This window comes from Chitinophaga pinensis, from assembly GCF_007896845.1.
Taxonomy (GTDB): Bacteria; Bacteroidota; Bacteroidia; order Chitinophagales; family Chitinophagaceae; genus Chitinophaga; species Chitinophaga pinensis_C.
Genome location: NZ_VOHS01000004.1, coordinates 57672 through 288357, shown reverse-complemented (window position 1 = coordinate 288357; position 230686 = coordinate 57672). Strand labels below are relative to the sequence as shown.

The 230686-nt window shown below is 45.1% G+C and carries 199 protein-coding genes, 4 tRNA genes and 2 riboswitches (2 of these 205 only partly in view); of the genes, 84 read left to right on the top strand and 119 right to left on the bottom strand.

The genetic code is table 11. The features are described from left to right. The 3 genes from FEF09_RS06205 to FEF09_RS06195 all read right to left on the bottom strand — a co-directional run. Positions 1 to 287: the beginning of an outer membrane beta-barrel protein gene (locus FEF09_RS06205; RefSeq protein ID WP_146304307.1), read on the bottom strand. It extends 1660 nt beyond the left edge of the window; the window shows 287 of its 1947 coding nt (coding positions 1-287); the start codon lies at positions 285 to 287; the stop codon falls past the left edge of the window. Beyond that, the gene (locus FEF09_RS06200; RefSeq protein WP_146304306.1) at positions 275 to 850 is read right to left on the bottom strand and encodes an RNA polymerase sigma factor; all 576 of its coding nucleotides are present in this window, start codon (positions 848 to 850) and stop codon (positions 275 to 277) included. Before FEF09_RS06200 ends, FEF09_RS06205 begins: the two co-directional genes overlap by 13 nt. 432 nt (positions 851 to 1282) lie before the next feature. Then, entirely contained in the window at positions 1283 to 2521 is a 1239-nt protein-coding gene (locus FEF09_RS06195) for a FecR domain-containing protein (protein ID WP_146304305.1), read from the bottom strand. Positions 2522 to 3112: 591 nt separating this feature from the next. On the opposite strand from FEF09_RS06195, the gene FEF09_RS06190 reads away from it, so the two are divergent. Further along, the gene (locus tag FEF09_RS06190) at positions 3113 to 3925 is read left to right on the top strand and encodes an SDR family oxidoreductase (protein ID WP_146304304.1); all 813 of its coding nucleotides are present in this window, start codon (positions 3113 to 3115) and stop codon (positions 3923 to 3925) included. Positions 3926 to 4053: 128 nt separating this feature from the next. Here the strand turns inward: FEF09_RS06190 and FEF09_RS06185 are convergent, their stop codons facing one another. Further along, on the bottom strand, positions 4054 to 4665 hold the full coding sequence (locus FEF09_RS06185; protein WP_186774209.1) for a chemotaxis protein CheB: 612 nt from the start codon (positions 4663 to 4665) through the stop codon (positions 4054 to 4056). Between the two features lie 172 nt (positions 4666 to 4837). Here FEF09_RS06185 and ligD point away from each other — a divergent pair, with 172 nt between their 5' ends. Together ligD and FEF09_RS32730 are read left to right on the top strand one after the other, a co-directional pair. Next, the gene (ligD, locus tag FEF09_RS06180; protein ID WP_146304302.1) at positions 4838 to 6778 is read left to right on the top strand and encodes a DNA ligase D; all 1941 of its coding nucleotides are present in this window, start codon (positions 4838 to 4840) and stop codon (positions 6776 to 6778) included. Positions 6779 to 6810: 32 nt separating this feature from the next. Then, positions 6811 to 7275 carry a DUF6496 domain-containing protein gene (locus FEF09_RS32730; RefSeq protein ID WP_261387353.1) on the top strand — a complete coding sequence of 155 codons (465 nt, stop codon included), beginning with the start codon at positions 6811 to 6813 and terminating at the stop codon, positions 7273 to 7275. Positions 7276 to 7277: 2 nt separating this feature from the next. Here the strand turns inward: FEF09_RS32730 and FEF09_RS06170 are convergent, their stop codons facing one another. Beyond that, positions 7278 to 8036, bottom strand: coding sequence for a LytR/AlgR family response regulator transcription factor (locus FEF09_RS06170; RefSeq protein ID WP_146304301.1), 759 nt, complete (start codon positions 8034 to 8036; stop codon positions 7278 to 7280). Continuing rightward, positions 8011 to 9078: a sensor histidine kinase gene (locus tag FEF09_RS06165; protein ID WP_146304300.1), complete on the bottom strand. Its 1068-nt coding sequence runs from the start codon at positions 9076 to 9078 to the stop codon at positions 8011 to 8013. The genes FEF09_RS06170 and FEF09_RS06165 overlap by 26 nt, the downstream gene beginning before the upstream one ends. Positions 9079 to 9223: 145 nt before the next feature. Between FEF09_RS06165 and FEF09_RS06160 the strand changes: the two genes are divergently transcribed. From FEF09_RS06160 to FEF09_RS06085, 15 genes are all read left to right on the top strand, one after another. Continuing rightward, positions 9224 to 11542, top strand: a complete 2319-nt coding sequence (locus FEF09_RS06160) for a TonB-dependent receptor (RefSeq protein WP_146304299.1) — start codon at positions 9224 to 9226, stop codon at positions 11540 to 11542. Between the two features lie 5 nt (positions 11543 to 11547). After that, positions 11548 to 12360, top strand: coding sequence for a DUF4249 domain-containing protein (locus tag FEF09_RS06155; RefSeq protein WP_146304298.1), 813 nt, complete (start codon positions 11548 to 11550; stop codon positions 12358 to 12360). 104 nt (positions 12361 to 12464) lie between these two features. Beyond that, positions 12465 to 13304 (top strand): AraC family transcriptional regulator, encoded by an 840-nt coding sequence (locus FEF09_RS06150; RefSeq protein ID WP_146304297.1) that lies wholly within the window; start codon positions 12465 to 12467, stop codon positions 13302 to 13304. 70 nt (positions 13305 to 13374) lie between these two features. Then, positions 13375 to 14199 carry an inositol monophosphatase family protein gene (locus FEF09_RS06145; protein WP_146304296.1) on the top strand — a complete coding sequence of 275 codons (825 nt, stop codon included), beginning with the start codon at positions 13375 to 13377 and terminating at the stop codon, positions 14197 to 14199. Positions 14200 to 14672: 473 nt separating this feature from the next. Then, on the top strand, positions 14673 to 15065 hold the full coding sequence (gene tssD, locus FEF09_RS06140; protein ID WP_146304295.1) for a type VI secretion system tube protein TssD: 393 nt from the start codon (positions 14673 to 14675) through the stop codon (positions 15063 to 15065). 67 nt (positions 15066 to 15132) lie between these two features. Next, entirely contained in the window at positions 15133 to 15630 is a 498-nt protein-coding gene (locus FEF09_RS06135; protein ID WP_222596925.1) for a type VI secretion system amidase effector protein Tae4, read from the top strand. Positions 15631 to 15636: 6 nt separating this feature from the next. Further along, on the top strand, positions 15637 to 16446 hold the full coding sequence (locus tag FEF09_RS06130) for a hypothetical protein (protein WP_146304294.1): 810 nt from the start codon (positions 15637 to 15639) through the stop codon (positions 16444 to 16446). A gap of 69 nt (positions 16447 to 16515) precedes the next feature. Continuing rightward, positions 16516 to 18369, top strand: coding sequence for a type VI secretion system Vgr family protein (locus FEF09_RS06125; protein ID WP_146304293.1), 1854 nt, complete (start codon positions 16516 to 16518; stop codon positions 18367 to 18369). A 9-nt stretch (positions 18370 to 18378) separates the two neighbouring features. After that, entirely contained in the window at positions 18379 to 19749 is a 1371-nt protein-coding gene (locus FEF09_RS06120) for a hypothetical protein (protein ID WP_146304292.1), read from the top strand. 124 nt (positions 19750 to 19873) lie between these two features. Beyond that, the gene (locus FEF09_RS06115) at positions 19874 to 20788 is read left to right on the top strand and encodes a DUF6531 domain-containing protein (RefSeq protein WP_146304291.1); all 915 of its coding nucleotides are present in this window, start codon (positions 19874 to 19876) and stop codon (positions 20786 to 20788) included. Continuing rightward, complete coding sequence (locus FEF09_RS06110) at positions 20727 to 21398, top strand: RHS repeat domain-containing protein (protein ID WP_186774208.1); 672 nt, start codon at positions 20727 to 20729, stop codon at positions 21396 to 21398. Before FEF09_RS06115 ends, FEF09_RS06110 begins: the two co-directional genes overlap by 62 nt. Positions 21399 to 21635: 237 nt before the next feature. Beyond that, the gene (locus tag FEF09_RS06100) at positions 21636 to 22493 is read left to right on the top strand and encodes an RHS repeat protein (protein ID WP_146304289.1); all 858 of its coding nucleotides are present in this window, start codon (positions 21636 to 21638) and stop codon (positions 22491 to 22493) included. 15 nt (positions 22494 to 22508) lie between these two features. Further along, the gene (locus tag FEF09_RS06095) at positions 22509 to 23855 is read left to right on the top strand and encodes an RHS repeat domain-containing protein (RefSeq protein WP_146304288.1); all 1347 of its coding nucleotides are present in this window, start codon (positions 22509 to 22511) and stop codon (positions 23853 to 23855) included. Between the two features lie 13 nt (positions 23856 to 23868). Continuing rightward, positions 23869 to 24372 (top strand): hypothetical protein, encoded by a 504-nt coding sequence (locus FEF09_RS06090; protein ID WP_146304287.1) that lies wholly within the window; start codon positions 23869 to 23871, stop codon positions 24370 to 24372. A gap of 149 nt (positions 24373 to 24521) precedes the next feature. After that, positions 24522 to 24998, top strand: coding sequence for a hypothetical protein (locus FEF09_RS06085; RefSeq protein ID WP_146304286.1), 477 nt, complete (start codon positions 24522 to 24524; stop codon positions 24996 to 24998). Positions 24999 to 25127: 129 nt separating this feature from the next. Here the strand turns inward: FEF09_RS06085 and FEF09_RS06080 are convergent, their stop codons facing one another. Continuing rightward, positions 25128 to 25988 carry a DUF1266 domain-containing protein gene (locus FEF09_RS06080; protein ID WP_186774207.1) on the bottom strand — a complete coding sequence of 287 codons (861 nt, stop codon included), beginning with the start codon at positions 25986 to 25988 and terminating at the stop codon, positions 25128 to 25130. A 348-nt stretch (positions 25989 to 26336) separates the two neighbouring features. On the opposite strand from FEF09_RS06080, the gene FEF09_RS06075 reads away from it, so the two are divergent. The 3 genes from FEF09_RS06075 (at position 26337) to FEF09_RS06065 (ending at position 27348) form a co-directional block, all read left to right on the top strand. Then, positions 26337 to 26753 carry a hypothetical protein gene (locus FEF09_RS06075; protein WP_146304284.1) on the top strand — a complete coding sequence of 139 codons (417 nt, stop codon included), beginning with the start codon at positions 26337 to 26339 and terminating at the stop codon, positions 26751 to 26753. Continuing rightward, positions 26708 to 26974: a hypothetical protein gene (locus FEF09_RS06070; RefSeq protein ID WP_146304283.1), complete on the top strand. Its 267-nt coding sequence runs from the start codon at positions 26708 to 26710 to the stop codon at positions 26972 to 26974. Before FEF09_RS06075 ends, FEF09_RS06070 begins: the two co-directional genes overlap by 46 nt. A gap of 80 nt (positions 26975 to 27054) precedes the next feature. Beyond that, positions 27055 to 27348, top strand: coding sequence for a hypothetical protein (locus FEF09_RS06065; RefSeq protein ID WP_146304282.1), 294 nt, complete (start codon positions 27055 to 27057; stop codon positions 27346 to 27348). On the opposite strand, the gene FEF09_RS06060 is transcribed toward FEF09_RS06065, so the two are convergent. Beyond that, a complete protein-coding gene (locus FEF09_RS06060) occupies positions 27320 to 28570 on the bottom strand; it encodes a PmoA family protein (RefSeq protein ID WP_146304281.1) in 1251 nt (416 codons plus the stop codon). The genes FEF09_RS06065 and FEF09_RS06060 overlap by 29 nt on opposite strands. Positions 28571 to 28599: 29 nt before the next feature. After that, a complete protein-coding gene (locus FEF09_RS06055) occupies positions 28600 to 29610 on the bottom strand; it encodes a dipeptide epimerase (RefSeq protein ID WP_146304280.1) in 1011 nt (336 codons plus the stop codon). 107 nt (positions 29611 to 29717) lie between these two features. On the opposite strand from FEF09_RS06055, the gene FEF09_RS06050 reads away from it, so the two are divergent. The 5 genes from FEF09_RS06050 to FEF09_RS32720 all read left to right on the top strand — a co-directional run bounded on the left by FEF09_RS06050 (position 29718) and on the right by FEF09_RS32720 (position 38788). Next, entirely contained in the window at positions 29718 to 30323 is a 606-nt protein-coding gene (locus FEF09_RS06050; protein WP_146304279.1) for an RNA polymerase sigma factor, read from the top strand. A 57-nt stretch (positions 30324 to 30380) separates the two neighbouring features. Then, complete coding sequence (locus FEF09_RS06045) at positions 30381 to 31574, top strand: FecR family protein (RefSeq protein WP_146304278.1); 1194 nt, start codon at positions 30381 to 30383, stop codon at positions 31572 to 31574. Positions 31575 to 31898: 324 nt separating this feature from the next. Further along, positions 31899 to 35204, top strand: coding sequence for a SusC/RagA family TonB-linked outer membrane protein (locus FEF09_RS06040; RefSeq protein WP_186774206.1), 3306 nt, complete (start codon positions 31899 to 31901; stop codon positions 35202 to 35204). A 10-nt stretch (positions 35205 to 35214) separates the two neighbouring features. Continuing rightward, complete coding sequence (locus FEF09_RS06035; RefSeq protein ID WP_146304276.1) at positions 35215 to 36615, top strand: RagB/SusD family nutrient uptake outer membrane protein; 1401 nt, start codon at positions 35215 to 35217, stop codon at positions 36613 to 36615. A 25-nt stretch (positions 36616 to 36640) separates the two neighbouring features. Further along, entirely contained in the window at positions 36641 to 38788 is a 2148-nt protein-coding gene (locus FEF09_RS32720; RefSeq protein ID WP_146304275.1) for a redoxin domain-containing protein, read from the top strand. A gap of 160 nt (positions 38789 to 38948) precedes the next feature. Here the strand turns inward: FEF09_RS32720 and dnaK are convergent, their stop codons facing one another. Then, positions 38949 to 40853: a molecular chaperone DnaK gene (gene dnaK, locus FEF09_RS06025; RefSeq protein ID WP_146304274.1), complete on the bottom strand. Its 1905-nt coding sequence runs from the start codon at positions 40851 to 40853 to the stop codon at positions 38949 to 38951. Between the two features lie 249 nt (positions 40854 to 41102). Here dnaK and FEF09_RS06020 point away from each other — a divergent pair, with 249 nt between their 5' ends. The 3 genes from FEF09_RS06020 to FEF09_RS06010 all read left to right on the top strand — a co-directional run bounded on the left by FEF09_RS06020 (position 41103) and on the right by FEF09_RS06010 (position 45158). Further along, positions 41103 to 42452 carry an acyloxyacyl hydrolase gene (locus FEF09_RS06020; protein ID WP_146304273.1) on the top strand — a complete coding sequence of 450 codons (1350 nt, stop codon included), beginning with the start codon at positions 41103 to 41105 and terminating at the stop codon, positions 42450 to 42452. Positions 42453 to 42504: 52 nt separating this feature from the next. Then, positions 42505 to 43104, top strand: a complete 600-nt coding sequence (locus tag FEF09_RS06015; RefSeq protein ID WP_186774205.1) for a porin family protein — start codon at positions 42505 to 42507, stop codon at positions 43102 to 43104. A gap of 125 nt (positions 43105 to 43229) precedes the next feature. Next, positions 43230 to 45158, top strand: coding sequence for an arginine--tRNA ligase (locus FEF09_RS06010; RefSeq protein ID WP_146304271.1), 1929 nt, complete (start codon positions 43230 to 43232; stop codon positions 45156 to 45158). Positions 45159 to 45227: 69 nt separating this feature from the next. Here FEF09_RS06010 and FEF09_RS06005 read toward each other — a convergent pair whose 3' ends face one another. From FEF09_RS06005 to FEF09_RS05985, 5 genes are all read right to left on the bottom strand, one after another. After that, the gene (locus FEF09_RS06005; protein WP_186774204.1) at positions 45228 to 45860 is read right to left on the bottom strand and encodes a tetratricopeptide repeat protein; all 633 of its coding nucleotides are present in this window, start codon (positions 45858 to 45860) and stop codon (positions 45228 to 45230) included. Positions 45861 to 45955: 95 nt separating this feature from the next. Continuing rightward, the gene (gene cdd, locus FEF09_RS06000) at positions 45956 to 46441 is read right to left on the bottom strand and encodes a cytidine deaminase (protein ID WP_146304269.1); all 486 of its coding nucleotides are present in this window, start codon (positions 46439 to 46441) and stop codon (positions 45956 to 45958) included. Positions 46442 to 46595: 154 nt separating this feature from the next. Further along, positions 46596 to 47777, bottom strand: coding sequence for a signal peptidase I (lepB, locus tag FEF09_RS05995; RefSeq protein WP_146304268.1), 1182 nt, complete (start codon positions 47775 to 47777; stop codon positions 46596 to 46598). A 213-nt stretch (positions 47778 to 47990) separates the two neighbouring features. Next, positions 47991 to 48647, bottom strand: coding sequence for an alpha/beta fold hydrolase (locus FEF09_RS05990; RefSeq protein ID WP_146304267.1), 657 nt, complete (start codon positions 48645 to 48647; stop codon positions 47991 to 47993). Positions 48648 to 48711: 64 nt separating this feature from the next. Then, the gene (locus tag FEF09_RS05985; protein ID WP_146304266.1) at positions 48712 to 49896 is read right to left on the bottom strand and encodes a sigma-54-dependent transcriptional regulator; all 1185 of its coding nucleotides are present in this window, start codon (positions 49894 to 49896) and stop codon (positions 48712 to 48714) included. A gap of 168 nt (positions 49897 to 50064) precedes the next feature. On the opposite strand from FEF09_RS05985, the gene FEF09_RS05980 reads away from it, so the two are divergent. Together FEF09_RS05980 and cysM are read left to right on the top strand one after the other, a co-directional pair. Continuing rightward, a complete protein-coding gene (locus FEF09_RS05980) occupies positions 50065 to 50880 on the top strand; it encodes a serine O-acetyltransferase (protein WP_146304265.1) in 816 nt (271 codons plus the stop codon). Beyond that, complete coding sequence (gene cysM / locus FEF09_RS05975) at positions 50881 to 51765, top strand: cysteine synthase CysM (protein ID WP_146304264.1); 885 nt, start codon at positions 50881 to 50883, stop codon at positions 51763 to 51765. Positions 51766 to 51962: 197 nt separating this feature from the next. Here the strand turns inward: cysM and FEF09_RS05970 are convergent, their stop codons facing one another. Further along, a complete protein-coding gene (locus tag FEF09_RS05970) occupies positions 51963 to 52946 on the bottom strand; it encodes a pyruvate dehydrogenase complex E1 component subunit beta (RefSeq protein ID WP_012794009.1) in 984 nt (327 codons plus the stop codon). Between the two features lie 186 nt (positions 52947 to 53132). Here FEF09_RS05970 and FEF09_RS05965 point away from each other — a divergent pair, with 186 nt between their 5' ends. Further along, positions 53133 to 53771, top strand: coding sequence for a hypothetical protein (locus tag FEF09_RS05965; RefSeq protein ID WP_146304263.1), 639 nt, complete (start codon positions 53133 to 53135; stop codon positions 53769 to 53771). Positions 53772 to 53939: 168 nt separating this feature from the next. Here FEF09_RS05965 and FEF09_RS05960 read toward each other — a convergent pair whose 3' ends face one another. From FEF09_RS05960 to FEF09_RS05925, 8 genes are all read right to left on the bottom strand, one after another. After that, entirely contained in the window at positions 53940 to 55118 is a 1179-nt protein-coding gene (locus FEF09_RS05960) for an acetyl-CoA C-acyltransferase (protein ID WP_146304262.1), read from the bottom strand. 73 nt (positions 55119 to 55191) lie between these two features. Continuing rightward, positions 55192 to 55839 (bottom strand): hypothetical protein, encoded by a 648-nt coding sequence (locus FEF09_RS05955; RefSeq protein ID WP_146304261.1) that lies wholly within the window; start codon positions 55837 to 55839, stop codon positions 55192 to 55194. Between the two features lie 28 nt (positions 55840 to 55867). Further along, a complete protein-coding gene (locus FEF09_RS05950) occupies positions 55868 to 56662 on the bottom strand; it encodes a DUF3575 domain-containing protein (protein WP_146304260.1) in 795 nt (264 codons plus the stop codon). Further along, on the bottom strand, positions 56662 to 57873 hold the full coding sequence (locus FEF09_RS05945) for a hypothetical protein (RefSeq protein WP_146304259.1): 1212 nt from the start codon (positions 57871 to 57873) through the stop codon (positions 56662 to 56664). The genes FEF09_RS05950 and FEF09_RS05945 overlap by 1 nt, the downstream gene beginning before the upstream one ends. A gap of 161 nt (positions 57874 to 58034) precedes the next feature. Continuing rightward, positions 58035 to 59618 carry a RagB/SusD family nutrient uptake outer membrane protein gene (locus tag FEF09_RS05940; protein WP_146304258.1) on the bottom strand — a complete coding sequence of 528 codons (1584 nt, stop codon included), beginning with the start codon at positions 59616 to 59618 and terminating at the stop codon, positions 58035 to 58037. A gap of 11 nt (positions 59619 to 59629) precedes the next feature. Continuing rightward, a complete protein-coding gene (locus FEF09_RS05935) occupies positions 59630 to 63022 on the bottom strand; it encodes a SusC/RagA family TonB-linked outer membrane protein (protein WP_146304257.1) in 3393 nt (1130 codons plus the stop codon). Between the two features lie 92 nt (positions 63023 to 63114). Beyond that, a complete protein-coding gene (locus tag FEF09_RS05930; RefSeq protein WP_146304256.1) occupies positions 63115 to 64098 on the bottom strand; it encodes a FecR family protein in 984 nt (327 codons plus the stop codon). Between the two features lie 99 nt (positions 64099 to 64197). After that, on the bottom strand, positions 64198 to 64794 hold the full coding sequence (locus FEF09_RS05925; RefSeq protein ID WP_186774203.1) for an RNA polymerase sigma factor: 597 nt from the start codon (positions 64792 to 64794) through the stop codon (positions 64198 to 64200). A 457-nt stretch (positions 64795 to 65251) separates the two neighbouring features. Between FEF09_RS05925 and dnaG the strand changes: the two genes are divergently transcribed. Then, entirely contained in the window at positions 65252 to 67240 is a 1989-nt protein-coding gene (gene dnaG / locus FEF09_RS05920) for a DNA primase (RefSeq protein WP_146304254.1), read from the top strand. 95 nt (positions 67241 to 67335) lie between these two features. On the opposite strand, the gene FEF09_RS05915 is transcribed toward dnaG, so the two are convergent. The 4 genes from FEF09_RS05915 to FEF09_RS05900 form a co-directional block, all read right to left on the bottom strand. Then, positions 67336 to 67830: a dihydrofolate reductase gene (locus tag FEF09_RS05915; RefSeq protein WP_146304253.1), complete on the bottom strand. Its 495-nt coding sequence runs from the start codon at positions 67828 to 67830 to the stop codon at positions 67336 to 67338. 43 nt (positions 67831 to 67873) lie between these two features. Then, positions 67874 to 68668: a thymidylate synthase gene (locus FEF09_RS05910; protein ID WP_146304252.1), complete on the bottom strand. Its 795-nt coding sequence runs from the start codon at positions 68666 to 68668 to the stop codon at positions 67874 to 67876. A gap of 30 nt (positions 68669 to 68698) precedes the next feature. Continuing rightward, a complete protein-coding gene (locus tag FEF09_RS05905; protein ID WP_146304251.1) occupies positions 68699 to 69124 on the bottom strand; it encodes a hypothetical protein in 426 nt (141 codons plus the stop codon). A 149-nt stretch (positions 69125 to 69273) separates the two neighbouring features. Continuing rightward, positions 69274 to 70452, bottom strand: coding sequence for a proline dehydrogenase family protein (locus FEF09_RS05900; protein ID WP_146304250.1), 1179 nt, complete (start codon positions 70450 to 70452; stop codon positions 69274 to 69276). Between the two features lie 208 nt (positions 70453 to 70660). Here FEF09_RS05900 and FEF09_RS05895 point away from each other — a divergent pair, with 208 nt between their 5' ends. Further along, positions 70661 to 71446 carry a FecR family protein gene (locus tag FEF09_RS05895; RefSeq protein WP_186774202.1) on the top strand — a complete coding sequence of 262 codons (786 nt, stop codon included), beginning with the start codon at positions 70661 to 70663 and terminating at the stop codon, positions 71444 to 71446. Positions 71447 to 71831: 385 nt separating this feature from the next. On the opposite strand, the gene FEF09_RS05890 is transcribed toward FEF09_RS05895, so the two are convergent. The 15 genes from FEF09_RS05890 to FEF09_RS05820 all read right to left on the bottom strand — a co-directional run bounded on the left by FEF09_RS05890 (position 71832) and on the right by FEF09_RS05820 (position 89658). After that, positions 71832 to 72284, bottom strand: a complete 453-nt coding sequence (locus tag FEF09_RS05890; protein WP_146304248.1) for a DUF6934 family protein — start codon at positions 72282 to 72284, stop codon at positions 71832 to 71834. A 155-nt stretch (positions 72285 to 72439) separates the two neighbouring features. Continuing rightward, entirely contained in the window at positions 72440 to 73648 is a 1209-nt protein-coding gene (locus FEF09_RS05885) for an NAD(P)/FAD-dependent oxidoreductase (RefSeq protein WP_146304247.1), read from the bottom strand. Between the two features lie 124 nt (positions 73649 to 73772). Beyond that, positions 73773 to 74804: a sugar phosphate isomerase/epimerase family protein gene (locus tag FEF09_RS05880; RefSeq protein WP_146304246.1), complete on the bottom strand. Its 1032-nt coding sequence runs from the start codon at positions 74802 to 74804 to the stop codon at positions 73773 to 73775. Positions 74805 to 75016: 212 nt separating this feature from the next. Next, entirely contained in the window at positions 75017 to 76069 is a 1053-nt protein-coding gene (locus tag FEF09_RS05875) for a bile acid:sodium symporter family protein (RefSeq protein WP_146304245.1), read from the bottom strand. Between the two features lie 38 nt (positions 76070 to 76107). Then, entirely contained in the window at positions 76108 to 77022 is a 915-nt protein-coding gene (locus FEF09_RS05870) for an RraA family protein (protein WP_146304244.1), read from the bottom strand. A 55-nt stretch (positions 77023 to 77077) separates the two neighbouring features. After that, positions 77078 to 78316, bottom strand: coding sequence for an amidohydrolase/deacetylase family metallohydrolase (locus FEF09_RS05865; protein ID WP_146304243.1), 1239 nt, complete (start codon positions 78314 to 78316; stop codon positions 77078 to 77080). Between the two features lie 156 nt (positions 78317 to 78472). Next, a complete protein-coding gene (locus FEF09_RS05860; protein WP_146304242.1) occupies positions 78473 to 79726 on the bottom strand; it encodes an aminotransferase class V-fold PLP-dependent enzyme in 1254 nt (417 codons plus the stop codon). 34 nt (positions 79727 to 79760) lie between these two features. Continuing rightward, positions 79761 to 80222: a RidA family protein gene (locus tag FEF09_RS05855; RefSeq protein WP_089816117.1), complete on the bottom strand. Its 462-nt coding sequence runs from the start codon at positions 80220 to 80222 to the stop codon at positions 79761 to 79763. A gap of 10 nt (positions 80223 to 80232) precedes the next feature. Continuing rightward, complete coding sequence (locus FEF09_RS05850; RefSeq protein ID WP_261387352.1) at positions 80233 to 81762, bottom strand: SusD/RagB family nutrient-binding outer membrane lipoprotein; 1530 nt, start codon at positions 81760 to 81762, stop codon at positions 80233 to 80235. Between the two features lie 25 nt (positions 81763 to 81787). Next, complete coding sequence (locus FEF09_RS05845; RefSeq protein WP_146304240.1) at positions 81788 to 85231, bottom strand: SusC/RagA family TonB-linked outer membrane protein; 3444 nt, start codon at positions 85229 to 85231, stop codon at positions 81788 to 81790. Between the two features lie 56 nt (positions 85232 to 85287). Then, complete coding sequence (locus FEF09_RS05840) at positions 85288 to 86343, bottom strand: FecR family protein (protein ID WP_261387360.1); 1056 nt, start codon at positions 86341 to 86343, stop codon at positions 85288 to 85290. Positions 86344 to 86388: 45 nt separating this feature from the next. After that, entirely contained in the window at positions 86389 to 87009 is a 621-nt protein-coding gene (locus FEF09_RS05835) for an RNA polymerase sigma factor (protein ID WP_146304238.1), read from the bottom strand. A gap of 74 nt (positions 87010 to 87083) precedes the next feature. Further along, the gene (locus FEF09_RS05830; RefSeq protein ID WP_146304237.1) at positions 87084 to 88160 is read right to left on the bottom strand and encodes an acyltransferase family protein; all 1077 of its coding nucleotides are present in this window, start codon (positions 88158 to 88160) and stop codon (positions 87084 to 87086) included. Between the two features lie 52 nt (positions 88161 to 88212). Next, complete coding sequence (gene nfi / locus FEF09_RS05825; RefSeq protein ID WP_146304236.1) at positions 88213 to 88905, bottom strand: deoxyribonuclease V; 693 nt, start codon at positions 88903 to 88905, stop codon at positions 88213 to 88215. A 297-nt stretch (positions 88906 to 89202) separates the two neighbouring features. Beyond that, the gene (locus tag FEF09_RS05820) at positions 89203 to 89658 is read right to left on the bottom strand and encodes an SMI1/KNR4 family protein (protein ID WP_146304235.1); all 456 of its coding nucleotides are present in this window, start codon (positions 89656 to 89658) and stop codon (positions 89203 to 89205) included. Between the two features lie 631 nt (positions 89659 to 90289). On the opposite strand from FEF09_RS05820, the gene FEF09_RS05815 reads away from it, so the two are divergent. Continuing rightward, on the top strand, positions 90290 to 90712 hold the full coding sequence (locus FEF09_RS05815) for a hypothetical protein (RefSeq protein WP_146304234.1): 423 nt from the start codon (positions 90290 to 90292) through the stop codon (positions 90710 to 90712). A gap of 185 nt (positions 90713 to 90897) precedes the next feature. On the opposite strand, the gene FEF09_RS05810 is transcribed toward FEF09_RS05815, so the two are convergent. Next, a complete protein-coding gene (locus tag FEF09_RS05810; RefSeq protein ID WP_146304233.1) occupies positions 90898 to 92301 on the bottom strand; it encodes an alpha-L-fucosidase in 1404 nt (467 codons plus the stop codon). Positions 92302 to 92565: 264 nt separating this feature from the next. Between FEF09_RS05810 and FEF09_RS05805 the strand changes: the two genes are divergently transcribed. Beyond that, on the top strand, positions 92566 to 93423 hold the full coding sequence (locus tag FEF09_RS05805; RefSeq protein ID WP_146304232.1) for a flagellar motor protein MotB: 858 nt from the start codon (positions 92566 to 92568) through the stop codon (positions 93421 to 93423). Between the two features lie 59 nt (positions 93424 to 93482). Here the strand turns inward: FEF09_RS05805 and FEF09_RS05800 are convergent, their stop codons facing one another. Then, positions 93483 to 94211: a carbon-nitrogen hydrolase family protein gene (locus tag FEF09_RS05800; protein WP_146304231.1), complete on the bottom strand. Its 729-nt coding sequence runs from the start codon at positions 94209 to 94211 to the stop codon at positions 93483 to 93485. Between the two features lie 153 nt (positions 94212 to 94364). Here FEF09_RS05800 and FEF09_RS05795 point away from each other — a divergent pair, with 153 nt between their 5' ends. After that, positions 94365 to 96080, top strand: coding sequence for a sensor histidine kinase (locus tag FEF09_RS05795; RefSeq protein WP_146304230.1), 1716 nt, complete (start codon positions 94365 to 94367; stop codon positions 96078 to 96080). A gap of 59 nt (positions 96081 to 96139) precedes the next feature. On the opposite strand, the gene FEF09_RS05790 is transcribed toward FEF09_RS05795, so the two are convergent. The 3 genes from FEF09_RS05790 to pepT form a co-directional block, all read right to left on the bottom strand. Beyond that, the gene (locus FEF09_RS05790) at positions 96140 to 96550 is read right to left on the bottom strand and encodes a biopolymer transporter ExbD (RefSeq protein WP_146304229.1); all 411 of its coding nucleotides are present in this window, start codon (positions 96548 to 96550) and stop codon (positions 96140 to 96142) included. Positions 96551 to 96577: 27 nt separating this feature from the next. Continuing rightward, on the bottom strand, positions 96578 to 97291 hold the full coding sequence (locus FEF09_RS05785; protein WP_146304228.1) for a MotA/TolQ/ExbB proton channel family protein: 714 nt from the start codon (positions 97289 to 97291) through the stop codon (positions 96578 to 96580). A 119-nt stretch (positions 97292 to 97410) separates the two neighbouring features. After that, positions 97411 to 98655: a peptidase T gene (pepT, locus tag FEF09_RS05780; RefSeq protein ID WP_146304227.1), complete on the bottom strand. Its 1245-nt coding sequence runs from the start codon at positions 98653 to 98655 to the stop codon at positions 97411 to 97413. A 239-nt stretch (positions 98656 to 98894) separates the two neighbouring features. Beyond that, positions 98895 to 99105: riboswitch (cobalamin riboswitch) on the top strand. Between the two features lie 158 nt (positions 99106 to 99263). Here pepT and metE point away from each other — a divergent pair. The 3 genes from metE to FEF09_RS05765 all read left to right on the top strand — a co-directional run bounded on the left by metE (position 99264) and on the right by FEF09_RS05765 (position 102376). Next, positions 99264 to 101570 carry a 5-methyltetrahydropteroyltriglutamate--homocysteine S-methyltransferase gene (gene metE / locus FEF09_RS05775; RefSeq protein WP_146304226.1) on the top strand — a complete coding sequence of 769 codons (2307 nt, stop codon included), beginning with the start codon at positions 99264 to 99266 and terminating at the stop codon, positions 101568 to 101570. 150 nt (positions 101571 to 101720) lie between these two features. Then, positions 101721 to 101963 carry a cysteine-rich CWC family protein gene (locus FEF09_RS05770; RefSeq protein WP_146304225.1) on the top strand — a complete coding sequence of 81 codons (243 nt, stop codon included), beginning with the start codon at positions 101721 to 101723 and terminating at the stop codon, positions 101961 to 101963. 17 nt (positions 101964 to 101980) lie between these two features. Then, a complete protein-coding gene (locus FEF09_RS05765) occupies positions 101981 to 102376 on the top strand; it encodes an acyl-CoA thioesterase (RefSeq protein ID WP_146304224.1) in 396 nt (131 codons plus the stop codon). 96 nt (positions 102377 to 102472) lie between these two features. Here the strand turns inward: FEF09_RS05765 and FEF09_RS05760 are convergent, their stop codons facing one another. After that, on the bottom strand, positions 102473 to 102901 hold the full coding sequence (locus FEF09_RS05760) for a peptidylprolyl isomerase (RefSeq protein ID WP_146304223.1): 429 nt from the start codon (positions 102899 to 102901) through the stop codon (positions 102473 to 102475). A gap of 133 nt (positions 102902 to 103034) precedes the next feature. Here FEF09_RS05760 and FEF09_RS05755 point away from each other — a divergent pair, with 133 nt between their 5' ends. Together FEF09_RS05755 and fmt are read left to right on the top strand one after the other, a co-directional pair. Continuing rightward, the gene (locus tag FEF09_RS05755) at positions 103035 to 104201 is read left to right on the top strand and encodes an exo-beta-N-acetylmuramidase NamZ domain-containing protein (protein WP_146304222.1); all 1167 of its coding nucleotides are present in this window, start codon (positions 103035 to 103037) and stop codon (positions 104199 to 104201) included. Beyond that, the gene (fmt, locus tag FEF09_RS05750) at positions 104191 to 105138 is read left to right on the top strand and encodes a methionyl-tRNA formyltransferase (RefSeq protein WP_146304221.1); all 948 of its coding nucleotides are present in this window, start codon (positions 104191 to 104193) and stop codon (positions 105136 to 105138) included. The genes FEF09_RS05755 and fmt overlap by 11 nt, the downstream gene beginning before the upstream one ends. Positions 105139 to 105295: 157 nt before the next feature. Here fmt and FEF09_RS05745 read toward each other — a convergent pair whose 3' ends face one another. Genes FEF09_RS05745 through FEF09_RS05725 form a run of 5 tightly spaced genes read right to left on the bottom strand, consistent with a single transcriptional unit; the run spans position 105296 to position 110731 of the window. Next, positions 105296 to 106336 (bottom strand): LysM peptidoglycan-binding domain-containing protein, encoded by a 1041-nt coding sequence (locus FEF09_RS05745; protein ID WP_146304220.1) that lies wholly within the window; start codon positions 106334 to 106336, stop codon positions 105296 to 105298. 47 nt (positions 106337 to 106383) lie between these two features. Next, positions 106384 to 107778: a methyltransferase RsmF C-terminal domain-like protein gene (locus FEF09_RS05740; protein ID WP_146304219.1), complete on the bottom strand. Its 1395-nt coding sequence runs from the start codon at positions 107776 to 107778 to the stop codon at positions 106384 to 106386. A gap of 57 nt (positions 107779 to 107835) precedes the next feature. Next, positions 107836 to 109230, bottom strand: coding sequence for an NAD(P)(+) transhydrogenase (Re/Si-specific) subunit beta (locus tag FEF09_RS05735; protein WP_146304218.1), 1395 nt, complete (start codon positions 109228 to 109230; stop codon positions 107836 to 107838). 20 nt (positions 109231 to 109250) lie between these two features. Further along, positions 109251 to 109565 carry an NAD(P) transhydrogenase subunit alpha gene (locus FEF09_RS05730; RefSeq protein WP_012794057.1) on the bottom strand — a complete coding sequence of 105 codons (315 nt, stop codon included), beginning with the start codon at positions 109563 to 109565 and terminating at the stop codon, positions 109251 to 109253. A 35-nt stretch (positions 109566 to 109600) separates the two neighbouring features. Beyond that, positions 109601 to 110731, bottom strand: coding sequence for a Re/Si-specific NAD(P)(+) transhydrogenase subunit alpha (locus tag FEF09_RS05725; protein WP_146304217.1), 1131 nt, complete (start codon positions 110729 to 110731; stop codon positions 109601 to 109603). A 180-nt stretch (positions 110732 to 110911) separates the two neighbouring features. Here FEF09_RS05725 and FEF09_RS05720 point away from each other — a divergent pair, with 180 nt between their 5' ends. Further along, positions 110912 to 112369: a hypothetical protein gene (locus FEF09_RS05720; RefSeq protein ID WP_146304216.1), complete on the top strand. Its 1458-nt coding sequence runs from the start codon at positions 110912 to 110914 to the stop codon at positions 112367 to 112369. A 43-nt stretch (positions 112370 to 112412) separates the two neighbouring features. On the opposite strand, the gene FEF09_RS05715 is transcribed toward FEF09_RS05720, so the two are convergent. The 6 genes from FEF09_RS05715 to hemH form a co-directional block, all read right to left on the bottom strand. Next, positions 112413 to 113471, bottom strand: a complete 1059-nt coding sequence (locus FEF09_RS05715; RefSeq protein ID WP_146304215.1) for a tripartite tricarboxylate transporter TctB family protein — start codon at positions 113469 to 113471, stop codon at positions 112413 to 112415. Between the two features lie 201 nt (positions 113472 to 113672). Then, entirely contained in the window at positions 113673 to 114452 is a 780-nt protein-coding gene (locus FEF09_RS05710) for an Fpg/Nei family DNA glycosylase (protein WP_146304214.1), read from the bottom strand. A gap of 9 nt (positions 114453 to 114461) precedes the next feature. Beyond that, the gene (locus FEF09_RS05705; RefSeq protein WP_146304213.1) at positions 114462 to 115175 is read right to left on the bottom strand and encodes a hypothetical protein; all 714 of its coding nucleotides are present in this window, start codon (positions 115173 to 115175) and stop codon (positions 114462 to 114464) included. A gap of 3 nt (positions 115176 to 115178) precedes the next feature. After that, complete coding sequence (locus tag FEF09_RS05700; protein ID WP_261387351.1) at positions 115179 to 115922, bottom strand: DUF72 domain-containing protein; 744 nt, start codon at positions 115920 to 115922, stop codon at positions 115179 to 115181. A 36-nt stretch (positions 115923 to 115958) separates the two neighbouring features. After that, positions 115959 to 117287: a protoporphyrinogen oxidase gene (gene hemG, locus FEF09_RS05695; protein ID WP_146304212.1), complete on the bottom strand. Its 1329-nt coding sequence runs from the start codon at positions 117285 to 117287 to the stop codon at positions 115959 to 115961. A 25-nt stretch (positions 117288 to 117312) separates the two neighbouring features. Further along, complete coding sequence (gene hemH / locus FEF09_RS05690; protein WP_146304211.1) at positions 117313 to 118341, bottom strand: ferrochelatase; 1029 nt, start codon at positions 118339 to 118341, stop codon at positions 117313 to 117315. Positions 118342 to 118546: 205 nt separating this feature from the next. Between hemH and hemA the strand changes: the two genes are divergently transcribed. Genes hemA through hemL form a run of 7 tightly spaced genes read left to right on the top strand, consistent with a single transcriptional unit; the run spans position 118547 to position 125773 of the window. Further along, complete coding sequence (hemA, locus tag FEF09_RS05685; RefSeq protein ID WP_261387350.1) at positions 118547 to 119839, top strand: glutamyl-tRNA reductase; 1293 nt, start codon at positions 118547 to 118549, stop codon at positions 119837 to 119839. 3 nt (positions 119840 to 119842) lie between these two features. Further along, positions 119843 to 120766 (top strand): hydroxymethylbilane synthase, encoded by a 924-nt coding sequence (gene hemC, locus FEF09_RS05680; protein ID WP_146304209.1) that lies wholly within the window; start codon positions 119843 to 119845, stop codon positions 120764 to 120766. Continuing rightward, positions 120753 to 121499 carry a uroporphyrinogen-III synthase gene (locus FEF09_RS05675; RefSeq protein ID WP_146304208.1) on the top strand — a complete coding sequence of 249 codons (747 nt, stop codon included), beginning with the start codon at positions 120753 to 120755 and terminating at the stop codon, positions 121497 to 121499. The genes hemC and FEF09_RS05675 overlap by 14 nt, the downstream gene beginning before the upstream one ends. Positions 121500 to 121504: 5 nt before the next feature. Further along, positions 121505 to 122530, top strand: a complete 1026-nt coding sequence (gene hemE, locus FEF09_RS05670) for a uroporphyrinogen decarboxylase (protein WP_012794069.1) — start codon at positions 121505 to 121507, stop codon at positions 122528 to 122530. Between the two features lie 12 nt (positions 122531 to 122542). Continuing rightward, complete coding sequence (gene hemF / locus FEF09_RS05665; protein ID WP_146304207.1) at positions 122543 to 123454, top strand: oxygen-dependent coproporphyrinogen oxidase; 912 nt, start codon at positions 122543 to 122545, stop codon at positions 123452 to 123454. Positions 123455 to 123475: 21 nt separating this feature from the next. Next, on the top strand, positions 123476 to 124441 hold the full coding sequence (gene hemB / locus FEF09_RS05660) for a porphobilinogen synthase (protein ID WP_012794071.1): 966 nt from the start codon (positions 123476 to 123478) through the stop codon (positions 124439 to 124441). 42 nt (positions 124442 to 124483) lie between these two features. Continuing rightward, positions 124484 to 125773 (top strand): glutamate-1-semialdehyde 2,1-aminomutase, encoded by a 1290-nt coding sequence (gene hemL, locus FEF09_RS05655; RefSeq protein ID WP_146304206.1) that lies wholly within the window; start codon positions 124484 to 124486, stop codon positions 125771 to 125773. Between the two features lie 70 nt (positions 125774 to 125843). On the opposite strand, the gene FEF09_RS05650 is transcribed toward hemL, so the two are convergent. The 3 genes from FEF09_RS05650 to FEF09_RS05640 all read right to left on the bottom strand — a co-directional run bounded on the left by FEF09_RS05650 (position 125844) and on the right by FEF09_RS05640 (position 128416). Beyond that, entirely contained in the window at positions 125844 to 126638 is a 795-nt protein-coding gene (locus tag FEF09_RS05650) for a phospholipase (protein WP_222596924.1), read from the bottom strand. A 231-nt stretch (positions 126639 to 126869) separates the two neighbouring features. Continuing rightward, positions 126870 to 127661: an O-methyltransferase gene (locus FEF09_RS05645; protein ID WP_146304205.1), complete on the bottom strand. Its 792-nt coding sequence runs from the start codon at positions 127659 to 127661 to the stop codon at positions 126870 to 126872. 14 nt (positions 127662 to 127675) lie between these two features. Further along, a complete protein-coding gene (locus tag FEF09_RS05640) occupies positions 127676 to 128416 on the bottom strand; it encodes a glycosyltransferase family 2 protein (protein WP_146304204.1) in 741 nt (246 codons plus the stop codon). 271 nt (positions 128417 to 128687) lie between these two features. On the opposite strand from FEF09_RS05640, the gene FEF09_RS05635 reads away from it, so the two are divergent. Then, on the top strand, positions 128688 to 129929 hold the full coding sequence (locus FEF09_RS05635; RefSeq protein ID WP_146304203.1) for a hypothetical protein: 1242 nt from the start codon (positions 128688 to 128690) through the stop codon (positions 129927 to 129929). 173 nt (positions 129930 to 130102) lie between these two features. Then, entirely contained in the window at positions 130103 to 131050 is a 948-nt protein-coding gene (locus FEF09_RS05630; protein ID WP_146304202.1) for a hydrogen peroxide-inducible genes activator, read from the top strand. A gap of 73 nt (positions 131051 to 131123) precedes the next feature. Here the strand turns inward: FEF09_RS05630 and FEF09_RS05625 are convergent, their stop codons facing one another. The 3 genes from FEF09_RS05625 to prmA all read right to left on the bottom strand — a co-directional run bounded on the left by FEF09_RS05625 (position 131124) and on the right by prmA (position 133737). Beyond that, positions 131124 to 131927: a M48 family metallopeptidase gene (locus tag FEF09_RS05625; RefSeq protein WP_146304201.1), complete on the bottom strand. Its 804-nt coding sequence runs from the start codon at positions 131925 to 131927 to the stop codon at positions 131124 to 131126. Positions 131928 to 132129: 202 nt separating this feature from the next. Next, a complete protein-coding gene (gene plsY, locus FEF09_RS05620) occupies positions 132130 to 132783 on the bottom strand; it encodes a glycerol-3-phosphate 1-O-acyltransferase PlsY (RefSeq protein ID WP_089816200.1) in 654 nt (217 codons plus the stop codon). Positions 132784 to 132915: 132 nt separating this feature from the next. Then, complete coding sequence (gene prmA, locus FEF09_RS05615; RefSeq protein ID WP_186774201.1) at positions 132916 to 133737, bottom strand: 50S ribosomal protein L11 methyltransferase; 822 nt, start codon at positions 133735 to 133737, stop codon at positions 132916 to 132918. 161 nt (positions 133738 to 133898) lie between these two features. Between prmA and FEF09_RS05610 the strand changes: the two genes are divergently transcribed. After that, positions 133899 to 134486, top strand: coding sequence for a hypothetical protein (locus FEF09_RS05610; protein WP_146304199.1), 588 nt, complete (start codon positions 133899 to 133901; stop codon positions 134484 to 134486). Between the two features lie 93 nt (positions 134487 to 134579). Here FEF09_RS05610 and FEF09_RS05605 read toward each other — a convergent pair whose 3' ends face one another. From FEF09_RS05605 to FEF09_RS05580, 6 genes are all read right to left on the bottom strand, one after another. Continuing rightward, a complete protein-coding gene (locus tag FEF09_RS05605) occupies positions 134580 to 135392 on the bottom strand; it encodes an NIPSNAP family protein (RefSeq protein WP_146304198.1) in 813 nt (270 codons plus the stop codon). Positions 135393 to 135566: 174 nt separating this feature from the next. After that, positions 135567 to 137951, bottom strand: coding sequence for a polyribonucleotide nucleotidyltransferase (locus tag FEF09_RS05600; protein WP_146304197.1), 2385 nt, complete (start codon positions 137949 to 137951; stop codon positions 135567 to 135569). A gap of 85 nt (positions 137952 to 138036) precedes the next feature. Next, the gene (gene rpsO, locus FEF09_RS05595; protein WP_012794085.1) at positions 138037 to 138309 is read right to left on the bottom strand and encodes a 30S ribosomal protein S15; all 273 of its coding nucleotides are present in this window, start codon (positions 138307 to 138309) and stop codon (positions 138037 to 138039) included. 233 nt (positions 138310 to 138542) lie between these two features. Beyond that, on the bottom strand, positions 138543 to 139235 hold the full coding sequence (locus FEF09_RS05590) for a cell division ATP-binding protein FtsE (RefSeq protein ID WP_012794086.1): 693 nt from the start codon (positions 139233 to 139235) through the stop codon (positions 138543 to 138545). Positions 139236 to 139438: 203 nt separating this feature from the next. Beyond that, positions 139439 to 140350: an IS3 family transposase gene (locus FEF09_RS05585; RefSeq protein WP_146304196.1), complete on the bottom strand. Its 912-nt coding sequence runs from the start codon at positions 140348 to 140350 to the stop codon at positions 139439 to 139441. 23 nt (positions 140351 to 140373) lie between these two features. Next, positions 140374 to 140781 (bottom strand): hypothetical protein, encoded by a 408-nt coding sequence (locus FEF09_RS05580; RefSeq protein WP_146304195.1) that lies wholly within the window; start codon positions 140779 to 140781, stop codon positions 140374 to 140376. Positions 140782 to 141020: 239 nt separating this feature from the next. On the opposite strand from FEF09_RS05580, the gene FEF09_RS05575 reads away from it, so the two are divergent. Further along, positions 141021 to 141401: a BlaI/MecI/CopY family transcriptional regulator gene (locus FEF09_RS05575; RefSeq protein WP_012794087.1), complete on the top strand. Its 381-nt coding sequence runs from the start codon at positions 141021 to 141023 to the stop codon at positions 141399 to 141401. After that, positions 141398 to 142639, top strand: a complete 1242-nt coding sequence (locus FEF09_RS05570; RefSeq protein WP_146304194.1) for a M56 family metallopeptidase — start codon at positions 141398 to 141400, stop codon at positions 142637 to 142639. The genes FEF09_RS05575 and FEF09_RS05570 overlap by 4 nt, the downstream gene beginning before the upstream one ends. Positions 142640 to 142714: 75 nt before the next feature. On the opposite strand, the gene FEF09_RS05565 is transcribed toward FEF09_RS05570, so the two are convergent. Then, on the bottom strand, positions 142715 to 143893 hold the full coding sequence (locus FEF09_RS05565) for an AIR synthase related protein (RefSeq protein ID WP_146304193.1): 1179 nt from the start codon (positions 143891 to 143893) through the stop codon (positions 142715 to 142717). A gap of 109 nt (positions 143894 to 144002) precedes the next feature. Here FEF09_RS05565 and FEF09_RS05560 point away from each other — a divergent pair, with 109 nt between their 5' ends. Further along, positions 144003 to 144938, top strand: coding sequence for a bifunctional riboflavin kinase/FAD synthetase (locus tag FEF09_RS05560; RefSeq protein ID WP_146304192.1), 936 nt, complete (start codon positions 144003 to 144005; stop codon positions 144936 to 144938). Here the strand turns inward: FEF09_RS05560 and holA are convergent, their stop codons facing one another. Both holA and FEF09_RS05550 read right to left on the bottom strand, forming a co-directional pair. Further along, entirely contained in the window at positions 144939 to 145934 is a 996-nt protein-coding gene (gene holA / locus FEF09_RS05555; protein WP_146304191.1) for a DNA polymerase III subunit delta, read from the bottom strand. Between the two features lie 6 nt (positions 145935 to 145940). Continuing rightward, positions 145941 to 146540, bottom strand: coding sequence for a ribonuclease H-like domain-containing protein (locus tag FEF09_RS05550; protein WP_261387349.1), 600 nt, complete (start codon positions 146538 to 146540; stop codon positions 145941 to 145943). A gap of 232 nt (positions 146541 to 146772) precedes the next feature. Between FEF09_RS05550 and FEF09_RS05545 the strand changes: the two genes are divergently transcribed. Together FEF09_RS05545 and FEF09_RS05540 are read left to right on the top strand one after the other, a co-directional pair. After that, a complete protein-coding gene (locus tag FEF09_RS05545; protein ID WP_146304189.1) occupies positions 146773 to 147735 on the top strand; it encodes a hypothetical protein in 963 nt (320 codons plus the stop codon). 301 nt (positions 147736 to 148036) lie between these two features. Continuing rightward, a complete protein-coding gene (locus FEF09_RS05540; protein WP_012794094.1) occupies positions 148037 to 148435 on the top strand; it encodes a response regulator in 399 nt (132 codons plus the stop codon). Positions 148436 to 148616: 181 nt separating this feature from the next. Here FEF09_RS05540 and FEF09_RS05535 read toward each other — a convergent pair whose 3' ends face one another. Next, positions 148617 to 150263 (bottom strand): ABC-F family ATP-binding cassette domain-containing protein, encoded by a 1647-nt coding sequence (locus FEF09_RS05535; protein WP_146304188.1) that lies wholly within the window; start codon positions 150261 to 150263, stop codon positions 148617 to 148619. A gap of 85 nt (positions 150264 to 150348) precedes the next feature. On the opposite strand from FEF09_RS05535, the gene FEF09_RS05530 reads away from it, so the two are divergent. From FEF09_RS05530 to murI, 3 genes are all read left to right on the top strand, one after another. Further along, a complete protein-coding gene (locus FEF09_RS05530) occupies positions 150349 to 151071 on the top strand; it encodes an EcsC family protein (protein WP_146304187.1) in 723 nt (240 codons plus the stop codon). A 159-nt stretch (positions 151072 to 151230) separates the two neighbouring features. After that, entirely contained in the window at positions 151231 to 151812 is a 582-nt protein-coding gene (locus FEF09_RS05525) for a carbonic anhydrase (RefSeq protein ID WP_315898147.1), read from the top strand. Then, positions 151809 to 152627, top strand: a complete 819-nt coding sequence (gene murI, locus FEF09_RS05520) for a glutamate racemase (RefSeq protein WP_089816233.1) — start codon at positions 151809 to 151811, stop codon at positions 152625 to 152627. The genes FEF09_RS05525 and murI overlap by 4 nt, the downstream gene beginning before the upstream one ends. Before the next feature lie 87 nt (positions 152628 to 152714). Here murI and FEF09_RS05515 read toward each other — a convergent pair whose 3' ends face one another. From FEF09_RS05515 to FEF09_RS05480, 8 genes are all read right to left on the bottom strand, one after another. Next, the gene (locus tag FEF09_RS05515; protein WP_261387348.1) at positions 152715 to 154847 is read right to left on the bottom strand and encodes a S9 family peptidase; all 2133 of its coding nucleotides are present in this window, start codon (positions 154845 to 154847) and stop codon (positions 152715 to 152717) included. Positions 154848 to 154886: 39 nt separating this feature from the next. Next, positions 154887 to 156269: a Gfo/Idh/MocA family protein gene (locus tag FEF09_RS05510; protein ID WP_146304185.1), complete on the bottom strand. Its 1383-nt coding sequence runs from the start codon at positions 156267 to 156269 to the stop codon at positions 154887 to 154889. A 111-nt stretch (positions 156270 to 156380) separates the two neighbouring features. Further along, the gene (locus FEF09_RS05505; protein ID WP_146304184.1) at positions 156381 to 157145 is read right to left on the bottom strand and encodes a succinate dehydrogenase/fumarate reductase iron-sulfur subunit; all 765 of its coding nucleotides are present in this window, start codon (positions 157143 to 157145) and stop codon (positions 156381 to 156383) included. 28 nt (positions 157146 to 157173) lie between these two features. After that, positions 157174 to 159147 (bottom strand): fumarate reductase/succinate dehydrogenase flavoprotein subunit, encoded by a 1974-nt coding sequence (locus tag FEF09_RS05500; RefSeq protein ID WP_146304183.1) that lies wholly within the window; start codon positions 159145 to 159147, stop codon positions 157174 to 157176. A gap of 19 nt (positions 159148 to 159166) precedes the next feature. Further along, positions 159167 to 159856, bottom strand: a complete 690-nt coding sequence (locus FEF09_RS05495; protein ID WP_146304182.1) for a succinate dehydrogenase cytochrome b subunit — start codon at positions 159854 to 159856, stop codon at positions 159167 to 159169. Positions 159857 to 160110: 254 nt separating this feature from the next. Next, on the bottom strand, positions 160111 to 160674 hold the full coding sequence (locus tag FEF09_RS05490; RefSeq protein ID WP_146304181.1) for a hypothetical protein: 564 nt from the start codon (positions 160672 to 160674) through the stop codon (positions 160111 to 160113). Between the two features lie 88 nt (positions 160675 to 160762). After that, positions 160763 to 161575: an N-acetylmuramic acid 6-phosphate etherase gene (gene murQ / locus FEF09_RS05485; RefSeq protein WP_146304180.1), complete on the bottom strand. Its 813-nt coding sequence runs from the start codon at positions 161573 to 161575 to the stop codon at positions 160763 to 160765. A gap of 15 nt (positions 161576 to 161590) precedes the next feature. Then, positions 161591 to 162433 (bottom strand): N-acetylglucosamine kinase, encoded by an 843-nt coding sequence (locus tag FEF09_RS05480; protein ID WP_146304179.1) that lies wholly within the window; start codon positions 162431 to 162433, stop codon positions 161591 to 161593. Positions 162434 to 162538: 105 nt separating this feature from the next. On the opposite strand from FEF09_RS05480, the gene FEF09_RS05475 reads away from it, so the two are divergent. Continuing rightward, positions 162539 to 164140 carry a S41 family peptidase gene (locus FEF09_RS05475; protein WP_261387347.1) on the top strand — a complete coding sequence of 534 codons (1602 nt, stop codon included), beginning with the start codon at positions 162539 to 162541 and terminating at the stop codon, positions 164138 to 164140. Positions 164141 to 164565: 425 nt separating this feature from the next. On the opposite strand, the gene FEF09_RS05470 is transcribed toward FEF09_RS05475, so the two are convergent. The 5 genes from FEF09_RS05470 to FEF09_RS05450 all read right to left on the bottom strand — a co-directional run bounded on the left by FEF09_RS05470 (position 164566) and on the right by FEF09_RS05450 (position 168263). Next, positions 164566 to 164784 (bottom strand): hypothetical protein, encoded by a 219-nt coding sequence (locus FEF09_RS05470; RefSeq protein WP_146304177.1) that lies wholly within the window; start codon positions 164782 to 164784, stop codon positions 164566 to 164568. A gap of 77 nt (positions 164785 to 164861) precedes the next feature. Continuing rightward, entirely contained in the window at positions 164862 to 166187 is a 1326-nt protein-coding gene (gene der / locus FEF09_RS05465; RefSeq protein WP_146304176.1) for a ribosome biogenesis GTPase Der, read from the bottom strand. A 12-nt stretch (positions 166188 to 166199) separates the two neighbouring features. Further along, positions 166200 to 167069, bottom strand: coding sequence for a GTPase Era (era, locus tag FEF09_RS05460; protein WP_146304175.1), 870 nt, complete (start codon positions 167067 to 167069; stop codon positions 166200 to 166202). Between the two features lie 65 nt (positions 167070 to 167134). Beyond that, positions 167135 to 167206: transfer RNA gene (locus tag FEF09_RS05455), tRNA-Met, on the bottom strand. 664 nt (positions 167207 to 167870) lie between these two features. Next, positions 167871 to 168263: a single-stranded DNA-binding protein gene (locus FEF09_RS05450; protein WP_146304174.1), complete on the bottom strand. Its 393-nt coding sequence runs from the start codon at positions 168261 to 168263 to the stop codon at positions 167871 to 167873. 192 nt (positions 168264 to 168455) lie between these two features. Continuing rightward, a riboswitch (TPP riboswitch) is annotated at positions 168456 to 168548 on the top strand. 62 nt (positions 168549 to 168610) lie between these two features. On the opposite strand from FEF09_RS05450, the gene FEF09_RS05445 reads away from it, so the two are divergent. Continuing rightward, complete coding sequence (locus tag FEF09_RS05445; RefSeq protein ID WP_146304173.1) at positions 168611 to 170986, top strand: TonB-dependent receptor; 2376 nt, start codon at positions 168611 to 168613, stop codon at positions 170984 to 170986. Positions 170987 to 171292: 306 nt separating this feature from the next. Further along, on the top strand, positions 171293 to 172852 hold the full coding sequence (locus tag FEF09_RS05440; protein WP_146304172.1) for a DUF6770 family protein: 1560 nt from the start codon (positions 171293 to 171295) through the stop codon (positions 172850 to 172852). A gap of 69 nt (positions 172853 to 172921) precedes the next feature. Here FEF09_RS05440 and argH read toward each other — a convergent pair whose 3' ends face one another. The 9 genes from argH to FEF09_RS05395 all read right to left on the bottom strand — a co-directional run bounded on the left by argH (position 172922) and on the right by FEF09_RS05395 (position 183936). Next, on the bottom strand, positions 172922 to 174253 hold the full coding sequence (gene argH, locus FEF09_RS05435) for an argininosuccinate lyase (protein WP_146304171.1): 1332 nt from the start codon (positions 174251 to 174253) through the stop codon (positions 172922 to 172924). Positions 174254 to 174255: 2 nt separating this feature from the next. Continuing rightward, a complete protein-coding gene (locus FEF09_RS05430) occupies positions 174256 to 175320 on the bottom strand; it encodes a M20 family metallo-hydrolase (RefSeq protein ID WP_146304170.1) in 1065 nt (354 codons plus the stop codon). Between the two features lie 4 nt (positions 175321 to 175324). Further along, positions 175325 to 176113, bottom strand: a complete 789-nt coding sequence (gene argB / locus FEF09_RS05425) for an acetylglutamate kinase (RefSeq protein WP_146304169.1) — start codon at positions 176111 to 176113, stop codon at positions 175325 to 175327. Positions 176114 to 176119: 6 nt separating this feature from the next. Further along, the gene (locus FEF09_RS05420) at positions 176120 to 177076 is read right to left on the bottom strand and encodes an N-acetylornithine carbamoyltransferase (RefSeq protein WP_089816270.1); all 957 of its coding nucleotides are present in this window, start codon (positions 177074 to 177076) and stop codon (positions 176120 to 176122) included. A 30-nt stretch (positions 177077 to 177106) separates the two neighbouring features. Continuing rightward, complete coding sequence (locus tag FEF09_RS05415) at positions 177107 to 178237, bottom strand: aspartate aminotransferase family protein (protein ID WP_146304168.1); 1131 nt, start codon at positions 178235 to 178237, stop codon at positions 177107 to 177109. Between the two features lie 67 nt (positions 178238 to 178304). Then, positions 178305 to 179288 (bottom strand): N-acetyl-gamma-glutamyl-phosphate reductase, encoded by a 984-nt coding sequence (gene argC, locus FEF09_RS05410; RefSeq protein WP_146304167.1) that lies wholly within the window; start codon positions 179286 to 179288, stop codon positions 178305 to 178307. Between the two features lie 23 nt (positions 179289 to 179311). After that, positions 179312 to 180511: an argininosuccinate synthase gene (argG, locus tag FEF09_RS05405; protein ID WP_146304166.1), complete on the bottom strand. Its 1200-nt coding sequence runs from the start codon at positions 180509 to 180511 to the stop codon at positions 179312 to 179314. 69 nt (positions 180512 to 180580) lie between these two features. Further along, positions 180581 to 181396: a GNAT family N-acetyltransferase gene (locus FEF09_RS05400; protein ID WP_261387346.1), complete on the bottom strand. Its 816-nt coding sequence runs from the start codon at positions 181394 to 181396 to the stop codon at positions 180581 to 180583. Positions 181397 to 181854: 458 nt separating this feature from the next. After that, positions 181855 to 183936, bottom strand: a complete 2082-nt coding sequence (locus tag FEF09_RS05395; protein ID WP_261387345.1) for a discoidin domain-containing protein — start codon at positions 183934 to 183936, stop codon at positions 181855 to 181857. 294 nt (positions 183937 to 184230) lie between these two features. On the opposite strand from FEF09_RS05395, the gene FEF09_RS05390 reads away from it, so the two are divergent. After that, positions 184231 to 185625: a Gfo/Idh/MocA family protein gene (locus tag FEF09_RS05390; RefSeq protein WP_146304165.1), complete on the top strand. Its 1395-nt coding sequence runs from the start codon at positions 184231 to 184233 to the stop codon at positions 185623 to 185625. A 72-nt stretch (positions 185626 to 185697) separates the two neighbouring features. Here FEF09_RS05390 and FEF09_RS05385 read toward each other — a convergent pair whose 3' ends face one another. After that, positions 185698 to 187002: a sugar MFS transporter gene (locus FEF09_RS05385; protein WP_146304164.1), complete on the bottom strand. Its 1305-nt coding sequence runs from the start codon at positions 187000 to 187002 to the stop codon at positions 185698 to 185700. Between the two features lie 331 nt (positions 187003 to 187333). On the opposite strand from FEF09_RS05385, the gene FEF09_RS05380 reads away from it, so the two are divergent. Genes FEF09_RS05380 through FEF09_RS05365 form a run of 4 tightly spaced genes read left to right on the top strand, consistent with a single transcriptional unit; the run spans position 187334 to position 191802 of the window. Then, positions 187334 to 189004: a sugar MFS transporter gene (locus FEF09_RS05380; protein WP_146304163.1), complete on the top strand. Its 1671-nt coding sequence runs from the start codon at positions 187334 to 187336 to the stop codon at positions 189002 to 189004. Then, a complete protein-coding gene (locus FEF09_RS05375) occupies positions 188976 to 189941 on the top strand; it encodes an ROK family protein (RefSeq protein WP_146304162.1) in 966 nt (321 codons plus the stop codon). The genes FEF09_RS05380 and FEF09_RS05375 overlap by 29 nt, the downstream gene beginning before the upstream one ends. A gap of 38 nt (positions 189942 to 189979) precedes the next feature. Next, a complete protein-coding gene (locus FEF09_RS05370; protein ID WP_146304161.1) occupies positions 189980 to 191032 on the top strand; it encodes a N(4)-(beta-N-acetylglucosaminyl)-L-asparaginase in 1053 nt (350 codons plus the stop codon). 8 nt (positions 191033 to 191040) lie between these two features. Beyond that, on the top strand, positions 191041 to 191802 hold the full coding sequence (locus FEF09_RS05365) for a copper homeostasis protein CutC (protein ID WP_146304160.1): 762 nt from the start codon (positions 191041 to 191043) through the stop codon (positions 191800 to 191802). A 90-nt stretch (positions 191803 to 191892) separates the two neighbouring features. Here the strand turns inward: FEF09_RS05365 and FEF09_RS05360 are convergent, their stop codons facing one another. The 5 genes from FEF09_RS05360 to FEF09_RS05340 form a co-directional block, all read right to left on the bottom strand. Further along, positions 191893 to 193359, bottom strand: a complete 1467-nt coding sequence (locus FEF09_RS05360; protein WP_146304159.1) for a RagB/SusD family nutrient uptake outer membrane protein — start codon at positions 193357 to 193359, stop codon at positions 191893 to 191895. Positions 193360 to 193373: 14 nt separating this feature from the next. Further along, a complete protein-coding gene (locus FEF09_RS05355; RefSeq protein WP_261387344.1) occupies positions 193374 to 196787 on the bottom strand; it encodes a TonB-dependent receptor in 3414 nt (1137 codons plus the stop codon). Between the two features lie 249 nt (positions 196788 to 197036). After that, a complete protein-coding gene (locus FEF09_RS05350; RefSeq protein ID WP_146304157.1) occupies positions 197037 to 198134 on the bottom strand; it encodes a FecR domain-containing protein in 1098 nt (365 codons plus the stop codon). Between the two features lie 91 nt (positions 198135 to 198225). Beyond that, a complete protein-coding gene (locus FEF09_RS05345) occupies positions 198226 to 198789 on the bottom strand; it encodes an RNA polymerase sigma-70 factor (protein ID WP_261387343.1) in 564 nt (187 codons plus the stop codon). A gap of 375 nt (positions 198790 to 199164) precedes the next feature. Continuing rightward, a complete protein-coding gene (locus tag FEF09_RS05340) occupies positions 199165 to 199578 on the bottom strand; it encodes a hypothetical protein (RefSeq protein WP_146304156.1) in 414 nt (137 codons plus the stop codon). Between the two features lie 331 nt (positions 199579 to 199909). On the opposite strand from FEF09_RS05340, the gene nagB reads away from it, so the two are divergent. From nagB to FEF09_RS05320, 4 genes are all read left to right on the top strand, one after another. Continuing rightward, positions 199910 to 201835, top strand: coding sequence for a glucosamine-6-phosphate deaminase (gene nagB, locus FEF09_RS05335; protein WP_012794137.1), 1926 nt, complete (start codon positions 199910 to 199912; stop codon positions 201833 to 201835). An 87-nt stretch (positions 201836 to 201922) separates the two neighbouring features. Continuing rightward, positions 201923 to 202357 (top strand): HD domain-containing protein, encoded by a 435-nt coding sequence (locus FEF09_RS05330; protein ID WP_146304155.1) that lies wholly within the window; start codon positions 201923 to 201925, stop codon positions 202355 to 202357. A gap of 125 nt (positions 202358 to 202482) precedes the next feature. Continuing rightward, the gene (locus FEF09_RS05325; RefSeq protein WP_146304154.1) at positions 202483 to 203373 is read left to right on the top strand and encodes a class I SAM-dependent methyltransferase; all 891 of its coding nucleotides are present in this window, start codon (positions 202483 to 202485) and stop codon (positions 203371 to 203373) included. Positions 203374 to 203668: 295 nt separating this feature from the next. Next, the gene (locus FEF09_RS05320; protein WP_146304153.1) at positions 203669 to 204628 is read left to right on the top strand and encodes a YpdA family putative bacillithiol disulfide reductase; all 960 of its coding nucleotides are present in this window, start codon (positions 203669 to 203671) and stop codon (positions 204626 to 204628) included. 72 nt (positions 204629 to 204700) lie between these two features. Here FEF09_RS05320 and murB read toward each other — a convergent pair whose 3' ends face one another. The 5 genes from murB to FEF09_RS05300 form a co-directional block, all read right to left on the bottom strand. Then, positions 204701 to 205462: a UDP-N-acetylmuramate dehydrogenase gene (murB, locus tag FEF09_RS05315; RefSeq protein WP_261387342.1), complete on the bottom strand. Its 762-nt coding sequence runs from the start codon at positions 205460 to 205462 to the stop codon at positions 204701 to 204703. Continuing rightward, positions 205443 to 205715: a hypothetical protein gene (locus tag FEF09_RS32715; protein WP_261387341.1), complete on the bottom strand. Its 273-nt coding sequence runs from the start codon at positions 205713 to 205715 to the stop codon at positions 205443 to 205445. The genes murB and FEF09_RS32715 overlap by 20 nt, the downstream gene beginning before the upstream one ends. Positions 205716 to 205785: 70 nt before the next feature. Continuing rightward, the gene (gene priA / locus FEF09_RS05310; RefSeq protein ID WP_146304152.1) at positions 205786 to 208233 is read right to left on the bottom strand and encodes a primosomal protein N'; all 2448 of its coding nucleotides are present in this window, start codon (positions 208231 to 208233) and stop codon (positions 205786 to 205788) included. Between the two features lie 8 nt (positions 208234 to 208241). Further along, the gene (locus FEF09_RS05305) at positions 208242 to 208946 is read right to left on the bottom strand and encodes a lysophospholipid acyltransferase family protein (RefSeq protein WP_261387340.1); all 705 of its coding nucleotides are present in this window, start codon (positions 208944 to 208946) and stop codon (positions 208242 to 208244) included. Positions 208947 to 209047: 101 nt separating this feature from the next. Then, positions 209048 to 209503 (bottom strand): DUF4258 domain-containing protein, encoded by a 456-nt coding sequence (locus FEF09_RS05300; RefSeq protein ID WP_186774200.1) that lies wholly within the window; start codon positions 209501 to 209503, stop codon positions 209048 to 209050. Between the two features lie 110 nt (positions 209504 to 209613). Here FEF09_RS05300 and mtaB point away from each other — a divergent pair, with 110 nt between their 5' ends. The 5 genes from mtaB (at position 209614) to FEF09_RS05275 (ending at position 212723) form a co-directional block, all read left to right on the top strand. Beyond that, on the top strand, positions 209614 to 210891 hold the full coding sequence (gene mtaB, locus FEF09_RS05295) for a tRNA (N(6)-L-threonylcarbamoyladenosine(37)-C(2))-methylthiotransferase MtaB (protein ID WP_146304149.1): 1278 nt from the start codon (positions 209614 to 209616) through the stop codon (positions 210889 to 210891). Between the two features lie 226 nt (positions 210892 to 211117). Then, a tRNA-Val gene (locus FEF09_RS05290) sits at positions 211118 to 211192 on the top strand. Positions 211193 to 211222: 30 nt separating this feature from the next. Beyond that, a tRNA-Val gene (locus tag FEF09_RS05285) sits at positions 211223 to 211297 on the top strand. Between the two features lie 97 nt (positions 211298 to 211394). Continuing rightward, a tRNA-Val gene (locus FEF09_RS05280) sits at positions 211395 to 211469 on the top strand. A gap of 258 nt (positions 211470 to 211727) precedes the next feature. Then, entirely contained in the window at positions 211728 to 212723 is a 996-nt protein-coding gene (locus FEF09_RS05275) for a methylenetetrahydrofolate reductase (RefSeq protein WP_146304148.1), read from the top strand. A 150-nt stretch (positions 212724 to 212873) separates the two neighbouring features. Here FEF09_RS05275 and FEF09_RS05270 read toward each other — a convergent pair whose 3' ends face one another. Further along, the gene (locus tag FEF09_RS05270; RefSeq protein WP_146304147.1) at positions 212874 to 215033 is read right to left on the bottom strand and encodes a cation:proton antiporter; all 2160 of its coding nucleotides are present in this window, start codon (positions 215031 to 215033) and stop codon (positions 212874 to 212876) included. 97 nt (positions 215034 to 215130) lie between these two features. On the opposite strand from FEF09_RS05270, the gene FEF09_RS05265 reads away from it, so the two are divergent. Next, on the top strand, positions 215131 to 215505 hold the full coding sequence (locus FEF09_RS05265; RefSeq protein WP_261387339.1) for an ATP-dependent Clp protease adaptor ClpS: 375 nt from the start codon (positions 215131 to 215133) through the stop codon (positions 215503 to 215505). Beyond that, entirely contained in the window at positions 215505 to 216149 is a 645-nt protein-coding gene (gene aat / locus FEF09_RS05260; protein ID WP_146304146.1) for a leucyl/phenylalanyl-tRNA--protein transferase, read from the top strand. Before FEF09_RS05265 ends, aat begins: the two co-directional genes overlap by 1 nt. A gap of 53 nt (positions 216150 to 216202) precedes the next feature. On the opposite strand, the gene FEF09_RS05255 is transcribed toward aat, so the two are convergent. Continuing rightward, positions 216203 to 217126, bottom strand: a complete 924-nt coding sequence (locus FEF09_RS05255; protein ID WP_146304145.1) for a hypothetical protein — start codon at positions 217124 to 217126, stop codon at positions 216203 to 216205. A 135-nt stretch (positions 217127 to 217261) separates the two neighbouring features. Here FEF09_RS05255 and FEF09_RS05250 point away from each other — a divergent pair, with 135 nt between their 5' ends. Next, on the top strand, positions 217262 to 217927 hold the full coding sequence (locus tag FEF09_RS05250) for a metal-dependent transcriptional regulator (RefSeq protein ID WP_146304144.1): 666 nt from the start codon (positions 217262 to 217264) through the stop codon (positions 217925 to 217927). A gap of 120 nt (positions 217928 to 218047) precedes the next feature. Beyond that, positions 218048 to 219925: an Nramp family divalent metal transporter gene (locus FEF09_RS05245; protein ID WP_146304143.1), complete on the top strand. Its 1878-nt coding sequence runs from the start codon at positions 218048 to 218050 to the stop codon at positions 219923 to 219925. 235 nt (positions 219926 to 220160) lie between these two features. On the opposite strand, the gene FEF09_RS05240 is transcribed toward FEF09_RS05245, so the two are convergent. From FEF09_RS05240 to FEF09_RS05220, 5 genes are all read right to left on the bottom strand, one after another. Further along, the gene (locus FEF09_RS05240) at positions 220161 to 220901 is read right to left on the bottom strand and encodes a LytR/AlgR family response regulator transcription factor (RefSeq protein ID WP_146304142.1); all 741 of its coding nucleotides are present in this window, start codon (positions 220899 to 220901) and stop codon (positions 220161 to 220163) included. After that, complete coding sequence (locus tag FEF09_RS05235; protein ID WP_222596923.1) at positions 220879 to 221937, bottom strand: sensor histidine kinase; 1059 nt, start codon at positions 221935 to 221937, stop codon at positions 220879 to 220881. Before FEF09_RS05235 ends, FEF09_RS05240 begins: the two co-directional genes overlap by 23 nt. A gap of 25 nt (positions 221938 to 221962) precedes the next feature. Next, a complete protein-coding gene (locus FEF09_RS05230; RefSeq protein WP_146304141.1) occupies positions 221963 to 222316 on the bottom strand; it encodes a DUF4288 domain-containing protein in 354 nt (117 codons plus the stop codon). Between the two features lie 46 nt (positions 222317 to 222362). Beyond that, entirely contained in the window at positions 222363 to 223169 is an 807-nt protein-coding gene (locus tag FEF09_RS05225; RefSeq protein ID WP_146304140.1) for a LiaF transmembrane domain-containing protein, read from the bottom strand. A gap of 115 nt (positions 223170 to 223284) precedes the next feature. Continuing rightward, a complete protein-coding gene (locus FEF09_RS05220) occupies positions 223285 to 223926 on the bottom strand; it encodes an SGNH/GDSL hydrolase family protein (RefSeq protein ID WP_261387338.1) in 642 nt (213 codons plus the stop codon). 136 nt (positions 223927 to 224062) lie between these two features. On the opposite strand from FEF09_RS05220, the gene icd reads away from it, so the two are divergent. Next, entirely contained in the window at positions 224063 to 225328 is a 1266-nt protein-coding gene (icd, locus tag FEF09_RS05215; RefSeq protein WP_012794158.1) for an NADP-dependent isocitrate dehydrogenase, read from the top strand. Positions 225329 to 225520: 192 nt separating this feature from the next. Beyond that, complete coding sequence (locus FEF09_RS05210; protein WP_146304138.1) at positions 225521 to 226753, top strand: NADP-dependent isocitrate dehydrogenase; 1233 nt, start codon at positions 225521 to 225523, stop codon at positions 226751 to 226753. A gap of 233 nt (positions 226754 to 226986) precedes the next feature. Here the strand turns inward: FEF09_RS05210 and FEF09_RS05205 are convergent, their stop codons facing one another. The 3 genes from FEF09_RS05205 to FEF09_RS05195 form a co-directional block, all read right to left on the bottom strand. Further along, positions 226987 to 228003 (bottom strand): aldo/keto reductase, encoded by a 1017-nt coding sequence (locus FEF09_RS05205; protein ID WP_146304137.1) that lies wholly within the window; start codon positions 228001 to 228003, stop codon positions 226987 to 226989. Between the two features lie 697 nt (positions 228004 to 228700). Continuing rightward, on the bottom strand, positions 228701 to 229594 hold the full coding sequence (locus FEF09_RS05200; protein WP_261387337.1) for an AraC family transcriptional regulator: 894 nt from the start codon (positions 229592 to 229594) through the stop codon (positions 228701 to 228703). 28 nt (positions 229595 to 229622) lie between these two features. Beyond that, positions 229623 to 230686, bottom strand: the 3' portion of a protein-coding gene (locus FEF09_RS05195; protein WP_146304136.1) for a murein L,D-transpeptidase. The gene runs 598 nt beyond the window's last position; 1064 of the gene's 1662 nt are visible here — the last part of the coding sequence; the start codon falls outside the window, past its right edge; the stop codon is at positions 229623 to 229625.

Here is a 230686-nt window from a genome sequence, read left to right as displayed (position 1 = left end):
TGTGCTGCTTTGTCTTCTGCAACCCCCTTGTTACCGCTGTCCTTACGATTGCCATTAAATAATCCGCTTACAGCTACTGTCAAAAACAGGATAGTTATAAGCACCCATAGTCCGGGTTTGAACCACCAGCGATCCTTTAACCTGCGTGTAGCGGTCCCCTGCTGATTGTTATCAGCCTGCTGCAACTTATTCTGCATAGCTTCCCAGTTACCACCGCCTGTGTTCAGGGGATAGTCTGAGGCCGCATTGCGGAATAGTTCGTCCATATCGTCATCTAGGAGCTGCATACGTCAATTTCAGGTATATCTGTGTTTAATTTTTTTTGCAAATAAGCTCTTGCCTTTGCCAGATTGGACTTGGAAGTGCCGATACTGATATTCAGTTTGTCAGCTATTTCCTGGTGGGAGAATCCATCAATTACATACATATTGAACACCACCTGATAGGAAGGTGGTAGTTCCTTTACCAGTATGATCAACTCCTTGTAGTATAGTTTCTGTTCTGCTGACTGTCCCACGTCCGGTACGTCCCATACTTCTTCCGGTATACCGCCGATCTCCGGTATCATATTTTTCCGTCTGAGTTCATCAATTGCCGTATTTACCATGATACGTTTAATCCATCCCATCAGCACTTTTTCCTGATCTTCGGTATCCTCGCAACTGAATTTGTCAAAACGGGTAAACACCTTCACAAAACCATCATTTACAACGTCTGCGGCATTTTCGTACCTGTAAATATACCGGAACACAATTTTAAAAGCATAGCCATAGTATTGCTCATACAATAACTTCTGGCATCTGGGCTGTTTATTAATGCACCCCTGTATTATGGTAGAAAGTTGTTCCAATGTTTTGTCAATAGGCTCACATATGTCCTTACCTTATAAATACGGAAGCTATAGAGAAAGGTTGCCTCGGGTGAAAAATATTTTTCAAATAAGATTCCACAGGTACGTAAATCATTAATAATCAACCATATTAAAACTTATCATTCCACGGAAGCAATTAACTTTTTTGGCTGGCCGCCCTTCTTTTTAAGGTGATATGTGTCTGAAGAACGATCAATGTTAAGGTCAGCCGGCGCCTTTTCTGGCATGTAATGACTTTTCCACAGGCAGTGCCCTCCGAAATGTACATATTTCTCATTTACTAATATAGATAGGTCTGAATGTAGGGATTGTTCTTCCTGGATGCGACAGTCCTAACCACGCAACAATAGTATCCCACGGAAATCTCTTATTTCCGTCTCTGACCTCTTCGCAATAAAAATAAGCTTATTCTTATTCCACCTCCTGCTTCCAGGCACCAATCGCCGCTGTATCGGCCTTACTTATAGAAACTTTCCCCTCATGGGATAGCTCTGCCTGCTGTCCGGCAGGAATGGACAATCTTTTACTTCCTGCCTGTAAACGCACGGCTGCTTCTATAGCAGTAATGACCAGCCGGGCAGGTGTAGGATAGGTTTGAATATTAAATGATGTACCAGTCACATCTGCGGAGAGCTGATGTGCACGGATATGGAAAGGACGATCATGATCTGCATTTACACGGAAACTGGCCTCGCCACTTACTTCAACGTCTCTGTCGGTCACCGTATAGGAAGCGGGATACTTTACCGCACTGCCTGCATTCAACCAAACCTGTGTACCGTCAGGTAGGGTATCCTTTGATTTATGATCGGAAGCCGCAGATAGGGTACGAAAGGAGGCTGACTTTTCCGAGCGCATAAATATCAGATAGATGCCCGGCCCAACTATCAGAAAAACCAATGCGGCCGCGGCATACAGATAATTCAGACGTTCAGAATAGATCTTCCGTATGGCAGGTGTACTGTCTGCCGGTATAGGCCGGTCTATGGCCGTCGCCTTTGATATCATTGGTGTCCAGTGTTCATCAAAAGGCTTGATGACAGGCGGATTACCCTCCAGCAGCCTTGTCTTTTCCACGACCCAGTTATTGTGGCGGGATGATACGCTGCTATGTGCGACATCTTTCAGACATTGCCTGACTGATTGATGTACGGCATTAATCGCACCGGTAACTGTATCTGCAGATAGGTTCATGACAGCTGCTATCTGTGCAGGAGGCATTGCTTTCAGGCGATGCATTTCATAGATCAGTCTCCTCTGTTCCGGCAGGGACATGATTGTATCATGTATCAGCGCCTGATAGGCCTTATAATGCTGTACTTCCGGGGGAAGTTCTTCCTCATATTGCGGTACCGGCAATAATTCGTCTGCGGCTGTATCCTGCAGATAGCTGTAGCACTCATGTAATGAAACAGAACGCACATAAGCGTCCATATCTTTTATATGAGGCAGCTTGTCTCTATGCAGCCAGATAATGATAAAAGTTTCCTGCAATACTGCCTGAATACAATGGCTATCTCCTTTAAGTATAATTGCTATATCAGCCTGCACGATTGGTGCCACCGCCCGGAAGAAACGGGCAAACGATGTTTCATTGCCATCGGCAATGCTTTGCAGCAGTTCTGTATCATGATAGTCTATCTCCTGCATAACGCGGATGATCTTAAAAGGAATATACGAATATATACCATCCGATCAAAACCACGCACATAATCTGTGCCTGTTTGTCACATACACCGAATATACAAAGACATAGACCCGCAAGCGATTACGACCCGGGCATTTATATCCATATAAGCAAGATGCCCATTTAGTACAACACTGATAAACTATAATAACTAAAGAGCTAAAAAGACACAGCCCCGGAAGCAATTACAACCCGGCCATTTATATCCATATAAGCGAGATGCCCATTTACAACACTGATAAACTATAATAACTAAAAGGCCACAAAGACACAGCCCCAAGAGCAATTGCAAGACCCACACTTATAGTCCACATGTTGCAACTGCCAACTCTTTTTCATAACAACTCATCTGCTGAATCTCCCACCAGCCTATCTACTAACCTACCATAGCATCTACTAATCTACCATACCATCTCCTAAATCACCTGCCAGATCATCTGTTCATCTACTCATCTGCCTGATCGCCTGCTACATCACATAAATAACCACCAATCCATAAATCCCCCTTCTAACAAGTCCTATAAACCGTAGCTTTGCACACTATTATCACTCACATGCATTTTGAAAACAAAGTAGTCTGGATCATAGGCGCCTCCTCCGGGATCGGCGCTGCACTGGCAAAACAATTCGCCAGACAAAAAGCATTATTGATCATCACAGCACGGAATACGGACAAATTGCAATCATTAGCTAGTGAACTAACGCAGCTGACAACCTGCGTAGTGCTTCCGGCGGACATAGCCCGCCGGGACACGCTACACATTATAGTGGAAGAGGCTCTCCAGAAATTCGGGCATATCGACATCCTCATTCACTCCGCCGGCATCGGACAACGTTCGATGGCAACCGATACCAGTCTCTCCGTCTACAACCAACTGATGGACGTCAATTTTTTTGCCCCACTGACGATCACACAATACCTGCTGCCTTACTTCAAACAGAGCGGCAAAGGACATGTAGTCGCTGTCAGCAGTATGTCCGGATTAATGGGCTTCCCCGGCCGCAGTGGTTATGTGGCCTCCAAACACGCATTAAAAGGATACTTTGAAACTTTGCAGGTAGAACATGACATACCTGACTTTTATATAACAATTGTAAGCCCCGGCAGAATCAATACGCCACTCCCTTTATCCGCACTGACAGCGGATGGTCAGCCTTACAATAAAATGGATCATGCACAACTCAATGGTATACCTGTGGATGTATGTGCAGAAAAGATCTGTGACGCTATCGTCCGCAAAAAGAAACACATCTTCATCGCCAGAAAGGAGCGCTACCTCTACTGGTTAAGAATATTATTCCCCGCTGCCTACTATCACATCGCCAGAAAAGCAGGTGTAAAAGAACGCCATGCAGATACTGTATGATTGCTTTCTCAATTGCTCTGCACAAAAATATTATTTTCTTCACTTCTCCATACAGCTGACACGGAATGAATGATATTGAACAATGTGAAAAAAGAGAGAACAGTAATGAATAAGTTGATAGCTGCTTGCTATCCAGCCGCCTCAAACCCTTCATCATCCTTCATCTCCCCGGTTTTATAATATTTCGTAAGCGCCTGCGCCAACTCCGCCGGTGGCAATATTACATCTGGTTCATCTCCCGTAATCACCGATACCGGCATCCCCTTAAATACCGCTGATGCCGGATCCTGTACAAATACAATCCCTCCCGCACCCTCTATCGCCCTCGCACCCTCCAGACCATCCGTCCCCATACCCGTCAGAATAATGCCAATCGCCTTATTACCCGCATACGCCGCCAATGACGTAAAAAATATATCTACCGCATAATTCACCACATGTGTCGTCGTACGTGGTATCAAACGTAAAATACCATCCCTGATCAACAAAAACTTCCCCTCAGGCAACAGATAAATATGATCAGGCCTGATCTCCATATCCTGCAACACCCTTATAATCGGCAACTTCGTATGTGATTGCAATAGCTTGTCAAGTATACTCACATAATTCCTCGATAAGTGCTGTACTACCACAAAAGCTATCCCCGTCTGCTCAGGTACATTCGCAAAAAATGTCTTCAATACATCCAGACAGCCCGCAGAACATCCCAGTCCCGCTATAAAAAAATCCGGTTTCACCATGTCTCTTAAAGCTTTTAAAAATTCCTCTTCAAATTTCAGGCTAAAAGATTTTACATGAGACTGCTCCACTGACTGGTAAGGTCTTTGCTCCAATATCAATATGGCCCGAAAGTCTTCGGATATAAAGTCTTCAGCAGGTAAGCAGGCTAAATTTCCAGCTACCCTGTCTCCCATGCTCGCCACATTGGTAGATCATCCTGTGGATGCACCCGGCTGGTTGTACGAGGTAAAATGGGATGGCTACCGCGCTATTGCCCTGCTGAACAAAGGCAAGGTTCAGCTGATCTCCCGCAATAACAAATCATTCGACGATAAATTCTATCCTGTCTATCACGCACTGGAAGCATGGAAGATCAATGCAGTTATCGATGGCGAAATTGTCGTACTGACGCCAAACGGTATCTCCAGCTTTGCGGATCTGCAGAACTGGCGTAGTGAAGCAGACGGAGAATTGATCTACTATGTGTTCGATCTTTTGTGGCTGAATGGGTACGATCTTACACAACTTCCCCTCATCCAACGACGGGAGTTACTGGAACGCCTATTTCCCGCTCCCGATATCATCCGGTTGAGCACTGCCTTCAGAGACACCTCTTCTACATCATTTCTTTCTGCAGCAAGATCTCTCGGACTGGAAGGTATTATCGCCAAAAAAGAAGATAGTAGCTACCTCAAAGGGGCCCGCAGCAGGGATTGGCTGAAGATCAAGATCAATAAGCGGCATGAAGTGGTCATTGGTGGTTATACGCGCAATGAAAACTCATCCAAACCATTCAGCTCTTTACTGGTAGGTGTATTTGAAAAAGGAAAATTGCAATACACAGGAAAAATAGGCACCGGCTTTACCAGTGCACAACAAAAGGATATGATGCAGGCATTCAAACCACTGATCAGAAAAACATCTCCTTTCAGTACGGTGCCCGATATCAACAAACCTTCCCGTTTCCGCCCCAATCCGCCCAAAGCAACTGCTATCTGGCTCAGTCCGAAACTGGTATGTGAAGTGAGTTATGCTGAGATTACCTCAGATGGTGTCATGCGTCATCCTTCTTTTGAAGGCATGCGCATAGACAAAGCCGCAAAGGATGTCGGAAAAGAAGAAGCTATACCGGTTGCCAAAGTCGTAAAAGAAGCCGCTGGCTCTATTTCTCAACAAATGCTGACGCCTGTTACCGGTGGCAATCGCAAAACACTGCTGAATCCATCTGAGGCTACACAGGTAAAAACAGTCAGTAAACATGCACTGAAATTCACCAATCTGAATAAAGTCTTCTGGCCGGAAGAAAAGTATACTAAAAGGGATATGCTGAATTATTACTATCAGGTAGCACCTTACATACTACCCTACCTGAAAGACCGGCCGCAATCACTCAACAGATTTCCTAATGGCATAAAGGGTAAAAGTTTCTACCAGAAAGACGTAACAGGCAAAGCGCCTGACTGGATCAAAACCTTTCCTTATCATACCAGTGAAGGTGAAGACAAAAATTTCATGGTCCCCACTGATGAAGCAAGTCTGTTGTACATGGCCAATCTGGGTGCTATTGAAATGAATCCATGGAACAGTAAGATCAGTAAACCTGATTATCCTGATTGGTGTATTATTGATCTGGATCCAACAGAAAAGAATACCTTTGAGCAGGTAATCAGAACTGCACAGGTTACAAAAGAAGTACTAGACAGCATCAAAGTTCCAGGCTATTGCAAAACGTCCGGATCTACCGGCATACATATCTACATTCCTTTAAACGCAAAATATACATACGAAGATTGTCAGTTGTTCGGCAAATGGATTGCCGCTCAGGTACACCACCAACTTCCTTCTTTTACAAGTATTGAACGCATGACGCAGAACAGAAAGGGCAAAATATATGTTGATTATCTACAGAACAGACCGAAGGCTACGCTTGCGGCACCTTATTCCCTGCGTCCCAAACCAGGAGCAACGGTTTCCATGCCGCTACACTGGGAGGAAGTAAAAAAAGGACTTAAAATGAAAGACTTTAATATTACCAACGCTCTTGCCCGTATCAACGAGATGGGGGACATCTTTAAACCGGTACTTGGTAAAGGCATTGATATGAAAAAGATACTACGGTCGATACAGCCGTAATCATTTATTTATTAACCTTTAAATTCCACACCATGGCAAAGTATTCAAAAAAGAGCCAGGACAAAGTAGAAGAGAACATGAAAGAAATGAAACAAGGTAAACTGAAAAGTGGCAGAAGTGGTAAGAAAGTTACCAACCCCAAACAAGCTATCGCCATAGGTTTATCTGAAGCCCGTAAAGCCGGTGCGAAAGTACCAAAGAAAGCGGCTGCTAAAAAAGCTGCGCCTAAAAAGAAAGCAGCCGCAAAGAAAGCAACACCTAAGAAAGCAGCTGCGAAGAAAGCTACTCCTAAGAAAGCTGCCGCTAAGAAAGCAGCGCCTAAAAAAGCGGCTGCAAAGAAAGCGGCTCCTAAGAAGGCTGCTGCTAAAAAAGCAACGCCCAAAAAAGCGGCCGCTAAGAAAGCAACGCCAAAGAAAGCGGCTGCGAAGAAAGCGGCTCCTAAGAAAAAGGCAGCTGCTAAAAAAGCCGCTCCGAAGAAACGGGCTGCTAAGAGGTAATATCAACGCTCTCCCAGCCAGGATAAAAACTGAGGAGTCTTTTCCTTGCTGACCGTAATCACTTCTTTGAAAGACACATGCAGATTAACACATAACTTGCGGGACAGGTAATGTGATGCATCTTTTATAGCTTTACGGTTCACAAGAAACTGCCTGTTTACACGGAAGAAAATATCTCCGCACAGCTGCTCAGCCTCCTCCAGTGACTTCTTCAGGTAATAATGCTGACGGTCGAAAGTCATCAGACATAAAGTCTCCCTTTCGATATAAAACAGTGCTATACTATCCAGTCTTACAGGGACGATCTTATCCTTGTAATGAACCAGTATGGCTGCTGGCTTAGGCGCATGCTCGTATACAACGTCCAGCGCATTTGCGGCGCCGGTATCTTTTACAGTAAAACTGCGACGCAGCGTATTGTATTTTCTGAGTGCATCCGCAATAGTGGCATCCGTAAACGGCTTCAGAATGTATTCAATACCATTTGCCTTAAACGCCTGCAACGCATATTCATCATACGCTGTACAAAAGATGACCGGCGCCGTTACCGCTACATTCCTGTATATATCAAAACTCTCTCCGTCTCCCAGCTGTATATCGCTGAAGATCAGATCCGGCATTTCATGTGTTCTGAAATAGGCAACTGCCTCCTTGACCGACTTCAGCACCGCCGCCACCTGCACCGTATCATCCAGTTTCTGGATACTCTCCTGCAGGTCCTCTGCTGTCAGCGCCTCATCCTCTATGATGACTACCTGCATGTTGTAAAATTTTAATTTTCACGGTGAATGTCTTCCCGTCATCCTCAATCAGTATATCCTCTCCTGCCAGCATCCGGTAACGTTCTGTGAGATTCATCAGTCCACTGCCTGTAGATACTTCGGTCTGGTGTTTGACCTGCAGATTATTCACTACTTTCAGATACTCTCCTTCCTGTATGACCTCAAGACATAGCGGATCTTCCACCGTCAGTACATTATGCTTGATTGCATTCTCCAGCAAGGGTTGTAATGAAAAAGCCGGTAACCATTTATTGGACAATGACTGCTGATCTACCCTTATTTCAAAACGCAAGGCCTCCCCCACTCTCATCTTCTGCATTTCCATATAATCTGAACTTAGTTTCAGCTCATCCTTCAGCGAAATAATATCCCGTTGCCCTTTTGAAATACTTGCTCTCAGAAAATCCGACAGATGGATCAGATACTCCTCCGCCTTCTCCGGTTGTCGACGGATCAGAGACTTCAGGGTATTTAATGCATTGAACAAAAAATGTGGATGGATCTGCTGACGCAATAACTGGTTAATAGCCTCCGTGTTGGCAAATTTCAGGCGTGCATTCTCCAGCTCCGTATGATTCTTCGCGTGTAACAGCGTTATGTAGTTATGGAGGATAAATACCAGCACATTCACCACCAGACCATGTAACAGGAACAACATCGGCCAGATCATCTTATTCCGGACCTGCTCATACCAGTCCGGTATCAGGTAAGTATGCAGGCTCGAATACAGTATTCCTCTGAATAACAAATAATTAAATAATGACGCACCGGTAAAACTCAGCACTATTCTGATTATCTTGTAGTTGCGGGAACCATATTGTAAACGGGAAGCCAACCATAGCATAAGCCCTAAATTGTACATCCCCATAAAGAATATTACGATGTACATCAATGCAGACTTGAGAAGGACTGTATTGAGGGAGTATTCTTTGGCAGACGAGGTTAGCCCCACCAGAATGGCAATACATAAAGGTGCGATCAGGCTCACGCGTACAAGACTTCTGACAGGTATATTTTTCATGTGCTTCAGACTGCAAATTACACACTACAAACCGGACGGCTCAACTTTTCCCTGTCCGATTCAGCGTTAATTTTGTCTGTTTCAGCCCGACTACTTTTTGCATATCAGATAATTATTATTTGTTTCGCACTAAATTTTAAACCGGATGAAATCAAAATTGTTGCTGATTGCTGTCTCGCTGATGGCCCTGCAAGCCACGGCACAGCAGAAACATACAATTAGCGGAACCATTAAATCCAAAGCCAAAGGCGAAACCCTGATCGGCGCTACCGTAAGAGTCAGCGGTGGCGGGGGAACCACTACCAACGAATATGGATTTTACTCCATCACCCTCACCGATGGCAGACACAAACTTGAATTTACCTCTATGGGCCTTCAGACAAACAGTCTGGAGTTTACCCTGCGTAAAGACACCACCATTAACATATCTCTGGAAGACGAATCCGTTTCCCTCGGCGCTGTAACCGTTACCGGTACCAGCACAAAAAGAAGCCTCGCCGCCCCTCAGATGGGTCTGGAGAAGCTGACAGCCAAGGAGATGAAAAATGTACCCGTTCTCCTCGGTGAAAGAGATGCGATTAAAGTTATCCAGTTACTGCCCGGTATTAAGTCCGCCGGTGATGGTAACGCAGGTATGTACGTTCGTGGTGGCGCTGCCGACCAGAACCTGATCCTGCTGGATGAAGCGCCTGTATATAACGCTTCTCACCTGCTGGGTTTCTTTTCCACCTTCAACTCAGACGCGATCAAAGATATCGCTGTGTATAAAGGCGGTATGCCTGCCCAATATGGCGGCCGACTGTCCTCCGTACTGGATATCAAGATGAATGACGGTAATAATCAGGACTTTGGTGTGAGCGGCGGTATCGGCCTCATCTCCGCTAAACTGAACGTCGAAGGCCCTATCCAGAAGGATAAATCTTCCTTCCTCGTGACAGGCCGCAGAACTTATGCCGACGTCTTCCTGAAACTGTCCAATGACTCCAGTATCAATAACAATAAACTCTACTTCTACGATATCAATGCCAAATTGAACTACGAACTGGGCGATAAAGATAAATTGTACCTCTCCGGTTACTTCGGAAAGGATAAGCTGGGCGTAGGTGACCTCTTCGGTCTGTCATGGGGAAATACCACCGGTACCCTTCGCTGGAACCACATTTTCAATAACAAATTATTCTCCAACACCTCCCTGATCTACAGTAACTATGACTATACTGTATCTATCAACAGTGGTTCGGTAAATGCAGATATCTATTCCAAGATCAGGGATTATAACCTGAAAGAGGAATTACAATGGTACCCTTCTTCCAGTCATAATGTCCGTTTCGGTATCAACAGTATCTACCACACCATCACACCGGGTCAGGTAACTACTTCCGAAACCTCTCAGATCAATGCAAGATCACTGGAAGACCGCTACTCATGGGAGAATGCCATATATGCTACTGACAGCTGGAAAATGTCTGAAGCGCTCAGCATGACCTATGGCCTGCGTCTCTCCAGCTTCAGCGTACTGGGTAAAGGTGATTTCTTCAACATTGACCCGGATGGTAAAATACTGGACACCCTGCACTACAAAAAAGGGGATTTCGTAAAAACTTATGTCAACCTTGAACCAAGACTGGCAATCAGCTATAAACTGAATGCTACCTCTTCCGTAAAAGGATCTTATGTGCGTAATACACAAAACCTGCACCTGATCTCCAATAGTACGACCAGCAGTCCGACAGATAAATGGGTGGCCAGCACCAATATTATCAAACCGGAAATATCTGATCAGTTCTCCATTGGTTACTACAAAGACCTCTTCGGTGGCGACTATGAACTGACAGTTGAAACCTACTATAAATCATTGCAGAACCAGATCGATTACCGTGATGGTGCTAATGTAAACTCTGTCAGCAATGCGATCGAATCTGAACTGCTGTTTGGTAAAGGACGCGCTTATGGTATTGAGTGGTTGTTCAAAAAGAGAGTAGGTAAGTTCAATGGCTGGGTGAGCTATACATTGTCCAAAACTGAAAGAAAGATCGACGGCATCAATAACAGCGAATGGTACAATGCCCGTCAGGACAGAACGCATGACATCGCGATCGTAGCGATATACCAGCTGAGTCCTAAATGGACACTCTCTGCGAACTGGATCTATTATACCGGTGATGCAGTAACCTATCCTTCCGGTAAATACAATGTCGATGGACAAACCGTTTACTACTACACCGGCCGTAACGCTTACCGTATGCCAAACTATCACCGTCTGGACCTCGGTGCTACCTTACAGCTGAAGAAACGCAAACGCTGGTCATCCGAACTCGCTTTCAGTCTCTATAATGCTTATGGCAGAGAGAATGCATATACCATCACATTTGAAGACAGTAAGGATGATCCGACCAAAACAGTCGCTAAACAGACTGCATTATTCAAATACATTCCTTCTATCTCTTATAACTTTAAGTTCTAATAACCATGCGTAACAGTTTAATATATACTTTACTAGGCTCGGCGCTGTTGTTGGGCACCGCCTGTGAAAAAGAGATTGATCTCAATCTGAACGGTAATGACAACAAGTTAGTGATCGAAGGCGTGCTGACTGATAATAAAGGCGGATGTAATGTGAAGATCAGCCGTACCAAGACCTTCGATGCCAACAATGATTTTAACGGTGTATCCGGCGCCAAAGTACAGATCTGGAACGGTACAGATACCACCCTGCTGACAGAGACGTCTGAGCCGGGTGTTTACATCGCATCTGAGTTGTCAGGTGTAAGCGGTACTACGTACGGAATGCTGGTTACCATTGATGGAGAACAATACACAGCTACTTCACGCATGCCTTCAAAAGTTCCTTTTGATGCATTATCAATTGTTGAAGAAGACCTGTTTGGCGACATGACTAAAATAGCCAATGTCAACTTCAGAGATCCGGCAGCTGAGACCAACTACTATCGTTTCCGCCAGTATATCAATGGCAAAATGATCAAGAGCTATTGGGTAAGAAATGATGATCTGACCAATGGTAATGAGATCAATGCACGTCTTTACATCCTCGGACAGGATGATGATGACGAAACACTGAAGATTCACGCTAAAGATGAAGTGACCGTAGACATGATGAACATCGATGCAGATGTATACAAATACTTCTTCAGTCTGAGCAACAGTGCAACCGGTGAAAGCAATTCTGCCACACCTGCGAATCCTGTAAGCAATATCAAAGGCAATGCGATTGGATATTTCAGTGCGCATACGCAGGAATCGAAGACTATTATTGTGCCGTAACAACGCAACATAGCAACTGTAGAAAGCCGGATCGTAATGGTCCGGCTTTTCTTTTTCCCGATCCGACCCTGATTCCCCGATGAATATGCCTACTTTTACCAGGCATGAAAAAACAGCTTCCTTTCTATTCGCTGGAGCCATCCAATATCGGCGGTCTGGTCATCGAAGATATCCCGGAAGATATTGCCTATGCCACTATGCCGCATCAGGATGATCATTATCTGGTCATGATCCTGACGGAGGGTGTCGGAACAATGGAAATGGAGGGAGAAGTTTTTCACTGCACAGCCCCTGCTTTGATGGTGATCAAGCCTATGCAGGTGCACTTTGCGCATGAGGTACACAGCGCAAAAGGATGGATCATTTCCACTGCGCCTTTTCTGATACCCGATACGCTGGCAGTTGCTTTTCAGAGTCTGCAAACAAAACAGCAATATGCACCACTTCATGATGCCGGAGACCTGATACAGATGGCGCTCAGTTTACAGGCTACCTTCAACGCCGGCGGCTGTCCTGTACGTTATAAACCGGCAATTATGAAAGGACTCAGTGAAGCACTCTTTCACCGGATATTACCTGAATTTGAGTGCATCCTTGAAAATGGCGCACAAAGCATTCGTCAGGCTGCGGCTATCACCCGTCAGTTTATGCAACTGTTGCAACAGGAAGGAGCCGCGCAGACACCCGCTTTTTTTGCCCAACAAATGCACATTACGCCCGCTCACCTGAATGACTGTGTCAGGGAGACAACCGGTTACCCACTGACCTACTGGCGGCAGTATGCTATGCTGAATGCCGCGAAACGCCTGTTATACTACACGGACAAACCTGTCAAGACCATCGCATGGGAACTGGGTTATGAGGATCATACCTACTTTTCCCGCCTGTTCCGCAAACTGACCGGTGATACGCCGGGCAATTTCAGGAGCAAATTCCACGAATAGTCCAACATCTTCCTTCCCGACTCCAATTCCTACCCTTTTTTCCTGCCTTTCTTTGCTGTAAAAAAGAAAGATGAATACTTTACTTATAAAAAGTAGTGAGGTCATTAAAAAGGCCGGAAATTGCATAAAAAAGGAGGTCCCATCTGTAAGAGCATGGAATAAGCAGGAGATGCTGTTCCAGTTTAAACGGGTGAACACGATTTGCACTAATATCATCCGGGAAGGCTTACTGGCGATTGCACCGGATATCCTCTGGTCAGATGCCGAATTTGCCCCCCGTCAGCAAAGAGAATCGTCTCCGGGCGACCGGTATTGGGTTTGCGATCCGCTGGATGGAGCTATTCATTTCCTGCAGGGATTCTCTCCATGGTGCATATCGCTGGCACTGATTGAAAACGGACTGACCGTATGCTCAGTCATTTATGATGCGGTAAAAGATGAACTATTTACTGCGCTCCGGGGGCAGGGAGCCTGGATGAATGGTGAAAGACTTTCTGTGAATATACGCAACAGACTCAGCGATGCTATATTGGTAACCGCCCATCCCAATCAGCCGGATAAGGCAACAAAAGAAGTACGTCAGCTGATGGACACACTAGGAAACTTGCTGCCGCAGGCAGGAGCTGTCCGGATGACAGGTCCCTCTTCCTTACAACTGGCTTATGTGGCCGCAGGCCGCATCGACGCATTCTGGGAATCGGGGGATGATGCCTGTGACTGGCTGGCTGGCGCCCTGATGGTGGAAGAGGCCGGTGGTGTGGTCAGAACTCTGGATGGTTTACCTTATTCCCTGCAAACGGACACAGGCATACTGGCAGCTAATGAAACAATGGCAGATCTGGTGGGGGAAGAGATCGCCCGGACACTCTTTGCTGATAGCCGGGTAATGGCCTGATCTGCTGCTGATATTTATTATCCTTTTATTATCCTTCGTTCATCCTTCGTTTATGAACGAAGGATGAACGAAGGATGAGTATTATCAAAGCTTTATCAAACCGGATCTGTATTCAAGATAGATAAGTTCCCTTGTTCCCCCGCAGCATTTATCTGTAAATTGCCCCGCAGCAAATCTCCCTTTGTGCGAACTTCCACAAGCTCAGCAAACAGAACAGTAACATCTTTTTTAATCTGTTTTTTTTGATAAAATAATTCACAATATGTCCCGGAATATTTATTTTCGCATTGACCATGTATCTTTAATTGAATAGTTATAAGCGTTAATCCGGCATCTGAATTTTAGTAACTATGGAAAAACCTGCCGCTTGCTGAAGCAGTTAATCCGGTCCCCAATTTCCATATACATTTTCATTTGCTGCCCATAAAAATTTCATTACTAATACCATATTAATCAAGCAAAACCTCAAGGATATGTCATTTAAAGCAGTTATGCGTATAGACGGAGAAGAACTCAATGTATTGGATTGCCATTTTTCTTTCGCCCAACATACAGATCACAACGGAAAACCCGCTGCCCGTCCGACGGGAGGTGCTGTTACTGTATTGGTAGAATCAGATGGTAATACAAACCTCTTTGACTGGATGGTATCTAACACGCAGACCAAAAGTGGCAGCATTGTTTTTTATCGCCGTGACGCCATGTCTAAAATGAAGGAATTAAAATTCACTGATGCCTACTGCGTAGAATATGAAGAGCATTTCAAAGCAGCAGGCGATGTTCCCATGCAGATCAAAATGGTACTGTCAGCCAGAGAAGTACAGCTGGGCAGTTCCGTGTATAAAAACCCGTGGCCGCAATCCTGATAAGGACTCTGCCGGCTGTTTTGTTACCCCGATATATCATGTGATCACTGATTAAAACATTGTACTCATGGCCCTGAAAAAATTCCCTGCTTTCAGTACATTATGGAGCAGTTATCCACACGATTCCCAGGCACCGGCGGGAAGTGCCCATGCTATGCCCTGCGATGAAAAAGATAAAAACGGATTTTATCACTATGAAAATCAGTGTGCCATCCGTATGTCTCATTGCCTCATTAAAGCCGGCATCACATTATCCAACTACACGGATCCCAAATGTAAACATGGCTACGCCAGAGGAGCAGAAAGTCTGGCCACCTGGTTATGGCGCAATTTTGGTAAACCATTGCAGGTAATATGCAGCAATGCGGCCCAGAAAAATGCCTTTCTCACAAACCAGTACTGGTCAAAAAATGGCATCATTTTTTTTAAAGACTTCTACGGTACCAACAATACAGGCGACCACATCGATCTCCTGTATCATGTCAACACACAAATTATGACAGCCACCGGCGATTATACCAATGACAGCCGGGTAAAAGAGATCTGGTTCTGGGAAGTAAACTGACACTGTATGAAAATATGCTATCTGATATGTCTTTCACTATTCTACACAGCCACCAGCATCTGTGCACAAAGCCAGACCGGTAAAGTGGCAGTGAAAGATGCCGTGTGGATGCCTAAGCAATACCTCGAAGCACGTAAAGCACATCCTCCGCAGGATACATTCTGGAAAACAGTTGATTTTACAAAGTACCTCAGTCCGGTGAGTGCACTACGCACAAGAACCCTCCATCAACAACAGGAAGTAAGCGTCTATACCTATGGTGCAGAAAATTTCCCCATTGCTGTAAAAGGGACCAATCACGCCGGGCAACGAAAAGAATGGTTGCTGGATAAGCCCATTTTTACCGGCGGACAATCAGCAATATATGACAGTGTACATTTTAGTCTGATCAGTCATCATAACGATCCACTGGATCTGTGGATAGGCCTCGCCTATCCGGATGGCAAAAGAGACTCTATACAGATGGGCCCCGTGCCAAAAGAAGAAAAAGATGCGCCTTTATGGATGCATTCCAATAACTATCTCTCTTACTATTTCAAAGGCAAACAGTTTGACGTGTATGATGATAAAGGCGCCTTACTGTACAATGATGTAGTCACTGACACAAACGGTATCATTAACGGACTACCCGGTTACAAATCATGGAACATTACCTCATCTAATATGTTTCAGGTCACCGCCGATAAACAGGGAGCCGCCAGCATCTCCAGTTTTAATGTCAGTTTCAAAGGAGAAAACATCGCCCTTCAACCACAACAGGTGGAAGGCGAACTAAACAGACCATTGTTACTAAAGGAAAAACATAATAAAAATTAAAGCGCAGGCAACAGATGAAACGCTTTTTCACTCAGCTGCTGCCAACGCTGCATTCCAAATTTTTATATTATGGCACTGAATACAAGTACCTCATTCTCCATAGCCGGACAACAGTTCCAGACCTTCAATACGATTGAACTGAGACAGTATCTGGATGACCATCATGAGTTTGAAATATATGTGAGCTATGACTGGTTTGAAAAACTGGGAGGCGGCATCTCCGGTGCTGCGAATAAATTTCTGGGAGAAGAAATCGAGATCACCGTGGCTCCTGCAGAGCAATTACCGGGTGTGAAAGACCTTATCTTTAAAGGGATCGTTACCAACATCACCACAGGAAAAATGGGCGATGGCACACATGGTCATTGCATCATCCGTGGGCATAGTCCGAGTATTCTGCTGGATGATGATCCGCACATCACTTTCTACGAAAACAAATCAGTGTCTGACATCGTATCTGCAACTGTTAAAAGTTATCCGCCGAATGTGCTGAAAACAGCCATCAATCCGGATACAAAAGAGACGCAGAAATATGTGGTGCAGTATAAAGAAACTTCTTACGAATTTATTCGCCGTCTGTCTGAACGCCATGGAGAATGGTTCTTCTATGATGGTCAGCAAGTGGTATTTGGTAAATATTCTCCGCAGAAAGCAACATTGACCCATCAGGTAGATCTGCTGGAATTCAATATTGCATTATCTGTAAAACCCAACAACGCCAAACTGAATGGTTATGATTACCGGCAGGATAAAGTGGTAGAAGATACCACACAATCAAAAGAAACGGGTAAGCTGAATGCTTATTCCCAACATGCCAGTGATATCAGCAGTAAGTTATACAGCCGTGAAGGTTTGTATAAAATGAATTACCCTTTCAACAGCAGCGCAAAAGCACAGCTGGATAAACTGACGACCTTACAGAAAAAAGGGAAACTTGCCAAAATGGTGACTATCAAAGGTAGCAGCACCAATCCTTCTTTCCGTATCGGCGATACTGTCAGCATCAAAGAAGCTGCTATGGGTACAGAACAACATCATGGTGAATTCATGATCACTAATATACGTCACTACTGTGGCGCCAATGGCAGCTATCACAATATGTTTGAGGGTATTCCTGCAGATGTGGCCACACCACATATCAACCTCAGTAATATTCCTTATACAGAACCACAATCTGCTGTTGTAACCGAAAATAATGATCCTAAAGGGTTGGGCCGTATCCGTGTTCGTTTCCGCTGGATGCAACAGGGACAGACACCATGGATAAGAGTGGTATCTGCTTCAGGTGGTGGTGATAAAGGTATGTTCATCATGCCGGAAGTAGGTGAAGAAGTGATTACTGAATTTGAAGGCGGTAATCCGGAACAACCATTCGTTATCGGTGCTACCTACAACGGCGGTGCGAAGAGCAGCTATGGCAATTCAGGCAATGATATGAAAGCCCTGAAAACCAGAAGTGGGAATACAATCCTCCTGAATGATGCAGCCGGCAGTATTACGGTGACAGATAAAAATGGCAGCAGTATGGCCATGGATGGTGCAGGTAATATCACCGTCAGTTCTCAGACACTGATCACTGTGAAAACAGAAGATCATATCGTTGTGGAAGCACCAAATAAAATTGAATTCAAATCTAAAGAAATACACATCGTCGGTACAGAGAAAGTATTTATTGGTGAAGAAAATGCCAGCATACTGGTGGATAACGCAGCAAACAATATAGAAAGCGGCGCCAAAACCATTACGTCTGCAGCAGAATCTGCCAATACCGTTTCCAGCGGATCCAACCTCTATATTGACACCAAAAACTTCTATGCAGCAGGTGAAAATGTGGTAAATATTGACAGTAGCAAAGGCAACGTCAAAGTAAACGGAAAAGTGACCACGGATATCGTTGGCGGCATGCTGAACCTGAACTGTTAATCCAACACTATGAATGAACACAATCCTATAGCGCAACTGGTCAATAAGATACAGCAGCAATGGCGGGAGAAAACAACGGGAAAACCATCCCTGCGATTTGTACGGTTCATTATCAAACCGGAGGAAGCGCGTGTCTACGAAGGTTTCTGTAAACTGGAATCTTCTGAACATGGGAGTCTGCCGGAAGTGTTTGTTACACACCTCACCTCTTTCGAAGATGAAGACACTTTCAGCGCAGCCCTGATCAAAGACTGGCTGGATACTTATGATAAAAGTACCGGACTGCTGGAGCAGGTACAACAGCGGACTTCCTTTCAATGGGATCCCAGTCCATACAGACAGGCATTAGAAAAGCAGCGGGGCTTTCAGATGGATGATACCTTGTTATCATTGCTGGAAAGTTTTAAACAGGCATTACCGCAGGAAAGAAAAGAATTGGTACTGGCACTGATCCCCCGGCAGGTCAGCAGTACAAAGGATATGAAGAACTGGATCAGTAATCTGCTTAAAAAAGGAATACCGGCAGGTGTAAAATTACTGGTCATCGATCATGTAGATGCAGATCACTTTGCCCTGCAGGACAGATATTTTCCGGATATGCTGTTGCACCTTCATATTCCGATGGATCTGCATGGCGCCATAAAAAAACTGGCTGGCGCCGGTAATCCGAATGATCCGGAAATCATGCTGCGCAAGTGCGTATTCGAAATGGGGGCAGCACTCAAAGATAAAGATGTAAAACGTCTGCATCGCTGGGGCCAACAGGCATTGGACACTACGCAACGCAGTGGTAACAAAGGATTATTTGCCACCGCACATATCATGTATGCAGGCATGCTTTTTCACTTTAAGAAAGATCCGAAAATACCTGAACTGCTGGAACGCGGACAGCGCATATCCAAACAGGGTTTTCAACAGGGAGATGGCGCCTGTCTGCCATTAATGGTACAATTCTACGGATATCACGGCGCTTATGCGCAGATACGCCGCCGCTTCACAGAAGCTATCAACTGGTTTATACAACAGGCCGAACTGGCTGAACTACATAAATTCTCCCAACAGGCATTGAATGCCTGGTATCAGGCTGCAGAACTCTGCAGAAGAAAAGACAGCAGCCGCTATTATGATGTACTGGAAAAAGGCTATCTGGCTGGATGGCAGCTGCCGGATGAAGAAATCACGGCTTCTATTTACATCTATCTGTTGCGTGACTACTATGATTATGCACATGCAAACCGGAAACAAAACATCATACAGGATATAGACGAAAGAATGGGCCGGCTCTTTGGCGAAGACTGGAAAGCCGATGTAGACAATATCCGCAAGAAAAGAGCACCATTGATCCTGCCACTCGAAATGGAAGAACCCGAGGCTTTATAGTCTCTTAAAAATAATTACATATGCTGGTCAGCAATAAACATTTCATACCCGTCATAGGGCTTGATATCCACATTGTTATCCTGCTGGGATTTCCCATTCCCTGCCCCACCCTTACATAGGATTCGTGCTCGATCCCATGGACTATATTCCATTCATGGGCGCTACCACAAAAGTAAATCATGTACCACGCGGTGTCAGTGATACAAGCGGGATCATTATCATTCTCTTTCACTTTCCAATGGGAGGCCCATGGCTGCTGGCGCCAATGATCGGACATGACTCTGTGAATTTCTTTGGCAGCAAGACAGTGACGGCAGAAGGCAGATTATTAAGTCCTACAGGACATATGCTGATGACCTGTAACGATATCGGTATTCCGCTCTCCTTACAGCCGGGAAAGAAACTGAAACCAATCCCCAGCATGTATTTACCTACCTCTTTTTCTATTCCGCTTTCCTTCGGAAAACCGGTGATGGTAGGTGGCCCTTATGTGCCTGACTGGGCAGGTGTATTGCTGAATCTTGTGATGTCATTTGGGTTTGGCGCACTGATGAAAGGATTGGGCAAAATCGGTAAGAAAGGACTGACAAAATTCAATCATGCCTTAAAAGGAAAAATAGGTAGCAACAAACTGAGTAAGGCATTGTGTAAAAAAGGATTTGAACCGGTTGACCTCGTACAGGGTATTGTGATCTATGATGGTACCGATTTTCAGTTGCCGGGGCCTATTCCGCTTCAATGGGACAGATCATGGAATAGTGACAGCCAGTTTGAAGGCATGCTGGGACATGGTACACACCTTAGTTACGACATGCGTATACAAGAGTTCCTGCAGGAAAATGTTGTAGTAGTATTACTCGGGGATGGTCGTAGTGCCGTATTTGAAAGTCTGCCGGTACCGGGAGCACATGATTACAATCGTCATGAAAAACTAACACTCACACGGACTGATATAGATGAATACCTCCTGTATCATCATGAGGACAAACTGTATTATACCTTCCGTAAAACATATACAGGGCCCATCAGTATCACTTAGTCAGTATACATATAAGGCACAATTCATTATCAGTTTCCATTATAATTTCCGGGGCACGCTCGTACGTGTCATTGACAGTGCAGGCAGACATCTGCATATCAGCAGTGATCATGCCGGCCGTATTACAAATGTCAGCGTACATCACCGCGGACAGGAAAAAGTACTGATCAGTTATGCATATAATGAAGCAGGAGATCTGAGTACGATTACCGATGCACTCGGCCAAAGCACTACTATCACTTATGATCATCATAAGATGGTAAAAAAGACGGACAGGAACGGACAATCATTCTATTGGGAATATGATCAAAAAGGGCGTTGTGTCTATACCCGCGGAGACGGTGATATACTGAGTGGCCGGCTGGAATACCACCCGGAAGAAGGATATAATCTTATTACAAATTCTCTGAACCAGACTACCACCTATTATTATACGCCTGACTTTGTTGTATATCAGATAAAAGATCCGATGGGGTATTCGAGGTTCACTGAACATACTCCTGATTTTGAAGTATACCGTGAGATCAATGAAGAAGGGGATGCTACCGTTATGCATATGATGAAGCGGGCAATCTTACCAGCATCGTTCATCCTGATGGCAGTCAGATAAGCTATACTTATGATGAAGAAGGAAATCTGCTGGTAGCAACAGATGCTGCAGGTAACAGCAGGTCATATGTATACTATGAAGATGGGCTCTTACATTCACGTACAGATGCAAATGGTGGTCTGCAGCTTTTCACATACAATGAACAACATCTTTTAAGCAGCATCACAGAACATGAAAATGGCGTGACCCTGTTCACATATGATGAGGATCATAACCTGTCATCGCTAACTTTCCCTAATGGCGGTACTGCACACTGGACATGATGCATGGGGAAAAACGCTGAGTGCCACCAATGCCATGCAGCAACAACAGGATTTCCGGTATGATATACTTAGCAGAGTGACTGACATTTATACACCTGATGGTAACCACATTCAGGTGGAATACAATGCTTATATGGACGTCATACGTGCAAAAGACAAACAACACGATGTCAGGTTCCAGTATACACCACTTGGTAAAATGAAACTACGTGAAGAAAATGGCGTCAAAGTGCATTTCTTATATGATACAGAAGAACAGCTAAATACCATTGTTAATGAGCATGGAGAAAGTTTTCATTTCATCAGAAACATGCGCGGGCAGATCATACAGGAAAAGAATTTCGATGGCCGTATCTGGCACTATCATACTGATGCGGCAGGCAGACTTTTAACAATAGACCGGCCCGGTGGCAAACAGACTACTTTTGAATACGACTATAATGGCCTGATCACCCGCAGTGAATATAGCGACGGCAGCTGGGAGACTTTTAGCTATGATCCCAATGGCTTACTGATTGAAGCGGTTAATGAATTTAACACACTTCAATTCAAACGAGATAATATGGGGCGTGTGGTCGAAGAAATTCAAAACGGACATACTGTTGCCACTACCTATAACAGGAAAGGAGAAAAACGGAGTGTCAGCAGTTCTTTAGGCGCCCTCATTACCTACAATTATGACAAGGCAGGTGGCACCAGCCGTATTCAGGCATCCGGAGGGACTTCTGCCACTCAATGGATAACAGCAATACAGCGAAATCATATCGGACTTGAAACAGAACGCCTGTTTCCCGGCGGTGTGAAAAGCAGCTGGTCATATGATAAAGCCTGATGCCATCAACACATATTGTCCCAGCAGGATGAAGTAACGCGTCATATTATCTATCGCTGGGATCCTCATGAAAGATTGCGGCAGATGGTGAATACGCTGGATAAAACTCAGGTAACATTTGGTCACGATGAATCAGGATCACTTGCCTGGGCACATTATGACCATCAACAGTACGATTACAGGCTGACTGACAAAGTAGGTAATGTGTACAGCAATGAGCTCCGGAAGGATAGGAAATATGGCGCCGGCGGACAACTACAGGCATCTGCCAACGGACAGTTCACATACGATGAAGAAGGGTATCTGATAAGCAGGACCACCCGCGATTTCAAAGTATGGCAATATGAATGGTATGGCAATGGTATGCTTAAAAAAGTAATCCGCCCGGATAAGGAAACGGTTACATTTGAATATGACGGTATTGGCCGCAGAACAGCCAAAACCAGCAAACGGCAAACCACCAGATGGCTTTGGAATGGAGATACGCCTTTGCAGGAATGGACATATGAAAGTGCGCAACGGCCAGTGGTCAGTATAGATGAAATGGGAAATGTAATCGTTGCGCAGGAACCGGTGCCGGCAGAAACCCTGATCACGTGGGTATTTGAAGCGGAACATGCAACCCCCATAGCAAGATTATCTCAGCAGGGAGACTATTCCATTATCAGTAACTATCTGAGTACTCCCTGTCAGGCATATGATACCAACGGTCAGCTGGTATGGGATGCTACGCTGGATATTTATGGGAAGATCCGGAAGATCAAAGGAGCTAACCATTTCATACCTCTCCGCTTTGCAGGGCAATATGAAGATGCAGAAACAGGCCTGTATTATAACAGATTCAGGTATTACCTGCCTGAAGAAGGCGTATATATCAGTCAGGACCCCTTAAAACTTGCAGGAGGCAACCGTACGCTCTATAGTTATGTGCAGGATACAAACAGTCAGGTGGATCCTCTGGGATTAAATGTAGTTGATGCTGTGCTGACGCTGAAGGGACAGGCACCCCAACAGCTTCCAAGAGTAAAGGCCACCAATGGCGCCATCAACGTACCGGGGCGTACTGAAGATGCAGAACAGAAACTACTACGTGATCTGAAAGACCAGTATAAAGGAAGGCTGAAAGAGCTGAATGGGGCGACACTTGATATTGAGTCAAAACCAACGTTCATATTCCGGAACGGGAAGGCCATCCCTATTGACAGGGGTATGAAGCCATGTGACTGGTGTAACCCGGAGATGCATAACTTTGCGGTAAGGCGCAAAATGAAAATCAACTATACATATAATAAAAAAACGGTCAGCTATCCGCTGGCAGGATTCGAAAAACAGATTCTGACAGCGCCGCATGTTTGTCCTTAATAACATCTTGTTTATGTATCCGGAAACAAAAAAGCTTATACAATCCATTCAATGGAACCAATTCGAAGGCGGCTATGGTGATTCTCCTGAAACCGTTGCATCTTCCTTACTCACACTATGTGATGCGGAGGATGAAGACAGTGTCTATTCGATCTTATACAGTGATCTGATCAGCCACCTGAAATATGGTTTTGATGTTTTTCCGATAACGGCTCCTGTGGTAGACGTATTCACTCAATTGAATGAGGAACACTTTGCACATCAGGCGATATTACTGGATTATCTCGGTTACATTTACGCCACTGATATCAGAGAAGCTGTTCCTGTATTGTCTTACCCGGTCAGATATAGTTATGCAAAAAAGATAAAGCCGCCAGTCCCGGCTTTGAAGCTTTCAGAAAATTTTTCAAAACATATTACTACGGAACAGACAATCCGGAGTTACATAAGAGTGATGTATACTACACCGCTTCTCTTTTTCCTGAAAAGAAAGAGATCGCAAGAATATTTGAGCTGATCACTGATAATAACGAGGATACTACGTTCGTAAAAAATGCGGTTATCAGCGCAGCGCTGATTAACTATCTGCAAAAAGAAAAAACGGCATTACCTGACAATATTGCTGCCATACTTTCTGGTGATGATGAGCTTCAACCTTATGTGTCTGTGTATAAAGGATTCAGTGGCGAAGCAATAGAAAAAGCTGCACTGGAAACGCTTTTTTCCACCTATCAGGACGAAACACTGCTGTGGGCGCAGGCCTTTACATCAGTGATAGCAACAGATGCTTTGCTGATTGGTAGTCTTTCAGATAAGCAACGCGTGCGTAATGTGTTGGACAAGGATATCTTCCCCTTATTGCAGGAAAAGAAAAAGGAATTTGAAGAAGAAGAGCAGGAACTGGATTTTCCACTTTATCCATTTATGGCAGAGGATATTACCAGTATTATATTCAGGAATTTCCTCAACAGGGGTAAGGCACTTGAGCCTGCTGACTTAGATGACCTGCAAAGGTACTGTCTCGAACGGCTCTATGCAATGAAGATACATACACATGCGATGTTACATGCGGGGCTGTTACCGGAAGGTATTACTCCTTCGACACAACCTGTTTTGTTGCCTATCTATAATTACACGATTTAACTATATGACATGAGTTGCATCAGCTGACGCAGTACTTATGTTCAGTCAGCTTATTTATGGCAAGCGATACACATAAAACGCCCGTTGCAGAAAAGCTGCAATGGGCGTTTGCTATAAATTAAGGTGCAATTATTTCACTGGCATATAGCTATAGATGCTGTACTTACCTTCCAGCATACCAGCCACTTCTTCTTTAAATCTGGCATTATCAGCTTCTCCACCGCCCCAGAACTCACGTCCCAACAGGAAGTCATTAAAATAGGATTTCCAGTCGCTATAGCGGGCCTGTGCTACCTGTGGTGCTTTCATCAGCCATGCCATGGCTTCTCCCCTGTTAAAATAACCTGCCTGATAGGCTACACATATATTATTAATATACCGCGCCAGATCCCATGCTTTGATACCCGCACTGCTGAATGCTGTATAATGATCTTTAATAAACTGTATACCGGGCAGATCTTCCTTCGTCAGCTTATATTTAGTGAGATCGAGCGTATTGAGGTTGGCAGCAGCACCACCGTTTTCATCCAGTACTTTACGGTATTGGGCATATTGTGCCTGATGCCCTTCATCCAGTAACCAGGTCAGCGACTTTTCCAATCCGGCTACGTTGTGGATATCCCAATACTCCGCCAGTGTAGCTTTTGCATCTTTTTCACCCGCAGCATCTCCCGGTTTGAAAGGGAAGATGAAATAACGGCTGTAAGCGGCCTGCATTTCTTTTGAGAAATCAGCGGTACCGGGTTCACTCTTTACGGCTGGTTTGATCAGACCATCAAAGGTGTGGGTAGGACCACCATAACCATGTACAAAATAAACACCTGCCAGCATAAACGGATACAGTTCCTCATTTTTAATGGTCACTGTTTCCGCAGCGGCTACCGTCTGTTCCTTTTTTTCCTCCTTACCGGCATTACTGCTGTTGCATCCCGCTGTGGTCAGGGCCAACAGGCTGACAGCAGCGATGATTTTTGTATACATTCCTTTCATGTGGTATTTATTTAATAAACAAAGAAGCATCAAATATAGAACTTTTCAAATTTTATAAAATATCGGCTATGATAATCAACCACTTAATAAATACCCTACAAAACCTGTAGGGTATTAAGAAAATATCCCTATATTTGTGTTGTTAATAACAGGCAATCACATAAATAAATCAAGTTTATATGCCTAATGCTATCAAGAGAAAGATTGAATGTACAATGACTGTAGCGCTGAACGTCTGTTGCTGCTGTAACTGATGCCCCGCTGGTACTTTAGACCGGCAACGTTTCTAAAAATCATTACAACCATTCATTAATCACTGTCTACCAACCATCCCTTAAAACTTATTTTATGTCTAACAACATCAACAGATACGCAGATTTCTTCCCCGAATATGAACTTGAGTATGTGAAAAAGTCTTACAAGGACAGAACCCCTATCAGCCCTTTACGTGCTGGTGACAGACTGCCTTCTTTTAACATCAACAGAAAAAACATCATTGCCACTTCTGATATATTAAAGTCAGTGAATGGTGCACAGCCTGTAGAGCAGCTGCTGGATCGTCCGCTGGTATTGGTTTTTCATTCTATTCACTGGAATGGTTATGGTGAAAAACTGCTGGAAGACCTGAAAGATATCTATGCAGATATCCGTGTAATGGGTGGACAGCTGTTGCTGGTCACCGCAGAAGAAAAAAATACTTTGACTATGCTACGGCTTCATTGCAACTGCCTTTCGCCAGCATCTGGGATCAGCAGTTTCAGATAGCACGTAAAGCAGGTAACTACTCCCCTTCTGACCCGATCTGGGATAGATTATCCGGAGTAAATGAAGATGTACCGACACCGGCCGTTTATGTACTGACACCATCACTGAAAATAGCTTATAGCTCAGTGGATCTGTACATGGAGCAGTCGCTGAACAAAAGAGATGTATTATCCGCAGTATATGATGCGAGCCATCAGGATTCACACGGTATTGCGATCTAAAATATTGATCAGATGAAAAAGCGAAGCCCCGTTCTCTTTGCCAGGAACGGGGCTTCGCTTTTTTATTTGTATCTTGAAGGATGCTTACGAACCCTGAACAACCCACTTCCGGGGAAAAAGACCCCGCTTCCTGGTCCACCGTTATATGGATGCTTGTTATCTCCCTGATCGGCTTCGGCTTTGCCATCGTCCGTTTTATTCAGTTCACACAACAGGAACATCCGTTAAGGGGGCTTCGTCTGACTCGTATAGAGCTCTATATTTATCGTGCTACCGGTCAGTGGGGTGTTATCATCATTTTCATTATTATGGGCATTTTCGGCCTGTATAATGCCATTAAAGCGTTCAGATCGATCCGTTCCATGCAACCGTAACTTCCGGAGGTTTCACATAGTCCTGATAATAGTTTTCTATTTCTTCGGTGCTGAGGTCTTTAATAAAAGTCACTACCCGGTAGCGTTGTGTGTAATACCTCCCGTATTGCAGTATCCATTGCTTCATTTTGGTCGGACTGAAATTCATCATGATCTCTCCTCTTTCTGAATTCTCCGGCCATACTCTCAACGGTTGCGGAGAATCAAAATTGCCGGGATCATTCATGATCAGAATACCCGCCTGTCCTTTTTCTGTACGACCTGTTATCTTGATCCAGCGGGCGCGTGTACTGTCCGCATCTTTCCTTGTTTTTCCTTCAGAAGTCAGTACAGCACTGGTAGCAGCGGTCCATGCCGCCATCGTCCGGAGACCGAAGCCACCCCCATAACGGTATTGCAATAGGGTAATCCCGGTCGTATCGGCACAATTCAGTGTACTGGCAAAATCCCATACAAAACGTGAAGTATCCGTTCCGCAATTCAATGCTTTCACCTCCCATTCTTCATTCATAGCTGTCACTTTTTTGCCGCCGGAAAAGGCGATATGATCCTGCAATACAGTAAAGCCACAGGCTACAGGTCCCTGCACTCTGCCGGCCACGCCTTTAAAGCGTACCGTTCCCTCCTTTTTCTGCAGGTTCCAGAAGTCGGTTTCCTTGCCCCTGAAGGTAGTATGTGTCCACGGATTCCAGATCCCTACATGGTGCCAGTGTCCTTCGGGATGGATATTGGTGATGACTTGTCCGTCAGGTGCCCATAAGGGATGAATAAAGCCGCTGCGACGATATACAGTATCCAGTCCTGCGGGAGGTTCAACGATACTGTAATTGTATTGAAGCAATTTCCTGCTTCCCTGAAGCAATAAGAAAGTGCCTGCGGTATCTTTCAACTGCATGACATTACCGGCAGCAACAGACGGCCCCTTTACCAGTTCGTATACACGGGTATTACCGGCAGGCGTGATTCCATCCATGATCCAGTACAGCTTGTCGTTCAGCAACTGAAAAGGCACGGGGGAACGCTTATTGCCACGTACTTCCAATAACTGAAAAGCATCCGGACCGGGCTGGTTAACATTTTTGAGGGCAGTATACACAGCGGTATTGAGACGCCTTGATGTACCTGCTTTTACGCTGATACGCGCAAGGACCTGTGCATCAGCAGACAGTGTCGCAAGTAATAGCAGGAGCGTCAGTGTACGCCACTTACATTCGTTTTTCATAACAGTGATTGTTTGAGGGTAATGGGTTTTTATCTTAATAAGGCGCCGGTACCGGGCCTGTCAGCATAGATAATACGACCGTCTACGATCTTCACGCCGTCAGCGGTGTCTTCTGCCAGCAATAGCGGACCATCCATATCCACATAGTCCAGATAAGGCAACAGGTGCGCCACGGCAGAAGTACCTACTGTACTTTCATTCATACTACCCGTCATCACCTGCATACCCAACTGTTTGGCTTCAGCGATCATGCGACGGGCAGGCGTAATACCACCACATTTGGTGAGTTTAATATTGATACCATGAAACAGTCCTTTACACAAGGCAACATCCGCTTCCGTGATACAGCTTTCATCTGCGATAAGCGGCAAAGCGGATTGTTCATATACCCGTTTCATCCCTGCTATATCAGCAGCCGGCATGGGTTGTTCTATAAACTCAACACCCAAAGACTTAAACGCAGCTGCATTACGCAGGGTTTCCTCCACTCCCCACGCACAATTGGCGTCTACACGGAAGACTGCATTGGTATGCTTTCTTAATTCTTCGATGATTGCAATATCCTCTTTTGTACCCAGTTTGATCTTATAAATCGGCCATGGAAACTCTTTTAATTTATTGACCATATTCTCCACCGTATCTATACCAATGGTATAATCCGTCATAGGGTTGTGGGAAATGTCAAGCCCCCATACTTCATACAGCTTCTTCCCCTGCTTTTTCGCATAGAGGTCATGCGCTGCCAGATCGATGGCACAAAGGGCGAACAGGTTATCTTTAAACAAGGGGAACAGTGTCTTCCACAATTCCTCCGGTGTATCGAGTGTGTAGCCTTCTATCAGGTCTCTGTGTGCATTGATATCTTCCATCAGACGCGGCACCGTCATATTGTAGTACGAGTTGTCGGCTGTTTCTCCCAGTCCGCTAAGACCATCCTGTTCCAGTTTAACGACCAGTAATGGCTGTACATCTTTGGATTTACGCGAAATGGTGAATGTATGTTTAAACTTAAGTTCAAATGGGTATAGTGTCAATTGCATACCACAAAATAAAAATAAAGCGTCATAAAAAAAGGGGCTAAAACTTCCCGGACGTTTATTATCATTGTATCAGCTTACGTTTTTCAGGTGTTATATAAAATCGTCATTTGCCGATCAACCAACCATACGACGAGAAAGAGCTGCTTCTACGTCTGGAAGCTGACGATAAATCAGCATTCGACACGATCTATTATCGTTATGAGCAAAAGCTAAAACTATTTCTGTCCCCTTTTACAGGAGGGGATAGTCACCTTGTTGACATTATTCTGCAGGATGTATTTGTAAAACTGTGGTTGAAAAGGAAAGAGCTCGGTGGAGTCGCCGTACTGGAATTTTACCTGCAGCGTATGGCTAAAAACAGACTGTTAGATCACCTGAAGCTGCGTGATATCAGGGAAAAGCATAACAGGACCTATGCCGATCTCCAAACCGATGCAGGAGATCATATCGGAGAACAATTACAGCTAAAGGAATATTTGTCCATCGCGCGGGAGGGTATCGCACAACTCCCTTTACGTCGTCGTATTATCTTCTCCATGAATGTATTGGAAGGCTGGTCTATCGATGAGATAGCCAGTCAGCTACAGGTATCAAAAGATGTGGTTAAAAAACAACTGCAACTGGCCAAAACATTTGTCAGGGATTATATATCAAAAAATGGGGATCTCCCCGGTGCTATTTGTCTTGCTATTCTGGTGCTACCCACTTTTTAATTTTTTTTTCGTCCCCCCATCCCTTTTACTTTTCGACATTCGTCTTATATAGTGTATATGATTAACAAATCGGAGATATTAGCCAGATTTGCCCGTAACGAGGTGAGCGCTGAAGAGCGTGCAGCCTTTCATGCATGGTTGCAGACGCTTACGCCTGCGGAGATGGCGGCGTTGATGGATGAATATGGAGAAATGCTTGTCCATATAGAAACATCTTCTGCTCCTGCGGATGAAGCGTTGTTAGCGGCCATCCACCGGGAAATATCAACTCAGGAAGTCGCTGAGCCAACACCGCTTATACGCCGGATAGCCCTGCGCAAATGGGCACAGGCAGCAGCCGTAGCCCTGTTGCTGGGTGTTGGGATTTATTTATGGGAAGCACGCCAGACGCATCCGGCAGCGCCACCGGTGGTAGTACAAAATACTGATATCGGCCCCGGAAAGGAAGGCGCATTACTTACTCTGGCTGACGGGTCAGTCATTACACTTGAAAGCGCACATACCGGACAGATCGCTCAACAGGGAGGTGCTACCGCCAGCCTGTCGGGAAATAGTCTGGTATATGATAAAAACGGCCGGGAAGACGTATATAATACTATGAGTACACCTAATGGCAGACAGTTTCGGCTGGTATTACCTGACGGCACAAAAGTATGGCTGAACGCTGCCAGTTCTATACGTTATCCCACACTGTTTTCAGGGAAGGAACGCCGTGTATCTGTAACAGGGGAAGCTTACTTTGAAGTCGCAGCCAATGCAGATATGCCTTTCAGGATAAACGTGCGTGATAAAGCTGAAATAGAAGTGCTCGGTACAAATTTCAATGTGAATGCTTACAATAATGAAGAAACAATCAGTACGACCTTGCTGGCAGGCTCCGTACGTGTATTATCAACTAATAATAAAGGAGTAATTATCAAACCTGGCCAACAGGCACAGATCGCCAATCTATCTGGCATACAGGGTAATCAGCACAATACAGGCATTGAAGTGATTAGTACAGATGTGGATAAAGCAGTCGCGTGGAAAAACGGCTTATTTAATTTCGACAACGTGCCATTACAGGAAGCCATGCGTCAGTTAGAACGTTGGTACGACATCCGCATCGTATATGAAAAAGAGGTACCAGATATCAGGCTGGCCGGAAAAATGACAAAACAGGTGACGCTTGGTGGACTATTGATCGTGCTGGAAGAGCTGGGCGTACATTGCAAACTGGAAGCTAATACGCTGACCGTATCAGCAAAATGATATGCACCACTGTTCGTAAACGGGCCATCTATGCAGAGAACAGCCATATAACGGACAATACCAAAACCGGAATCAAAGCGGGTAATATATTGACCGCTTTTATATAAACAGGAATCAACCTTTAATAGGAAAACCGTCACGGGGGCAACCGCGACGGTCAAGTATTCAGTTGGTTCAAAAAACGGTTCCCTAACCACTTTTTTAACAACCAAATCGTTGCAATTTATGCAAAAAAAATGTGTGTTCCGCATACCGCGGAGCTATTGCCCGTCTGCGCGTCCGGGGGGATGGCGGGGTATTAACATCAACCAAATCAGGAGGGTCATGAGATTAACCGGCATGCTGCTTTTTGTAGCTTTTATCACTGCCTATGGGAACGGAGTAGCACAGCGTGTTACTATTTCCGGCAAAGCCTTCACATTAAAACAGGTATTTACCGTCATCGAAAAACAAACCGGGTATGTTGTGCTTACCAACAAAGAATTGTCTTCACAGGAAAAGACTTTTTCATTGTCTGTTACCGATATGCCATTAAAAACATTTCTTGATAAACTCTCTGGTGACCAGTCACTGAAATACATTATACAGGATAAGACGATCGTGTTATCCCGCAATGCCTCTCCTTCGCCAAACACAGCCACAATAATAATGCTGGCACCAGAAAAACCTTCTCTTTCCGGTCAGTTACTGGATGAGAAAAGCAGAGAACCTGTCATCGGTGTGACGATTCGTATGAAGCATTCCGGTCAGGGTACTACCTCAGATGCATCGGGACGTTTCTTCCTGCGCGACCTTACAGAAGATGCAGTGCTGATCGTATCTTCTGTAGGTTATGCGCCTTCGGAAATACCTTATAAAAAAGTAGCCGCATTACCTGCAGGAGACACTTATACAGCAAATGGCATCAGGATCTTCAAACTAAATACAGGCGGCATCGTCATCTATCTTTCCAGAAGCACCAGTAATCTCGATGAAAGTGTAGTAGTTGCATATGGTACCACTACGCAACGTTTCAATACAGGTAGTGTTGTCAGTGTGAAGGCGGAAGAAATAGAAAAGCAGCCTGTCAGCAATGTGCTGGCTGCATTGGAAGGCCATGTAGCCGGATTATTTATTTCACAATCCAATGGCGCTCCCGGTAGTCAGATGAAAATATCTATCCGTGAGCAACAATCTATCACCAGCGGTAAGCTTCCCTTATTTATCATCGATGGTGTTCCTTTTGTAGAAACCCCTATCAACCTTGTTGGTGGTTCTACTTCTCAGGCAAGCGGCGCTACAGGATATGTTGACCCGATGAACTCTATCAATCCGGCTGACATCGAAAGCATCTCTGTACTGAAAGATGGCGATGCCACTGCAATCTATGGTTCAAGGGGAGCGAACGGTGTAGTGCTGATCACTACCAAAAAAGGGAAAGCTGGCGATACCCGATTTGATGTGAATGCGTATACCGGTGCAGGCAGGGTCACTAATATGGTCCCCATGATGAATCTCCAACAGTATCTCGCAATGCGTCATGCTGCTTTTGCCAATGACAACGTACAACCAGATCGTTCCAATGCACCTGATCTCACGCTTTGGGATACCACCAGAGGAACAGATTTCCTGAAGAAATATATCGGTAATACTGCACATCAGACGGAGATCACAGGTGCGCTTTCGGGTGGCAGCCCTTATCTGCGGTATCGCTTTTCAAATACATGGAGACATGAGTCTACCGTATTTCCGGGCGACTGGGGATACAACCGTTATGCCTCACATCTTAGTGTGGATAACACCTCTCGCAATGGTAAATTCTCCGTTACTGCAACCGCTTTATACACTAAGGAATCCAACAATCAGGCAGCGACTGACCTTACTTCCACAGTCGCTAAATTATCACCTAACTATGCGTTGCATAACAACGACGGTACTTTAAACTGGACTGGTGGCTTTACCAATCCGGAGTCCTATCTGATACAATCCTCTAAATTCAAATCAGATAATCTGCTGGCAAATGCAGTCTTACGTTATACGATCATTCCGGGATTAAATGCAAAGATCAGTGTAGGTTATAACAAGATCTCACAATCTACCGAAAACTATCAGCCCAAAGCTTCACTCAACCCTAACAGTGGCTCCGGACAATCAATGGCATCCTATTCATCCAACTACATAGAAAGCTATATCGTAGAACCGCAGCTGGACTATACGAGAGCACTCGGACGTGGCCGTCTGAATATACTGGCGGGTGGCACCTGGCAGCAATCTGATTATGCACAGCCTTATTATGTCACTGCAACCGGTTTTTCAAATGACAGACTGATGAGCTCATGGGTTGCTGCATCTACGATCCTTTTCAAAAGCAGCAGCTTTACTGAATACAAATATGTTTCCGCATTTGGCCGTCTGAACTATGTACTGGATGACCGTTATCTGTTCAACTTCACCGGTCGTAGGGACGGTTCTTCAAGATTCGGTCCGGGACGTCAGTTTGGTAACTTTGGTTCCGTTGGTGCAGGCTGGATATTCAGCAGTGAACCGTATGTGAAAACTGCCCTTCCATGGTTAAGCTATGGTAAGATCAGAGGGAGCTACGGTACTATTGGTAATGACCAGATCAATGACTATGGTTATTTATCCACGTACGGCAATACCTTTTATGGGTACAATGGCTCGGGTATTTATCCTGTAAGAAGTGCCAATCCAGACTATGGATGGGAATCAAACAGAAAGGTGGATATCGCGTTGGAAACAGGCTTACTGAAAGATCATATCCTGTTTACAGCTTCCTGGTTCTCCAGCCGTACGGGCAATCAGCTGGTAAATATCCCCTTAGCTTCTCAGTCTGGCTTCTCCTCTTATACCGGCAACATGCCTGCACTGCTACAAAGTTCAGGATGGGAATTCGAACTGAAGACGACCAATGTCAGTTTGCAAAAGTTTTCGTGGAACAGCTCCTTTAATATCACGTTTCCGCGTAATAAACTGCTTGCATTTCCCGGACTGTCCACTACTGCTTACGCTTACGTCTTCATGGTCGGAGAGCCCATTGGTACCGATAATGGCTATCATTACACAGGATTGCAGGATGGCATAGCCACTGTGGAAGATCTGAATAAAGATGGCAAGTTCACGCAGGGACTGCATCAGACCATCAATGGAGACTATAATATCATTGCGCGTGCAAGTCCGGATTTTTATGGAGGATTCAGTAATACGTTCCGTTATGGTAAGTTCCAGCTGGATGTTTTTATGCAGTTCGCCAAACAAAAAAAACAGGACTTCCGCGGCGCATCAGGCGGGTTTCCGGGCGGATTGGCCAATCAGGATGCCGACATCATTAAAGATGGATTTAAACCAACTGTAACAGTAGGCGGACCGGCAGCATATGCTTATCAGAATTATTATCTCTATTCAGATGGGGTTTATTCAAATGCAGCCTTCATACGCCTGAAGAATGTGAATCTCAGCTATGAGTTACCCACAGCATGGGCAGCAGCCGCCAGATTGAAATCAGCAGGTGCTTTTATCAGGGCACAAAACCTCTTTACCATCACCAGTTATTTCGGCTTTGATCCTGAGACAGGAGGTACTGTGTTGCCTCCGCTGAAACAGATAGCAGCCGGTATTCATTGCTCACTTTAAACATCCGGGAATGAAAAAACAGCTTTCTATATATACTTCCATTTTACTACTCGCCGGAACAATGATGACCAGCTGTAAAAAGCTGATCGAGATAGATGCACCGGCTGATCAGCTGGTGACCAGCAGCGTCTTTCTGGACACACTCACGGCGGATGCCGCTCTTACAGGTATGTATTCGAGAGCAGCCAATCCTAATCCGGGTACGGATATCGGGACAGCGACCAGTATGTTCAACAGTATGTCCGCTGATGAAACGTACTGCTATATTTATAACTTCTATGATGATTTTACCAACAATGCCCTGACGCCACAGATCTATTATGTGGATGCTTTATGGGGTACCTTGTATAATAACATCTTCACTGCTAATTCAGTCATTACAGGACTAAGCAACTCTTCCCTGCCAGAGACTTATAAAACACGTTGTACGGCAGAAGCTAAGTTTATGCGTGCATTGAGTTATTTCTACCTCGTCAATGAATTTGGAGCAGCACCATTGGTCATGTCTACAGATGTACACAATACCACCAGACAGCCACGCGATAGTGCAAACGTTGTATACGATCAGATAGAGAAGGATCTCACCGAAGCGCAACAGGCATTGCCTGCAACACTTGACCTGTATGGCGGTAAAAGGATCCGTGCAACTACATGGGCAGCGAATGCACTGCTGGCAAGAGTATATCTCTACAGGGGCAAATGGCAGCAAGCTGAAACTATGGCGACTACTGTCATCAATAACCCGGGCTTATTCCGTTTGAAGGAAGATCTTAGTCAGGTTTTTCTGGCAAACAGTGAAGAAGGCATCATGCAATTTGTCAACGGCATCACCAGCTCATGGCTGGCTAACAACTTTGTACCCTTTGCGGCCAGTCCGACGCCAAAATTTGTCATTAAGGATGGCTTGTACACTGCCTTCGAAACCAGCGATAAACGTAAAGACAGCTGGATAGGTATCAAAACCTATGGCGGCGTTGATTACCCTTATCCGGCTAAATATAGATATATGTCAGGTGTTGGCGCAGTAGAATACATGCAGGTATTACGCTTATCAGAGCAGTACCTGATCCGTGCAGAAGCGAGGATGCGGCTGCAGAAATTTAATGAAGCAGCAGCAGATATTAATATCATCCGCGCAAGAGCAGGCCTGTCAAAAACAACAGCAACAGATGCGCCTTCATTAACGACAGCCATTGAGCATGAACGCAGAACAGAATTTTTCTGCGAATGGGGACAGCGCTGGCTGGACCTGAAACGCTGGCCGGGTACAGCGAATACATCTGTTACACGGGCTGACGAAGTACTATCTGCTCTCAAAGGAAATATGTGGCAGGCAACCGATGTTTTTTATCCTATCCCACAGTCACAAATCAATGCCAATTTAAACCTTAGTCAAAACCCAGGATACTGATCATTAAAAAAATCAATTGTTTACCATGCGTTATCATTTATTCAAACATACAATTCCGCTTATCACACTGCTGATAGGATCACTCGCTGCGAAAGCACAGTCAGGAGCAGGTTCATTTACGTTGAAAGGACAGGTAGCTGCCAATAAATATCCTGCAGTACTCTATCTCGACTATGAAGTGGGAGATAAGAACTGGGTACATGACTCTGTGATGCTGAAAGATGGACACTTCAAATTTACAGGCAAGCTGAAAAGACCGGTATCCGCCAGACTGATATTTAAGAACCAACCCGGTTACCGGTATTTCTACCTGCAACCGGGCACGGTAGAAGTGAATACAACCGGTTCTCTGGATAGTGCGACCGTTAGCGGAAGTCCGAATACGACCATACAGGACAATTACTTTAGGCTCCGGGAAAACCAGTCCGCTATCTTCGCAGGGCTCCGTAACAGGTCCTTTTTCAATCGTGGCAATCAGGATACGCTGGATGTTGTAAAAGCAGAGACGGCGGTCGCTCAAAAGCAGTATGTCCGTATACTGGCGGATCTGATCAGGCAAAATGCTGACGCTTATGCTTCATGGGATATAGTCTATAACTGTCGTATTGCGATGGATCCGGACTTTATAACGCCTCTGTTTGACGCTTTGAGTCCGAAGTTTAAAAATGCCCCTGAAGGTAAAGAACTGGCTACCCAGATCGCTAATGTCAGAAGAGTCATGGAAGGTGCACCGGCACCTGATTTTACGCAGTCAGATGTGAAGGGGAACCAGATCAGTCTTTCCTCTTTTCGCGGCAAATATGTGCTGGTAGATTTCTGGGCAAGCTGGTGTGGTGTATGCCGTATGGAAAATCCTAATGTGCTGCGCGCCTATAATGTTTTCAAAGACAGGGGCTTCACCGTGCTGGGCGTATCGCTGGATGATTCTACCCAGCATCAGAAATGGCTGAAGGCTATTGAAGAAGATAATATGCCATGGCAGCAGGTATCAGATCTGAAAGGCAGGAATAATATGGCTGCCTTACAGTACGGTATAAGAGGCATTCCCCAGAATGTACTGATCGGTCCTGATGGTGTTATAGTAGGAAAGAACCTCCGGGATAAGGATCTGATGAACAAGCTGATCACCATCTTCGATAAGGGTTATAATATGCGGCTGGAAGGCGATATAAAGGGCTTTAAAGACAGTATTATGATCTTCTCCTATAACAGGGACAATGTTCAGATACGAGATACTGTACCCGTTAAAAACGGACAATTTAGCTGGCTGGCATTGATGAAGGAACCGCAGGCGGTACAGGCGATCAGTCTCCCGAATCATCATATGCTACGATTCTTTTCGGATATCGGCTACCTGCAACTCTCAGCAAAAGCTGATTCACTGGCGGCATTCACGTTGAAAGGCTCCGCCTTGCAGGATGAAGCCAACTTCTTTAAAGCTTCTGTAAAGACCATTACTGATCAGCAGACGGAAGTAGTAATGAAATATTATGCGGCGAACACCAAAGAGGCACAACGGCCCTATAAAGCGCAAATGAAGACCTTACAAAATGAATATAATGACCGTGTCAAAAAGTACATTCAGACCAACTTTTACAGTCTGTATGCTCTGCAGATGGTAAAAGACATGGCGGAGGATCTTACAGGTCCTGAATATAGTGAAGTGAATCCGCTTTTCATGTTACTGCCTGAAGTAGTACGCCATACGCCTACCGGAAAGTTAGTCGCGGATAAGATGCCTGTTATAAAAAGACAGGCTATTGGCGAAGCAGTTGCTGATTTCTCTCAGTCTGACAGTACCGGCAAAAGTGTGTCTATGGGGGATTTTAAAGGCAAGTATGTGCTGGTGGATTTCTGGGCCAGCTGGTGTGGTCCTTGTCGTGCAGAAAACCCCAATGTTTTGAAGGCATACGATGCTTTCAAAGCCAAAGGATTTACGGTAGTGGGTATTTCTCTGGATACGGACGCATTTAAATGGAAGAAAGCCATCCATGATGATCATATGCCGTGGACGCAATTATCTGACCTGAAGGGTTGGAAAAATGACGTGGCACAGTATTACGGTGTAAGAGGTATTCCGTGGAACATGCTGGTAGGTCCGGATGGTAAGATCATCGCTAAGGGACTAAGGGATGAGGAGCTAATGAGCAAATTATCGGAGGTCATGCAATAATACAAGTTTCTCTTTTTAATAGTCATAAACCAACCAACCGTTAAACAGCTGTCCGCCGAAGGCGCGACGGCTGTTTCTTTTTATGAATGTCATATAATGCAAGAAGCCGTCCACCCAAGGTGAACGGCTTCTCTATCCTAAATATCCCTAAGCTGTTTGCTTATTTTACTTCTTCGAATTCAGCATCGGTTACGCCTTCGTTGCCGGCTGCGCTACCTTGTGGCTGACCTTCTGCACCTGCACCACCGTTAGCCTGTGCTTCCTGTGTTGCTTTGTACAGTTCTTCAGAAGCTGCTGTCCATGCATTGTTCATTTCTGTAACAGCTGCATCTACCTGAGCAACATCGCCGCTCTTCTGTGCTTCTTTCAGTTTGTTAAGAGCAGTTTCGATTGTGCTCTTCTTATCCGCAGGGATCTTGTCACCGTATTCTTTCAGCTGTTTTTCAGTCTGGAAGATCAGGCTATCTGCCTGGTTCAGTTTCTCGATCTTTTCGCGTGCTTCTTTATCTGAAGACTCGTTAGCTTTCGCTTCTGCCTTCATTTTTTCGATCTCTTCTTTGCTCAGACCACTACCTGCTTCGATACGGATGTTCTGTGTTTTACCAGTTCCTTTATCTTTTGCAGTTACGTGCAGGATACCATTCGCATCGATATCGAAGATAACTTCTACCTGAGGTACACCACGTGGTGCTGGTGGAATACCATCCAGAATGAAGCGACCCAGTGTACGGTTCTGGCTGGCTAAAGGACGCTCACCTTGCAGTACGTGGATCTCAACGCTTGGCTGGTTATCAGCAGCAGTAGAGAATGTTTCTGATTTTTTGCTTGGAATTGTTGTGTTAGACTCGATCAGTTTAGTGAACACACCACCCATGGTTTCGATACCCAGAGAAAGCGGGGTAACGTCCAGCAGCAATACGTCTTTTACTTCACCTGTCAATACACCACCCTGAATAGCAGCACCGATTGCTACTACTTCATCCGGGTTTACACTTCTGTTCGGTTTTTTACCGAAGAATTTTTCTACCACTTCCTGAATCTTAGGGATACGGGTAGAACCACCTACCAGGATCACTTCATCAATTTCAGAAGGGTTCATGCCTGCATCTTTCAGCGCTTTACGGCAAGGCTCCAGTGTTCTTTCTACCAGAGTATCTGCCAGTTGCTCGAATTTAGCACGGCTCAGTTTTTTCACCAGATGTTTAGGCACACCGTCAACAGCGGTGATATAAGGCAGGTTGATTTCAGTTTCCTGAGAAGAAGACAGTTCGATCTTTGCTTTCTCTGCTGCTTCTTTCAGACGCTGCCATGCCATTGGATCTTTGTGCAGGTCAACCGCTTCATCTTTCTTGAACTCTTCAGCCAGCCAGTCCATGATCACTTTATCAAAGTCATCACCACCTAAGTGAGTATCACCATTGGTAGATTTTACTTCAAATACACCATCACCCAGTTCGAGGACGGAGATATCGAATGTACCACCACCTAAGTCGAATACAGCGATTTTGCTATCAGCGTGTTTTTTATCCAGACCGTAAGCCAGTGCCGCAGCAGTTGGCTCGTTAATGATACGGCGTACTGCCAGACCAGCGATCTCACCAGCTTCTTTAGTCGCCTGACGCTGTGCATCATTAAAATAAGCAGGTACAGTGATAACCGCTTCAGTCACCTCCTGACCCAGATAGTCTTCAGCAGTTTTCTTCATTTTCTGAAGGATCATTGCTGAAATCTCCTGTGGAGTATATAATCTGCCGTCAATATCGATACGTGTAGTGTTATTTTCGCCACGTGCTACTTTGTAGCTCCAGTGAGGAATTTCATTGGATAATTCGTCAAAATGACGACCCATGAAACGTTTCACTGACATGATAGTGTTTACCGGGTTAGTGATTGCCTGACGTTTTGCAGGATCACCTACCTTTCTTTCACCATTTTTTAAGAAACCCACAACGGAGGGCGTAGTTCTGCGTCCTTCATCATTGGCAATTACTACCGGTTCGTTACCTTCCATAACGGCAACGCATGAGTTGGTAGTACCTAAGTCAATACCTATTATCTTTCCCATAATTATAAATATTCTCGCTTGTAGTTGTAGATAGAATTTTTGTCTCCGTGGTAGCAAATGTCAATGATTATGCCAATGGATCTGTCATGCAATAATGTCAGTTTTCAATGTCAGTTAACCGCCAGATACTGGCAAAAGCGATCATGCGACTGAACAATTTTCATGAAAAAAGGTTTGTAAGGTAACCCAGGGGCATCATTATGCCCGGGCGAGTAATGCAAATACAATTATTTCTAACCCTGAACGATTATGAAAAACTCCACTTTTTTCCGGGCAGCCTGTATGGTAGCCCTCTTTACCCCCTTATGCAGTATAGCCCAGACCTCTATCAATGGTCCGATTTTTACTGATGGTCCCGGTTACCGCCGCTGGTCGGTGGGTATAAACGGGGGATTGCTGGCTCCGGTAGCGCCAACGGGTGGCAGCAACGATTTCACAAAATGGAAAGCCCAGGCTGGTTATGGCGCCTATGTAAAGTACCAGATTTTACATTCGCTGGGCATTCAGGCCAATTATACAGGTGGCAAGCTGGCAGGCAATAATGACCGCAAGTTGGGGAATGATAAAACACCAGACAGAGAAGTTAACTCCTTCGAAACCAGCCTGAAGTGGTCAGCCGGCCTGAGCGCTGTAGTCAATGTGGCCACCATTAACTGGATGTATAAAAAGAATGCCGTACAGATATATGTATCTGCAGGCGGTGGATTGGCAGGCTATTCTCCTAAGATCAGTTCTCAGGTGGAAGGCGGTACCCTGACAGATTATAAAAAGGATGGTACCATTAAAGAATTCTATGTGCCTATCGGCGCAGGTCTGAAATTTAAACTCTCAGAATCCGTGAACCTGGATCTGGGATATACCATGCACTATGTAGATGGGGATAACCTCGATGGTTATAACTATGGTCCCAACCGGGATAAATTCTCTTACGGTTATGCAGGTCTCGAATTTCCGCTGGGTAAAAGATCCAAACCGGCGCTCAACTGGCAAAACCCGGCAAGGGTAATGTATGATGAACTGGCACAGCAGAAAGCCAATCTGCAGTCTGAACTGGAAGCCTCCCGTGCGCTTAATACCAAACTGACCGCAGATGTGGATAAGCTGATGGCAGATGCCGACGGCGATGGCGTATCAGATTATTTTGATAAATGTCCGGGTACGACTGCAGGCACCAAAGTAGATGGCAGTGGCTGTGAATTACCTAAAGATACCACGCCGAAACAGATCATTACCAAAGTGACCATCACAGAAGATGACCGTCGCCTGATCAAAGATGCGATCCAGAATCTGGAATTTGAAACGGCTAAGTCCAGCATCAAAGCCAACTCCTACCCTTCACTGGATAAGGTGGCAGAAATGCTGCGCACGAAAGGATTCAGTCTAAAATTAGGCGGTCATACAGATAATGTAGGTAATGCCACCAAAAATATGGCCCTATCCAAAGACAGGGCGGAATCTGTGAAACAATACCTCGTTGAGCATGGGGCTAATCCGTCTAAGATAGAAGCAGTAGGTTATGGCGCCAATCAGCCGATTGCCAGCAACAAGACAGCTGCGGGCAGACAGAAAAACAGAAGGGTTGAATTCACCATATATTAGAAAATATGGGCATAGATTTTGCTCAGCTTGGCAAATTCTCTATGAGACTAATATGAAAAAACTCATTCTTTCTGTAATGCTGGCAGCTTGTGTGGCATTTACAGCAAATGCCCAGACACTGTCTTTTGGTGTTAAAGGCGGTCTGACCATATCAAAACTGACCCAATTTAACGACGCAAAAGTTCGTCCGTCTATTTTCGCAGGTGGTTTCGCTAACATCGCTTTCAATGAAAGCATGTCACTGCAACCCGAATTACTGTTTTCCGGACAGGGAACAAAGTACGAACCACTGAACCAGACGATCACTTATCGCCTGAATTACATTAACATACCAGTGATGTTCCAGTACCGTATTGTGCCGGAATTCTATCTGGAAGCAGGTCCACAACTGGGCTTCATGGTTTCAGGTAAAACACATGCCGGTAAGGTGACTGTAGACATCAGCGATAACACCAAAGCGGTGGATTTCGGACTGGGTTTCGGTCTTGGATACCAGTTCCCGGTAGGTGTGGGCATCGCTGCCCGTTATATGTTCGGCCTGACCAACGTCTTCGAAAACAGTATAGACGACAACAAGAACTCCGTCGCGCAGATTGGTATGTTCTACACATTCAAACATCAGCATACGGCTTCCAAAAAGCGTAAAAGATAATCTCTCCGAAAGGGCCGGCTTTACAAAGCCGGCCCTTTTTCTTTATTATATTATTGCCTCCTTCCTCTCCCCCGCCAGATTTTTTATACCTTTGACGTTACTTTTTGCATTAACCGTTTATCAGCATGAGTGTTGTACAATCCATAAAATCTGCTGCTGCCGCAGCAATTAAGACGCTTTTTGACCAGACAATTCCTGCGAAGGACATTGCTATCAATACTACGAAACCTGAATTCGAAGGTGAATACACCATACTGGTGTTCCCTTTTACTAAATTCAGCCGCTTAAAACCCGAAGAAACTGCTGATCGACTGGGTAAATACCTGCAGGAACACAATCCTGACCTCGTAGCAGGATACAATGTGATCAAAGGTTTCCTGAACATCCAGGTCAACGAACAATATTGGGCGCAATACCTGCAGCAACACTTCAATAACCGCAATAGTGGTAAGAAACCATCCAATGGTAAGAAAGTGATGGTGGAATACTCTTCTCCCAATACTAACAAACCTTTGCATCTGGGTCACCTGCGTAATAACTTTCTGGGTTATGCCGTATCTGAGATACTGAAAGCCAATGGTTATGAAGTGATCAAAGCCAATCTGGTAAATGACAGAGGTATTCACATCTGTAAATCCATGCTGGCATGGCAGCTGTTTGCTCATGGCGATACCCCCGAATCAACCGGTATCAAAGGTGATCATCTGGTGGGCGACTACTACGTGAAGTTTGAATCTATTCTGAAAGAACAGACAGAACCCATTATTGCCCGTGCGTTAGAACATGATTATAAAGACTTTGAAGGGGCTGATAAAGAACGCATGGAGAAACTGGTAGCTGTTTTCCATAAGCCTGAAATACAAGCTGACCAGGAAAAACTGGATAAGCTGAATGACGAGATCAAGGAACTGTCGCGTAAGCAGACAGAAATTATGCAGCAAGCGAAAATCATGCTGCAACAATGGGAAGCCGGTAACCCTGAAGTAAGGGCGCTCTGGGCCACCATGAACGGCTGGGTATACAAAGGTTTTGATCAGACTTACAAACGTCTTGGCATCGACTTTGACAAAATGTACTATGAAAGCGAAACCTACCTGCTTGGTAAAGACCTCGTAGAAGAAGGACTCGCAAAAGGTATATTGTTCAAAAAAGAGGATAACTCCGTATGGATCGACCTCACCGCCGACGGACTGGATGAAAAACTGTTACTGCGTGGCGATGGTACTTCCGTATATATGACGCAGGACCTTGGTACTGCCCGTCTGAAATATGCAGACTACCAGATGGACCAAAGCCTGTACGTAGTGGCAGATGAACAGAACTACCACTTTAAAGTACTGCAGCTGATCCTTCAGAAATTACAGGAGCCTTGTGCTGACGGTATTTACCACTTGTCTTACGGTATGGTGGAGCTGCCGAGTGGCCGTATGAAAAGTCGTGAAGGTACCGTTGTAGACGCAGATGACCTGATTGACGAGATGATCGCAACAGCGGCTGAACAGACCAAAGAATCCGGTAAACTCAATGACATGAGCGAGGATGCACAGGGATTACTTTACAACATGATAGGTCTCGGTGGTCTTAAATTCTTCCTGTTACGTGTAGATCCGAAAAAGAAGATGGTATTCGATCCAAAAGAATCTATCAGTCTGCAGGGATTCACCAGTGCCTTCGTACAATACGCATATGCACGTATTAAATCGATCCTGCGTGAAATAGCACCGGACATAGATAAGTTGGAAGGTTACTGTCATAAGGGCAGCCTGACACCATTAGAGAAAGACCTGATCGTACTGAACGAACAGTATGAAAATGTACTGGAAGAAGCCGCCAAAGAAATGAGTCCGTCAGTCATTGCCAACTACGCCTATCAGCTGGCACAGACTTTCAACTCTTTCTATGCGGAGAAAAAAGATGGTATACCGGTTCATTCCGTAAGACAGGCTGAAACATCTGAAAAACAGAAATTGCGTTTACAGATCATCAAACTGACTGCAAACACCATTGCTAAGAGCATGAAGTTATTGGGTATCGAAGTGCCGGAAAGAATGTAATGACCAACCTGGTATAAAAAGCGAAAGCGTCCGCCAATGGTGGACGCTTTCGCTTTTTATACCAGGTTATTATTGAACGACTTGTAAGGCTTTGTCACAAAGAGCCTCCCCTTTTGCTACCTCTCCTTTACCGATATACGATTTACCCAACAGAAACATGGCGAATGCATTCGCAGGTTGTATCCGCAGTAAACGATCCCAATAAGTAACAGCAGCCACATATTCACCAGCGAGATAATAATGATGAGCCAATGCTTGCAAGGCTCTTGTATCATCCTGACGTAATTCAAGACAGGTCTGCAGATGTAATATCCCCTTATCCGTCTCTTTGATATGCAGATAAGCCGTACCGATTGTCAGACAATAATCGGCATCCTGCCGCCGCCCCTTTTTTGTAGCTGTTTCAAATGCCTGAACAGCAGCACGGAAATCCTTCGTATTGAAATACAACACACCTATTGCATACCATGCAGATGGTTGATCATCTTCCAGACGCAGATATTCCCTGTACCAGATGATACTTTCCGGATAGACCTCTTCCAGCACGGAAATTTCTGCCAACTGCAGATAAGCTGATGCATAACCACTGTCACGACGCAAAATTTCTTTAAAGCACTTCTTTGCAGCATCGAGTTCTCCGGCATGCCGGTAACTGATACCTTCTTTGTAAAGACTCTTTAATTTATTTCCAGGAAAAGCCATAACAACTTGTGCAAATAGGATAGCCCATAACAAAGGACATAAGATACGGATATTCAGCATAGGGTATCGTACGGACTACAACAAATATAGTAAATTTATTGCATATCCTCTGCTGTGAATGCCAGGGGAAGAAGATGTCTGACTGTGGGAATAACAAATACTTTTCCGGTCTGCCCGCTCATAATGATCCTGATGGCCTGCTGCTGACGACCTTCATACTCCAGCAGCGTCTGACGGCAGATGCCGCAAGGAGAGATCGGAGCGTCATTGCTACCATTAGGATTATGGTAACTGACAGCAATTGTCAGGATAGGTACCCCGGGGTATAGCGATGCAGCTGTGGACAGGGCTACTCTTTCCGCACAGATACCGGCAGGGAAAGAGGCGTTTTCCTGATTGGTACCCCTCACTACGATGCCATTGGCCAGTAAGATCGCAGCACCTACATAAAAATTGGAATATGGCGCATATGCCTGAGCAGTCACTTCACGGGCTTCTTCCAGTAAACGCAGATCAGCTGTGGGTAAGGCTGCACTGTCAGGGAAGGTATGGTATTCGAAAGAGTGTTTGCGGATGTCCATAAGTGAAACGATGAATTAGGAGTTACGAATTAAAAATAGGATGTCGCGAAGATCTCCGTGTTCAGTAATATAAAGAAAAAGGCGTTTCAATGAAACGCCTTTTTCTTTATTATTTTAAGAGCCGATGTTTATCACATCGGATCTGTAATCGTTATTACTTAATTGTTTTGAACAACCTGTTCCAACGGATAGTACCATGTCCATAGCTCATCCATATCAACCATGCTTTACCTACAATGTGATCTTCAGGCACAAAACCCCAGAAACGGGAATCCAGTGAGTTATCACGGTTGTCACCCATCATCCAGTAGTAGTTCATCTTGAAGGTGTAGTTATTAGCTGGTTTATCATTGATATAGAACTGACCATTTTTAGCTTCCAGTTTATTGCCTTCGTATACGCTGATGATACGGTCATAGAAAGCAATATTGGTGCTGTCGATATGCACAGTTACCCCTTTCTTTGGAATATACAGCGGACCAAAGTTGTGTTCTGTCCATTTGTAATGAGCAGTGTCATGCGGGAAGACCTGAATCTCCTGCGTAGCAGCTCTCACATAAGGTTTTACTTCTTTTACGACCGGCCATGTGCTCAGCATGTTAGCCATACCGGGCGTCAGGTCATAACGGAAGAGTGCAGAATCAAACACACCAGCAGGATTCGGATCAATGTCCAGTTCATCCAGACGGGTTGGATTCAAAGGGTCGCCGGTGGTTTTAACCCAGTAGCGACGCTCACTTTCAGGTGGAATAGGCGCCTGTACGCTATTGATATAAACAACACCTTCTTTGATGGACAGCGTGTCACCCGGAACAGCCATACAACGCTTGATGTAGTTCTCACGTTTATCTACAGGACGGGAAGTAACATGGTTCTGTTCCCATACATTATCACGTCCATAATATCTTATCAGCTGATAGTAGCTCTGTTCCTGTTGTTCCAGTGCTACAGTATCACCTTCGGGGAAGTTAAATACAACAACATCGTAACGCTCAACATCTGAGAAGCCCGGCAGACGTCTGTATTTCCATTGTACTGCTTCAGAATAAGCTTTGCTGTACCTGGTAAATGGCAGCGTGTGGTGGGTAAACGGAACAGCCAGCGGCGTCATAGGAATACGTGGACCGTAACTGATCTTGCTGACAAACAGAAAGTCGTTTACCAGTAAGGTCTTTTCCATAGATGGGGTTGGGATTGTGTACGCCTCAAAAATAAAAGTGCGTATCAAAGTAGCAGCGATGATGGCGAAAATCGCAGCATCAAACCACTCTCTTACGGCAGATTTCTTCTTCTTTGGCTGACCCTCTTTATTTCTTCTCCAAAAAGCCAGGTTCATTAAGATTCGTTTAAGATATTTTAAAGATCAAATATAAGATACTGTGTGCTGCAAGCTAAATAATACTAATCAAAAGTTTTGCTAAAATAAGTGGATTAGGTTGATTTAATAAACTTTTTTACATGTAAGGCCCTTGAAATCGACCCCTTTCTGTATAGGTCAGGCTTATGATATTCCAGCCGCCGGTATCAATCGGGCCTGTACAGGAGCGGTTCAGACCAGTTCCCGGCTCAAAATACGGCTGATTTCAGCCGCCCGGTTGTATACCATGAAATGCCCGCCATCCGGGATTGTATAGTCAGCTTTGATAAAACGGAGTGGAAAAGCCTTGTCGCGGCCACCATGAATATGCACAATGGAAGCGGGTATGAAGTCATTAGACCAGTGCACGATCACCCGGATACCCCAGCGCAGATAGCCATAAGAGGTCTTTTTCATATAGTCAGACAGCAAGGCGATCTCCTCTTCTGTTTCGGCATTCAGGAATAGCTTCACGACGCCCTTTCTGCGGGTAAAGATGATGGAATCGGGTAAGCGGAGTAATGCCAGCAGCCCTGTTTTCTTCACCCAGCCCAGATACGGCGGTCTTTCGCTGGTCTGCTTAATACTACTGATCAGGATCACTTTACTCACAGGACGCTGGCGGGCTATCTCCACAGCCAGCATACCGCCAAATGAGACACCCATCAGGGTCACATCGTCATGTTCGATCCTTGTTGCCATACGGGCTGCATATTCCGGGAAACTTTCTTCAGGTGAGGGTGTCAGCCACTCAAGGTAGTGGACAGTATATCCTGCGGGATAATGCAGGTTTTTGAAGATTCTTTCGTCTGCTCCCATGCCACTGAGCAGGTACAGGTGTTTTTCCATGATAGTTTACGAAAAATGGATGGGAAAAAACAAAGGCTGTCCCTTGCAGAACAGCCCTTATATCTTATGCGTTTACTTTCTTCTTGTCTCTTGCCGGCAATACATAATCATATACATCTTCCGGCGTAATGGTTTTTCCGGAGAGGATCACCAGTCGGGCTACCACATTACCCAGTTCGCGGATATTTCCGGACCAGTTATGCTGTTGTAAAGCCTTCATAGCCTCCTTATCGATCGATTTTCTTGCCATCCCGTATTCCTGACAGGCGCTGTCGAGAAAATGCTCTACGAGTGCCGGAATATCCTCCCGACGATCATTCAGGGAAGGTACATGGATCAGGATCACACTGAGACGATGGTAAAGGTCCAGACGGAAGTTCTTGTCCTCCACTTCTTTCAGCAGATCTTTATTGGTCGCTGCTACCACACGTACATCCACGCTGATCTCTTTATCACCACCTACACGGGTGATCTTACCTTCCTGCAGGGCTCTCAGTACTTTTGCCTGTGCACTGAGGCTCATATCGCCAATCTCGTCGAGGAACAGTGTACCACCGTTGGCCTGTTCAAACTTACCAATACGCTGTTTTACTGCAGATGTAAAGGAGCCTTTTTCATGACCAAATAGTTCACTTTCAATCAGCTCACTAGGGATAGCGGCACAGTTCACTTCCACAATAGGACCCGCAGCACGGTTGCTCAGCTCATGCAGCCAGCGGGCCACCAGTTCTTTACCAACCCCGTTTTCGCCGGTTACTAGTACACGGGCATCAGTTGGTGCAACTTTTTCAATCGTTTCTTTTATTTTCAGGATGGGCGCTGAAGTCCCGATCATTTCCTGTGTTTTGTTCACTTTACGGCGCAGCGTCTTAGTTTCTGTCACCAGATTGGTCTTATCCATTGCATTACGCAGGGTGATCAGCAACCTGTTAAGATCCGGCGGTTTGGAGATATAGTCGTAAGCGCCTTTTTTTACTGCTTCTACGGCTGTATCGATATTTCCGTGACCTGATACCATGATAATGGGCACATCCGTATTGATCTCCCTGGCTTTTTCCAGAAATTCCAGCCCGTCCATTTTGGGCATTTTTATATCGCAGAGTACAGCGTCGTACTGCTTATCCTTGAATAATTTGAAGCCTTCAGCACCATCTGCTGCCTCTTCTACTTTATACCCCTCATAACTCAGGATTTCGGATAGCGTTTTACGTATGCTTTTCTCATCATCAATTATCAGAATGCTGGCCATATCATTATTTTAGTGAACAACGAACAAAATTACGGCAAAATACTTGATCGTAGACAAGATAACAAATGCTGTTAAACCCGGTTTATTTGTCTACAGTCCTTATGGACTTTCGACATTAATACGTAATTTCAATGATCGTTTTCCCTCAATCCTGTAATTCACTTGGATATGCAACAACTTTTAGAAGAATTAAGGCGGAGGCATCAGCTGGCTGCAGCTACTGCTTATCCGCCTACCAGTGCGGTGAACGACTTTGCCAACAACTTTATAAACTGGCTTTTTCCAGAATATACCGGAAAGGTGATATCTGATATTGTGTTACTGGAAGAATACGCACACATGCTGCAGACTGAATTGCAGCAATTGCTGTCGCCAATGCAACAGCAACTGCCTGCTGCTGCCGAAGAACTGAGCCACCAGTTCATGGAACAGGCAGCTGTTATATATGACGCGCTGCAGAAAGACGCAGAAGCCATTTATAAAGGCGACCCTGCTGCTACCTGCATGTATGAAGTCATCAGGGCTTATCCCGGTTTTTATGCCATCGCGTTTTATCGTATTGCACACGCACTTCATCAGCTGAAAATACCACTGCTGCCCCGTATGATCACAGAACGGGCCCACAGCTGTACTGGTATCGATATACATCCTGCGGCCGTCATTGCCCCCTATTTCTGCATAGATCACGGCACCGGTATTGTCATTGGAGAAACGACTGTTATCGGCTCCAATGTTAAACTATATCAGGGTGTTACACTGGGAGCGCTGAGCGTGGACAAAGACATGGCCCGCAGCAAACGCCATCCCACTATTGAAGATCATGTCATTATATATGCCGGTGCTACCATTCTGGGTGGAGATACCGTGGTTGGACACCACAGTATCATCGGTGGTAATGTATGGCTTATTAAAAGTACTGCCCCCTTCAGCCGGATCTATTACCGGGCTGATGGCAGTGTTAACGTAGTAGAAAATAGTTATTAAATGCATTCGATATTAGATCTTGTTGGTAACACCCCGATGGTAGCGCTCAAAAGTGTCAGCGCCAACCCCGATGTTACTATTTACGCAAAGCTGGAAGGAAATAATCCGGGAGGAAGTGTAAAAGACAGAGCCGCCTATGGTATGATCAAGGGCGCATTGGACAGAGGAGAGATCAAACCGGGTATCAAACTGATCGAGGCGACCAGCGGTAATACAGGTATTGCCCTGGCAATGATCGCCAGTCTGTTTGGTGTGGAAATAGAACTTGTTATGCCGGAAGACGCTACCCGGGAACGGGTGCTGACCATGGAAGCTTTTGGTGCGAAAGTCGTACTGACACCCAAAGAAGCCTCTATGGAAGGCTCTATTGATTATGCCAACGAACAGGTAGCAAAAGGCGGTTATCATATGCTGAACCAGTTTGCCAATCCGGATAACTACGGCATGCACTACAAAACCACCGGTCCGGAAATATGGCGGGACACCCACCACGGCGTTACTCATTTTGTCAGCGCAATGGGGACCACCGGTACTATTATGGGCGTATCCCAATACCTGAAAGAGCAAAACAATGACGTACAGATCGTTGGTTGTCAACCGACAGAAGGTAGCAAGATCCCTGGTATCCGGAAATGGCCGGAAGCCTATCTGCCTAAAATATTTGACCGTTCAAGGGTAGACCGTATCATGGATATTTCTGAGGAAGAAGCCAAAGCTATGACCCGCCGGCTGGCAAAAGACGAGGGTATTTTCTGTGGTATGAGCAGCGGAGGCGCTGTTTCAGCAGCAGAAAGGATCTCAAGAGAGCTGGACAAAGGAGTGCTGGTGTGTATTATTTGTGACAGAGGAGACAGGTATCTGTCATCCGATCTGTTTGGAAGCTGAACAGAGAGAAGAAATTAAGCATTGAAATGCCTCGGAGATCTCCACGGCTGATCATAAGGTAAAAAAGGCAAGCGGCATTTCAATGAAGTGCCGCTTGCCTTTTATGAGAGATGATTGAGGAATTCTTATTTTTAAATTACTATAAAAGGAAAGGCCGGCCTGATAATCAGGCCGGCCTTTCCTTTTATAGTAATTACTTACTTCTTCATGTACATTACTTCTTTCACCAGTTTCACTGTGCGTTCAACGTCTGGCAGGTAACCCTTCACCAGGTTTGGCGCGTAGTGCATAGGTGCATCCGCAGCAGTAATACGACGGATCGGAGCATCCAGATAGTCGAAACCTTCTTTCTGGATACGGTAAGAGATCTCAGAAGAAACGCTGGCAAATGGCCACTGTTCTTCAACGATCACCAGACGGTTGGTTTTCTTAACTGATTCCAGAATAGTGAACCAGTCCAGCGGACGAATAGTACGCAGGTCGATCACTTCAGCCTCAATACCTTCTTTAGCCAGTTCTTCAGCAGCACTCAGCGCAACTTTCATCATTTTGTTGAAAGAAACGATTGTTACGTCTTTACCAGCACGTTTGATATCTGCTTTACCAATTGGGATGATGTATTCTTCTTCAGGAACATCGCCCATATCGCCGTAACCAACCTCGCTCTCCATGAAAACAACCGGATCGTTGTCACGGATAGCTGCTTTCAGCAGACCTTTACCATCATATGGGTTAGATACTGATATAACTTTTAAACCCGGGATGTTCGCATAGTAGCTTTCGAATGCAGTGGAGTGCTGTGCACCCAGCTGACCTGCAGAACCGTTCGGTCCACGGAAAACGATAGGACAACCTACCTGTCCACCACTCATTGCCAGCATTTTAGAAGCTGTATTCAGGATCTGATCCAGTGCCAGTACAGCAAAGTTCCAGGTCATAAATTCAACAATCGGGCGAAGACCATTCTGTGCTGCACCAACAGCGATAGCAGTGAAACCCAGCTCGGCGATTGGAGTATCTATTACTCTCTTAGGGCCAAACTCATCCAGCATTCCCTGGCTAACTTTGTAGGCTCCATTGTATTCTGCTACTTCCTCTCCCATCAGGAAAACGCGATCATCACGACGCATTTCTTCCTGCATGGCTTCTCGTAAGGCTTGTCTGAAAGCTATCTGACGCATGCTGTTACTCTTAAAGTTTGAAAGTTAATTGCCTCATTTATATTAAGGCAGGGGCAAAATTATTGTTTGTTGGTGAAAAAGCAAAGGAAAAGTTCAGAGGAAGCGCTTTCAGATTTTAAATACTATATATAAAATATTGTATATATTAGCAGGAACACTGCCTGTTATAAGTTAATATCCTATCCTATGTTTACGCTCACAGTCCTTTGTATCTGTTTTCTGGCGGCCATCTCGTTTAAGATAAAAAAGGTAAAAGCACCTTTGATCACCGGTCTGATCTGGTATTTTCATCTGGCCATGTGTGTATTTTCCATCCTGTGCATCCTCCTGCTGATCAGCGGCTATGGATTCAAGGGCACCTATACGGAAAGAGTATTTTTCACCTTATATGCCGGCTCCGGGATCCTCCTGTATGGATTGACACCCAAAGAAGTATCCGGAAAATGGGTCTATCTCTGCTCCTTTTACGGATTTCCCTTCGTGCTCCTCTTCGGACTGCTATTACCTCCATTACGGATCATTACCATGATCACCGGTATGGGATTGCTGTCTGACGGAGACCTGAAACGCTACCAGATCGACGATGATTATGCTATACAGACAAAATCCATAGATATCGTGTCCCGCTATCCCAGTTATAGTCTGATAGAAGACAAATACTGGCTGTTTGAGAAGATCTCCGGAGATGTAATCAAACCGGAAGGACAACCTGCAGCATTCAAATCAGAAAGAGCAGGAACAGATAGCGTGCGACTGTCTATTAGTCTGGTGAATGAATTGGATGGCAGAAGCAAGCTGGATACCACGATCTCCCTGAGAAATTAGGAATTGATTGATCCCGGATTTTAAACAGCTATATTTCCTGAAGCTTTTCGGAATATAATAGCAAAGAGGGCGTTCCAGTGGTTGGAACGCCCTCTTTGCTTATAAGTTGAGTGCTAAAATTAAATGATTATAAACACTTCATTGACCAATATTGAAACCATTGTCAACTCAATGCATAATTGCCTCTATCACTATCGCACTGGCGCCTCCGCCCCCATTACAGATACCAGCCACACCATAACGGGCATTATGCTGGTTGAGAATAGAGCTGAGTGTCACTACGATACGTGCACCGCTACAACCAATAGGATGTCCAAGTGAAACGGCTCCACCCCAGACATTGACTTTCTCCTCAGGAATACCCAGATCGCGTTCATTGGCAATCGGTACGCAGGAAAATGCCTCATTGATTTCCACAAAGTCCATATCTGCTACGGTCAGCTTTGCTTTTTCCAGAGCCTTGGTTACAGCCTTTACAGGTGTAGTGGTAAACCATTCCGGTGCCTGAGAAGCATCTGCAAAACTGATGATCTTCGCCAGTGGCTTCAGTCCCAGTTCTTTCAGCTTCTCCCCGCTTACCAGTAATACCGCAGCAGCACCATCATTCAGGTTAGATGCATTGGCAGCTGTGATTGTACCATCCTTCTGGAAAGTAGGCTTCAGCGTTGGTATCTTATCGAAGTTTACTTTTTTATAATCCTCATCCTCTGCCACAGTAACTACCTGTTTGCCAGGCACTTCAACAGGAACGATCTCATTTTTAAAATACCCTTTTTCAGTCGCTGCTGCTGATCGTTTATAACTCTGAACAGCGTAAGCATCCTGTTCTTCACGGGTGATCTTATACTCCGTCACACAAAGCTCTGCTGCATTACCCATATGAAAATCCTTATAAGGATCCCAAAGGCCATCCCTGATGATACCATCTGTCACCGCACCATGTCCGAGTCTGTAGCCATTACGGGCTTTATCCAGATAATAGGGTACATTACTCATGCTTTCCATCCCGCCTGCTACAACCACATCATTATCGCCGGAGAGGATGCTTTGTGCACCTAACATAATGGCTTTCATACCGGAAGCGCAGACTTTATTAACAGTTGTACAAGGTACATTGGTCGGAATACCTGCGTGAATACTGGCCTGATTGGCAGGCGCCTGCCCCAGATTGGCACTGAGCACATTCCCCATATACACTTCATTGACCGCAGTTGCCGGTACACCCGCTTTTTCAAGTGCCGCTTTCATAACAATAGATCCCAGTTGTGTCGCAGACAGGGCTGACAGTGCGCCGTTAAAAGAGCCGATGGGGGTACGCACTGCTGAAACTATAAATACTTCTTTCATCCGTAGAAATTTAAGTCTCGCCAGGTGGCGGGGCTGTTAAGATTGTTTGGTTTTCACCAAATATAACGGAATTTCAGAAACGGTAGCCCAGCTTAAATCCAAATGCGAACTGTGGATTGAACCCATCTTCATCAATTCTGAAAAACGGGGTTTCCCAGGACTCAGAATAATACGAATCATTGGGTGTTGTACGACGATGCCTTAGTCCGACACCAACATACAGATCCATTATAAAACGTCCCTGCTCACCGAAATAACGCTGTAAGCCCAGATTGGCAGAACCGGCGTAAACCCGCTTCTTAAATTTCTGCAGGTATTCAATAGCACCCGGCATCGGATAACGGATATCTTCATAAGTGGTCTGTTTATAAGTTCCCATCAGACTTAAATAGAAAGCACGATGTTGATTACGCCACCACGAAGGAAATAGTTTTATCTCAGGTCTTACACGGAAACCACGTCTGCTATCATCATTATAGGTTTCAGGTAATGCATACAGAATAGCTGTCGCATCTACTCCGATCGCCACACTTTCAGACAAGCGGTATTCCAGTCCCCATGTGGGACCACCTTCCGGCTCCGTCAGCGAACTAAGCGTGGTATTCAATATCAGCCCTTTTCGGTTGAAGGTCTTTTTCTCAACCGTTTTCTTTTCGTCCTGCGCCACTACAACGCCAGACATAAACAGTATAGAAATTGCTAACAGTACATGTTTTTTCATAAGGCTGAGTTTTTACCGGAATGTCAGATCAGAAGCGGTAACCTAATTTAAGGCCCACAGGAAACGCACCGTCCCATACATTATTCTTGTCAGGCACATAGTCAAAATTGTATTTCCTATCTTCAAGATAACTGTCCGCAGGTACAGGGCGGTCGTATGTGAACTTTCTGTATTTCACCCCCAATCCAACATAGACCTCAAACATAATCCTTTGCGTATTACCCATGTAGGTCTGAAAACCGAACTTGCTATCTGTTCCAAACATCTCTTTGGTTTTACCGAAAGTAGACAGTTGTTCATAATCGTAATCGCCATCATTAGGGTTAACATTCATTTTTACGATACGCTCTTCATAAAAACTAACCTTTCTGTAAAAGAAGTCCTGTGAGAAGAAGATGCGATACTTACCGCGTTTACCCGACAGGTAATACCTGATCTCCGGACGCACATAATATCCTTTGGCTTTCGGTGTAAATTGTCCCCGCATATCATACAGTTTCTTCTCGTCGATGAAGATCCAGCCACCTTCCAGCAGTACGCTCCAATTTCGGCGGAAACGATATTCCACCGCAGCTGATATCCCCCCATCCGGATGATGCAGAGTCAACAGATTACTACTCACTCTCCATCCCGTCAGCATCGAATCAGGCAATGGCCGTGCTTTCTTTTCTGCTCTTGCATCATTGTGCGTTCTATGTGCGTAAGACACCAGATGTGTGGTGATACCGGGTTCTCCGGTTTTATCGGCGGGCTTGTTTTTATTTTGTGCCATTGCAGCTATAGCAATGAACATACAGACAGATACAGTGTATAGGTGTTTCATTAATAGGCGAATTTTGAGATGAGCTTAATAGCAGCCGGAGAAGAGATGTCATAACAGTCTATACCTTTATTGCTACGGCAATACAGTTGTGTCCCCCTGATCGTCACATCTATATAGGGATCTGCATTTTTATCTGCCAGCCGCTTCAGGGTTGGCGATGCGGATACATCCACAACGCTGACACCTTTCGCGGTTGCCGCATACAGATTCGTACCTGATAATGCCAGTGCATACGCTGAATCAAAAGGCAGTGCACTCATAGGCACAATGCTATAGTCATCTTTAATTTCGTTTACTGTCAATGAAGTAGAAGACACAGGGTAACACATTTTCTTTGCAGGATTGGGAACCGCGTAAATAAAACGGTCAACCGGCAGCATAGCATAACAGGAGCTTAGATTGACCAGCATATTCCTGTATCGTATCATCCTCGGATCAGTAATATCGTACAGTGAACCACCGGTACCCCTGACATCCGTAGTCATCAGCATATCATTAAATACGTACAGACTATCCATCATCTCACCAGTCTGATATCTGGATTGCTGTATAGGCGATAGCGGCTGTGCCACAGAATAAGATATGATGTCTGTATTGTCAGCGAAATAGATAAATCCCCTGTTGGCTACTATACCGGCACTCAGGCGGGGCTTCTGCTCTCCATAGCCATCATAATACCTGAATTGCGTCCGGCATTTCGGATCATTCACCTTTGTCAGGTGCCAGCCGATCACCGTTCCCTTTGTAGGATCAGCACATTCGAAGTACACACTACGGAAAGGCGGAAAATCTTTCTGGGTCCATGCTCTTGATACACGGGCTACATGTGCTACCGAAGGCAGTTCTTTCAAAGGAACCACGATCAGGTCATTGTAGTTGTCCGCATACAGGTAATCTCCATCCACCAGCGCTTTCTGAAAGCCCGGGATACGCAGAAATCCGGTTTTAACGGGATTTGCAGGATTCTGGTAGGAGATAATATGCAATCCGGAGTCACTTTCTTCCTGAAGGACGTAAGTGTTGTAGGTATATAACTTTCCTCCGTTTTGGGTTTTTCTTGCGGGCAGATAGCTGATCTGCCGGAGACTGGGATTGTTATCATAAACGGGTACGTATGCATCCACGTAGCCACGTTGCCAACGATCATCCAGACATCCCCCCAACAAGAAACAAGTAATTAACAGTACATAGGTCAGAAATAGGCGGGCCATTATAGGTATTTTACAATTAAGCGGACAAAGATAACCGGAAGTTACATGTGAAGGGTTAAAAAAAAGTTAAGGCCCGCCAATAGAAAAGCCGTTCGTCATAAGACGAACGGCCTCCATTCTCTGAACATAACCGTTCCTTCCGTCAGAAACGGCCACTATTTTTACCAGCCCGGATTATTAGGCAATACTGCCGCATTGAGGGATACCTCACGCTGTGGTACCGGCCACAGATAATCACGTGGTACCTGGAAACTACGCTGTTCCGCCAGTACATGTTTACCGTAATCATCTTTTCTGTTCGCATCGAAATTGTTCAGGATACCATATGCCGGCCCTGCCATTACAGTTGCTGCAATCTTCCAGCGACGGATATCAAACAGACGATTGTCCTCTACCGGAAACTCTACTCTTCTTTCTCTTCTTACCGCTTCCCGCAGGGCTACCTGTCCGCTCACCTTTGCAGTCGTCAACAACGGCATCATCACGTCAGCTCTTTGTCTTACCTGATTGATGGCATCATATACGGACTGATCAATCTGGTTTGCTTCAATTTTCGCCTCCGCATAATTGAGCAATACTTCCGCATAGCGCATTAACACCACGTCACTATAGGAGTTATTATCCCAGTTACCCTGAATATCACGGGGAATATATTTCTTGTAATAATAACCAGTAAAGGAGGCGTTTCCTTTACCTAGTGCATCCAGACTATTCAGTTTGGTTACATCGATCGTTACGCCATTCACCTGTACGCCCGGTACTACCACTGTCATTTTCAGACGTGGATCACGGTTCTCAAACGGATGTGCGGGATCGTAGACGGCAGACTGCGCTATAGGCAGACCGTCTGTACCTTCGTATGCATCTACAAGTGATTGTAACGGTGTGATCTCAGACCAGCCACCTAGTGAAGGTCCGCCTACCCATGTAGCCATCGCATTAGGCTGTGTATTTTTCACGTAACGGGCAGAGAAAATGATCTCCTTGCTATTTTTATTCGTACCATCAAAGAGGCTCAGATAATTAGGATCGATGGTATAAGCACCCAGCGTCATAGCTGCCTGTGCTGCCGTAGCCGCTTCTGCATATTGTCCTTCATACAGGAGTACGCGTGATTTTAATGCCAGCGCTGCGCCACGGGTCGCACGTCCTTCATCTCCTGCTTCATATGTTACAGGTAAATCAGCACTGATCTCGTCCAGTTCTTTCACGATAAATGCCGCCACTTCTGCACGTGGCGTACGTTTCATTACAAACTCGCTGGTAGGTGGAATAGTGGTTCTTAATACCACATCTCCATACAGCCCGATGAGTTGCTGATAAGCATATGCTCTGATGAAGCGGGCCTCTCCTTTCAGTCTGGCCAGCATTGTTTCAGATAATGCTTTATCTCTGTCAATATTTTCCAGTACATCATTACAGGAAGCAATCATCTTATAGAAGTTGCTCCAGAAGTTGTCGAACATACCGGTACTGATAGAAGCACTACCATTTCCCACATAAATTGCGTCACTCGGCCAGTTACTCCAGGCATAGCTATCATCTGTAACACAAGAGATAAACATACGGTTATCCACATCTCCGAGGCGACGGTAACAGTTATTGACTGCATTGATCGCATCGTCTTCTGTCAACCAAAATGTTTCCCGGCTGACAGCATCCTGTGGCTGTTCATCCAGTACTTTTTTACAGGCTGACACCGATGCCAGACCTGCCAGTATAAGTATTATTGATAATTTCTTCATGGCTGCTTAGTTTAGAATTGCACATTTAATCCAAAAGTGAATGTCTTCACCTGCGGGTAGTACCTGCTATCATTCGGAGATTCCGGATCAATATCACTTGCAAGAGAAGAGAAGGTCAGCAGGTTCTGGCCACTTACATAAAGACGGCATCTGTCAAAGCCTGCGCGTTTCATGATATGAGAAGGCAATGTATAACCCAGCTGCACACTTTTCAGACGCACATACGCACCGCTTTTTACCCAGTAAGAAGAGGACTGATAGTTCTGCAGTGTGCTTACGAGTCTTGGGAAATCAGCGCCGGTATTTGCAGGCGTCCAGCTGTTCAGGTGTTCTTCTCTGAAGTTACCATCTGTATTGGTTGGTGCTCTTTCTATCGGCAAGGTGTGGATATCCACTTTACCTACTCCCTGAAAGAAAGCGGTAAAGTCAAAATTCTTATAGTCTGCCCCCAGATTAATACCATAAGTATATCTTGGGATATTGCTACCCAGATATACCATGTCGCCACCTTTATCGACTGCACCTTCTTTTACCTGCTTATCTCCATTCTGGTCCTTATAAATCAGATCACCTGCACCTGTAGTCGGGAATGGCTGTGTGGCATGTCCTGCTACCTGTGCTGCATTCTGGAAGATACCTTCTACCTGATAGCCATAGAAACTACCGATTGAATTGCCGGTTACAAGTCCTGTATAGATGTAGTTATTGTCCCTTGATATCGCATCTGTATTCTTAATATCAATGATTCTGTTACGTACATCAGACAGGTTAGCGCCTACATTGTAGTTAAATTCACCGATCTTACCGCGATAGTTCAGTGCGAATTCCCATCCTTTATTTCTCACTTTACCTGCATTCTGTGCAGAAGGATCCAGCCCTATGGATGGAGCGATCGGCAGGAACAACAGGATGTCGTTCGTGTTCTTCACATAATAGTCAAAGGTGAAATCCAGATTCTTGAATATCGTACCATCAACACCCACATCGGTCATCACAGTAGTTTCCCAGGTCAGACCGGAGTTGGGATAGATCGTAATACCGGCAGCTGGTTTCAGTACACCACCAAAAGGATAGCTGTTGTAGTAATATTGTGATTGGTAAGGGTAGTTAGTGGTCAATTTATCTCTGTCCAGTATCACATCATTACCCAGTTTACCCCATGAACCACGCAGTTTCAGGTTATTGATGAAGGAAACTTCTTTCATGAATTCTTCAGCGGAGATACGCCATCCTGCGGAGAAAGACGGGAATACGCCCCATTTCTGTCCATCGGAGAAGCGGGAAGAACCATCACGGCGAAGGTTCGCTTCAAACAGATATTTATCATCAAATGAGTAATTCAGTCTGCCGAAGAATGATACCAGAGAGTAAGCAACTGCATTACCTTCTGTGATCTGTCCGTTCTGTTCACCTGCATCGATCTGGTTCAATCCACCAGCCAGATTTACCCTGTAGCCGCTGAGGTCATCAGTCGTTTCTGAGAGACGGGAAGCACCACCCAATACAGTAAAGTTGTGTTTACCGATGTTGTGGGTGTATTCCGCTAATCCCTGATAGTTACGGAACCAGTAGCCCTGATAAGATTTCTTCACTGAGTTTTGTCCGAGTGGCAGCGGATCCTGATTCGTACCCGGGTCTTTGAAATAGATCAGTGTTTTCTCACGAACGCTGTTGTAATCGGATCTGTAGTTAACGGATGTAAGGCCGGTCAGTTTTAAACCTTTTACAAGGTTGTAGGTAGCTTTAAAGTTACCTGTAAACAGATTGCTTTTATACTGATACAGGCCACCTTCTTCCTGCAGGCGGATCGGGTTCTGTCCACCTCTGATCACCGGCCATGTGCCATCAGCATATCTGGTCGGATATAGCGGATTAATAATAGCCGCCTGTCCGAACTGATACCATGCAGAACCGGAAGCACCCTGTGGCTCTTGTCTGTCGCCGAGACGTGCAGCGATATCAGCATTGAAGCTCAGTTTCTTTGTAACATTGATATCTGTGTTCAGACGTACCGTAATACGATTGAAATCCATGTTTTTGATCAGACCTGTCTGATCGAAATAGTTTGTAGAGAAACGATATTTCACATCTTCTGTACCACCACTGATGCCGAGGCTATGCTCCTGTTGAAAACCGCTACCGGTAAGGATAGCATCCAGCCAATAATTGTCCGGATTAGTGAAGTTATCACGATTAGGATTATCGTATGCAGCAATCTGTGCAGCTGTGTAGGAAGCAGAACCACCTGAATTGGACGCTGTCAGATTCGCCAGATTCATGAAATCTTTCGCACCTACATATTTTGCCAGACGGGCAGGTGTCTGCCATGCAAAATAATTAGAGTACGTCACTTTCGGTTTACCGGAAGCACCTCTTTTAGTAGTGATCAGTATTACACCGTTGGCCGCTCTCACACCATAGATAGCGGAGGAAGCAGCATCTTTCAATACAGACATAGAAGCAATATCATTTGCATCGATGTCATTCATATTCATCTGCACTCCATCTACCAGTACTAAAGGATCTGTACTATTCATTGTACCGACACCACGGATACGTACTGTACCCTGATCTACACCCGGCTGACCGCTGGTGGTAGTAACTGTTACACCGGAAGCAACCCCCTGAAGCGCGGAAGATACCTGTCCTACAGGTTTCCAGTTCAGGTCTTTTCCGTCAACAGCTGCGATAGCACCAGTGACATTTACTTTCTTCTGTGTACCATAAGCTACTACGACTACTTCATTCATCGCGGTAACATCAGCCATCAGTTTTACTGCGAAGGAAGTACGGTTACCTACTTTTATTTCCTGTTTGGTATAACCGATAAAGGAAAATTCCAGTACGGCATTTTCATCAGGCACCTGCAAAGACCAGGAACCATCTGTACCCGTACTTGTACCATTAGATGTACCTTTTACCAGTACAGTCACACCCGGTATCGGCTGACCTTTATCATCAGTGACGGTACCTTTTACAGGAATTGCCGCAGGCGCTGCGACAGCAAGTGTTTCCGCCAGTTGTGCAGGTGTGTTTTCACCAGCAGGTGGCGGTGCGTCCGCAGGTTCATCATCCTGAGAGAATACGATATAGAAGCTATCACCCATCTTCTTATAGCGAAGCTTATTAGGACTGGTGATGTTTTTCAATTCTTCTTCGAGAGAAGCATGTTTTGTGTTTTCTACATGTGACAACTGCAATTTTGCAAGATTGCTTTTGTACATGAAGTGCACATTATATTTTACTTCAAGCCCATCCAGCACATTTTTCAATGACTTTGTCTGTGATCTTTCAAGAGGGCGTAGGGGTTTTCCCAGCGAGGCCAGGTCCTGCCCTTCTGCTGGCATATGGCAATAGCATGCCATGCCCATAGCAGCCATAAAGGCACTAATGAACTTGTTCATGAGATTTAAATTTGAGTGATTACCTCTGCTGCGGTCACTGCCTGCCGTTGTACACCAGCCAGCAGTTTTTACTGCATTTTTGTTTTTACTAATTAGTTTTCCTTCTCAATAATGACACTGTTGTCAACATGGCTCACCTTCAGGTGAAATAGTTGCGAAAGCCCTTCCAGCAACATATCGATCTGCTGTCCCGGTACAGTCCCTGTAAATTGTTGCTGTAACAAAGCTGAATCTTTGATCTCTACAGTTACGCCGTAGGTGTCTTCTAACAATTGTGCCAGTTCTGCGAAGCTGGCATTTTCAAAATGAAGATTGTTAGTTTTCCAGGATGAATAACTCTGTGCGTTGGTATTCTTCCTGACCTTTGTGCGCACCTGTTCCTTGTATTCAACAAGATCTCCCGGTTGCATAATGATCGCTTCTTCCGGTGTTTTACTGCTGTGCAGCTTTACCTTTCCGCTATTCAGCACTACCTGCATACGACCATGACGATCGACGAGATTAAAGCTGGTACCCAGTACTTCCACATCCATTTTACTGGCAGTGTGCACCATGAATGAACGGGGAACAGAGGATGGTTTGATAGAGAAAAAAGCTTCCCCTTCTACCCATACTTCACGATTGCTGTTCTCATCCCATTTGCCGGAATAGCGTAAAGTACTGTTGCCATTCAGTGTAACAACCGACTGATCGGGCAATACGACAGTACGTACTTCTCCGTAAGCTGTTTGAAAAACAGTAGCGCGATGATCACCGAACATCTTCCATCCGCCGTAGGCGAGCAGGATCGAGCCCGATAACATGGCAGCCACTTTGAGACCTGTAAACCGGCGGTTCCGGCGATGCCGTAACTGTTCCTGACCTGTAGTATCCAGTATGCGCTGGTAGAGGTCTGCCGCCTGTGATGTAGACATAAGCATGTCTGGTTTTTCACTGTCCAGTTCCTGCGTCATTGCAGTTTCCAGATATTCCCGTCCTTCGGGCGTGGTAAACCATTCCAGTACTCTTTCGTATTCTTCAGGAGTACATTGGTTATGCTCGTACTTATGTAGCAGACTTTGGTCGAATAGCTCCATAATGTGGATTACAATGATAAAATCAACAAGTAAGTCGTTACGTTCTGTATAATACTACACCCGGGAAAATGAAAAGTATTATACCAACAGAAAAAAAATTTAAAAAAAGATAACAAGGAGAATTAGCAGGCAGAAGAAGGTACTCATCATGATCTTGAGGACGTGTCGCAGGGTTTTGCTGGCCTGGGCATATTGAAATTTGACGGTATTAATGGACAATCCTAGTTTTTCCGCCACTTCTTCGTTACTCAGTCCTTCATAGGAGCGGAGACGGAAGATCTTTTTCTTCTGGGCGGACAAACTTTCCACTGCGCGGTCCACTACCTTTTTGTAGTCATTCAGGATGACAGTGGACTCTGCGTCACGGTGATCAGCCGCGGCATTGTATAATAGTTCATATTGTTTGGAAAGGCTGCGTTTCTGATCGCGGATGAGGTTCAATACATGAAACTTCAGGCATTTAAAAAGGAAATTACGTACGCCCTGTACAGGATCGAGTTCTGCCCTGTGTACCCAGACTTTTACGAAAGCTTCATGCACAGCATCTTCAGCAGCCGTATCGCTTTTCAGATATTTATAGGCAGTACCGTACAGTAACTGATGATAGGTAGCGTATAATTCCTCAAAAGCGTTATGATCACTATTGCGCAGGCGTGCCGCCAGCCGTTGGTCGTTATTGATAAAATGCGTTAACACAAATCTGTCCCCTCTTGGTAGTGCTGTTTTGGTTTTCGAAAACGTGTTAACCGAAATTAGGATATGCTGCTCTTTAAAAGGCATGTTAAATTACCCTATTAAGGTACTTTTTTACCATATGTTACTTTTCGCTGCAGTATTTCAGCTGATTTACTATCAGTTGAGCCAGTTTTCCTCCTGAAATGAGAAAGGTGGCTATCGGCTCATTAAAAGGGTCGGATCAGGAATATATTTGGGAGATAAGCCGTAGATAACCCGTATATAAGCCGTATATAAGCCATTCTTCATAGATACGGATTATATACGGGTTATCTACGGCTTATCTATGGCCACACAAGGAATCATCAACTATATAAAGATGATTTACAGTGCTTTATTCACCTCTTTGCTATTGGAGTAAGAACAGATTCCTGCCCGGTGAATTTTGCTTAAATTTGCTGTCTGAATTTTTAGCCCATTGATTTCACAGAATACCATACAACAGATACTCAGCCGGATTGACATTGTGGAGATAGTGGGCAATTTCGTGAAACTGAAAAAGCGCGGCGCCAACTACCTCGGACTTTGTCCGTTTCATAATGAGAAGAGTCCCTCCTTCACGGTTACTCCCAGCAAGGAGATATTCAAGTGTTTTGGCTGCGGACAAAGCGGAAATGCCATTAAGTTCATCATGGAGCATGAGAAGTATTCTTATGTGGAAGCGCTGCGCTGGCTGGCGCAGAAATATGATGTTCCGATTGAAGAAACGGAGGTAAGTCCGGAAGTCAGACAGCAACAGCTGATGGCTGACAGCCTCTACATCATCAATAATTTCGCACGCGAATACTTTTCCAATACCCTTTTCAATACTGAAGAAGGCCAGAATGTTGGTCTGAGTTACTTTGAAGAACGTGGTTTTACACAGGAGACCATCCGCAAGTTTCAGCTGGGTTACAGTCTGAACACCTGGGACGCTTTTACCAAAACCGCCCTTGCCAAAGGCTATAATCTCGATTATCTACAGAAAACAGGACTGGTCACCGTCAGAAATGAGCAACCCGGTGATAACTACCGTGGCCGTGTGATCTTTCCGATCCATAACCAGAGCGGAAAGGTATTGGGATTCGGCGCCCGTATTCTCGTTAAAAACGACCGTGCGCCGAAATATGTCAATTCTCCGGAGAACGAGATCTATGTTAAAAACCGGGTACTGTATGGAACCTATTTCGCCCGGCATGCGATTGACAAACTGAATGAATGTCTGCTCGTAGAAGGTTATACAGACGTTGTGTCCCTGCATCAGGCGGGTATTGAGAACGTTGTTGCCTCCAGCGGTACCTCCCTTACGCAGCATCAGCTCAGACTCATTAAGAAATATACCAACAACCTGACCATTCTCTTTGACGGGGATAATGCGGGTGTCAAGGCTGCATTGAGAGGGCTGGATATGGCCATCGAGGAAGGGTTGAACGTAAAGCTCGTTTTAATCCCCGATAAGGAGGATCCGGACAGTTACGTACAGAAGATAGGTGCAGATGCCTTTCGTGAATTTATTGCCAATAACAAGCAGGATTTCGTGCTGTTCAAGCTGCAGATCTCTATGCAGGAGGCAGGCAATGACAGCAGCCGTAAATCACAGCTGGTAAATGAGATCGCAGAGACCATCTCCAAGATCGACAAAACAGAAGACTTCACCAGACAGCAGGATTACATCCGTCAGTGCAGTCAGTTGCTGAAGATCGATGAGCAGGGGCTTATTAATCTGGTCAATAAATTCATCCGCGAACGTTTCCAGAAGAAAGAACAACAATTCAACCGGGAAAACGCCAATAACAATGCTGCGGCTCCTGCTGTGGATGACGATCTTTCTCCGGAGGCCATTGCTGCCATGGAGGCGATGGAGAATGGCGGTGAACCGGCGGTGAACTTTTTCAATCCGGACGAAAAACAGGAACGGGAACTGGTGAAGATACTCCTACGTTTTGGCGATAAACCTTTCAGTGAGGAAGATCAAAGTACAGTGGCAGATTATATTTTCCATCTTCCTTATGATTTCGAATCACTGGCAGACAATGAAATGGTGAAACGTATACTACGGGAATACAAGGTGATGTATGATCAGGATAATCTGCCGGATAAAAAATGGTTCCTCTATCACAGCGATCAGGATGTGGCTACACTGGTGGTGGCTATCATGGAAGACAAGGAAGCCGAGCTCAGTACGGCCTGGAAAGATAAGTTTGAGATCGATACAGTGTATGGCGACAATGCTTACCTGAAAGATACGATCTCTACAACCAATTACCTGATCTTAAGAAAGATCCGTAAAATGATCATGGAGAATCAGCAGGAGATGGAACGATCGACTGTATTTGAGGATCAGATAAAGTGTATTGAGATGCACAAGCATTTGAAGGTATTGGAAAACGAATTGACACAGGGATTAGGAACGGTTATTTTCAGATAACTCTTTTCCTGATAATTTATAAAAGCGAATGGCCTGACTGATGCAGTCAGGCCATTCGCTTTTATAATATCTATTGCCGGAGCAATGAAACGGATCTATTGTTCTCTTTCCCACACCTGAAAGGTCAGGGCATGTGCATGTTTCTCATCTATCTCATGCCTTTCATTCTTTACCAGCTTCCATCCTCTGGGATCGAATTCAGGGAAATAGGTATCACCTTGTACGATAGCGTGTACACGTGTCAGGTACAATCTGTCTACTATAGACAGTGCCATTTTGAAGATCTCACCACCACCGGTAATAAAGATCTCTTCTGTACCGAAGGTTTTGGCCTTTTCGATACCTGCTTCCAGAGAAGGCACGATGTGCAGTCCTTCAGCAGCATATTCTTTCTGGCGGGTGATCATGATATTGGGTCTTCCCGGCAATACCCGTCCCAGTTCTTCGAAAGACTTACGGCCCATTACGATAGGTTTACCCATCGTTGTATCCTTAAAGTATTTCATATCAACCGGTAAATGCCAGGGCAGGTGATTATTGATCCCTATTACATTATTTTCAGAAGCCGCAACGATTATAGAAAGTGTCAAGCAGTAAACTTTTAGAATTAATAAAGTGATATTTCCGGTCCTCTTATATGGCTACAGGCGCCTTGATATGAGGGTGATGCTGATAGTTCAGCAGTTCAAAGTCTTCAAATTTGAAGCCGAATATATCTTTTACTGCCGGATTGATCTTCAGTGTTGGCAGTTCAAATGGCTGACGGCTGAGTTGCAGCTTCGCCTGTTCCATATGATTGCTATATAAGTGTACGTCTCCGAAAGTATGTACAAAATCACCCGGTTCCAGATCACATACCTGTGCCATCATCATCGTAAGGATGGCGTAGGAGGCGATATTGAAAGGTACGCCGAGGAATACGTCTGCGCTACGCTGATACAGCTGACAGCTCAGACGGCCGTCTGCTACATAAAACTGGAACAGACAGTGGCAGGGACTCAGTGCCATATCCGGCAGGTCGCCTACATTCCATGCATTTACGATGATTCTGCGGGAATCAGGGTTATTCTTAATTGTTTTTACTGCATCTGTGATCTGATCGATCACTCTGCCGTCTTTAGTTTCCCAACTACGCCATTGTTTACCATAAACTGGTCCCAGGTCTCCATTTTCATCAGCCCATTCATCCCAGATGCTCACACCGTGATCTTTCAGGTATTTGATATTGGTATCACCGTTCAGAAACCATAATAATTCATATATGATAGATTTCAGGTGCACCTTTTTGGTGGTGATCATGGGGAATCCTTCCTGCAGGTTAAATCTGAGCTGGGCGCCAAAGCAGCTGGTCGTACCTGTGCCGGTACGGTCTGTTTTCACACTGCCTTGATCTATAATGTGTTGGAGTAGTTTAAGGTATTGTTCCATGAGGCAAAGTAACGAAATTTTGCCTTTACCTTATTTTACACGGCTATATTTGACCGAACAAAAATTCAGACAATATCCGCTGGTCAGGACCAGAGTATCTTTTGTCAGCCGGTTAATAAAAAAAACGCCGGTCTGATCTTGCTGTGTAGCTTTAGAGAGGGTTAATACTGTATCACCGGCCGGATTGCTATAAGTCACAATTTCTAACTTATAGGTATCATATATCATCTTTTCTGAGACAAACAGGCCATCAGAAGAAAAAGAAATATTGATCTTTTCTGTGGTGGGTATCCATCCATTTCCTGTCAGGGATGACACCGCCTTCCATTCACCCCGGATATTAGCGATCGTTTTGGGCTGAGAAGCATAGTCTCCCGAAGGTTTGTTCTTATCTTTTTTACAGGCAATAAAGGTAAGGGTCATGGCTACGGCCATAAGCAGTACAGCATTTTTCATAACATTGAGTATTTATCTCGTTTTAAAGGGAATTTGTCTGTCACCCTAATCGACGCTTCCTGTTGAAATAAAAAAGCGTTTCACAACAGTTGTATATACTGTTATGAAACGCTCTTCATATTGAAAAGTTACATCGTCTGATAAAATTCCTAAATACCTCTACGCTTTCTTTCCTTACGGATAAGTCCTAATTCACGACCTACCTGACCGGAGATAGACGTGTTTTCCTGTGCACGACGCAGCAGGTATGGCATTACGTCTTTTACCGGACCATAAGGCAGGTATTTAGACACATGGTAACCGGCATGTGCCAGGTTAAACGTGATGTTATCGCTCATGCCCAGCAGCTGTGAGAAACTGACATGTGGGTGATCGTGTGGCAATTCCTGCTGGTGTAAGAGATTTGCAGCCAGCATGCTGCTTTGTTCATTATGTGTACCGACAAATACAGCCAGCTTATCAAGACGCTCCATACAGAACGTTACAGCGGCATTGTAATCACGGTCAGTTGCTTCTTTATCCGGCTGGATCGGAGAAGGATAACCCATCTCTTCCGCACGTTTACGCTCTTTTTCCATGTAAGCGCCTCTTACCAGTTTAGCACCGAGAAGGTAGCCCTGCTGCTCTGCCTTCTCAAAAGAGCGCTTCAGGAAGGCCAGTCTGTCGTGACGGTACATCTGGAAGGTATTATACACGATGGCGTTCGTTTTATTGAACTGTGCCATGAGTTCGTTGGTCAGGTCATCTACCGGCTGCTGAATCCAGGATTCTTCTGCATCTATCAGCAGACCTACCTTATGTTTAGCGGCTGTAGCTGCGATTGTCTGAATACGTTGACGTACCCTTGCGTACTCGGCCGCCTCTTCAGGCGTCAGGGTTTCGTTGGCATGCAGTTTTTCAAGCAGACTAAAACGGGCGAAGCCGGTCACTTTAATAGCGATAAAAGGAATATTGGGATTGCCTGCGGCATATTCAATCGCGCGGACGAATTCAGGTACCGCATGATCGTAGTTTTCCTCCCCTTCCATGGCTTCTACACCATAGTCCAATGCTACACCGACGTGGAATTTACCGAGTAAGCTGGCTGTAGCGGCCGCCTCCTGCAGATTTTCGCCTCCACAGAACTGGCTGAAGATAGTACTACGGATCAGTCCCTTAATGGGTAATCCTATCTTCAGGGCAAACGGCGTAACCGCTGCTCCTACTTTCACCAGCCAGGGCTTACCTATATTGGTAAACAGGAAGTCAGCTTTTTTCAATGCTTTGTCTGTCTTTGATTCAAAAGCTATGGCGGTATTCTCGAATGATAATGATAGCTGCTTTTCCATGGGGCGCAAAGTTATCGTACAGCAGGGTTTCAGCAAAAATGATCTGGCAACTATAACAATTCGATTACAATCGTTTTGAAAACATCTAATGAAAATCTCCCTTTCTTAAATAAATCAATCAGGAAATTCCCCTTATTTAAACTCAATAATGCTTCCTTCCTATATTTTTTTCTTTAATTTTATATCTTCATCAAAATCAGTATTCCCAGTGCCTTCCAACCAGCAGCATGCTATAACCCGCCGGAGAGCGGGCTTTTTCGTACTTATTATACTTTGTTCAGGGACCTTCCTGTCTGCCTGTAAACAAGGGAAAAAACCAGTTTTAGGGGGATTTCAGGAAGCAGGCGTACAATATACTACTTATGAGGGCGCCATCGGCGAGCGGACAAAAGTCACCTTACCCGGTGGACTATCCGTAATATTGAACAGTCATTCCCGACTGCTGGTACCACCTGATTTCTCCGCCAATCATACACTTCTACTGGACGGCGAGGCTTATTTTGATACTACAGCATTCCCCCTGACCATCAAAACCAATATTCTTGTAATGACGGCAAAGACGCCGGCCGCTTTCAAGATCCGTTGTTTTGAAGCACAGCAGGGCGCGACAGCCTATGTGTTAAAAGGAGAAGTTGAAGTGAAAAAGTCTTACCATTCCAAAACAGATACACTGCCGGAGCTATTAGCCAAAGGGAATATGGTACTGGCAAACAAGGAAATCGATCTGATGGAAAAGGAGACATACCATCCGGCAGATATGGAGACCTGGTTACAGGATAAGCTGGTTTTCCATGATGAGCCGTTTATGAATGCGGTAAGGAAACTGGAGGAATGGTATAGTACGGAGATTTATGTGGATGGTGATCCTTCGCATGCAGGTGGTGTGAATGGAGAGTTTCAGGGAATGTCTTTGAAGCGCGTGCTGGAAAAAATGAAAGAGACAGCGAAGTTTAGTTTTGATGTGAAGAAGAATAAGGTGATGATTGAGTTTTAGGATTGATAGCAACGTTTCCCGATTGATATCAGTGTTTCAGGGATTGATATCAGGAATAGCAAAATGCATGCTTTGATATATAGGTTAACGGGAAGTATTTGTCTTCTGCAGGTAGCCGGATATCAAAGCATGCATTTTTATTATAAAGACGTATGAATAGTCTCTGCAGGTCTCATATCAGGAGTGCCACGCGTAGCCAAAGATTGTAGTGCCGATTCATACTTTTTTACAAAGAAAGGTTCCTTTGAATAATCCTGCATATGCGGATCGATGGTATATTTAAATTTTGGAAGCCCCTTCCTTTCTTTTCTTTTTAATGTATTCAATGTCATATTTCAATTTTTATGTTTATTCTGTAATAACCTAAACTATTATTATAGTGGAATCACTTTCTACTAACGACGAAAGCCTCATAATTTCTATCCAGACGAAACACCTCCCAACTGCCCTGAAAATAACCTTTTACGTTAAAAAATCCTTTTATCTCCTCCCAGTAATTTTTCATCTTCATCTGGTACAGGCGTGTCCGGGAAGACGTACTTCCTTCAGCTTGTATCAGGCAACCCGGATATTTATCAGTAAACGTTATAACAGTACCAGCTACTGTTGCAAGTACTTTTAATACATCTCCGTTATTAGTCACACTTGCATCGTTCGGGCATCGGCTTCCTTCATCCCAATCTCCAAAACAGAGATTAAATCGCTGCATTCCATAAATATCATCTTGCAATTGTTGGTAGCTAACAACTTTCTTTATCTTCCCATTCGGACCCTCACTGTAAAACTCGAAGAACCCGGTGGCAGGATTAACTGAACAATGGTATGTATCTAAATTCATACATGCAAAATAATGCATACGACATCACCCCTGTGATGCCATGCAAACATGCATAAAAGTGAATAGCTACAACATTGGGGAAACAAAAAGTGAACAAACTGACAAATCATACAAATACACCTTTAAACCAGCCACTGCAAAGCATTTAAAAAAGACTACTCTCCTCTTCCAAACGCAAACATCGACTGTACCTTATCCTTTTTACCAAGGATAATATCCGTCAACATCTTTGCTGCAATCTGACTAAATGTGATGCCATTCCCGCCAAAACCCAACGCAAACAAGGTACGCGGCATTGCAGGATAATTACCAATAAAGGGAAGTCCGTCGGCAGTAGTAATAAAAGTACCCGTCCATTTAAACTCGGGTATAAACGGGATATGAGGGAACTTCTTCCCGAAATCACTTTTTAGCGCGGCGGCTTTCTTATGGATCAGTTTATCACGACGGGAAGGATTATAAAATTCTTCATCACGTCCACCGACAAGCAGACGCTTGTCCATCGTAGGACGCATGTATAGATAAGGGTCTTTGGTTTCCCATATCAGACAATCATTATACCAGCAACAATCATCGTCCGCTACTCTTTCACTGACGATGGCATAAGTAGAACGCAGTTCAATTAAAGGTTCTTTGATGTATTGGGAGGCCTCATACCCTGTGGCAACGACCAGATGTTTTGCTTTGATGTTATAGCCTTCTGATGTAGTAACGGTAACGCCGTTGCGGGTATGAGCGATATCCGTAACAGCCGTTTTATCAAAGACCTCCATCCCTTTACCGATATTGTACTGATGTAGTGAATGGGTCAGCATATAAGCATCCGTCTGCGCAGCAACAGCCGAATAGATAGCACCGGGTGCATCAAAACCCATATTCTTTCTGATCGTTTCAGCATCCCAGTAATCAACTTCAAAACCGGCTGCTTTCCGCGCGGCAAATTCCTTTTGAATCAGTGCAAGATCTTTCTTGTAAGAAGCCACAAAGAGACTCTCCTTCCGGTCGAACCATGGTGCTTTTATCTTTTTGCAGATCTTTTCCAATGCGGAGATAGATTCGTAACAAAGATGATAAGCAGTGACGGCATTCTTCTCTCCTATTTTTTCTGACAACTCCGTCAAGGGAATATCAATCTCATATTGCAACAGGGAAGTGCTCGCACAGGTACTTCCCAGCCCGATTGTACGCGCATCAACAACAATGGCAGGTATACCTGCTTCCGTCAGATAAAAGGCCGCTAATGCGCCTGAAATACCTCCCCCTATGATTAACACGTCTGTACTAAGGTCACGGTTCAGGCGGGGGTAATTAAATGGCAGACCGTATCTGACCAATGAATAAGGATATCCTGATTGAAGATCCAAGGGGCACAAAGTTTAGTTAACAAAGAGCAGGCAATTATTGTACCCCTGTGAACGCCGGCTCTAAAATAAAAACGGAGGCATATCGATATGACATACCTCCGTTTTACCAAATTCATCTCAGGCGTCAGCTGATTTCTGCGCCTACTTTCTTCAGCAACTCCAGCGTTTTGCGCACACCTTCCTCTTCAGAGAGTTTGCTGCCTTCATACTCGATTCCGATATGACCTGTATAACCGGCGTCCTTCACTATTTTTAACATCCTGCGATAGTCTGTTTCGATACAGTTACCATCTGCGTCAAAATCATGTGTTTTAGCACTTACTCCTTTTGCAAATGGCATCAGTTCAGTTACCCCTTCGTAACGATCATACTCTTCCAGACACTTTGTAGCTGCCCAGCCCTGTGGTGTATTATCCACAGGTTTGGTACGATTCAGGCAAAAGTTACCAAAATCGGGTAAGGTACCGCAATTCGGCATATTCACCTGTTTCATTACATTGGATAACCATTTACCATTAGAGGAACTGCCACCATGATTTTCTACAATCACACTGATATTGTGTGTATTGGCAAAGCCGGATAATTTAGCCAAAGACTCTGTTACCGCTTTGGATACATCATCTGGTTTGCCCTCTCCCGCTGCGTTTACACGGATAGCATGGCAACCAAGGTATTCTGCTGCTTCTACCCATTTGTAGTGATTTTCCACAGCTTTCATTCTTTTCTTCACGTCCAGATCTCCCATTTCACCTTCTCCATCAATCATAATGAGTACGCTGCGTACACCATTATCACTACAACGTTTCTTGAGATCTGCAAGGTATGCCTTATCAGTTGCCTTGTCTTTAAAGAACTGATTCACATACTCAACTGCCTCGATACCAAAGTCAGTCTTCGCTTTAGCCGGGAAGTCAAGATGGTTCAGTTTTCCTGAAAATAAAGCGTCATGAAAAGACCATTCTGCGAGCGAGATCTTAAAGAACAGCTCCTTTGCCGCAGCAGCACCAGATGTTCCGGCTACGTTGGTACTGTCTTTGCTCTCTTTTGTAGAAGAGCCGTTGTTGCAGGCGGCCAGGACAGAAGGCAAAAGGCCTGCTCCCATTGTGTACAATGCCATCTGCCTGAGAAATTCCCTACGGTGTTTAGGATTGTTCATATACGTGGTTTTATATAACAAAATACAATTTATGGGTCAAAGTGAGTGCCCTAATAAAAAAAACTGTAAAAAATTACCTTAAAAGAATAGTTTTTTCACATTTTGTCATTATCTTGATAGCCACTTAACTTGTAATTCCCGTTTGTCTTTATCTATATTCCACCTCATTTAATGTGCGGCAAGTTATTTTCAGCACATTGATACGTGATAAACTACAGCCGTTCCGTTTCCAGCGGGACGGCTTTTTCGTCAAGTATTGTTGCTGCAGGTGGATGCCTGTGCCACCACGAAGCCAGCAATGAACCGGTTACATTCATCAGCGGACCAAATACAGCCGGCGCCAGTCCGACAGTAGCAATCTTACCCATATTCTTAGCAATAGCAGTTGCCAGTCCACCGTTCTGCATACCCACCTCTATCGCAATAGTACGGCAATCCTGCTCGTTCATCCTTATTAACCGGCATAACCAATATCCCAGTGCATAACCTGAAAGGTTATGGATCAGTGAAGAAACTATTAGCAATACTCCAACATCCAGCAGACTCTCCCGTCCTTTAGCCGTTATAATGACAATAATAAAAGCGATCGCCGACATAGAAATCTTTGGCATTATGTTGTCCAGCCATTTCAGCTTACCACTCAGGAAATGATTGAACACCAGACCTGCGGCCACAGGCAGTATGACGATCTTGCAGATATCCCACATCATCGCCGTTACGCTGATATCAACATAGCTGCCTGCCAGCCAGCGCATCAGAAAAGGTGTCACAAACGGCGCCAGCATAGTAGAAACAGCTGTCAATGTCACTGATAATGCAAGATTGGCTTTCGCCAGATAAGAGATCACATTGGACGCCATCCCACAAGGTACCGTTCCTATAAGCACCACACCTGCTGCTATCTCCGGCGGGAAATTAAACAGATGCGCCAGAAACCAGCCTACAAAAGGCATAATGGTGAAATGGCATACCACTCCTGTGAATACGCCCATCGGCATTTTAATAACACCATAGAAATCACGTAAGCTCATCGCTGTTCCCATACCAAACATGATAATCTGTATCAGCGGCGTGATCAGCTTCGACAAGTCAAAGCCTCCCACAGTCAAAAAGTATTGAGGATAATACATAGCGGTTGTCACTGCTGCGAATATCGTCAGCGTATATACAAAACCGCGCGTCTGTTCACGTCTGGAGCAGATAATAGCCAGTACGATCCAGCACGCAATGATGAAAGGCCCGGCAAAGGGAAGTATTGTACTCATAAGTGGAAACATTAATCAATCATAATTATTTAATCGGACTACCAGGTTCGTTTCTCCAATAGTTTGTCGAGCTCCTGACGGGTCATCGGTTTTTGCCCCTGTTGTTTGTGCTGCCATTCCAGAAATGCCTGTCTGATCGCATCCGGCCAGTTGTTGTCAAGTTCACCGGGTGTATATTTACCTGCTTTCAACATCTCAAAACTGAACTTATCTTTTATCTGAATAAAAGCAGCTATACCAATTACCTTTTCTGCCAGATGTGCCGGCACAAACACCACCCCTTCACTGGATGTTACAACAAGATCGCCGGGTAATACCACCGCACGGCCAATACGGACTGGCACATTCAATCCGGACAACATTACATTTTTCAGAAAAGAAGGATCCCAATCTCTTACCAACGCATTGAAACCTTCAATTTCTTTCAGGCCTTCGAGATCCCTTGCGGCTGCATCGAATACCACACCATTCCCGGATCGCGCATAAATAGCATTACCCAATGTAGAGCCGATCAATGTACCTTCAGCTATTTTGCCAAAACCATCCGCTACATACACATCGCCTTTACTTAATTGCTGTATCGGCCATGAATTACTATTGCCTTTAAACCCTTTCTGCTGTCCTCTTTCCTTCACATGTGCTTCTACATCCGGACGCGCAGGAATGAACATCGCTGTTACCGCACGTCCCACAATAGGCTTATTGTCATAGATCGTCTTCCACCCTCCATCAAACTGACAGTGATACCCCTCCCCTTCCAATATGGTCCATACATCGTCCAGACTGACGGTACGCGCCTGTTCAATGATGGCATCAGGTATTTTGGGTCTGCCATCAGGAAAACGTTCTCCTTTCCAGTCAGCTGTCAGGAATACCAGTTCCTCCTTTGGAATCGTCTGTGCACGCACACAAAGCGGAAGCAGGAGCAAGAGAAGAATGTGGAATAATTTCATTCGGTTAAGCATTAAAAAATTAAGCATTAATAAATTGAGGGTGACCAGCTAACGACTATTTGTGTTGGGCTGCCAGTCCGTTGAGATCATAAACAATCTTGCCGGCACGAACGGTTAATTCACAAAGTAATTTACTATCGCCTTCCATACGGGTGTTCGCATCTGTAAAACCGAATTTACCATTTTCCACACGCAGCAGCGCTATATCAGCAATACTGTTTTCAGATAAACTACCCAGTTCTTCATGGCGGATCGCCTTCGCAGCTTCTGATGTTGTTGCCTTCACCAATTCCGGCACAGACATACCCATATTCAGGAATTTAGACATTACATTCAGTAAGTCCTTCATATCACCATTCATGCTACCGGTATGGATATCTGTACTGATCGTATTCGGAAAGAAACCCGCTTTTAAGGCTGGTACGGCCTGCGAATAACTGAAGCTGGTACCACCATGTCCCACATCGAAGAGGATGCCCTTTTTACGGGCTTCAAATACGAATGGACGGAGTTTACCATTATCGTCTACAATCGACATACGACCTTTTACCTTCGCATAGGCATGGGTAAAAATGTCACCGGGACGCAGGTGTTGCATAAACAGTTCTTCCAGTGACAAGGGTGGATTACTTCCACCGAAATCGATCATAACAGGCGTTCCTGTTACTTTTCCTGCCTCTACTGCACGATCCACCGGCGCCCATTCCGCACCTTCATAATGGGCGACTTTCACACCTACTACCCACTGCCTGAAACGACGTATCGTCAGGGCCGTCATCTTACCATCCATATCAGACAAGTCCTGTTCGTAAGGCCCGCCCTGCATACCTCCGCCAACAATATTGATAAATGCCAGCACCCGGGTTTTGGAATGCATGATCGTCTGATTCAGAAACTGTTCAAAGTTGCGCCAGCCGGAACTCCCTGCATCCACCACTGTCGTAACACCACAACGGAAGGTAAAACCATCCGGTGCGATCGCATCGTAGCTGTTATTCAGATAGCGGTTGGGAGTAGTACCGATAAAGTTATGTGTATGAATATCTATCAGACCGGGAGTGACGTATAATCCTTTTGCATCAATTACCTTCTTTGCAGTAGTGACGTCTATATTTGCAGCCACCTTTGCAATCGTATCATTTAACAATGCGATATCCATGACCGCATCGATACCATTCTTCGGATCGAGTACATGTCCCCCTTTGATCAATAAGGTATATTGCTGAGCATGGACATTGACAAATAAAAGGCTCCCTGATACCAGGAGTACCAGGTATTGGATAATGCGCTTCATGTAATTACTTTTTAATGTTGAGACCTGAGTGGAGAGTGGTTTCCATATATACCCGCCGTGAAAGAATACCGTTTTAAAAACAGGGCAGAGCCGGCAACTTAGAGCTTATTATTACCAGCCCTGCTTAATCCTGTAGGTGACTAAACACACCATTTATCAACCATGCGCTTCTGACAGTGCTTTTTCTGTCAGTACTTTTTTTAGTTGTGTTGCTACTATTTTTTCCTGTCCCGGTACCAGCATCCAGGTCGTTACATTGAAAGTATGCTGGTTCGCGCCATCGGCTACTTCTATAGAAGGATTACCACTGCGCAGTTTTTCCCTGACCTCGGCAGCTGTTGCCGGGATCTTCTTAGGGTCCCAGGAGATGTGTAATGTCGGAATATGATTGGCTACCGGTGGTACCACCACTTTAGTTTCTACACCGGATACAGTCTTCACCGCATCGCTGATCAGTTTAATCTGCGCTTCCCACATTTTCCATTCCTTGTCATGATCAGTACCGAGATAGGTTTCCAGTGCGACGAGCATACCAAGGATCTCTTCCTTATTCACCTTCAATCCCCTTCCGATCGTATTACCACGCGGCGGCGCACTGAGTCTTCCGGCTTCAATGTATTTCTTCCTGCCCAAAAGCAGACCTGCACTTTGTGGGCCGCGGATACCTTTACCACCGGAGAAACATACCAGATCGTAGCCCATAGCGGTGTATTTAAACAGGTTTTCCACAGGAGGTACATCTGCCGCACAATCAATCATCGTTGGAATACCATGCGCCTGTGCAATCTTCAGGTATTCTTCTACCTGTATTTTACCATCAAAGTTGTTCGCATTCAGGAAATACATCAGAGCAGTCTTATCACTGATCGTTTTCTCCAGTTCTTCTTTTGTCTCGATGTAGATCACCTTCAGTCCCACATTCTTCAAGGCATGTGCATAAGCGATATCATGCGCTTTCTGCATGATGACTTCTGTCTTCATACCGGTTCCTTCCAGAAAAGGCAGCTGGGCGACTTTCTTTTCATCCATACCTGTCAATACACCTGCCGCTCCCAGTGTCATTGCTGCTGCTGCGCCGGAAGTAACTGTTGCATACTCACAACTTAATAGTTTAGCAATACGCTGACCTACTTTATCCTGCAATTCATCCAGTAACACATATTCTTTAGATGCGTAGTTAATAGCGCCCATCACTTCGTCCCGCATAAGGGAACCCGTCATGAATGTATATGTACCGGCCGCATTGATAAACGTGCGGATACCCAGTTCTTTGAAATAGTCTTTTGCACCTGCTGCGGCTCCGGTTGATCCTTCAGCTCCTTCAGTTAAGGGCAATAGTTTAGCGCTGCCTGCAAATGCACCGAATACGGGTATTGCAGACATATTTTTCAATAAGTCTCTGCGTTTCATATGTAAAAAGAAAAGAGTAAAGAAAAGCGTTCCTTTAGAGGGTAGCGATGCAATCCATCTCTACGAGAGAATCGCCCGGCACACCACCATAAACAGCTACTGTAGTGCGTACCGGCGGGTTGCTACCGAAACGTCCTTTGTATACTTCGTTCATTGCTTTGTAGTCATTCAGATCGTGCAGGAACACACTTACCTTCAGTACCTTGTTCATAGAAGAACCTGCCTTGATGAGCACTTTCTCCATTTCTTTCAGTACGTGGTCTGTATGCGCCTTGATATCACCTTCAAAGTGAGCACCGATACCTGCTACGAATACCATGTTGCCATGAACTCTGAAGCTGGAGAATAGCGGTACATCCTGATCATATACTATTTCGCCCTGTGGCGTGCTATCAGGTAATGCCGGAGCGGCTGCTTTCGCGATTGCGTTGATACCTGTTATACCAGCCAGTGTGGCTGCCATCTTCTTTAATACGGATCTTCTCTGGTTTTGCATGATTTCGGTATTAGTTATTTTTATCCCACCATACGCGGGTTGTCATAAGATTCGCTCCCTGACGGCTGATTGCCTCAGCCAGACTTGCGCTGTTCACACTCTCTTCAGAAGGTGGATACAGCAGACGACGTGGAATAGTACCGCCCGTAGTATTACCGGCTACATTTACCGGCGTCAGTGCAGGATAACCGGTGCGACGCCAGTTGGCATGTATCTCCTGTTCATCAAGGAATAAGGCTACCCATTTCTCCTGACCAATCATTGCCTTCATGGCTTCCGTGCTACCCGTCAGCGGATGTGCTGCCTGATAAGCCGCAATTCTCTCTGACGCAATCACACCTCCGCTACCAAACAATGCCCAGTTCCGCATAGAAGCCCCGATTGCATTGGAAAAAGCAGTCGCCGCATTTCCTTCCCACCATCCTTCTACAGCCGCTTCTGCCAGCAACAGATTTACTTCAGCCGCACTCATGATAATAAAAGGTGCATTGTATTGTAAGATCGTAGCCGGATTAGGCTCTGAATAACTGGTAAAATCAGCTGGCTTATTCAACAGACCATTTGGCATCCCTTTCTGTAAAGCGGAACTGGTATCTGCTTTACCGGCGTTCCATACGATCGCTATTACATTCAGACGAGGGTCGTTATTTGTTTTCAGTACGTTGATAAAAGTCTGCGCCAGTTTACCACCTTCGGTATTATTGTTACCATTAGCGACAGCATAGTCGTTTGACAACATACTCGCAGCAGCCGGATTACGGTTGATCGCCTGAGATCCATCTACATATTTCATTGTAGCGACATCTGCATCTGTAGTAATCACACCACCATCAATTGCTTTCTTTATCCAGGTCAGTGCAACAGCAGGAGATTTTTTGGAGATACGCATACCCAGACGCAACATCAGGGAATATGCAAACTTCTTCCATTTTGTCACATCGCCGGAGTAGATGAAATCACCCGCACCGAAAGTAGCCGTAGCAGGATTGAGTTTCGCTGCTGCTTCATCCAGTTCTTTCAACATGTCATTATAGATCGATTCCTGCGTATCATATGCCGGGGTGAAATCGTTTTCAGTATATCCTTTTACTGCTGCTGAATAAGGAATATCCCCATACAGATCAGTAATACGGTGCATGATATACACCCGGAAGATACGTGCGATAGAATGTTTGTTCACATCTGCAGGTACTTCAGGATTCAGTGCGTTGATCGTAGTGCCGATTTCATTCACCGCTGTTGTATATCCTGTTGTGAAATAGTCATATGGATAAGTACCCTGCTGGAAATAGTATTTATCACCGATACCTGGTACATCTTTATAAGTAGCAAAATGCTGCATAGATCCACCACAAGCCAATACATCGGTAGCGAAGTAGCTATTGCCAAATGCATCCAGTAAAGCCTTGCTGAACATATATTCAGGCTGTACGGTAGTAGATGCATCCGGATTGATGTTCATTTCTTCAAATCCTTTATCACAGGATTGAAAAGTCAGCATAGAAGCGACTGCTGTATATATGAGAAAGTTAAAGCGCATTTTCATCCGTAGTAGTTTTAAGAGATTAGAATTTCACCATCAGGTTAGCACCAAAGCTTCTTGTACGAGGCATACCAAATGCTTCGAAGCCCTGTGCGTTGCCATTTGTGTAGCTGGATTCCGGATCGAAGTTGTCAGTCTTTTTGTAAAGGATCAGCAGGTTACGTGCTACGAAAGACAGGGACGCACTCTGTACAATCTTGAGTTTAGCAACCGGGATCTGATAACCTAATACCACCTGACGTAATTTCACGAAACTGCCATCATACAGAAAATGATCAGTGTAGTTCTTCGTGTTATCGTAGTAGAGACGCAGGTTTTCAACAGGGATTGTATTATGATATTCGTTTCCTTTTTCATCCACGCCATTCAGTTCAATACCATTCTCTCTACCCACCAGTGTTTTCTTGTGCAGACCGAAACGGGTAGCATATACATCTGTACCGGAGAATACTTTGTTACCGAATTTACCATCTACAAGAATGTCGAGGGACAGACGTTTGTAATTAAAAGTATTACTCAGACCCATCGTCAGTGGTGGTACACCTCTTCCTAATGCTTTCAGTTCACTCTTCTGTTCATAGCCTGAAGTGCTGTTATAAACGGTCTGTCCTTTTTCATTCTGTACCGTTGTATACCCCATGATGATACCATAAGGTTGTCCTACTGTATTGTGTACAAATGCCCAGCTACCTACGCTTGTTGCCATCTGCAAGGTATTCAGACCTGCTGCCAGCTGTTCTACTTTACTCACGTTGTAAGCCATGTTGTAGCTCACATTCCAGGAGAAGTCCTTACGCTTGACCGGGGTACCTGTAAGGAGTAATTCCACACCTTTGTTAGAGAGTTTACCCACGTTCAGCAATGCATTGTTATAACCAGAAGCGGTAGAGATCGCAGTGCTTACGATATCATCTGTTGTTTGTTTTTTGTAGTACGTCAGGTCAATGCCTAATCTGTTATTCAGGAACTGCGCTTCACCACCAACTTCATATGTCGTAGAGGTCAATGGTTTCAGGGTAGAGTTGGTTACCAGATTTACAGCATTGGACTGTGTTACCTGTTGAACCGGACGACCGAGATGACCTCCCTGTAACATTGTATATGTCTGATTCAGGATATATGGTTCAGGCGTTGCACCGCCTACCTGTGCCCATGAAGCACGCAGTTTTGCAAAGCTGATCGCCTTTGGCATCTTCACCGCATCGGAGAGGATGAAACTACCACCTACTGATGGGTAAAGGATACTGTTGCTCTGCGGACTCAGCGTAGAGAACCAGTCCTGACGGGCAGTGAAGTTCAGGAAGAAGATGGATTTATAATCCAGATCCAATGAACCAAACACTGAGTTAGTGGCTACTTTACCTCTTGTTGGCGTAGTAGTAGAGGTGGTCAGGTTGGTTGAGCTGTAGAAGAAGGGAATGATAAACTGTGTACCAGCGATAGCTGTCTGATTGGTATTGAAACGACGCGCATTAGCACCGAGCAGGGCGTTTACACCAATATTACCTGCGATCTTGGTGTTATAACCGGCTGTTACCATAGAGTTGGTTTCAGCAACAGAATTTCTTAGTTCACTGTATTCACCTGCTGCACCAGTTGTGTACACGGTACCGGTTGGAATGATACCGATATAATTGTAATCAAAAAAGTCACGGCTCACTGTTCCTTTTACATAAAGATTTTTCAGCAGATCGTATTTGATACTTGCCTGACCAATAAAGCGGTTTTTGGTATCATTATTTTTGAATCTGTTGACAACAAAATAAGGGTTGGAAGCGTAGGCTGTTTCGTTCCACTGAATCTCGCGGCCGGTTTCATCATAACCCGGATCCATCCAGCGTACATCTACTGTGTTGGCGACCATATAAACGCCCCAGTTGGGGTTACCGGTGGCATCCCCGGAACTGGGACGGTTGGTTGCATTCTCAACATTATATTGCGCTATTGCTTCTATGCTCAGTTTTTTACCCAGAAAAGCGTTCAGATTCAGGTTCGCAATTTTCTTATCGAACTTTGAATTGGGGATGATCGCTTTACTGTTGGTGTTTGAGAGAGAGAAGCGGAAATTTATTGCTTCACTACCACCGTTGAATGCTACTGTATTGGTGAAGGTAGATCCGGTACGGTAGAAGTTTTTGATATTATCTTTCTGTGGTACATAAGGATGCATTTTTCCATCGAAAGCGATGTATTCTGTACCATCCATTTTAGTACCCCATGAACGGCGGCCATAAGTGATGGCTTCTGCCTGTGAAGTTGGTTTCAGCCCTTTATCACCCTGACCATATTCATACTGCCACTCAGGCAATACAGCAGGCGATTCCAGTGTCATGGTCGTATTGTAATCCACACCGATACCTTTGCGTGCACGACCTTTTTTAGTGGTGATCACAATTACACCATTTGCAGCACGGGAGCCATACAATGCAGCTGCAGAACCTCCTTTCAGTACACTGATCGTTTCGATATCATCCGGGTTGATACCACCGATACCATCCCCTCTGTCTACGTTTTGTCCGCCACCACCAGTAGTAGGCGCGCCACCCGGTGTGGTATTATCGATCGGCATACCATTCACTACATACAGTGGCTGGTTATTACTACCAAGAGAGCTGTTGCCACGGATGATCACACGGCTGGAACCACCGGGACCGCTGGCCAGACTGGTTGCATTCACACCGGGAATCTTTCCGCTCAGTGCATTGGCTACGTTCACTTCACGTGCCTGTGTAAACTCACTGCCTTTTACTTCAGACACTGCGTATACCAGAGCTTTCTTTTCCTTTCTGATACCGAGCGCAGTAACGACTACTTCGGATAATGATTCATTTGATTCTGCGAGACTGATAGCCAGTGGTGCATCCGCATCGGTTACATTCACTTCTTTTTTAGCAAAGCCCATAGAGCTGATCACGAGTACGAACGGAGGTGTAGCACCTTTGAGATTCAACTCAAAACTACCATCCGGGCCGGCCATTGCAGCGACATTGGAATTACCTTTCAGTACAATGCTGGCGCCGGGCACTGGTGAACCATCAGGACCTGTCACTTTACCTTTCAGTTTATCAGCCATGAGACTGTTCACATTAAGTATGGTGGAAGCGGAAGGTGTATATATAGAATATTGTGTTTTATTGACACGCATATAAGCAAGCGCAAAGTCAGATAAGAGCAGGCGTAATGCCGCTTCTGTCTCCATGCCTTCTGCTTTTTCCATTAGTTCTGCTGATATTAGTTTCCCATCCAGTAATCCCTCTTTATAAGCGATACGGACATTCTGAAATTTCTTTAGCTTTATTAAAGCTTCTTTAAGAGACACAGTGGCAGATACGTGTTTTACAGGGATCTTATCAGACTGCCTCATGGCATACATCGAGGGCGTCTGTGCACTGGCAGATATGGCAATACCTGGCAGCAGGGCACAAGAGAGCAGCCCCAAAACGAGATTTTGGTTCAAAATGTTCATAGTTTTTTTTTACGTGTCCTGGTATTCCCGCGTTAAACGTGTGTTTTTCACACTGTTTACTTTCCTGAAGCGATGACTAATTCCTTCTCTGAAGGCTGTTCAATTTTGACGTTGAGCGTAGTGGTAATTACAGTCAATAGTTCTTCTACGTTAGCTACGTTAATATCTCCCTCTATCTTTAGCTTTTTGATGGATTGTTCACTGACCTTTACAGTATAACCGTAATTATCCTGTAATGTCTCTATTATTTCTCCTAAAGTGGCATCTGTAAACGTCAGTGGTACCTGTATCCAACGTCTGATCGATTCTGGTTTGTTTATTTTTTTGGTTAGCAATAAATGATTGTCTGCATACTCGATATAATCTCCAGGCAACATGACCACTGCTTTGGGTGCAGTTGGTCCTTCTTTGAACCCTACCTGTATTTTTCCTGTTACCAGTCCTACTTTTGTTTTTCCGTGGCGGCTTCTTACATTAAATGAAGTACCCAGTACTTCGATGGTCAGCCCGTTGCTGTGTACAAGGAAACGCTGACCGGGTCTTACATTGGTGGTATCCCTGTTCAGGTGCTTAACATCGAAGAATGCTTCTCCGTCTATCCATATTTCCCTCGGAGCGACGGTATCCCATTTTTCCAGAAAGGAGATTGAAGATGTAGCGTTCAATGTTACCACTGAATGGTCGGGCAGGGTGATCGTTCTTTTTTCGCCGTATCCTGTTGCGATCATCTCCATGTGCGGCCTGTTCAGCTTACTGTAGATCAGATATCCGCCGGCAGTAGCTACCAGTGCGATAGCGGCTGCTCTTACCCAGACATTCATTCTGCGGAAGATACCCGGACGACGGGATTCTTCTGCTGCAATGGTAGCAGTGATCCTATCCAGCAAATGCGCCTTGTTGTCCTTATTTTCCCAGATTTCCTGTGAACGGTAAGTACGGATCACGCTGACAGCAAAATTGAAGTTATCAGCAACTGAAGGGTACTGTACAGGGAATTCGCTCCAGAACTGTGCTATAAGAACATCCTGCTCTTTGCCTGATACCCATTTAATGAAGGCATCATCATCAAGGAAATTCTCCAGTGTATACGTCGTATATTTTTCATTGTTCATCACGATATCCCCTATTTACTACTATTAGACATGACATGGTTGAAATTATCCCTCTGCTACCGGAATTTTTTTAGAAAAATTTCTAAAGAGGAATATCATTATGCTGAGGAAGGTCAGGAAGCGTTTATCTGACACTTTATGAAGGTTGTCGAGGGCCTTATATAATAATTTATATGTGGAGCTCATATTAATGTCCATAATGACGGATATTTCCTCATAGGACATGCCTTCATAAAAACGGAGAAAGATGATTTCCTGCTGACGGGCAGGCAGTGTATTAACAAGTGCAATGACCTGATTTCTGAGTTCCTGTTCTTCCTGACGAAAAGAGGCGTCAGGTATAAAATTAACGGCAAAAGTTCCCTGTCCGGATGCATTATCCAGTTCCACAAATTTTGACAGGGATTGTATTTTACGAAACAATGTAGAGCGTAACGCTTTATACAGGTAATTCTTCACGGAGGCCGGATTGCCCAGACGTGTACGGGTAGTCCACAGTCTTACAAAGAGATCATGTACTACATCCTGGATCAGATCCGCATCCTGCGTAAATTTGCGGCCGTAATTGTTCAACAATTCATAAAACTCACCGTAGAGCGCAGTAAAAGCGTCCCAATCCCCCTGTTTAAACGCATTCCACCATAACACGTGACTCTCCGATTGCATTGGCAGTTAGTTTATCAAGACGATTCCTAATAATACAAAAAAAATACCGCCCGTTGATAACATTTTCGTTCACATCAGATTTTTACGATAATATTTCTTTTATACATGATCCATACTGGTATGAACATCAGGAGGACCAATGTGATCGCGGCTGCAAGGGATGCATTGAGCGGAGATAAAAAACTGCCGTATGCATGGAACATGCCACCTGACATGCCTTTAAATATCATCGGAATGGCGCCTGATAAAACATAAGCAGTAATAGCATTCCATCCAAAGGCCACAAAAGGTGGTGTGATACTTTTGTACTGCTGCACATCGATCAGCCAGTAAGAAAGTGCAAGGCCCATAGCGGCGAGGCCACCGGTATACAAAACAAAGGAACTTGTCCATAGTGATTTATTGATCGGGAAAAAGCCATCCCAGATCAGTCCTGCGAGTACGGACAAAAAACCTGCAGCAAATAACCACGACACCTTTTCCGCATCTGCCACATCTTTTCTGCGTAGCCAGTCGCCGGTCATAATACCCAACAAACCTGTCGATATAGCAGGTAATGTACTGAGCAGACCTTCCGGATCCCAGGTACGGGCCTGTTTCCAAAGATGTTGTTCACCAAGGACAGTCCTGTCTATCCAGGCAGCGAGATTGGTTTCCGGTTCCAGATTGGCCGGACCGTAGCCAGGCACAGGCACCACTGTCATCAGCAGCCAGTAAATTACCAGAAACGAAAAACAGAGCCATATACGGGTCTTAGCGCCCGTTTTTAAGTACAGTAAGGAGATAACAAGGAAAACGATAGAAATGCGCTGTAATACGCCTAAAATTCTCAGATTGTGGAAATCAAATGAAGGGATCAGACGAAAGGCGAGACCGATGGCAAAAAGTATCGCCGCCCGGCGGATGATATGGATGATCAATGAGGCATGTCCGCTGACATCCGCCTTCCGGCTGCTCAGTGCAAAAGTAACGGACACCCCGACCATAAAAAGAAAGAAAGGGAAAACAAGGTCTGTAGGTGTGCAACCATTCCATTTTGAATGTTCCAGTGGTGGATAGACATACGACCAGCTTCCCGGATTATTTACCAATATCATGGCAGCAACGGTTAATCCGCGAAAGAAGTCGAGCGATAGGAGCCTTTGTTTCATTGACGTGACGATTTAGTTTCTGGTACCTGTTAAGATAGCAGAATAAATTTTATCACAAAAGCGCCTTCCCTTCATTTTCTCTGAATGCAATAAAAGCTTCTCTTCCGTAATGATCTGCCTTGCGGGTCGTTTCAGGCAAACGGTAGCTTACGCACATTTTCAGCACCAATGCGGTAGCTGTCTCCAAAGATATTTTATGTCCGGTGGAAACAAATACCGGGCTGATGCCATTCTGTGTTCTGAGGGCATTGCCAATATGTTCTCCGTTGTCTTCTGCCAGCAAAGGACTTACAGCACCTCTCTCTGCCGCCAGTGCTTCATATTTTCCAAACAGGCGGGTCTTACCACATCCGAGTGTTGGTACATCCAGCAATACACCCATGTGACAGGCAAGTCCGAAACGACGGGGATGCGCCAGCCCTTGTCCGTCGCAGACAATAATGTCAGGCCGGCGTTCCAGTTTCTTCCACGCTTCCAGTAATACCGGCATTTCCCTGAAAGAAAACAGTCCCGGGATATACGGAAAAGTAACCTGCATACAATGCGTGGCCACCTCCACTACTTCCAGTGTGTTAAAATCAAGTAAGACGAAAGCACCGGCAATGAGATCGCTTTCTTTGTCATACTCTACATCAACACCGGCAATGAGTTTTATATCAGCAGAAAGCTGGTCTGTCCGGATCACCCTTGACCGCAGCTCTTCCTGTAATTGGATCGCTTCCTGTTCTGTGAGAATATTGTTCATGATAAATTTCCTTTACTTCCAGCATGTTTCACCCCGGCTGGTTCCAGCCCCCTGATCAATCAACCAGACTACACGAAAATGAAATGTATTATTACTACTGGCGCTCTGATATCAGCATTTGCCCGCTCAAAAGAACATAGCAGGAGTTTTAAGGGAATAATAACTGAATCGGACAAGTGCTGCTCTTCAATGGAAGGCGGCAGAATCTGATACGCCGCCTGCTGTATTATGTCTGGCTATCTGTCCAATGCCGGACTTGTAAATTATCAGATGTGACAAAAGTAGCGTAACAAACCGTTATTTCTTAATAACGCCATCAAACTTTAATACTTTATTCAGCTCTTCTCTGATCAATTGAGAAAAGGAAGGTTTAAAAACATCAGCCTTACCTGCATCCAGTACATACACGACAGGATCATCTTCCTCTGATGCACAATCAAAGAAATAAGAGGAAAGCCCCTGCCACTGACCGAAGAAGAAGTGACTGTCTTTTATTACAAAAGCTGTAGTACCCATATCTCCCAATGATTTGATCGCATCTTTCCTGTTCTGTGCCAGATAGGCTACTTCGCTGGAATAGTTTCTAAGAATACGCCCCTTTTTCTTTCCGAAAACAGAGATGAATTCTACATAGGCCAGAGGAAGCTTCACATTATACTGTAACTCAATTGCTTTAATCTCTTCTGCATTAACTCCCTGAGGATCACCCAGGTGTTTTGGATATTGTTGTAAAAAATCCAGATACGTTGCCATGTGATAATCTGATAATAAAGCATAATATTAATTATTTTTTCCATGAAACGTAGGAATTTTTCCACGCCCTGTTGCGGCTGGTATAAGATCCTATTTCAGCTGGTTGAAATAGCTGTTGTTAATGGAGAGAGGGGGTAGTTGCGCGGCTATAAAGGTGGACTTGAAGTGGAATTGAGGTGGACTTGATACAGACCTGCGCACGGGTTAGATTGCATCTGAATGCCTTCAGACACTGAACAGATGACAATCATCAATGGAGAAAAGGAAGTGAGGGAAAATATGCAGCTGGGTCAAATAATGGAAGAAAGGCCATTCGTACACTCCTTATCCCAAAATAGATGCCAGAATGTAGTGCATTCTACACACAATTATGCAGCAATACCACATGAGCGCGACGCACTCACACCCCTAATTATTAGGACTCAACACATTAAGCAGCGCAGTCAAATTTTATCAACATCTACTGAATTACCCTTTTCTGACTGCTTCTCCGGTCAATGTCACGCACGTATAAGCATATATCAACCTTCCGATACGGATTGCAGATTCTAACCGGGTATGCTTACAGCATACGAAACTGGTATGATTTTACGCGTTATCAATTAAGCGTTCACCATTAAAAACGGACAGGATGAAAAAAACTACCGCGGATGTTGCTGTTATTGCAGGAGTAAGTGTTATTGCCGGATCTCGTGCTACATTGGCGCCGGCATTACTGTTTCCAGAAAATAAAGTACTGACGATGATGGCTGCCGGTGAGGCTTATGTGGATAAACTACCGGGTATAGGTGACAGAATAGCCCCATCCGGACTCGTTGGACGCGGCATATCAGGCGCCATTACCGGAGCGATAGTGAGTAAACGAAGACAAAAGAATGTATGGCTGGGAGCGCTTGTAGGTGCTGCAGCCGCCTGTGCCGGGGCTTATGTGACTTATTATGCGCGAAAGAAAATAGGCCAGATCACCCGTACCCCCGATCCTATCGTTGGATTGATTGAAGATGTGACGATGATCTGCCTCGGTAGCATATTATTGGACGACGACCGAATATAGACTATGTATAAACCTGGGGCCGTCCACCTTCGGCGGACGGCCTTCTTGTGTAAGATGATTCCTGTAGCAGATATAATACGTAGTAAAATAGCTATTAGAAAGGCTTCATCCTTCGTTGATCCTTCGTTTATAAACGAAGGATCAACGAAGGATGAAGCCTTTCTAATAAGCTTATAAGTAGTAAACTATCTTCTTTCATCGAAAACGCCAAATTCTGCGATAGCAGGAGCGTCTTTGAATTCGTCGATCAGGATACGCACTTTACCACCCCATACTCTGTTAAAGCGGTGAATCTTCACGCGACCACCGCCTTCGCCTTGCGTTAGTGGTTTCCACACACCATTTTCATTGTATTCGAGGCGGTATTTTTTGATATTGCTGCCGTCTTCAACGATAGTGATCATGTTGAAGCTTTTATCTTTATCAAAGATAACTTCATACCATGGTTGTTTCACAGCAGGGTTAGACTGCCAGCTGGTACCGAAACGGTCATCATTTGCGAAATCCATGATATTCATGTCATTGCTCCAGCTGGAATTGCTACGTTGGAATTTTGCGATATTAGAAGAAATGATCGGTGCTTCAGCCGGTGTAAGCGCAGGCATAGCACCTGTATTTTTCCAGCGTTTTCCTACCTCTTCCAATGCCTTCACAGCGTTAGGATCAATCAGACCATCACGGTTAGGCGCTACGTTCAGGATGAAGTTACACCATGCTTTGTTCAGAGGAACCAGAATATCATCTACCAGTTTTGCCGGATCTTTTACAGGCGTAGCCGGGAAATCAGATTTCCAGAACCATGCGCTGTTGATCGGCAGGCAGGATAATGCCGGCAGTCTGTTTGCTTCTTTGGAGATGTGCTGACCTGCACCCTGCTCATAAGACTTGATATCGGTGTAAAACAGGGCTTCTGTCGGATATTTTGCCGCGTTGAGGTCCATTACCAGACAGTTAGGCTGCAGGGTCTTAATGAGGCGATAAACCTCCTCAAATGGCACTTCATCATAAGAGATCCTTGACCATGGAGCATCCCATCCGTCGATAATGAGTGCGCTGATTTCTCCGTAGTTGGTCAGCAGTTCGGTCAGCTGTGCTTTTACCATGTCGATGTGCTGACGGGTAATGTCATGCGGACGGAGTTTGTGATGGGTATCCAGAATGGAGTAATACAACATTACTTTCAGTCCTTTAGCCCTGAATGCGTTTACATATTCTCTTACAACGTCTTTTTTGTAAGGGCTGTTCATCACATTATAATCTGTCGTCTTTGTATCCCAGATACAGAAACCACTGTGATGTTTGGTGGTCAGACAGCCATAACTCATGTTCGCTGCTTTTGCAGTTGCTGCCCATTGATTACAATCCAATTTTTTAGGATTGAACAGTGATACCGGTGCTTCCGGATCAGGCCAATCCTGATCAGCGAATGTTGGAATGTTAAAGTGGATAAACATACCAAAACGCAGATCAACAAATTCCTGTTGTAATGTTGCGAGTGGTTTTGCGGTTGATTTTACCTGCGCCTTTAACATGGCCGGCATTGCCAGCAGCATGCCCAGTGCAAGACGCAAAAAGAAAACATTCTTCATAATGTCTGAATACGATTTTTAGATTTTGAGACCCGAGAGTTTGTGGATAAATGAAATTTCTACAGCTACTAAAATAGGACAATCAGATTAGGCTTTTCAGCTATGAGAAGACAATATAATGAATTGCGAATTTCCCATTAGTTGATGTCTTTTAACAATTTATCAGGAATATACATGATTGCGTAGCAAAAAGTGGCATGGTGTTGGATTTATGGGCATTAAACAGGACAACAGCAAGAGTCATTAAAAACAAACACAATTTATATGAAACTTAGATTCATAGCACTATCATTATCCCTTCCGATTTTCTTATTTTCCTGCGTGAGCACGAAGAAGTTTAAAGCTTCTGAGGCGAAGTATGCGGAACTATCATCGCAGTATGCAAGCTTACAGGGTAAACTGGAAGATTGCCAGCGCAGTCTGCGTGATACCGCATCTGCTTTTGAACGCAGCAGAAACGTAAATGAGGAAAGAGTAGAAGGGCTTAAACAAAATAACAGCACCTTACTTAATCAGTTGAAAGACCTTTCTGTAATCAGTAATTCACAGGCAGAAAGCATCAAAAAATCACTGGATAACATCGGGGCTAAAGACGCCTACATACAGGACCTGCAGTCTGCGATTGCACGTAAAGACTCACTCAACATGGCACTCGTAATGAACCTGAAAGGTGCTATCGGTAATCTGGACGACAAGGATATTAACATCAAAGTGGAAAAAGGCGTAGTGTATATCGATATTTCCGATAAAATGCTGTTTGAAAGCGGTAGTTATGACGTTACACCAAAAGCGAAGGAAGTACTCGGTAAAGTGGCTAAAGTGCTGTTAAACCAACCGGATATCGAATTCATGGTAGAAGGTCATACCGACAGCAATCCTTATAAGAAAGGTGTATTACTGGACAACTGGGATCTGAGTGTGAAAAGAGCAACTGCTGTAACAAGAGTACTGCAGAACGACTACAATATTCCGCCAGCTCATATCACTGCTGCGGGTAGAAGTGAATATCTGCCAATTGCCAGCAATGATACACCAGAAGGCCGCGCGACTAACCGTCGTACACGTATCGTGATTCTGCCTCAGCTGGATCAGTTCTTCAAACTGCTGGAGAAAAAACAATAATCATCCATTTCATTATAGCAAGAAGGAGCGTCTCTCTTAACGGGGGACGCTTTTTTTTGTCAGATAATGACTGACATCGCAGTACGGGTGTCTGTATCCAGTATCAGAATCCCTTCACTGGTGGCATCCAGCTGTTCAAGGACGGCACCGGTACTATCCCATACAGCAGATTTACCGGCGCACTGGAAACCGTCCGATTCACCCACGGCATTAGATAAGAGGACCATCATATCATATTCACTGCCTATTCTGGACAAACGGTCAAAGGCATTCTCAATGCCACCCGTAGATTTTACAGAACTGGCGAGGTAAAATTGTGCACCACATTTGTAAGCGTCCTCTACATGTTGTGGAACGGATAGCTCGTAACAGATGGCCAGCGCCACATCTCCATCTTCTCCCAGCAGACTGATACTGCTTTCTCCGCTGACGAAATAAGGATCTTCATCCGCATGCAGGTATTTCTTCGCATATACATTCCGGCTTTCCTGCGGCCGAAACAACACCATACTGATCGTAATACCCGCCGCCGTTTTTAACGGTACCCCTACTCCGATGGTAACCGTTTTTTCATCACTGATATCCTGAAAGACATTTAATCTTTCATCATGCAGTTCTGTGGCCAGTTCTTTTGCCAGGGTGGGTTCATAACCTGTGATAGATAATTCGGGGAAGATGATGGTATCTGCGCCATTGGATACCGCGAGTGCGATGATCTTTTTATGATTTTCGATGTTACTCAGGATGTCCCCTTTTACCGCTCTTGCCTGCGCTACGCAAAGTTTCATAGTCTAGTGAGTTTTTAAATGGACGCCTAAAAGAATAAAGACTAATCTAATCAATAAATGGCGATCAGATGCTATAAAATTTTAAAGAATATACGCTGAATAATCCGAAATTTGGATAGGAATGCAAGTTCAATTTTCCGTAAACTGAGGACGATGGAAGTACAACATCTTTTAGGCACGAATGAGGCCCGTTTAAAGGCTGTTATTGAAGCGACCCCGGAATGTATCAAGATTGTGGCTCCGGACGGTACGCTGCAGTTTATGAACAAAGCAGGGCTGTGCATGGTGGAAGCCACTGAAGCACAAACTGTTGAGGGATGTTGTGTATTTGATATCATCGCTCCTGAGTATAGGGAAAACTGGATAGAAAAGCATAACAGGGTATGCAATGGTGAAAGCCTGAACTGGGAGTTTGATATTATCGGTCTTAACGGCACCCGCCGTCATATGGAAACACACGCCGTTCCTATGCCCAATGGAGATGGCACATTTTCACAACTGGCTGTTACCCGTGACATTACAGCAAGAAAACAGTCAGAACAGACACTAAAAAGGCATGATATCATCCTCAGGGGGCAGAAATATGCATTGGAACAGGCGGTACACGGCAAGCCCATCAAAGAAGTACTGGAAACACTGGTAAAAACAGTGGAAGATCAGTCAGATGGTTCTTTAATGGCTTCCATTCTGCTGATAGATCCGGAGGGAAGACGAATGTTACATGGTGCATCCCCCAGCCTGCCGGCAGCTTACAATGAAGCTGTCAACGGCGTAGAGATCGGCCCGGCTGTAGGCTCCTGCGGAACTGCTGCCTTCACCGGCGAAGAAATTACCGTACAGAACATTGCCAATGACCCGCTATGGGCCGATTATAAAGAACTGGCCTTATCACATGGCCTGCGTGCCTGCTGGTCTATACCGATCCTTTCTTCGCAACAGCGACCACTCGCAACATTCGCATTGTATTATACTACTGAACAAACACCTGCTCCCGAAGACAGAGAGGCCGTAGAATTACTGGCGAGGACAGCCGGTATTGTAATAGAATGGTACAGGGAAATAGCAGAACGGAAGGCATTGATGGCACAACTGGAAACCCGTGTCAGAGAGCGGACCAATGAACTCAATAATGTGAATGCGGCCCTGCAGAGTTCCAATGATACGCTGAAACAGTTCGCACATGTGGCCAGTCACGACCTGAAAGAACCTGTCCGCAAGATCAAGATATTCACATCAAGGCTGCAGGATGAAACAGGCCATTTACTGAATGAAGGAGGGAAGACCTATCTGGATAAGATCCAGTCTTCTGCAGAGCGTATGTCTACCATGATAGAAGGTGTACTCAACTACTCCGTTCAGAACGGCGCCCGGCAGATCAATGAGCAAATCGACCTGAATCTCATTATAGAAGAGATCAGGAATGATCTGGAAGTCCTGATCCAGCAAAAACATGCAGTCGTAAATGCCGGTCCGCTACCAGTCATAGAAGGCGACCGTATACTGATACACCAGTTATTCTATAATCTACTGAATAACTCACTGAAATTCACCACTGAAGAGGAGCAACCTGTTATCAGCATCGGGGCGACTCCGGTACTGCAGCATCAAGAAGCCTGTTACAATATCTTTATCACTGACAACGGAATAGGCTTTGATCAGCAGCAAAGCGAAAAGATCTTCGATACATTCACCCGGTTGAACTCAAAGGACAAATACGACGGTACTGGTCTCGGACTGGCCTTATGTAAGAAGATCGTACAACGTCATCATGGTACCATAATGGCTAGCAGTGAAAATGGGAAGGGCGCTACTTTCAGTCTGATACTACCTGTTGTGCAACCGGCATCCACGGAGCTCCAGCCGGTATAAAAAAAACGGTCCGGAACAGCATAATGCCATTCCGGACCGCGGTATAATACATTGGTTTATTATCCTTTACTCTGTGGATTAGCTGTAGCCAATACCACTTTTGCACCGATTTCACGGGCTACTTCCATCACTTTCACCACTTCTTCCACCGGCACTGTTTTTTCGGCATTGATAACAATGGTAGGATCCACTGTTTCACGTCCCAGTGCTGGGATCAGCATTTGTTTCAGGCTTTCGAAAGGTACTTTGTTGGTACCTACGAAGAATTCCTTTTTATCATTGATGCTGACAACCACCGTTTGTTTAGCTTTCGTGTTGCTTTTTGCTTTCGGCAATGTCAGCTTGATTACATTCGGATTGGCCAGAGTAGATACGATCAGGAAGAACAGCAACAGAATGAACAGGATATCATTCAGTGCGCCGTTGTGCAGCTCCACATGCCGCTTGTTTCTTCTATTGCGTAAGTTCATATTTTACAATTACAGATGATCGATGATTTATCTTGTTGGTTCCTGCAAAATATCAATGAACTCTGCTGAAGCTCCTTCCATTTTATTGATCACCTTATCAATCTGCGCATTCAGGAAGCTGTAACCAATGTAGGCTACCAGACCAATGATCAGACCAGTAGCGGAAGTGATCATCTTTACATAGATACCACCTGCGATAGTACCGAGGGTGATATCGGATGTGATGGAGATGTTAAAGAATGTCTGGATCATACCTGCGATAGTACCCAGAAACCCGAACATTGGAGCGATACCTGCGATAATGGACAGAATCACCAGATTCTTTTCCATCTTATAGATTTCCAGTTTACCTACGTTCTCCATGGATTTCTCGATACTCTCGATAGGTTTACCTATACGTTGTACCCCTTTGTCAATCATACGTGCTATAGGACTATTGGTGTTTTTTGACAAAGAACGGGCAGCGGAGATATTGCCATTAGAGATATGATCTCTGATCATCGGCATGAAGTTATCTTCCAGCTTACCAGCTTTGGAGATAGTCAGATATCTTTCCACGAAGGCGAAAACGGCGATCACGGAAAGTATACCCAGAGGTATCATCAGCACACCACCTTTTGCCAGCAGGTCGAGTAATCTGATTTGCTGATCGGCTGCAGCTGCAGTAGCCGCTGTGGCAACTGTGTCTGCCTTTGGCTGTAATAGAGAATCCTGTAATAATGTAACGAGTCCTAAGAGCATGAATAAATTTTTAACCTTGCAAAAGTATATATTTCAAATGCAACAAGGGAGGAAGATACCAATAATATGGTAAACATTTAACGTATGTTCTGACAAAATATTGCCAATCAACGAACTAATTAGCTACGTTCTTCCCAAACCTGTGCCAGATGGACAATAGTTTGCACGGCTTTTTCCATGTCCTGGATACTCACATACTCATTTTTGCTGTGCAGGGCCATCTCTCCGGTGAAGATATTCGGACAGGGTAAGCCCATAAAAGAGAGCCGGGAACCATCAGTTCCACCACGGATGATCAGCCTTAAAGGCGCTACTCCGGCGCGGCGGATGGCCTCTTCAGCATTAGCTGTTACCTGTGGATGCAGGTCCAGTACCTCTCTCATGTTACGGTATTGCTGCGTAACGGTCAGCGTGGCGCTGGCCTGTGGATAACGGGCCATCACAGTGTTCATAATATTGCGCAGGAAAGCGGCATGGTCATCCAATTTTGCCGTTACAAAGTCACGAAGGATAAAATCTATTTCCGCATGCTCCACGATACCGTGTATCCTTACCGGGTGAATAAAGCCCTGACGGTCTTCGGTGGTCTCGGGTGACAAGCTGTCTTTCGGAAGTGCATCCACGATTTCGCTGGCTATCTTAATGGCACTCACCAGTTTATCCTTCGCAGTTCCCGGATGTACGCTGACACCGTTTATAACGATCTTCGCACCATCCGCAGAAAAGCTTTCATTCTCCAGTGAACCGCGTTCACCACCATCCATTGTATAGCCAAATTGTGCACCCAGACGCTGCATATCCAGCTTTTCCACACCACGTCCTACTTCTTCATCCGGTGTGAACAGAATACGGATATCACCATGTTTAATCTCAGGATGTACCAGCAGGAAATGCGCCGCATCCATGATTTCGGCTACACCTGCTTTATCATCAGCACCTAACAGCGTTGTTCCGCTGGCGGTAATGATATCATCTCCTTTTTTAGAAACCAGATAAGGATGCTCAGCTGCCTTTATCACTGTTCCTTCCTCCGGTAAAGCAATATCACCTCCATCATACTGACGGTGAACGATAGGCTTTACATCCTTACCACTACAATCACTGGAAGTATCCATATGAGAGCAGAAACAGATGACAGGCACCTGTTTATCCGTATTAGCGGGGATCGTGGCAAACACATATCCATGTTCATCCATGATGGCATCTTTGATACCCATTTCCTGTAATTCACTGACTAACAGGCGTCCAAGGTCTTTCTGCTTTTCTGTGGAAGGGAAAGTCTTGCTAAGTGGATCTGATTGCGTATCTATCTGTACATAGCGCATAAAGCGCTCAGTTACCGTGTATTTATAATTATTGAACATATTGCAAACGTAAGGAATTTCGGATTCCGGCAAATAAGTACAGCCCGTTTTCTACGTGCTACGGAAAAAATCACTGTTTAGATGGTGATTCCGGGCTAAAACAGCACAATCATCTTTATAAAAACACATTTAAGAACAAAACACCAAATAAAAATAATTTATCATTATTTTGTTCCACAATACTAAGTTTGCACAGAAAATAGACAAGGTTACTTATATTTGATCTGGAACTTAAATGCCACTCAATAACTGTTTGCGGTTTCCTTCTTTAAAAAAGAAGGAATTAAAAAGGAACCGTGTGTAAATCACGGGCTGACGCGCAACTGTAAGTAACCTCCCGGGTTATGACCGGCATATGTCCATTACCGGGTATATCTGCAGATATACCAGTGAGAAGGACGGTCATAACTGTTACAAGCCAGGATACTTGCCTCAGACAGATTGATGTATGCTTTCGCGAATATGGAGCAGTCATCAGGTTATCAGTACCGGCACCATACCGTTGACATTCCGTCAGCGATCTGCCGCCTGTTCCTGTCCCTCTCATTCTTCGCATCGCATACCTGCAGTAAGTCTCCTATTATCTCACTCCTTTAAAACATGCAAGTATGCAAACCAACATTCTTGGCTATCCGCGTATTGGTAGCAACCGGGAATTGAAGAAGGCAAACGAAGCCTATTGGACCGGAAAAATCTCTCTTGAAAAATTACAGCTTACAGCCAGACAATTACGCCGACAAAACTGGGAGACCTTACATCAGGCAGGTATTGACCTGATTCCTTCAAATGACTTCTCTTACTACGATCAGATACTGGATATGTGTATCATGACCGGCGCTATACCCGCCCGCTTTCAGGCATTAAAGGAAAGTCTTGTGACACCGAGTAGTCCGGAGTTATACTTTGCTATGGCACGTGGTTATCAAAAAAACGGATTTGATGCAACCGCTATGGAAATGACCAAGTGGTTTGATACCAATTATCACTATCTGGTACCGGAGTTTGATGCTTCACAACAATTTAGTTTGTTGTATAATAAATGTCTGGAAGAGTTCAAAGAAGCGCTGTCTATCGGTATTCACACCAAACCTGTATTGGTAGGCCCTGTCAGTTTCCTGCTGCTGGGAAAAATAAAAGATGATTCTCTGCAATTGTCTGCTTTACTCGATCAGCTGTTACCGGTATATATTCAGGTATTACAGTCGCTGCATCAGGCGGGTGCAACATGGGTACAAATAGATGAACCAACATTGGTACTTGATCTCACACCCGCACAACAGGATCTTTTCCTGCAGGCCTATACACAGATCAGAAAAGCAGTACCTGCATTGAAACTACTGCTTACTACTTACTTTGGCGGTTTGCAGGACAATACAGCGTTGACAACAAAACTGCCCGTAGATGCTTTACATATAGATCTGGTGAGAGCACCCGCACAACTGGATACCGTATTAGCTGCGTTACCTGAAAATGTACAGCTTTCCATCGGTGTGGTGAATGGTCGTAATATCTGGAAAAATAACTATGATACTTCCCTGTCGCTTATTAACAAAGCGGTTGCTGCCCTTGGCAAAGACCGGGTGTTGATAGCAAGCTCCTGTTCCCTGTTGCATACGCCTTATGATCTGGAACTGGAAACCGATGAAGCTGTGCTTACACCACAGATTAAAAACTGGATGGCTTTCGCAAAACAGAAGGTATATGAAGTGGTTGCTCTGAAAGATATTCTGAACGGCCATCACGAACTGTTACAGGCGAATCAGCTCACTATGCAGGAAAGAGCAACGGCCGCCATTATCCACAAACCAGCTGTAAAAGCACGTCTGGCCGCCCTGACTGCTGCTGATGCTGAACGTAAGAGTCCATTCATCACCCGTCAGAAAGCACAGGAAAAAGTATTGCAATTACCGCTGTTTCCGACAACGACCATCGGTTCTTTTCCACAAACAGAAGATATCAGAAAACTACGCGCCGATCTCAAAAAAGGAGATATCACAAAAGAAGGCTATGACACTGCTATTCGCAAGGCCATACAGGATTCTGTACAGCTGCAGGAAAGTCTGCGTATTGATGTATTGGTACATGGTGAGTTTGAGCGGAATGACATGGTAGAATATTTCGGTGAACAACTGGAAGGATTTGTGTTCACCAAAAACGGCTGGGTACAAAGCTATGGCTCCAGATGTGTAAAACCACCAGTGATATATGGCGACGTACAGCGTAGTACACCGATGACAGTTGAATGGAGCAGTTATGCACAATCATTGACAGACAAACCTATGAAAGGCATGCTGACCGGTCCGGTTACTATTCTGCAATGGTCATTTGTACGCGATGATCAGCCCCGTTCTGAAACCACATTACAGATAGCACTGGCGATCCGGGATGAAGTGGTAGATCTTGAACAGGCAGGCATCCGTGTGATACAGGTAGACGAACCAGCTATCAGGGAAGGGCTCCCGTTACGTCAGGCAGACTGGCAGTCTTATCTGGACTGGGCTGTAAAAGCCTTCCGCGTATCGGTTTCAGGCGTAGAAGATGCCACGCAGATCCATACACACATGTGTTACTCTGAATTCAATGATATTATCAGCAATATCGCGGCAATGGATGCAGATGTGATCACTATAGAAACCTCCCGTTCGCAGATGGAATTACTCGAAGTATTTTCCACTTTCCATTATCCATATGAGATAGGACCGGGTGTATATGACATTCACTCCCCACGCGTACCTACGGTCGCGGAAATGACTGAGCTGCTGGAAAAAGCGATACAGTTACTGCCGGCGCGAAATATCTGGGTAAATCCTGACTGCGGACTTAAAACCCGCAAATGGCCGGAAACAGAACAGGCATTGCGCAACATGGTGGCTGCAGCCCGTAATATGCGTGTAGCGGCTCAGGCAACGGCATAAGTATTCCCTGATAACCACATATCCGTCATTCAAACCGATAAAGTGCGGCAGGATATCCTGCTGCACTTTTATACTATCTGCAAGATACAGGTAGCCAGCACTTTAGGAAACTATTCCTGTTTACTAGATTATGATTCGTAACTTTATTGCATGGCTTGTCATGAAACCATTACCTGCCCACGCTGCCATGCAGCTTTTGAATGCCGCGTCGGTTCTATCCTTCGCTGCCAGTGCCAGCAGGTAACGCTGACTGAAGAAGAGCGTGCCTTTATAGGCGAGGCTTATTCCGGATGTCTTTGTGCCGGATGTTTGAATGACATGAAAAAGAGTTACAGGCAAACCCGCTTTAAAGATCGCCTGCTGCAATTATTCTCCCTGCGGTTTAAAAGATAAATTAGTAGAACAACGATATGGCATACGAAAAACAGATAGCCGAATCCGTTACACGGATATTCAAAGCGGTATTTCCCAACACAGTGAACCATTATGATACTTTATTTGGCGGAACAGCGATGCAGCTGATGGATGAAGCAGCATTTATTACAGCTACCCGTTTCAGCCGTATGCGTATGGTCACAGTGTCAAGCGATAAAATAGATTTTAAGATGGCGATCCCTCATGGTACGATCATAGAACTGGTGGGAACAGTTGTACATGTAGGCACGACCAGCTTGAAAGTGGAGGTGGATATCTTTGTGGAACAGATGTATAATACACACAGGGAAAAGGCTATTTCAGGCTCTTTTACTTTCGTGGCAATTGATGACCAGAAGCGTCCAACCCGTATAGTACTGACACATGAATAATGTGGTATTACAGCATGACTTTAAAAGAAGAACGCTGATTATCCAATAGATAATCAGCGTTCTTCTTTAATAATTTAACTTCCCTTATCTGAATGACTACTTGATCTCAACCAGTTCGATGTCGAAGATCAGAGCTTCACCAGCCAGAGGATGGTTAGCATCCAGTGTAATGGAACTATCGCCGATAGCAGCAACCTTTACAGGGAATACCTGACCCTGTGGATTACTCATCTGCAGATCCATACCTACCTGTGGGTTCAGATCAGATGGAATGTTTTCCTTTGGAAACTCCATGATCAGCTCCTCATTTTTAGGACCGTATGCTTCTTCAACAGGAATATTCAGGGTTCTTTTTTCACCAATAGTCATGTCAACAACACCATTGTCAAAGCCTTTAATAACCATACCGGCGCCAACCTTAAATTCAAGCGGGTCTCTGCCTTCGGAAGAGTCAAAAGTTGTTCCGTTGGTCAGGCGGCCATGATAATGCACACGCACCGTATCTCCGTTTTTAACTGCTTGCATAATAATTTAATTAAAAGTGTTATTGGATAATTACCGCAAGGTAAAGAAATTAGTAATTAGATATTCAATTTAACATTATTCCACTAAACTACCAATCCTTAATATCTTGCGTGATTTAAACTATTTTTACGGCATGTATAAGGTCTTCATTACGCTTTTTTATTGCCTGATATTTACAGCAGCCAGTCAGGGGCAGGTCCTTACCGGCGCTGACAGAACAGAAGGATACCTGCCTCTGTTAAGCGGCAAAAGAGTTGCATTACTGGTGAATCAGACTGCTATGATAGGCCATACGCACCTCGTTGATTCATTGCTGAAATTGCATGTGCATATACAGAAGATATTCAGTCCGGAACATGGATTCAGAGGTAATGCAGATGCGGGCGAAAAAGTGGGTAATAGTACAGACGCCAGCACCGGACTGACCATCGTATCTTTATATGGCAAACACCGTAAGGCAGATGCCGCCGACCTTCAGGATGTTGACATACTGCTTTTCGACATCCAGGATGTAGGTACGCGCTTTTATACCTATATCTCCTCACTGCAGGAATTCATGGAATCTGCTGCTGAGAATAATAAACCGCTCATTGTACTGGACAGGCCCAACCCTAATGGACATTATGTAGACGGGCCCATACTGGAAGATACCAGCCTGCGCTCTTTTGTAGGCATGCAACCCATTCCCATTGTACACGGTATGACCGTAGGAGAATATGCATATATGCTCAATGGAGAAAAATGGCTCAAAAACGGCGTGGAATGCAAACTGACCGTCATTCCATGCAAGGGCTACGATGATCATACCTTCTATCAGTTACCTGTAAAACCGTCGCCTAACCTGCCCAATATGGCAGCGATCTACCTCTACCCTTCCACCTGTCTGTTTGAAGGCACAGTGCTTAGTCTGGGACGGGGCACAGATCTTCCCTTTCAGGTATTCGGCCATCCGTCCTTTCCAAAGGATCTGTACAAATTCACCCCCCGTAGTACATCAGGCGCTAAAGAGCCTCCGCTGAAAAATGTGACCTGCTATGGGTATAATCTCACAGGCACACCGGAAGCAGTAAGGGCTGAGATGGACAACAAACTTCAGCTGAAATGGTTATTACAGGCATATGATCTGTATCCGGAGAAGGAAAATTTCTTTACACCATTTTTCAATAAACTTGCCGGCAACACTACCTTGCAACGGCAGATAAAACAGGGACTCAGTGAAGCGGACATACGCGAAACATGGGAACCTGCATTGACACAATTTAAAACCATCAGGAAGAAATACTTATTATATGCAGAGTGAGTTAAAGGACCAACAAAATATAAGGATCATTTTTATGGGCACCCCTGATTTCGCAGTGGCTTCACTCGACATCCTTGTCCAAAATGGTTATAATGTAGTGACTGTCATCACAGCACCCGATAAACCTGCCGGAAGAGGCTTACAATTACAGCAAAGTGCTGTCAAACAATATGCAGTATCCAAAAACATTCCGGTATTACAACCGGAGAAACTGAAGAATCCGGACTTCCTGGCAGCATTAAGGGACTTAAAAGCTGATCTGCAGGTAGTAGTAGCCTTCCGTATGTTGCCGGAAGTAGTATGGGATATGCCACCTTTGGGCACTATCAACGTACATGCTTCGCTGTTGCCGAACTACAGAGGGGCTGCACCTATCAACTGGGCGATCATTAATGGAGAGAAAGAATCAGGTGTGACCACCTTCAAGCTCCAGCATGAAATCGATACCGGTGATATCCTGTTTAGTCAGTCCGTCGTAATCAGAGATGATGAAACTGCGGGAGAACTCCATGACGACCTGATGGCAACGGGCGCTGGTCTGCTGTTAAAAACAGTACAGGCACTGGCTTCCGGTACAGCTACTGGTACGCCACAGGCGCATATCAAAGCAGAGGAGATCAAACATGCCCCTAAGATCTTTAAAGAAGATTGTCAGATAAAATGGGAACAGCCGGTTGAACAGATCTACAATCTGGTACGCGGTATGAGCCCCTATCCTACTGCATGGACAATGCTTGCCGGAAAGAGTGTGAAGATATTCAAGGCTACCAGAGAACATACACAACCGACTGTTGCACCGGGAGAAGCGATCAGTGATAACAAAACCTATCTGAAAATAGCTGCAACAGATGGCTATCTCTCACTACAGGAAATACAGATGGAAGGGAAAAAGCGGATGGATGTAGAGGCTTTCTTAAGAGGTTATAAAGTCAATTAGGAATCAGGAATGCAGCGAAGAGTGAGCGCGGATAAGCAATAGAGATTGAATAATCAGATCAGCTATTATAAAAGATAAAGGCGTCCGGGATGACCGGACGCCTTTATCTTTTATATACTTAGAGAATAGTCAGACTTGTCTATCAATTCCTGATTAACTATTCTTCATAGTTCAGCTGACAGTAGAATTTCGCTTCATTTGTACCCAGTGCTTCCAGTGCGGAATCGCTCAGTTTAATGATCAGGCCTTCGTTCTGTTTAATCTGCGGAATGGCTTCCAGCACTTTGGCGTAGATAAACTTACCATTCAGCGGATTGGTCACTTTGATGATGGTGCCTCTTGGCGCTGTATTGTGTAATGCGTAATATTTACCGGCGCTGGCGTTGCTTTTGAACCATCCACCCGGACCTTTTTCAGCGGTCACGCTCTTACCGTTGCTCGTCTGCTGGTTATACAGTTGCTCGAAAGAAGAACCTGCGCTGGCTGCCGGTGCTGGTTTTGTACTACCGGTATTGGTAGCCGGAGCTGGTGTTGGCGTGGTAGTAGCTGGTTCCGGTGGCGCCTGCTGATCTGGTTTTGTTACCGGAGGAGCGGGCGTTGTGCCTGCTGCCGGGGTAGTTACTACCGGCGTTGTAGGCGCTGGTGTTGACGGCGTTGGCGCCGTCGTCGTAGCTGGCGGTGTGCTTACCGGATGAGTGGCAGGAGGAGGTGTAGCAGGCGGATTGCTGGCTACCGGTGCGGAAGCAGGAATACCTGTTCCTTTCAGATAACCGACGATCACGAAACCATCCTTCTGCAGACCATCACCGGTCATATTGTTCCAGCGACGGATGTTATCCAGTGATACTTTATTATGGTTTACACTAAGACGATACAGTGTTTCTTTTTCTTCAACCTTATGATATACAGGCGTTCCACCTGCATCTGTTTTTTGTGAAAAATTGGTGCCGTTTAGGGGAATCTTTACAGACTGTCCCAGCTGCAAACCTTGTTCAGCTGAGATATTGTTCTCACTTGCAATCTCTTTCGGAGACAAACTGTAGGACCTGCCCAGACTGTAAAGGGTTTCTCCTTTCTTTACAGTGTGCAGTACATACAGATCGGGAGAGGCACCCTGTACCTGGACCCTGTCCTGTGCCTGTACTCCACCGGCAACACATAATACAAGTCCCGCAATTGTCATGAACGTTTTTACCATTACTACGCTGTTTATACCTTTCAGGTAACTAAATTAAAAATTTTTGCCTACACTTCTTTCAGAATACGGAGTTCTTTAGGATAGTAATTGTTGATACGGTTAGGTAATATCTTCGCCCATCCGAGCGCCATCCCTTCATACTTCATCAGCGCCCAGCCTTTCACATCTGTAGTTACCTCAGGGTCTTCTTTTCTCAGATAGCGTAAAGACTGCTCACGGGTCAACGTCACTTGTGGGATTTCATCCCTGATCATAGTGCTCATTGCCAGCTGATGATCAGGAATCAGTTCTTTCGCTGCCAGCTGGCCCGCTTTAACGCCAGCTTTCCGCAAATATAAGTGCTGTTGTAATAAAGAAACAACTGGCGCCATATTTTCCGGAAATATTAATACCTCTCCCTGATGATCCATCATAAAGAGATTGTCCGTATTTTTCAACCAATGTGCGACCTTCTCCTGATCTTTCTTTGCAACCGCTGTGATGCTGTCCCTCTGTTTCTTAGCGGAATATTCATCAACGGAAGTCTTACGGAAACAGGTGATAAAGAAGCCTTCTCCTTTTACTTTGTCAGGGTAAAAACGATATCCTTCTGCCTGTTGTGGTCCTGCTGTGGTCTTCACAATGTGCCAGTCTTCACTGACAGGTATCGCGATATTTTCTACTGAAAAGTTATCCTGTATCCATTCCATGATCTCTTCGTCTTCCTGACGGGAATAAGAGCAGGTAGCATAGATCAGTATCCCGTTCTCTTTTAACGTATTCCATACGTCTGCAAGTATGCGCTGCTGACGCTGACTACACAACATCACATTTTCAGGCGACCACTCTTCTACTGCTTCCGGTTCACGTCTGAAAAGTCCTGAACCTGAGCAGGGAGCATCTACCACCATCACATCAAAGTATCCGGGCAGTCTGCCAAAATCACGTGGATCATTGTTTGTAACGATCACATTTGCAGCACCCCATTTGCTGATATTATCGCCTAAAAGAGCCGCTCTGCTTTTGATCACTTCATTTGATACCAGCACACTGTCAGCGCTGATCAGCGATTGAAGCAGGGTAGATTTACCACCCGGAGCAGCACAAAGATCCAATACTTTCAATGGGCTTTCCAGATTACATACATGCCGCATCACCTGTTCTACGAACATAGAAGAAGCTTCCTGTACGTAATAAGCACCTGCATGGAAAAAAGGATCAAAGGTAAAAGACGGTCTCACCGGCAGGTAGTAACCATACTGTGACCATGGAACCCGGCTGACGCTTGTTTCTGTCAGTGATTGCAGTACCTTTTGTACTACTTGCTCATCCTGTAATTTGTTCGGATTTATCCTGAGAGAAGTGATTTTTTCGCCTGCCTCATGTATACGCAAAAAGGCTGCCAAATCCATACCTGGCAGTCCTGATAGTGTGTCTGTAAATTTTTTCGGTAAGAAATCCAACCCCTTATTTTTGCAGCAAAATACTGAAAAAACGGGGCATAGCAGTCAGATGGGCTTTTATAGACTATTCACTATCTCTGCTACCAGCTGCTGTAGTACCTGTTTGGCATCGCCAAACAACATCGAAGTTTTGGGTTGGAAAAAGAGGTCATTCTCAATACCGGCATACCCCGGTTTCATACTGCGTTTATTGACAATCACGCTTCTGGCGTTTTCTACTTCCAGTATTGGCATGCCATAGATCGGGCTGGAAGGATCACTTTTTGCGGCCGGATTTACCACATCATTTGCGCCTAATATCAGTACCACATCCGTCGTATTAAACTGTCCGTTAGCCTGTTCCATCTCCAGCAGTTTATCATACGGTACGTCTGCTTCGGCCAACAATACGTTCATATGGCCCGGCATACGTCCTGCTACCGGATGGATCGCATATCTCACTTCCACCCCCCTTCCTTCCAGCAGCGTTTCCAGTTCATGACAGGCATGTTGTGCCTGCGCGACTGCCAGTCCATACCCGGGTACAATCATCACTTTATGCGCATATGCCATTACTACCGCCGTATCTGACAGGCTTATCTCTTTATAGGCACCCTGTTCCTTCGCGACACCTCCTGCCTTTGCACCACCAAAAGCGCCGATCAGCACATTCTTCAGAGAACGGTTCATGGCCTTACACATCAGGATGGTCAGGATGGTACCTGCAGAACCTACCAGTATACCTCCGGTCAACATAACCGGGTTATTATACAGAAAACCACCACAGGCAGCCGCGACCCCTGTAAATGAATTCAGCAGCGAAATCACAACCGGCATATCTGCTCCACCGATGGGCAATACGAAAAACACGCCATAGATCAGCGACAGTACCAGTACTGATGCAAACAATGCTACTGTGGCGGAGGGCAATGTAACTGTCACGAATATGGTCAGCAATACAATCACTGCCAGCACTGACAGATTCAGGATATGTTGACCCTGAAAAGAAATATCCCTGATACGTCCGTTCAGCTTCCCCCATGCTATAACAGATCCTGCAAATGATACTGCTCCTATGATCATTCCGGCAAATATGATCCCCAGTTGCCCCCGTACATCGGGAATATCGGCCAATGTACCCGCCATATGTTCAAACTCTACAACAGAAATCAATGCGGCACAGGCACCACCCATTCCATTGAACAGACTGACCATTTCAGGCATGGCAGTCATTTTCACTCTTCTGGCAGAAATAAGACCGATTACACCACCGACTACCAGACCGGTAATAATCCAGCCGTAATTGTGTAATCCTTGTCCGTTATGTCTGTAAAGGAAAATGGTTCCGAGTATAGCAAGTGCCATCCCTCCCGCAGCAATTGCGTTGCCTTTTCTGGCTGTAGCGGGATTACTCAACATCTTTAATCCGACAATAAATGTGACAGAGCCTATCAGGTAGATCAACGATAACATAGAGCAATGATTAGATACAACTATTTGGTCTTTTTCGATTTAAACATTTCGAGCATCCTGTCGGTCACCACAAAGCCACCCACCACATTTATCGTTCCCAGTATCACTGCGAGAAACCCAAGTATCAGCGCGAGGTAATTCTCATCACTCGCCTGTCCCATCACGATAATAGCACCGATGATCACAACACCGTGGATAGCATTAGCGCCGCTCATCAATGGGGTGTGTAATACGGATGGTACACGGGAGATGACTTCCACGCCAAGGAAGATGGAAAGAATAACAATGTAGGTCAGTTCAAGATGTTGTTCTAAAAAAGAAAAAACAGCTTCCATGATGGGGAATATTGATGTCAGGAAATAACGGATACTTACAGCTTGACACCTTCGGTCTGCTTCAGCCGTTCATTGGTAATAGCGCCGCTATGGGTAATACAGGCACCTTGTACAATGTCATCTGAAAAGTTCAGCACGAGGTCTCCGTTCTTTATCAGTAGCTGCAAAAAATTGTACATATTTTTTGCGTATAGTTTACTTGCGTCTGATGGCATAGAAGAGGGCAGGTTAGAATCACCAATAATCGTAACACCCTGATGAGTGACCGTCCGGTTATTTTCGGTAAGGGACGTATTACCACCGGTGGCCGCAGCCAGGTCTATGATCACTGAACCTTGCTTCATTCTCTCCAACATAGCTGTAGGGATCAATAAGGGGGCTTTACGACCGGGGATCTGTGCAGTCGTGATCACGATATCTGCCTTCGCGATGCTTTCTGCGATCTTTTCCTGCTGTCTTTGCTTATAGTCTGCACTCTGTTCTACTGCATATCCACCGGCGGCAGATGCATCAGCAGCGCCTTCCACTTCTATAAAGCGTGCACCGAGACTCATCACTTCTTCTTTTACAGCAGGACGTGTATCAAACACTTCTACAACAGCGCCCAGTCTTCTGGCCGTTGCAATGGCCTGTAAGCCGGCCACGCCAGCCCCGAGTATCAGCACTTTTGCGGGTGCAATACTACCCGCTGCAGTCATAAACATAGGGAAGTAGCGGCTGTAGCTGGTGGCTGCGACTAATACGGCCTTATAACCGGCAATATTGGCCTGAGAACTCAGTACATCCATACTCTGGGCTCTGGTCGTACGGGGTACGCTGTCGAGACTAAAAGCGGTGAGCTGTTTCTCCGCCCATTGCTGCATCAGCGCCGTGTTGTACAAAGGCTGATAAATGCCCGCCAATACTTTCCCTGCCGGGATCATCTTCCAGGAAGATTCTTCAGGTATCTGTATGCTGAGGATAATATCTGCCTGTTGCAGGATCTCTCCGGCAGGTTTGATCTGGGCACCTGCCTGTATGTAGGATTCATCTGGGTAATATGCCCGGGTTCCGGCATCCGGTTCGATCCAAACCGTTACTCCTTGCTTTTCTAACTGCTTAACAATCTCCGGCACTAAAGAAACCCTGTTTTCTCCTGGCTGTTCTTTAAGGACGCCTGCAATCATCTAGTGGAATTTATGATCTGAATTTACGGTAGTTTTTCTAAATATAAGGCATCACAACAAGTTGAACAAAAAACTCTCCGCCTCAGCAGGAAAGGCTTGGCAGGATATTAGTGTGCATATCATCAGAAGACAGTCCAGAATCAGGCTGAGCTTGTTTTTGTTCATCTAAACTTACATTTTATGCCAAAAGATCAAAACGGAAAATTTACGCCGATTAAAGGAAAGCCTTCCGGTAATGGAAAGGAGGGATTAGGTTTAAGAAGGTCCATTTCCCCTGATGAGCTGGAAGCAGACCTTGAAATGACGGATAAATATACCATGGGACCAGATGAGCTGCAACCGGGTGTACATATGCGCCATCCAAACAGAGATACTGCTAAAAAAGCGACACAGCAACAACAAAATCTCAGGGAAGCTCCAGCTGACAAAACCGTAGAAGAGACGTTTGATCAGCCCCAGCATAACATTACTGCAATTGAAATAGCAGGCAGACCTGATAAAAACACTTTTGCAGAACTGGCAGCAGAAAAGGGAAATATCTGTGTTACACTTTATATGCCGACACATGCATCAGGACAGGAGGTAAATGAGCAACAGGATCTGATCTGCTTTAAAAACATGCTGCAACAAACGCAAAAAAGACTGGAAGAAAAATCGATATCGCAGCTGCAGATAAGACAATTTTTACAACCCGGATATGAGCTGCTGAAAGACGAACTATTCTGGAAAAATCAACAGGAAGGACTGGCCTGCTTCATCACAGAAAATTCATTCCGTTATCTGCGCCTGCCGATGCCGATGCAACAGCAGATCTATTGCAATCATAGCTTTATGCTGACGCCGCTGTTGCCAATATTAAGCAGTACAGAACAGTTCTATGTCCTTACATTTAGTAAGCACAAGGCAAAACTGTTCCTCGCAGATGCATTCGGAATGAAAGAAATACCTGTGGAAGGAATGCCAGATGGTATGGACGATGTTATACACTTTGAAGAAAAAGGCGACCAGCAGCTGTTCCGCACAGGAAGCTCTGGCGGTGGCCATGGTGCGAATTATCATGGCATGAATTCGAACCCGGATCATAAAACTGATATCGCAAATTATCTTGAGGAAGTGGATAAAACCATATGGAAAGAAGTGCTGCATAACAAGCACATTCCATTAATCATGGCTGCAGTCGATTATCTCCAGCCTATTTTCAGAAAGGTGACCCGCTATCAGCATGTAGCTGATGAAGCGCTTACTGGAAATTTTGAACATGAGAAAGCGACAAAAATTTACAGGCAGGCCAGAGAGAAAATGCAGCCATTTTTTGACAAGCGGAAAGAGCAGGCTTTAGATAAATATAATAACGGATCAACCGGGGCATTGACAGCATCCATTCCGGATGATGTCATACCTGCGACCTATTATGGTCAGGTAGATTGCTTATTTGTTGAAAAGAATGCACAACTATGGGGTACCTTCGATGAGAAGGAAAACAGAGTGATTATACACGAAGTACAAGAACCCCAGGACGAATGCCTGCTGAATAACGCCATCACCCAGACCATTCTCCACAATGGCGATGTGTTCATTCTGGAGAAAGACAAAATGCCAGCTGAGAGCAGTATAGCTGCTTCATTGCGCTATGCATAAAATAGAAGACTGGCCGGGACATTCCCGGTCAGTCTTTATATGTTTATTCGCCGGTTTCAGGCAGTACTTCCTGTTGAATCTTCAGTTGAAAAGTAGTGGCCGTGGTTGCTTTATCTGGCTTCGCTGATAATGTTACATGCTCTTTTTGTTTCAATGCCTCCGGCAATGTATAATTGAAACTGATACTATCAGACTTTCTTTCCGGATTATCCACAGGTATATTTTCGATCGTTATATTGATATTGCCTTCGTTGAGTTTTTCTCCTGTCAATGTAATCAATACAGGTTTACCTGCTTCCAGCGGATCAGCACTTACACCGGTTATTTTAGGCACTCCGTTTGTCAGTTTGTCCGGTCTTTCTTCCTTCGGATTTGTACGAAACACCACGTCAAAGATCTCCTTCAGTTTTAATGTTGCTCTGTCTGTGAATAGTCCTGACAGAAGCGATATTGTCATCAATCCGTAGATATTGATATTTGAACTGTCGTCACTCATATTCAGGAACCCTCCCCTGAAAACAAAGTAAATCGCAATAGCCAGTGCTGCTGCAGTAAATGGTTTGACAACATACCAAAGTATCCAGCTCTTGCGGAATTTACCTGCTCCAATAAAGGTGGTAAATGAGGTCGCTATGTGGATCATGTTACCGAGAAATCCTGCTATGCCTACCAATAACAGGAATAGGGTATTGATGTGTATCAGCCCACTTTCGTTTCCTTTGTAATAAATAGTCCGCCCCTGTATCACAGTAAATGCAGCATCAGCCGCCATTTGTACGACCATTGTATCCTTTCCGGTAGTATCTTTCTTTGCGGTATCAAGGGGTGTATTGACCATCTGTTTTTGCAGATGAGCAATATCAATAATTGAATCAACCAGCCTTACATGGAACCATTTATTCACATAGAGCGAGGTGGTATTTTCTTTCGGACCCGGTATTCTGTCCGGCCAGTGCGCAATCAGGCAGATCGCGCTGAATAATGTAAAGAAAATGATCAGTAAACCAGCGAGCCATTTCCCGCCGGCCGTGATTTCATTACCATCATCATCCCTATAAGGAGGAAGGGGAGATTGTGGGGCAGCATGCTGCATTTCAGTCATAAAAGATGCATTAAAATAGTTGTGAAATAGTGCCGGAGAAGGCTTTGTGGCATTATGTCTTTATGTGCTCATTTTGTATATGGATATCAACACGACAAATGGGGTAACGGGGTTTTGGGGTCAAATTTATTCACACTACAAGTTAACAAAAAAGAGGGATAATAAAAAATTGGGATGCCTGTAAGCATCCCAATATATCGACTATTCAAATAGTTCCTGTTCGTCTGTATAATACGTTTTCCGGCCATTCAGTTCCTTCTGCTCAATAGCACCTCCCGATGGACTATGCGTCTTTTTAGGCTGATGTATTTTCATAAAATCTCGTATCTCACCTGCAATGATATCCGGGTGTTCTTTACGGATCTGTTTTTCTGCTGTTGTCAGCACCTCATGAATCGAATGATGCAAAGCTTTGACCTTAGCAGCAGGGATCTTATTGGCGATAGAGAAAGGCGAAATACCTGCTTCCCATAAGATCTCATCTGCGTAGGCGTTACCAATCCCCCTGATGACATGCTGGTCAAGCAGTATTTTCTTGATAGCTGTCTTTTTCTTTGCCAGCTGCTCTTTCAGAAATTCCAATGTGAACTCCTTTGACAACGCATCAGGCGCTTCCGCTACTTCCGGATTCAGTGAAGGCACTGCAGCCCCTTGAAAATCCGTCAACGCAAGGCCCTTTCCATCTTCAAACAGCAGCTCAATGATCGTATGTTTATTTGTATTCTGTTCTTCGAAGTAATACAATTTTCCGTGCAGCATCAGATGCATTCCTAATATAGCATCATTTTCAAACCGAAAACGCAGCTCCTTCCCTTCTCTGTACACCTTTTCCAGCTTTTCTCCTTCCAGTGCTTTCCTGAAAGCAGCCGGACTATCTTTTGCTTTTTTGGTATTTTCCAGTTTAACGGCTTTTAATTTCTTACCTGATAGTACTTTATCGAGGTTGTGGCTGAATACCTGCAGATCTGGTAGTTCGGGCATATGTCTGATTTATTTGGCGGATGATTGCACTATTGCCTCTCCTATCGCGTTGACAAACTTTTTATCTTCCATCCCATCGATTTTCCAGCCTTTCTTCATACGCCTGATAATACCCATACTGGCATCATTGAGGATAACATCATACTCTTCACAAAGGCCATCATGACAGGTTTGTCCGATAGGAATAGCTTCTCCAAGGTACTGCTTTTCATTGTATATAAGATCAAGCGGCGCAGGCTCTTTTTCCAGCTGTGCAATAATCTCCCGGAGAAATTCAATCAGATGCTTCCGCTGCGTTTTTCCTGAAAGACTCCATTTTTCTTTATCGGCACGTTTGTGCGCCAGCTTCAGTTTCAATCCTGCCATGGAAGTGGTGTAATCATTGGCATTCAGTTTTCGTACGTTTTGGTGCGCCAGAATATACCAATGATATGCTGTCCCTACCGGTACACCTGAACCTTCGGGCGCATGCCCTGCCCTACGTTTGGTCACAGCATATGATAACTCCCACAGATCGGGTGTGATCTTCGTTTCTTTCCAGACACCTGCATCATAATTCCATTTATGGCTTCTGCCTATCTTCATGCCGGTGTATTGTTGTCCTTCAAATTCCTTGAATTCATTGTACGTCTTCGACAAATCTTTCTTAACAGCTTTCTTACGTGGCGATGTTGTAACGGCTGTTTTCTTTTTTGCTGCTGTTTTCCTCGTTGCTGTTTTCATACATCATGCTTTAGTCATATCAATCAATGTATTTGCATTCTCAATGGCATATCCATGGACATCGTTATTGAAAAACACCCAAACTGTATGCCCTTCTTCTTTCCAGTTACGCATTTTTTCCGCATACTTTTCGAGCGTCTTATGACTGTAAGATGTCGCATATGAGCCATCGGGACCATGAAAACGAATATAGATGTGCCGGGCAGTCACAAACTCTCCATATGGCCAGCGTTTACCGGATTCAGCTATCACAAAGGCAATCCTGTACTTTTCAAGCAAGGCGATAGCATTATCCTGTAGCCAGCTTTCATGCCTGGGTTCAATGGCGAAGCTATACCCTTTGTATTCCTTGAGTACTCCAAAGAAGTGACTTACTTTATCTTCATGAAATCCCAATGTTGCAGGTAATTGTATCAGCACAGGTCCCAGATGCTTATGCACGGGATCAAAAACATCGAAGAACCGGGGCAATGTATCTTCAGGGTCATTCAGCTTTTTAATATGTGTAATAAAACGGCTGATCTTGGGGCAGAAATGGAACCTTGTATTCACCGTATCTGTCCATTTTTCAACGGTGGCAGGTTTTGGGAGATGATAAAAGCTGGTGTTGATCTCGGCCGTCTGGAAATGACCGGCATAAAAAGAAAGGTACTCTGTGGGTTTCAGGTCTGGCGGGTAGAAGATCTCCCGCCAGTGTTTATAACTCCATCCGGATGTTCCGATATGTATTTTGCCCGTTGCCATCATAATATGCAACAGAAAACTATGCCAAGATAAGTATACTCAACAGTATCCTTTCGCCGCCTGGATGATAGCGGGCACCGCTACTCCTGTCACATAGTTACCTGCCAATCTGATGCCGGGATAACGTTGTTCAAAAAAGCGGATCTGTTGTCTGGTCTGCGCGTAACCTACATTCAATTGCGGAATTGCTCTGTTCCATTCACTGAAACGCTGCATTTCAGGAGGCGTTGTCAGCCCCAGCAGTTCCATCAATTCTGTTACTACAGTCTGTTGCAGCTTTTCTGGTCCCAGCTGATCAAACAGCTGTTCCTGTCTTGCACCACCGACAAATACAGTAAACAATATTTTACCTGTCGGTACCCGTGAAGGGAATATGGCACTGTTACAGATAGCGCCGAGGAAATGTTTTCCTGCTGCATGTGGCACCAGAAATCCAAAACCTGCAGGTGCTTTTTGCTGCGCTTCCTGTCCGAATCCAAGATGCAGCACGCCCATCCGGGGATAAGGCACTTCGCTGAGATGCGCAGCCAGAGACGCGTCCAGTCCTTGTATCGCAACAGCTGTACTATAAGCAGGTGTAGTGAAGATGACACGGGAGGCATTCAGCATAGCAGTATTACCACTCTCCGTGTATTGTACAATATAATCAGCTGCCCCACGGGTAACACCCGTTATGGCGCAATTGAATCTTATTTTACCGGTGAGGAGAGATTGTAATTTGTTGGTCAGTGTCGCATTACCGCCTTTGAAGGCAATGATCTTACGACCTCCCATAGCGCCCTTGTTCTTCATCAATCCCTGTGTAACGCTACCGTATTTTTTCTCCCACTGTGGCAGCATGGGGAGTACTTCCCCTACTGACATCAGATCGGGATTACCCGCATAGATGCCGGAGAGTACCGGTTCAAACAGGTATTCATTGATCTCTTTTCCAAAGCGGCGGGTTACAAAGGAAGATACCGTTTCTTCTCCTTCCGGAGCAGCTGCTTTGCGAAATCTTTCCGTGAACAGGCGCCATTTGGCGCCGCCACTGATATAGTCTGATTGCAGTATCTTAAAAGGATGTGGGGATACTGCATGTAATTTATTATTTCTGACCAGAAAGCGGTTTTTACTGGCAGCAGCGGCTTCCAGCACTTCATCCTGTAAACCCAGCTGATCGATATAAGCCATGAACTCGGTGGAAGCGGCCAGAGAATTCGGGCCGGCATCCAGTTCATAGCCGTCAATATGTAATGATTTTACAACGCCTCCCGCATAGGAAGAGGCCTCCATAATTTCATAGGGAATGCCTTTCTGCTGTAATTCGTAGGCAATACTTAGTCCGGCAATACCGGCGCCGGCAATGATAACGGGTTGTGTTTGCATGATTGCGGATATTGGTCATAACGGGTCAGGACATTGCTGTCATCCATTTTACCACTGCCCCTACCCATAATGGGTGTACATTCAGACAAGGTATCATGGTAAAGCTGTCACCGCCACTATTGATAAAGGTATGCTTACCTTCCACTGCAATTTCCTCCAGCGTTTCAAGACAGTCCGACACAAACGCAGGACAAGCCACCAGCAAACGCTTCACTCCTTTCTTTGGCAATTCTTCCAGTGTAGCGGCTGTGTAAGGTTTCAGCCACTCTTCTCTTCCCAGACGGGACTGGAAGGTAACGCTCCATTTCTCTCTCGGTATTTTCAATTTTTCAGCTACCAGTTCAGAGGTAATAAACACCTGATGACGGTAACAGAATTCATGTGCAGGAGAACCTACATGACAGCAATCTTCTACCTGCAGACAATGTTTGCCGGTAATATCTCCTTTTCGTATGTGCCTTTCAGGTACACCATGATAGCTGAAGAGCAGGTGATCAAATTCCTGCGACACATATGGACGCATACTCTCTGCCAGCGCGTTGATATAATCAGGTTCGCTATAGTAGGGAGGTACGATATTCAGTGTGAACGGATATTTCTTTTTCTTGTGTACGGCCTTTGCGTGCTCTACAGCCGTCTCATAAGAAGACATGGCGTAGTGCGGATATAAAGGCAGCAGGATCACTTCTTTCAGATTGGGATTCTGCTGAAGCAGTTTGTCATATGCGTCTTCCTGTGAAGGATTTCCGTAACGCATAGAGATCTCCACAGGCATCTGCAGATCATGTTGTACAGCGTTCTGCAATTGCTTTGTCAGCGCTATCAACGGAGATCCTTCCTCCCACCAGATGGATTTATAAGCCTCTGCTGACTTAGGCGCACGCCTTGGCACTATAATACCTTTGATCAGCATTAAACGGAACAGATACGGATAATCAATAACCCGTTTATCCATTAAAAACTCATTAAGATAACGCTTGACATCCGGCACTGCCGTAGAATCCGGCGAACCCAGGTTCATCAGAATAATTCCTTTATCAGATTTAGCTTCCATCCTTATACTTAAAATTGTTGCAAATGTAATGGCTTATCCGGCCTGCAAATGTCATACAATTGTTGAAATAATTTAATTATTAACTATAATGTAATAGATAACGTATATCAGTATGTAAACTGACAAAAGTCATTTTTATGCATGTCATTATACCAGCAGTAGAAATGACACACTAATGACAGCCTGCTGCCCTTTCTTGCAGTCTATGCGAGTATTTTTGCACCCGGAAGCTTATAAGAACAAAATGCAGGGTAGTCATTCAAAAGATATAGCCCATTTTCATATCGTTGGTATCAACTATAAGAAAACAGATGCTGCTATAAGAGGATCGTTTGCTATTAACCAGGTACAATATCAGCACTTACTCGAAAGTGCAAAGTCCCTAGACCTGGATGATATTTTTGTACTCTCGACATGCAACAGAACTGAGATCTATGGTTTTGCCAATGATCCACAAGAACTGGTGGAACTGGTATGCAATGAAACCGATGGTGATTGCAATCTATTCAGCCAGCTCTCTTATGTGAAAACGGGAGAAGAAGCCATTAAACACCTTTATCAGGTAGGCACAGGACTGGACTCACAAATCCTCGGGGATTATGAGATCATCGGTCAGATACGTAATGCAACGAAATTTTCCAAAGCAAATGGTTGTTTCGGTGGATTCCAGGAAAGACTGGTGAACAGTGTTTTACAGGTATCCAAGCTTATCAAGAATGAGACAGGTCTCAGCTCCGGCACCGTTTCTGTGGCTTTTGCCGCCGTACGTCTGCTGGAACATAAAGTACCTGATATTCATCAGAAAAAGATATTGCTGGTAGGCGTGGGTAAGATCGGCCGTAATACCTGCAAGAACATGATGGACTATCTGGGCGTAACCAACGTAACATTGGTGAACCGTACTACTGCTGTAGCACAGGAATTTGCCAATCAACATGGTCTGCGCTATGCGCCATATGAGAATCTTGCAGAAGAATTACAGGCAGCAGATATCATACTCGTAGCCTCTAATGCACCGGAACCAAATGTACTGGCGGAACATTTCCCGCCATCCTCCCGCAAACTCATTATTGACCTGTCCATCCCATTCAACGTAGCTCCGGAAGTAAAAGACCTGGCGCATATTGAACTCGTGAACGTGGATGAACTGTCTAAAATACAGGATGAGACATTGCAGATGCGCCTGCAGGAAGTACCAAAAGCACTGTCAATCATCGAGGAGCACATGAATGAGTTCCTCTACTGGTATAAAATGCGTAAACACGCGGTAGTACTGAAAGCCGTAAAGGATAAGCTGACGGAAATCCATACAAAGGAAATACAACAGCAGAAGAATGGCAGTCAGTACAATCTGGAAGATATTGAAGCAGTATCTTCCCGCATCATCCAGAAGATGATCAACCTGATGGCGGGTAAAGTACGCCGCGAAACAGATAAAAGTGACCAATATATCGCCATGATCAATGATATCTTTGAGACCGGCGTTAATCAGGAATAATTCATGAACAAAGAAATAAGGATAGGTACAAGGGACAGCCAGCTCGCACTGTGGCAGGCAAATAAAGTAAAAGGCCTGCTGGAAGCGCAGGGTTACAATGCGGTACTGGTACCTATCAAAAGCGAGGGAGATATCGACCTCGTTACTCCACTTTACGAAATAGGCGTACAGGGTATCTTCACCAAGAGCCTGGATATCGCTCTCCTCAACGGCCGTATTGATATTGCCGTTCACTCTCTCAAAGACGTTCCGACGCAACTGCCTAAAAATATTATTCAGGCCGCCGTGCTGGAAAGAGGTCCTGTAAAAGACCTGCTGGTCTACCGTCAGGATACCACATTCCTCGACCAACCTGAATATATCGCCAACATTGCTACCAGCAGTGTACGACGCAAAGCACAGTGGCTGCGTAAATATCCGAAGCACCAGCTGCATAACCTGCGTGGAAACGTGAATACACGCCTGCAGAAGCTTGCAGCGGAAAACTGGGATGGCGCTATCTTCGCTGCTGCGGGACTGGAAAGAATAGGTGTACGTCCCGCTACCTCTGTGGAACTGGACTGGATGCTGCCTGCTCCCGCTCAGGGCGCTGTGGTTGCTGTATGCCGTGAAGATGATGATTTCTGCAGACAGGCATGTGCTCCTTTCAATGACCTCGCTACCGCCCTCTGTACCCGCGTGGAACGTGACTTCCTCCGTACACTGATGGGTGGCTGTACCACGCCGATCAGTGCATATGCGACGATCAGCAATGAAACCGTTCACTTCAGCGGAGAACTGTGCAGTCTGGACGGACAGCAGCTCTTTACTATCACTGAACAACTCCCTTTACAGGACGCAGGTGTGATAGGCAGAAGCGCAGCAGAAAAGATCCTTGCACAAGGTGGAGATAAAATCGTTGCGGAGATAAAGCATGCTATCAAATAAAAGATATCGCATATTAAGCACGAGAGCTGTAGACCCGGAACTGGTCAGCAGCGCTGCGGAACAATCTGTCGATATCATACCGCAGGCTTTCATCAGCACCAGACCACTGGCTACTGACAGTCTGCTGCAACAGGTACAACAACTGCTAAGGGAAAAGGCAACTGTCGTTTTCACCAGTGTGAATGCGGTCAACGCCATACACAACCTGTATATCCGGATCTTCCCGGCAGATACAGCCACCACACAGGCCAATATACCCGGATGGAACGTATATTGCCTCGAAGGCGCTACAAAAGAAGCCCTTTCCCGTACTGCCATTCCTTACCATATTGCCGGCACAGCAGCCAATGCAGCCATGCTGGCACAGATTATTGTCAGGAATGAAGAAAAAGGTCCGCTGGTCTTCTTCTGTGGAGACAGACGAAGAGACGAACTACCCGATATATTATGGCAACGGAACATCGGACTGAATGAAGTGATTGTATACGAGACCACGGAAACACCGGCCGTCACCGGAGAAACATATGACGGTATCTTCTTTCTCAGTCCAAGCGCAGTACAAAGCTTTTTCTCCATCAATCACCTGCAGCAGCACACCGTATGTTTTTCAATAGGCCCGACCACAGCAGCGGCATTGGAACAATATACCAACAACAAAATTATTATCAGCACCGGCCAGCGTATGGCTGACATGGTGCAGACAGCAATAATCTATTTTAACAACATCAACTGATACGAATGAGCGCCTTAAAGAATGACCTTTTACTGAGAGCTTTACGCGGAGAAACAACAGAACGTGTTCCTGTGTGGATGATGCGCCAGGCCGGCCGTTACCTGCCTGACTACATCAAACTGCGGGAGAAATACTCCTTCTTTGAACGCTGCATGAACCCTGAACTGGCTACGGAAATCACTGTGATGCCCGTACATCAGGTAGGTGTAGATGCTGCTATCATCTTCTCTGATATCCTCGTAGTGCCACAGGCAATGGGTATGGAAGTACAACTGATCGAAAAGATCGGTCCTGTATTGCCAGATCCGGTAAAAGGTGCAGCTGACCTTCAGAAACTCTGCGTTCCTGATGTAAAGGACACCCTCAATTACGTATTTGAAGCGCTGGCTTTAACAAAGAAAACACTGGATGGTGCTGTGCCATTGATCGGTTTTGCCGGTGCACCATGGACACTGCTCTGCTATATGGTGCAAGGTAAAGGTTCCAAAACCTTCGATGCTGCCAAAGCATTTTGCTACCAGCAGCCGGAAGTAGCACATCAGCTGCTGCAAATGATCACAGATACCACTATCGCCTACCTGAAAGAACAGGTAAAAGCAGGTGCAGATTGCTTACAGCTGTTCGATTCATGGGGTGGTCTGCTCAGCCCTCAGGACTTTGAAAACTTCTCTCTTCAATATATGCGTCAGATCGTGGCAGCACTGAAAGATGTTTGTCCGGTTACCGTATTTGCCAAAGGTGCATGGTTTGCACTGGAAGAAATGGCAGCTACCGGCGCTAACTGTCTGGGTGTTGACTGGGCTATCCAGCCTGCCCGTGCAAGACAGTTCGCTGGTAATAACGTTACCCTGCAGGGTAACTTCGATCCTGCCAAATTACTGGCTCCTATTCCTGAGATCAAAAAATCAGTAAAAGAAATGCTGACCGGCTTTGGTAAACATCGCTACATTGCGAACCTGGGCCACGGTATCCTGCCGAATGTGCCGGTTGACCACGCAAGAGCATTTATCGATACTGTCAAGGAATTCTAAAGGAGACCAGTTATGAACATTAAAGACAATTTTATTTCCCTCATCCATCGCCTGCAGGACGAAATCTGCACAGCGCTGGAAAATATAGATGGCAAAGCCAGTTTCCGCGAAGACCGCTGGGAACGTCCCGGTGGCGGTGGTGGTAAGTCGCGCGTGATTGCTGATGGCAATGTATTCGAAAAAGGGGGCGTGAATACCTCTGTTGTACATGGAGAACTGCCTGAACTGATGGCTAAACAATTTGGCGTAGGGCAGGCACAGTTCATGGCTTGCGGTATTTCCCTCGTTATTCACCCTGTCAATCCTTTCGTACCAACCGTACACGCCAATTTCCGCTATTTTGAGCTGTATGACGACAACGGTACACTGAAAGACTCATGGTTTGGTGGTGGAGCTGATCTGACGCCTTACTATCTGGATGAACAGGATGGGATCCATTTCCACCAGACATTCAAAAATGCCTGCGATCCTTTCGGTACAGAGCTGTATCCACAATTTAAAAAGCACTGTGACGAATACTTTATCAACAAACACCGTAACAATGAAGCCCGTGGTATCGGTGGTATCTTTTACGACTATCAGCGTCCCGGTGAAAAGATGAATGCAGAGCAATTGTTCAATTTTGCCAAAGCCAATGGTGAAGCATTTATACAGGCCTATCTGCCTATAGTGGAAAAGACCAAAGACATTCCATATACAGACGCACATAAAGACTGGCAGGAATACAGGCGCGGACGCTATGTAGAGTTCAACCTGATACATGACAGAGGTACTTTGTTTGGTCTGAAAACCAACGGTCGTACGGAGTCCATACTCATGAGTCTTCCGCCAAGAGCACGCTGGGAATATGATTATCACCCTGTTGCCGGTAGTCCGGAAGCACAGCTGGTGGAATTCCTGAAACCCAGAGAGTGGGCCGTTTAAACACAACAAAAACACATTTTTATGATACGCAGAAACAGGATATTGAGAACTTCTCCCGCCATCCGTGCGATGGTTGCGGAAACGATACTGACGCCCAGCGATTTTATTGCACCGTTGTTCATTGTGGAAGGAGAAAATGTGAAAGAAGAAATTTCTTCTATGCCCGGCTATTTCCGCTATTCACTGGACCTGACCGTGAAAGAAGTGAAAGAGCTCTGGAGCATGGGTATCAAAAGTGTACTGCTCTTCATCAAATGCGCAGATGAACTGAAAGATAATAAAGGCACCGAGGCGGTTAATCCGCAAGGTCTGATGCAACGTGCTATCAGAGCAATCAAGGATGCCGTTCCTGAGATAGTGGTGATGACAGACGTAGCGCTGGACCCTTACTCTTCCTTCGGTCACGACGGTATCGTAGAGAACGGAGAGATCGTGAATGACGCTACTGTAGAGGTGCTGTCCCGCATGAGTCTCAGTCACGCGGAAGCAGGTGCTGATTTTGTTGCCCCAAGCGACAAAATGGACGGCCGTATCCTGTCTATCCGTAGCATGCTGGAGCAGCATAGCTTCCATAAAGTGGGTATCATGGCATACAGCGCAAAATATGCTTCCTGTCTGTATGGCCCTTTCCGCGATGCACTGGATTCAGCTCCGGGCTTTGGCGATAAAAAGACTTACCAGCTGGATTATGCCAATTCTACACAGGCCCTGAAAGAAACCCTGATGGATGTACAGGAAGGCGCTGATATTGTGATGGTAAAACCAGCACTGTATTATCTGGATGTGATTAAAAAGATCAAAGACGAGGTAAATGTACCGGTGAGCGCTTACCATGTAAGCGGAGAATACGCTATGATCAAAGCAGCCGCAAAAATGGGCTGGCTGAATGAAGAAAAAGCTATTATTGAGGCCCTGACCAGCATCAAACGTGCAGGCGCAGATCTGATCGCCACTTATTTCGCAAAAGACGCGGTGCGATTATTGTAATCCGGTACACATGCTTTTCAGTTAAAAATATTTATCACTACCATGTACACGCAAAGCAAAGCATTATTCGAAAAAGCAAAACAGGTTATTCCCGGTGGAGTGAACTCCCCTGTCCGCGCCTTCAAAGGTGTAGGCGGCTCTCCTATCTTCATGAAAAGCGCTAAAGGTGCTTATATGTATGATGTGGACGGGAACCGTTACATTGACTATATCAATTCCTGGGGGCCGATGATCATGGGACATGCCTATGAACCGGTAGTGAAGGCGATTCAGGAATATGCTACCTATTCCACCTCTTTTGGTGCACCTACAGAACTGGAGATTAAGATCGCAGAACTGATCATCAGTATGGTGCCTAATATAGAACAGGTGAGAATGGTGAACTCAGGTACGGAAGCCTGTATGTCAGCCCTGAGACTGGCCAGAGGGTATACCGGCCGCAATAAATTTATCAAGTTCGAAGGTAACTATCATGGTCATGCTGACCCATTTTTAGTAAGCGCAGGTAGTGGCGTAGCGACACTGGACATACAATCTGTACCGGGCGTTACGCAGACCGTAGCCAATGATACGCTTACCGCTCCTTACAATAATTTACCGGCTGTGGAAAAGCTGATAGCAGAAAATCCTGACCAGATAGCAGCTATTATCGTCGAGCCTGTTGCTGGTAATATGGGTTGCATCCTGCCACAGGAAGGCTTCCTGCAAGGTTTACGCAATCTTTGTGACGCGCATAATATCCTTTTGATCTTTGATGAAGTGATGACGGGTTTCAGATTAGCGCGCGGCGGTGCACAGGAACTGTTCGGTATTAAGGCAGATTTGGTTACCTTTGGCAAGATAATTGGCGCGGGTATGCCGGTAGGCGCCTTCGCAGGAAGTAAAGAGATTATGGAACATATAGCCCCTGCAGGAAAAATTTATCAGGCAGGAACATTAAGTGGTAATCCAATTGCCATGATTGCAGGCTATACATTGTTGCAGACGTTAAACGAGAATCCGGATATTTACCGGCAGCTGGCAGAAAAAGCCGCTTATTTGGCCGGGGGATTACAATCTGTACTAAGTGCAGCAGGGATTGTAAACCAGGTCAACAATCTCGGATCTATGATGAGTGTTCATTTTGCAGAGTATCCTATTATCAATTTTGAAGCTGCTTCAGGCGCCAACAATGAGTTGTTCAAACACTTCTTTCATGCTATGCTGGAACGCGGTATATACCTTCCGCCATCCGCATTTGAAAGCTGGTTCCTCAGCTCAGCCCTGACAACAGAAGACTTAGACGCGACCGTAGATGCTGCCCGTTCAGCTATACAGTCTATACATAGTTAACAATTCAAATCCTGTGCAGAGTGGAAAAACGCCCCGATCATGTGTCGGGGCGTTTTATTTTGTCTATATCTTACTTCTTATGAGAAAATAACCATGGCAGCAGATTGGGTTCTGCAAAAGCATTATCCCAGCTATTATGTCCCACACCGGGATACTCTGTATACTTCACATCCGCCTTCAGTTTCTTCAGCGCCTCATAGTAATTCCTTGATCCGAACGGAGGTACTACCCCATCATCTGCTCCGTGGAAGATCCACATAGGCACTTTTTTGAATTTCACCGCGTTATCCACATTGCCGATACCACAGATCGGGAAAGCTGCCGCCCACATACCGGGATAACGGGCCACTATATCGTATGTTCCGATTCCTCCAAGTGATAATCCCCCCAGATACAGCCTCCGGCTGTCTACCTTTCCGGCTTTCACCAGACTGTCAGTCAGCAATTTCACCAGCAATCCGGGGGTAGCCTGTGCATCTGTGCCGTCAGAAAAGGACCGGTCAATTGCTTTACCGTTTTCGTCCCGTTTTACCTTCATATTTGCCCACATAGAATCAGGTGGACATTGCGGGAAAATCACAAAGGCAGGAAACTGCTGACGTAAGGAATCTTTCAGGAAAAGGCTGCCACCATGCAGGAGTTGTGCGGCATTATCAGTTCCCCTCTCTCCGGAGCCATGCAGAAACATCACAAGCGGATACGCTTTCTGTGATTCATAATTCAAGGGTTTCAGCATGCGATAGCGCAATGTGTCCCCGTTATGCACAAAAGTTTCATAACTAAATGCACTGTAATCGGGGGTAGTCTGAGCCATAGCAGAGAAATAGGTGAACAATAAGAGCGCAAGGGCACGGAATGTTTTCATAAATGGAAGTATTTGGAATTAAATTAAGCATTAAAAATTAAGAATTAAGATTGGAAATGCAGTGGAGATTGGTGTGAATGGTAAAAGAAAGCGGGAGCGGCTATCTGTTAAGAAGCCTGCTCCCGCTTTAAAATTTTCTTATGTCACTTCGGGAAGGATCCTCGTAATTAACAAGGGAAAAACATTTCCTGATGCTGCATCCTTAACGTCTGACAGTTGATTACTAATTGGCTAATACTTTAATATAAAGTGCTGCTTAATCTTCATCTCTGGTTTGAAAAATACCAGTCCGATGAAGAACAGGTCAATCGTAAAAGTCACCCTCGGATGTTGCTGAATGGTGTGCCATGCACTCTCCATATCCGGCGTCCAGTGAATATCATCGAAGATAAACAGGGAATCGTCATGTACTTTCTCCAGACATTGTTCGAAGTATGCCAGGGTCGGTGCAGAACGATGATTTCCATCTATATAGACATAGTCCAGACGAGGCAGTTCCTTCAGCAGAGATGGCAATACGGTATCGAAATTGCCGGTATGCTGTTTAATATTATTGATCTGTAAGGAGGCGAAATTTTTAGCAGCGCGGGCGGCTATATTCGGACAACCTTCAATGGTATGCACAGTGGCATCAGGTACAGCTTTGGCCATATAGGAGGTAGACATCCCCATAGAGGTACCTAATTCAAGCAGGTATTCCGGCTGAAAGTACTGTATCAGACGATAGAACAGCTGCCCAAATTTAGCCGGTTTGGCTGCATGGCGGGTAATATCGCTTACTTTACGCTCACGTCCGGCATTGGTGAGTGAACCTGCTCCAAGGTCAGTCACCTGTAATGTTTCCGTGCTGGCCAGCAGGGATTTTCTCATTTGTTCTATTTCACGGAATACAGGCGGTTTCTTCCTGTCACGTAATACCTTTTCTACAAGGTCAAATACAAATGGAGAATGTACATCATGACGGTTGCCTGCGGTAAAGTAATAATGCAGGTACTTTTTAGCTAATTCCCACTGGAGGCCCAAAATAAACAGTTTAATCAGTTATATATTTTCGCTTTGATCCACCCCCACTGATGCAGGCAATGCTGCATGCTGACTCTTAACACCCCGAATCCGTAGATACTGCTGCGTTTGAAATTAATACTCGAGGCGTCCTCAAAGTATTTGGTGGGGCAAGTTACTTCACCTATTTCATAACCTTTCATAAAAATCTGAGATAACATCTCATTATCAAAGATGAAATCATCGTCATTGGCCATATAATCGATGTTTTTCAGCACTTCTCCGGAGAATGCACGGTATCCGGTGTGATATTCACTGAGTTTTTGTCCGATCAGTAAATTCTGGGCTAATGTGAGAAAGCGGTTGGCCACATATTTATAGACTGGCATCCCTCCTCTGAGCGCTCCATTGCCCAGAATGCGTGAACCAAGCACGACCGGATACACATCATTGGCAATGATACTACTCATTGCAATAATTAATTTAGGTGTGTACTGATAATCCGGATGTAACATAATAACAATGTCTGCTCCCAGTTCCCGGGCCTTGTTATAACAGGATTTCTGGTTTCCTCCATAACCTTTGTTGTTGTCGTGGCGCACAATGTGCCTGATACCCAGCTGCTTTCCTACGGCAACTGTTTCATCCTTACTGGCATCATCAACTAATACGACTTCATCAACAATGTCAAAAGGAATTTCATTGTAGGTTTTCTCTAGTGTCAAAGCGGCGTTGTAGGCAGGTAATACGACCACTATCTTTTTATTATTTAACATGAAAGTGGGTAATTTGCTGCCAAAGTTAACAAAGTAGTTGAAAGACTGAGGGTTTCAACTTATCATAAATTGTTATCTTTGTGTAAACTCGTTTTTTGGCACCATATTTTCATGGACTGTTAAAGAAACGCTAATAAACATAGCATGCATAAACAACTACAGGTCGCAACTAAAAGCGGACATTCTTTCGTCGGCTTTGTGGACAATGTGTATCCTGGTGTGAATGTTATGTTTTTGTCAAATCAGTCTAAAGATCACGCATTTTAATTCTATGAGATATCTGACACTACTACTGATTTTAATTTCAAGTTTCCATTATGCGCAGGCACAGGAACCGAAACAACCTACAACCACAGACGCTGAGCTTAAGAATGTGGTGATGCCTCAGGTAAGGACACAAGACACGACCATCCGCCGGATAATGGAGGAGTTGCAACGTATTAACGACAGCGACAAACAGAATTCCAATGCTATTCAGGGATTGCTGCAGGGCCGTGAAATTGACAACATTACCAAGTATGAACTGATCAGGAATAACATCGTATTCGCCAGCGAAACATATTACCTGCTGAATAAAAAGATCATTGACCTGAAATCACGTACTACTACCAACAACCTCGACGTATTCATCACTTCCCTGAACAACCCTGAAAGTAAAGAACTGGGGTTCTCACTGAGTGACCGTATCGTTGAACTGGTTGAAAAAGTGGTACTGAAAGGTAAAGCGGATAAAAACGAAAAAAATGGCAAGATCGTGGAGTCTACAAAATCCATTATCGCCAGCCCTATCTTCCAGAGCTTTACTTCCCTGACTCCTCCCCTTGCGATCGCTAACTCTGTGATGAACTTTCTGCACAGCATCAGCGTAAACAACAAGGAGATCAATCAGAACACATTGAAAGAGTTCGAAAAAGAACTGAACAAATATGTAGTGTATTACACCGCATTGAACGATGCAAACCAGAAATTTGAGTATGGTCTGAACTTCAATAAAGATCAGCTGAACTTATTGCAGGATAATCTGTACGATCATATTATGTTCACTGCCAGTGCACTGAAATTCCAGCTGCCACAGCGTGGTAACAAGTCTATCGGAGAAACACTGAACGATTTCTTCTTCGACTTCAAAAGAGACAAAGTAGTTACCTACTTCAATGACCTCGAAACAAAGTATACCAAGGGCAGAAAGATCGATTACGAAGCATTACTGCGTGAGAATCCAAATTTGAAAGAAGTAAACAACCAGCTGGAAGACCTCGTTCTGCAGACCAAACGTTTTGAGAACCTGTACAATGAGTATTTCACCCTGCTGGATTCTTACTATGGTAAAGTAAACAGCTCCCTGAAAATTGCACAGGATAACGGTCTGGCTGATAAAAACACTATCGATACCAAACAGGCAGAATTCCGTAACCTGAAAGATGAAGCAGTAAAAGAAATACAGGCTTCCATCAACATCAAGGAACTGTATAACAACACCGACAAGATCAAATACAGATACAGAATATTCTAGTTAAGACCACTTAACACTTACGAATGACGGATTACGAATGATCAGGATCAGCCCTGATACTATTTGTAATCCGTCATTTTTTTATGCAGACGGGCGTAATCTTGCAGAAGATGATTCCTGCTACAGACCACCGATCGTCATAAATCGTAATTGATAATTCGTAATTTTACCGCATGACCACAGTTCAACTAGAATATATCGTTGCGGTTGATACCTATCGAAGCTTTGTACTCGCAGCCGAAAAGTGCTTCGTTACACAACCCACACTCAGTATGCAGATCCAGAAACTGGAAGACGAGCTGGGGGTCAAGATCTTCGACAGAAGTAAACTGCCCGTTATCCCTACTGAGATAGGCGTGGAAATCGTCAACCAGGCGCGTATCATCCTGAAAGAAAATGGAAAGATCAAAGAGATCATCGGAGAGCATAAAAAGGAAGTACAGGGTATTCTGCGTGTAGGCATCATCCCTACCCTCGCACCCTATCTGCTGCCACGTATCCTGACAGGCTTCATGAAGAAGTATCCGAAGGTAAAACTGGAGATATGGGAATATCCGACAGAACAGATCATCCAGCAGCTCAAACAGGAACAGCTGGATTGCGGTCTGCTGGCTACACCTCTGCATAATCCGAATCTGGAAGAACAGCCTTTATTCTATGAGTCATTCGTCGTATATGCCGCTAAAAACAACAGCCTGTTTGAACGGAAGTATATCAAACCGGAAGATATAGATGTAAGGGAAGTATGGCTATTGAATGAAGGGCACTGTATGCGCAATCAGGTATTGAACATCTGCCGGGATAAATTCACCATGGGAGAATATAAGAATCTGGAATATAATACCGGTAGTGTAGAGACTTTGAAAAGAATGGTAGACCTTAACGCAGGATATACCATTTTGCCGGAACTATCCCTGCAGGATATGTCAGCCCGCCAGATGAATATGGTGCGTTATTTTAAGGCGCCTGAGCCCGTGAGAGAGATCAGTATAGTAACACACCGTTTCTTCATTAAACAGGCGCTGATAGCCGCCTTTAAGAAGGAAATACTGGCACATGTACCGGACAAGATGAAGATTCAGAAAAACAAACAGGTAGTGGACATTGCACTGGAGAAATAAACAGCAAAGAGATAAAAAGAAAAAGCATCCGCCTATGGTGGATGCTTTTTTCTTTTAGTATGTTGAACCGTTCTTACTTGATCGGCGTATAGTACTTCATTGCTTCAGGCATAAGGCGCTGTAATTCAGCCACACGACGTTCGTCGCTCGGGTGCGTGCTGGTGATTTCAGGTGGTTTGTTGCTGCCACCCTGTGCCGCCATACGTTGCCAGAAAGGAATAGCTTCCTGTGGGTTATAACCTGCCATTGCCATGAAGATCACACCAAGGTGGTCAGCTTCCAGCTCATTTTTACGGGAATACGCAAGCATACCCAGATTACCCCCTACACCAAAAGACTGCAGGAAGATATTCTGTGCAGCAGGGTTACGGTTCAGGGCTACGGAACCAGCTACCTGGATACCCTGTGCCACCACCTGCTGGCTCATACGTTCGTTACCATGACGTGCAATAGCATGCGCAATTTCGTGTCCCATTACGCAGGCAAGCGCCGTTTCATTCTGTGTAACAGGCAACAGACCTGTATACACTACTACTTTACCACCCGGCATACACCAGGCATTCACTTCCTTACTATCAACGAGGTTGAATTCCCATTTGTAGTTAGCAATCTGGGAACCGGCACCATTATCATTCATGTATTTGGTAACGGCATTCGCGATACGCTGCCCTACTCTTTTCACCATTTCAGCATCCTTACTGGTGGTTGCTGCTACTGTTTTATTCTGGGAAAGAAAACTCTGATATTCCTGGAGGGCCATAGATTGCATGGTGCTTTCAGGGATCAGGTTTAACTGGCTGCGGCCAGTAATAGGTACTTTGGCGCATGCTGTGATCAGCGCCAGGCCCGTACCGAGAAGAAGGAATTTCTTTTGCATCTGAAATGTTTGTTTTTGACAGTAATGTACCGTCCAAAGTGTGCTACTAACAGCTATTAAAGCAGTTTTTGATTATCACTTATACAGCATGTAAATACCCTATAATGTAACAATCAAAAACTGCGGAAAGTTAATTATTAATCTCATTCAGTGCAATAGATATGCCAGAAAGGGATGCGGCATACCGTGTGTGTAGCGGAGCTTATTTTTTGTCTCTCCTGTTCCGGAATAAGGGAACTTTGCTCTCATTACCGTTGATAAGACGGAAAATGTTTTTCTGGTGTGTCAGTACTACCATCAGTGCGACAGCGATGGCAAAAATGCGGTAGAATACTTCTGGCTCGTTAAAGATGTACAGGATCAGGATCGGGAACGCAACACTGGCGGAAATAGAGCTCAGGGATACATATCTTGTCAGGGAAAGGCTCAGCAGAAACACGCCTACGCAGCAGAGTGCCACCAGCGGCTGAATAGCCAGTACCAGACCAAACAGGGTAGCGATACCTTTACCGCCACGGAAGTTAGCCCAGATAGGAAAAATGTGTCCCAGTACTGCCGCCAGTCCGAGGCCGATCTGAAAGTTCACCAGCTGCGTGGTTACCTCTGTCAGGTGCTCAGGATTCTGATAGTAGCCAACGAGATAAGCCAGACGCACGGCCATTACTCCTTTGAGCATATCTACCAGCATCACAAAAGAACCCGCTTTTGGTCCCAGTACACGGAAGGTATTGGTAGCACCGGCATTACCGCTGCCATACTCCCGTATGTCCATACCAAAAACGCCTTTACTCACCCATACCGCGGTGGGTACGGAACCGATCAGATAAGCACAAAATAGTAACAATAATTCTGTCATACAACAAGTTAGGTTTTGCTAAGATAGTAAAATTCGTTCGTTAAAATTAAGAAAACATTAAGAATTTTATTAACACGAAAATTGTATAGTTTTCAGAATAATATTAATTAATTTATCTGGAAGGCGCCCCAACTATCGTGCTAATAATTTCATTGCCAGCCAATTGTCCTTTTCAAGCTGTGTTTCCAGCACCAGTGCATGCTGCCTCGCCGCTTCCAGGATAGCAGTCTCGTCTTCTTTCAGTATACCACTGAGTAATAAAATCCCATCTCTTACCAGCAGCCGACGCATATCAGCCATAAATTCCAGTAAAATATTACGGTTGATGTTGGCGAGCACCACATTATAACTGTTCCTGATATTCTTCAGACTGTCTGCCTGCCAGACCTTCACTGGTAATGCGTTATTGCTGACGATATTTTCTTTCGTGTTTTCCACAGACCATTCGTCTATATCAATCGCATCGATCACAGATGCCCCCATCTTACAGGCCAGAATAGCCAGAATACCAGTACCCGTGCCAAAGTCGAATACCTGCTTTCCTCTGAAATCGATCCCCTGCATCAGCTTAATTACAGAATAAGTCGTTGCATGATGACCTGTTCCGAATGACATCTTCGGTGTGATCACTATCTCATGCTGTGGCTGCGGATCAAATGGCGCATGAAAAGCCGCCCTGATACCACAAAAATCATCTACCTGTACGGGTTGAAAATTACTTTCCCATACAGCATTCCAGTTAGTCTGTTCTATGCGTTCTTTCGTATACGTTAAGCCGAAACCTGCCGTAAGCTCGTTTGTATCTGCTTCGTTAAAATCTTCTTCAGGTATATAAGCGACAAGGACATTGCCCTGCTGTTCTTCAAAACCTTCAAAACCCTTTTCTGCTAACACTGCTACCAGTATGTCTTTCAATTCATCGGTACAGGTCAGGGTGATTGCGATATGTGCCATAGCAACAAAGATATGGAAACTAACTGCATGATACATAATACACTGCCGTCAAACCAGCGCCCGTACCTGTTATGGTAATGTTAATTTGGCCATTTTCAGGGATATAGATACATAAAGTAAGTTTATTATATTTGTGAAATACTTAATGAAACCATACTCATATGAAAACCTTGTTTTTAACAGTGACAATGCTGGTTGCAGCCCTCGCCAGCCAGGCTCAGGAAATCATCAAGCTATATCCGGATGATACCATGAAGGATTCCATCATCTATCAGAACAAAACCAGTATCCTTGTTATCAATCGTGTAGATCTTATCAATTACATGAAAGGCATGGACACTTTATTACAGAAACAATGTTACAGCGATAACAGCATGTTCCGTAATATACAGTTCAGTCACCTGACGGCACAGGAACTGGAATCACATTTCACCGCCGCACAGGCTTTCCTGGCTGATTCCAACCACACTAATCTGGAATATAATACCGATAAGTTTGTGCAGTTCTGGACAGAAGATGAGAACATTCTCCTGCCTTACATCGAGGACATGTTATCCAACCTGTTACAGGATGGTCGTATTAAAGTAATCGACAAAAGCACACAGAAATCTGTTCCTCAGTACACTATCTTCTGGGAAGATGTAGCAGGAAAAGGCTTCAAAATCTATAAATTACCTACTGGTAAGATCATTTTCAAAGAAAGTAATCATTATATAGAACAGTATGCCGGAACCGGCGCTGGCAGATAATTCATTACCAGATACAATAACCGATAGTCAACATAAAAGGCCGGAACTACAGCAGTTCCGGCCTTTTATGCGTTTAAGCATATCTTATCTTTATCAGATATCAGAGTATGCTGCAGGGTACAGAAAAATGATCTCCGACCTGTTCATATTATGTGCATATTCCTGCTTTGCCAGCAAGGCTTTCCATTGTGCATCGCTGCTGAAAGCTTTCCAGTGCTCTTCTCTTGAGGCTTTGTTCTCAAAGGTTGTCAGGTACATCAGATTAGGCATACGACTACCGCTTAGTACTTCTGCATAGAATACGGCGTTAAAACCCAGTCTTTTGAAGATACCTACTTCATCTCCTTTGTTAAACATATCTACTTTATTACGGTACAATTTATCCGACGGACTTTCATAACTGCGTAATTCGTATATACGTTCACTTTTGTTGCCTGTCAATGCAGGTAATGCCATCCTCGGCATTCCCGGGAATGCTTGCAGGATCAGGGTTTCCTGACGTACGAATGTCGGTTGATCCCATGCTGCATCAATGAAATCTTTTCCGGCAGCTACATATGCACTGTTCTGTAATAGAGTTGCCGGCATATGTAACAAGGTTTCAGCCGAATTGCCCGGGAAGAATACATAGATCCTGCGATCAGCCGCTGTATCGTTTCCTACTGGTTTAAATACGCCTACATGCGCTGCCCCTGCCTTATGTAAAGCGGGCATCAGTGCATCTTTCAGATAAGCATCCATACGCGCTTCCTGTGCAGCGTCTTTCAGATGATAAATAAGTATGCTGTAATATTCTTTTTTCGGAGGTGCAGGATGTGCAGCCTTTAACAAAGAAGGCAGCAATAAAAGCAGCAGACCGAAAGCCATGGCATGAAAGGCATTCAACGATGTACGTGTTGTTTTCACCTGTGTGGAAGTTTTAGTGACCTGAAAAATTATGTACAAATACGGTGGTAATATACGACTTATCAACACCGGATGCGAAGGCTATCATTGCTCATAAATAAAATAGCCATAAAAAAACAACCGCCCTGTTTTTTATACAGAGCGGCTGCTATATGTTTTAGTCTGTCTGAAAGACTATTCTTCGTCGAACATTGGTTCCTGTGGAGTTTCTGGTTCTGCCGGAGGAGTGAAACGTTGACCACGGTCTCCGCCTCTGTCACCTCTGTCGCCACCATCACGTGGACCACGACGGTCGCCACGGTCACCACCGCGATCTCCGCCACGATCATTACGATCACCACGGAAAGGAGGACGGCCACCACGATCACCACGATCGCCTCTATCTCCTCTGTCACCGCGATCACCTCTGTCGCCACGGTCACCTTCAGGTCTTTCTACATAACCTTCTGGTTTTGGCATCAGTACACGACGGCTCAGTTTGAACTTACCAGTCTTAGGATCAGTACCCACCAGTTTCACTTTCACTTTTTCACCTTCAGTCAGTACACCTTCCATTGTTTCCAGACGCTTCCAGGAAACTTCGGAGATGTGCAGCAAACCTTGCTTACCAGGCAGGAACTCAACAAATGCACCGTAAGGCATTACTGACTTAACAGTTGATTCGTAAGTTTCACCGATCTCAGGTACGGCTACGATACCTTTGATCCACTCGAGCGCTTTCATCAGCCCTTCTTTCTGTGCGGAGAAGATGCTTACTTCACCGGTTTCACCAACTTCTTCGATGTTGATGTTAGTACCGGTTTCACGCTGAATTTCCTGAATTACTTTACCACCTGGTCCGATCACAGCGCCGATAAATTCGCGGTCGATGATCAGTTTCTCCATACGTGGAGCATGTGGTTTTGGTTCCGGACGTGCAGCCGGCATAGCGGTGTACATTGCGTCAATGATGTGAAGACGACCACTACGTGCCTGCTCCAGAGCTTTACGCATTACATCCATGCTCAGACCATCTACCTTGATATCCATCTGGATACCGCAGATACCGTCACGGGTACCGGTTACTTTGAAGTCCATATCACCGAGGTGATCTTCATCACCGAGGATATCGGTCAGTACCGCCCATTTACCATCGCTGGAACGGGAGATCAGACCCATTGCCACACCGGAAACGTGTTTAGGCAAAGGAACACCTGCGTCCATCAGTGCCAGTGAACCGGCACATACGGTTGCCATAGAAGAGGAACCGTTAGACTCGAGGATATCAGATACTACACGCACGGTATAAGCATATTCGCTTCCTGGCATCATCTGCTTCAGGGAACGCATTGCCAGGTTACCATGACCTACCTCACGACGGCCGGGACCGCGCATTGGTTTTACTTCACCTGTAGAGAACGGAGGGAAGTTATAATGGAGTATGAACTTAGTATATTTTGAAGTCGCTGCGCTTTCGGTCAGCAGTTCATCATCCGGAGTACCCAGAGTCACTGTGGTCAGGGACTGGGTTTCACCACGTGTGAACAGTGCAGAACCGTGTGGAGAAGGCAGGATATCTGTTTCCATGTTCAGTGGACGAACCTGGTCCAGGCTACGACCGTCCAGACGAACGGACTGATCCAGGATCATGTTACGAATCACTTCCTTTTCAAGGCTATGGAAATATTTACCTACCAGTGGAGCGTCTTCTTCAGGCAGCTCACCGAGGTGTTCTACCAGCTCTTCGCTGATTTTATCGAAAGCATCTGCACGATCATGTTTTGCAGAAGCAGATTTTGCTACGGCGAGGATACGCTCCTGAGCGAATGCAGCAATTTTTGCTTTCAGTTCCTCATTTGCATATGGCTTTTCGAAATCACGTTTGCCGGTTACGCCAGCTTTTGCACGGAGTTCTTCCTGTGCTTTAACCTGTACGCGGATAGCTGCGTGAGCAACTTCGATAGCTTTGATGATATCTTCCTCACTGCACTCCTTACTTTCACCTTCCACCATCATGATGTTCTTGTCAGTAGCACCAATGATGAAGTCCATGTCTGCTTTTTCCAGCGGAGTACGGTTCGGATTTATAACTAATTGTCCGTCGATGCGGGACACTCTTACTTCGGAAATAATTTCCTGAATAGGCACGTCAGAAACAGCCAGTGCAGCAGAAGCAGCAAGACAAGCCAGTGCATCCGGCATCACTTCCGGATCGGAAGAGATGAGGCTAACCAGTACCTGTACTTCGCAGAAATAGTCATCAGGGAACAGTGGGCGCAGAGCGCGGTCGATCAAACGTGAAATCAGCACTTCATAATCGGACAGTTTACCCTCGCGTTTAAAGAATGAACCTGGGATACGTCCTGCAGAAGCAAATTTTTCCTGGTAATCAACAGTAAGGGGGAAGAAAGATTGTCCGGGTTTTGGAGTTTTCGCTGCAACAACCGTAGCCAACAGGATACAATTGCCCAGACGAACCGTAACAGCACCATCTGCCTGGCGGGCTAACTTACCAGTTTCAATGGTCACGATCCGGCCATCTCCTATATCGAAATTAACTGAGATAGGTGTCAGATTCATAAAAAGAGAAGATTAAAATGGTATACCTAAAAAAAAACTATTCCCAACCTTATAAGTTGGGAATAGCGCTATAAAAAAGTTACTACTATTTTCTGAGACCTAATTTCTCAAGCAGTGCACGGTAGCCTGTGAGGTTAGTTTTAGAAAGGTAGGAAAGCAAACGCTTTCTCTGGCCTACCATTTTCATCAAACCGCGGTGTGTAGAAAAGTCCTTTTTGTTTTCTTTCAGGTGACTGGAAATGCTGTTGATACGCTCAGTCAGCAGGGCGATTTGCGCTTCTACAGAGCCGGTATTTTTCTCGCTTCCACCAAATTCTTTAAAAATATTGGCTTTCTTTTCAACAGTTAAGTAAGACATCTTTAATAAATAATAAAATGATAAAGGTTTATTTAGTCGCTATTTTTCCGGGGCAAAGGTAAATCAAATATTGTGAATTAACAATTTCATAAAAATTTTACCTTAAAAGACAGGTCATCCCGTTTATCTTACCCTGCAGCTCCTGCTTCTCAAAGCCACAGCAGATTGGTAATCAAACTGATAAACCTCATCTTTACCCCTTCATATATCAAATTAGAAAAAAGCCGTGGTCGTTATACAAAGGTAACACTTGCGTGGTCAGTTACCTTGCCATTTTCGGTACGTAATACCCTTGATGGGAATTTCTGTAATAATATATAATCATGTGTAGCCATTACCACAGCAGCTCCTTCTTCCCTGCTGATCCTGAACAGCAACTGCATAATGCCATCAGAGGTTTCAGGGTCAAGATTACCGGTTGGCTCATCCGCAAGAATCAATTTAGGAGAATTGAGCATCGCACGGGCGATATCCACACGCTGCTGCTCACCACCACTCAGCTCATAAGGCATCTTAAAACCTTTCGTATTCAGGCCCACTTTATCCAGCACGTCATTGATCTTCTCTTCCATTTTCTTATTATCAGTCCAGCCTGTGGCTTTCAAAGCAAACTTCAGGTTGTCCTGCACTGTCCTGTCTGTCAGTAACTGAAAATCCTGAAACACTACCCCCAGATTACGACGCAGATAAGGCACTTTCTTCCAGTCCATCTTTTTTAGATCAAAACCCACTACCTGTCCGGCACCCTCTTTCAACGACAGATCTCCATAAAGTGTTTTCAGTAAACTGGATTTACCGGTCCCGGTACGGCCTATCAGGTATACAAATTCTCCTTTGTTCACCGTAATATTCACGTCTGCAAGGATCAGGGAAGTTCCCTGATAGATATTCACATTGGATAATTGTATAATCGGTTGTTCTGTCATTTCTGCCGTATGGGTTTAGTCAAAACAAAAATAGCTATTTATAACATATAATCCGGTGTGTATACAAGGTTCTTTCTTACTGCACCCCTATTTGTTATTGTACTGATGTCTTGTCCTGATATAGGTTTACGGTTTGGGTGAGATAATCCGTTTGAATTTTACAATATTAAAATATAATCCTGGAAAAGTTTTTTTTGCTGATTTTAGTCCTGGATCTGGTTTACAGTATCAACTGTTAATCCTGATTCGGGACTCTTTTTCTTTTTATTTCGCCATCTTCTCACTAATTCTCCTTGTTTTGCATGTGCCTGATTTGGAGTCAGGTAATCACAACTGGTATGAGGCCTCTGGTCATTGTAGATATGGATAGACTCTGCTACCACAGCTACCACAGTCTCATAGTTTTTAAATAACCTGTCCAGGGCAAATTCTGTCTTTAATATACCATTTACACGCTCAGCAATAGCATTTTCATAAGGATTACCTTTTTCGGCCATACTAACTTTTATTTTACTATCATGAAGTAGCTTAATATAGCCATTACTACAATACTGAGAACCCCTGTCAGAGTGATGAATCAGGCTATGATTTCCAGGCGTGTTTATGGACGCCAAAGCCATTTTCAAAGCTTCAGCAGGCCCTTCGGCAGCCAGTGATAAATGCAGGCAATGACCAACTATTTTTCTTGAATAAGCATCCGTTATAAGGCTCAAATAACAGAACTTGGAACCCACCAAACGTAGATACGTGATATCACTGACCCATACCTGGTTGGCCCGGTCCAGATTCAACTCTTTAATCAGATTTGGGTACTTTTTGAAGGGATGATTAGAATCAGTAGTCTGTACTTTTTTTCGTTTTCTTTTACGGAGGAGCATTCCATTTTCAGCCAACAGATTAAAAAAACGATCCCTACCTAATTTGATTTTATGATGTTGAAGAGTTTGTGATAATATTCGATGCAGTTTTTTAGTACCCAATTGTTTTTGTGAAGCTCTGATTTGTACCGCTTTTTCAAGAACGATAGCCATTTCAAGAGCAGATTGATGATTAATATTTTTTTGCTTATAAAAAGCTTGTCTGCTTTTACCAAACAGTCCGCAAATATTACCCAAATGTTTATCAGGATAATGTTCCTTTACTCTGCAGACGGTTTGGTACCAGGCTTTTTTTGGATCTCAATATTAAATTGATCTTCAGCCACTTCAATCATTGTCTGAAAAGCAAATGCCTTCATATTGGCATGATCCAGCTTTCTACGCAGCTCTTCATTTTGCTTTTTTAAGGCCTCAAATTCTTTTTTTTCCTGTTCTGTCATAGCGCTACCTTTTATAGGTTTTTCCAAAGTAGTTTGCCTAAGTTCGGAAGAAAAAAGGGAGTACCAATAAGCTACTTGTGATTTTGTAATCTTATAACGAGCAGCCACCTGGCTCATGCTTTGGTCCCCAGCCATATATTCGGCTACAACTTTATTCATGAATGACTGCTCATATTGAAATTGCATTCCTAGACGACCCTTACGTCCCTCATTGTTTGAATTTTGCATGTTTTACACTTTTTAAGGTGTAAACCTATTTCAGGATCATACAGATGCCGCTTAGATAATACTTATCCTACGTTCATCCTACGTTCATGAACGTAGGATGAACGTAGGATAAGTACTATCTAAGCAATATCTGACCATACATATACCCTGCAAATATCACTTTCTCTGTTCAACTAAAAAAATAGTTTGTAAACTAAAAAAGTAGTTATACCTTAGAAGCAGTAATTAATGCTACCGATATGACAGCTGTAAAAACACTCACCAAGGCGGAGGAACAGGTAATGCAGGCACTCTGGAAAGCAGGGCCGGCCTTTGTAAAAGACCTGATAGACCTTATGCCGGAACCCAAACCGCATTATAATACGGTATCCACGTTGATCAAAATTTTGCAGGACAAAGGTTTTGTAGACTATAAAGCCTTCGGCAAATCCTACCAGTACTTTGCCCTGATCAGTAAAGACGAATATAGCCGTAATACTATGCAGCATTTCGTAAAAGGGTACTTCTCCGGCTCTTTCAGAGACATGGTCTCCTTCTTCGTAAAAGAGAAAGATCTCAGTGTTAACGAACTGGAGCAACTGCTCCAACAAATCAAAAACGCTAAAAAAGAACAACCATGAATGCATTTCTTCCTTACGTTATAAAAATGCTCCTTTGCTCGGGCATTCTGTATGGCTATTATGCCTTCGTTTTGAAAAACAATTCCTTCCACCGCTGGAACAGGGCCTTTATTCTGCTGGCTGTCATTGCTTCCCTGCTGATACCCACCCTTCAGTTCTCCATGAACACAACGCCTGCACCATCTCAGCAGTTAGATATGATCGTTGTTTGTGGATATGTGGCTGACAATATGCAAAAAGCCGGACTGGATTTCACTTCCTGGCTACCGGCAGGCATTTATCTGCTTATTACCCTTCTGTTATTGATCAATATTGCCCGTAACTGGCTCATGGTCAAAAGACTGATACGTAAAGGAGAAAAAACACAGTTTAATGGCTACCAGCTAATTCATCATCCACAGGTGAAATCTACTTTTTCCTTCTTCGGAAACATATTCTGGGCAGAGGAGCTGACAAAGGAAAGTCCGGAAGGCCGTCAGATACTAAAACATGAACTGGAACACGTACGTGGAGGCCATACGGGAGAAAAGCTGTTCATGCAGCTGGTAGGTGCCATATGCTGGTTCAATCCATTCTTCTATCTGCTGAAAAAAGAACTGGCCATGGTGCATGAATTCCTTGCTGACAAAGCCGCTACGGAAGATAGTGAGGCAGAAGATTATGCCCGTACGCTGCTGCAGGCAACACTACAAACAAGGCTACCACTCATGATCAACACTTTCGGACAGGCGCCTGTCAAACGTCGTATACTCATGTTGTTTACCCAACGTTCAAATTATTCGCTCATGAAAAGAATCATTGTTATTCCGCTTGTATTGGGACTGGGCTTTGTGATCGGTTGTCAGCGGGATCTTGAGCTGAATACAAACAATATTGTCGATGCGACAAAAACAGCAGCTATCGCCGGCACTGATAACACAGTGTATACCTTCGTCAGTGATCCGCCTACTTATCCCGGAGGAGAAGCAGCACTGTCAAAATATCTGGGCAGCTCGATCAGATATCCAAAAACAGCACAGGATAATCGTACAACAGGCACCATCTTCGTCAACTTCGTGGTAGATCCGGAAGGAAATGTCACAAAAGTAAAAACGGTAGGCGCTTTAAAGGGCGGTGGCCTTGAAGAGGAATCCATCCGCGTGGTATCCGCCATGCCAAAATGGAATCCCGGTAAGCAGGATGGTAAAGCAGTGTATGTTGCTTTCAATCTGCCTATCAAATTTGTTCTTGTGGACTAAATTTCACTAAATACAACTAAAAAAAACGGCCTGTCCTTCCGGACGGGCCGCTTCTTTTTATAACAGGAGTTACTATTAGTTATAGATAAACTCACCTTTTTCACTGCGTACAGTTACCTGTTTTACAGCGGAAGGCTCTACACGACCAACGATCTGCGCTTCAATATTAAAGCTTTGGCTGATCTTAATGATATCTGCTGCGATTTCCTCAGGTACATAGAGCTCCATACGATGCCCCATGTTAAATACCTGATACATCTCTTTCCATCCGGTGCCTGACTGCTCCTGGATCAGCTGGAACAGTGGCGGGATCGGGAACAGATTATCCTTGATCACATGCAGGTTGTCGATGAAATGCATTACTTTAGTCTGCGCACCACCACTGCAATGCACCATTCCGTGTATACGGGAACGATAGGCTTCCAGTATCTGTTTGATCACCGGTGCATAAGTACGTGTTGGTGACAATACCAGCCGTCCCGCATCGATCTGACCAAAACCCGGAATGTCAATCTTATCTGTCAGGGATTTTTTACCGCTGAATACCAGATCAGCAGGAATACCCGGGTCAAAGCTTTCCGGATATTTCCCGGCTACATCTTTATTGAATACGTCATGACGTGCTGAGGTCAGCCCGTTGCTGCCCATGCCGCCATTATAAAATTTCTCGTAAGAGGCTTGTCCGTAAGAAGACAATCCGACGATCACATCGCCCGCCTGAATCGTATGATTGGAGATCACTTCGGATCTTTTCATACGGCAGGTAACGGTTGAATCCACGATAATAGTACGAACCAGATCACCCACATCAGCGGTTTCACCACCGGTAGAATGAATGCTGATACCATGATTACGCAGTTCTTCGAGGATCTCCTCTGTACCATTGATGATCGCCGCGATCACTTCACCCGGGATCAGCTGTTTGTTACGGCCGATAGTGGAAGAGAGCAGGATATTTTCGGTAGCGCCCACACAAAGCAGGTCATCAATATTCATGATAATAGCATCCTGGGCAATGCCTCTCCATACGTCCAGATTACCTGTTTCTTTCCAGTAAGTATAAGCCAGAGAGGATTTGGTGCCGGCTCCGTCAGCATGCATGATATTGCAATAGTCCTCCTGTCCGCCCAGTATATCGGGCACTATTTTACAGAAAGCCTTCGGAAACAGTCCCTTGTCAATATGCTTAATAGCATTGTGCACATCCTCTTTTCCGGCTGAAACGCCGCGCTGCGCGTAGATATTCTGATCCACCAGATAATTTTATTAATGAACAATCTGCTGCAAAAGTAACTGATTAGCCACTTATCTGATATCTAAATGTTGTAATTTGCATAGGATTTTGATCGTTTACAGGCATTTTATGCGGATACACAGGGACCTCACCCATTTGCCAGCTTTGAGGCAGGCGGTTATTACTATCGGAACTTTCGACGGCGTACACAGCGGCCATCGTTATATTATACAGCAATTACAGGAAACAGCAGCGGCCTGTGACGGGGAGACTGTGATTATCACTTTCGATCCGCATCCACGGGAAGTACTGCAACCCGGTGGGCCGCCGGTAAAACTGCTGACCACACTGGATGAAAAGATCGAATTGCTCACCAAAGAAGGGATTGACCATCTGGTGATTGTTCCTTTTACCCGCGCATTCTCCGAACTCTCCGCTCAGGCTTATCTGGAGGAATTCCTGATCGAAAAGTTCAACCCACATACCATCATCATTGGTTACGACCATCGTTTCGGACATAACCGGGAAGGCGGACTCGAACTACTGGAAGCGGAACAGAACAGATATGGGTTTCAGCTGGTGGAAATCCCACAGCAGGTCGTACACGATCTCTCCGTGAGCTCTACCAAAATCCGTAAAAGTCTGCAGGAAGGCAATATTCAGCTGGCCAATGAGCTCTTAGGTTATCCTTACTTTGTAGAAGGAAAAGTGATCCATGGCGATAAGATGGGCCGTCAGCTGGGATTTCCTACAGCCAATATAGCCGTGTCAGATCCCCGAAAACTCATACCGGTAGAAGGTATTTATGCCATCAGGGTGTATCTGGACAGACAAAGTACCCCTTTGAACGGGGTAATGAGCATAGGCACCCGTCCAACCTTTAACGGATCAGACCTTCGGGTAGAGGCACATATCTTTGATTTTAGTAAGGAGATTTACGACAAGGTATTGAGAGTAGAGCTGATCAGCTATATCAGGGCTAACCAGAAATTTGACAATATTGATGCACTGGTCGCCCAGATGCATAAGGATAGTCAGGAAGCCAGAACAGTGCTGGCATCCTGATCAATACATCAGTTTATATACTAATTCCTTCATCAGTTCACCGTCTTCTACCCCGCTGTCATTGATACCAATGCTGCGGAGGTTATAGGTATGCAGCAGCAGAATGGCCTTTTCTGTACCTTCCAGACCGTATTGACGGGCCGCGCTGACATAGTCCTTGACAAAGAAAGGATGTACACCTATGGCGGCTGCAATCTCCTTTTCTCCCCCTTTTACGCCAAACACCATACTCATTTTACTAAAGAAGTTATAGAGGGCCGGCAGTACCATCTGGATCGGACCCGCTTTGGGATTAGCTGCAAAGTAACCGATGATGCGCATTACTTTGGAGATGTCTTTCTGTCCGAGGGCATTCTGCAACTCGAACACATTGTATTCTTTACTGATACCGACATATTTCTCGATATCATTCTCATCTATTTTCTTATCCGGAGGCAGGTTGACCAGCAGTTTCTCAATTTCATTGGCCATTCTTGACAGGTCATTGCCGATATGATCTACCAGCAGGATGCCTGCTTTCTGTGAAATAGCCCTTCCCAGACTGCTGACAAAAGCGTCTACCCATGCAGGCAACTGATTGTCATACATCTTCTTGGTACTCAGCAAAACGCCTTTTTCCTTGATCAGTTTAGCCATCTTGCTGCGACCATCGATCTTACCCTGCTTATGAGCCACTACGAAAACAGTAGAAGCCAGCGGATTATCGATATACGCCTCCAGTTTCAGGATATCTTTCATAGACTGGGCCTCTTTCAATACCACGACCTGTCTTTCGGCAAACATCGGATAACGGCGGCAGGCGTTGATCACCGTGCTCCAGTCCGTGTCTTTACCATAAAGCACCGTCAGGTTAAACCCTCTTTCCGCTTCGTCCAGCAGGTGATGTTCGGCATAGTTGCTAACCTGATCGATGAAGAAATCTTCTTCACCTTCCAGCCAGTACAGGGGGCGGAACTTCTTTTGCTTCCAGTCTTTTATAATATCCTGATATTCCATGCTTTGTTATTTTGAATATACCACATCATCTGCTTCCAGCAGGGGCACCCCCTTGAAGCGCATCAGCAGCTGCCCTACCGCTACCACGTCTTTCTGGCAATAACTGGCTATTCTTTCCAGATCATGATCCTGCCAGTATACCTTGCCTACCATGCTACCATCAATATCATCTTTTGGCGTCGGAATACCCATTATTGCCGTCAATAGTTTCAGGGAAGTATAGTTCTTAAAATCTCCGAAACGCCATAACTGCATGGTATCCAGCATGGGTAGCTCCCATGGTTTGAAGCCGTGTATCTGCAAAGGCAGCGGCAAAGATAGCTGATGAATAACAGATCGCCTGCAAATAAAAGGAATATCAAATTCTTTGATGTTGTGACCTGCAAATTGGAATCGTGGAAACTTCGTATGAAATTTATTTACCAATTCTAAAAAACTGTTTAATAAAACTTTTTCATCGTCACCATAGAATGATTTGATACGTAGCTGATAACGACCGTTTTCCACATAAAAGAAACCTGCTGAAATACAAACAATTTTGCCGAATTCGGCATAGATCCCGGCCCGTTCTGCGTATGCTTCTGTTGCGTCCCCTGATTCTGGCAAAGTTTTTGCAATTTTGTCCGTCCAGAGCGATTGCATATTGTCAGGTAAATTATTGAAAGTCGCTACAGCTGGAGTTGTCTCAATATCAAGTAACAATAACTGATCTAAAGATATATTCGGTAACACTATTTTGTACGGTTTATATTTTTTTGTAATAAAGTATTTTTAACAATTACATTTGCATAACAAGATTTAACCATATAACAATTAACTATAAAACACAAAAACGACTATGACTGAGAACACTTTTAACAAGCCTGCGGCAGGATCCCCTGGACCTGAAAAACCTAGAAGCCGTAATGGTCTGATATATGGTATTTTGATTGCAGCATTGGCCGGTACCTGGATCTATATGTTGTATGACAAAAATAAAACTACCGATCAAATTGCTCAACAGGCAACACAGATAGATTCCATCTCTACATCAAGAGATGCCTTACAACAGGAATATAATGCTGCAAATGCACGTCTGGATGATCTGATCTCCCAGAACAGCCGCATGGATAGCCTTGTAAAAACAAAAGATAAGGAAATTGCGGACATGAAATCCAGGATTCAGGGTATTCTGTCCAACAAAAACGCTACTGCAAAAGAACTGGCTGAAGCGCGTCGCCTGATCGAAACTCTGAAAGGAAACATCGAAGGCTATACGGAAACAATCGAACGTCTGGAAGGCGAGAAAATCGTACTGACCGGCGAACGTGACAACGCCCGTAAAGAAAGAGACGTAGTAACTACACAGAGAGACAGCCTTGACAAAAAGGTTAACCTCGGTTCCGTATTACATGCATCTAACATTCACCTGCTGCCGATCAATCTGAAAAAGAACGGTAAAGAAGTTGAAACGACCAAGGCTAAACGTGCTGATATGATGCGCGTAACTTTTGATCTGGACGAAAACAGAATCGCTCCAACCGGCGATAAAGAACTGTACGTTTCCATCACTTCACCTGATGGTTCCCCACTGGCTGTTGAAGCACTGGGTTCCGGCAGATTTACACTGGAAGATGGCACTGAAAAATTATACACTGCCAAGAAAACAGTAAACTATGCTACCGGTCAGAAACAAGCGGTATCTATGGACTGGAAACAGAATTCAGATTTCAAACCGGGCGATTACGCTGTTGAAATCTATCATGATGGTTATAAAATTGGTTCCGGTAAAGTAACGCTGAAGAAAGGCGGACTTTTCTAATAGTCATTGCTCATATATACGTCCCGGATGTCATTTTCCTATATGGAAACAGACATCCGGGATTTTTTTTACCTGTTCATGAGGACTCCTTAGCAAACACAACCTTAACGCCCCTACTTTTCCAAATTTGTTAACAATTAGTTATTGCCCCACATTCATATATAAAATCATAATTAATTATTGTTTATTTGCATCCGATTGTATCATGTGAAAACCGGGGATTACATCAGCTTGCATACAATGTTGCCCCTAACGTTATTAGAAGATTGTTAGAATACTAACTGCGCAAAATCAGGTATTTATGGCGGAAAACACTAAACAGGTGTATGTTGTTGACGACGATGAAATATTCCATTTCATTCTAAAAAAGCTGTTCGAACAACAGGACGATCAACTCAAGGTGACATCCTTCCTTTGTGCGGAAGATGCACTGGCGCGTTTACAACAACCTGACAACCAACGCCTGCCATCACTGATCATACTGGATATGAACATGCAACGCATGAACGGCTGGGACTTCATCGAAGCCTACCGCGATATCAAATCCAGTCTGAGTCAACAGATTCCGATCATCATGTGTTCTTCTTCTATCGATATGCGCGATATGCAAAAGGTAAAACGTACCCCCGAACTGAAGGCATACATTACGAAGCCCCTCGATTCAGTGAAGATGCAGCAGATAAAAGATTATTTGTCTTAACTACTTGATATACACCGGGAGCCCTCTTCCGAAAAAAAAACGGTTACAATGGAATGATTCCGCTGTAACCGTTTTTTTGTGGATAACTTATAATATTTCCTGAAACACAACGGGTTACAAAAGACTATCCATCCTTTGTAACCCGTCTGATTTATAACTTGTATGCTTTCTGAATCGTTGATTAAGAAATCGCTACACGCTCACCATACATCTCTTCTCTCAGTGCTTTTACTCTGTCATCTGCCAGATACTCGTCAAAGCTCATCAGTCTGTCAATGATACCTTTAGGAGTGATCTCAATGATACGGTTAGCTACTGACTGCATGAAGGTATGGTCATGGGTAGTGAACAGTACGATACCCTTGAAGTTTATCATACTTTCGTTGAAAGACTGGATGGATTCCAGATCAAGGTGGTTGGTTGGTTCGTCCAGCACAACTACGTTAGGATCCTGCAGCATCATACGGCTGGTCATACAACGTACTTTCTCACCACCACTCAACACGCTGGTTTTCTTCATGATCTCATCACCGCTGAACAGCATTTTACCAAGGAAGCCACGCAGGAACGGCTCATCCACATCGGTAACGTGTGGTGGCACGAACTGGCGTAACCAGTCCATCAGGTTCAGGGATGGATCTTTAAAGAATTCCGCGTTATCGTTTGGCAGGTAAGCAGAAGTAACGGTTGTACCCCACTCATATTTACCGCCATCAGCTGGAGTTTCACCATTGATGATTTCGAAGAAGGTGGTCAATGCAAGGTGTTCCTTGGCAAGGAACGCGATCTTGTCACCTTTGTTCACGGTGAAGGTCACATTGCTGAACAGGGTATTACCTTCGATGGATTTCTCCAGTTTTTCCACATTCAGGATCTGGTTACCTACTTCACGCTGTTGCTTGAAGATGATACCAGGGTATTTACGGTTGGAAGGCTGGATATCTTCGATAACCAGTTTTTCCAAAGCCTTTTTACGGGAAGTAGCCTGTTTACTTTTGGAAGCGTTGGCACTGAATCGGGCAATGAAGTCCATCAGGTCCTTACGTTTATCTTCCATTTTCTTGTTCTTATCTGCGATCTGACGGGCCATCAGCTGAGAAGACTCATACCAGAAGCTATAGTTACCGGAGAAGATCTGGATCTTAGCGCGGTCAACGTCAGCTACGTGTGTACAAACAGCATCCAGGAAGTGACGGTCATGCGATACTACTATCACAATGTTCTCATAATCAGCAAGGAAGTTCTCCAACCAACCGATTGTTTCTACGTCAAGGTGGTTGGTAGGCTCATCCAACAGCAATATATCAGGGTTACCGAACAGGGCCTGCGCCAGGAGCACACGCACTTTCAGGTTACCACTCAGATCCTTCATCAGGAGACTATGTACATCTTCTTTTACACCCAGATCGCCCAGCAGTACCCCTGCATCACTTTCTGCGGTGTAACCGCCCATTTCACCATACTCAGCTTCGAGCTCACCGGCACGCATACCATCCTCTTCGGTAAAATCAGCTTTGGCATAGATCGCATCTCTTTCGTGTGCGATTTCCCACAGCTTCTTGTTACCCATCAGTACTGTGTTCAGTACGGTAACCTCATCAAATTCGAAGTGGTTCTGCTTCAGAACACTCATACGTTCACCCGGGGTGATCTCAACGGTACCTTTGGTTGCGTCGATCTCGCCGGATAATATCTTGAGAAAAGTGGATTTACCTGCTCCGTTAGCGCCTATCACGCCATAACAGTTACCTTTGGTGAAATTGAGGTTAACTTCATCAAACAACACCCTTTTTCCGAAAGAAAGCGATACGTTTTTAACACTGATCATGCTGGCTAAAGAAATTTAAGGCGCAAAGTTACTAAATGTTCCGGGTTTTCCTGTTTTGTGGTTTATTCTTTGTAATAATCTCTCTATGGACGTTTATATGCAACAGGTCAATAAGGACCTGAGAACATGGCAGAAGGCCATGCAGCGCGGCATCAGCCTGCCTGGCAGGCTCACCCGCGGGGTTCAGAAAAAGATCAACAAGGTCATTCCTGAGAAAGTGCACCGGGCCATGACCACTGCCATCAAACAGATGACCAGAGGAGTGATCTCGGGCGCCGGCTTTACCAGTCCTGCGCCGGTCTACGAGCATGACCTGGCCGTCCGGGAGAGCCGGATCCGATCCAGAATCGAATTTTACAAAACAACCGCCGCCACCGAAGGAGCCCTGACCGGAGCTGGCGGTATTCTACTCGGACTGGCCGATTTTCCCCTTTTTCTGACTATCAAAATGAAAATGCTGTTTGATCTTGCCGCCCTCTATGGCTACAACACCGACGACTATAAAGAGCGGCTTTTCATCCTCCACATCTTTTTCATCACCTTTTCCACACAGGATTTCCGTAATAAACTCTATCCCGTCATTGCTGACTGGGACAATTACAGCCGGGACCTGCCGGAAGATATTAATGCCTTTGACTGGCGCAACTTCCAGCAGCAATACCGGGACTATCTGGATATAGCCAAATTACTGCAACTCATGCCGGTAATCGGCGCAGCAGTGGGCGCTTATGTGAATCACCGGCTGACTGACAAACTGGGTCAGAGCGCTATGAATGCCTACAGGCTACGACTGTTGAAACAGTTATGACCGCTTTACTTATCTTTACCTTCCTATCAGGGAATATTATACGAATCGGATAACCTTAACTTAAACTACATACGTCATGACCAGTTACGATGAAATCTTCGAGAATAACCGTCTCTGGGTAGCCAATAAGACTGCCGGAGACAAGGCTTTTTTGAAAAGCTGGCAAAGGAACAGAACCCGGATTACCTCTACATTGGTTGCAGCGACAGCCGCGTACCTACCAATGAGATCCTCGGGCTGGACGCCGGAGAAGTATTCGTGCACCGCAACATTGCCAATCTCGTTAACAGCGTGGACCTCAATGTGATGTCCGTAATCAATTACGCGGTACGCCATCTCAGTGTAAAACACATCGTTGTCTGTGGTCACTACAACTGCGGCGGCGTAAAAGCTGCGATGCAGTCAGCCGACCTGGGTATTCTAAACCCATGGCTCCGCAACATCCGTGATGTATACCGCCTCCACCGTCAGGAACTGGACGCTATTGAAGAACCAAACGCGCGCTTCAACAGACTGGTAGAACTGAACGTACAGGAGCAGTGTATCAATGTGATCAAAACCGCTGCAGTACAACAATCTTATGTTGGTAAAGGCTATCCTGTTGTACATGGCTGGGTATACGACCTCTATACCGGTAACCTGATCGATCTGAAAATTGACTTCGAAGGTATCCTGCATAATATTCAGGAAATCTATGACCTGACCGGTCAGGGCCTCATGAAAAAAAAGGATGATCAATGACAGGACCGATAGGTGTGTTTGATTCAGGCTACGGCGGACTGACCGTACTCAAAGAGATTGTGGCCACACTGCCGCAATACGACTATATCTACTTTGGCGACAATGCACGTGCTCCCTACGGAAACCGTGGCTTTGATACGATTCATACGTATACGCTGCAATGTGTACAGCACCTGTTTGACATGGGTTGCCCACTTGTGATATTGGCCTGTAATACGGCTTCTGCACGTGCCCTGCGTACGATCCAGCAAAAGGATCTGCCGCGTATAGCACCTGATCGCCGTGTATTGGGTGTGATCAGACCAACCACAGAAATGGTCGGTACCCTCACACAAAGCGGTGAAGTAGGTATTCTTGCCACAAAAGGCACGGTCGCTTCTGAGTCCTACCCGATAGAGATCAACAAGTTCTTTCCGCATGTAAAAGTACACCAGCTGGCCTGTCCGATGTGGGTACCCATCATAGAAAACGGGGAAGCTGACAATGAGGGTGCTGACTACTTTGTCAAAAAATACCTCGACCAGATCCTGACCGATGCACCAGATATTGATACATTGGTACTGGCCTGCACTCACTACCCTATTCTCACAAAAAAGATCAGACAGTTTCTGCCGGGTGGTATTACCTTACTCTCACAAGGCAAAATCGTAGCTCATGGCCTCAAAGACTATCTGCATCGTCATCCTGAAATGGAAGTACGTCTCAGTAAAAACGGCGGACGGAAATATTTCACTACAGATGATCCGGTGATCTTTGAGAAACAGACGGAGATCTTTCTGGGAGAGACGGTTAAAACAGAATACATAGCGCCATAGCGCCCTGCAAACTACCTTATAAGAAAGAGCGTCCACCTTTGGTGAGACGCTCTTTCTTATAATGCTTAATGCTTAATTACACTTACCTTATTTTCCTTCCAGATCCAACAGGAACGCATATTGCAATGCAACATCTTCCAATGCTTTAAAACGACCGGAAGCACCACCATGACCGGCCTCCATATTGGTATGCATCAGCAGCAGGTGATTGTCAGTTTTCAGCTCACGCAGTTTGGCTACCCATTTCGCAGGCTCCCAATACTGCACCTGTGAATCATGCAGCCCTGTAGTTACCAGCATATTCGGATAGGCCTGTGCCTTTACATTATCATAAGGAGAATAAGCTTTCATATAGTCGTAATAATCCTTTTTCTTCGGATTACCCCACTCATCAAACTCGCCTGTCGTCAAAGGAATACTCTCATCCAGCATCGTCGTAATCACATCTACAAAAGGAACCGAAGCAATTACGCCATTCCAGAGACCCGGACGCATATTCACGATAGCACCCATCAATAAGCCACCGGCGCTACCGCCCATTGCATACAAATGTGAGCTGTCTGTGTAATGCGCTTTTACGAGGTATTCGGCACAATCAATAAAGTCGTTGAACGTGTTCATTTTCTTAAACAGTTTACCGTCTTCATACCATTGCCTGCCCATTTCCTCACCACCTCTGATATGTGCGATTGCATAGGCAAAACCTCTGTCCAGCAGACTCAGACGATTGCTGCTGAAACCCGGCTCTATGCTATAACCATAAGAACCATATCCATACAGCAACAGGGGCATCTTGCCATTCTTCTCGAATCCTTTTTTATACACCAGTGATACCGGTACTTTTACCCCATCTCTCGCAGTAACATACAAACGTTCCGTCACGTAGTTTTTAGGGTCGTAACCACCGAGTACTTCCTGTCTTTTACGCAGCTCGTTTTTCTTTGTATCCATGTCATAGTCGTAGGTAGATACGGGCGTCTGCATGGAGGTATAAGAATAACGGAGCGTCTTTGTATCAAATTCAGGATTGATAGAAATGGAAGCCACATATGCCGGTTCTTCAAACTGCAGATAATGGTCTTCTTTTGTCTGTGAGTTGATAACCCGCAGTTGCGTCAGACCATTCTTACGTTCGCTGAGCACCATATGATGACGGAACAGTTCAATGCCTTGTAACAGTACGTCAGCACGATGTGCGATGACCTCTTTCCAGTTCTCCCGGGCGGTCTTTTCCAGTCCGCATTCCATCAGGCGGAAGTTAACCGCCTCCCAGTTGGTAACGATATAGAATTTATCATCCTGATGATCGATCTCATAAAGATGATCACGTTTGCGTGGTTCGAAAACACGGAAAGCGCCGTCAGGCCTGGCAGCATCGAGGATGCGGTATTCCGTTGATACAGTGCTGCTGCTCTCTATCATGATATACCTGCCGGATTTGGAGCGTTGTACTTCCACATAGAAAGTTTCATCTTTCTCATGGAAGATCTCTTTGTCAGCCTGTACATCCGTTCCCGTTACATGACGCATAACGCGTTCTTCCCTGAGTGTAACCGGGTTTTTAATGGTATAGAAAAAGGTCTTGTTATCGCTTGCCCATGCGGCACTCCCGGAGGTTTCCGGAATAGCGTCTGCCAGTACTTCGCCCGTCTGCAGGTTCTTGATGTAAATAGTGTACTGCCGACGGCTTACCGTGTCTACACCATACGCCAGCCACAGTGCATCCGGACTGACAGAGATAGCACCTACCTGATAATACTGATGGCCTGCGGCCAGCAAATTCACGTTCAGGATGACTTCTTCCGTAGCTTCCAGACTGCCTTTTTTACGACAGTAGATGGGATATTCTTTGCCTGTTTCGTAGCGGCTGTAATAGTAGTAACCGTTTTTCAGATAAGGCACGCTGGCGTCTGTCTCCATAATACGGCCCCGCATTTCATCATACAACTTCTTTCTCAGCTCTTTATGCGGTTCCATAATAGTATCGAGATAGTCATTCTCCGCTGTCAGATAACTGATGACTTTGGGGTCATTCCGGTCATTCATCCAGTAGTATTTATCTACTCTGGTATCTCCGTGAATGGTCATTGTCGTATCTATCTGTTCCGCTACCGGCGGTTTTATCGTTTTAATTTCGGCTGACATACTTTTCTTATTTTCCTTACAGGCAAACAGGCCCATGCCTGACAACATCATGATAAATGCAGCGGCTTTCCTCATAGGTGATAAATTGAGGCTACGAATGTAATACATATACTGTTACACAATTCTCATTTTTTGTGCATCCCAGTGTATCACTTTTTTACTGAAATAGCTTTCATTGGTGACCAATGCAGGACCCGCTGCCCGTAAGCCAAAGGTAGCATCTTCCACTACGGTTTTGCCTGTCCGCATAGACTCAAAAAAGTTGATAAAATGGTCTTTACGGGAGTCATATCCCTGCGGAGCGGCATATGCATTTTCAGAGCGCTGGGCGGGTTTACGCTGGTCAGCCGGGTATTTCTCATTGTATTGCTTCACATAAGCGTCCTGAGTGCTCTTTGGAAAGGTATTCCAGGTATCCCATCCACCGTAGCCGGGAGCCTGCGACAGCTTATGCTTTTTGATCTTAAAATCATCCCATCCCAGTTCGAGTACCCCTTCTGTACCGATAAAGCGGGTAAATTCCCCTCCCCCGCCACCATCGGCGAAGTTTACACGTAATGTCATCTGGAAGGCCGGGTGGGTTTTGGTCTCCGGATAATCGAAGATGGCCACCACTACATCCGGCACGTCACGTCCGTCTTTCCACTGTACCAGATTACCGCTGGCATAGATACGTTCAGGGCCGAGGGAGCCGGTGATGAAATGGAGACCGGAAATAAGGTGTACGAACAGATCGCCGGGGATACCGGTGCCATACGCCTTATAATTGCGCCAGCGGAAGAAGCGCACGGGATCGAAAGGCACTTTGGCGGTATCTTTCAGGAAGGTGTCAAAGTCAATGTTGGCAGGGGTCGCATCCGGTGGAATGGAGTACTGCCACGCGCCTAATGCATCATGACGGTCCATACGGGCTTCCACTACGTTCAGCTGACCTATTTCTCCAGCCTCATAGCGCTTCTTTGCTTCCAGCAGGGCTATACTGCTCACCCTCTGGCTACCTACCTGAAAAACGGCCTTTGTGCGCTGTTGTGTGGCAATCACTTTATGCCCTTCTTCGATCTGCTGTACCATTGGTTTCTCGCAGTACACAGCTTTTCCTTTTTCCATAGCATCGATGGAAATGGTATCATGCCAATGGTCAGGTGTGGCGACTATTACGGCGTCAATATCTTTTCTGTTGAGCAGTTCACGGTAGTCACGGGTAGTAAAAATATCTTTCCCATAAACTTCCTTCACCTTATCAAGATGCCCTGAATAGAGGTCAGCGGCGGCTACAAATTCCACACCGGGTACTTTCAGGGCAGTTTCCACATCCCCAAAGCCCATAATGCCCATACCAATGCATCCGATACGGATTTTGTCGTTGGCAGAGATACGGGTGTCGGGTTTCAGCAGATGTACCTGCTCTTTCCCGAATGCGGCCAATGAACCGGCGCCCAGCAAGGCGGCTGTACCTCCGAGGTCACGGAGGAATTTTCTCCTGGAGTTGTCTGTCATAACGTAAAATTTGAGTGCTGAAGGGTTTTAACATAAACAATATACAAAAAAAATCCCCCTCGTTAAGAACGAAGGGGATCATGGTATTCACCAATACAATCTTGACAACTACTATTTTTCGTATGTGAAACCAGCGGTAATGTACTCGCGGTTCAGACGTGCAATATTTGTCAGGGAAATTTCTTTCGGACATTCCGCTTCACAGGCGCCGGTATTGGTACAGCTACCAAAACCTTCTGAGTCCATCTGAGCGATCATGTTCAGCGCTCTGGTTTTCTTTTCTGGCTGACCCTGTGGCAGTAATGCCAGCTGGGATACCTTCGCAGAAACGAACAGCATAGCTGAGGAGTTCTTACAAGCTGCTACGCAGGCACCACAACCAATACATGCTGCTGCTGCAAACGCCTGATCCGCTTTATCTTTAGGTACGAGGATATTATTGGCATCCTGTGCGTTACCTGTATTTACAGACACATAACCACCGGCTGAAATGATACGGTCAAAAGCACCTCTGTCAACCGTCAGGTCTTTTACCACAGGGAAAGCACCTGCTCTCCATGGCTCAACAGTGATGGTATCTCCATCTTTGAAAGCGCGCATATGCAGCTGACAGGTAGTAGTACCTGACCATGGACCGTGTGCACGGCCATTGATGTGCATAGAACAGGCTCCGCAGATACCCTCACGACAGTCGTGATCGAATGCGATAGGCTCTTTACCTTCATTGATCAGACGCTCATTCAGCACATCAAACATTTCGAGGAATGACATTTCAGAAGAAACACCAGGTACCTGGTAGCTTTCAAAATGTCCCTGTGCGTCTGTATTTTTCTGTCTCCACACTTTAAGTGTGAGATTCATGTTATAATGTTCCATATCTATTGGACTATTACTGTTGTGAATATTATTTATAGCTACGTTGAGTTGGTTTACATTCTACGAACTCAAGTGGCTCTTTATGCAGCTCAAACTGACTAGGTCCTTTGTATTCCCATGCAGCTACGTAAGCGAAGTTGTCGTCATCACGTTTTGCTTCACCATCTTCTGTCTGAGATTCTTCACGGAAGTGACCTCCGCAGGATTCGCGACGGTTTAAAGCATCTACGCACATCAGTTCACCCAGTTCGAGGAAGTCAGCCACACGGCCTGCTTTTTCCAGTTCAGGGTTAAACTCGTTGGCATCACCAGGGATACGTACATCTTTCCAGAACTCTGCACGCAATTGCTGAATTTCAACGATTGCTTCTTTCAGGCCCTGCTCGTTACGCGCCATACCGCATTTATCCCACATGATCTTACCCAGTTTCTTGTGGAAGTGGTCTACGGATTTGGTACCCTTGATGTTCATCAGCTGATTGATCGTATCCTGTACATTCTTCTCTGCTTCAGCAAAAGCAGGGTGGTCAGTCGGGATTGCTTTCGTTCTGATATCATCTGCAAGGTAGTTACCCAGTGTGTAAGGGATAACGAAGTAACCATCAGCCAGCCCCTGCATCAGTGCAGAAGCACCCAGACGGTTAGCACCGTGGTCAGAGAAGTTAGCTTCACCCAGTGCATACAAACCTGTGATGGAAGTCATCAGTTCATAATCTACCCAGAGGCCACCCATTGTATAGTGTACTGCAGGATAGATACGCATTGGAACTTCATACGGGTTTTCACCGGTGATCTTGGCGTACATATCGAAGAGGTTACCGTATTTCTCAGCAACTACTTCTTTACCCAGCTTAGTTATTTCAGCGGCAGATGCATTGTGCATCTGGCGTTTGTTAGCTTCGATCTTACCGTAACGCTCGATCGCAGCAGCGTAGTCAAGGTATACAGCCTGTTTGGAGCTACCTACACCATAACCGGCATCACATCTTTCTTTCGCAGCACGGGATGCCACGTCACGTGGTACAAGGTTACCGAAGGCAGGATACCTTCTTTCCAGGTAGTAGTCTCTTTCCTCCTCAGGAATATCAGCAGGTTTACGGTTGTCATTCTGTTTTTTAGGCACCCATATACGACCATCGTTACGCAGTGACTCGGACATCAGGGTCAGTTTGGACTGATGATCTCCGGAAACAGGAATACAGGTCGGGTGGATCTGTGTGTAACAAGGGTTACCGAAGTAAGCACCTTTACGGGTAGCTTTCCATGCAGCCGTTACGTTAGATCCCATTGCATTTGTGGACAGGTAGAACACGTTACCATAACCACCTGTACACAGCAGTACAGCATGACCGAAGTGACGTTCCAGTTTACCGCTGATCAGATCACGTGCAATGATACCACGTGCCTTACCATCGATCGTTACCACTTCCAGCATTTCATGACGGTTGTACATGGTCACGTTACCTAATGCTACCTGACGCTCCAGCGCGGAGTAGGCGCCTAACAGCAGCTGCTGACCGGTCTGACCGGCAGCGTAGAAGGTACGCTGTACCTGTGTACCACCGAAAGAGCGGTTGCTCAGCAATCCACCATATTCGCGGGCGAAAGGAACACCTTGTGCCACGCATTGGTCGATGATATTGCCACTCACTTCTGCCAGACGATGCACGTTTGCTTCGCGGGCACGGTAGTCGCCACCTTTTACAGTATCATAAAACAGACGGAACACGGAGTCACCGTCGTTCTGGTAATTCTTTGCAGCATTGATACCACCCTGCGCAGCAATACTGTGCGCACGGCGTGGACTATCCTGAAAACAGAAAGCCTTCACTTTATAGCCTAACTCTCCCAGAGACGCAGCGGCAGAAGCCCCTGCCAGACCGGTACCCACTATGATCACTTCCATGTTGCGCTTGTTAGCCGGGTTTACCAGCTTACAATGGCCTTTATAGTCTTCCCATTTCTTGTCTAATGAACCGGCAGGAATTTTTGAGTTCAACATATATCCTTACTTTACTTTACTAAACTAATTTGAAATGAATGCAGAGAGGGATGATGGCAAAACCAACTGGAATGAGCACCCCAAATAACCAAACGCCTACGAAATTGATCAGGCCATTGTATTTTACATGATTCAGACCGAAAGTCTGGAAAGCACTCTTGAATCCATGGATCAGGTGGAAAGACAAACCAACCATACCGATCACATAAACCGCAACCAGCCAGCCCTGTTCGAAAGCGACACGCGTTGCTTCATACAGGTCTCTTACCGGATGCGTTACTCCAGGGTAAGTTTTCTCAATCATTTCACCGTAGTGCATCATCCACCAGAAATCTTTCAGGTGAATACACAAAAACACGAACAGGATGCTACCCATAATAGCCATCTGACGGCTAAACCAGGACGAAGTCTGGTTACCCGGATTGATAGCGTACTTTACAGGACGTGCAGCTCTGTTACGGAATGTGAGTTGAAAAGCAAGAATAGCGTGGATAAGAATAACGATCTTCAATCCCCAGGCGATGAACTGGATCAGGCCGTTGTGACTCATGAATGCGGCATAAGTATTAAAAGCCTCACCTTCATCGTTTTTGAGTAATGCCAGATTACCAGCCAGGTGCACGATTACAAAACTACACAGGAACAGGCCGGTAGCACCCACTAATAATTTTTTACCGATAGAGGTATTAAAGAACTGTGACCACTTCATAAGTTAAATTCTAAGCTTCCTTAAAGATGATATGATAATAATTCGAATATATCGCGCAAATTTAGCGCAGGAAAAATTAAAACCAAATGATATTTCTCAGTTTTTGGTTTCCAATTGAGGGCCAGCTGATTGTTTCTACCGGCATTTGTTCACGTAGTTACAGACAATCTACCGGCGCTAACCTGACAGTTAGCGCCCATTCGTTTCTCATACATGGAAATTAAACAAAGAAGGCTACCCTTTGTTCGGGCCGGCTATTCAAGCCGGCGCATCATTGTATTATCGACAAGGGTGTACAGATGTTGCGGCTGGTAAGTACGCCATTTTTCGACTTCCAGCAGGTGAACGTAATTGTCCAGATGCGCTTTCACAAACTCCTGTTTAGTCTGCTCCGGCATATTGAGAGAGACAATCCATCCACCTTCATCACGGATATCATCCCACCACTCTTCATAATAACAATCGTCAGAAGAATGGAAATTCATCACATTCTCCGTGATCAGTATAAATTTGTTGATCTTGCTCGCTATCATCACGTCTATGACATCACGTTTGAGGGTCATGATGTCATTTTCTATCGCGTCATTCCATTCTCCCAATACCTCAATAATGGCATAGTTGAACTGATAGTCGGCAAACAGCACCTTCATGTAGAGGGTCCGGGAACCAAACTCATCCCATTGAGGATGTACATAATAATTATATACAGTATTGCTATAAGTGAATTCGCTGTACTCCCTTCCGTAAAAAGGAGATAACTCATCTTCCTCGGCTGTATACAGGTGCCGCCAGTTATAAAAAGGTTCTATATCGTGCATGTCACTCTAACGCTGAAATGTTCGTTTCTACAAATTTCGTCCTAAAATTCAAAAAATAGAAACGCTGCATTTCTGGAAAAATTCGTAACTATACATAGTCCTCCATCGCCTTTCTGACACTACCGGCTTTCAGCAACAACGCTTTTGCCTTTTCATAGTCAGTCAGCGATAATTTCTCCATCAGCATCTTCACGCCTCTATCTACCAGTTTATCATTGCTCAGCTGCATATTGACCATCTTATTATCTTCTACCCTGCCCAGCTGGATCATCACAGCCGTTGAGATCATATTCAGCACCAGTTTCTGCGCAGTACCGCTCTTCATACGGGTACTACCGGTAATAAACTCCGGTCCTACCACTACCTCTACCGGATAATCCGCAGCCGCCGATAAGGGCGCTTCAGGATTACAGCAGATACTACCTGTGATCACACCGTTTTCCCGGCACTTATTCAATGCTCCGATCACATATGGGGTCGTACCACTGGCGGCAATGCCTACCACTACGTCTTTAGAAGTGATATCATGTGCCTGCAGGTCTTTCCACCCCTGTTCCCGGTCATCCTCGGCAAACTCCACCGCCCTGCGGATAGCAGTATCACCTCCGGCGATCAATCCGATCACCAGCCCATGAGGTACACCAAAAGTAGGGGGACACTCAGAAGCATCCACAATGCCTAAACGTCCGCTGGTACCTGCACCGAGGTAAAACAGGCGTCCGCCGGCCAGCATTTTATCAGCGATGACGGTTACCAGTTTTTCTATCTGGGGCTGCACCTTTGCGATCGCCTGAGGTACGGTATTATCTTCCTGATTGATATTGCTGAGGATTTCCTGCACACTCATTTTCTCCAGGTGACGGTAGTGCGACGTCTGCTCTGTTATTCTCTGAAAAGACATTGGTAGTTAATTTGATTATTGATGATACGCCATCAGTCCGTCCATAGGACTGCGCAATATCCGGCCCATCTGCAACTCATACAGTTCGCACAGTTCCTTCAGGATGTCCTGAAAATGCCACGCAATACTTCCCGTGAAGTGCAGGGGATGTGTCCAGCTTTCGCTGTACTTATAAATATGGCTAAAGAAGAATTCGTTTAAACTGTCTTCCAGAATGTTTTCTACGATGAAATGGCCCCTGTTTTCGCCCAGAAACTGTGCAAAACTGGCCAGATAGCGGTTAGGCAGCGGCCGGCGGTATACATTCTCCAGTATTTCCTCATGATTGGTATTGTACTGGGCGTCAAAACGCGCTTTCAGTTCTTCGTCAAAAGAGTTATACAGGTAATATTGCAGGAGCTTTTTACCCAGATATGCACCACTGCCCTCATCACCCAGTACATAACCCAGACCGGGATTGTTCTTTTTAACGGTAGTACCGTCAAAATAACAGGAATTAGACCCCGTACCCAGTATACTGGCAATACCCGGCTCTTTTCCACACAATCCTCTGGCAGCTCCCATCAGATCATGGTTCACTTCAATAGAAGCGACAGGCCATACCGCTTTCAGGGCGGTTTCCACGATCTCGACACTCTTACGCTGCAGACAGCCCGTTCCATAATAATGGACCTCATCTATCTGCACATCAGGCGGTAGCTGTGGCAGTAACTCTTTCTCCAGCAGCTCCCTGATCTGCGCTGCATTCAGAAAATACGGGCTGATACCGGTAGTCTTATAACGGCCGGTCTCTCTGGCCCCCAGCAGGCACCATTCTGCCTTGGTAGATCCACTATCTGCAATTAGCTGTACTTTCATGACACTTCCGTTGAAGGTTGAGCTTTAATATACTATTTTTGCCACAAGTTAAATAAATAGCGACAAGATACAAGCTTAGCTTTTCGCTGTTTTCAATACATGATTATGTCGAACAGGAAACTGAATGTTTTTTTACCTCTCTTATTTGCAATAGTACTGGCATTGGGAATGTATCTGGGGCACAAAATGCCAGGTGCCAATACAGGGGCGCAGACCTTACTATTTACCCGACCTGACCGGGCACCACTGCAGGAAGTCATGGATCTGCTGAAAATAAAATACGTAGATACCTTAAAGGTAGACGACCTTCAGGAGGAAGCCATTCAGGGACTGCTCAGCCACCTGGACCCACACTCTATCTACATACCACCCTCCAATCTGCAAACCGTGAATGAAGATCTGGAAGGTCATTTCTCCGGTATTGGGGTGGAATTCAATATCATCGCAGATACTGTGAACGTGGTATCTGTCGTTTCCGGCGGTCCGTCAGAAACAGCCGGCGTACAAACCGGAGACAAAATCCTCAGGGTAAACGACTCCCTCGTAGCCGGCAACGACATTTCCGGTGATAAGATCAGGAAACTGTTACGTGGTCCGAAAAACTCAAAAGTGACCGTTACCATGTTACGCCAGCAGAAAATAATGCCTATTCAGATCATTCGCGGCGATATTCCATTATACAGCATCGATGCCTCTTATATGGTTTCTCCGGAAATCGGTTATATCAAGATCAATAAGTTCTCCGGTACCACCTATCAGGAATTTGTGGATGCCATGCGTAAACTGAGCAAGGCAGGTATGACCAAACTGGTGATCGATCTGCGTCAGAACCCCGGCGGTTATCTGGATGCGGCTACCCGTATTGCAGACGAACTGCTGGATGATAATAAACTGATCGTGTATACAAAGGGTAAGAGCTACCCCCGTTCAGACTATCGTTGTGAAAAACCGGGCCTGTTTGAAAAAGGCGGCCTGACCATCCTGACAGACGAAGGTTCTGCCAGTGCCAGTGAAATTCTTGCGGGCGCCGTACAGGAATGGGATCGTGGTACTATCATCGGTCGCCGTACCTTTGGTAAAGGGCTGGTACAGGAACAGTTTGACCTGAGCAACGGCGGCGCATTACGTCTGACTGTAGCACGCTACTACCTCAATTCCGGCAGAAGCATCCAGAAATCTTACGCTGAAGGCCGCGAAGCCTACGACGATGATATCATGAACCGCTTCAACCATGGTGAATTCGTGAACAGAGACAGCATTCACCAGCTGGATACAATTCAGTTCAAAACTGCCAGTGGCCGCGTAGTATATGGTGGCGGTGGTATCACACCAGATATCTTTATTCCGTTTGACACCAGCCGTTTCTCCAATGTACTGACCAGCATGTACACCCGCAGTACATTCAGCAACTTCACTTATCAGTACTTCAACAGCCATAAAGAGGAATTCAAACGTTATAAAGATGCTACTGATTTCAGTAATCAGTTTCAGGTATCCAATGAACTGTATAATGCTTACAAAGCATTCGCTGTGAAAGATAGCATCCGTGGGGTTGAATCTATCAAGCCGCACGATGAGAATGAGATCAAAACACGCCTGAAAGCATTACTGGCCAGACAGATGTGGAGCTATGCAGGTTTTTATGAATCCCTGAATAAGGATGATGAGATGATGAAGAAGGCGATACAGGTGTTGAATAAGAAGTAACAATTAAGCATTTGAGGATAATAACTTGTTCCTGATATAGCTGCTTAAATCAAAACAGAGAGGGCGTTCGCTGACAGCGAACGCCCTCTCTGTTTTATGCCAATATTTTATTGATTAATACCATACAGATAAATAAGCCTTTAACCTCGTCGCCCGCTATACATACTCCCTTGCCGCCTTACCTGTTGGTGAATCAGTATTACCTCCTGATCCTGAAAGGCTGCTACCGGCCTTATTCTACCTGACTATCATCGTTGAGCTTTACAGATATCCTTCATCTGCTAACCCACACGATCTCTCGCAAGAAAATATCTTATCCCCTCAATTGCCTCCCCTTCCATCTAGTCTACATTCCAATCTTCATTAAAACAAAAAACCGCCTCGTTTACACGAGACGGCTAATAAATTAATTCTACAAAACAGGATTAGTGTTTTGCTTCTGCAGCAGGAGCAGCAGCAGTAGTATCAGCAGCTGGAGTAGCAGCAGAATCTACAGTTGTAGCAGCAGAATCAACTGGAGTAGCAGCAACTGTATCAACAGTTGGAGCAGTAGCAGTAGAATCAGCAGAAGTAGTAGATGCACCGCTGTTGCAAGCTACGAAGAACATACCGGCAGCAACTGCGAAGAAGAATAATTTTTTCATGCTTAGTTTGTTTTAAAAGATGCGCAAAGGTATAGTTATTTTTAGTTATGGAACAATACCCCTACGAAAATTTACTTTTATTTCTTTCTGAAAAACAGTTTCAACGGAACGCCTTCGAAATCAAAATTGCTACGCAACTGATTTTCAAGGTAGTTACGATATGGCTGTTTTACGTCATCCGGCAGATTACAGAAGAACGCGAAAGCCGGTGTAAATGTCGGCAGCTGCGTTACATACTTGATTTTGATAGGAATACCTCTTACTACCGGTGGGTGGAAAGATTCGATCGCCTTCAGCATCACTTCATTCAGTTTCGAAGTCTGTACCTTACGTTTACGGTTTTCGTATACACGTAAAGCCTCTTCGATCGCCTTGAAAATACGCTGCTTTTCCACAACGGAGGTGAATATCACAGGCACATCGCTGAATGGAGCCAGACGACCTTTCAGGTCTTTCTCATAGTCCCTTGCAGAGTTGGTACTCTTATCGTCGATCAGGTCCCATTTATTTACCAGTACGACCAGACCTTTACCTTTACGGCCGGCCAGACTGAAAATGCTGAGATCCTGCGCAGTGATACCTTTGGTTGCATCCAGCAGCAGCAGGCAAACATCTGCTTCATCCATCGCTTTGATCGCGCGGATAACGGAATAGAACTCAAGGTCTTCCTGCACCTTATTTTTACGGCGTAAACCCGCTGTATCAATCAGTACGAAATCTTTCTGGAACATTTTGTAGTGCGTGTGGATGGTATCGCGGGTGGTTCCCGGAATATCAGACACAATGTTCCTTTCTTCACCGATCAGGGCGTTCAGCAGGGATGATTTACCTACGTTCGGCTGACCGATAATCGCGATCTTAGGCAATGCTTCCGCAGCTTCTACCGCTTCTTTTGTTTCATCATCTTCCGGAATCTGTTCAGTAATTTCATCCAGCAGTTCACCACTACCGCTACCACTCATGGAAGACATGAAAAATACCTTTTCAAAACCGAGGCTATAAAACTCCGTCGCTTCCAGCTGACGGGTAGCATTATCTACTTTGTTTACCACAAGGATCACCGGTTTGGAAGAGCGACGCAGAATATCTGCCATCTCTGCATCCAGGTCAGTGATACCTGTTGCCACATCACACATGAACAGCAGGAGATTGGCTTCCTCCATAGCTATTTTCACCTGTTTGCGTATTTCCCGCTCGAATACATCTTCACTTCTGGATACAAAACCACCGGTATCAATCACGTTGAACGATTTCCCGTTCCAGTCCGCCACACCGTATTGTCTGTCACGCGTAACACCGCTCACGTCATCAACGATGGCTTTACGCTGTTCCAGCAAACGGTTGAAAAGCGTAGATTTCCCTACGTTTGGACGACCGACGATTGCTACTGTAAATCCTGCCATAACTAAATAAAATTAATAACCGTATTCCTTTAAATAAATATCATTATCCCGCCACTTGCCTCTTACTTTCACAAACAGTTCAAGGAACACTTTCTGACCCACAAATTTCTCGATATCCTGGCGGGCCAGTGTACCGATCTTTTTAATGGAAGATCCTTTGTCACCCAGGATGATCGCTTTCTGCGTTTCACGCGTCACGATAATATCCGCTGAGATTTTGATCAGCGTATTCTTTTCCTGAAATTGTGTTACAGCTACTGCTGTGTGATAAGGGATCTCTTCGTCAAAGAGCTGGAATATTTTTTCCCGGACGATCTCGCCTACGAAGAAGCGTGTAGACTTATCTGTTAAGGTATCTTCCGGATAGAAAGGTTCGCTTTCGGGGAGCATGGCTACAATCGTCTCCAGCAACGCCGGAACACCTTTACCCTGCATAGCTGATATCAGCACCACCTTTTCCGCTTTACCCCACTCTTCACACTTTTTCACCAGCACTTCCAGCTCTTCTTTCATCAGCAGATCTGATTTATTAAGCACCAGTATGCTGCGGGCTTTTAGCTTCAGTGACGCAAACAGGGAGAGGTTTTCTTCCAGATTATCCTTCACGTCCATGATTAACATGGCTACGTCGGCATCTTCAAGTGCAGACTTAACAGCACCCATCATTTTTTCGTGCAGGCGGTAACGGGGATCAATAATACCGGGGGTATCAGAGAATACGATCTGATATTCCGGTGTTGTCACCACACCCGTAATACGATGTCTTGTTGTTTGCACCTTCGGTGATACAATAGCCAATTTCTCGCCCACCAGAGCGTTCATCAGGGTACTTTTCCCTGCATTGGCCTTACCGAAAATATTTACAAAACCCGCTTTATGCATGCACTACTAATTTCCTGAACTTCCTGAAATAAAAAAAGCCGAATCAGATTCGGCTTTTTTGTTAGTAGCGAGGAGAGGATTCGAACCCCTGACCTTCGGGTTATGAGCCCGACGAGCTACCTCTGCTCTACCTCGCAATGAGGTTGCAAAGATAGGATTAAAATCATTCCTGCCAAATCTTTTTTAGAAAAAGCGATAATAACGTCCGCTTAACAGGGGTTAACTGTATAACGATATCTTACTATAATCCTTTACTACAAAGACTTTCAGCTCGTAGAAAATGTTTATAAGAAAGTCAGTAATAAAATGCCTAATTTAATATTTCAGTCCAAAACACGCTGGCTAAGCCTGCTAAATAATATGGATAATATCTCATACATGTCTATCAGCAACGTATATACTCAGCCCCGGATCATGGCAAAAAATGCCATAGACTGCTGTCAGATTGTAGTTGAAGCACCCCAAACACGTATCCCACAATCAATTGAAATACAATAATATATACTGATCAAGTCCACCTCATCTCCACCTTATCTCCGGCTGCTATTCCCGTTTACATCCTGTCTGCGCCCCCCTGCTGCCCCATATACTCCGGATATCCGGGTATTGCTCCCCTGCTTTGCCTCTCCGTAGAGACATCTGACAGACATAAAGAGCTGTCCGCCCTGCTAACTACTGCTGTTCGCCATTTTAATATCCCTCCTGTATCCGGACGACGCCGTGTCAATGCTGTATAAAAGAAAGAGGCTGTCCTCTTTCAATAGGACAGCCTCTTCTCATATCTGCGGTATTTGTCATCTTCTAAAACGGCAGATCATCCGCCGGATCTTCATTTACCATCACAATCTCTTCCACCTCATTCTCCCGCTTACCACCATCACGGCGACTCGTCAGTAATTGTAACTGCAGCACCCGCAGCCGCATCACCGATACATTTTCCCCCTGACCATTCACATAATTATCCGCCGAAGGATTTCCCTCAACAAACACACGGGTGCCCGTTCTCAGATAGGGCCCCAGCTTCTCCTTGTTCCAAAGGGAACAATCCACCCAGATTGTCCTTTCCTGCAACTCCCCGTCCCGCGACTTAAAACGCTCCGTATGCGCCACGCGAAAACCTAAAACAGTGTGACCATTTACATTCCGCTGAATTGCATCATGTCCCAGATGCCCGATCAATTGTAACTTAATCATTACAGATTCAAATTATGGTTAACAATAAAAAATGTTCAGGGAGTATTCAATTGTGGAGAGACATGTAGATAGATGGAAATTATACTTTTTCTGTCATTATGAAAAATATTTTCACTTTTTAACGACGACCGCTATAACTTTGCTCCCGGAAACAGGAGTGCGCATCCCGCGCAATTAAACAATACAACTCCCGGTTTCACCTCGGGGTGCCTTACTATCAGGCTGAGATCAGACCCGTTGAACCTGACCAGGTAATGCTGTTTAGGAAAGGTAAGCGAACAATCTCTTCCTTACCCATTTGTTAAGTTGAAAGCTACAGATTGTAAGCTATTAAACCGTCATAGTCCATGAGACAATTTTTATTCCTTTTGCTGCTCTGCAGCTTAAGTACTGTGCACGCGCAAACTGTGCTGACCGGAGTCGTTACCAACAAATCCAACGGAAAACCGCTGGAAGGTGTTTCTGTAAGTATCCCCTCTACCAACGCTGGTATGCATACCAACGCCAATGGTCAATACCGTTTTACGATTCCATCCAAAGGCCAATATACCTTACAGGTAAGCTACCTTGGATTCAAATCTTTTACCACTACTATTAATGCTACCGGTAGTACCATCCAGACAGACTTTTCGCTGGAAGAAACCGGTCTCTTCGTAAAACCTGTTGAGATTTCCAGTCTCCGTGTGGGTGAACACGCTCCTTTTACACAGTCCACCCTGACCGCAGAAGAGATCAAAAAACAGAACCTTGGTCAGGACCTGCCCCTGCTGCTGAATCAGCTGCCAGGTGTAGTCACCAACTCTGACGCCGGTACAGGCATTGGTTATACCGGTATCCGTGTAAGAGGCTCCGATATCACGCGTATCAATGTTACTGCCAACGGTATTCCCATTAATGACGCAGAATCACAGGGTACATTCTTCGTGAACATGCCCGACTTTGCTTCTTCCGTAAGCAGTATTCAGTTACAACGTGGCGTAGGTACTTCAACCAATGGCGCCGGCGCGTTCGGTGCTTCACTCAACCTCAGTACCAACGATTTCAGAGATAAAGCATACGCAGAAGTCAACAGTAGTGTTGGCTCCTATAACTCGTGGAAAAACACTGTTAAAGTAGGCTCCGGTCTGATCAACGACCACTTCACTATCGATGCAAGATTATCAAAGATCTCTTCTGATGGATACATGGACCGCGCATCTTCCGACCTGAAATCTTTCTACACTTCCGCAGCCTATATTTCAAAGAATACAGCTATCCGTCTGAACGTGTTTTCCGGTAAGGAAAAAACTTATCAGGCGTGGAACGGCGTGCCTTATGATTCACTGAAAACACACCGTACCTATAACTCTGCCGGGCAGCGTGCTGATGGTACTTACTACGATAATGAGACGGACAACTACCAGCAGGACCATTACCAGTTATTCCTGAACCAGTCTCTTAGCAGCAAACTGGATTTCAACGTAGCGGCACATTACACCCGTGGCAGAGGCTATTACGAACAATATCGCGAACAGGAAGCTTTCGCCGATTATGGCATCGCAGATCCTGTGATCAACGGCGCTCCTGTCACCACTACAGATCTCATCAGACAGCTCTGGCTGGATAATCATTTCTATGGTGGTATCTTCTCTGTCAACTATAAAGGCGACAAACTGAACTGGAGTCTGGGTGGCGGTTGGAACCGCTATGAAGGCGGTCACTATGGTAAAATCATCTGGGCACAATACCCGATCGATAAAGACCACAAATACTATGACAACGACGCCTTCAAACGCGACCTGAACGTGTATTGGAAAGGACAGTATAAAGTGACCTCTGCACTCCGTCTGTTTGCCGATCTGCAATACCGCACCGTACAATATAACATCGACGGATTCGATAAAAATCCTTCACTGATACAACATAATTCCTACAACTTCTTCAATCCGAAAGCAGGTATCTCTTACACGCTGAACGATCGTCAGGAAGTATACGCCTCCTTTGCTGTGGGTAATAAAGAACCGAATCGTGATGACTTCGAAGCAGGTGTGAACAATACACCTAAACACGAAACGCTCCGTGATGTAGAAGCAGGTTACACTTACCGCAGCGGTAATATCGTGCTGCAGGCAAATGCCTACTACATGAACTACAAAAACCAGCTGGTACAGACTGGTAAACTGAATGATGTGGGTGCTTATACCCGTACCAACATTCCAAAAAGTTACCGCGCCGGTATCGAATTGCAGGGTAGTACCCGCCTCGGCCGTCTGTTTACACTTGCTGCCAATGCAGCCTTCAGCCGCAATAAAGTGCAGAACTTCCAGTACTTCATCGACAATTTCGACACAGGTGCACAGGATACCGTTGTATACAACAGTACCAATATCGCATTCTCACCTTCTTTCGTAGGCGGGTATACCCTGTCAGCCAGACCGGTTAAAAATCTGGAAGTGAGTCTGATCGGTAAGTATGTAAGCAGACAATACCTCGATAACTCAGAAGTGAAAGAACGCAGCCTTGACGGTTATTATACCAATGACCTGCGTTTCAACTACACCATTCCTCAAAAGCTCTTTAAAGAACTGGGGGTGCAGTTCATGCTGAACAACATCTGGAATAAGAAATATTCCCCTAACGGATGGACCTATGCATTTAAAGAGGAAGGGGTCGAAAAATCGTCTAACGGATATTATCCGATGGCTGGCACCAATTTCTTTGCCGGCATCAATATAGCCTTCTAAATTAGCCTTAAACAGAAAAGGGCTGTCTCCCAGTGGAGGGGACAGCCCTTTTTATTTCAGTTACATAGCATATATTTTTACTATATTGCATTAAAAATCATACCTATACCTAAGAAGGGACAATTGCATGATACCTTATACCGGGTCACAAATGACCACAACTGTTCGTATGCCTGACAGCGCGTTTGCCCATAAGCGCCCTGTAACAAGTATTTCATTGCATACCACCCTTCAGAACGGTACAGGCCCTATACACTATATATTTCAAACCCATACCTCATCGTTGCACTTTTCAAACATTTTAAAATGAAAAAACGACTCCTATTATTCCTGTACACATTATTCATCGTACTGAATACCCATGCACAATCGAGGGTATTTAAACAGGTAGGCAGCGGCATTTCCACCTCCCTGCACAGCATTGTTCAGGATGGCAGTCTCGTAGGTTACCTGACATTTACTGAACTGGAAAAAGCCAGTAAAGATTCCTTCAACTATGCCATCACGATCATGGACGAAAACCTGAATGATATCGGGAAGGTGAAGTTCCGTCAGCAGAAACTGATCCTGCGGGATGTGGCATTTGAACAGGACATTCTCTGTCTCGCATACATCAAAAGCGATGTGCTGGATATTACACCGAGACATAGGATCTCCTACAAACAGGCCGCAAAGAAAGGCTATGTATCTTTCTTCGCACAGTTCATCAATCTTCAGGGAGAGATCACAAAAACTTTCGAAAAGAAAGCTGACATGGATATCTACGTAACCCTGAAAGAATATGAAGCGGGTATCAGTCCTTTCAAAGAAGACATACAGCTGAAAAATATCAGCAATGTAGGCTTTGCCGCCTTCTATGGTGATAAGTCTAAAAAACCTTTGCTCACCTTTAATACAGCAGGTGAAAAGATCAGTGAAAGACAGGTAAAAGAAGTAGCAGCCAGTTACTACCTGCACACGTCTGGTGATGATATCTATCTGCTGACACAAAAAGCTGATATGGAATCCCGTAGTGGTTATACCTTGTTTGGTTACAGCGGTACGGCTAACTCTCCTACCCTGAAACTGCCACTGAAGGATAAAAAACAGCGTATGCTGGATATTCTTGGTTTTGGCAATGATCCGCTTACCGGTAAATTATTTATCTCCGGTACTGTTGGCAGCAAATCATGGAATAATGGTATGAACAATGTCTATGGTATCTACAACGGAGAAGTACAGGGCATTTACAAAATGGATATCAACGCTGCGCACAAAGAAGACGTGAAAACGGTTTATTCCTGCTGGGCAGACAGTACCAACAAAGACATCAGCAAAAAAGGTTACATCAACAGTGCGCATGGTCATATCGTGCCCCGTCCTTCCTTCAGGGACTTTGATGGTAATACCTATTTCCTCGGCAGTCGTCTTACTGCAAAGAAAAATAAGGGTGCCATCATCGCCGGCGCCATCATGTCTCCACTGCTGATTCCTTACTATGTGATGGCGGCAACAGGCGCATTCGGTCATTATTCTTTTGATGATGTACTGCTGATGCAAATGGATAAAAATGGTAAGATCAGTTATGTTGACAGTATCGGTACTGACGTGTACAAACAAAAGAACTCCGCGCCGATATTCAAAGCCGCGGACAACTGTAGTTTCTATTCATTAACCAATCCGGATACCAAAACTTCTTTCCTGATTGTAAAAGGTGAAAAAGACATTACCATCTATAACGTACATGATAAAAAGATCGTACGTAAAATAGCCAAGACCAACAATACAGTGAAAACAAACATCTATCCTGCAAAGGATGGGCATATCATTGTTTCTGAGTATGACGAAAAGGAGAAATCCACTAAGTTATCTATCGAAGCTATTTAGTAATAAGCTATAAAAGAAGAAGCCTGAAAGTGTCATACTTTCAGGCTTCTTCTTTTATAGCTTATTCGTTTAGCTTAACAGTTTCTCTACTGCTGCTGCTACTTTTCCGAAAGGAAATCCCTTGATCACTTCATCCATCATCCTATTCACTTCTTCATTACCCGGATTACCGATGCTGCCTTCGTGTGTATGCTGCACGGTATGCTCAGGTGCAAAGTTACCTTTCTCAATATCCAGTCCGACCTGTTTGTAGGCTTCACGGAACGGCACACCTTCCAATACCAGACGGTTTACCACTTCCACACTGAACAGATAACGGTATTTATCATCAGCCAGAATATTCTCTTTGATACGGATATTTTCCAGCATCAGACCAGCCATTTGCAGACAATCTTTCAACACGCCAAATGCAGGGAAGAGATTTTCCTTCAGTAGCTGCAGATCACGGTGATAGCCGCTTGGCAGGTTGGTGATCATCATCGCAATTTCGTTTGGCAGTGCCTGCAGTTTATTGCCATGAGAGCGGATCAGTTCCCACACATCCGGATTCTTTTTGTGTGGCATAATGCTGGAACCAGTGGTCAGTTCATCAGGGAAGCTGATGAAACCAAAGTTCTGGTTCATAAACAGACATGCATCCATTGACATTTTTGCCAGTGTGGAAGCAATTCCTGCCAGTGCAAATGAAACGATCTTTTCTGTTTTACCACGTCCCATCTGTGCATACACCACATTGTAGTTCAGATCATCAAAACCGAGCAGCTGTGTGGTCATGGTACGATTCAACGGGAAAGAAGAACCATAACCAGCCGCAGAACCCAGAGGGTTTTTATTCACTACTTTATAAGCACTCTGTAATACAGTCAGATCATCTACCAGACTTTCCGCGTAAGCGCCAAACCATAATCCAAAAGAAGATGGCATTGCTATCTGCAGGTGTGTATAACCCGGTATCAGCTGATCTTTATACTGAATACTTTTCTGTTGTAACAGGTCAAACAGCGCCTTCACTTCTCCTACCAGCACTTCCAGTTCATGACGAAGGAACAGTTTCAGATCTACCAGCACCTGATCGTTACGGGAACGACCGCTATGTATTTTCTTACCCACTTCTCCGAGTCTGCGGGTAAGCAGCAATTCTACCTGTGAATGGATATCTTCCACACCATCTTCCAGTACAAAATTGCCTTCCTGTATCTCTTTGTATATCTGTTTTAATTCCTTTTGCAGGATAGCCAGTTCTTCTGCTGTCAGCAGACCAATACTTTCCAGCATGGTGGTATGTGCAAGTGAACCCAGCACATCGAATGGCGCGAGATAAGCGTCCATTTCACGGTCTTTTCCTACTGTGAACTTGTCCACTTCTGCCAGTGCAGTTTTATCTTTTTGCCATATTTTCATATCTACAAGATTTCTTCGAGTAATTTAATATAACTATCAATACCCTGACGTACTTCATCAAGGTAAATGTATTCATCCGCCGTATGTGAACGGGCTGAATCTCCGGGTCCCATTTTAATGGAAGTACCGGGGATCAATGCCTGATCAGAGGTGGTCGGTGAACCATAAGTAGTTTTGCCATGACGCAATCCTGCCTGTACAAACGGATGGTCTGAAGGAATACCGGAAGGACGCATACGCAGGGAGCGTGGTTTCACCTCACACTGTACATTGGCGCGGATAATCTCCAGCACTTCTTCCAGCGTATACTGTTCAGTTACACGCACATCTACTACGAAAGTACAATCAGCCGGTACGACGTTATGTGCTTTATTGGACGTATTGATCACTGTCACGCTCATCTTAACGGGGCCCAGTGTATCAGATACTTTTGGAAAACGGAAAGTACGGAACCATTCAAGATCCGGCAGTGCTTTATAAAACGCATTTTCTCCTTCATCACGTGCAGCATGACCAGCTTTACCGGTTACGGTACAATCCAGTACCATCAGTCCTTTTTCAGCAGTAGCCAGTTGTGTTTGTGTAGGCTCTCCTACAATAGCAAATTCAATAGCCGGGAGCTGTGAAAGGATGCTTTCAATACCATTTACACCACTGATTTCTTCTTCTGCAGTAGCAGTCAGTACAATGTTGTAGGCCATATCGCTACGTTCATAAAAATGCAGGAAGGTGGCGATCAGACTTACCAGACATCCGCCGGCGTCATTACTGCCAAGACCATACAGTTTACCATCAACTACATCAGGAGAAAAAGGGTCACGTGTATATTGCGGGTTAGGTTTAACGGTATCGTGGTGAGAATTGAATACAATTACAGGCTTTGCGGGATCAAAGTGCTTGTTCTTTGCCCAGATATTATTCAGATGCTGCTGATAAGGAACATTCCTTTCTTTGAGAAAATCAGCGATCAGTTGTGCAGTCCCCTGTTCTTCCCTGCTCAGGGAAGGAATAGAGATCAGCCCTTTTAATAATGTTACTGCATCATCATACAGTTCTTGGTTCCACATAGGTTTAGCGTATTAAGGTACCCGCTACTGTGTCTGTGGTGTTGCTCTGTACGTCATCTGCGTGACCTATCAGCACTTCTGCCACACCACTTTCAATAGCTGCGAAAGCATTTTCCAGTTTAGGCAGGATTCCGTCTGTCAGTACGTTATCAGCTTTGAGTTCTTCGTAGATCATACGGTCTATCAGATTAATGACCGCATTATCATCATTGGCATCGTGCAGTACGCCTTTCTTTTCGAAGCAGTAGATCAGTCTTACGCTATATGTTTCAGATAACGCTATTGCAAGAGAAGAGGCGATGGTATCTGCATTGGTATTCAGCATCTGTCCTTTGCCATCGTGTGTCAGTGGTGCAAATACAGGCGTCAGACCAGCTTCCAGCAATGCTTTCAGCGGAGCGGCCTGCACATCTGTTGTGTTTACATCTCCGACAAATCCGAAGTCAATTTCTTTTACCGGGCGTTTTACTGCGGGAATGATATTGGCGTCTGCGCCGGTCATACCGATCGCATTACATCCATTCGCCTGCAGTTTAGCCACCAGCTGTTTGTTGACCAATCCTCCGTACACCATTGTCACCACATCGATAGTGGCAGCATCCGTGATACGGCGACCGTTCACGTACTTTGATTCTATGCCCAGCTGATCACCAATGCGGGTGGCAATTTTGCCACCCCCATGGATCAGTATTTTCTTTCCTTTAATGGAAGCGAATTTCTGTAGAAATGCTTCCAGCAGGTTTGGATTATCGATGACGTTACCGCCTACTTTTATTACAAACAGATCGATCATACGATATTACATGTTACCTTTTAAGATCTCGCTCAGTACAGCCTGCGCAGCCCATACACGGTTAGCCGCTTCAGGGATTACGATAGACTGCGGGCCGTCCAGCACTTCGTCAGCAATCACTACATTCCTTCTTACAGGCAGGCAGTGCATTACTTTTGCCTGATTGGTACCTTTGAGTTTATCGTTGGTCACCATCCAGTTGCTGTCAGTGCAGGTGATCTTACCGTAATCTTTGTAAGATGACCAGTTCTTCACATACACGAAATCGGCACCTTCCAGGGCTTTCTCCTGATTGTATTCGATCTGTGCGTTGCCGGAGAACTTCGGATCCAGTTCATATCCTTCCGGATGTGTGATCACGAAATCTGCTTCACCCCAGCCATTGATCCACTGTGCAAAGGAGTTTGGAACTGCCTGTGGCAATGGTTTTACGTGCGGCGCCCAGGTCATAACCACTTTTGGTCTGCGTGGCTGCTGCCATTGCTCCTTAATGGTGATGACGTCTGTTAAGCTCTGCAAAGGATGCAGCGTAGCGCTTTCCAGACTTACAACAGGCACACCTGCGTATTTGATGAACTGGTTGATATATTTTTCTTTGTAATCAGCTTCTTTGTCTTTCAGGCCCGGAAAAGTACGGATGGCCATGATATCGAAGTACTGGCCCATTACAGCAGCCGCTTCTTTCACGTGCTCAGATGTATTTCCGTTCATGATAGCGCCATCATTCATTTCCAGCTGCCAGCCTTCCTTATCGATATTGAATACTACTACTTCCATTCCCAGGTTCTTCGCTGCCACCTGCGTACTCAATCGTGTTCGCAGACTGGGATTCAGGAAGATCATCCCCAGTGTTTTGTTCTCACCTAATTTTCTGTCTTTGAAAGGCTGTTTTTTATAGTCCAGTGCGATATCCACTAAACGCGGGACACTTGGAACATCATCTACGGAAATAAATTGTTTCATTTTTTAGTATGGCTCTGATGATGATTGATGTTAGTTTTTACCTACTTCCTGTTTGAATGCTGTCAGGAACTGATCTGCATGCTCCATGGTCAGTGCCAGGGAAGGCAGCAATCTGATAACGTTTGGCTTTGCTTCACCGGTGAATATCCTGTGCTTAAACAACAATTCTTTTCTCACATGGTTCAGCTCTTCCGGCAGTTCAATACCAATCATCAGGCCTCTGCCTCTTACTTCTTTTACCTGCGGGAATGCCTTCAGCTGTTCGATCAGGTAAGCACCTACCTTTGCTGCGTTTTCGATCAGATTATCCTGTTCGATCACTTCCAATACTGCCAGTGCAGCGGCACAAGCCAGATGATTACCACCAAAGGTAGTACCCAGCAGACCGTAAGATGCCTGAATATGCGGAGCGATGATAATACCACCGATAGGGAAACCATTACCCATACCTTTCGCCATGGTGTAGATGTCAGCATTTACGCCGGCAAAATCATGAGAATAGAATTTACCGCTTCTGCCATAACCACACTGTACGCTATCTGCAATAAACACTGCATTATGTGCATCACACAGGCTTCTGATCTTCTGCAGGAAAGAAGCACTTGCTACCTGAATACCGCCTACACCCTGAATACCTTCGATGATAACAGAAGATACTTCGTATTGTTTAAAGGCCGCTTCCAGTGCAGCTTCATCCTGCCATGGCAGAAATACCACGTTGTCAGTTTCATTTACAGGCGCTACAATCTTCGGATTGTCGGTCGCAGCTACTGCCAGTGAAGTTCTCCCGTGGAAAGATTTTTTGAATGCAATCACCTTCTTCTTGCCATTGTGGAAAGAAGCCAGTTTCAGTGCATTCTCGTTTGCTTCAGCACCGGAGTTACAAAGAAACAGCTGATAATCTTCCTTACCGGAGATCTTACCGAGTTTCGCTGCCAGTTCCTGTTGCAAAGGTATTTTGATAGAGTTGGAATAGAATCCTACTTTCTGTAACTGATCTGTTAATCTCTTTACGTAGTGCGGATGTGTATGACCGATGGAGATCACGGCATGACCGCCGTACAGATCAAGATACTGGTTGCCTTTATCGTCCCATACATTGGAACCGGCCGCCTTTTCTATAGTGATATCGTTGATGGGATATACGTCAAATAATTGCATGGTAGCTCTGATTGTTTCCCGTTTATTGCGGGAGGATTGTAAAAAATTGGCACTTAATCGGGCATAGTTAAAATACGACAGACTTCAACTTCAGACCAGCAGTTTCATCAAATCCAAATAGGAGGTTCATATTCTGAACCGCCTGTCCTGACGCACCTTTCAACAGATTATCCTCAATGGAATGGATCACCAGTTTGTTACCTACTTTTTCGAGTTGGATTAAACATTTATTGGTGTTCACAATCTGCTTCAGGTCAATCTGTTTATCACTTACATGTGTGAATGGATGGCCTGCGTAATAGTCTTTGTACAGCTGCTGCGCTTCTTCGAGCGATAAATCGCTCTGCAGGTAAGAGGTGACCCAGATACCTCTTGGAAAATCTCCGCGAACCGGTACGAAGTTAACGTCTCCGGTAAAGGAAGGCTGCAACAGCTGCAGGCTTCGTCGTATTTCTTTCAGATGCTGATGGCTCAGTACTTTGTAGGTAGAGATGTTATTGGCTCTCCACGTGAAATGTGAAGTGGCCTGTAGACTCTGTCCTGCACCGGTGGATCCGGTGATACCGGTGGTATGTACTTCCTGCAGCAAACCCGCTTTGGCCAGTGGCAACAATCCTAACTGGATACCTGTTGCAAAACAACCAGGGTTGGCAATATTATTTGCAGTAATAATTTTTTCGCGTTGCATTTCGGGAAGACCGTATACAAACTCGCGGCCTTTCACCGTCTCTCCCAGTCTGAAATCCTGACTGAGATCGATGATCTTTACAGACGCAGCGATATCTGTTGCTTCCACGAATTTCTTTGCTTCACCATGACCCAGACAAAGGAACAATACATCGATATCGTTGCTTACTTCTCCTGTAAAGGTCAGTTCAGTTTCCCCCAGCAGGTCGGCATGTACTGCGTACAGGGGATTGCCGGCATTACTCCGGCTATGTACATAAGAAATCTCTACGTTGGGATGATTCAACAAAAGACGGATCATTTCACCACCGCCATATCCGGCGCCACCTATAATCCCCGCCTTTATCTTCTTGTCATTTGCCATTTTCATCTGTTTTACGCCGCCGGCTATTTGCCCTTGACACTTTCTGCAACCTGATGCCAGATCATAGTCTGGTTACCGAATATTTTGCTGAAACCTCTCACGTCTTCACCACTCCAGCCACTGTTCATTTCACCGTATTTACCGAACTTGCTGCTCATCAGATCAAATTCAGATTTGATACCTGTTACCTGGAAGCGATAAGGCTGTAAGGTCACAAATACTTCACCTGTCACATGACCCTGACTATTCTGCAGGAATGCTTCGATATCGCGCATGATCGGGTCCATTACCTGACCTTCATGCAACCAGTTACCGTAGAACTGAGACAACTGGTCTTTCCAGGTCAGCTGCCATTTTGTGAGCACGTGTTTTTCCAGTGCATGGTGTGCTTTGATAATGATAACAGGCGCTGCTGCTTCAAAACCTACACGACCTTTGATACCGATGATAGTATCACCTACGTGGATATCACGACCGATAGCGTATGCGCCGGCGATCTCCTGCAGGTGCTGGATCGCTTCTGACGGATGAGAGAAGGTTTTACCATTCACACCGGTCAGTTCACCTTTTACAAACTGCAGGGACACTTTTTCAGTACCTTCTTTGGTCAGCTGTGTCGGCCATGCTTCTTCAGGCAGGAAGCCATCGGAAGTCAGGGTTTCTTTACCGCCTACAGATGTACCCCAGATACCTTTATTAATAGAATAAGCTGCTTTTGCGAAATTCATTTCTACACCCTTCGCTTTCAGGTATTCGATCTCTTCTTCACGGCTCAGTTTCAGATCGCGGATCGGCGTAATGATCTCTACACCCGGAATCATGATGTGGAAGATCATATCGAAACGTACCTGATCATTACCGGCACCGGTGCTACCGTGTGCAACAGCGTCAGCACCTACTTCTTTTACATGCTCTGCAATAGCCAGAGCCTGTGTAACGCGCTCTGCACTTACGCTGAGTGGGTAGGTATTATTTTTCAGCACATTACCAAATACGAGGTATTTGATAGCACTATCATAATAGGAACGTATTGCATCTACGGTCTTATGACTCTTTACTCCCAGGCTATATGCACGTCGTTCTATTTCCTGCAGCTCTTCCGCAGAAAAACCACCGGTATTAACGATTACTGAATGCACTTCATACCCTTTGTCATCTGTCAGGTATTTTACGCAATAGGAAGTATCAAGTCCTCCGCTAAATCCAAGTACTACTTTTTTCATTTATGATAAGATTGTGCTCTTCCACCACACGACTGTATGGGTGACGCGTTATAATAAAAGAATGATCGTTTATAATATGTTGAACAGAAAGAAACGCTTTCTGCTGGATGGCGCTCCGCCACCACTGATGCTGTCCTTGCCGCTTTTCAGCAGTACAAATCTTTTAAAGCGCAGCCATCTTTCGAACAGCTTGAAGTTCTCTTTGAACTTCCTTGCTTTTTTCGCATGCCTGATCTCACCATTCGCTGCTACCAGGATCTGCGGTTGGGCAGCGCCCACAGCATCCGTCTGGATATGCAGTGCAGCCTTCTTCAGTGCTTCTTTTTCAGCCTCTTCTTTTGCCTTCTCCACCGGATCGTACAGCATAGCAGTACACAGACAGTTCTTGCGGTTCTTGCTCGTCAGCACTTCAAAGTTGACACAGCTGCGGCAGCCCTTCCAGAACTCTTCGTCGTCTGTCAGCTCGGAATAAGTAACTGGCTCATAGCCCAGTTCGGAGTTGATCTTCATCACGGCAAGACCGGTAGTCAGACCAAATATTTTCGCATCCGGATACTTCTGTCTGGACAATTCAAATACACGATGTTTGATAGCCTTGGCCACACCATGTCCTCTGAATGCAGGGTTGACGATAAGTCCTGAGTTGGCCACAAATTTCTCATGTCCCCAGGCCTCTATATAGCAGAAGCCTACCCATTCGCCTTTATCTGTTAATGCTATAACAGCCTTCCCCTCCTCCATCTTCAGTTGTACATACTCAGGAGAACGTTTGGCAATACCTGTTCCACGCGCTTTTGCGGAAGCCTCCATCTCATCTGTGATGGTTTTGCCATAATGCTTATCGTCAGTGGTCGCAACCCTGACAATGATATTCGGATTTTCCAATTTTGTCAATTGAAAACGTAAATCAATAAATTAATACCTGGAATCCATCGCTGGATAGAAATAATACCTACAGTGACTGAGAGTTGTCACGTGGTTGCGATAGCGTGCATTATGTAAGCGGACGCTATCAAATACGAGGTCGTCGGGAAAGATATCTAAAGACATTGAACCCAATAGAGTATTCTCCTTCTCTCAGAGAAGGATGATATGCAGAAAGTGTATGGGCCGCAAAGTTTTCCAACTTCAGTTCAGCATTAAATTGTTAAAAACTGTCTTTATTTTAAATCAAACGCAAAGTTATAATATTATTTTTTCTTAGCGGACAAAAAATTCAAGACGGAAAGTTAAATTATCAAATAGGTAGTTGCAAATTACGGGCCAACATAGATTATTTATACTCATATAAAACAGATGTCCCCGCCATTCTGACGGGGACACCCTGAAAATCAATAATTTACTTATTTAGTGATCACTCCAAGCTCTGCCACACTGGCCCAATGTTCATTTTCATTGGCAGGCGCAGTTGCCACAAGCCGGATAAATCTTCCTTTTGCCGGCATGTTAAATTTAATTGTCTGCGTCACAGGATTGTTGGCAATGTTCGCAAAGTTTCCATGTGCCACCGGTTGCCCCCAGTTTTCCCCGTCTTCACTTACATAGAACTCATAACCATAGATAGTACCGGAACGTACCGTCTGATGTCTCGGTGTATATATAAATCCTTTCAGCGTCAGCGACTCATTCATATCTATCTGGATCTCGTGCGGATATTTCGACGCATCCGGCTGGTAGTTTGTCATCCAGAAGGAATTCGGGTTGCCGTCGATCGCTCTCTCCGGATCCGCACCATCCGCCTGACCATCTGTATATACTACCTTCCATCTGGCCGGTGCAATATCATAGTTAGCAGTAACCGTCGTGCTGGCCACCTTCCCTTTCTCGAGGAATGACTTCGCCTTTACTATCCCTCCTTTTGGCAGGGAGATCAGGCCGGTGTATTTAGGAGACTTAAAGGTTGGTTCCTTCCCATCCAGTGTATAATGCAGTTCAGGATCCGGTGAAGAACAGGTAATACTTACATCGCCGTTCTTATTACGGTTAATAATAGGTACTGCCAATAAACCCGGTGCTTTGTACAACTGCACCTCGCTGATCACCGGACAGGCCAGTGCATCCTGTATCCTGATACGCACCTGTGTGGTCGTCACATCCGGGAAAGACAGAATACGCTTATGTCCGATCGTTGTAGCATTCGCCACTTCCGTAAACACACCCTTCTCCAGCACTTCCACGCTGAATGCCTTTACACGCTGGCCCAGCGGAATATATTCCTGCATCACCAGACGGTTGAATGTAACCGCCTTCGGGAAGGTCAAAGTAATCGTTCCCTGCAATACATTATCCGGCGTAGCCCAGTACGTATCATTCTTCCCATCGATCAGGTTACGCACATTTACATGTGCATTGCCCTTACGGGTTTCTGTTGCCGTCACTTTTGCTTTCAGCGCCAGATTTGTCTTAAAGCTTTCCTCCCGCATTTTTCTGAACTCCATCAGACGAATAGAATCCGCCGAATAAATCAAACCTCGTCTGTCAACCGGCACATTCAACAACATATTGGCGTTGCGGCCTACAGAACCATAATAGATATCCAGCAGCTGCTGTACGCTTTTTACCTTGTCATTGGTGGACGGACTATAAAACCATCCCGGACGGATAGACACATCACATTCTGAAGGCACCCATTTCTCACCATTCATATTGCCTTCATTCAATACAGACTGCGCCGGCGCACCTTTACCCGGTGTAAAACCGGTCACATTCAGCGTCGCCCAGCTCGTCGTGCCCGCAATACCGTCTTCATTACCTACCCAGCGGCAACCCGGTCCTACATCACTGAAAATAACCGCATTGGGCTGGTTCTTATATACTGTGCTGTGGAAAAGCGGCCAGTCATATACCGGCTTCTTCCCATTCGGACCTTCTCCGTTAGCACCGTCAAACCACTGTTCAAACACAGGGCCATAGCTGCTCAGCACCTCATTTAATGTATTGGAAAAAACCTGATTGTACTCCGGTGTACCATAAGCAGGGTGGTTACGGTCCCATGGAGACAGGTACACCCCAAACTTCAGCCCGTACTCCTTACAGGCAGCAGATAATTCTTTCAGTATATCCCCCTTACCATCTTTCCATGCGCTCTCCCTGACAGTATGGGTGCTGTATTTACTTGGCCACAGACAGAAACCGTCGTGGTGCTTGGCAGTGATAATGATCGCTTTCATACCGGCGAGTTTCGCGGTACGCGCCCACTGACGGGCATCCAGCTGTGAAGGATTAAATACCTTCGGATCTTCATCGCCATGTCCCCATTCTTTGTCTGTAAAAGTGTTCGGACCAAGGTGGATAAACATGTAGTATTCCATATCCTGCCATTCCACCTGTGATCTGGATGGCAGCGCCCCGTAAGGAGCAATGTCCTGCGCATGAGCAGTGGCCAGCGTGCTGCAAAGCCCGGCCATTAATAAGAACTTTCTCATCTCAATTGTTTGACCTTTCGTGGAACCGGACCGTTTTCCGGACACAATCAGTGGTATAAGACCTGTTATTTGATTTCGTAAGACCTGCTATTTCTATAAGACCTGTTTATGCACACTTTCTGCAGTATCCAACTAAAATAATGTTTAATAAAGGGAATAGTATATACCATGAGAAAATTGATGCAGGGAAAGTCAAAATAAAATAGAAGTTCCAGGACAATTTCTCTATTTTTAGTCACCAGCTACAAATACACCAGCAGTCTTCTTTTAGCAAGAGCTAAAACCAAACAACGCATGAAAAAGCAGCAATTTCACAGGAGAAACTTTCTCAAAACCACTGTGGCCGCAGGTGTAGGATTGACCCTCCTCAATACGCCAGCCCGCCTCTTCGCAGACATCAAAAAGGAAAAAGTCAGAGTAGGATTGATCGGCGTAGGTGCCCGCGGACAAGGTCATCTTGACCTGTGCCTCCATCGGGACGACGTAGATGTTGTGGCCATCTGCGATCCGGACACACAATGGGCCATTCCGAAATCCCGTGAACTGATCAGTAAGGCCTATGGCGCAAAAAAGAAAGTAGCCGAATACAGCAACGGACCTGAAGATTTCCTCAATCTTTTAAAACGGGATGATATCGACGCTGTTATCATTGCCACACCATGGGAATGGCATACCATTCAGGCTATCGCAGCCATGAAAGCAGGTAAAACACCTGCGGTCGAAGTGTGTGGTGCATCGGATATCCAGGAATGCTGGAACCTTGTGAACACCAGTGAAGACACCGGTGTACAGGTATTCGGTATGGAAAACGTCTGCTATCGCCGGGATGTGATGGCCGTGCTGAATATGGTGAGACAAGGCCTTTTCGGCGAACTTACACACCTGCAGGGCGGTTATCAGCATGACCTCCGCAAGGTGAAATTCAACAACGGAAAACAACTTTATGGCGGCGGTGTTGAATTTGGCGAAAAAGCCATGTCAGAAGCTAAATGGCGCACTAACCACAGCGTACATCGTAACGGAGACCTCTATCCCACGCATGGTCTGGGCCCTGTAGCCAATATGATCAATATCAACCGTGGAAACAGGCTGCTGTCTCTGACATCTGTGGCTACCAAATCCAGAGGATTGCATAAATACATTGTGGATAACGGAGGAGAAAATCATCCGAACGCAAAAGTAGAATTCAAACTCGGGGATATCGTATCTACGCTGCTTCGTACCAACAACGGAGAAACCATCATGCTATCACATGATACCAACTCTCCCCGCCCCTACTCGCTCAACTTCCGTGTACAGGGCACCAATGGCCTGTGGATGGACGATTTCGATTCCATTTATGTAGAAGGTAAAAGTCCTTATGACGAGTGGGAGAAAGCAGGCAGTGATAAAGATCCGAACAGTTATATGGGCAAATATGATCATCCGCTGTGGAAACGCTATACCAGCAGTGCGGCCGGCGCAGGACACGGAGGGATGGACTGGTTTGTCATCAATTCATTTATCGAAAGTGTGAAACGGGGTGCGCCTTATGCGCTGGATGTATATGATCTTGCCACCTGGTACGCGATTACGCCTCTGAGTGAGCAGTCTGTGGCCGAAGGAGGGAATGTGCAGTATATACCGGATTTTACAAGGGGAAGATGGATGAACCGAAAACCGATATTTGCGCTGGACGACCAGTACTAATACAGATCATTATATTACAAAAAAGCCGCGGGATAATTTCTCCGCGGCTTTTTGTTATTATATATTTTGCAACTATGCTTTCTTAAGACCCAATTTATGACCGGATACACCATAATACAGGATATAGAGATAACATGGAACTAAAACTATGTAGGCAATATGACGATCTGTACTCACTGCCAGCGCCCCATATATAAGGGGAATAATAGCTCCACCTGCAATAGCCATTACCATTAGTGCTGCTCCCAGTTTTGTAAATTTGCCCAGTTTATTCATCGCTAATGGCCAGATACCAGGCCACATTAATGCATGGGAGAAACTCAGCGCAACAATGAATCCAATGGATAAAGAACCTTGCGTTAATAGAGCTCCTATGGAGAATAACGCACCCATTATAGCACAAATAATCAGTCCTCTTTTCTGTGACAGGTATTTAGGTACCAACACTATACCCAATAAATAACCCACAGTGAGACATATTAGGGAATAGATTCCAAATTTACTTGCCGCGTCCTTTTCAAAACCATTGTATTCTCCATAAAGGGTCAGCGAGTCAATTGCCAGTACCTCAACACCTACATACATGAAAATACAAAGTACTCCCAACATCAAATGAGGTATCTGAAGAACTGATGTTTTTCCTGTAGTCTCACTCTCCTCTCCACTTGCTGTATCTTCTTCTGGGTTAATTTCCGGTAAATGCGCCTTCCGAACCATAAATGCAAGTAAAATCAGTACTATCGCCATAATAAGATATGGTACAACAACACGTTGAGCGAGCAATTGCAGCTGCACTTCCAGCTCATTACCGGTCAATGCACTAATTTTCTCGGAAAGCTCTTTGGTATCACTAAACAGCAATGACCCAAGAACGAAAATACCAATCATGCCAGCCACCTTATTACAAATTCCCATAATACTAATACGACGGGCTGCACTTTCAATCGGCCCTAGTATAGTTACATAAGGATTTGAAGCAGCCTGGAGCAGCGTTAATCCGGCTCCTTGTATAAATAAACCTAACAAAAACAGTGGATAAGAACGTATATAAGCAGCCGGAATAAAGATCAGTGATCCCGCAGCCATAGCTAGTAATCCTATTGACATGCCCTTGGTAAACCCTATCTTTTTCAATAATATAGAAGAAGGGATGGCCATTACCAGATAAGATATGTAAAAAGCGAATGTTACGAAATAAACCTCAAAATCGGACAATTCACACGCCTGCTTGAGAAAAGGGATAAGAATGTTATTAAGCCATGTAACAAAACCAAATAAGAAGAAAAGCGTGCCGATTATAAACATGGCTTTTCCATAGTGCGTATTCGTTTGGGGCTTAGATATAGGCTCTCTTGGAGACGTCACGGTATTGTCCATACAGCTTCAATTTAATGTTATTAAATGATTTTGATTGATCTTTGCGAACTTATGTACTTATTTCTGCATTTCATAGTTAAATACGCCGAAATAGCACTTTTGAGTAGATATAAGTTAATTTCCCATCTTAAAAGGCGTAAATAGTACACTTTTAAACTTTCGCCCGGTCATTTTAATCAACTTCTATTTAAAAAGAATAGAAATTTTACAACATATTAGCTAAAACGTTTTTGCTTCAGGAAAATAGGCATATTTATTTTGAAAATTTAGGAATTCTCGAAAAATAATTTATACATTTATCGCGCAAAAATTACAGTAATTTAACACGTTTATGGCTCAACAAACAAAGCAAAGTACACATCCATCTTTCTTTGTACTGATACTTGTATTTTTTTTCTGGGGTTTCGTGGCTGCTTCAAACAGCATCTTCATCCCCTTTTGTAAAGCGCATTTCCACCTTGGACAACTGGAATCTCAATTAATTGATTTCTCCTTCTACGGCGCTTACTTTATCGGTTCGCTGTTGCTGTATCTCTTCTCAGCACTGCGGGGCGTAGACATCTTAAACAAGATCGGTTACCAGAAAGGTATCATTTACGGCCTGCTCATATCTGTAGTAGGTGCAATCGCGTTAATCGCCGCAGTAAACATCGGTAACAAAATGGCTGATACCACTGCCGCGTTCTATCTTATTCTGGGTGCTTTCTTTATTGTTGCGCTGGGCTTCTCACTGCAGCAGACTGCAGCTAATCCCTTTGCCATTCTATTAGGCGATCCGGCTAAAGGTACTCACCGTCTTAATCTGGCGGGAGGTATCAACTCCTTTGGTACCACTATCGGACCACTGGTAGTAAGTATTCTTCTTTTTGGTTCTGCGAAAGATGCTTCCGTGTCTGCTGACACTGACATCAGCAAGATCAATACGCTCTACATCCTGTTGATCGTACTGTTCCTTGTTGCCGCAGCTATCTTCTGGTTCTCTAAAATGCCTAAAGGCACTTCTGATGAACCATTCGAACAATCTCCGCGTGCAAGTAAATCACTGAGCGCGATCACTGGTATGTTCGTGCTGATCATGGTAGGTCTTGTACTCAATGCGATCAAAACTTCCATCGGCGTTGCTGAAACCACTGACCTGGGCCTGCCTTTCTTCCTGATCGGTATCGTAGGTATCCTCGCAATTCTCTTCTATTCCCTGAACAGCGCACGCAAGGATGGTAATGGCTGGGGAGCTATGAGATATCCGCAGCTCATCATGGGTATGATCGCCATCTTCGTGTATGTTGGTGTGGAAGTAACCATCGCCAGCAACATGGGCGCCCTGCTGAAACATCCGGGCTTCCTCACACTGGAAGGTTTATCAGAATCCCAGATCGACCCTTATGTATCCCTCTTCTGGGGTAGTATGATGGTGGGTCGCTGGACTGGTGCCATCACTGTATTCAATGTATCTAAAACCGGTCGTCAGGTCCTTTCTGTTATCGTTCCGTTCATTGCCTATGGTGTAGTACTGACTGCAAACCATCTGAAAGGTACTGATGTCAGTGTACTGTATCCTTATGCGGGTGTACTGGTTGTTCAGATCATCGGCTTCTTCGCCGGTCAGGACAAACCTGCCAAAACCCTCATGATCTTCGCACTGCTCGGTATCATGGCAATGGTGATCGGTCTCTTCACTACCGGTGAGGTAGCGATCTTCTCCTTCGTTGCGGGCGGTCTGTTCTGCTCCGTAATGTGGTCTTGTATCTTTGCACTGGCTATCGCTGGTCTGGGCAAATACACCAGTCAGGGTTCTTCCTTCCTGGTACTGATGATCCTCGGTGGTTCTCTCGTTCCTCCGGTTCAGGGTGGTCTCGCAGATATACCTTCTATCGGTATCCATTATTCTTACATTATTCCGGTTGTATGCTTCGCATACCTGGCATTCTTTGCATTCAGAGTTAAAAACATATTAAAATCACAGGGAATAGATTATGAGTCAGCAATTAGCGGTGGGCATTGATATTGGAGGAACCAATACAAAGTTTGGCATAGTAGATCGCAGAGGTAATATTCTGTGTGATGGTCGTATGCTAACGAACCAACACGAAGACGTTCATGGCTTCCTGGATGAGTTGCACGAGCATCTCTCCGTCCTGATCGCACAGGTAGGTGGCATTGAAAACATCAGAGGTATCGGTGTAGGTGCACCAAATGGTAACTTTTATACCGGTAACATTGAATATGCTCCAAACCTCCGCTGGAAAGGTGTTATACCTTTGGCAAAATTGCTGGGTGAAAAGTTTGGCGTACCGGCTATCCTCACCAATGACGCTAACGCAGCGGCACTCGGTGAATTCCAGTACGGTGCTGCAAGAAGCATGAGAGATTTCATCGTTATCACATTAGGTACAGGCGTAGGTAGCGGTATTGTTGCCAACGGTCAGCTGATCTATGGTCACGATGGCTTCGCAGGTGAACTCGGTCACTGTATCGTTCTTCCGGGTGGCAGATACCACCCTGGTACAGGCGCACACGGTTCTCTGGAAGCTTACGCTTCTGCAACAGGTGTGACCAATACTGCACTGGAATTCCTGGCTAACCGCCCGGATACACAGAGCATACTGCGTGAGCATCCGAAAGAAGAGATCAATTCCAAAGTGATATATGAAGCTGCAATGAAAGGCGATCCGCTGGCAGTAGAAGTATACGAATTCACTGGTAAAATACTGGGTGAGGCACTGGCCAACTTCGTAATGTTCTCCAGCCCTGAAGCGATCATCCTGTTCGGCGGTCTGACAAAAGCAGGCGACATGATCATGAAGCCTGTGCGTGAGCATATGGAGAAAAACCTGTTGCCTATCTTCCAGAACAAGGTGAAGCTGGTCTTCTCCGAACTGAAAGAAAGTGATGCGGCTATCCTTGGCGCCAGCGCCCTGGCATGGGAAATGAAAGATTAAACTTTCGACCGGTTTTCCGGTATCATAAATAAAGAATTATGCAAGATCGCAGACATTTCTTAAAAGCAGCGGCCCTTGGTGCCGCTGCTTTATCTTTAGATGGCATTACATCTGAGACAGCACAGGCAGCAACTGCCTCCAAAGGTAAAGTGACCAAACCGATCGTAGTCTCTACATGGGACTTCGGCCGCGCTGCCAATGACGCAGCATGGGAAGTACTGAAAAAAGGTGGTCGCGCACTCGACGCCGTTGAAGCGGGTGTAAGAGTCCCTGAAGCTGACCCTAACAACCATACCGTAGGATACAGCGGGTTTCCTGACCGTGATGGTCGTGTAACCCTCGATGCCTGCATTATGGATGAATTGGGCAACTGTGGCTCTGTAGCTGCGCTGGAACACGTAACGCACGCTATCTCTGTAGCCCGTGCTGTGATGGAAAAAACACCACACGTAATGCTTGTAGGTGACGGTGCACTTCAATTTGCCCTCGCAAATGGTTTCCAAAAAGAAAACCTGCTCACACCGGAATCAGAAAAAGCATGGCGCGAATGGTTGAAAAAGTCAGAATACAAGCCGATCATGAACATAGAGAACTCCTCTTATGGTCCTGACAAAGCAACGACTTTCAATCCGCTTAAACTGCCCGGAAACGTATACAACCACGATACCATCGGTATGGTGGCACTGGATGCCAATGGTAACCTCTCCGGCGCCTGCACGACCAGCGGTATGGCCTTCAAACTGCATGGCCGAGTAGGTGACTCCCCGATCATCGGTGCTGGTCTCTATGTGGATAATGAAGTAGGCGCTGCTACCTCCACCGGTGTCGGTGAAGAAGTGATCCGTGTAGTAGGTAGCTTCCTCGTGGTAGAACTGATGCGTCAGGGCTACTCTCCTGAAGCAGCCTGCAAAGAAGCAGTAACGCGTATCGTGAAAAAGAATAAAGAAAGAGCTAAAGGCTTACAGGTAGGCTTCCTCGCCATCAACAAAAAAGGCGAACACGGGGCATACTGTCTGCAGAAAGGATTTAATTATGCTGTGAAGTCCGAAAAGGAAAGTAACGTCCTGATCGATGGTAAGCACTATTTCTAAGTATAAGCATGGAGAAAAAGATCACGCTTGAGATCTGCGCCGGTTCGGTGGCTTCCTGCATCGCTGCAGAAGAAGGTGGCGCACACCGTATTGAGCTATGCGACAATCTGCTGGAAGGTGGTACCACCCCCAGCTATGCAACTATCGCCCTGGCGCGTGAAAAAGTAAAAATAGATATCTACCCGATCATCCGTCCACGTGGCGGCGACTTCCTGTACGATGAGCTGGAATTCACCCTGATGCAGAAAGACATTAAACTCTGCAAATCCCTTGGGTGTAATGGTGTGGTGATCGGTTTGCTGACTGCTGATGGTAAAGTGGATAAAGTACGTACCAAAGCCCTCGTCGATCTGGCATGGCCGATGGGTGTCACCTTCCACCGAGCCTTTGATATGACAGAAGACCCGATGCAGGCACTGGAAGATATCATCGAAACAGGTTGTGAACGTATCCTGACCTCCGGTCAGAGAAATACGGCGGTAGAAGGCATCCCTTTACTGAAAACGCTTGTGGAAAAGTCAGCCGGACGTATCGCCATCCTCGTAGGCTCCGGTGTACGTGCGCATAACATCGCCGAACTGGTAAAAGAAACAGGCGCAGCAGAATACCATACAACTGCCAAAGCATATGAAGAAAGCGGTATGGTGTACCGCAATCCGAATGTGAGCATGGGCGGCATTCCCGGTGTACCTGAATACGGCATTTCCAAAACACAGGTAAGTGAAGTGAAAAAGATCCTGACACTGGCTACTGAAGCCGCAGGTAACTAAACATTACACACCTGTTATAAAAGCAAAAAGGGGCGTCTGCTAAACAGCGGACGCCCTTTTTCGTATCGGTTTAGATTTGCTGTTAAGCTATTACAGATCGTTCTGAATGATATTACCATTCGCATTGATCTCATCCTGCGGGAACAGGAATTCCCAACGGATATCGCCTGCAGCTACCTGCATCAGACCATTCGTCAAAGTAGTCGTATGATTGCTGCCGGTTCTGTCAAGCGCCTGATTCATACGTTTCAGGTCATAAAAACGGAAGCCTTCACCCCACAGTTCAATACGACGGTGCCTCAGGATCTCCTGCAACAGTGCATCGCCTGTATTGGTGCTTTTTGTATAGTTCGGATCACGGCTCACCACCAATGTGTACAATGCATCTGCAGCACCTTCATTGTCATTCAGACGTGCCTTTGCTTCTGCCTCTATCAGGTACATCTCAGCCGCACGCATTAACGGTACGTCACCAATGCTGCTGCTGGTTGCAGTCAGGAACTTCTTATTAATGTAAGCCGGGCTGATACCGCCTGATGGAACCGGTACATTCTTACCATCCGGGCTGAATACCAGTCTGCGTACATCTGTAGCAGACATTGTTTCATACAGCGTGCTATTGATCGCTTTAGGATTTGTTCTGATAGCGCTCGAGTTGAAGTTTGCTGATATAAACGCAAAGAAGGAATAGAAATAAGTAGTCTGCTCAGAGATCTGATGGCTACCCCATATCCACTCTACGTTGTTATAATCATTGAAACCTTTCACATAATCTACATTGCTCATCAGCGCGACACCTGCTCTCGCTTCAGCTGCAAACTGAGCTGCGGCAGCCCAATTCTGCTGCGTCAATGCAATACGCGCTTTGATACCTTTTGCAACCGCCAGACTGATATGTGATCTGTTATCGCCATTATAGCCCACCAGCGCTGTTAAAGCTTCATCAATATCTTTGTTGATCTGGGTGTATACCTCTGCAACGGTAGATCTTGGCAGTGGTGTAACTGTGTTGTTCAGTACCAGTGGTACGCCCAACTGACTGTTATTACCATTTGCATCATATCGCTTGCCATACATCTGTACAAGATTCCAGTAAGACCATGCACGGTAAGCTAACGCCTGCCCCTTGATAATACTTTTCTCAGCCGGATCTGCATTAACTGCATCGATATTGTCGATGATCATGTTTGCATTCGCAATGATCTTGTAGTAGAAATAATACGTGTATTTGAGGAACGCCGCTGAAGTAGTACGATGCGTCACCCACTGATACTGTGAGTTGAACCATCCGTTACCAGCTGCAGTCATTACCACGTCATCACCCAGCATATCATTGTTGAGCATGATACTACCCTGACCACCCTGGTCCTGGCTATCATACTGGATATAGAGAGAACGGTGAATACCATTGATAGCAGACCATGCACCGGCAATATTACTGAATACAGCGGCGGAAGGATAAGCATCTGTAGGATTTGTATCGAGATAATCTTTGCTGCAGGAACTGAAAATTAATACCGGTACAGCTATGAGTATATATAATAATTTCTTAGTCATCTTTCTTTCTGTTTTTAGAGTCCAACATTAATACCTACTGTTACCACGCGGGCAGGAGAATACACGTTAGAAGTAACGCCGGTGAATGCCTGTGTTACGTTCATACCTTTACGCGCCGTTTTCAGATACAGGTTCTCGCCACTTGCAAAGATGTTTGCACCACTGATATGCATGGCTGATGTCCATGCTTTAGGCAGTGTGTAACCAAGACTTACTCTTCTCAGATTCACATAAGAAGCACTTGTTAACCAACGGTCAGATGTACCGGCGTTAATATTGGTCACGTTGTTGAACTGCAGCTTTGGTACATCAGTAACATCACCTGCTTTCTGCCAGCGTTTCAGTGCGTCCACATGCAGCGCTGATCCGTAAGTACCTCCGTGCATCAGGCCCATATAGGTCTGATCGTATACTTTACCACCGATCTGATAGCTCACGACGAAAGACAATTCGAAGTTTTTATAATTGAAAGTATTGGTGATACCACCATATACATCAGGAATAGCAGAACCTGCATAATGATAACGTGCATTGCTAACCAATATAGTAGCAGTATCGCCGTTTTTAGTGACGCGGGTATTTCTGTTGTTAGGATTGATAGTGGTGTTCTGTGCCCTGTACAGTGGTGCACCATCTTCCGGATCTACACCCAGATATTCTCTCAGCCAAAAATCATACTGGGATTGTCCTACCATGAGTTTTTTAGTGCCGGACACAATCTCCTTCTGAGGCTGTTCAACAATCTGGTTTTTATAAGTTGTTGCATTCAGGTTGATGTTCCATTTGAAGTCTTTATTGCGTACAACATCAACACCTACCTGCAATTCGAAACCTTTGTTCCACATCGTACCGATGTTTTTACTTTCGTATTTCAGACCGCTGGAAACGGGTACTGGTACGCGGAACAACAGGTTATCTGATTCACGGTGGAAGTATTCGATGCTACCGGAAACCCTTTCTTTCAGGAAGGAGAAGTCTATACCTACATCAAAAGTTTTGTTCTGTTCCCAACGCAGATTGCTGGCGATAGAACGCTGCAAAACGCCCGGCTCACTTGCATTCGCATAAGGATCATATAAAGCCTGCCATGCATAGTAAATAGCATTGGAATTTTCATCCAGTAATGCATCGTTACCAACCACACCGTAGGAAGCACGTGCCTTTAACAGATCGATCCAGCTGATGTCTTTCATGAAGTTTTCATTGCTCAATGCCCATGCAGCACCTACAGAGTAGAAACTACCCCAACGCAATGACTGGGAAAAACGGCTGGTACCATCACGACGATAAGAAGCAGAAGCAAAATATTTCTCATCGTAGTTATAAGTTGCACGGGTGAAGTAACCCTCAGTGCGATATTTATCAGTACGTGAACTCAGCGAGTTAGTAGTAGTGAAGTTGTCCAGTTCTGTAGAAGCACCGTCAACAATCACTGTCTGTCTTGCACCATAGAGGTAGTTGTAGGTACGGTCAAAATTCTCGTGACCTAACAGTACGTCTATATTATGTTTACCAAAAGAACGGTTATAGTCGAGCAACTGGTTAAAAGTAAAACCGGTTGTCATACGACTGGTACGGCTTGCACGTCCTGCCGGAGCACCATCACCTACAGTAGTATTGTCGAAAGTACCTACCAGATCATTGGTTACATCGACACCGATGTTGGTAGTGAATTTGAAATCACGAAGGAATTTCACTTCACCGAATGTTCTTGCAGACAGCGCATTACGTTTGAAGCTGTTGTCATTCAATTCAGTTTCCTGAATGATGTGACGACCTGCATTCGCACCCGCTGGTCTTGCTACCTGACCACCCAGAGAACCATCTCCCAGATCATAGATAGTATTACCGTTTCTGTCCAGTACCAGTGCACCTGTTGTTGCGTCATGCGCATGGATTGGATAGATCGGCCCCATATTTCTGGTAAAGTTGAATGGGTTGATATAGGAAGAGCTGTTATCAATGGTATTTGCCTGATTTGACTTAGTAAATGTACCATTCACATTCAGACCGGTTTTAAACCAGCTTGTGGGATTCGCATTCACATTGATACGACCATTGATTCTTTCGAAGTCTGATTTCATTACAAAACCTTTCTCTTTCAGATAACCGAGGGAGATAAAGTAGTCGTTTTTATCAGAACCACCGTTGAAACTAACACCATAGTCACCACGGCTGCCATCGCGCAGAATAGCTTTTGTCCAATCCAGATCTTCTGCATACAGCAGTTTTGCATCCGGATTCAATGTACCATCTGTACGTACGATATCATTATTTGCAACGTTGAAAGGATTGTATCCCAGACGCGCTTTTATATTGGTGGTAGCGCCCTGATTAGCCTGTTCCAGCGTAGTATTGCCGGTGAACAGGGTATTTCTGTAAGATTCCCACATCAGCGGATAGTACTGGAATGCATCTACACGATCGTATTCAGGAATCGCGCGTGAAGTCACCCCCTGCATTGCTCTTACCTGTACATGGTTGCTACCACGTTTACCTTTTTTGGTCGTGATCATCACTACACCATTTGCGGCACGTGCACCGTATAAAGCAGAAGCGGAAGCATCTTTCAATACGGACATACTTTCGATATCATCAGTGCTCAGGGAAGAGATATTACCTTCAAAAGGCACACCATCTACTACATACAACGGATCGCTGGAAGCGTTGATAGAACCTACACCGCGGATACGGATACTGGGGCCTGCACCTGGCTGACCACTACCGGAGTTCACCTGAATACCGGGAGCTGCACCTTCCAGTGCGTTAAATACGTTAGAAATAGGGCGTGTCTGCAGTGCTTTGGAATCAATCTGTGTAAGAGAACCGGTAAATGTTTTACGGTTAGCAGTACCATAAGCGATCACCACTACTTCATTCAGACCTTTCGTATCTATCTGCATAGTCACGTTCAGTGAAGCACGACCATTCACAGCCACTTCCTGATCGATATGACCAATATAGCTGAATACTAATACCGCGGTAGAAGGCGCTTCAATCGTGTACTCGCCTTTCATATCGGTAACAGTACCCTTGTTGCCTTTGGCGATCCTTACACTTACACCTACAAGGGGAGTACCTGCGGGATCAGTCACACGACCTCTTACATTGATGTCAGCAATCACTTCACTTTTAGGAGCGATGCCTACCAGTTTGTCAGACATTACACGAAAGGTAAGACCGGTGCTGTTCAGCGCCGCGGCCAGTACCTGTTCCACAGTCTTATCTGTTACACTTACCGTCACCTTTGTATCAGCAGCGATCATATCATTGCTGTACACAAAGCGGTAATCGCTTTGCTTCTCAATGATTTTAAGCAATTTAGCCAGCTTTACATCTTCCAGATTGAGCGTAAACTTATTCTGTGAGAAAACACTGGCAGACACCTGCATGCAGGTTACGAGCGTCAGCAAAAAGGCCAGTTTCATCAATAGAATTGCTTTTAGAAAAGATTTTGGTTTAGGTAAAAGAAGCAGATTAAGTCTGGTTTTTTCCATACTTTTAGATTGTTTAAGGTCAATAAAATGCATGGACAGGCTTCATCGCCAAATGAAACTTCCTGTCATGCGCTGATCTTGGTTGAGAGGGGAATGTTGCCGCATCTCCCCTTTCTTTTTTTGTTCAATAGTTACTAGTCAATAAGTTCAATAGTTGTGCTACATAAGTAAAAGGCGTGTTTATCGTTTTATTATAATCTTCTTTTTATCAATACTGTAGTGAAACGGAGATGTAAATCGTAGCGCTTCTAAAGTCTGCTCTACTGTTTCGTTAATAAAAGTTCCGGTAAAGCGGCTCTCTGCTAACTGCTTTTCTTCAAAAATGATCTGCACATCATACCATCTTTCCATTTTGAGGGCAATGTCTTCGAAACGTTCATTGTTAAACACAAGGCAGTTTTCTTTCCATGCTGTTTCTGCAACCAGACTGTCCGTAGGATTGACGGTTACTTCTTCCAGCCGGTAAGGATCTTTATCATGCAGGTCCTGTATACGGACTGCCGGCATTGTTTGCTGTTTTACTTCGTTCAGCAGTACGATTTTCTGATTTGGCGAAAGAATGACCTTTTTAGGAATATCCCCTTTAATAGTTACTTCGACTTTCCCCTGTATTAGTGAGGTTTCTACTGTTTTATCCTCTTCATAAGCTCTTACATTAAATGTGGTACCGAGTACCGTAATATCCATCTTTTTTGTGTGGATGATGAAGGGCCTTTGTTCATCTTTTTTTACATCGAAAAAGGCTTCTCCTTCCAGTATGACCTGTCTGCTATCGTCCTGACCATAATCATAGGTCAGCTTACTGCTCACATTGAGATAGACAGTGGATCCGTCAGGTAATGTCACAGTAGAACGTGATCCATGCCTTGTCGTGATCTCGCTGACCAGCTCTTTATTATCATGTTGTTTACGTTCACGCAGGCTCCATAATCCGCCAATAACAGTAACCAATGAAGCGGCGGCTGCAAGCATACGCCATCTGTTAGTGCGCAGCCAGGATTGCTTCCCTGCTGCTTCCTTCAGTATGCTCTTTGGCGCTGCTGCCACCGGAAAATCAGCAGGAAACAGCTCCTGCATACGCTGCATATGTTTTTCCAGCGCAGCTTCGGTATCTTCAGTGCCGTCAGGTGTACGCAGTTCCAGTTCTTTCATCAGAGATGCCTGATAACTCAGTTGTGCATCATCTTTCAGCAATTGCTCCAGTTCCCGCAGTTCATCTAATGTAGCCTCACCCGATATTTTTCTTCCCAGCAATATCCAGGTTCTGTCTTGACTCATAAACGTTTTTATGGGCTTTACATCTAATAAGACAGTATTTTTTTGAGAATCTACTAAGCGTTTTGAAAAAAAATTTAACGAAAACTAAATATTAGCGTTTAGGTAAATATAAACGGAGGGATTCACTGATCTTTTTGCAGGCAATTGCCATCTGTACATCAATGGTATTCACAGAGATCTCCAGAATACTGGCTACTTCTTTGTACTTCAGACCGTCTTCGCGGATCAGTTTATAGATCATCTTACAGCGCGGTGGCAGGTTATTCACCGCATCGGCCATTTTCCGGGCCATTTCGCCTGAGATCATCAGTTGTTCAGGGGTATTATCAGCAACTGTCAGGTCAACAGACAGTTCATCAATACTAAAATGTTGTAATTGTTGCTGATTCAGATAATTGAGTGCAGTATTACGCGTTGCCACATACAGATATACCTTCAGATTGCTGACCTGTAAAAGGCGCTCCCTGTTCTTCCAGATGTTCATAAATACATCCGAAGCAATCTCCTCCGCCTGTTCATTTGAGCGCACGATAGAAGCAGCAAACTGGCATAAAGGCTTATAAAACTGCCTGAACAATTGCCTGTAAGCTTGCTCATCTCCGGTGGCTATTCTTCCGGCGAGTATTTGTATGGTGGCATGGTCAGATGTCTGCACTACTTTGGTTGATGTTTTTTTCTCTGCACGTTAAAAGTAGTCGAAAACACTTCAAAATCACAACAGTGATTCAAAGGTCTGAAACACATAGTTTTTATTACGATAAGTTCTCACCTGTTCCGGTAAATCATTGTCCCGCTGTTGGTGGCAGTGTAAAAGTGGTGTCCCGGTCCTTAAATGTATATCTGTAATGGCGATATATGACAACCAAAATATTGAATATTCTACTTATAAAAAAATCCGAAACATTAAAGTTTACAACATTATTAGCCTTAAAACTTATAACTCCCCTTTTTGTGTTAAAATAAAAGTGCCTGATACGATATCCGGAATATCAGTATCAGGCACTGCCGATAAAATGAATATAAACAGTTGTTATTCAGATTTCGCCACCCAGAGTGACCAGTCTTTATCGAATTTGTACCAATGGCCTTTAGGTCCTTCCCATTTCCACTCAGGTACTTCTCCCCAGTTAGCGCCTTTATCTGCACTCCACCACAATTTACCATCACCAATTTTTAACCATTTACCGTCTTTATCAGCCCACATACCATCTTCCACAGCGGCCCATTTTTTACCATTGGTGCTCCACCACAGTTTAGCGTCTTTATCTAACTTATACCAGTAAGTTTTCTTGTCTTTCAGGCCTTCCCATACCCCTTCTTTCGATTTCATCCATTCTTCTGCAACATATTTGTGTATAAATGGAGAAGGTTTTCCTGTATCGGCTTTCAGATATGTAACAGATAAGAAGCAGATGCAGGTCATTAATAACAATGACTTTTTCATAAACATGACTTTTGAAGATAAATGCCGGTACGTGACAAGAAGGGCTTTTTGTAGCGCTTCCGGCAGGATTGTTTGAGGTTTTCTGCGGTCATGCCCTATGTGGCCGCGTTTTTCACTGCTCGCAGGTTAGATGATCATCTGCAATAATTAACGTCATATCAGGACTGATGGTTTTCTCACAATTATGAATATTATGTTAAGGGTACTCTGTACATTTATCGAATTTTCATGTTTCCTGCTTAAACAAACCCATAATCTTCTATGTGAATAGAGAGATTTTTTTTAATTTTCCGTCTCGTTTTTAAACCGCATCTAATCCAAAACATTAATCATGACGCTTAATCATCAGGAAATTGAACTGATCGACAGTTTCGAACAAATAGCCGTGGATATATATCCTACCGCTAAGGACGGTTCCAGAGCAGTTGCGCAGGAAATAGCAGCACTGATTAAGGAAAGGCAGGCCGCCAACAAACAGGTTGTGTTGGGTCTCGCTACAGGTTCAACCCCGAAATATCTTTATGCAGAACTGGTAAGGTTGCACAAGGAAGAAGGACTGAGCTTCAAAAACGTGTTGACTTTCAACCTGGACGAGTACTATCCGATCGAACCAGATGCACTTCAGAGCTATAACAGGTTCATGAAGGAGCAGCTGTTCAACCACATTGACATTCCTGCAGGAAACTACTTCGTTCCGGATGGTACATTGCCAAAGGAAAAAGTAAAGGAATACACAGCTGAATACGAGCGCCGTATTGAAGCTGCAGGTGGTATTGATCTGCAGATCCTGGGTATCGGAACAAATGGCCATATCGGATTCAACGAACCTGGTTCAACCCTGACTTCCCACACCCGTCTTGTTACACTGGATCATAACACGAGACAAGCGAACGCTTTCGAGTTTTCCAATATCAGCCAGGTACCTCGTCTGGCTATCACCATGGGTCTGAGCACCATCTTCAAAGCTAAACGTATCGTCCTGCTGGCATGGGGTACCCACAAAGCAAAGATCGTACGCAGATCTGTTGAAGGTCACAGCTCTGATCAGGTGCCTGCATCTTTACTGCAACAACACCCTGACTGTAAATTCGTGATCGACGAACAGGCTGCTGAAGAGCTGACCCGTTACAAAGAGCCATGGCTGACAGGTGACTGCGAATGGACGCCTAAACTGCGTCGTAAAGCGGTAACCAACCTCGCCCTGAAGCTGAATAAGCCGATCCTGATGCTGACAGACAGAGACTATAACGAAAATGGTCTGAATGACCTGATCGTACAATATGGTTCTGCTTATGAACTGAACATCGAAGAGTTCAACGGTATCCGCGATACCATCACCGGATGGCCAGGTGGTAAACCGGGTACACAGCTGCCAAGCCACCCTGAACGTTCACAGCCTGAGAAAAAACGCGTACTCCTCTTCTCTCCACACCCGGATGATGATATCATCTCCATGGGCGGTACCTTCATCCGCTTACACGAGCAGGGACATGATGTACACGTTGCTTACCAGACTTCCGGTAACATCGCGGTGACTGACGAATTCTTACTGCGTTACATCGACTTCGCAGTAGGTTTCGAAGGTATGTTCGATATCGACCGTAGCAAAAGCTCCCAGATACTGGAAGATGCAAAAGCATTCCTCCGTGTGAAGAAGCCAAGCCAGAAAGATACGCCTGAGAACCGCGCTATCAAAGGTCTGATCCGTCGTGGTGAAGCAAAAGCTACCTGCCGTTATGTAGGTATTCCTGAAAGCAATATCCACTACCAGAACCTGCCTTTCTATGAAACAGGTACTATCGAGAAAAAACCAATGGGTGAAGAAGATATCCAGATGACAGTTGATCTGATCCGTGAAGTAAAACCTCACCAGATCTACTGCGCAGGTGACCTCGCTGACCCACATGGTACACACAAAGTATGTCTGGAAATCATCTTCGCGGCACTCGACAGACTGAAGCATGAAGATTTCATGAAAGACTGCTGGGTATGGATGTATAAAGGTGCATGGCAGGAATGGAACATCCATGAAATCGAAATGGCTGTACCAATGAGTCCTGATCAGGTATTACAAAAACGTCTCGGTATCTTCATCCACCAGAGCCAGAAAGATGTCGTTCCTTTCCAGGGTAGCGATCTCCGTGAGTTCTGGGAAAGAGCGGAAGACCGTAACGCTAATACCGCTAACCTGTACGACCAGTTAGGTTTACAGAAATATGCTGCCATGGAGGCATTCGCAAGATATCACTTCATGTAAGCTGCCGGCTTTAAATAACATTTGCCCCCGTTCTTCACTTATAAGAACGGGGGCTTTTTATTGCATACTTTTTGCTAGTTTTAGCATATGACACTTGCTACAGCCATAGCCATTGCTACCGAAGCCCATGCCGGCCAGTCCGACAAATACGGCGCCCCCTACATTGCACACGTCATGCGTGTAATGCAACTCGGCAAAACAGATGATGAAAGAATCGTCGGTGTACTGCACGACGTAGTAGAAGACACCTCCTGGACCTTTGAGCAACTCATTGAAAAAGGCCTCGCCCCTCATCTCGTAGAGGCATTACGGTGTGTAACCAAACTCTCCGATGATGAAGATTACGATCACTTCATCAACCGTATTATCCCCAATCGCCTCGCCTGTCTGGTAAAGCTGAATGACCTTACTGATAACATGGACGTCAGAAGAGTACCCGAACTAACGGAAAAAGATGTACCACGCTTTAATAAATACCTCAGAGCCTATAATAAAATTGCGGCAGTCATTTCCCGTAATTAAATATTTGCTACATTTATGAAATCTAAAATTTCAACCAATATCTGTCACGCTGGTAATGTAATGTTGTTGCTAAACCTGCTAAGTTTGTAATCTGCCACTCTTCAATTTATAAAACAATATCCGTTATGAGTCTGGTTCCTGCCAGCAAAGCTGCCACCTACTTAGCCTTATTACGCGCCATTGAAACAAACCGCCCTGCCAGTAAACGTCTGTTTGACGATCCTTATGCGAGGTTGTTTCTGCCTGCTTCTTTCAGACTGGTAGAAATACTGTCCCGTATCCCACTCCTCAATGACTTTATCTCATGGTTCATTGACAGGAACTGGACCGGCGCACTTACCTGCTGTTCTGCCCGTACAAGACTCGTTGACGTCATGGCCGTCAATACTATTCAGGATGAAGGCATCAATCAGGTTATTGTTTTTGGCGCCGGATATGACTGCCGCTCCCTCCGCCTGCGGATGAAGAAAAGGGTGCAGTTCGTTGAAATAGACCATCCCGGTTTACAGACACAGAAACGGGATATCCTTTTCAATACAAAAGCAGGCAAAGAAGCTACCGTCAACTACATCCCCGCTGATCTGAATACACAGGACCTCGATCAGGTCATCCCACAACTTTTCCAGAAAGGACATTATAAAACCATGTTCATCTGGGAAGGTGTTACCAATAGCCTCACCGCTCCTGTCGCACCCAAAGTGTTCGAGTTCTTCAAACGCTTCCGGCCCGGTACCATCATCATTTTCACCTATGTTGACAAGGAAATGCTGGAACATCCGGAGAAATTTACCGGGGCTGCCAGCGTGACCAGACTCCTGCAACGCAATAACGAGTTCTGGAACTTCGGCATCGACCCTGCCAATATCAAGACATTCCTTGCCTCCTATAACATGGAACTGCTGTACAATCTTGATGCATCCAGCTACCGGAAAATGTACTACGGCGATGAGGCGGAAAACATGAAAGGATATGAGTTTTACAGAGTTGCAATGGCCCGCGTAACTGAACATGCCTGATATCTATACCTGACACTTTTCTGACCTGTGTAAATAACTATGTTTCAGACAGAATACCTGACTGGCCACCTGACCTTGCATCTTCAATAGCCTTTGCTTCGAATTACACCCTTATTACACCGGCATTACACCGTCATTCCTTCGCTCATGAACGGACAAATAATGGTCTGATAACGGCCTGATAAGGGTTTAGCGGCAAAAAGAGGTCGGAGGTATAAAGAAATCAGCTGCCTGACAAACCCGTATCTATCCCCGGACTAGTTATTCCGGGCATTCATTCGTAATTTTAACCATTATGCAGATTTATGATATATTAATAGTAGGGGCTGGTCCGATTGGTATCGCTTGCGGACTGGCGGCACAAAAGGCAGGATTGAGTTACGTTATTGCGGAAAAAGGATGTCTGACCAATTCCCTGTATAATTATCCCCTGTACATGACCTTCTTTTCCACCTCGGAAAAACTGGAAATCGGCGGTATTCCCTTCGTATCCATCAGCGCAAAACCTATCAGACCGGAAGCGCTGGAATATTACAGACGTGTCACTATCTCCAATCAGCTGAATGTACGTTTATTTGAGCCTGTGGACGGGATCACACGTGAAGGAGATCTTTATCATATCAACACTGATAAGGCCACCTATGTGGCTAAAAATGTCATTATAGCCACCGGCTTTTATGATATTCCCAATATGTTGCACGTACCGGGTGAACACCTCGCAAAAGTGAATCATTATTACAAAGACCCGCATTTCTATGCTGCCCAGAAAGTAGTGGTCATCGGGGCCAATAATTCCTCCGTGGATGCAGCACTCGAAACATGGCGGAAAGGTGCTGATGTAACAATGGTGATAAGAGAAGACGGCATTGGCAAACGTGTGAAATACTGGGTAAAACCGGATATTGAAAACCGTATTAAAGAAGGTAGTATCAAAGCATATTATCATTCCAATATCAAAGCTATCCGGGAAAATGAAGTGGATATCCAGACGCCGGATGGCCTGATCACAATAGAAAATGATTTCGTGCTGGCGCTGACGGGGTATCAGCCTAACTTTAATTTCCTTGAGAAAACAGGAATCACCTTATCCCGTGATGCAAAGAAACATCCTACCTATAATCCGGATACCATGGAAACAAATCTGCCCGGCGTTTATCTGGCGGGTGTGGTATGCGGTGGTATGGATACGCATGTATGGTTCATCGAAAACTCCAGAGACCACGCAGATAAGATTATCGGACATATAAAAAGGTAAGCTCCCGCAGGCGCTTACCTTATAATTAAGATACAGGAATCAAGCATTGAATGCATCAAAGAAGGAAGGATATCAGATGATATTTACTTCCCTTTCCAGTGCAACACCAAACTTCTCTGCCACGCTGTCCAGTACACGCTGTGACAGCTCATAAATTTCATTGCCGCTGGCATCTCCATAGTTCACCAACACTAATGCCTGACGGGCATGTACACCTGCATCTCCTTCTCTGAAACCCTTCCATCCACATTGCTCTATCAACCATCCTGCTGCGAGTTTAAACTCACCACCCGCTACCGGATAAGCCACCATATTTGGGAATGCCGCTTTTAATGCTTCGTGCTTTTCAGCAGGCACCGTCGGATTTTTAAAGAAGCTGCCCGCATTACCAATCTTCGCAGGATCAGGTAATTTGGAACTGCGGATATTGATGACCGCCTGACTGATAGCCTGTATCGTCAGGTCCTGCACGCCCATATGCTTCAGTTCCTCTTCTATAGCGCCATAGCTGGTATTTAATTTCGGATGTTTAGAAAGGCGAAAGGTCACAGAAAGGATACCAAACTGCCCTTTATACTGACGCTTAAATACGCTTTCTCTATATCCGAAATGACAATCCGCATTGTTGAATTTCACAATGGTATGATCCTGCAGATGATAGGCTTCCAGTTCATGAAAACAGTCTTTTATTTCCACGCCATAGGCACCAATATTCTGCATCGGACTCGCACCTACATTACCCGGGATCAGCGACAGATTTTCCAGTCCTGCGCGGTTGTTTTTAATACAATCCATCACAAAGCCATGCCAGGTCTCACCCGCACCGGCTTTCACATATATAATCGTCGTCTTCTCCTGCTACACTGATACCTTTGATCTCATTTTTCAGGATAATACCGTCAAAGTTCTTTGTGAATAACACATTGCTTCCGCCTCCCAGTATCATATGTTCTAATCCCTGCTGTGGCGGTGTTTTGAGCAATTCTTCCAGCTCGCCGGCATTGGAAAAAGACGCGAAAAAACGTGCCTGGGCAGCAATGCCAAACGTATTATAAGGCCGGAGCAAAACATTTTCGGATATGCGCATATGATCGTTAATTTAGAGTAAGGCTGCCACGCAGCGTCTATCAGGCGACAAATATAGTAAAACGCGTGTCTTACACACAATCCACATCTGGTACGATGTAAACCGAACGGAACTGCTTTTCTGCCAGCAGCCGGATAAAATGTTCCTGCACCATCCGTTTGGTATCGGCGATCACTTTAGAATCGCGGGGCAGTTTGATCAACATTTCCTGCAGATAGTTATTACGTACACGTCCTACCAATGGTACAGCAGGACCTACCAGCCGGGGTCCGATATGCGGTCTTAACCAGTTGCCCAATACCTGTGCAGCCTGTTCAACCGTTTGCTGGTTTTTATGTTTGAGGGTTATTTTCAATAAGCGGGTAAAAGGTGGATAACCGAAGTTTTCTCTTTCCGCAATTTCTGCGGCGTACATCGCTTTATAGTCATGTGTGGTCACATAACTGAGTACCGGGTGACGGGTATTACTGGCCTGAATGATCACTTTACCTTTACCATGTTTTCTCCCTGCACGGCCACTTACCTGTTCCATCAGCTGGAAAGCCCGTTCATTCACGCGGAAATCCGGAAAACTCAACAGGCTGTCTGCACTCAGGATGCCTACCAGATTTACATTGTCAAAGTCCAGCCCTTTCACTACCATCTGCGTTCCTACCAGAATATCAATATCCCGTTGTTCCAGCAGCTGGATCATCTTATTATGGCTGTCTTTGTTACGCACAGCATCCATATCCATACGGGCGATACGTGCTTTAGGGAACAGCTGTTGCAGATCATCTTCGATCTTTTCTGTACCAAAGCTTTTCGGATGAAGCGTCTGACTGCCACAGGCTGCGCAGGTCTGTGGATAAGGATAACGGGTACCGCAATAATGACAATGTAGTTTATCCTGATTCTTATGATAGGTCAGTGATACATCGCAGTTCTTACAGCTGGGGATCCATCCACAGGTATCACACATCAGAAAAGGTGCATAACCGCGTCTGTTCTGAAAGAGGATGACCTGATTGCCCGTTGCTACACTATTGTTAATAGCGGCATTCAATTGTGGTGTGAAGTTCTCCTGCATACTCTTTTCTGCACGTTCCTTCTTCACGTCTACAATAGCGATTTCCGGCATTTCCAGTCCGCCGAAACGCTCAGCCAGTTCCACCAGTCCATATTTCCCCTGTTGGGCATTAAAATACGATTCCAGTGAAGGGGTGGCAGATCCCAGCAGCACCTTTGCACGAAACAGACCGGCATAATAAATAGCCGCATCTCTTGCATGGTAACGGGGAGCGGGATCTTGTTGTTTGTAGGAAGGGTCATGTTCTTCATCCAGAATGATCAGACCCAGATCCTGAAAAGGCAGCAGCAGGCTGGAACGGGCGCCGAGCAGTATTTTCAGGTCACCATTTTTTACCTTATTCCAGATCTCTACCCTTTCATTATTATTAAAGCGGGAGTGATAGATCCCGATCTTATTACCAAAATGTTTTTGCAGGCGACGTACGATCTGTGCTGTCAGGGCAATTTCCGGAAGCAGATAAAGTACTTGTTTGCCATTGGCTACATACTCTTCGATCAGTTTGACATAGAGTTGTGTTTTACCACTGGAAGTTACACCATGCAGTAAGGTGACTGGTCTGGCAGCAAAACTGTCGCGTACCTGTGTCAATGCTTTGTCCTGAGCGGGGCTCAGCTCAAAATCTATCTGAGCTTCTACTTTTCCACCACCGGGCACACGATCTACTACCCGTTTTTCTATCCAGAGTATATTTTTGTCTACCAGTCCTTTGAGCTGGGCGGTACTGGCACCTGATTTCTTCAGCAATTCTGTCTGCAGCACACTACCCTGTGTTTTAATCAGGTGCAGATACGCCAGCAGCAGTTCCATCTGTTTGGGTGCTTTGGCCAGTTCATTGAACAGGGGTGCCAGCAGCTCTTCATCTTCATACTGCGCGTGCAGTTGTACGTAGTTCTCCTTTTTTTCTTTATACACTTCTTTCAGTTCTTCATAAACCAGCAGTACATTCTTTTCTATCAGTTTTTTGATAGTAGAATAGACGTCTGCTTTATCAAGAATGAGCTGCACTTCATCTATACGCAGTTCCTTACGGATGTTGAGGGCTTCTGCGACAAGATATTCATCATCATCGAGGTTGGAGAAGTCGTCGCCATAGGCGTCGTTAAAAAGCAGGAGGGTTTCGCTGGAGAGTTTCAGATGGGCAGGCAGGGCGGCATTGAGTACCTCCCCTTCTGTACACATATAATAAGCGGCGAGCCATTGCCAGAATGACAGCTGTGTAGGATATACGACAGGGTCTTTATCCAGCATGTCCAGCAGGGGTTTAGTCCTGTAGTCAGCCGGCGCCTGTTCATGTATCGCTTTAACGATACCGGCATATTTCTTCTGTTTGCCCAGTTGTACGGCCACACGGCTGCCTACCTTCAACGATTCCTCCATATGCGGAGGTACCGCGTAAGTATAATTTTTTGGCAGGGCCAATGGCAGTATGACGTCAGCAAATTTCATCCGGAGATTTATACAGTAGCCTTCAATTCTTGTTCCATAATATTAAAAACCTGCTGTCTGAGGGCTGGCAGGTCTTCCATTGTCAGTCCGGTGACAGGAACAGGCGGCAGGTATACCACACGGCAGCGGCCGGGGAGCAGATTGAAACCTTTGGCGTGCAGGCGTTTACCATTATCCAGATACAGGACGGGTTGGATAGGCGTCTGTGTTTCAATGGCTATACGGAATGCGCCATTATGAAATGGCTGCAGCAGTGAGTCGGTTTCGTTGGTAGTACCTTCCGGGAATATCAGGATAGAAACACCTTCTTTAATAACGGAGATCATTTCACGTACGCTACGGGCGCGGGCCTTGGCATCGGAGCGGTCTACCATTACAACAGACTGGCGGTAGATATAACCGAAAGCCGGGATACGTTTCATTTCGATTTTGCCCAGCGGACGAAAAGGAAGTCTCATCACCTGCACTGCGAGTGCGGCATCGAGGTAGGAACGGTGATTGACAACATAAATGTATGGTGTCTTATCCTTTTTGTCATGTTTATAGATCCGCTTTACCATGATTCCGACGGCAGGAAACCAGGTATGTGACCAGAAGCGCAGAAAATAGAATATGATATTTCCCCCCTTGATCCTTCCTAGGAACGACGCCAGAAAGATTGGCGGGATAATAAGGAACATGATAACAAGGAACACGATTGCAGCGTATATCATATACACTACATGTAACGGCTTGAGCAATAACTTCATAATAATGCCAGTCTCTGTTTTAGTCTGATGCAAGCCGGAAAATTACAGTATACATATGGAAATACCTAATTACAGCTGCAGGACCAATCCTTATCGAGGTCGATACAGGTAACTACGCTGGTGGTATCTTCGCATGGTGCGAATACTACGCGGAGGTGCTGGCCTTCTTCAGAATAGCCTTCTATTGCATAGGTGGGACATGGTTCGTCCAGGGGATTTGATTTTTCGGTGTTGACACTGCCGGTTTCCAGAATTTCCACTACTTCAGCTTCCGTCACATGGCGGCATTCCATCCGACATCTGGCATGTCGGGTGTATTTGAGTGGTGCGTGACGGTTAAGTCCTGCAGGTGTCTTTTCGGTTGTCTTCTTGTCCCTCTTGTCTGTTGTGGCGATACTTGTGTTATTGTGTGCAGTTACGCGCGGTAGACGCTGCGGCCCTTTCCACCATTGTTGTTGCCAGGCGAGCCATAACAACAGCGTTAATAACAACATAGGTATATACTTACCCTTAGATTTCATGGTCATGCTCTGTTACGAATACATTCAGCATTGCTCGTGCCGGACGGCAATCTAGTACAATTTTAGCAATATAACCAGTATAAAAAAAAGGTGCTACCTTTGCGATCCTTATGACAACAGGTAAAAAAGTAGCATTTCATACCCTCGGCTGTAAGCTGAACTTTTCAGAAACCTCCTCTTTGAGCAGGCTGCTGGAACAGGATGGTTTTGTGAAAACAGATTTTGAAGAGCAGGCGGATGTATATGTGATCAATACCTGCTCTGTTACCGAAAACGCAGATAAGGAGTGCCGTCATCTGGTACGCCGTATCCAGCGGAGAGCGCCGGAGAGCATGATTGTGATCACCGGCTGTTATGCGCAGCTGAAACCTAAAGAAATCGCTGAGATCGAGGGCGTGGACCTCGTATTAGGGGCGGCAGAGAAGTTCAATATCGTGGACCACCTGAAAACCCTGACCAAAGGCGACAGTGCAAAGATCTGCTCCTGCGATATCGAAGACGTCAATACCTTCCATGCTTCGTATTCGGTAAACGACCGTACCCGCACCTTCCTGAAGGTACAGGACGGCTGTGACTATACCTGCTCCTTCTGTACCATCCCGATGGCCAGAGGTAAAAGCCGTAGTGACAGTGTTGCCCGTGTAGTAGAACATGCGCATTCCCTTGCAGTTTCCGGCGTAAAAGAGATCGTACTGACCGGTATCAACCTGGGCGATTTCGGAAAAGGCCTTGAAGGCGGCAAGAAAAGAGAAGAAACTTTCTTTGAACTGATACAGGAACTGGACAAAGTGGAAGGTATCGAGCGTTACCGCATCTCCTCCATTGAGCCTAACCTGCTGAGTAATGAGATCATCGAATTTGTTGCCAACAGCAAACGGTTCATGCCTCATTTTCATATCCCTTTACAGAGTGGTAGTAATGAAGTACTGGGGCTGATGCGCCGTCGTTACCGCCGTGAACTGTATGCAGAAAAGGTAGCCCTGATCAAACAGTTCATGCCACATTGTGCGATTGGCGTAGATGTTATTGTTGGATTCCCGGCTGAATCAGACGCACATTTTCAGGAAACATATGACTTCCTGCACGGACTGGATATATCCTACCTGCACGTATTCACTTATTCAGAAAGAGCGAACACCGCCGCACTTGAAATCACGCCGGTAGTGCCTGTCAACGTGCGCAATGAGCGGAATAAAATGTTGCGTAATCTGAGCCATAAGAAACAACAATACTTCAACGAACAGCACCTTGGCGAAACAAGAAAGGTATTGTTTGAAAAACATGGTAAGGATGGTATGATGGAAGGATATACTGACAACTATATTAAAGTCACGACTCCTTATCGCATCGAATGGACCAATCAGCTGATTGAATGGGAACTGAAGTAGTGCATTTTTAACAGGCGCACACTGATAATGTTCCTGCAATAATAAAAAAGTTCTTAATTTATTATTTCAATAAAATCCTTTTCTGCAAAGGATTTGAGAGCATTTATATTGTATAGCCAATTCATTTTTGGATAATTATTCATTAAAAAAATTTGGCAGAATCAAAATACTTTCTACCTTTGCAATCCCATCAGACAAAAGGACTGGTGGTCACGAAGAAAAAAATGGGAGTTTAGCTCAGCTGGTTCAGAGCATCTGCCTTACAAGCAGAGGGTCGATGGTTCGAATCCGTCAACTCCCACTCAGTTACTTTTAAATTTCTTTTTCTTCAGGGAGTTTAGCTCAGCTGGTTCAGAGCATCTGCCTTACAAGCAGAGGGTCGATGGTTCGAATCCGTCAACTCCCACCCAGAAGCTTCATCAACAGGATGATGCTTTTTTTTTGACAAAAATGTTTTCGCTGTATAGCGGTCCTCTCAGGGAAACCTGATAGGAAAAAGAGAAGGGAGTTTAGCTCAGCTGGTTCAGAGCATCTGCCTTACAAGCAGAGGGTCGATGGTTCGAATCCGTCAACTCCCACATAAAAAGCTTCATCGCAAGATGAGGCTTTTTTTTTGCCCTGCCCTTTTCATTCAGCACGCAGTATTGATCAGCGCTTTCCTGTTAAAGTCCGTATTATTCTCACCAGCCCGACATCATTAAAACAAGCTGCCAGATCAAAGGCGCCATGCCTCTCCGACCACTATCAGCACAAATTGTAACCTTTATCAACAGGTTTAATGATTAATTGTTAATTCCTAATTGTTAACTTGCACTGTTTTTAAAAACTGCCACCCAATGGGCCATACGCTTGCTGATAAAATTAAATCGGGACATTCAAGACTTGTTTTTTACAGCCTTACACCCCCTAAAATAACTACCAATCAGGATAGAATAGCTGAAATAGCACAGGCACAAGCTGAACGCATCAGTGCTCTTGATATCGATGCATTAATCCTTTATGATATTCAGGATGAAGCTACCAGAACTGATCAGGAAAGAACATTCGCTTTTATTCCGACAGTACTGCCAGAACAATATAGCAGGGATTATTTTCATCAGCTGAAAGTGCCCCGGATCATTTATAAAAGTATTGCGAACCTGAATGCGGAGCAGTTTACACATTGGCTGACCAACAACAATGACATTCAACACTCCGTGTTTGTAGGTGCTTCTTCCCAGCAACAGATCGAGCAAACTAACTTCTCGCTGTCAGATGCCTACGCACTCAGACAACAATATTCACCCAATCTGCTGATTGGTGGTGTGACCATTCCGGAACGTCATGCAAAAAAAGGAGATGAACATATCAGACTTTCCGGCAAGATCGGACAAGGTTGCAGCTTCTTTGTATCACAGTGTGTGTATAACGTGAATGATACCAAAGACGTACTGGCTGATTATTACTATCACTCCCGTGAAACAAACCAGACGCCGGCACCTATCCTCTTTACATTGGCGCCTTGCGGTTCACTGAAAACATTACAGTTTATGGAATGGCTTGGTATCAAGGTTCCAAGATGGTTGTATAATGACCTGAAACATTCCAAAGATATCCTGCAGGCATCTATTGACACCTGTCTGAATGTTGCTTCTGAATTGCTGGAATACGCAGACAAAAAGAATATGTCGATAGGATTCAACATCGAAAGTATCTCTATCAAAAAAGACGAAATCAGCGCTTCTATCGATCTGCTGGATCAGGTACTCAAATTAAGCAGACAGTCTTTAAAAACGGCTCCGGAAAGGCCGTCAGGGAAGGTTGTAGAGGAAGTTAGAATGCCACTCTATTAATTAAGAATGAGTAATTGGCAATTAAGCATACTTTCTGCAATTGTCTGAATGATATATAAAAAGGGAGCGGTTCTTCGGGTGTGAAGAACCGCTCCCTTTTTTATGTTTACAGCCGGCTGGCTGTATCTCAATTGCTGATTCCTGATTGTGTTACCTCTTCCCTTTCAATATCCGTCTCACCGCTTTACCCAGTTTATTCAGATTTGCAAGCTGCTCCTGAATAGGCGCCAATGTGAGATCTTCGGGTTGTACGCCTGCTTCAATATAATCGATCTCCTGCTGCTCCGGATAGATCAGTACAATGTTATGCGCAGGGAAATGACGGCTCAGACGTCCCGGCATACCATCCAGATAAGGACGATAAGAGAGCGTACCCTTACGGGCTGCCACCACCATCACCAGATCATTCTTTGTGATATCTTTCGCCAGTAACAGCAATTCTTCGATGTTATCAAATTGTTTGAAGTTGATCTCTATGCTGAGTTTAAACTGTTGCAGATAAGCGGCTATCGCTTTCTGTGTATTGGTATGACAGCAGATCATCAGCTTCGCGCCTATCTGTTTGCTGAGCAGAAAGATCTTTTGAATGTAATGCAGGAAGCCGATTTCATATTCCGCATTCTTTGGCATCACCAGCACCAGTTTTTTAGTCGCATTCAGAGGATAATGGAAGTCGCATACATAAATCGTTTCCCATACACTCTGTAAAACGTTATCGAGTGTAGTACCGAAGATGGAGCCAAACAAACGTTCTGTCGTACTGTTATTCTTATCTGTCCAACCGAGCACCACATCTGTGATCATCAGTTCTTTTGCTGCCCTCGCAATACCATCAGACACATTCAGGTCAATACGGGTTACTGCCTGTACCTTGCTTTCAGTTGCACCTGCATACATGACAGCCGCTTCCATGATCTTGTTGGTCAGCGGTATCTTTTGTTTCGCTTCTTCATCGTCCTGTACGACTGCCAACGGATATATAGGCGTACTGGTATCCGGGTCTTTGATCATCAGTGCAAAGTCCAGCAGAGGCTCCATATGTCCCTGACGGGAGATCGGCACCAATACTCTTTCTGGTGTCTCAGCTGTCACCGGTTTACTTTCTGCTTCTATAATCGCCAGTTTACGACCTGCGCTTTCTGTTACAAAAGAGCCTGCCAGACAGGTGATCAGGATCAATACCACCGTACCATTCAGCACATGTTCATTGATGATCCCCATGTTAAATCCGATCAGTATAACAGCGATCGTTGCAGCTGCATGAGAGCTGCTCAGGCCAAATATTACATTCCGTTGCGTGGGTGTATAACCGAAACTCAGTTGCGTAAAAAATGCTGCGAGGTATTTGCTGACAAGCGCCATGGCGGTGAGTACACCTGCGATGAGCAAGGCTTCAGGGCCTTTTAGTAACACACGCAGATCCACGAGCATCCCTACACTGATCAGGAAGAAAGGAATGAACAGGGCGTTGCCGGTGAATTCAATTCTGTTCATCAGGGGAGAAGTATGTGGTATCAGCTGATTGAGTGCCAGGCCTGCTAAGAAGGCGCCAATGATCCCTTCTACGCCTGCCAGTTCAGCCAGAAAAGCTGCCAGAAATACCAGTGCAAGCACGAAGATGAAGTGCGAGGTTTTATCATCTTTGATCTTTTTGAAAAACCAGCGCCCTATCATCGGAAAGATCCATAGAATGATGGTGGCAAAGACGACCAGTGAGACAGATAACCGGATCCAGAACTGCGTATTCAGGTTGCCGGCGGCGGCACCTGTGATAATAGCCAGTATAACCAGCACGGCGGTATCTGTAATGATGGTCCCTCCTACCGCTACGGTCACTGCTTCATTTTTTGTAATCCCCAGCCGGCTGGCTAAAGGATAAGCGACCAGTGTATGGGTGGCAAACATACTGGATACCAATAAGGTAGCCATAAAGTTGAAATGCAGCACATACATGCAGATGACATATCCTAAAATGAGCGGAATGAAAAAAGTAAAGGCGCCAAATACCAGACTACGATTGCGGTTCTTCCTGAACTCTGTCATATCGAGTTCCAGTCCGGCGAGGAACATAATATACAACAGACCTGCTTTTCCAAACAGGTCAATACTACCTTTTTCGATGATCTTAAACCCGTGATCCCCGATCGCCATACCTGCCAGGATCAATCCGATGATGCTGGGAATGCGAAACTTGCGGAGGATGATCGGAGCCAACAGTATGATAAACAACACCAGTGAAAAAATCGGAATAGGGTCTTTCAGCGGTAGCTTAATATCTATCAATAATTTAATGCCGTTCAATACATTCATAACCTAATTGCTAGTGTTTACAATAATAGTAATTCTCGCTCAATGCTCACTGATAATGTTAAATATGTGATTTTCATATTCATTTACACCACGACGCATGAAAACATTCCTATTTAATTTAACGATTATTAAGCGTAGTTTTGTGGAAAGTTTTTACCGGATTATGAGCCAGCGTAATCAAACAGGCACGAAGATTCAAGAATGGGAAGACGTATTGGTAGCTGAAGACGAACAGTTTCCCTTCAGCCTTATCGTTTGGAATGATGAGGTTAATACATTTGACTGGGTGATACAGTCCCTGATCGAAGTATGCGACCATACTCAGGAACAGGCTGAACAATGCGCTCTGATCATTCACCACAACGGTAAGTATGCCGTAAAGCAGGGCGAATTCACCCGCCTTCGCCCGATGTGCGAAGCCCTGCTGGACAGAGGCATCAGCGCTACCCTTGAAGAAGCGGTAGAAGGATAATGCCTGTATTTGAGCTTTCTGAAGATTTGATTTTCCCGCCTGTCGATCTGGCTGAGCCGGATGGATTGCTGGCCTATGGCGGAGACTTATCCGAAGAGCGCTTACTGCTCGCCTATAGTGAAGGCATCTTTCCCTGGTATGACGAACCACCTATCCTCTGGTGGAGTCCTGACCCCAGATTCGTATTATTTCCTAAAGATCTGAAGATATCCGCCAGCATGAAACAAGTGCTGAAAAAGGGCATATTCACTATTACGGTGAATAAAAACTTCCCTGCGGTTATAGCCGGTTGCAGAAAGGTTCCCCGTCCCGGACAGAACGGCACCTGGATCACCCGTGATGTGGAGAAAGCCTATATTTCTTTACATGAAGCAGGTTATGCACATTCGGTAGAATGCTGGCAGGAAGACAAACTGGTAGGTGGGTTTTATGGTATTCAGCTGGGAACCAGCTTCTTCGGTGAATCAATGTTCTCACTTGTCAGCAATGCCTCTAAAGCGGCCTTTATCACCTTTGTACAATATGCAGCCGGCAAAGGCATCACCCTGATTGACTGTCAGGTATATTCCGACCATCTGGCTTCACTGGGCGCCGGTATGATACCAAGAAAAGAATTCCTCCGCATCATCAGACAAGCCCAATAAAAAACTCCGCCCTGTTGGTACAAAGCGGAGTCTGTTTCTATACTAATCTGTACTTACTTTGCTTTTTTCTTTGCGTAACTGCCTTCAAAGAAACAACGCACGCCCCTGTAAGCGCCACAACCTCCGATCTCTTTGATACTCACCCTACCTGAAGCAAACTGAAATGCAATACCGCAGTCAGTCTCTTTATCCTTATACTCTCCTTTGTTAGCACCCGTGAAATGACCGGTACCGGATAACTCACCTTTACAGCCTGTCTTATTAGAGAAAGAAATAAAGAACAGGAAAGACTTAGGATCATCGCCATCGCGCACAGACACCAGACTATTTTCACCGCTTACATAATCACCGGAGAGTTTGTGTGTCGCTTTCAGTGTATCGATCGGATTGAACAGCTGACCAGCTCCCGGATCGCCGGTAGTATTGGTCATGATCAGAGTCGTACTGCCATTGTCAGATACACCAAAGAAATCTTCACGGGTAGATCTGCGACCCGGTTCCAGTTCCCGCTCATTGGTCACCTTGATGACCTGACGGGTATCTATTGAAAAATAAAACACCTCACTTTTATCAGCCACCTTCCCTGCAGGCAGGCGATTCAGGTAATGACCTTTTTTATCCAGAAAGCATATATAAGCTGTAGTGGCTGATTTACCCACTGCTTTTACCACAAAGTAATTAACAGCAGCACCATCAACAGCGGCTACAGGGTAAAACTTCAACGCCGTTCCATCCGGGAAATCTGATTTACCCAAAGTATCGGTCAGAAACTGCTTCAATACTTCCGGAGAAATACTGCTGGTATCTGATTTTTTATTTGCCAGATCTTCCGGTGCCAGTTTATAAGGCAGTTTAGCCTCTGCAAACAAGTGACGGAAGTCTTCAAATGTGAAGTCATCCTTACCTGATTTGTTCTTTTTTGAACCACATCCGGCCATCAGACCGATAGTCAACAGGGCTAATACTAGCTTATTCATGCGTATATGCTTGTTTATTACGGCCGAAAAGTTAGAGAAAAAAATGATATGATCAAAATAAGGACCCCACCAGAAGCGTTGCGTTTGCATTTGTGGCATTATTTATTTAGATTTACCTAAACTTTATTTTAAGGAATGATGAATTTGACGATTGCTGAGGAGAACTACATTAAGTCGATTTATAAACTGGAGGAAGAAGGACAGGAAGCGGTAAGTACAAATGCCCTTGCCGGCGAACTGGAAACCAAGCCGGCGTCTGTAACAGATATGGCAAAGAAGCTGAAGGAAAAGAAGCTTATTTCCTACGAAAAATATCAGGGTATCAACCTGACCCCAGATGGTAAAAAAGCGGCACTGAATATCATCCGGAGGCATCGCCTCTGGGAATGTTTTCTGGTAGATAAATTATCATTCAGCTGGGAAGAGGTACATGAACTGGCAGAAGAACTGGAACATGTACGTAGTGAGAAACTCATCAACCGTCTCAGCGAATTTCTGGGTAATCCGCAGATAGATCCTCATGGTGATCCTATTCCTGATGCACAGGGTAAAATGGGTAAGCCGCGTCCGCAAACACCGCTTGATAAAGCCAGATCCAAACGACTGGAAGTCGTGGCTGTTTCTGATAAATCAACCGCATTACTGGAGTTCCTGAACGCCAAAGGCATCCGCTTAGGCACGCAACTTGACGTCATAGAGCGTTACGAATTTGACAATTCCATCGAACTAAAAATACGTAACCAGCCTGCCTTCACTATCAGTGAACAGGTGTCAAAAAATATAATGGTCAAACCGATATAACGCAGTCCGTAGCGGCCGCCTACAGCCCACCGGCATACATGGGGACAGACTAAAAAATTCAACCTGCACTACCGGTATATTACCGGGTGACCGGCCAGCAGACTGCACAACAGCTAAAATATGAATCATCAGCACACTTCGTTAGGCGAAGTTCATCAAAGCGTAGATACTACCGTTCCCAGCACTAATCGCTGGCGTAAACTGCTCTCTTTCTTCGGACCTGCCTATCTTGTCAGCGTAGGTTATATGGACCCGGGCAACTGGGCAACCGATCTCGCAGGTGGCAGTCAGTATGGCTACACCCTGCTCTGGGTGCTGCTTATGAGTAATCTCATGGCCCTGCTGTTACAGACACTCAGCGCCCGGCTGGGTATCGTAAGAGGACGGGATCTTGCACAGGCTAACCGGGAAACCTATCCCGCGGGCGTTAATTTCATACTTTATATACTGGCCGAAATTGCCATTGCAGCTACAGACCTTGCAGAAGTACTGGGTATGGCTATCGGTATCCAACTGCTGACCGGCCTGCCACTGGAATGGGGTGTCAGCATCACCGTATTTGATACTTTCCTGCTACTGGTATTACAGCGTTACGGTATCCGGAAAATGGAAGCCTTTATAATCGCATTGGTAGCCATTGTAGGGATCTCTTTCCTTGTAGAGCTGTTCATGGCCAAGCCTGTATTAAGTGAAGTCGTAACGGGCTTTAAACCGGTCATTCCTGACAATACAGCCCTTTATATCGCTATCGGTATTATCGGTGCTACTGTGATGCCACATAACCTGTACCTGCACTCCGCACTGGTACAGACCCGTAAGATAAAACGGGATGAACAGGGCATCAGACAGGCTTTGAAACTAAACTTTATCGACAGTGCTGTTGCGCTGAATCTTGCTTTCTTTGTGAATGCAGCCATCCTGATACTGGCTGCTGCTGTATTCTTTAAAACCGGCCGTACTGATATTGCCGAAATACAGGATGCACATCAGTTGCTGGAAGGATTGCTGGGGAATAAATGGGCGCCTGCCTTATTTGCCATAGCCCTGATTGCCGCCGGACAAAGCTCTACCGTAACAGGTACACTGGCTGGTCAGATCGTCATGGAAGGTTACTTACGTCTTCGCATCAATCCGTGGTTGCGTCGTCTGCTCACCCGACTCCTTGCCATTGTACCTGCACTGCTGGTGATCATGCTGGCGGGTCCGGAAAAAGTAGGCGAACTGCTGGTGTTCAGTCAGGTGTTATTAAGTCTGCAGTTAGGCTTTGCCATCATCCCGCTGATTCACTTTGTAAGTGATAAAAAGACAATGGGAAGCTATGCAGTCAATACACCCGTAAAAATTATCAGCTGGATCATCACTGCTGTACTGGTATACCTCAATACCCGCATGGTGTTTACAGAAGCAGCCAAATACATTGAAGGCAATGGTAATATTCTGGTGGATATTCTGATTATTACCGCGGGTATTGGCTTCCTTGTGCTGATTGCTATCACAGTTGCATATCCACTCATCAGCCGGTATCAGCAGAAAGCATCTGCCGGTATTCATACAACGCCTGACTTTGCACTGGGTGATATTCAGCCTCCCGTATATCAGCGTATTGCCCTGGCCCTTGACTTCAGTAAGGATGATGAAAAGATCATCTCCAATGCACTGGCGCATGGTAATCCGCAGACAGAATACTTACTGATCCATATTGTGGAAAGTGCTTCTGCGAGATACCTTGGAGGAGAATCCGATGACTTTGAAACGAGAAAGGACAAGGAGCAGATGGATGCTTATATCAGCCTGTTACGTGCCAGAAATTTACGCGCGAAAGGCTTATTGGGTTACCGTCATCGTGCAGAAGAAATTGTGCGTATCGTAAAAGAAGAAAAGGCTGATTTCCTGATTCTTGGCGGACATGGACATACAGGTATTAAAGACTGGATCTATGGAGAAACAACCAATCAGGTGAGACATAAGGTGAGGATACCTGTGCTGGTGGTGCAATAGAGAAATTAAGCATTGAAAATTAAGGATTAAGCATTGGAACGATAGCACCTTATTTTTCTGATTATTGATTATAAAACGATAGAGGCGCTCCGGTCATTGGAGCGCCTCTGTTGTTTTATAACAATGGCTTATTGCAAGAGATAGCAATGACGGCTATCATTCTCATTCTTACCCCAAAAAGAAAGGGAAAGACTATTAAGATCCTTCCCTCTTCTCCTGAAAAAAGCAATATATCTTACAATCCCAGTGAGGCTTTCAGTCTGGGATAGCCTGTCTTGCTAACCGGCACTTTTGCGCCTGATTTTAATATAGCCAGATGATTCTCTTTTTCATATGGCTCAATACGCGTTACCTGATTTACATTCAGCATATAAGAGCGGTGTACGCGTGCAAACTGTTGCGGGTCCAGCGATTTCTCAAAGAACTGCATTGTTTTATTTTTGAGAAAAGTACCTTCCGGCGTAACGATCTTTACATAATCATCTGCTGCTTCAAGATAATGTATATCCTGTACAGGAATGATCTTAATCTTACCATTGATCTTTACAACGATCCTGTTACTCTGGATAGGAGAAGCGCCTGCTGTATCCAGTAAAGCGGCGGTCTGCTGCATTTCATCTGCTACACGGCGGTCCAGCCATTTGGAAACTGCTTTATCGAAACGCTCTTTTGAAAATGGCTTCAGCAGATAGTCTATTGCATTCACCTCAAATGCGCGGATCGCATGTTCTTCAAAAGCAGTGGTGAATATAACCGCGGGCAATGATTCTACGAGTTCCAGCATTTCAAAGCCATTGATCTTTGGCATCTGTACGTCAAGAAAAATGATATCGGGCTGTTGCTGCTGTATGGCTTTCAATCCTTCAAAACCATCTCCGCACTCCTGCATCAGTTGTATCTGAGAGAAGGACTGAAGATATTCTTTTACAATCTCACGCGCCAGGGGTTCATCATCAATTATTACTGCTTTTATCATATAGTTGCGGCACTTTAATCAGGGTGGTAAAAATGTTTCCGTTTTTATTTGTTTCCAGCAGATCCTGTCTTCCGAAGAGCAGGTAAAGTCTGCGCTGGATAGATGCGAGTCCGAAGCCGGTGCCTGCAGGAGCCTGCAGTTCGGGATCAAAAGGATTCTGCACCTGTATATGAAGCATATCATCTGACTGCCATGCATTGATAGCAATCGTGATAGCGTCTGTAGTATCGTATAGTCCGTATTTGATGGCGTTTTCCACTACTGGTTGCAGCAGCATAGGCGGCACCTTAAGTGTTCCGGCGTTGTCTTCGGCAGTGATGTCGGTAGACAAGCGATGCCCGAAGCGGACTTTTTCTATGTCAAGATATAATTGCAGATACTGCATTTCTTCAGGTAACAGTATCCATTGCTGGTCTTCACGTTTCAATGTACCACGCAGAAAATCGCTCAGCTTCAATACCATTTCTCTTGCCTGTTGCGGACGCAATGCGATCAGTGCATTGATAGAGTTCAGACTGTTGAACAGGAAGTGTGGCTGCAATTGTTGTCTCAGTTTGAACAGCTCTGCTTCTCTTGCCATACGTTCTATGGCTTCTTTACGCGCCAGCTCCTGTTCCTGTTCTGCCAGATCATACCACATCAGTGTTTTCATTCCGATGAAGATGACGATCAGCCATCCCATGATAAATCTGATGGGAATTGCGAAGAATAACCAGTGCTGATAATAAGGCGTGGATGCAAACATTTCGTTCATGATCCAATAACAACCACCTGCCCACATAAAGGTCAGCACCGAGCAGTAGATCAGCAGGAAGATATATTTACCTTTTGCCGGTCTGTAATGCGACAAGCTGAAACAAACGCCCACTCCCGTCAATGCAAGCGTAACATTGTGTATAACGCTGTCTGTCCATGCGATACTATCGCTGATGTTGAACCAGCATATCAGCAGATAAGCCTGTACGACGGTCGCGACGTAGGTAGCCACTATCAAGGTCCATCTGAATGATTTATTTGCCAGTAGATGATTTGCCAAGGAGTACGGAATAAGAATGAAATAATCAGGCGCGTTTATCGATCAGGCTGGGTCCTTTCAGGTGAGCGGCCTTCACCTGCAGCCAGGAAATATAAGCATTGGCATCTTCCGGTTCTTCGATACGGGAGTAAAGCTCCATACCATCGTCCAGTGAAGAAAGATTATTTACTTCCGGCACATTGATAAAGCGCCATTCTACCATTTCCTGTCTTTGGTTTTTGAATGCGTATTGTTCCTGTACACCGATCTGGCAGGCACGTCTCCATGCATCTTCTCTTGTATCGGCACTGATCAGTCTTAACTGCTCGTCAAATTGAGGGGTATGATCACCATTACCGCTGATGATCTGATAAACGATTTTAGCTACAAACCACTGCATAAAATCTATAATTAAAAAGGTGAAATAAAAGTTAGTCAGCCGTTGATCAGACATAGTTTCTGATCTCCACGCCACCGAAGATGCAGGTACCTTTCAGTACGAAGATCTTTTCGGAGTTGCTGGCATTAGAGAGGAGTTCTACCGGACGTTTGTCGGTTACGCCGCCCATGATGATGGTATCCATTTCGATACGTACATCCCAGTTGGTAGGCAGGATGATTTCCACGCCACCGAAGATGCAGGTTACTTCAAATTCGACTCTGTCTTTGAAATCGGACTGGATGAGGTTATAATCAGCACCACCAAAGATAGCGGTGACATTGGCGCCTTTGAATTCTTTAGAAACAACGGCTCTGTTTTCTCCGCTGAATATAACATTGGATGCTATAAAATCTTCTGAGGAGGTCATTGGTGGCATGACACGCAGGTCTTTTTTCATAGAAGACTCCTGACGTTTACCGAAGAGGATGGCCAGCCCAACGATCACGAAGATGGCAGGCCATATAAAGCGGGTCAGGTCATAACTCAGCATCAGGTAGTCTTTAGCGAAGAAGACGATACCTACCAGCATTACAATCAGGCCACCCCAGTTTTTAAACTTACTGGCTGCCAGCAGGATACTACCGATCACGATCAGCAGCAACTGCCACGAGAATACCCATTCAGGCATTGCCAGGTCAAGGCTTCTTAAGAAAAGAAACAGACCGATAAGTATGAAAATTAATCCTTTGTTGATTCTGCTACCTTCCCTGTTCTCGCTTTTCCTTTGGATGCGACGAAGACGTCTTTCTGCCTTACGCTGCTGCCGTTCACTTGTCCAGCTATCTCCTTTTGTATATTCCTGGTTGTCCATATGATGTTTAACATTTACGATACAAACTTAGGATGCCGGCGTGGGTTCCCGAAGCCTATTTAGGCAACAGGTTGAAGAGTTCCGGTAAAAGGCAGGAAAAAGCCGGTAAAAAAGATTATTGCAGGATGCTGCGCATTACACCGGCTAATTTACCGGCCCAGACAGCCATTCCCTTAGCGGAATAATGTAGACCGTCGCTGGCTACCAGAGCAGGGTCCTGTTGTGCTTTGCGGGTATCGGCGGTAATGTCCAGATAGTGCACTTTAAACTTTTTTGAAACGCTTTTGTTAACCGCATTAAAGGCGTCTATTTCTTCTGCAATCTGCTGTCTGTCACGACCTTCTGCAAAAGGAACGGCGCCCCAGTCAGGGATGGAGAGCACCACTACCCTGTCTGAATGATCGGCAGCGAAGTGGATAGCCTGTTTAAGCAGGCGGGTGAATTCGGTCTTGTATTCGGCCACACTACGACCACGGTACTGATTATTGACCCCGATCAGGAGGGTTACGATACTGAAGGTGTCGGTGACCTGCGCTTCTGCAATAGCTGCTTCCAGCTCATCAGTAGTCCAGCCGGTTTTGGCAATAATACGGGGAGCTGCGAGGGAAATTCCTTCTGCGGCCAGCAGTCTGGCAGTCTGATTGGGAAAACGTTCATTTTCAGGTACGCTTTCGCCAATAGTATAGCTGTCGCCAAGGGCGAGATAAGTAAATTGGTTGATAGAAGTATCCTTGGAAGGATGATTACCCGGTGTCATAGGGATTTGCTCATTTTTTGCTCCCAAAAATAAGAAAAAGAGCATTGAACATAGATAGTAGCCCATAAGATGTGTGTTATTCCGTACCTTTGCGCTCGATTAATATAAATTACGAAACTCGTAAAGAAACTGTTTTATGCCGGCAGAAAAAATATCAATGACCAATGGCCAGTTACAGGTGCCCAATGAACCGATTATTCCTTTTATTGAAGGTGACGGAATTGGACCCGATATCTGGCAGGCAAGTGTGCGTGTGTTTGACGCCGCTGTTGAAAAGGCCTATGGTGGAAAAAGAAAGATAGAATGGAAAGAAGTGCTGGCTGGAGAAAAAGCATTCCAGCAGACAGGTGAATGGCTGCCAAAAGCAACGCTGGAAGCATTCAAAGAATACCTGGTTTCCATTAAAGGACCTTTATCTACTCCGGTAGGTGGCGGTATCCGTTCCCTGAACGTGGCAATGCGCCAGGAACTGGATCTGTATGCCTGTGTACGCCCTGTACGTTGGTTTGATAAAGTACCTTCTCCTGTAAAACATCCGGAAAAGGTTGACATGGTGATCTTCCGTGAGAATACAGAAGATATTTATGCCGGTATAGAATACATGTATGGAACGCCAGAGGCTGAAAAGCTGCTGAACTTCCTGCAGAACGAAATGGGTGTTAAGAAGATCCGTTTCCCTGAAACTTCTTCCCTGGGTATCAAACCAGTGTCCAAAGAAGGTACTGAAAGACTGGTTCGTGCTGCATTGAAATATGCCATCGAGCAGAAACTGCCTTCCCTGACTCTGGTACACAAGGGTAATATCATGAAATTCACCGAAGGTGGCTTCAAGAACTGGGGCTATGAACTGGCAGCACGCGAGTTCGGTGAACAGGTATATACCTGGGAACAGTGGGAAGCCACCAAAAAAGCAAGCGGCGAAGACGAAGCGAATAAAGAACTGAATGTAGCCATTGCGCATAAAAAACTGATCGTAAAAGACGTTATCGCGGATAACTTCCTGCAGCAGATTCTGCTGGCACCACAGGACTACTCTGTGGTAGCTACCCTGAACCTGAACGGTGACTATATCTCTGATGCACTTGCTGCAGCTGTAGGAGGTATCGGTATCGCTCCGGGCGCTAACATTAACTACCTGACCGGTCACGCTGTGTTTGAAGCAACCCACGGTACTGCACCACGCTTCGCTAACACAAATACTATGAACCCTAGCTCCGTTATACTGAGTGGTGTAATGATGCTGGAATACATGGGCTGGAAAGAAGCTGCCGATATCATTGTACACGGCCTCAGCACTGCGATTGCACGTAAACGTGTGACGATCGACTTCTACAAGCTGATGGACGATGCTACACTGGTGAAAACCAGCGAGTTTGCAGATGAAATCATCAAGCACCTGTAACCCTACCGGTTACACAACATAGCTAGTTCCGCTTTTCAAAGCGTTGGTTGACAGATAGATCATTCATTTTTTTGTAAAAGAAATGCTGTCTGCCCCCGCTTAGGAAAGCGGAACTTGTAAATTATGACCGGTTATCGTATATTTCACGATTATCACATGAACACTCGTATCTAATTAAAAATCAAAGTCGAAATGGCAGAAAAAATCAAAGTCGCCAACCCGGTGGTTGAACTGGATGGGGATGAAATGACACGAATCATCTGGAAATTCATTAAAGATAAACTGATCCTTCCTTACCTGGAAGTTGATATCAAATACTATGACCTTGGCATGGAACACCGTGACGCTACAAACGATCAGGTGACCATCGATGCAGCTAATGCGATCAGGGAAATCGGCGTTGGTATCAAATGTGCAACCATCACTCCAGATGAAGAGCGCGTAAAGGAATTCAACCTGAAACAGATGTGGAAATCTCCAAACGGTACTATCCGTAACATCCTGGACGGTACTGTATTCCGTGAGCCAATCGTAACCCAGAATGTACCTCGTCTGGTGCCTAACTGGACTGCTCCTATCTGTATCGGTCGTCACGCTTTCGGTGACCAGTACCGTGCAACTGACTTCGTAACAAAAGGTAAAGGTAAACTGACCATCAAGTTCGAAGGCGAAAACGGAGAAGTTATCGAACACGAAGTATTCAACTTCAAAGGCGATGGCGTTGCTCTGGCGATGTACAACACTGACGAGTCTATCAAAGGATTCGCACGTGCATGTTTCAACCAGGCACTGATGAAAAAATGGCCGCTTTACCTGAGCACCAAAAACACCATCCTGAAAAAATATGATGGTCGTTTCAAAGATATTTTCGAAGAAATCTACCAGAACGAATTCAAAGCTGAATTCCAGAAAGCAGGCCTGACTTATGAGCACCGTCTGATTGATGACATGGTTGCCAGCGCACTAAAATGGAACGGTAACTTCGTTTGGGCTTGTAAGAACTACGATGGTGACGTACAGTCTGACACCGTAGCACAAGGTTTCGGTTCACTGGGTCTGATGACCTCTACCCTGATCACTCCTGATGGTTCCGTAATGGAAGCTGAAGCTGCTCACGGTACTGTAACCCGTCACTATCGTGATCATCAGGCTGGTAAACCTACTTCCACTAACCCGATCGCTTCCATCTTCGCATGGACCCGTGGTCTGGAATTCCGTGGTCGTCTGGATAAAAATCAGGAACTGATCGACTTCTGTCATGCACTGGAAGCTGTTTGTGTGGAAGTTGTTGAAAGCGGCAAAATGACAAAAGATCTGGCTGTTTGTATTCACGGCAACAAAGTTGAGCACGGAAAACATTATCTTTACACAGAAGAGTTCCTGCAGGAACTGGATAATGCTCTGAAAGCAAAACTGAAAAAGTAAGTACACGTACGTAATACTGATATAAGCAAAGGGCCTTGCACATGCAAGGCCCTTCTTTTTTGCTGTTTATCTCAGTGGTGTTTCAGTTTCAACCTAGTTCCTGCAAGAGATCTGTTAATTACATCAGGCAAACATTCCCTCATTACATGCCGCCATTTTCATATATCGTGTGTACCCTGTCATGCTTATTACTTACAGCCAACAAGATGCTTTATAAGTAACAGGATATATGCTTATCCGCGATCTCTCCTGTATGCAATCCAACCCGGGTATTCTACTGCCAGTTTGCTGACTTCATCCAGTTGTTTTAACTCTTCTGTTGTCAGCTTAACAGCCGTTGCGCCCAGATTATCTTCCAGTTGAGACATCTTATTAGCCCCGATAATTACACTGGTCACCGCCGGTTGGTGTAACAGCCACGCAAGAGCCAGTTGTGCAACGGTAGTACCTTTGTCTGCCGCCATTACATGCAATACATCCAGTATATTAAATGCACGTTCCGTATCCACCGGAATAAAAGAATGATGATGATAACGGCCAGCTTCTGTCGTCTCCCCATTTCGCTGGTATTTACCACTCAGCAGTCCTGCGCAAAGCGGACTCCATACCATCAGTCCCACTTTCTGGTCCAGCAAGGCAGGAATCACGTCCCTTTCCAGCTCCCGTGTTGCAATGGAATAGTGTGATTGCATAGAAATATAACTATGCAAACCATGTTTATCAGAAACAGCCAGTGCCTTCATCATGTACCAGGCCATGTGATTGCTACCACCGATATACCGCACTTTACCGCTGCTGATCAGGTCATCCATTGCTCTTAATGTCTCCTCCAAAGGTACCAGCGGATCCCAGTTATGCGCCTGATACAGATCGATATAGTCGGTCTGCAGGCGTTTCAGACTCGCTTCTACCTGCTGCATGATATGTTTACGGGATAGCCCCTGATCATTCACACCTTTACCGGCAGGCGCACAGACTTTCGTAGCAAGCACCAGATCGTCACGTTTCAGCCCGAGATTCCGGATAGCTTGTCCGGTCAGTTCTTCTGATCTTCCTTCTGCATATATATTAGCAGTGTCTATAAAATTGACACCTGCATCTACAGCACGTTGTATCTGTTCGTCTACAGCAGGTTGTTCCAATGTACCGACCATTTCGTAAACACCCTTTCCTTTTCCGCCGAAAGTCATGGTACCCAGACATAGTGTGGAGACTATTAATCCGGAGTTGCCTAATACCTTGTATTGCATGTGATATGATTAAAGTGATTGATGGTGCAAAGGTATCCGGAGGAGGGATGGTAAAAGAGCCGGCGTCAAAGAAATAAGTACGAAATTCAAAGAAATGATCGATGTACATCAATCAGGAGTCAGGAATACCGGAGAGGTAGATATGTTTAAGGGAATAATAAGTTTGAAGGGAATTGAAGGTGGAGCTGATTCGAAGACAAGGGGGCCTGACACTCACCTGAGGTAGACTTGATATGAAGATAAGGGGCATCTGACACTCACCTGAGGTGGACTTGATACGAAGATAAGGGGCACCTGACCCGCACCTGAGGTGGACTTGATACGAAGATAAGGGGCATTTGACCCGCACCAAAGGTGGACTTGATATGAAGATAAGGGGCACCTGACCCGCACCTGAGGTGGACTTGATACGAAGATAAGGGGCATTTGACCCGCACCTGAGGTGGACTTGATATGAAGATAAGGGGCACCTGCCCCACACCTGAGGGGGACTTGATATGAAGATAAGGGGCATCTGACCCGCACCTGAGGTGGACTTGATACGAATATAAGGGGCATTTGACACTCTCCTGAGGTGGACTTGATATGAAGATAAGGGGCATTTGACCCGCACCTGAGGTGGACTTGATATGAAGATAAGGGGCACCTGACCCACACCAAAGGTGGACTTGATACGAGGATAAAGGGCAGCTGCACATTATTTTCTCACTCCCAATGGGGTCATTCCGACATTCTTTTTGAAGAAATTATTAAAGTGATTCGGATACTCAAATCCGAGGCTATACCCGATATCAGCGATACTCCAGTCGGTATGCTTCAGCAATGCCTTCGCCTCATTCAGGAGCCGGTCTGTGATATGAGTAGTCGTGGACTTTCCCGTTACCTCCTTCACAGCGAAATTAAGATGATTGACATGTATAGACAGCGCAGCAGCATAATCGCCGGCTCTTCTGAGCGCAAGCGTACGCTGGGGAGACTCAATCGGGAACTGCCTTTCCAGCAATTCAATAAACAGCGATGCAATCCTTTCATTGGCATTCCGATGCCTCGCACCGTTAAGCGCTGGCTGCATCTTCATAGCCTCGTGCGTGATAAGCTGGATATAATTCCTGATGATATCGTATTTATACACATATTCTGATGCCGCTTCGGCGACCATTCTGTCAAATAATCCACGGAAAGTGATCAGCTGCTCCTTATCGGGAAAGAAGACGTTATCCCCTCCTACTCTGAACAGCGGTGACTCTTGTAAACTTTCAGTCCGCTCTCCGGTTTTTAAGAATTGCTCTGTAAATACACACCAGTATCCACAACGGTTTTCATCTTCCGTTTCAAAAGAATAAGGCACTAAAGGATTGGAAAATATAATCGCAGGCTGATCTTTGCTGATTTGCACAGTTCTGTCAGCAAAATGGAGCTTACTTTCACCTATGATGATCCAGATTTTGAAATAATCTCTCCGGTGATAAGGCAGGGAAATCGGTGCACCCGATACCTCATAATAGGCCACATTCACATCCGGAGGTGTGTTATTATGAAAAACCGGCATTCCGGCCCTTACCTTTTCCGCTACTGAGAGATGATCTGACATCTCACAAAGGTACGAAAATCAAAGATCCCTATCGCTTCATCTGTTTCCGCAACATCCTGTCCTCTCCATAGATATCTTCGTGCAATATCAGACGTCCATCGCGTCCTTCTGCTGTAAAATACCTGAAGTAGATAGGCACGGAATGCTGGATATCGATCTGTTTCTTGTCACCATTGGCCAACCATCTGCGCATGCTATCCCTCGGATGACGGGTATCATCTTTGGTCAGGTACATCGAGAGACTGTCCCATTGCTGTACACGTACACAGCCGTGACTCAATGCGCGGTAAGAATTGGCAAACAACCCACGGGCATTGGTATCGTGCAGATAAACGGCATATTTGTTCATGAAATTGAACTTCATGATACCCAGTGAGTTTTCAATACCATCCATCTGACGGAGTACATAAGGGAAATAGTTCTTACTCAGCTTACTCCATTTCACGCTATCCGGACTTATTGCATTACCATGTGAGTCGATGATTTCGAGGTTCTTTTTTGCCAGATAAGCGCGATCTTTCTTGATGGCAGGCAGCATCTCTTTGATAGTAATGCTGAAAGGTACTCGCCAGTAGGGATACATCACGAAATTGGTCATGCGGGAGTTGAGCAGTGGAGTGCGGGTACGGGGAGCACCAACAATCACTTTGGATGTTACGGCCACAGTGCCGCTATCCACCAATTCCATACGGTAACCGGGCACATTGACCATAATATATCGTTGCGGCAGGGTATCGGGTAGTTTACGCCAGCGATCCATATTGAGGGCAACCTGTACTTCCCAATCGGCAAAGGTCTTGTTCATCGTCTGAACTGTCTTTTTGCCTGCCTGTCCGTCCTCATACATATTAAATTCTTTCTGGAAAGCCCTGATTCCCTTTTTCAGCAGGGAAGTATCCGTACTATGACCACCGGATGTATCCAGATGCCCACTTTGTGCCAAACGGTTGATCAGCAACTGGCGGTAGGCAGGAGTGTCTGTATAGGAAAGGGGCAAAGAGTCCCACTTCATTTCGCTGTATTTGCCTTTGAAGTTGGTCCACGCCGATTTTAATAACTGGTAACCGTGATGCTGCGGCTCCTGCGCCCGCA

Excerpts from the sequence above, each read along its gene's own strand:
- FEF09_RS05370 (WP_146304161.1), top strand. The coding sequence starts at position 189,980 with ATGCAAGATCGCAGACATTTCTTAAAAGCAGCGGCCCTTGGTGCCGCT.
- FEF09_RS05580 (WP_146304195.1), bottom strand. The coding sequence starts at position 140,781 with ATGCAAAATTCAAACAATGAGGGACGTAAGGGTCGTCTAGGAATGCAA.
- FEF09_RS06065 (WP_146304282.1), top strand. The coding sequence starts at position 27,055 with ATGCTTACGAACCCTGAACAACCCACTTCCGGGGAAAAAGACCCCGCT.
- FEF09_RS05710 (WP_146304214.1), bottom strand. The coding sequence starts at position 114,452 with ATGCCCGAACTACCAGATCTGCAGGTATTCAGCCACAACCTCGATAAA.
- FEF09_RS06130 (WP_146304294.1), top strand. The coding sequence starts at position 15,637 with ATGAAAATATGCTATCTGATATGTCTTTCACTATTCTACACAGCCACC.
- FEF09_RS05560 (WP_146304192.1), top strand. The coding sequence starts at position 144,003 with ATGCGGATACACAGGGACCTCACCCATTTGCCAGCTTTGAGGCAGGCG.
- hemG (WP_146304212.1), bottom strand. The coding sequence starts at position 117,287 with ATGCAAACACAACCCGTTATCATTGCCGGCGCCGGTATTGCCGGACTA.
- FEF09_RS05350 (WP_146304157.1), bottom strand. The coding sequence starts at position 198,134 with ATGAGTCAAGACAGAACCTGGATATTGCTGGGAAGAAAAATATCGGGT.
- FEF09_RS06060 (WP_146304281.1), bottom strand. The coding sequence starts at position 28,570 with ATGAAAAACGAATGTAAGTGGCGTACACTGACGCTCCTGCTATTACTT.
- FEF09_RS05760 (WP_146304223.1), bottom strand. The coding sequence starts at position 102,901 with ATGCAAGCAGTTAAAAACGGAGATACGGTGCGTGTGCATTATCATGGC.
- FEF09_RS05745 (WP_146304220.1), bottom strand. The coding sequence starts at position 106,336 with ATGGTAAAAACGTTCATGACAATTGCGGGACTTGTATTATGTGTTGCC.
- rpsO (WP_012794085.1), bottom strand. The coding sequence starts at position 138,309 with ATGTCTTACTTAACTGTTGAAAAGAAAGCCAATATTTTTAAAGAATTT.
- FEF09_RS05705 (WP_146304213.1), bottom strand. The coding sequence starts at position 115,175 with ATGAAAACAGCAACGAGGAAAACAGCAGCAAAAAAGAAAACAGCCGTT.
- FEF09_RS05500 (WP_146304183.1), bottom strand. The coding sequence starts at position 159,147 with ATGTTGAACTCAAAAATTCCTGCCGGTTCATTAGACAAGAAATGGGAA.
- FEF09_RS05225 (WP_146304140.1), bottom strand. The coding sequence starts at position 223,169 with ATGGACAACCAGGAATATACAAAAGGAGATAGCTGGACAAGTGAACGG.
- FEF09_RS05220 (WP_261387338.1), bottom strand. The coding sequence starts at position 223,926 with ATGACACCGGGTAATCATCCTTCCAAGGATACTTCTATCAACCAATTT.
- hemB (WP_012794071.1), top strand. The coding sequence starts at position 123,476 with ATGATACGCAGAAACAGGATATTGAGAACTTCTCCCGCCATCCGTGCG.
- FEF09_RS05730 (WP_012794057.1), bottom strand. The coding sequence starts at position 109,565 with ATGGAAGCTGTTTTTTCTTTTTTAGAACAACATCTTGAACTGACCTAC.
- argG (WP_146304166.1), bottom strand. The coding sequence starts at position 180,511 with ATGAAAAAAGTAGTACTTGGATTTAGCGGAGGACTTGATACTTCCTAT.
- FEF09_RS05355 (WP_261387344.1), bottom strand. The coding sequence starts at position 196,787 with ATGAAACTGGCCTTTTTGCTGACGCTCGTAACCTGCATGCAGGTGTCT.
- FEF09_RS05945 (WP_146304259.1), bottom strand. The coding sequence starts at position 57,873 with ATGGCCCGCCTATTTCTGACCTATGTACTGTTAATTACTTGTTTCTTG.
- FEF09_RS05950 (WP_146304260.1), bottom strand. The coding sequence starts at position 56,662 with ATGAAACACCTATACACTGTATCTGTCTGTATGTTCATTGCTATAGCT.
- FEF09_RS05250 (WP_146304144.1), top strand. The coding sequence starts at position 217,262 with ATGATGAATTTGACGATTGCTGAGGAGAACTACATTAAGTCGATTTAT.
- FEF09_RS06135 (WP_222596925.1), top strand. The coding sequence starts at position 15,133 with ATGGCCCTGAAAAAATTCCCTGCTTTCAGTACATTATGGAGCAGTTAT.
- FEF09_RS32715 (WP_261387341.1), bottom strand. The coding sequence starts at position 205,715 with ATGCGCATATCCGAAAATGTTTTGCTCCGGCCTTATAATACGTTTGGC.
- era (WP_146304175.1), bottom strand. The coding sequence starts at position 167,069 with ATGCATAAAGCGGGTTTTGTAAATATTTTCGGTAAGGCCAATGCAGGG.
- FEF09_RS05965 (WP_146304263.1), top strand. The coding sequence starts at position 53,133 with ATGTTTACGCTCACAGTCCTTTGTATCTGTTTTCTGGCGGCCATCTCG.
- FEF09_RS05265 (WP_261387339.1), top strand. The coding sequence starts at position 215,131 with ATGAAAACATTCCTATTTAATTTAACGATTATTAAGCGTAGTTTTGTG.
- FEF09_RS05835 (WP_146304238.1), bottom strand. The coding sequence starts at position 87,009 with ATGCAATCGGAGAGTCACGTGTTATGGTGGAATGCGTTTAAACAGGGG.
- FEF09_RS05480 (WP_146304179.1), bottom strand. The coding sequence starts at position 162,433 with ATGAAAGTACAGCTAATTGCAGATAGTGGATCTACCAAGGCAGAATGG.
- fmt (WP_146304221.1), top strand. The coding sequence starts at position 104,191 with ATGCAGAGTGAGTTAAAGGACCAACAAAATATAAGGATCATTTTTATG.
- FEF09_RS05870 (WP_146304244.1), bottom strand. The coding sequence starts at position 77,022 with ATGAAATTATTCCACATTCTTCTCTTGCTCCTGCTTCCGCTTTGTGTG.
- FEF09_RS05590 (WP_012794086.1), bottom strand. The coding sequence starts at position 139,235 with ATGACAGAACAACCGATTATACAATTATCCAATGTGAATATCTATCAG.
- FEF09_RS05610 (WP_146304199.1), top strand. The coding sequence starts at position 133,899 with ATGAAAACCTTGTTTTTAACAGTGACAATGCTGGTTGCAGCCCTCGCC.
- FEF09_RS05420 (WP_089816270.1), bottom strand. The coding sequence starts at position 177,076 with ATGAAACAATTTATTTCCGTAGATGATGTTCCAAGTGTCCCGCGTTTA.
- FEF09_RS06045 (WP_146304278.1), top strand. The coding sequence starts at position 30,381 with ATGATTAACAAATCGGAGATATTAGCCAGATTTGCCCGTAACGAGGTG.
- FEF09_RS05795 (WP_146304230.1), top strand. The coding sequence starts at position 94,365 with ATGGAAGTACAACATCTTTTAGGCACGAATGAGGCCCGTTTAAAGGCT.
- FEF09_RS06040 (WP_186774206.1), top strand. The coding sequence starts at position 31,899 with ATGAGATTAACCGGCATGCTGCTTTTTGTAGCTTTTATCACTGCCTAT.
- FEF09_RS05385 (WP_146304164.1), bottom strand. The coding sequence starts at position 187,002 with ATGGACAATACCGTGACGTCTCCAAGAGAGCCTATATCTAAGCCCCAA.
- FEF09_RS05770 (WP_146304225.1), top strand. The coding sequence starts at position 101,721 with ATGGCTTGTCATGAAACCATTACCTGCCCACGCTGCCATGCAGCTTTT.
- holA (WP_146304191.1), bottom strand. The coding sequence starts at position 145,934 with ATGGAATATCAGGATATTATAAAAGACTGGAAGCAAAAGAAGTTCCGC.
- FEF09_RS05970 (WP_012794009.1), bottom strand. The coding sequence starts at position 52,946 with ATGCGTCAGATAGCTTTCAGACAAGCCTTACGAGAAGCCATGCAGGAA.
- FEF09_RS05535 (WP_146304188.1), bottom strand. The coding sequence starts at position 150,263 with ATGATCAGTGTTAAAAACGTATCGCTTTCTTTCGGAAAAAGGGTGTTG.
- FEF09_RS05855 (WP_089816117.1), bottom strand. The coding sequence starts at position 80,222 with ATGCAAAACCAGAGAAGATCCGTATTAAAGAAGATGGCAGCCACACTG.
- FEF09_RS05415 (WP_146304168.1), bottom strand. The coding sequence starts at position 178,237 with ATGCAATTATTTGACGTATATCCCATCAACGATATCACTATAGAAAAG.
- FEF09_RS06160 (WP_146304299.1), top strand. The coding sequence starts at position 9,224 with ATGAAATCAAAATTGTTGCTGATTGCTGTCTCGCTGATGGCCCTGCAA.
- FEF09_RS05375 (WP_146304162.1), top strand. The coding sequence starts at position 188,976 with ATGAGTCAGCAATTAGCGGTGGGCATTGATATTGGAGGAACCAATACA.
- FEF09_RS05900 (WP_146304250.1), bottom strand. The coding sequence starts at position 70,452 with ATGGAAAAGCAGCTATCATTATCATTCGAGAATACCGCCATAGCTTTT.
- FEF09_RS05990 (WP_146304267.1), bottom strand. The coding sequence starts at position 48,647 with ATGGAAAAACACCTGTACCTGCTCAGTGGCATGGGAGCAGACGAAAGA.
- murQ (WP_146304180.1), bottom strand. The coding sequence starts at position 161,575 with ATGTCTTTTCAGAGAATAACAGAGCAGACGTCGCACTACCGTCACCTG.
- FEF09_RS06195 (WP_146304305.1), bottom strand. The coding sequence starts at position 2,521 with ATGCAGGAGATAGACTATCATGATACAGAACTGCTGCAAAGCATTGCC.
- FEF09_RS05515 (WP_261387348.1), bottom strand. The coding sequence starts at position 154,847 with ATGAGGAAAGCCGCTGCATTTATCATGATGTTGTCAGGCATGGGCCTG.
- pepT (WP_146304227.1), bottom strand. The coding sequence starts at position 98,655 with ATGTTCAATAATTATAAATACACGGTAACTGAGCGCTTTATGCGCTAT.
- FEF09_RS06170 (WP_146304301.1), bottom strand. The coding sequence starts at position 8,036 with ATGCAGGTAGTCATCATAGAGGATGAGGCGCTGACAGCAGAGGACCTG.
- murI (WP_089816233.1), top strand. The coding sequence starts at position 151,809 with ATGACAGGACCGATAGGTGTGTTTGATTCAGGCTACGGCGGACTGACC.
- FEF09_RS05935 (WP_146304257.1), bottom strand. The coding sequence starts at position 63,022 with ATGAACAAGTTCATTAGTGCCTTTATGGCTGCTATGGGCATGGCATGC.
- dnaK (WP_146304274.1), bottom strand. The coding sequence starts at position 40,853 with ATGGGAAAGATAATAGGTATTGACTTAGGTACTACCAACTCATGCGTT.
- prmA (WP_186774201.1), bottom strand. The coding sequence starts at position 133,737 with ATGGCACATATCGCAATCACCCTGACCTGTACCGATGAATTGAAAGAC.
- FEF09_RS05890 (WP_146304248.1), bottom strand. The coding sequence starts at position 72,284 with ATGAATTTAGATACATACCATTGTTCAGTTAATCCTGCCACCGGGTTC.
- FEF09_RS05200 (WP_261387337.1), bottom strand. The coding sequence starts at position 229,594 with ATGTCAGATCATCTCTCAGTAGCGGAAAAGGTAAGGGCCGGAATGCCG.
- FEF09_RS05625 (WP_146304201.1), bottom strand. The coding sequence starts at position 131,927 with ATGCAAAAGAAATTCCTTCTTCTCGGTACGGGCCTGGCGCTGATCACA.
- argC (WP_146304167.1), bottom strand. The coding sequence starts at position 179,288 with ATGGCAAATGACAAGAAGATAAAGGCGGGGATTATAGGTGGCGCCGGA.
- FEF09_RS05245 (WP_146304143.1), top strand. The coding sequence starts at position 218,048 with ATGAATCATCAGCACACTTCGTTAGGCGAAGTTCATCAAAGCGTAGAT.
- FEF09_RS06015 (WP_186774205.1), top strand. The coding sequence starts at position 42,505 with ATGAAAAAACTCATTCTTTCTGTAATGCTGGCAGCTTGTGTGGCATTT.
- FEF09_RS05450 (WP_146304174.1), bottom strand. The coding sequence starts at position 168,263 with ATGATTAAGTTACAATTGATCGGGCATCTGGGACATGATGCAATTCAG.
- FEF09_RS05725 (WP_146304217.1), bottom strand. The coding sequence starts at position 110,731 with ATGATTGCAGGCGTCCTTAAAGAACAGCCAGGAGAAAACAGGGTTTCT.
- FEF09_RS05820 (WP_146304235.1), bottom strand. The coding sequence starts at position 89,658 with ATGGCAACGTATCTGGATTTTTTACAACAATATCCAAAACACCTGGGT.
- FEF09_RS05720 (WP_146304216.1), top strand. The coding sequence starts at position 110,912 with ATGCCAAAAGATCAAAACGGAAAATTTACGCCGATTAAAGGAAAGCCT.
- FEF09_RS06110 (WP_186774208.1), top strand. The coding sequence starts at position 20,727 with ATGAGGACAAACTGTATTATACCTTCCGTAAAACATATACAGGGCCCA.
- lepB (WP_146304268.1), bottom strand. The coding sequence starts at position 47,777 with ATGAACCTGGCTTTTTGGAGAAGAAATAAAGAGGGTCAGCCAAAGAAG.
- FEF09_RS05575 (WP_012794087.1), top strand. The coding sequence starts at position 141,021 with ATGACAGCTGTAAAAACACTCACCAAGGCGGAGGAACAGGTAATGCAG.
- FEF09_RS05755 (WP_146304222.1), top strand. The coding sequence starts at position 103,035 with ATGTATAAGGTCTTCATTACGCTTTTTTATTGCCTGATATTTACAGCA.
- nagB (WP_012794137.1), top strand. The coding sequence starts at position 199,910 with ATGACGCTTAATCATCAGGAAATTGAACTGATCGACAGTTTCGAACAA.
- FEF09_RS06125 (WP_146304293.1), top strand. The coding sequence starts at position 16,516 with ATGGCACTGAATACAAGTACCTCATTCTCCATAGCCGGACAACAGTTC.
- ligD (WP_146304302.1), top strand. The coding sequence starts at position 4,838 with ATGCTCGCCACATTGGTAGATCATCCTGTGGATGCACCCGGCTGGTTG.
- tssD (WP_146304295.1), top strand. The coding sequence starts at position 14,673 with ATGTCATTTAAAGCAGTTATGCGTATAGACGGAGAAGAACTCAATGTA.
- FEF09_RS05570 (WP_146304194.1), top strand. The coding sequence starts at position 141,398 with ATGAATGCATTTCTTCCTTACGTTATAAAAATGCTCCTTTGCTCGGGC.
- FEF09_RS06010 (WP_146304271.1), top strand. The coding sequence starts at position 43,230 with ATGAGTGTTGTACAATCCATAAAATCTGCTGCTGCCGCAGCAATTAAG.
- FEF09_RS05230 (WP_146304141.1), bottom strand. The coding sequence starts at position 222,316 with ATGCAGTGGTTTGTAGCTAAAATCGTTTATCAGATCATCAGCGGTAAT.
- FEF09_RS05255 (WP_146304145.1), bottom strand. The coding sequence starts at position 217,126 with ATGAATAAGCTAGTATTAGCCCTGTTGACTATCGGTCTGATGGCCGGA.
- FEF09_RS05330 (WP_146304155.1), top strand. The coding sequence starts at position 201,923 with ATGACACTTGCTACAGCCATAGCCATTGCTACCGAAGCCCATGCCGGC.
- FEF09_RS05815 (WP_146304234.1), top strand. The coding sequence starts at position 90,290 with ATGAAAAAAACTACCGCGGATGTTGCTGTTATTGCAGGAGTAAGTGTT.
- FEF09_RS06100 (WP_146304289.1), top strand. The coding sequence starts at position 21,636 with ATGGCGGTACTGCACACTGGACATGATGCATGGGGAAAAACGCTGAGT.
- FEF09_RS06035 (WP_146304276.1), top strand. The coding sequence starts at position 35,215 with ATGAAAAAACAGCTTTCTATATATACTTCCATTTTACTACTCGCCGGA.
- FEF09_RS05365 (WP_146304160.1), top strand. The coding sequence starts at position 191,041 with ATGGAGAAAAAGATCACGCTTGAGATCTGCGCCGGTTCGGTGGCTTCC.
- aat (WP_146304146.1), top strand. The coding sequence starts at position 215,505 with ATGCCTGTATTTGAGCTTTCTGAAGATTTGATTTTCCCGCCTGTCGAT.
- FEF09_RS05490 (WP_146304181.1), bottom strand. The coding sequence starts at position 160,674 with ATGCACGATATAGAACCTTTTTATAACTGGCGGCACCTGTATACAGCC.
- FEF09_RS06155 (WP_146304298.1), top strand. The coding sequence starts at position 11,548 with ATGCGTAACAGTTTAATATATACTTTACTAGGCTCGGCGCTGTTGTTG.
- FEF09_RS06020 (WP_146304273.1), top strand. The coding sequence starts at position 41,103 with ATGAAAAACTCCACTTTTTTCCGGGCAGCCTGTATGGTAGCCCTCTTT.
- FEF09_RS05940 (WP_146304258.1), bottom strand. The coding sequence starts at position 59,618 with ATGAAGAAATTATCAATAATACTTATACTGGCAGGTCTGGCATCGGTG.
- FEF09_RS05325 (WP_146304154.1), top strand. The coding sequence starts at position 202,483 with ATGAGTCTGGTTCCTGCCAGCAAAGCTGCCACCTACTTAGCCTTATTA.
- hemL (WP_146304206.1), top strand. The coding sequence starts at position 124,484 with ATGTACACGCAAAGCAAAGCATTATTCGAAAAAGCAAAACAGGTTATT.
- FEF09_RS05320 (WP_146304153.1), top strand. The coding sequence starts at position 203,669 with ATGCAGATTTATGATATATTAATAGTAGGGGCTGGTCCGATTGGTATC.
- FEF09_RS05805 (WP_146304232.1), top strand. The coding sequence starts at position 92,566 with ATGAAACTTAGATTCATAGCACTATCATTATCCCTTCCGATTTTCTTA.
- FEF09_RS05765 (WP_146304224.1), top strand. The coding sequence starts at position 101,981 with ATGGCATACGAAAAACAGATAGCCGAATCCGTTACACGGATATTCAAA.
- FEF09_RS05985 (WP_146304266.1), bottom strand. The coding sequence starts at position 49,896 with ATGGCCAGCATTCTGATAATTGATGATGAGAAAAGCATACGTAAAACG.
- FEF09_RS05955 (WP_146304261.1), bottom strand. The coding sequence starts at position 55,839 with ATGAAAAAACATGTACTGTTAGCAATTTCTATACTGTTTATGTCTGGC.
- priA (WP_146304152.1), bottom strand. The coding sequence starts at position 208,233 with ATGAAATTTGCTGACGTCATACTGCCATTGGCCCTGCCAAAAAATTAT.
- FEF09_RS05630 (WP_146304202.1), top strand. The coding sequence starts at position 130,103 with ATGACCACAGTTCAACTAGAATATATCGTTGCGGTTGATACCTATCGA.
- FEF09_RS05430 (WP_146304170.1), bottom strand. The coding sequence starts at position 175,320 with ATGTGGAACCAAGAACTGTATGATGATGCAGTAACATTATTAAAAGGG.
- hemH (WP_146304211.1), bottom strand. The coding sequence starts at position 118,341 with ATGGAAGCTAAATCTGATAAAGGAATTATTCTGATGAACCTGGGTTCG.
- FEF09_RS05865 (WP_146304243.1), bottom strand. The coding sequence starts at position 78,316 with ATGAAGCGCATTATCCAATACCTGGTACTCCTGGTATCAGGGAGCCTT.
- FEF09_RS05715 (WP_146304215.1), bottom strand. The coding sequence starts at position 113,471 with ATGACTGAAATGCAGCATGCTGCCCCACAATCTCCCCTTCCTCCTTAT.
- argB (WP_146304169.1), bottom strand. The coding sequence starts at position 176,113 with ATGATCGATCTGTTTGTAATAAAAGTAGGCGGTAACGTCATCGATAAT.
- FEF09_RS05650 (WP_222596924.1), bottom strand. The coding sequence starts at position 126,638 with ATGAAAACATTCCGTGCCCTTGCGCTCTTATTGTTCACCTATTTCTCT.
- mtaB (WP_146304149.1), top strand. The coding sequence starts at position 209,614 with ATGACAACAGGTAAAAAAGTAGCATTTCATACCCTCGGCTGTAAGCTG.
- FEF09_RS05875 (WP_146304245.1), bottom strand. The coding sequence starts at position 76,069 with ATGAGTACAATACTTCCCTTTGCCGGGCCTTTCATCATTGCGTGCTGG.
- FEF09_RS05700 (WP_261387351.1), bottom strand. The coding sequence starts at position 115,922 with ATGATGGCAACGGGCAAAATACATATCGGAACATCCGGATGGAGTTAT.
- FEF09_RS06090 (WP_146304287.1), top strand. The coding sequence starts at position 23,869 with ATGTATCCGGAAACAAAAAAGCTTATACAATCCATTCAATGGAACCAA.
- FEF09_RS05735 (WP_146304218.1), bottom strand. The coding sequence starts at position 109,230 with ATGTTATCGTTGATCTACCTGATAGGCTCTGTCACATTTATTGTCGGA.
- FEF09_RS05440 (WP_146304172.1), top strand. The coding sequence starts at position 171,293 with ATGAAAAAACGACTCCTATTATTCCTGTACACATTATTCATCGTACTG.
- FEF09_RS05905 (WP_146304251.1), bottom strand. The coding sequence starts at position 69,124 with ATGAAAAATGCTGTACTGCTTATGGCCGTAGCCATGACCCTTACCTTT.
- hemA (WP_261387350.1), top strand. The coding sequence starts at position 118,547 with ATGCGAGTATTTTTGCACCCGGAAGCTTATAAGAACAAAATGCAGGGT.
- FEF09_RS06055 (WP_146304280.1), bottom strand. The coding sequence starts at position 29,610 with ATGCAATTGACACTATACCCATTTGAACTTAAGTTTAAACATACATTC.
- FEF09_RS32720 (WP_146304275.1), top strand. The coding sequence starts at position 36,641 with ATGCGTTATCATTTATTCAAACATACAATTCCGCTTATCACACTGCTG.
- argH (WP_146304171.1), bottom strand. The coding sequence starts at position 174,253 with ATGAAAATATGGCAAAAAGATAAAACTGCACTGGCAGAAGTGGACAAG.
- FEF09_RS06165 (WP_146304300.1), bottom strand. The coding sequence starts at position 9,078 with ATGAAAAATATACCTGTCAGAAGTCTTGTACGCGTGAGCCTGATCGCA.
- FEF09_RS05840 (WP_261387360.1), bottom strand. The coding sequence starts at position 86,343 with ATGAACAATGAAAAATATACGACGTATACACTGGAGAATTTCCTTGAT.
- FEF09_RS06190 (WP_146304304.1), top strand. The coding sequence starts at position 3,113 with ATGCATTTTGAAAACAAAGTAGTCTGGATCATAGGCGCCTCCTCCGGG.
- FEF09_RS05545 (WP_146304189.1), top strand. The coding sequence starts at position 146,773 with ATGACTGAGAACACTTTTAACAAGCCTGCGGCAGGATCCCCTGGACCT.
- FEF09_RS05830 (WP_146304237.1), bottom strand. The coding sequence starts at position 88,160 with ATGAAACAAAGGCTCCTATCGCTCGACTTCTTTCGCGGATTAACCGTT.
- hemC (WP_146304209.1), top strand. The coding sequence starts at position 119,843 with ATGAACAAAGAAATAAGGATAGGTACAAGGGACAGCCAGCTCGCACTG.
- FEF09_RS06005 (WP_186774204.1), bottom strand. The coding sequence starts at position 45,860 with ATGGCTTTTCCTGGAAATAAATTAAAGAGTCTTTACAAAGAAGGTATC.
- hemE (WP_012794069.1), top strand. The coding sequence starts at position 121,505 with ATGAGCGCCTTAAAGAATGACCTTTTACTGAGAGCTTTACGCGGAGAA.
- FEF09_RS05380 (WP_146304163.1), top strand. The coding sequence starts at position 187,334 with ATGGCTCAACAAACAAAGCAAAGTACACATCCATCTTTCTTTGTACTG.
- FEF09_RS05205 (WP_146304137.1), bottom strand. The coding sequence starts at position 228,003 with ATGCAATACAAGGTATTAGGCAACTCCGGATTAATAGTCTCCACACTA.
- FEF09_RS05635 (WP_146304203.1), top strand. The coding sequence starts at position 128,688 with ATGAGATATCTGACACTACTACTGATTTTAATTTCAAGTTTCCATTAT.
- FEF09_RS05210 (WP_146304138.1), top strand. The coding sequence starts at position 225,521 with ATGGCAGAAAAAATCAAAGTCGCCAACCCGGTGGTTGAACTGGATGGG.
- metE (WP_146304226.1), top strand. The coding sequence starts at position 99,264 with ATGCAAACCAACATTCTTGGCTATCCGCGTATTGGTAGCAACCGGGAA.
- FEF09_RS05980 (WP_146304265.1), top strand. The coding sequence starts at position 50,065 with ATGCAACAACTTTTAGAAGAATTAAGGCGGAGGCATCAGCTGGCTGCA.
- FEF09_RS05470 (WP_146304177.1), bottom strand. The coding sequence starts at position 164,784 with ATGAAAAAATTATTCTTCTTCGCAGTTGCTGCCGGTATGTTCTTCGTA.
- FEF09_RS05300 (WP_186774200.1), bottom strand. The coding sequence starts at position 209,503 with ATGAAATCTAAGGGTAAGTATATACCTATGTTGTTATTAACGCTGTTG.
- FEF09_RS05845 (WP_146304240.1), bottom strand. The coding sequence starts at position 85,231 with ATGAACATTTTGAACCAAAATCTCGTTTTGGGGCTGCTCTCTTGTGCC.
- FEF09_RS06120 (WP_146304292.1), top strand. The coding sequence starts at position 18,379 with ATGAATGAACACAATCCTATAGCGCAACTGGTCAATAAGATACAGCAG.
- icd (WP_012794158.1), top strand. The coding sequence starts at position 224,063 with ATGCCGGCAGAAAAAATATCAATGACCAATGGCCAGTTACAGGTGCCC.
- FEF09_RS05960 (WP_146304262.1), bottom strand. The coding sequence starts at position 55,118 with ATGAAAGAAGTATTTATAGTTTCAGCAGTGCGTACCCCCATCGGCTCT.
- FEF09_RS05360 (WP_146304159.1), bottom strand. The coding sequence starts at position 193,359 with ATGACTAAGAAATTATTATATATACTCATAGCTGTACCGGTATTAATT.
- FEF09_RS06145 (WP_146304296.1), top strand. The coding sequence starts at position 13,375 with ATGAATACTTTACTTATAAAAAGTAGTGAGGTCATTAAAAAGGCCGGA.
- cdd (WP_146304269.1), bottom strand. The coding sequence starts at position 46,441 with ATGGACATCCGCAAACACTCTTTCGAATACCATACCTTCCCTGACAGT.
- der (WP_146304176.1), bottom strand. The coding sequence starts at position 166,187 with ATGGCAGGATTTACAGTAGCAATCGTCGGTCGTCCAAACGTAGGGAAA.
- FEF09_RS05800 (WP_146304231.1), bottom strand. The coding sequence starts at position 94,211 with ATGAAACTTTGCGTAGCGCAGGCAAGAGCGGTAAAAGGGGACATCCTG.
- FEF09_RS05810 (WP_146304233.1), bottom strand. The coding sequence starts at position 92,301 with ATGAAGAATGTTTTCTTTTTGCGTCTTGCACTGGGCATGCTGCTGGCA.
- FEF09_RS05510 (WP_146304185.1), bottom strand. The coding sequence starts at position 156,269 with ATGACAGACAACTCCAGGAGAAAATTCCTCCGTGACCTCGGAGGTACA.
- FEF09_RS05600 (WP_146304197.1), bottom strand. The coding sequence starts at position 137,951 with ATGAATCTGACACCTATCTCAGTTAATTTCGATATAGGAGATGGCCGG.
- FEF09_RS06150 (WP_146304297.1), top strand. The coding sequence starts at position 12,465 with ATGAAAAAACAGCTTCCTTTCTATTCGCTGGAGCCATCCAATATCGGC.
- FEF09_RS05785 (WP_146304228.1), bottom strand. The coding sequence starts at position 97,291 with ATGCTCTTAGGACTCGTTACATTATTACAGGATTCTCTATTACAGCCA.
- FEF09_RS05530 (WP_146304187.1), top strand. The coding sequence starts at position 150,349 with ATGGACGTTTATATGCAACAGGTCAATAAGGACCTGAGAACATGGCAG.
- FEF09_RS05445 (WP_146304173.1), top strand. The coding sequence starts at position 168,611 with ATGAGACAATTTTTATTCCTTTTGCTGCTCTGCAGCTTAAGTACTGTG.
- FEF09_RS05910 (WP_146304252.1), bottom strand. The coding sequence starts at position 68,668 with ATGGAACAATACCTTAAACTACTCCAACACATTATAGATCAAGGCAGT.
- FEF09_RS05390 (WP_146304165.1), top strand. The coding sequence starts at position 184,231 with ATGAAAAAGCAGCAATTTCACAGGAGAAACTTTCTCAAAACCACTGTG.
- FEF09_RS05305 (WP_261387340.1), bottom strand. The coding sequence starts at position 208,946 with ATGATATACGCTGCAATCGTGTTCCTTGTTATCATGTTCCTTATTATC.
- FEF09_RS05240 (WP_146304142.1), bottom strand. The coding sequence starts at position 220,901 with ATGATAAAAGCAGTAATAATTGATGATGAACCCCTGGCGCGTGAGATT.
- FEF09_RS05475 (WP_261387347.1), top strand. The coding sequence starts at position 162,539 with ATGTCGAACAGGAAACTGAATGTTTTTTTACCTCTCTTATTTGCAATA.
- FEF09_RS06075 (WP_146304284.1), top strand. The coding sequence starts at position 26,337 with ATGTCTAACAACATCAACAGATACGCAGATTTCTTCCCCGAATATGAA.
- FEF09_RS06185 (WP_186774209.1), bottom strand. The coding sequence starts at position 4,665 with ATGGTGAAACCGGATTTTTTTATAGCGGGACTGGGATGTTCTGCGGGC.
- FEF09_RS05270 (WP_146304147.1), bottom strand. The coding sequence starts at position 215,033 with ATGAATGTATTGAACGGCATTAAATTATTGATAGATATTAAGCTACCG.
- FEF09_RS05880 (WP_146304246.1), bottom strand. The coding sequence starts at position 74,804 with ATGAACAATCCTAAACACCGTAGGGAATTTCTCAGGCAGATGGCATTG.
- FEF09_RS05505 (WP_146304184.1), bottom strand. The coding sequence starts at position 157,145 with ATGGAACATTATAACATGAATCTCACACTTAAAGTGTGGAGACAGAAA.
- FEF09_RS05850 (WP_261387352.1), bottom strand. The coding sequence starts at position 81,762 with ATGCGCTTTAACTTTCTCATATATACAGCAGTCGCTTCTATGCTGACT.
- FEF09_RS05340 (WP_146304156.1), bottom strand. The coding sequence starts at position 199,578 with ATGAAAAAGTCATTGTTATTAATGACCTGCATCTGCTTCTTATCTGTT.
- FEF09_RS06080 (WP_186774207.1), bottom strand. The coding sequence starts at position 25,988 with ATGAAAGGAATGTATACAAAAATCATCGCTGCTGTCAGCCTGTTGGCC.
- FEF09_RS05790 (WP_146304229.1), bottom strand. The coding sequence starts at position 96,550 with ATGAACTTACGCAATAGAAGAAACAAGCGGCATGTGGAGCTGCACAAC.
- FEF09_RS05640 (WP_146304204.1), bottom strand. The coding sequence starts at position 128,416 with ATGTTAAATAATAAAAAGATAGTGGTCGTATTACCTGCCTACAACGCC.
- hemF (WP_146304207.1), top strand. The coding sequence starts at position 122,543 with ATGAACATTAAAGACAATTTTATTTCCCTCATCCATCGCCTGCAGGAC.
- FEF09_RS32730 (WP_261387353.1), top strand. The coding sequence starts at position 6,811 with ATGGCAAAGTATTCAAAAAAGAGCCAGGACAAAGTAGAAGAGAACATG.
- FEF09_RS05275 (WP_146304148.1), top strand. The coding sequence starts at position 211,728 with ATGGGCCATACGCTTGCTGATAAAATTAAATCGGGACATTCAAGACTT.
- cysM (WP_146304264.1), top strand. The coding sequence starts at position 50,881 with ATGCATTCGATATTAGATCTTGTTGGTAACACCCCGATGGTAGCGCTC.
- FEF09_RS05540 (WP_012794094.1), top strand. The coding sequence starts at position 148,037 with ATGGCGGAAAACACTAAACAGGTGTATGTTGTTGACGACGATGAAATA.
- nfi (WP_146304236.1), bottom strand. The coding sequence starts at position 88,905 with ATGAACAATATTCTCACAGAACAGGAAGCGATCCAATTACAGGAAGAG.
- FEF09_RS05395 (WP_261387345.1), bottom strand. The coding sequence starts at position 183,936 with ATGAGAAAGTTCTTATTAATGGCCGGGCTTTGCAGCACGCTGGCCACT.
- plsY (WP_089816200.1), bottom strand. The coding sequence starts at position 132,783 with ATGACAGAATTATTGTTACTATTTTGTGCTTATCTGATCGGTTCCGTA.
- FEF09_RS05860 (WP_146304242.1), bottom strand. The coding sequence starts at position 79,726 with ATGAAACGCAGAGACTTATTGAAAAATATGTCTGCAATACCCGTATTC.
- FEF09_RS05495 (WP_146304182.1), bottom strand. The coding sequence starts at position 159,856 with ATGAAGTGGTCACAGTTCTTTAATACCTCTATCGGTAAAAAATTATTA.
- FEF09_RS05930 (WP_146304256.1), bottom strand. The coding sequence starts at position 64,098 with ATGGAGCTATTCGACCAAAGTCTGCTACATAAGTACGAGCATAACCAA.
- FEF09_RS05675 (WP_146304208.1), top strand. The coding sequence starts at position 120,753 with ATGCTATCAAATAAAAGATATCGCATATTAAGCACGAGAGCTGTAGAC.